Origin of the sequence: Phocaeicola sp. GP0067 (assembly GCF_031119655.1) — a bacterium.
Taxonomy (GTDB): domain Bacteria; phylum Bacteroidota; class Bacteroidia; order Bacteroidales; family Bacteroidaceae; genus Phocaeicola; species Phocaeicola vulgatus.
Genome location: NZ_JAVHZY010000006.1, coordinates 1 through 223,446 on the forward strand (window position 1 = coordinate 1; position 223,446 = coordinate 223,446).

The 223,446-nt window shown below is 42.0% G+C and carries 173 protein-coding genes, 1 tRNA gene, 2 pseudogenes and 1 riboswitch; of the genes and pseudogenes, 102 read left to right on the forward strand and 74 right to left on the reverse strand.

Features of this window, described 5'->3' with window-relative positions; all coding sequences use genetic code 11:
• Positions 1 to 184: pseudogene (locus tag RE317_RS06475) on the forward strand (ISAs1 family transposase); the annotation flags it as partial.
• Positions 185 to 691: 507 nt separating this feature from the next.
• Positions 692 to 2,203 carry an IS1182 family transposase gene (locus RE317_RS06480; protein WP_008782600.1) on the forward strand — a complete coding sequence of 504 codons (1,512 nt, stop codon included), beginning with the start codon at positions 692 to 694 and terminating at the stop codon, positions 2,201 to 2,203.
• 128 nt (positions 2,204 to 2,331) lie between these two features.
• On the opposite strand, the gene RE317_RS06485 is transcribed toward RE317_RS06480, so the two are convergent.
• On the reverse strand, positions 2,332 to 6,393 hold the full coding sequence (locus RE317_RS06485; RefSeq protein ID WP_008670155.1) for a two-component regulator propeller domain-containing protein: 4,062 nt from the start codon (positions 6,391 to 6,393) through the stop codon (positions 2,332 to 2,334).
• 237 nt (positions 6,394 to 6,630) lie between these two features.
• Between RE317_RS06485 and RE317_RS06490 the strand changes: the two genes are divergently transcribed.
• From RE317_RS06490 to RE317_RS06510, 5 genes are read left to right on the forward strand one after another with little or no spacing between them, the layout of a single operon-like run.
• Positions 6,631 to 9,138, forward strand: a complete 2,508-nt coding sequence (locus tag RE317_RS06490; RefSeq protein ID WP_005844638.1) for a family 43 glycosylhydrolase — start codon at positions 6,631 to 6,633, stop codon at positions 9,136 to 9,138.
• An 8-nt stretch (positions 9,139 to 9,146) separates the two neighbouring features.
• Positions 9,147 to 10,730, forward strand: coding sequence for a glycoside hydrolase 43 family protein (locus RE317_RS06495; RefSeq protein WP_005844640.1), 1,584 nt, complete (start codon positions 9,147 to 9,149; stop codon positions 10,728 to 10,730).
• A 12-nt stretch (positions 10,731 to 10,742) separates the two neighbouring features.
• Complete coding sequence (locus tag RE317_RS06500) at positions 10,743 to 13,337, forward strand: glycosyl hydrolase 115 family protein (protein ID WP_008670150.1); 2,595 nt, start codon at positions 10,743 to 10,745, stop codon at positions 13,335 to 13,337.
• Entirely contained in the window at positions 13,334 to 15,379 is a 2,046-nt protein-coding gene (locus RE317_RS06505; protein ID WP_008670148.1) for an alpha-glucuronidase, read from the forward strand. Before RE317_RS06500 ends, RE317_RS06505 begins: the two co-directional genes overlap by 4 nt.
• Before the next feature lie 27 nt (positions 15,380 to 15,406).
• Positions 15,407 to 17,344 carry a sialate O-acetylesterase gene (locus RE317_RS06510; protein WP_008670146.1) on the forward strand — a complete coding sequence of 646 codons (1,938 nt, stop codon included), beginning with the start codon at positions 15,407 to 15,409 and terminating at the stop codon, positions 17,342 to 17,344.
• A gap of 153 nt (positions 17,345 to 17,497) precedes the next feature.
• Here the strand turns inward: RE317_RS06510 and hemW are convergent, their stop codons facing one another.
• Positions 17,498 to 18,628 carry a radical SAM family heme chaperone HemW gene (hemW, locus tag RE317_RS06515; RefSeq protein WP_008670144.1) on the reverse strand — a complete coding sequence of 377 codons (1,131 nt, stop codon included), beginning with the start codon at positions 18,626 to 18,628 and terminating at the stop codon, positions 17,498 to 17,500.
• A gap of 236 nt (positions 18,629 to 18,864) precedes the next feature.
• On the opposite strand from hemW, the gene RE317_RS06520 reads away from it, so the two are divergent.
• From RE317_RS06520 to RE317_RS06530, 3 genes are all read left to right on the forward strand, one after another.
• Positions 18,865 to 21,024: a translation factor GTPase family protein gene (locus tag RE317_RS06520; protein WP_008670141.1), complete on the forward strand. Its 2,160-nt coding sequence runs from the start codon at positions 18,865 to 18,867 to the stop codon at positions 21,022 to 21,024.
• Positions 21,025 to 21,286: 262 nt separating this feature from the next.
• Positions 21,287 to 22,855 carry a sensor histidine kinase KdpD gene (locus tag RE317_RS06525; protein ID WP_005841165.1) on the forward strand — a complete coding sequence of 523 codons (1,569 nt, stop codon included), beginning with the start codon at positions 21,287 to 21,289 and terminating at the stop codon, positions 22,853 to 22,855.
• 1 nt (position 22,856) lies between these two features.
• Positions 22,857 to 23,555, forward strand: coding sequence for a response regulator transcription factor (locus tag RE317_RS06530; RefSeq protein ID WP_005841169.1), 699 nt, complete (start codon positions 22,857 to 22,859; stop codon positions 23,553 to 23,555).
• 75 nt (positions 23,556 to 23,630) lie between these two features.
• Here RE317_RS06530 and RE317_RS06535 read toward each other — a convergent pair whose 3' ends face one another.
• Together RE317_RS06535 and RE317_RS06540 are read right to left on the reverse strand one after the other, a co-directional pair.
• On the reverse strand, positions 23,631 to 23,813 hold the full coding sequence (locus RE317_RS06535) for a hypothetical protein (protein WP_005851190.1): 183 nt from the start codon (positions 23,811 to 23,813) through the stop codon (positions 23,631 to 23,633).
• Positions 23,814 to 23,921: 108 nt separating this feature from the next.
• Positions 23,922 to 24,368 (reverse strand): MarR family winged helix-turn-helix transcriptional regulator, encoded by a 447-nt coding sequence (locus tag RE317_RS06540; RefSeq protein ID WP_005841174.1) that lies wholly within the window; start codon positions 24,366 to 24,368, stop codon positions 23,922 to 23,924.
• Positions 24,369 to 24,577: 209 nt separating this feature from the next.
• Here RE317_RS06540 and rpsF point away from each other — a divergent pair, with 209 nt between their 5' ends.
• Genes rpsF through rplI form a run of 3 tightly spaced genes read left to right on the forward strand, consistent with a single transcriptional unit; the run spans position 24,578 to position 25,653 of the window.
• The gene (gene rpsF / locus RE317_RS06545) at positions 24,578 to 24,922 is read left to right on the forward strand and encodes a 30S ribosomal protein S6 (protein ID WP_005841177.1); all 345 of its coding nucleotides are present in this window, start codon (positions 24,578 to 24,580) and stop codon (positions 24,920 to 24,922) included.
• Between the two features lie 2 nt (positions 24,923 to 24,924).
• The gene (gene rpsR / locus RE317_RS06550) at positions 24,925 to 25,194 is read left to right on the forward strand and encodes a 30S ribosomal protein S18 (protein ID WP_005841178.1); all 270 of its coding nucleotides are present in this window, start codon (positions 24,925 to 24,927) and stop codon (positions 25,192 to 25,194) included.
• A gap of 15 nt (positions 25,195 to 25,209) precedes the next feature.
• A complete protein-coding gene (rplI, locus tag RE317_RS06555; RefSeq protein WP_005841179.1) occupies positions 25,210 to 25,653 on the forward strand; it encodes a 50S ribosomal protein L9 in 444 nt (147 codons plus the stop codon).
• A gap of 69 nt (positions 25,654 to 25,722) precedes the next feature.
• On the opposite strand, the gene RE317_RS06560 is transcribed toward rplI, so the two are convergent.
• The 3 genes from RE317_RS06560 to RE317_RS06570 form a co-directional block, all read right to left on the reverse strand.
• Entirely contained in the window at positions 25,723 to 26,415 is a 693-nt protein-coding gene (locus tag RE317_RS06560) for a hypothetical protein (protein ID WP_005841180.1), read from the reverse strand.
• A gap of 154 nt (positions 26,416 to 26,569) precedes the next feature.
• A complete protein-coding gene (locus RE317_RS06565) occupies positions 26,570 to 26,770 on the reverse strand; it encodes a hypothetical protein (RefSeq protein ID WP_005841181.1) in 201 nt (66 codons plus the stop codon).
• Between the two features lie 160 nt (positions 26,771 to 26,930).
• On the reverse strand, positions 26,931 to 28,604 hold the full coding sequence (locus tag RE317_RS06570) for a long-chain fatty acid--CoA ligase (protein ID WP_258968635.1): 1,674 nt from the start codon (positions 28,602 to 28,604) through the stop codon (positions 26,931 to 26,933).
• Between the two features lie 105 nt (positions 28,605 to 28,709).
• On the opposite strand from RE317_RS06570, the gene mtaB reads away from it, so the two are divergent.
• The 3 genes from mtaB (at position 28,710) to RE317_RS06585 (ending at position 32,056) form a co-directional block, all read left to right on the forward strand.
• The gene (gene mtaB, locus RE317_RS06575; protein ID WP_005845018.1) at positions 28,710 to 30,026 is read left to right on the forward strand and encodes a tRNA (N(6)-L-threonylcarbamoyladenosine(37)-C(2))-methylthiotransferase MtaB; all 1,317 of its coding nucleotides are present in this window, start codon (positions 28,710 to 28,712) and stop codon (positions 30,024 to 30,026) included.
• A gap of 35 nt (positions 30,027 to 30,061) precedes the next feature.
• Positions 30,062 to 31,087 (forward strand): glycosyltransferase family 2 protein, encoded by a 1,026-nt coding sequence (locus RE317_RS06580; protein WP_005845017.1) that lies wholly within the window; start codon positions 30,062 to 30,064, stop codon positions 31,085 to 31,087.
• Positions 31,088 to 31,174: 87 nt separating this feature from the next.
• A complete protein-coding gene (locus RE317_RS06585) occupies positions 31,175 to 32,056 on the forward strand; it encodes a radical SAM protein (RefSeq protein WP_005851198.1) in 882 nt (293 codons plus the stop codon).
• Positions 32,057 to 32,202: 146 nt separating this feature from the next.
• Here RE317_RS06585 and folB read toward each other — a convergent pair whose 3' ends face one another.
• Positions 32,203 to 32,571 (reverse strand): dihydroneopterin aldolase, encoded by a 369-nt coding sequence (gene folB, locus RE317_RS06590; protein WP_005851200.1) that lies wholly within the window; start codon positions 32,569 to 32,571, stop codon positions 32,203 to 32,205.
• 161 nt (positions 32,572 to 32,732) lie between these two features.
• On the opposite strand from folB, the gene RE317_RS06595 reads away from it, so the two are divergent.
• Positions 32,733 to 35,705: an AsmA-like C-terminal region-containing protein gene (locus RE317_RS06595; protein WP_016270757.1), complete on the forward strand. Its 2,973-nt coding sequence runs from the start codon at positions 32,733 to 32,735 to the stop codon at positions 35,703 to 35,705.
• 92 nt (positions 35,706 to 35,797) lie between these two features.
• Here RE317_RS06595 and RE317_RS06600 read toward each other — a convergent pair whose 3' ends face one another.
• Positions 35,798 to 38,344, reverse strand: coding sequence for an adenosylcobalamin-dependent ribonucleoside-diphosphate reductase (locus RE317_RS06600; protein WP_008670131.1), 2,547 nt, complete (start codon positions 38,342 to 38,344; stop codon positions 35,798 to 35,800).
• A 343-nt stretch (positions 38,345 to 38,687) separates the two neighbouring features.
• Here RE317_RS06600 and RE317_RS06605 point away from each other — a divergent pair, with 343 nt between their 5' ends.
• A complete protein-coding gene (locus RE317_RS06605) occupies positions 38,688 to 39,428 on the forward strand; it encodes an NADPH-dependent oxidoreductase (protein WP_005851204.1) in 741 nt (246 codons plus the stop codon).
• An 84-nt stretch (positions 39,429 to 39,512) separates the two neighbouring features.
• Here RE317_RS06605 and dnaA read toward each other — a convergent pair whose 3' ends face one another.
• The 3 genes from dnaA to RE317_RS06620 form a co-directional block, all read right to left on the reverse strand.
• Positions 39,513 to 40,919 (reverse strand): chromosomal replication initiator protein DnaA, encoded by a 1,407-nt coding sequence (gene dnaA, locus RE317_RS06610; RefSeq protein WP_005839492.1) that lies wholly within the window; start codon positions 40,917 to 40,919, stop codon positions 39,513 to 39,515.
• 337 nt (positions 40,920 to 41,256) lie between these two features.
• Positions 41,257 to 42,144 (reverse strand): MlaD family protein, encoded by an 888-nt coding sequence (locus RE317_RS06615; protein WP_005851206.1) that lies wholly within the window; start codon positions 42,142 to 42,144, stop codon positions 41,257 to 41,259.
• A gap of 19 nt (positions 42,145 to 42,163) precedes the next feature.
• A complete protein-coding gene (locus RE317_RS06620) occupies positions 42,164 to 43,393 on the reverse strand; it encodes an N-acetylmuramoyl-L-alanine amidase (RefSeq protein WP_008670127.1) in 1,230 nt (409 codons plus the stop codon).
• A gap of 156 nt (positions 43,394 to 43,549) precedes the next feature.
• Between RE317_RS06620 and RE317_RS06625 the strand changes: the two genes are divergently transcribed.
• The 3 genes from RE317_RS06625 (at position 43,550) to RE317_RS06635 (ending at position 47,610) form a co-directional block, all read left to right on the forward strand.
• Entirely contained in the window at positions 43,550 to 44,506 is a 957-nt protein-coding gene (locus RE317_RS06625) for a transporter (protein ID WP_005839485.1), read from the forward strand.
• A 182-nt stretch (positions 44,507 to 44,688) separates the two neighbouring features.
• Positions 44,689 to 44,916, forward strand: a complete 228-nt coding sequence (locus RE317_RS06630) for a hypothetical protein (RefSeq protein WP_005839483.1) — start codon at positions 44,689 to 44,691, stop codon at positions 44,914 to 44,916.
• Positions 44,917 to 45,432: 516 nt separating this feature from the next.
• Positions 45,433 to 47,610, forward strand: coding sequence for a TonB-dependent receptor (locus RE317_RS06635; protein ID WP_005839481.1), 2,178 nt, complete (start codon positions 45,433 to 45,435; stop codon positions 47,608 to 47,610).
• A 248-nt stretch (positions 47,611 to 47,858) separates the two neighbouring features.
• Here the strand turns inward: RE317_RS06635 and arsB are convergent, their stop codons facing one another.
• From arsB to RE317_RS06690, 11 genes are all read right to left on the reverse strand, one after another.
• Complete coding sequence (gene arsB / locus RE317_RS06640) at positions 47,859 to 48,905, reverse strand: ACR3 family arsenite efflux transporter (protein WP_005839479.1); 1,047 nt, start codon at positions 48,903 to 48,905, stop codon at positions 47,859 to 47,861.
• Between the two features lie 12 nt (positions 48,906 to 48,917).
• Positions 48,918 to 49,346 carry an arsenate reductase ArsC gene (locus RE317_RS06645; protein WP_005839478.1) on the reverse strand — a complete coding sequence of 143 codons (429 nt, stop codon included), beginning with the start codon at positions 49,344 to 49,346 and terminating at the stop codon, positions 48,918 to 48,920.
• A gap of 4 nt (positions 49,347 to 49,350) precedes the next feature.
• The gene (gene arsA, locus RE317_RS06650) at positions 49,351 to 51,063 is read right to left on the reverse strand and encodes an arsenical pump-driving ATPase (RefSeq protein WP_005839476.1); all 1,713 of its coding nucleotides are present in this window, start codon (positions 51,061 to 51,063) and stop codon (positions 49,351 to 49,353) included.
• A 28-nt stretch (positions 51,064 to 51,091) separates the two neighbouring features.
• Positions 51,092 to 51,418: an arsenite efflux transporter metallochaperone ArsD gene (arsD, locus tag RE317_RS06655; RefSeq protein ID WP_008670121.1), complete on the reverse strand. Its 327-nt coding sequence runs from the start codon at positions 51,416 to 51,418 to the stop codon at positions 51,092 to 51,094.
• 35 nt (positions 51,419 to 51,453) lie between these two features.
• Complete coding sequence (locus RE317_RS06660; RefSeq protein ID WP_005839473.1) at positions 51,454 to 52,161, reverse strand: aromatic aminobenezylarsenical efflux permease ArsG family transporter; 708 nt, start codon at positions 52,159 to 52,161, stop codon at positions 51,454 to 51,456.
• Between the two features lies 1 nt (position 52,162).
• Positions 52,163 to 52,606: a nitrophenyl compound nitroreductase subunit ArsF family protein gene (locus RE317_RS06665; RefSeq protein ID WP_005839472.1), complete on the reverse strand. Its 444-nt coding sequence runs from the start codon at positions 52,604 to 52,606 to the stop codon at positions 52,163 to 52,165.
• Positions 52,607 to 52,616: 10 nt separating this feature from the next.
• Positions 52,617 to 52,850: a thioredoxin family protein gene (locus tag RE317_RS06670; RefSeq protein WP_005839471.1), complete on the reverse strand. Its 234-nt coding sequence runs from the start codon at positions 52,848 to 52,850 to the stop codon at positions 52,617 to 52,619.
• A 77-nt stretch (positions 52,851 to 52,927) separates the two neighbouring features.
• Positions 52,928 to 53,254, reverse strand: coding sequence for a helix-turn-helix transcriptional regulator (locus RE317_RS06675; RefSeq protein WP_005839468.1), 327 nt, complete (start codon positions 53,252 to 53,254; stop codon positions 52,928 to 52,930).
• 521 nt (positions 53,255 to 53,775) lie between these two features.
• A complete protein-coding gene (locus RE317_RS06680; RefSeq protein ID WP_005839466.1) occupies positions 53,776 to 54,939 on the reverse strand; it encodes a MalY/PatB family protein in 1,164 nt (387 codons plus the stop codon).
• A gap of 9 nt (positions 54,940 to 54,948) precedes the next feature.
• Entirely contained in the window at positions 54,949 to 55,815 is an 867-nt protein-coding gene (locus RE317_RS06685; RefSeq protein ID WP_005839465.1) for a DUF3737 family protein, read from the reverse strand.
• A gap of 115 nt (positions 55,816 to 55,930) precedes the next feature.
• Complete coding sequence (locus RE317_RS06690) at positions 55,931 to 56,986, reverse strand: alpha/beta hydrolase (RefSeq protein ID WP_005839464.1); 1,056 nt, start codon at positions 56,984 to 56,986, stop codon at positions 55,931 to 55,933.
• A gap of 281 nt (positions 56,987 to 57,267) precedes the next feature.
• Between RE317_RS06690 and RE317_RS06695 the strand changes: the two genes are divergently transcribed.
• The gene (locus tag RE317_RS06695; protein WP_005851217.1) at positions 57,268 to 57,447 is read left to right on the forward strand and encodes a hypothetical protein; all 180 of its coding nucleotides are present in this window, start codon (positions 57,268 to 57,270) and stop codon (positions 57,445 to 57,447) included.
• A gap of 21 nt (positions 57,448 to 57,468) precedes the next feature.
• Here RE317_RS06695 and RE317_RS06700 read toward each other — a convergent pair whose 3' ends face one another.
• The 3 genes from RE317_RS06700 to RE317_RS06710 form a co-directional block, all read right to left on the reverse strand.
• Positions 57,469 to 58,044, reverse strand: a complete 576-nt coding sequence (locus tag RE317_RS06700; RefSeq protein ID WP_005839462.1) for a DapH/DapD/GlmU-related protein — start codon at positions 58,042 to 58,044, stop codon at positions 57,469 to 57,471.
• Positions 58,045 to 58,058: 14 nt separating this feature from the next.
• Positions 58,059 to 58,346 carry a hypothetical protein gene (locus RE317_RS06705; RefSeq protein ID WP_005839460.1) on the reverse strand — a complete coding sequence of 96 codons (288 nt, stop codon included), beginning with the start codon at positions 58,344 to 58,346 and terminating at the stop codon, positions 58,059 to 58,061.
• A gap of 364 nt (positions 58,347 to 58,710) precedes the next feature.
• Positions 58,711 to 59,580 (reverse strand): alpha/beta hydrolase, encoded by an 870-nt coding sequence (locus tag RE317_RS06710; protein ID WP_005839459.1) that lies wholly within the window; start codon positions 59,578 to 59,580, stop codon positions 58,711 to 58,713.
• A 265-nt stretch (positions 59,581 to 59,845) separates the two neighbouring features.
• On the opposite strand from RE317_RS06710, the gene RE317_RS06715 reads away from it, so the two are divergent.
• Positions 59,846 to 61,513 carry a hypothetical protein gene (locus RE317_RS06715; RefSeq protein ID WP_008670115.1) on the forward strand — a complete coding sequence of 556 codons (1,668 nt, stop codon included), beginning with the start codon at positions 59,846 to 59,848 and terminating at the stop codon, positions 61,511 to 61,513.
• A 141-nt stretch (positions 61,514 to 61,654) separates the two neighbouring features.
• Here the strand turns inward: RE317_RS06715 and RE317_RS06720 are convergent, their stop codons facing one another.
• Entirely contained in the window at positions 61,655 to 61,912 is a 258-nt protein-coding gene (locus RE317_RS06720) for a hypothetical protein (protein WP_117873342.1), read from the reverse strand.
• Positions 61,913 to 62,164: 252 nt separating this feature from the next.
• Between RE317_RS06720 and RE317_RS06725 the strand changes: the two genes are divergently transcribed.
• The 7 genes from RE317_RS06725 to RE317_RS06755 all read left to right on the forward strand — a co-directional run bounded on the left by RE317_RS06725 (position 62,165) and on the right by RE317_RS06755 (position 73,200).
• Positions 62,165 to 63,523, forward strand: coding sequence for an ATP-binding protein (locus RE317_RS06725; protein WP_022508820.1), 1,359 nt, complete (start codon positions 62,165 to 62,167; stop codon positions 63,521 to 63,523).
• Between the two features lie 1,730 nt (positions 63,524 to 65,253).
• Entirely contained in the window at positions 65,254 to 68,760 is a 3,507-nt protein-coding gene (locus RE317_RS06730; RefSeq protein WP_133302977.1) for a fimbrillin family protein, read from the forward strand.
• A 65-nt stretch (positions 68,761 to 68,825) separates the two neighbouring features.
• Positions 68,826 to 69,095, forward strand: a complete 270-nt coding sequence (locus RE317_RS06735; protein ID WP_117794899.1) for a PqqD family protein — start codon at positions 68,826 to 68,828, stop codon at positions 69,093 to 69,095.
• Between the two features lie 4 nt (positions 69,096 to 69,099).
• Positions 69,100 to 70,206, forward strand: a complete 1,107-nt coding sequence (locus tag RE317_RS06740) for a nucleotidyltransferase family protein (RefSeq protein WP_117873336.1) — start codon at positions 69,100 to 69,102, stop codon at positions 70,204 to 70,206.
• Positions 70,207 to 70,213: 7 nt separating this feature from the next.
• Positions 70,214 to 71,866: an ABC transporter ATP-binding protein gene (locus tag RE317_RS06745; protein WP_118430173.1), complete on the forward strand. Its 1,653-nt coding sequence runs from the start codon at positions 70,214 to 70,216 to the stop codon at positions 71,864 to 71,866.
• Entirely contained in the window at positions 71,850 to 72,764 is a 915-nt protein-coding gene (locus RE317_RS06750) for a hypothetical protein (RefSeq protein WP_016270742.1), read from the forward strand. Before RE317_RS06745 ends, RE317_RS06750 begins: the two co-directional genes overlap by 17 nt.
• Complete coding sequence (locus RE317_RS06755; RefSeq protein ID WP_012056038.1) at positions 72,733 to 73,200, forward strand: S26 family signal peptidase; 468 nt, start codon at positions 72,733 to 72,735, stop codon at positions 73,198 to 73,200. Before RE317_RS06750 ends, RE317_RS06755 begins: the two co-directional genes overlap by 32 nt.
• Positions 73,201 to 73,227: 27 nt before the next feature.
• On the opposite strand, the gene RE317_RS06760 is transcribed toward RE317_RS06755, so the two are convergent.
• On the reverse strand, positions 73,228 to 74,388 hold the full coding sequence (locus RE317_RS06760) for an exo-beta-N-acetylmuramidase NamZ domain-containing protein (RefSeq protein ID WP_008671501.1): 1,161 nt from the start codon (positions 74,386 to 74,388) through the stop codon (positions 73,228 to 73,230).
• 53 nt (positions 74,389 to 74,441) lie between these two features.
• On the opposite strand from RE317_RS06760, the gene RE317_RS06765 reads away from it, so the two are divergent.
• Positions 74,442 to 74,978: an HD domain-containing protein gene (locus RE317_RS06765; protein WP_005840439.1), complete on the forward strand. Its 537-nt coding sequence runs from the start codon at positions 74,442 to 74,444 to the stop codon at positions 74,976 to 74,978.
• A gap of 90 nt (positions 74,979 to 75,068) precedes the next feature.
• Positions 75,069 to 77,804 carry a putative LPS assembly protein LptD gene (locus RE317_RS06770; RefSeq protein WP_022508814.1) on the forward strand — a complete coding sequence of 912 codons (2,736 nt, stop codon included), beginning with the start codon at positions 75,069 to 75,071 and terminating at the stop codon, positions 77,802 to 77,804.
• A gap of 89 nt (positions 77,805 to 77,893) precedes the next feature.
• Here RE317_RS06770 and RE317_RS06775 read toward each other — a convergent pair whose 3' ends face one another.
• Positions 77,894 to 78,556: a uracil-DNA glycosylase gene (locus tag RE317_RS06775; RefSeq protein ID WP_005840435.1), complete on the reverse strand. Its 663-nt coding sequence runs from the start codon at positions 78,554 to 78,556 to the stop codon at positions 77,894 to 77,896.
• Between the two features lie 560 nt (positions 78,557 to 79,116).
• Between RE317_RS06775 and RE317_RS06780 the strand changes: the two genes are divergently transcribed.
• The 4 genes from RE317_RS06780 to RE317_RS06795 all read left to right on the forward strand — a co-directional run bounded on the left by RE317_RS06780 (position 79,117) and on the right by RE317_RS06795 (position 86,077).
• Entirely contained in the window at positions 79,117 to 82,188 is a 3,072-nt protein-coding gene (locus tag RE317_RS06780) for a TonB-dependent receptor (protein ID WP_008671496.1), read from the forward strand.
• A gap of 19 nt (positions 82,189 to 82,207) precedes the next feature.
• A complete protein-coding gene (locus RE317_RS06785) occupies positions 82,208 to 83,911 on the forward strand; it encodes a RagB/SusD family nutrient uptake outer membrane protein (RefSeq protein WP_008671493.1) in 1,704 nt (567 codons plus the stop codon).
• A 55-nt stretch (positions 83,912 to 83,966) separates the two neighbouring features.
• On the forward strand, positions 83,967 to 84,425 hold the full coding sequence (locus tag RE317_RS06790; protein WP_008671490.1) for a DUF5018-related domain-containing protein: 459 nt from the start codon (positions 83,967 to 83,969) through the stop codon (positions 84,423 to 84,425).
• Between the two features lie 152 nt (positions 84,426 to 84,577).
• On the forward strand, positions 84,578 to 86,077 hold the full coding sequence (locus RE317_RS06795) for a putative Ig domain-containing protein (protein ID WP_008782178.1): 1,500 nt from the start codon (positions 84,578 to 84,580) through the stop codon (positions 86,075 to 86,077).
• Between the two features lie 93 nt (positions 86,078 to 86,170).
• On the opposite strand, the gene asnA is transcribed toward RE317_RS06795, so the two are convergent.
• Positions 86,171 to 87,211, reverse strand: a complete 1,041-nt coding sequence (gene asnA / locus RE317_RS06800) for an aspartate--ammonia ligase (RefSeq protein ID WP_005851270.1) — start codon at positions 87,209 to 87,211, stop codon at positions 86,171 to 86,173.
• 202 nt (positions 87,212 to 87,413) lie between these two features.
• Between asnA and RE317_RS06805 the strand changes: the two genes are divergently transcribed.
• The 14 genes from RE317_RS06805 (at position 87,414) to nagA (ending at position 113,528) form a co-directional block, all read left to right on the forward strand.
• Positions 87,414 to 87,485: transfer RNA gene (locus RE317_RS06805), tRNA-Arg, on the forward strand.
• A gap of 311 nt (positions 87,486 to 87,796) precedes the next feature.
• Positions 87,797 to 91,072 (forward strand): TonB-dependent receptor, encoded by a 3,276-nt coding sequence (locus RE317_RS06810; RefSeq protein WP_057279482.1) that lies wholly within the window; start codon positions 87,797 to 87,799, stop codon positions 91,070 to 91,072.
• Positions 91,073 to 91,091: 19 nt separating this feature from the next.
• A complete protein-coding gene (nanU, locus tag RE317_RS06815; protein WP_005840429.1) occupies positions 91,092 to 92,594 on the forward strand; it encodes a SusD family outer membrane lipoprotein NanU in 1,503 nt (500 codons plus the stop codon).
• Positions 92,595 to 92,726: 132 nt separating this feature from the next.
• Positions 92,727 to 94,367: a sialidase family protein gene (locus RE317_RS06820; RefSeq protein WP_005851277.1), complete on the forward strand. Its 1,641-nt coding sequence runs from the start codon at positions 92,727 to 92,729 to the stop codon at positions 94,365 to 94,367.
• Between the two features lie 3 nt (positions 94,368 to 94,370).
• Complete coding sequence (locus RE317_RS06825) at positions 94,371 to 96,377, forward strand: family 20 glycosylhydrolase (protein WP_117696075.1); 2,007 nt, start codon at positions 94,371 to 94,373, stop codon at positions 96,375 to 96,377.
• 1 nt (position 96,378) lies between these two features.
• Positions 96,379 to 97,044, forward strand: a complete 666-nt coding sequence (locus tag RE317_RS06830) for an SGNH/GDSL hydrolase family protein (protein WP_012056034.1) — start codon at positions 96,379 to 96,381, stop codon at positions 97,042 to 97,044.
• The gene (locus tag RE317_RS06835; protein WP_012056033.1) at positions 97,041 to 99,104 is read left to right on the forward strand and encodes a GDSL-type esterase/lipase family protein; all 2,064 of its coding nucleotides are present in this window, start codon (positions 97,041 to 97,043) and stop codon (positions 99,102 to 99,104) included. The genes RE317_RS06830 and RE317_RS06835 overlap by 4 nt, the downstream gene beginning before the upstream one ends.
• A gap of 26 nt (positions 99,105 to 99,130) precedes the next feature.
• Positions 99,131 to 101,698 carry a glycoside hydrolase family 2 protein gene (locus tag RE317_RS06840; RefSeq protein ID WP_012056032.1) on the forward strand — a complete coding sequence of 856 codons (2,568 nt, stop codon included), beginning with the start codon at positions 99,131 to 99,133 and terminating at the stop codon, positions 101,696 to 101,698.
• Positions 101,699 to 101,714: 16 nt separating this feature from the next.
• Positions 101,715 to 104,039, forward strand: a complete 2,325-nt coding sequence (locus RE317_RS06845) for a glycoside hydrolase family 20 protein (RefSeq protein WP_012056031.1) — start codon at positions 101,715 to 101,717, stop codon at positions 104,037 to 104,039.
• 186 nt (positions 104,040 to 104,225) lie between these two features.
• Positions 104,226 to 105,353 (forward strand): cyclically-permuted mutarotase family protein, encoded by a 1,128-nt coding sequence (locus RE317_RS06850; protein WP_012056030.1) that lies wholly within the window; start codon positions 104,226 to 104,228, stop codon positions 105,351 to 105,353.
• Positions 105,350 to 107,404 carry a family 20 glycosylhydrolase gene (locus tag RE317_RS06855; protein WP_117796936.1) on the forward strand — a complete coding sequence of 685 codons (2,055 nt, stop codon included), beginning with the start codon at positions 105,350 to 105,352 and terminating at the stop codon, positions 107,402 to 107,404. Before RE317_RS06850 ends, RE317_RS06855 begins: the two co-directional genes overlap by 4 nt.
• A 26-nt stretch (positions 107,405 to 107,430) precedes the next feature.
• Complete coding sequence (locus RE317_RS06860) at positions 107,431 to 109,683, forward strand: GH92 family glycosyl hydrolase (RefSeq protein WP_005840412.1); 2,253 nt, start codon at positions 107,431 to 107,433, stop codon at positions 109,681 to 109,683.
• A 2-nt stretch (positions 109,684 to 109,685) separates the two neighbouring features.
• Positions 109,686 to 112,190 (forward strand): beta-galactosidase GalB, encoded by a 2,505-nt coding sequence (gene galB, locus RE317_RS06865; protein WP_008671472.1) that lies wholly within the window; start codon positions 109,686 to 109,688, stop codon positions 112,188 to 112,190.
• A gap of 174 nt (positions 112,191 to 112,364) precedes the next feature.
• Positions 112,365 to 113,528: an N-acetylglucosamine-6-phosphate deacetylase gene (nagA, locus tag RE317_RS06870; RefSeq protein WP_008671471.1), complete on the forward strand. Its 1,164-nt coding sequence runs from the start codon at positions 112,365 to 112,367 to the stop codon at positions 113,526 to 113,528.
• A 68-nt stretch (positions 113,529 to 113,596) separates the two neighbouring features.
• Here nagA and RE317_RS06875 read toward each other — a convergent pair whose 3' ends face one another.
• Both RE317_RS06875 and RE317_RS06880 read right to left on the reverse strand, forming a co-directional pair.
• Positions 113,597 to 114,298 carry a response regulator transcription factor gene (locus RE317_RS06875; RefSeq protein WP_008782182.1) on the reverse strand — a complete coding sequence of 234 codons (702 nt, stop codon included), beginning with the start codon at positions 114,296 to 114,298 and terminating at the stop codon, positions 113,597 to 113,599.
• A 22-nt stretch (positions 114,299 to 114,320) separates the two neighbouring features.
• Entirely contained in the window at positions 114,321 to 115,754 is a 1,434-nt protein-coding gene (locus RE317_RS06880) for a sensor histidine kinase KdpD (protein ID WP_008782183.1), read from the reverse strand.
• A gap of 170 nt (positions 115,755 to 115,924) precedes the next feature.
• On the opposite strand from RE317_RS06880, the gene RE317_RS06885 reads away from it, so the two are divergent.
• On the forward strand, positions 115,925 to 116,791 hold the full coding sequence (locus RE317_RS06885; protein ID WP_008671468.1) for a GLPGLI family protein: 867 nt from the start codon (positions 115,925 to 115,927) through the stop codon (positions 116,789 to 116,791).
• A gap of 4 nt (positions 116,792 to 116,795) precedes the next feature.
• Complete coding sequence (locus RE317_RS06890) at positions 116,796 to 119,456, forward strand: carboxypeptidase-like regulatory domain-containing protein (RefSeq protein WP_008671467.1); 2,661 nt, start codon at positions 116,796 to 116,798, stop codon at positions 119,454 to 119,456.
• Positions 119,457 to 119,512: 56 nt separating this feature from the next.
• Here RE317_RS06890 and RE317_RS06895 read toward each other — a convergent pair whose 3' ends face one another.
• From RE317_RS06895 to RE317_RS06905, 3 genes are all read right to left on the reverse strand, one after another.
• Positions 119,513 to 120,190: an ATP-binding cassette domain-containing protein gene (locus RE317_RS06895; protein WP_032939792.1), complete on the reverse strand. Its 678-nt coding sequence runs from the start codon at positions 120,188 to 120,190 to the stop codon at positions 119,513 to 119,515.
• Complete coding sequence (locus RE317_RS06900) at positions 120,187 to 121,116, reverse strand: hypothetical protein (protein WP_005851295.1); 930 nt, start codon at positions 121,114 to 121,116, stop codon at positions 120,187 to 120,189. Before RE317_RS06900 ends, RE317_RS06895 begins: the two co-directional genes overlap by 4 nt.
• A gap of 137 nt (positions 121,117 to 121,253) precedes the next feature.
• Complete coding sequence (locus RE317_RS06905; protein ID WP_005851301.1) at positions 121,254 to 121,925, reverse strand: hypothetical protein; 672 nt, start codon at positions 121,923 to 121,925, stop codon at positions 121,254 to 121,256.
• Between the two features lie 482 nt (positions 121,926 to 122,407).
• On the opposite strand from RE317_RS06905, the gene RE317_RS06910 reads away from it, so the two are divergent.
• Positions 122,408 to 123,034 (forward strand): HU family DNA-binding protein, encoded by a 627-nt coding sequence (locus RE317_RS06910; RefSeq protein ID WP_008671465.1) that lies wholly within the window; start codon positions 122,408 to 122,410, stop codon positions 123,032 to 123,034.
• A 214-nt stretch (positions 123,035 to 123,248) separates the two neighbouring features.
• On the opposite strand, the gene RE317_RS06915 is transcribed toward RE317_RS06910, so the two are convergent.
• From RE317_RS06915 to RE317_RS06925, 3 genes are read right to left on the reverse strand one after another with little or no spacing between them, the layout of a single operon-like run.
• Complete coding sequence (locus RE317_RS06915; protein WP_008782186.1) at positions 123,249 to 124,628, reverse strand: TolC family protein; 1,380 nt, start codon at positions 124,626 to 124,628, stop codon at positions 123,249 to 123,251.
• Positions 124,629 to 124,660: 32 nt separating this feature from the next.
• Entirely contained in the window at positions 124,661 to 127,786 is a 3,126-nt protein-coding gene (locus RE317_RS06920; RefSeq protein ID WP_005851307.1) for an efflux RND transporter permease subunit, read from the reverse strand.
• Positions 127,786 to 128,853, reverse strand: a complete 1,068-nt coding sequence (locus RE317_RS06925; protein WP_005839703.1) for an efflux RND transporter periplasmic adaptor subunit — start codon at positions 128,851 to 128,853, stop codon at positions 127,786 to 127,788. Before RE317_RS06925 ends, RE317_RS06920 begins: the two co-directional genes overlap by 1 nt.
• A gap of 176 nt (positions 128,854 to 129,029) precedes the next feature.
• Here RE317_RS06925 and RE317_RS06930 point away from each other — a divergent pair, with 176 nt between their 5' ends.
• Together RE317_RS06930 and RE317_RS06935 are read left to right on the forward strand one after the other, a co-directional pair.
• A complete protein-coding gene (locus RE317_RS06930) occupies positions 129,030 to 129,908 on the forward strand; it encodes a helix-turn-helix domain-containing protein (RefSeq protein WP_005851311.1) in 879 nt (292 codons plus the stop codon).
• 65 nt (positions 129,909 to 129,973) lie between these two features.
• A complete protein-coding gene (locus RE317_RS06935) occupies positions 129,974 to 130,738 on the forward strand; it encodes a TIGR02757 family protein (RefSeq protein ID WP_005851313.1) in 765 nt (254 codons plus the stop codon).
• Positions 130,739 to 130,913: 175 nt separating this feature from the next.
• On the opposite strand, the gene RE317_RS06940 is transcribed toward RE317_RS06935, so the two are convergent.
• From RE317_RS06940 to RE317_RS06960, 5 genes are read right to left on the reverse strand one after another with little or no spacing between them, the layout of a single operon-like run.
• The gene (locus RE317_RS06940; protein WP_005851315.1) at positions 130,914 to 132,902 is read right to left on the reverse strand and encodes a glucosamine-6-phosphate deaminase; all 1,989 of its coding nucleotides are present in this window, start codon (positions 132,900 to 132,902) and stop codon (positions 130,914 to 130,916) included.
• Positions 132,903 to 132,905: 3 nt separating this feature from the next.
• On the reverse strand, positions 132,906 to 133,697 hold the full coding sequence (nagB, locus tag RE317_RS06945; RefSeq protein WP_005839711.1) for a glucosamine-6-phosphate deaminase: 792 nt from the start codon (positions 133,695 to 133,697) through the stop codon (positions 132,906 to 132,908).
• Positions 133,698 to 133,742: 45 nt separating this feature from the next.
• On the reverse strand, positions 133,743 to 134,978 hold the full coding sequence (locus RE317_RS06950) for an MFS transporter (protein ID WP_005839713.1): 1,236 nt from the start codon (positions 134,976 to 134,978) through the stop codon (positions 133,743 to 133,745).
• Between the two features lie 18 nt (positions 134,979 to 134,996).
• Positions 134,997 to 136,193, reverse strand: a complete 1,197-nt coding sequence (locus tag RE317_RS06955) for an AGE family epimerase/isomerase (RefSeq protein ID WP_008671464.1) — start codon at positions 136,191 to 136,193, stop codon at positions 134,997 to 134,999.
• Positions 136,194 to 136,205: 12 nt separating this feature from the next.
• Positions 136,206 to 137,120, reverse strand: coding sequence for a dihydrodipicolinate synthase family protein (locus RE317_RS06960; protein ID WP_005851319.1), 915 nt, complete (start codon positions 137,118 to 137,120; stop codon positions 136,206 to 136,208).
• A 305-nt stretch (positions 137,121 to 137,425) separates the two neighbouring features.
• Here RE317_RS06960 and RE317_RS06965 point away from each other — a divergent pair, with 305 nt between their 5' ends.
• Positions 137,426 to 138,631 carry an ROK family transcriptional regulator gene (locus tag RE317_RS06965; RefSeq protein WP_005851321.1) on the forward strand — a complete coding sequence of 402 codons (1,206 nt, stop codon included), beginning with the start codon at positions 137,426 to 137,428 and terminating at the stop codon, positions 138,629 to 138,631.
• 40 nt (positions 138,632 to 138,671) lie between these two features.
• Here the strand turns inward: RE317_RS06965 and RE317_RS06970 are convergent, their stop codons facing one another.
• From RE317_RS06970 to RE317_RS06990, 5 genes are all read right to left on the reverse strand, one after another.
• The gene (locus RE317_RS06970) at positions 138,672 to 139,406 is read right to left on the reverse strand and encodes an HAD family hydrolase (RefSeq protein ID WP_005851323.1); all 735 of its coding nucleotides are present in this window, start codon (positions 139,404 to 139,406) and stop codon (positions 138,672 to 138,674) included.
• A 149-nt stretch (positions 139,407 to 139,555) separates the two neighbouring features.
• Positions 139,556 to 140,899: a glucose-6-phosphate isomerase gene (locus RE317_RS06975; RefSeq protein ID WP_008671463.1), complete on the reverse strand. Its 1,344-nt coding sequence runs from the start codon at positions 140,897 to 140,899 to the stop codon at positions 139,556 to 139,558.
• 13 nt (positions 140,900 to 140,912) lie between these two features.
• Positions 140,913 to 141,908 (reverse strand): NAD(P)H-dependent glycerol-3-phosphate dehydrogenase, encoded by a 996-nt coding sequence (locus RE317_RS06980; RefSeq protein WP_005839736.1) that lies wholly within the window; start codon positions 141,906 to 141,908, stop codon positions 140,913 to 140,915.
• A gap of 56 nt (positions 141,909 to 141,964) precedes the next feature.
• Positions 141,965 to 143,695, reverse strand: a complete 1,731-nt coding sequence (gene lysS / locus RE317_RS06985) for a lysine--tRNA ligase (protein WP_005839738.1) — start codon at positions 143,693 to 143,695, stop codon at positions 141,965 to 141,967.
• Between the two features lie 74 nt (positions 143,696 to 143,769).
• A complete protein-coding gene (locus RE317_RS06990) occupies positions 143,770 to 144,510 on the reverse strand; it encodes a DUF6064 family protein (RefSeq protein ID WP_008671462.1) in 741 nt (246 codons plus the stop codon).
• A 99-nt stretch (positions 144,511 to 144,609) separates the two neighbouring features.
• Here RE317_RS06990 and RE317_RS06995 point away from each other — a divergent pair, with 99 nt between their 5' ends.
• Both RE317_RS06995 and RE317_RS07000 read left to right on the forward strand, forming a co-directional pair.
• Positions 144,610 to 145,152, forward strand: a complete 543-nt coding sequence (locus tag RE317_RS06995; RefSeq protein ID WP_005839742.1) for a TlpA disulfide reductase family protein — start codon at positions 144,610 to 144,612, stop codon at positions 145,150 to 145,152.
• A gap of 6 nt (positions 145,153 to 145,158) precedes the next feature.
• Positions 145,159 to 145,965, forward strand: a complete 807-nt coding sequence (locus tag RE317_RS07000) for an N-acetylmuramoyl-L-alanine amidase (RefSeq protein WP_005839744.1) — start codon at positions 145,159 to 145,161, stop codon at positions 145,963 to 145,965.
• Positions 145,966 to 146,136: 171 nt separating this feature from the next.
• Here RE317_RS07000 and RE317_RS07005 read toward each other — a convergent pair whose 3' ends face one another.
• Together RE317_RS07005 and RE317_RS07010 are read right to left on the reverse strand one after the other, a co-directional pair.
• Positions 146,137 to 147,711, reverse strand: a complete 1,575-nt coding sequence (locus RE317_RS07005; protein WP_007840057.1) for an Rne/Rng family ribonuclease — start codon at positions 147,709 to 147,711, stop codon at positions 146,137 to 146,139.
• 238 nt (positions 147,712 to 147,949) lie between these two features.
• Positions 147,950 to 148,225 (reverse strand): HU family DNA-binding protein, encoded by a 276-nt coding sequence (locus tag RE317_RS07010; protein WP_005839749.1) that lies wholly within the window; start codon positions 148,223 to 148,225, stop codon positions 147,950 to 147,952.
• Between the two features lie 179 nt (positions 148,226 to 148,404).
• Here RE317_RS07010 and mutY point away from each other — a divergent pair, with 179 nt between their 5' ends.
• The 4 genes from mutY to RE317_RS07030 are packed head-to-tail and all read left to right on the forward strand — an operon-like array spanning position 148,405 to position 151,969.
• Positions 148,405 to 149,463: an A/G-specific adenine glycosylase gene (gene mutY, locus RE317_RS07015; protein WP_005851332.1), complete on the forward strand. Its 1,059-nt coding sequence runs from the start codon at positions 148,405 to 148,407 to the stop codon at positions 149,461 to 149,463.
• A 14-nt stretch (positions 149,464 to 149,477) separates the two neighbouring features.
• The gene (locus RE317_RS07020; protein WP_008671461.1) at positions 149,478 to 149,945 is read left to right on the forward strand and encodes a single-stranded DNA-binding protein; all 468 of its coding nucleotides are present in this window, start codon (positions 149,478 to 149,480) and stop codon (positions 149,943 to 149,945) included.
• A 36-nt stretch (positions 149,946 to 149,981) separates the two neighbouring features.
• A complete protein-coding gene (gldE, locus tag RE317_RS07025; protein ID WP_005839756.1) occupies positions 149,982 to 151,334 on the forward strand; it encodes a gliding motility-associated protein GldE in 1,353 nt (450 codons plus the stop codon).
• Between the two features lie 8 nt (positions 151,335 to 151,342).
• A complete protein-coding gene (locus tag RE317_RS07030; protein ID WP_005839759.1) occupies positions 151,343 to 151,969 on the forward strand; it encodes a 4'-phosphopantetheinyl transferase superfamily protein in 627 nt (208 codons plus the stop codon).
• Between the two features lie 175 nt (positions 151,970 to 152,144).
• A riboswitch (cobalamin riboswitch) is annotated at positions 152,145 to 152,348 on the reverse strand.
• Between the two features lie 91 nt (positions 152,349 to 152,439).
• Here RE317_RS07030 and RE317_RS07035 read toward each other — a convergent pair.
• The 11 genes from RE317_RS07035 to RE317_RS07085 all read right to left on the reverse strand — a co-directional run bounded on the left by RE317_RS07035 (position 152,440) and on the right by RE317_RS07085 (position 163,468).
• Complete coding sequence (locus RE317_RS07035; protein WP_005839767.1) at positions 152,440 to 154,221, reverse strand: cell wall metabolism sensor histidine kinase WalK; 1,782 nt, start codon at positions 154,219 to 154,221, stop codon at positions 152,440 to 152,442.
• Between the two features lie 18 nt (positions 154,222 to 154,239).
• Entirely contained in the window at positions 154,240 to 154,929 is a 690-nt protein-coding gene (locus RE317_RS07040; protein ID WP_005839770.1) for a response regulator transcription factor, read from the reverse strand.
• A 196-nt stretch (positions 154,930 to 155,125) separates the two neighbouring features.
• Complete coding sequence (locus RE317_RS07045) at positions 155,126 to 156,169, reverse strand: asparaginase (protein WP_005851340.1); 1,044 nt, start codon at positions 156,167 to 156,169, stop codon at positions 155,126 to 155,128.
• Between the two features lie 277 nt (positions 156,170 to 156,446).
• Positions 156,447 to 157,223 (reverse strand): tryptophan synthase subunit alpha, encoded by a 777-nt coding sequence (gene trpA, locus RE317_RS07050; RefSeq protein WP_005839775.1) that lies wholly within the window; start codon positions 157,221 to 157,223, stop codon positions 156,447 to 156,449.
• Positions 157,220 to 157,837 carry a phosphoribosylanthranilate isomerase gene (locus RE317_RS07055; protein WP_008671460.1) on the reverse strand — a complete coding sequence of 206 codons (618 nt, stop codon included), beginning with the start codon at positions 157,835 to 157,837 and terminating at the stop codon, positions 157,220 to 157,222. The genes trpA and RE317_RS07055 overlap by 4 nt, the downstream gene beginning before the upstream one ends.
• Positions 157,838 to 157,849: 12 nt before the next feature.
• Positions 157,850 to 158,638, reverse strand: coding sequence for an indole-3-glycerol phosphate synthase TrpC (gene trpC / locus RE317_RS07060; protein ID WP_008671459.1), 789 nt, complete (start codon positions 158,636 to 158,638; stop codon positions 157,850 to 157,852).
• A gap of 38 nt (positions 158,639 to 158,676) precedes the next feature.
• Positions 158,677 to 159,672, reverse strand: coding sequence for an anthranilate phosphoribosyltransferase (gene trpD / locus RE317_RS07065; protein ID WP_005839783.1), 996 nt, complete (start codon positions 159,670 to 159,672; stop codon positions 158,677 to 158,679).
• Between the two features lie 21 nt (positions 159,673 to 159,693).
• A complete protein-coding gene (locus tag RE317_RS07070) occupies positions 159,694 to 160,284 on the reverse strand; it encodes an aminodeoxychorismate/anthranilate synthase component II (protein WP_005839785.1) in 591 nt (196 codons plus the stop codon).
• Positions 160,285 to 160,296: 12 nt separating this feature from the next.
• Positions 160,297 to 161,697 carry an anthranilate synthase component I family protein gene (locus RE317_RS07075; RefSeq protein ID WP_005839788.1) on the reverse strand — a complete coding sequence of 467 codons (1,401 nt, stop codon included), beginning with the start codon at positions 161,695 to 161,697 and terminating at the stop codon, positions 160,297 to 160,299.
• A gap of 60 nt (positions 161,698 to 161,757) precedes the next feature.
• Positions 161,758 to 162,957: a tryptophan synthase subunit beta gene (trpB, locus tag RE317_RS07080; protein WP_005839791.1), complete on the reverse strand. Its 1,200-nt coding sequence runs from the start codon at positions 162,955 to 162,957 to the stop codon at positions 161,758 to 161,760.
• A 250-nt stretch (positions 162,958 to 163,207) separates the two neighbouring features.
• On the reverse strand, positions 163,208 to 163,468 hold the full coding sequence (locus tag RE317_RS07085) for a YtxH domain-containing protein (protein WP_005839794.1): 261 nt from the start codon (positions 163,466 to 163,468) through the stop codon (positions 163,208 to 163,210).
• A 93-nt stretch (positions 163,469 to 163,561) separates the two neighbouring features.
• Here RE317_RS07085 and RE317_RS07090 point away from each other — a divergent pair, with 93 nt between their 5' ends.
• The 4 genes from RE317_RS07090 (at position 163,562) to RE317_RS07105 (ending at position 167,464) form a co-directional block, all read left to right on the forward strand.
• Positions 163,562 to 163,696, forward strand: coding sequence for a hypothetical protein (locus RE317_RS07090; RefSeq protein WP_255323745.1), 135 nt, complete (start codon positions 163,562 to 163,564; stop codon positions 163,694 to 163,696).
• A 253-nt stretch (positions 163,697 to 163,949) separates the two neighbouring features.
• Positions 163,950 to 164,516 carry an HdeD family acid-resistance protein gene (locus tag RE317_RS07095; protein ID WP_005839797.1) on the forward strand — a complete coding sequence of 189 codons (567 nt, stop codon included), beginning with the start codon at positions 163,950 to 163,952 and terminating at the stop codon, positions 164,514 to 164,516.
• A 10-nt stretch (positions 164,517 to 164,526) separates the two neighbouring features.
• The gene (locus RE317_RS07100; protein WP_005851356.1) at positions 164,527 to 164,925 is read left to right on the forward strand and encodes a DUF4891 domain-containing protein; all 399 of its coding nucleotides are present in this window, start codon (positions 164,527 to 164,529) and stop codon (positions 164,923 to 164,925) included.
• Positions 164,926 to 165,013: 88 nt separating this feature from the next.
• A complete protein-coding gene (locus RE317_RS07105; protein WP_303266212.1) occupies positions 165,014 to 167,464 on the forward strand; it encodes a prolyl oligopeptidase family serine peptidase in 2,451 nt (816 codons plus the stop codon).
• A 56-nt stretch (positions 167,465 to 167,520) separates the two neighbouring features.
• On the opposite strand, the gene RE317_RS07110 is transcribed toward RE317_RS07105, so the two are convergent.
• The gene (locus RE317_RS07110; RefSeq protein WP_008671456.1) at positions 167,521 to 168,426 is read right to left on the reverse strand and encodes a FimB/Mfa2 family fimbrial subunit; all 906 of its coding nucleotides are present in this window, start codon (positions 168,424 to 168,426) and stop codon (positions 167,521 to 167,523) included.
• A 26-nt stretch (positions 168,427 to 168,452) separates the two neighbouring features.
• A complete protein-coding gene (locus tag RE317_RS07115; protein WP_118430167.1) occupies positions 168,453 to 169,838 on the reverse strand; it encodes an Mfa1 family fimbria major subunit in 1,386 nt (461 codons plus the stop codon).
• A gap of 79 nt (positions 169,839 to 169,917) precedes the next feature.
• Here RE317_RS07115 and RE317_RS07120 point away from each other — a divergent pair, with 79 nt between their 5' ends.
• A complete protein-coding gene (locus RE317_RS07120; protein ID WP_005851364.1) occupies positions 169,918 to 172,083 on the forward strand; it encodes a hypothetical protein in 2,166 nt (721 codons plus the stop codon).
• 6 nt (positions 172,084 to 172,089) lie between these two features.
• On the opposite strand, the gene RE317_RS07125 is transcribed toward RE317_RS07120, so the two are convergent.
• A complete protein-coding gene (locus tag RE317_RS07125) occupies positions 172,090 to 172,935 on the reverse strand; it encodes an AraC family transcriptional regulator (RefSeq protein ID WP_005851365.1) in 846 nt (281 codons plus the stop codon).
• Positions 172,936 to 173,098: 163 nt separating this feature from the next.
• Between RE317_RS07125 and RE317_RS07130 the strand changes: the two genes are divergently transcribed.
• The 6 genes from RE317_RS07130 to xylE all read left to right on the forward strand — a co-directional run bounded on the left by RE317_RS07130 (position 173,099) and on the right by xylE (position 183,031).
• Complete coding sequence (locus RE317_RS07130; RefSeq protein WP_032939787.1) at positions 173,099 to 174,154, forward strand: efflux RND transporter periplasmic adaptor subunit; 1,056 nt, start codon at positions 173,099 to 173,101, stop codon at positions 174,152 to 174,154.
• 18 nt (positions 174,155 to 174,172) lie between these two features.
• Positions 174,173 to 177,220 (forward strand): efflux RND transporter permease subunit, encoded by a 3,048-nt coding sequence (locus tag RE317_RS07135; protein ID WP_005851369.1) that lies wholly within the window; start codon positions 174,173 to 174,175, stop codon positions 177,218 to 177,220.
• Positions 177,220 to 178,512, forward strand: a complete 1,293-nt coding sequence (locus tag RE317_RS07140) for a TolC family protein (RefSeq protein ID WP_008782194.1) — start codon at positions 177,220 to 177,222, stop codon at positions 178,510 to 178,512. The genes RE317_RS07135 and RE317_RS07140 overlap by 1 nt, the downstream gene beginning before the upstream one ends.
• Positions 178,513 to 178,660: 148 nt before the next feature.
• Complete coding sequence (locus RE317_RS07145; RefSeq protein WP_008782195.1) at positions 178,661 to 179,848, forward strand: BamA/TamA family outer membrane protein; 1,188 nt, start codon at positions 178,661 to 178,663, stop codon at positions 179,846 to 179,848.
• On the forward strand, positions 179,835 to 181,541 hold the full coding sequence (locus RE317_RS07150) for a phosphoethanolamine transferase (protein ID WP_005847079.1): 1,707 nt from the start codon (positions 179,835 to 179,837) through the stop codon (positions 181,539 to 181,541). Before RE317_RS07145 ends, RE317_RS07150 begins: the two co-directional genes overlap by 14 nt.
• 50 nt (positions 181,542 to 181,591) lie before the next feature.
• Positions 181,592 to 183,031, forward strand: coding sequence for a D-xylose transporter XylE (gene xylE / locus RE317_RS07155; RefSeq protein ID WP_005851375.1), 1,440 nt, complete (start codon positions 181,592 to 181,594; stop codon positions 183,029 to 183,031).
• A 1,178-nt stretch (positions 183,032 to 184,209) separates the two neighbouring features.
• On the opposite strand, the gene RE317_RS07160 is transcribed toward xylE, so the two are convergent.
• The 4 genes from RE317_RS07160 to RE317_RS07175 all read right to left on the reverse strand — a co-directional run bounded on the left by RE317_RS07160 (position 184,210) and on the right by RE317_RS07175 (position 188,400).
• Positions 184,210 to 187,470, reverse strand: coding sequence for a S41 family peptidase (locus RE317_RS07160; protein WP_008671441.1), 3,261 nt, complete (start codon positions 187,468 to 187,470; stop codon positions 184,210 to 184,212).
• A gap of 29 nt (positions 187,471 to 187,499) precedes the next feature.
• A complete protein-coding gene (locus tag RE317_RS07165) occupies positions 187,500 to 187,766 on the reverse strand; it encodes a hypothetical protein (protein WP_005847085.1) in 267 nt (88 codons plus the stop codon).
• A gap of 2 nt (positions 187,767 to 187,768) precedes the next feature.
• The gene (locus tag RE317_RS07170) at positions 187,769 to 188,125 is read right to left on the reverse strand and encodes a phage holin family protein (RefSeq protein ID WP_005847087.1); all 357 of its coding nucleotides are present in this window, start codon (positions 188,123 to 188,125) and stop codon (positions 187,769 to 187,771) included.
• Between the two features lie 77 nt (positions 188,126 to 188,202).
• Complete coding sequence (locus RE317_RS07175; protein WP_005847090.1) at positions 188,203 to 188,400, reverse strand: YtxH domain-containing protein; 198 nt, start codon at positions 188,398 to 188,400, stop codon at positions 188,203 to 188,205.
• Between the two features lie 210 nt (positions 188,401 to 188,610).
• Here RE317_RS07175 and RE317_RS07180 point away from each other — a divergent pair, with 210 nt between their 5' ends.
• Together RE317_RS07180 and RE317_RS07185 are read left to right on the forward strand one after the other, a co-directional pair.
• Positions 188,611 to 189,108 carry an SPOR domain-containing protein gene (locus RE317_RS07180; protein ID WP_005847093.1) on the forward strand — a complete coding sequence of 166 codons (498 nt, stop codon included), beginning with the start codon at positions 188,611 to 188,613 and terminating at the stop codon, positions 189,106 to 189,108.
• Between the two features lie 125 nt (positions 189,109 to 189,233).
• The gene (locus RE317_RS07185) at positions 189,234 to 190,193 is read left to right on the forward strand and encodes a PCMD domain-containing protein (protein WP_005851380.1); all 960 of its coding nucleotides are present in this window, start codon (positions 189,234 to 189,236) and stop codon (positions 190,191 to 190,193) included.
• Positions 190,194 to 190,525: 332 nt separating this feature from the next.
• On the opposite strand, the gene RE317_RS07190 is transcribed toward RE317_RS07185, so the two are convergent.
• Genes RE317_RS07190 through RE317_RS07200 form a run of 3 tightly spaced genes read right to left on the reverse strand, consistent with a single transcriptional unit; the run spans position 190,526 to position 193,761 of the window.
• The gene (locus RE317_RS07190; protein WP_005847098.1) at positions 190,526 to 191,620 is read right to left on the reverse strand and encodes an OmpA family protein; all 1,095 of its coding nucleotides are present in this window, start codon (positions 191,618 to 191,620) and stop codon (positions 190,526 to 190,528) included.
• 43 nt (positions 191,621 to 191,663) lie between these two features.
• Entirely contained in the window at positions 191,664 to 192,512 is an 849-nt protein-coding gene (locus RE317_RS07195) for a DUF3869 domain-containing protein (protein ID WP_008671435.1), read from the reverse strand.
• A 10-nt stretch (positions 192,513 to 192,522) separates the two neighbouring features.
• On the reverse strand, positions 192,523 to 193,761 hold the full coding sequence (locus tag RE317_RS07200) for a hypothetical protein (RefSeq protein ID WP_008782197.1): 1,239 nt from the start codon (positions 193,759 to 193,761) through the stop codon (positions 192,523 to 192,525).
• Positions 193,762 to 193,967: 206 nt separating this feature from the next.
• Here RE317_RS07200 and ruvX point away from each other — a divergent pair, with 206 nt between their 5' ends.
• From ruvX to RE317_RS07240, 8 genes are all read left to right on the forward strand, one after another.
• Positions 193,968 to 194,387: a Holliday junction resolvase RuvX gene (gene ruvX, locus RE317_RS07205; RefSeq protein ID WP_008671433.1), complete on the forward strand. Its 420-nt coding sequence runs from the start codon at positions 193,968 to 193,970 to the stop codon at positions 194,385 to 194,387.
• A gap of 23 nt (positions 194,388 to 194,410) precedes the next feature.
• Complete coding sequence (gene def, locus RE317_RS07210) at positions 194,411 to 194,965, forward strand: peptide deformylase (protein WP_005851386.1); 555 nt, start codon at positions 194,411 to 194,413, stop codon at positions 194,963 to 194,965.
• 72 nt (positions 194,966 to 195,037) lie between these two features.
• Positions 195,038 to 197,047: a tetratricopeptide repeat protein gene (locus RE317_RS07215; RefSeq protein WP_005847108.1), complete on the forward strand. Its 2,010-nt coding sequence runs from the start codon at positions 195,038 to 195,040 to the stop codon at positions 197,045 to 197,047.
• An 80-nt stretch (positions 197,048 to 197,127) separates the two neighbouring features.
• A complete protein-coding gene (gene thrS, locus RE317_RS07220; RefSeq protein WP_005847110.1) occupies positions 197,128 to 199,068 on the forward strand; it encodes a threonine--tRNA ligase in 1,941 nt (646 codons plus the stop codon).
• 115 nt (positions 199,069 to 199,183) lie between these two features.
• Positions 199,184 to 199,780, forward strand: coding sequence for a translation initiation factor IF-3 (gene infC, locus RE317_RS07225; RefSeq protein ID WP_005847112.1), 597 nt, complete (start codon positions 199,184 to 199,186; stop codon positions 199,778 to 199,780).
• 71 nt (positions 199,781 to 199,851) lie between these two features.
• Positions 199,852 to 200,049: a 50S ribosomal protein L35 gene (gene rpmI, locus RE317_RS07230; protein WP_005851390.1), complete on the forward strand. Its 198-nt coding sequence runs from the start codon at positions 199,852 to 199,854 to the stop codon at positions 200,047 to 200,049.
• Between the two features lie 111 nt (positions 200,050 to 200,160).
• A complete protein-coding gene (gene rplT / locus RE317_RS07235) occupies positions 200,161 to 200,511 on the forward strand; it encodes a 50S ribosomal protein L20 (protein ID WP_005847114.1) in 351 nt (116 codons plus the stop codon).
• A 464-nt stretch (positions 200,512 to 200,975) separates the two neighbouring features.
• A complete protein-coding gene (locus RE317_RS07240; RefSeq protein WP_005851391.1) occupies positions 200,976 to 201,743 on the forward strand; it encodes an EFR1 family ferrodoxin in 768 nt (255 codons plus the stop codon).
• Positions 201,744 to 201,792: 49 nt separating this feature from the next.
• Here the strand turns inward: RE317_RS07240 and mltG are convergent, their stop codons facing one another.
• Entirely contained in the window at positions 201,793 to 202,827 is a 1,035-nt protein-coding gene (mltG, locus tag RE317_RS07245) for an endolytic transglycosylase MltG (RefSeq protein ID WP_008671429.1), read from the reverse strand.
• A 200-nt stretch (positions 202,828 to 203,027) separates the two neighbouring features.
• Here mltG and RE317_RS07250 point away from each other — a divergent pair, with 200 nt between their 5' ends.
• On the forward strand, positions 203,028 to 204,551 hold the full coding sequence (locus RE317_RS07250; RefSeq protein WP_005847120.1) for an alpha-N-arabinofuranosidase: 1,524 nt from the start codon (positions 203,028 to 203,030) through the stop codon (positions 204,549 to 204,551).
• Positions 204,552 to 204,640: 89 nt separating this feature from the next.
• Here RE317_RS07250 and RE317_RS07255 read toward each other — a convergent pair whose 3' ends face one another.
• Positions 204,641 to 205,498, reverse strand: coding sequence for a DNA/RNA non-specific endonuclease (locus RE317_RS07255; RefSeq protein WP_005847122.1), 858 nt, complete (start codon positions 205,496 to 205,498; stop codon positions 204,641 to 204,643).
• A 124-nt stretch (positions 205,499 to 205,622) separates the two neighbouring features.
• Between RE317_RS07255 and RE317_RS07260 the strand changes: the two genes are divergently transcribed.
• The 3 genes from RE317_RS07260 (at position 205,623) to RE317_RS07270 (ending at position 210,284) form a co-directional block, all read left to right on the forward strand.
• A complete protein-coding gene (locus RE317_RS07260; RefSeq protein ID WP_005847124.1) occupies positions 205,623 to 206,972 on the forward strand; it encodes an alpha-L-fucosidase in 1,350 nt (449 codons plus the stop codon).
• 18 nt (positions 206,973 to 206,990) lie between these two features.
• On the forward strand, positions 206,991 to 209,030 hold the full coding sequence (locus tag RE317_RS07265; protein ID WP_005851394.1) for a sugar-binding protein: 2,040 nt from the start codon (positions 206,991 to 206,993) through the stop codon (positions 209,028 to 209,030).
• 423 nt (positions 209,031 to 209,453) lie between these two features.
• Positions 209,454 to 210,284 (forward strand): hypothetical protein, encoded by an 831-nt coding sequence (locus RE317_RS07270; RefSeq protein ID WP_007832249.1) that lies wholly within the window; start codon positions 209,454 to 209,456, stop codon positions 210,282 to 210,284.
• Positions 210,285 to 210,349: 65 nt separating this feature from the next.
• On the opposite strand, the pseudogene RE317_RS07275 reads toward RE317_RS07270, so the two are convergent.
• A pseudogene (locus RE317_RS07275) lies at positions 210,350 to 210,547 on the reverse strand (hypothetical protein); the annotation flags it as partial.
• Positions 210,548 to 210,677: 130 nt separating this feature from the next.
• On the opposite strand from RE317_RS07275, the gene RE317_RS07280 reads away from it, so the two are divergent.
• From RE317_RS07280 to RE317_RS07350, 15 genes are all read left to right on the forward strand, one after another.
• The gene (locus RE317_RS07280) at positions 210,678 to 212,489 is read left to right on the forward strand and encodes an aminotransferase class I/II-fold pyridoxal phosphate-dependent enzyme (RefSeq protein WP_007832253.1); all 1,812 of its coding nucleotides are present in this window, start codon (positions 210,678 to 210,680) and stop codon (positions 212,487 to 212,489) included.
• A gap of 75 nt (positions 212,490 to 212,564) precedes the next feature.
• Complete coding sequence (locus RE317_RS07285) at positions 212,565 to 213,998, forward strand: flippase (protein WP_007832255.1); 1,434 nt, start codon at positions 212,565 to 212,567, stop codon at positions 213,996 to 213,998.
• 55 nt (positions 213,999 to 214,053) lie between these two features.
• Positions 214,054 to 214,614, forward strand: coding sequence for a DapH/DapD/GlmU-related protein (locus RE317_RS07290; RefSeq protein ID WP_032939798.1), 561 nt, complete (start codon positions 214,054 to 214,056; stop codon positions 214,612 to 214,614).
• Positions 214,615 to 214,626: 12 nt separating this feature from the next.
• On the forward strand, positions 214,627 to 215,721 hold the full coding sequence (locus RE317_RS07295) for an EpsG family protein (protein WP_008671422.1): 1,095 nt from the start codon (positions 214,627 to 214,629) through the stop codon (positions 215,719 to 215,721).
• Positions 215,711 to 216,604 carry a glycosyltransferase family 2 protein gene (locus RE317_RS07300; RefSeq protein WP_007832260.1) on the forward strand — a complete coding sequence of 298 codons (894 nt, stop codon included), beginning with the start codon at positions 215,711 to 215,713 and terminating at the stop codon, positions 216,602 to 216,604. The genes RE317_RS07295 and RE317_RS07300 overlap by 11 nt, the downstream gene beginning before the upstream one ends.
• A 3-nt stretch (positions 216,605 to 216,607) precedes the next feature.
• A complete protein-coding gene (locus tag RE317_RS07305; RefSeq protein WP_007832262.1) occupies positions 216,608 to 217,534 on the forward strand; it encodes a hypothetical protein in 927 nt (308 codons plus the stop codon).
• Positions 217,535 to 217,537: 3 nt separating this feature from the next.
• Positions 217,538 to 218,251, forward strand: coding sequence for a LicD family protein (locus tag RE317_RS07310; RefSeq protein ID WP_007832263.1), 714 nt, complete (start codon positions 217,538 to 217,540; stop codon positions 218,249 to 218,251).
• Positions 218,248 to 219,024 carry a glycosyltransferase family 2 protein gene (locus RE317_RS07315; RefSeq protein ID WP_007832264.1) on the forward strand — a complete coding sequence of 259 codons (777 nt, stop codon included), beginning with the start codon at positions 218,248 to 218,250 and terminating at the stop codon, positions 219,022 to 219,024. The genes RE317_RS07310 and RE317_RS07315 overlap by 4 nt, the downstream gene beginning before the upstream one ends.
• Before the next feature lie 71 nt (positions 219,025 to 219,095).
• A complete protein-coding gene (locus RE317_RS07320; protein WP_007832265.1) occupies positions 219,096 to 219,278 on the forward strand; it encodes a nucleotidyltransferase domain-containing protein in 183 nt (60 codons plus the stop codon).
• Positions 219,279 to 219,505: 227 nt separating this feature from the next.
• Positions 219,506 to 220,612: an MraY family glycosyltransferase gene (locus RE317_RS07325; protein ID WP_008671415.1), complete on the forward strand. Its 1,107-nt coding sequence runs from the start codon at positions 219,506 to 219,508 to the stop codon at positions 220,610 to 220,612.
• Entirely contained in the window at positions 220,609 to 220,884 is a 276-nt protein-coding gene (locus RE317_RS07330; protein ID WP_007832269.1) for a hypothetical protein, read from the forward strand. Before RE317_RS07325 ends, RE317_RS07330 begins: the two co-directional genes overlap by 4 nt.
• Positions 220,881 to 221,762 carry a YjbH domain-containing protein gene (locus RE317_RS07335; protein WP_008671413.1) on the forward strand — a complete coding sequence of 294 codons (882 nt, stop codon included), beginning with the start codon at positions 220,881 to 220,883 and terminating at the stop codon, positions 221,760 to 221,762. The genes RE317_RS07330 and RE317_RS07335 overlap by 4 nt, the downstream gene beginning before the upstream one ends.
• A gap of 94 nt (positions 221,763 to 221,856) precedes the next feature.
• Positions 221,857 to 222,174, forward strand: a complete 318-nt coding sequence (locus tag RE317_RS07340; RefSeq protein WP_008671410.1) for a nucleotidyltransferase domain-containing protein — start codon at positions 221,857 to 221,859, stop codon at positions 222,172 to 222,174.
• Positions 222,168 to 222,572, forward strand: a complete 405-nt coding sequence (locus RE317_RS07345) for a HEPN domain-containing protein (RefSeq protein ID WP_008671408.1) — start codon at positions 222,168 to 222,170, stop codon at positions 222,570 to 222,572. Before RE317_RS07340 ends, RE317_RS07345 begins: the two co-directional genes overlap by 7 nt.
• A 266-nt stretch (positions 222,573 to 222,838) precedes the next feature.
• Positions 222,839 to 223,446 (forward strand): DEAD/DEAH box helicase (locus tag RE317_RS07350; RefSeq protein ID WP_272216582.1); only part of this gene is annotated, 608 nt, incomplete at its 3' end.

Genomic DNA, 223,446 nt, shown 5'->3' on the forward strand with positions numbered 1-223,446 from the left:
CTTTCGAGAAGACTACAGTAAAAAGGTGAAAAATGCTGCCGGAAACTTTTCGGTGGCAACAAAGATGGCGCTTACCATACTTAAGAATGAGAAAACAACAAAAGGAAGTATGAATCTGAAAAGACTAAAAGCGGGATGGGATGAAAACTATTTGTCACAACTTTTACGGGACAATAATTTTTAATGCGTCTGCCCTGCAAGAGGAATTAGGGTATTCATCAGGCTGGCAAAGGATACTTGTACAGCTTGTTGTTGCTTGTAGTTTGCGATTGGTGGATATGGGGTCTGTCTGTTCCTGTCGGATATGTTTTGAAGTAAGGAAAGAGTTTGGGAAATATTTTTCCATCGGCTGAAAGAACTGATAGCAGACTAAAAGCACTACTGTCAGTCTTATACATTGTGTAATAGTGAGTTATGTCGGCTGAATGGACTGAAGAAAGGTTCGTAAAATAGGTATATGTAAGAGTGTTTTGTAGGAAAAGTGTATTTGTTCATACCATTGTATCCGCAAAGTTTGCATTCGGCGGAAACTGGGTCTGTACTTGGTGGAAAAGAGGCTGTCTCAAAATGAGACGGCCTTTTTTTGTGTTTGCAAAAAAATCGGGCAAGTCCTAACTTCGCTCAGTCAGAACTTGCCCGTCTCCCTAATTTTTTGTATCTTAGGGAATCAAGTCAAAATATCCCAAAGATCATGTTTAAAAGTTATACATCCAACGATAATCTGCTTTTACCTCCGTGTTTAGGCGATTTTATTCCCCAGAACGATCCGGTCCGGGTTGTTCACCGTATCATTGAACAGATAAACCTTGAAAAACTTTACCGCAGGTATTCTCCCCAAGGCTGTTCTGCATACCACCCTCGCATGATGCTTCAGATTCTGGTCTATGCTTATCTGCGTAATATCTATTCCAGCCGTCGCATAGAAGAATTCTGTCGCAATGACATCCGCTTCATGTGGCTTACCGGCAATGTGACTCCTGACCATAATACCATCAATCGTTTCCGCAGCAGCCGGCTGAAGGATGTACTCAAGACAATATTTGCCACCATCGTAAAGTTCCTTGTGGCGGAAGGTTTTGTAAGTCTGGATGTGGCCTGTACCGACGGGACGAAGATGGAGGCGGATGCCAACCGTTATACGTTCGTCTGGGGTAAGTCCATACATACGCGTATATCCAGAATCGCGGAACAGCTTGAAGAGATATGGCAGTACGCCGAGTCCGTCACCAAGCAGGAACTGCGTGATTCCGCACCCATCACATATCAGGATATCACTCCGGAGAAAGTGGAAAAGGCACTTTGCCAGATAGATGATGCCCTGAACGGAGTGGATGCAGACAGGAAAATGAAAGCGAAGGTAAGACGTGTAAGGAAGTCATGGCCCGAACAGCTCAGGAAATATGAATCACAGGGAAAGATACTTGACGGACGCAACAGCTACTCAAAGACAGACAATGACGCTACTTTCATGCGCATGAAAGAGGACCACATGAGGAACGGACAGCTCAAACCCGGATATAATCCCCAGATCAGTACCAACAGACAGTTCATTCTGAACTATACCATCCATCAGTGTGCCGGTGATACCTCCACCTATCCCCTGCATATGGATAATTTCCATTCCCTTTACGGCAGATACCCTGACGTATCTGTCTGTGATGCCGGATACGGAAGCGAGGAGAACTATCTGTACGCCTTCAGACATGGCATTGAAACCTTTATAAAGTACAACAATTTTCATAAGGAACAGAAAAGGAATTTCCGGAACGACCCGTTTCTCTCTGCCAACTTTTATTATAATGAAGAAACCGACGGCATGTACTGTCCGATGGGACAGAGAATGGAAAGACTCTCCGATGCAAGGCGGATAACAGACAACGGTTTTGTGCAGACCATCTCAAGATACAGGGCACGTAACTGCAAAGGCTGCCCGCTAAGATGTCGGTGTCACAGAAGCCGGTCGGAAAGAATTGTGCAGGTAAACCATCGTCTGAGGAAAATCAAGGAAAGGGAACGTGAAAAACTGCTCTCTGATGAAGGCCTGAAATATCGCAGCCAGCGACCGCAGGATGTGGAAGCCGTATTTGGAAACCTCAAGAACAACAAGCACTTCAAGAGGTTCCATCTTCGTGGGCTTAAGAAGGTTGAAATTGAGTTCGGCCTGCTGGCCATTGCACATAATCTTGCAAAAGTAGCCTCTTAGGGGGCTTATGGCAACGAAAAAAAAAGTTTGAAAGGATGAAACCTTCAAAAGTAAGTTTATAAACTCCTTTTTTGAGAAAAATCCAAATGACTTCAATTGGAGATGAAACAAAAGAGGCCATCTCAACTCTATTTTGAGACAGCCTCTTCCTTATTCTTATCCTGTTTCAAATGCTGTTCCATGTACATGCTGGGAGGCATTCCGTACAGATCCTTGAAAGCGGTCGAGAAATTGTTGGGATTGGTGAATCCGGTCAAGTCCGCCACTTCGGCTATGGTGTACCGTTTCTTCGACAACAGCTCTGCCGCTTGTTTCAGTCGGATGTTCCGGATAAAATCCCGTGTGGTCTGGTTGGTCAGTTCTTTCAGTTTACGGTGCAAGTGCACGCGGCTAATGCCTACCTCGGTGGTAATCATCTCCACGGTGAGGTTCGGGTTACTCAGGTTTTCGTTGATGACCCGCATGATTCGTTCCATCAGTTTGTCATCGGGGGACTGTACTTCTATTGGTTGTATCTTATCCCCTTGGGTCTGTTGTCCGGTATAGGTATTGCGTAGCCGTTCACGACTGCGGATCAGGTTGGCGGCCGTTTTCCTCAATATCTCTATATGGAAAGGTTTGGTCATGTAGGCGTCGGCTCCTGTTTCCAGACCTTCCAGATTGTCTTCCTCCCGTGTCTTGGCGGTGAGCAGTATTACCGGGATGTGGTTCAGGTTCACATTTTGCTTTATTTTGCGGCATAAGGTAAGTCCGTCCATTTCGGGCATCATGACATCACTTATTACCAAGTCCGGGGTTTTATTGAAGATGCTTTCCAGTGCCTCCTTGCCGTTGCAGCTTTCTAGGGTATGGTAATCGCTTGCCAGTTCACGGCAGATATAGCGGCGTATATCTTCATCGTCTTCTACCACCAGTACTTTGTATTTCGTTTTGGTTCGTGTTTTTCCGTTTTCTTCTTCCTCGGTTTCATAAGGAACAGGGAGGACCGGAGCCGGAGTGTGGAAGAGAGGAGCTTTGTCGGCTTCCATTTCTTCTTTGCGCAGATGGGCGCATCCCAGAGGCATACGGATGATAAAGCTGCATCCCGGTTGTCCGTCCGGATTATTTTCTACACGGATGTCTCCATGATGAAGTTCCACCAGTGAGCGGGTGAGGTGCAGCCCGATACCGGTACCTATGTTTGAGTTGTTTTGGCTATTCCGTATCTGGTAAAAGCGTTCGAATATGTGTTCTGTTTCTTTGGGGGCGATTCCTATTCCGCTGTCGGTCACGGTGATTTCGGCATACTGTTGCAATGGTTTCGGCAGGGTGGAGTCCTTACCGGTGCGTAGCCGTATGTCCACACTGCCTCCTTCGGGGGTGAATTTGAAGGCATTGGACAGGATGTTCAGGATAATTTTGTCGAAGTTCACCGGGTCCACCCACAATTTTAAGTGGTCGGCGCCCTCGTGGTGGAACTGCAAAGTAATTTGTTTTTTGTTCGCTTGTTCTGTAAAGGTTTCACACAAATCATTAATGAATCCGGTCATTTCGGTTTCACGGAAAACGAGTGACATCTGTCCTTTGTCTATCTTGCGTATATCCATCAATTGGTTTACCAGCCGCAGGATTCTTTCGGAATTGCGCCAGATGATGCGGTAGTTCTTTTGCCGTTCGTGGTCTGTATCGTTTGTCATCAGTTTTTGCAAAGGACTGATGATGAGTGACATCGGAGTACGTATCTCGTGGGAGATGTTGATGAAAAACTGTAGCTTGGCTTCGTTTATCTGTTCGGCATGGATATGTTGCATCATTTCCTGCCTTATGCGGTAACGGTGTCTCATTTGCAGGATGATGCCATAGACGGCTGCTACTGCCAATAAGGCATAGATCAGCATGGCCCAGCCCGATGCCCACCATGCCGGTGCGATGTGAATGGTGATTTCATCGGTGTCGGATTCCAGCAGATAATCTTCGGCTTTGATCCGGAAATGATAATCGCCGGGGGGAAGGTCGCTGAATGACACCCGGTTGACTCCTTTGGGAAGTTTGACCCAGGGAGTGTTGTTTATGGTATATAGATACGTGATACGTTCGGAATTATTTAGTTCGCGGGTAGAGAACTCGATGCTGAAAGCGTTGTCGTTATGTGACAAGTGGAAATCCCGGGCCTCAAAGACGGAGGTGTTTATGATTTCTTTTCCGCCCGACAACATTCCTTTCCTTATGGGCTGGTCGTGCAGATAAAAGTCGATGATGCGTACGTTCCATTTTTTTGCGGGATTCGTAATCTCTTGAGGATTGAAATAGGTAATTCCGTTTGTACCTCCAAACCAGAGTATGCCGTTGTGGTCGGCAAAAGAGGCGTTTTTGCTGAATTCATTTCCTTGCAGACCGTCGTCTGCATAGAAATTGCTGAACGTGTGGGTATTCAGATTAAAACGTGACATTCCGGCATTGGTGCTTATCCATAAGTTGTCCTGCCCGTCTCCTTTGATAGCATATACGGCGTTACTGGATAGTCCGTGGGCGGTGGTGTAGGTCTTTAGTTGCTGGGTTTGGGGATTCCATTCCGCCAGTCCTTCGGAATTGCCTATCCAGATGTTGCCTTGGGGGTCTTCATAAAGGGAGTGGATGATGTGTCTGGACAGGATTTCTTCAGTCTTGAAGTCGTCGGTACTCAGGTCTATACATCTTATTCCGTCATACGTTCCTACATAAAGGTGGTTGTCACCGGCATACAAAAGACAGCTTATCCATTTATATTTTTTGGTGGCAGCATTGAATTTAGGGTCATATACAGACTGTCCTGTCTTCAAGTCATAATAGAAAAGTCCGGCTCCCATGGTGGCTATCCAGAGTCGTTTGTCCTGGTCTTCAACCAGATCATACACGCGTTGGATACGGTTTCCATTCTTGTCTGTCAGATTCTGCAGATAGCTGCACTGTCCTGTTTTCTTATCCAGTCTGCCTAGTCCGTTGGTATAGGATCCGAACCACAGATTATGTTCAGAGTCTTCATACAGGCCGAAAACGGTGGAAGGAACCGAAGAGGGGCTGTCATGTGGGGCATAATGGACTTTTTGCTTCAGTTCTGTGGTGATGCCGTATATGCCGTCGTTGTCAGTACCTATCCATAATATGCCTTCGTGGTCGCGGCAGAGTGAGGTGATACAGTTGGAGCCGATGATATTCTTGTTTATTGATTTGTAGCCTATGTACTTGAAACTGTTGGGCTGTGCGGGAATCATCATAACCCCTTTCTGGTAAATGGCTATCCATAGGTTTCCTGCATTGTCTTTCAGGACGGAGTGTACTTTGGAGGTACCGGAGTCGAGGTAATTATTATCAAAAGGGTAATCCGTGATGAGCTGTTTGGGGATGTTGAAAATCTTGGTGCCTTTCCCGTCCGTGCCCAGGCAAAGCTCGTTTTGGCTTATCTGGCAGATGGATTTGATAGGCAGGTTTTGTTTTCCTTTATAAAGGATAGGAATGAACTCTTCTGCTGGTTGGTTATATTTCAGCAATCCTTTGCCTATGGTTGCTAGGTAGATGTCTCCGTAGTTGTCTTCATAGAGGTCTACAATGGTCATTCCCTTCTCTTGTTTCAGAAAGTGCTTGCTTTTATTGTCCGCAGAGAGGCGGTAGATACCATTCTCACCCTGTGTTACCCAAAGATTGTGTTGTCTGTCCTCTATCATGTAGTCTGTCATTTGGGTGGGGATAGGTAAGTCCAGTTTGTGTGCAGTCAGTTTCCCCTGTGTGATGGTTATGGTACACAAGTTGTTTCCCGATACCCATATTTCTCCGTTCCTACGTTCCAGAATGGACATGATATTGCTGTCAAAAGTCTTTCCATCTTCCCATTGCGCCCGCGCGCTGAAGCTGTCGGTTTCCGGATCGTATAGCTGTATACCGTTATAGGTTCCTACGAACAACCGTCCTTTGCTGTCCTCGTACAGCACTCGTACGTAGTTATGGCAGAGGGAGTACTCGTTTTCCGGGTCATGCTTGTAGGTGATGAACTTGGCTCCGTCATAGCGGTTCAGTCCGTCTTCGGTGGCAATCCATATCATGCCGTTCCGGTCCTGATATATTTTGTTGATCAGACTGCTGGAAAGTTCCCTGTCTGTTGTGAAGAATTTGTACGATTGTCCGTGGCACAACAAAGACAGAAAAAGAAATAGTATAAGAATCGTATGTTTCATCATAATATAAATATCCCAGTAAATTCAGGTGCACAAAAATAATTCAAAAAAGAATATATAGCCTAATAAATAAGGAAGTAATTTCGGTACTTTGTGCCATATCGGGCAGGTTTGTAACATGGAAAAAGGACTATGTAACATGGTTACACTCCGATATAAGGCGAATGTCCTTACCTTTGCTCTTGTTGAGCAGTGAAGAACGGAACGTAAAAACAGCCTTGTGAATTTAATACCATGAATATGAAACTTGAATGTGATTTATCCGGTATCCGGAAATGTATGATGAGTGGCTTGTCCCTGTTGCTTGCCGGAGTGTTGCAGGCGCAGAATCCGATTGTGCAGACTTGCTATACTTCTGATCCGGCACCTATGGTGCACGATGGCACCTTGTATGTTTACACGGGACACGATGAGGACCATGCCGATTTTTTCTGGATGCAGGAGTGGCGCGTCTATTCTACTAAAGATATGGTGAACTGGACCGATCACGGTTCTCCGCTTGCCATCGAGTCTTTCGACTGGGCGGACGATCGTGCCTGGGCATCGCAATGTATCGAACGCAACGGGAAATTCTATTGGTATGTGTGTCTGCATTCCAAGTTGACAAACACGATGGCTATCGGTGTGGCGGTGGGTGATTCGCCTACCGGCCCTTTTAAGGATGCTATCGGCAGACCGCTTTACGAAGGTAGCTGGGATTTTATTGATCCCACGGTTTTTGTGGACGATGACGGGCAGGCTTATCTATATTGGGGAAATCCGAATGTTTACTATGCCAAGCTGAATGCCGATATGGTTTCGCTGGATGGTGAGGTGTCCAAGGTGGAGCAGACTATAGAGAGTTTTGGTTCTCCGGGGCCGGACAAACGGGAGAAAGGAAAGAAATACAAGGACATCTATACGGAAGGTCCGTGGTTGCACAAGCGTGGCGGTACATATTATCTGTCGTATGCAGCCGGCGGAGTACCCGAACACATCGCTTACTCGATGAGTGACACTCCGACAGGACCTTGGAAGTATATGGGAGAAATTATGCCGTTGCAAGATACCGGTTCGTTTACCAATCACTGTGGAGTGACGGATTATAAAGGTAATTCTTATTTCTTTTATCACACCGGGAAATTACCCGGTGGGGGTGGTTTCGGACGTAGCGTGGCAGTGGAGCAGTTCAGTTACAACCCCGATGGTACTTTCCCGATAATTAATGCGACGACAGAAGGGGTGTCGCCGGTAGGCACACTGACTCCTTATCAACGTGTGGAGGCGGAAACGATAGCTTTCTCCGAGGGAGTAAAGTCGGAATGGAATGCAAAGACGGGGGTGTATGTATCCGGAATTCATGACGGGGATTATATAAAGGTACGCGAGGTGGATTTTGAAGATTTGTCGCCCAAGTGTCTTTGTGTGTCTGTTGCCAGTGCCCTTCGTGGCGGGTGGATAGAAATTAGGACCGACAGCATCGGCGGGACGCTGATAGCTGAAATGAGGGTTCCTCATACCGGAGGATGGGAATGTTGGACAAGTATAGAGGCGGATGTAACGGTTCCTGTGACGGGTGTGCATGATGTCTATTTTGTGTTCAAAGGCAGGAAAGGATGTGAACTGTTTCATTTTGACTGGTGGAAATTCAGCCGGCAGGAAATGACAGAGCAAGAGGTGAAAGACAGGACGCAGGCCGCATCTACCAATATTCCGGGTTACGAGTATCCGCGGCTGGACGAGGAGCATTGCGCCCACTTCCGTTTCTATGCTCCGCAAGCCGGAAGGCTTCAGGTAGACTGTTGCGGTAAGAAGTATGACATGCAGAAGGACGCGGATGGCTTCTGGACAGTAAAGACCGATCCGTTGGTCGTAGGATTCCATTATTATTTTTTGATAGCGGACGGGGTGCAGGTGGCCGATCCGTCCAGTTACACTTTCTTTGGTTGTTGCCGTATGGCGAGTGGGATAGAGGTTCCCGAGGGAGTGGAAGGTGATTACTATCGTCCTCAGCAGGGAGTACCTCATGGGCAGGTGCGCTCGTGTACTTATTATTCGGAAGCCAAAAAGGAATTCCGCCGTTGCATGGTCTATACTCCGGCTGAATATGAAACCAAGGTGAAAAAACGTTATCCGGTACTTTACCTGCAACATGGCATGGGCGAGGATGAGACGGGCTGGTCGGCACAGGGATGTATGCAACATATTATGGATAACCTGATAGCCTCCGGGCAATGTGTGCCGATGCTTGTTGTGATGGACAGTGGGGATGTGAAAGCTCCTTTCATTCCTCGCAAAGGGAAGGATGTGAATGAGGAGAGAGCTTTGTATGGTGCCTCTTTTTACAGGGTGATGCTGGAGGACTTGATACCGATGATTGACAGGACGTTCCGGACTTATACTGATCGTGAACATCGTGCAATGGCAGGATTGTCATGGGGTGGTCATCAGACTCTCACTACCACATTGCCTCATCTGGACAAGTTTTCGTATATTGGCGCATTCAGCGGTGCTATCTTCGGACTGGATGTGAAGACTTGCTTTGACGGTGTGTTTGCTGATGCCGGCAAGTTTAACAAGCAGGTACATTACTTGTTTTTGGGATGCGGAACGGAAGAACAGTTCGGTACCCGAAAACTGGCAGAGTCTTTGCGCAAAATAGGTATTCATGTGGACTATTACGAATCGCAGGGCACGGCACACGAGTGGTTGACATGGCGTCGTTGCTTGTACCGGTTTGTGCCTCATTTGTTCAAAAATAGAAAGTAGAAAAAGAAATGAAGAAGATCATTATTATTATTACCTGCTTCATTGGTTTGTCGGGGGCGTTTGCACAACAACGGGAAATCTTCCATAATCCGGTGATTGAGGCGGATGTACCTGACCCTTCCATGATAAGGGTGGGAAACTATTACTATCTGGTAAGCACCACCATGCACCTGATGCCGGGTTGTCCGGTGATGCGTTCAAAGGACTTGGTGCATTGGGAAACGATCAGTTATGTGTTTCAACGACTTACTGACTTGCCCCGTTATGATTTGAAGGAAGGCACGGTATATGGTCGCGGACAATGGGCCTCCAGCATCCGCTATCATGACGGACGGTTCTATGTATGGTTCTCACCCAATGATGAACCTCATCGTGGTTATATCTATACCGCCGAAGATCCGGCGGGCGAATGGACATTAGTCTCCCGTCCGCCTCATCATCATGATGCTTCTTTGTTTTTTGATGATGACGGCAAAGTCTATCTGTTTTATGGCACCGGACAACTTCGTCAGCTCAAGAGCGACCTGAGCGATGTGGAGCCGGGAGGTATAGACCAAAAGATATTCGAGCGGGATGCCGACGAGCAGGGACTTCTGGAAGGAAGTCAGGCATTCAAGCATAACGGCAGATATTACGTGATGATGATTTCCATGGACTGGAGCATTCCCGGACGGTTGCGTCGTGAGGTGTGCTATCGTGCCGACCAGATAACTGGTCCGTATGAGAAAAAGGTGATTTTAGAAACCGAATTTCAAGGATATGGTGGCGTGGGACAAGGCTGTATAGTCGATACTCCTGACGGAAACTGGTATGGCTTTATTTTTCAAGATAGGGGCGGCATAGGACGTGTGCCCACATTGATGCCCTGCCGCTGGGAAGACGGTTGGCCGATACTGGGAGATGCGGACGGACGTGTGCCCGAGTGTATGGAGATGCCTGCTTCCGGAGAGAAGTGTAAAGGAAGTATCATGGGAAGTGATGATTTCGACACCGACCGGTTGAGCTTGAACTGGCAGTGGAACCATAATCCGTTGGACAATTGCTGGTCGCTGACAGAGCGTCCGGGTTTCCTGCGGTTGAGGACCGGAAGGGTGGTGGATAATCTGTTTCTGGCTCCCAATACCTTGACCCAGCGTATGAGCGGGCCGAAATGCAGCGGTGTGGTAGCTATGGATGTCTCGAAGATGAAAGAAGGGGATGTTGCGGGCTTCAGTGCTTTTAATGGGTTGTCCGGAGTGCTGGCTGTGGTCATGGAGAACGGGAAAAAGCAGTGGGTGATGTCACATCAGTCTGTCAGTCTTTCGGACCGGGAAAAAAGGGTGACTGCTGTGGAAGTACTGGAGAAGGAACGCATAGATTGTGAAAAAGAGGTGGTCTATCTTCGTATGGAGGGCGACTTTGCCGATAAAAAAGATGAAGCCACTTTTTACTACAGTTATGACAAGAAAACGTGGAAACGAATAGGGGAGCCTTGTAAAATGGTTTTTGATTATACCAAATTCTTTATGGGAAGCAAGTTTGCTATTTTTAATTATGCTACTAAAGATTTGGGAGGATATGTGGATATAGATTATTTTGAATACGGTAACTAAAAAGTGAATAGAATGAAACTAAAAAAATGCGTGGGGATATTCTTGTTCTCCACCTTGTGCCTGAATGTAGGAGCTATAGATCATAAAGGGATTACTTTTGACCGGCTGGCTCCCGACCGTTTCACTCTGATGGAAAACGGAGTGGCCAATGAAATATTGGTGGACGAGCAGGAGGATGCCGGTGTGATGATAGCGGTAAGGAATCTTCAGAATGACTTTAAACGGGTGAGTGGCCGGGCTGCCGGGTTATGCTATACTCCCGGTGTAAAGCGCATGATTATGGTAGGTACGTTGAAAAGCCGTTATATCCGGGAATTGGTAAAGGCGAAAAAGATAGATGCTTCATTGCTGGAGGGCAAGAATGAGAAATACCTGATGACTGTGGTGTCTGCTCCCTTGAACGGAGTGAATGAAGCGCTTGTCATTGCTGGAAGTGACAAACGCGGAACGATTTATGGGATTTATGAGCTTTCGGAACAGATTGGTGTTTCGCCGTGGTACGACTGGGCGGATGTGCCGGTGATGCCCCGGCAGAATCTTTCGATGATGCGTGGAAGTTATACGGCGGGAGAACCGGCGGTAAAGTATCGGGGTATCTTTTTGAATGACGAGGCTCCTTGCCTGACCGGGTGGGTGAAACACACTTATGGCACGAATTATGGTGATCATCGTTTTTATGCCCGTGTGTTCGAACTGATTTTGCGTCTGCGCGGTAACTTTATGTGGCCTGCCATGTGGGGTTGGAGTTTTTATGCGGATGATCCGGAGAACAGCAAGACCGCCCATGAGATGGGGATTATAATGGGAACCTCACACCATGAGCCTATGGCACGCAATCATCAGGAATGGGTGAGGAAGCGCAGCGAATATGGGGCATGGGACTATGCTTCCAACCAGCAAGTGATTGACCGTTTTTTCCGTGAAGGTATGGAGCGTGCGGCCGATACGGAAGATTTGATTACCATTGGTATGAGAGGTGACGGTGATACTCCGATGGGTGGAAAGGAAGGAGAAGATGACAAATATGTGCCGCGTGATGAGGAAAACATGCGCCTGATGGAGAAGATATTCCGGAATCAGCGTCGTATTATCAAGGAAGTGACGGGAAAAGCACCGGAGAAACGTCCGCAGGTATGGGCTATTTATAAAGAAGTGCAACGCTATTATGACATGGGACTCCGTGTGCCCGATGATGTGATTATGTTGCTGAGTGATGACAACTGGGGGGATGTGCGCCGGTTGCCGGATGCAAAGGAGCGGAAGCATTCCGGCGGATGGGGGATGTATTATCATGTAGATTATGTGGGGGCTCCCCGTAATTCCAAATGGTTGAATGTAACTCCTGTACAAAATATGTGGGAACAGCTTCAGTTGACTTACAGCTATGGGGTGGATAAGCTTTGGATATTGAATGTGGGTGATTTGAAGCCGATGGAGTATCCTATCACTCTTTTTATGAATATGGCTTGGAATCCGGAACGCTATGCGGCAGGGAATCTGTTGGAGCATACACGAGCGTTCTGTGCGCAGCAGTTCGGTGAGGAACAGGCGGATGAGGCCATGCGTATCCTGAACCTGTATTGCAAGTACAATGGACGCGTGACTCCCGAGATGCTGGATAAGGATACTTATCACTTGGCTTCGGGGGAATGGAGGCAGGTGGCCGATGAATATGTGAAGCTGGAGGCGGAAGCCTTGCGGCAGTATTTGAAACTGGAGGCCGCTTACAGGGATGCTTATCGCCAACTGATTCTTTTTCCTGTGCAGGCGATGGCCAATCTGTATGAAATGTACTATGCACAAGCCATGAATCACAAATTGTACCAGGAGAACAATCCGCAGGCGAATGAGTGGGCCGACAAGGTGGAGAAGGCGTTTAGGCGCGATGCGGAATTGTGCAGGGAATACAACGAAGAAATGTCGGGAGGCAAGTGGAACGGAATGATGACGCAGAAACATATAGGCTATACTTCGTGGAACGATGATTTCCCTGCCGACCGTTTGCCGGAAGTTTACTGGATAGAGCAACCGGAACAGGCTGTAGGAGGGTATTTGTTTGCCGGTGACAAAGGGGTGGTTTCCATGGAGGCGGAGCATTATTTTGCATCATCTGCGGCACCGGAAACTGCCTGGACAGTCATACCGCACATGGGACGTACGCTGAGCGGAGTGGCTTTGATGCCTTATACACAGTCTGCTGAGGGAGCTTCGCTCTCTTATAAAATGAAAATACCGCAAAAAGTAGATACGGTAAATGTGTATGTCGTTGTGAAATCCACCCTGCCCTTCCTCAGACGGGAAGGTCATCGCTACACGGTAGGTTTTGAAGGAGGGGAGGAGCAGACTGTCTGTTTCAATGCGGAGTTGAACGAGCATCCGGATAATGTATATCGCGTACTGTATCCCACAGTGGCCCGTCGGGTGGTGAAGACCCGGGTGAAGTTGAGCCTGCCCGACCGTGCGGACGGAACCTATACATTGGTTCTGAAACCGGTGGAGCCTGCCATCGTATTTGAAAAGATTGTGGTGGATTATGGCGGTTATGAGGATAGTTATCTGTTTATGGACGAATCTCCTTGCCGGAGAAATAAACTGAATGGACAATGAAAAATATAAGATTGACGGTTTGGATAGGAATAATGTGCGGGTGGTTGGCGGCAGGAATGTTGCAGGCCGGTACACGACCGGACAATGCCCGTCCGGCAGAAGAAGACGGTAGCCGCTTGTGGTTGCCGGTGATGCGCCCGGTGGAAGGTGCGGAGGTGGAAGTTATATATAAAGGAAAAGTGTCACCCACCATAGCCGTTGCCATTGCTGAGTTGAAAAACGCCTGGAAGGGAGAGCCTGTACTTTTGGAGAAAAAGAGGACAGGGCAGGGGGATGGGTTTGCTATCACTTCTTCGGAACATCAGGTCCGTATTCTTTCATCCACCGAGGCAGGATTGCTTTATGGTGTTTATAGTCTGTTGCGTATGCAGGCGGCGGGGCAGGTCACAGTACCTCTGTCGGTTACTGAACAATCTGTGTATGATCTTCGCATCTTGAACCATTGGGATAATCTGGATGGTACGGTGGAGCGTGGTTATGCTGGTTGTTCTTTGTGGAATTGGGAAGAACTTCCCGGAACTTTGTCACCACGTTACGAGGCATATGCCCGTGCCAATGCTTCTGTGGGTATTAATGGAACGGTGCTGAATAATGTCAATGCCTCGCCCCAAGTGCTGGCAACCGGCAGTCTGGAGAAAGTCAAGGCATTGGCTGATGTCTTCCGGCCTTATGGTATAAAGGTCTATTTATCGGTTAATTTTGCATCTCCTATCCAGTTGGGCAAGTTGGATACGGCAGATCCGTTGGACAAGGAGGTCATCCGGTGGTGGAGGCGGAAAGTGAAAGAAATCTATACGTTGATACCTGATTTTGGCGGTTTTTTGGTAAAGGCCAATTCGGAGGGGCAGCCGGGACCATGTGATTTCGGGCGTACTCATGCCGAGGGAGCGAATATGCTGGCGGATGCGTTGAAACCCTACGGAGGAATCGTGATGTGGAGGGCGTTTGTCTATAGTCCTACCGACAGTGACCGTGCCAAGCAGGCCTATTTGGAGTTTATGCCTTTAGACGGGCAGTTTCATGACAATGTAATAGTACAGATAAAGAACGGACCGATAGATTTCCAGCCTCGTGAACCTTATAGTCCTTTGTTCACGGCTATGAAGCAGACTTCCATGATGGTGGAGTTTCAAATCACTCAGGAGTATTTAGGCTTTTCCAATCATCTGGCCTATTTGGCTCCTTTATGGGAGGAGTTTTTCGGTGAAGTACGTCCGGATAGGTTGAAAGCTGTGGCGGGTGTGGCAAACATCGGTACGGATGTGAATTGGTGTGGACACCATTTTGCACAAGCCAATTGGTATGCTTTCGGGCGGTTGGCATGGAATCCGTCGCTGACTTCAGACCGGATTGCGGATGAGTGGTTGCGGCAGACGTTTACTTCCCAGCCGGCATTTGTCCGTCCGGTCAAAGAGATGATGTTGCAGAGCCGGGAGGCGGTGGTGAATTATATGATGCCGTTGGGGCTGCATCATCAGTTTGCATGGGGGCACCATTATGGACCTGAACCGTGGTGTAGTGTGCCCGGTGCTCGTCCGGACTGGCTACCTTCTTATTATCATAAGGCAGATAAGGAGGGAATCGGTTTCGACCGTAGCAGCAAAGGGAGTGATGCCGTTTCTCAGTATCCCGATTCACTTCGTCAGATTTACAATGACAAGGCAACTTGCCCCGAGATTTATTTGCTTTGGTTCCATCATGTGCCTTGGCAGCATCAGATGAAAAGCGGACGTACGCTTTGGGGGGAGTTGTGCCATGCATACGATAGAGGTGTGCGGCAGGTACGTGGTTTTCAAGAAGTATGGGACAGTGTGGAACCTTTTGTAGATGTACGCCGGTTCAGGGAAGTGCAGTCGAAATTGAAAATCCAGATGCGTGACGCCGTGTGGTGGAAAGATGCTTGTCTGCTTTATTTCCAGACTTTCTCAGGGATGCCTATCCCGGCTGGCATAGAACGTCCTGTACACGAGTTGGAGGATATGAAACGCTTCCGGTTGGAAATCTCGAACTATGAATGTCCCGAGAGTGGGTTCAATAAATAAATTACGGTTTTTAACTTTATAAGAAACATGAAATATAAGTTAGCTTTAGTAATGTCGGTTCTTTGTGCATTTTCCGCATGGACCGAAGCAAAGGTGAAATTGCCTGCCATCCTATCGGACGGTATGGTATTGCAACGTGAGCGGCCCGTTAAAATATGGGGAAATGCCGATAAAGGAGAGAATGTGACCGTTGTTTTTAAAAAGAAGAAATTCAGTACGGTAGCCGGGGAAGATGGTAAGTGGCTGGTGGAGCTGCCTCCCATGAAGGCAGGCGGCCCTTTTGAAATGACCGTGAATGATATCCGGTTGAAAGATATTCTAGTGGGTGATGTCTGGCTTTGCTCCGGACAGTCTAACATGGAATTGACCGCCGGACGGGTGACTGATAAATTTGCCGAGGAAATAGCAAGGGATGAGAATCCGATGATACGGTATGTGAAGATTCCTTTAGGCAATGATTTGCATGGACCTAAAGACGATTTGCCGGGAGCGGACTGGATGCCGCTGACTAAAGAAACTGCTCCTTCTTTCTCTGCTTTGGCTTATTTCTTTGCCAAGGAGATGTATAGGGAGACGCAAGTACCTGTGGGCATTGTTAACTCCAGTTGGGGGGGAAGTTCCGTCGAGGCTTGGATGAGTGAGGAGGCCTTGCAGAAGTTTCCGCGTCAGTTGCACGAGCGTGATTTGTTTGATTCGGATGAGTATCGTGAGTTGTGCAACCGTTCGGGACAGATGATGAACCGTTTTTGGGATACCGCTTTGTACAAAGGAGACCGGGGACTTCATGACGGGATATGCTGGAATCGTCCGGAACTGGATGATACGGACTGGCAGACTGTAGATATGTTTTCCAAGGAATGGGGAAGAAAGAATGGATATCCGGTGAGTGGCTCTCATTGGTTCCGTCAGAAAGTGAATGTATCAGCGGAACAAGCCGGAAAAGAGGCTGTTCTTCGTTTGGGGTGCATGGTGGATGCCGATTCGGTGTTTGTGAACGGGATTTTTGTAGGTAACACTTTCTATCAGTATCCGCCGCGTATTTATCGGGTGCCGGCTTCTATATTGAAACCCGGTGAGAATCTGGTGACTGTCCGGCTGATTAATTACGGAGGGGCCGCCAGTTTTGTGCCCGATAAACCTTATTGTCTGGCATGGGGGATAGATACAGTCCGTTTGTCCAGCCGCTGGAAATATCAATTAGGCTGTGAGATGCCTGCACGCACCAACAGTGTCTCTTTTCAGAATGTTCCTACCGGCATGTATAATTCCATGATTTCTCCTCTGCGTAATCTGACCTTTACCGGTGCGTTGTGGTATCAGGGAGAAACGAATACGGGCCGTCCTAATGAATATGAGGAATTGCTGGCTGCCATGATTATTGACTGGCGTGAGAAACTGGCTGATAAAGAATTGCCTTTCTTCATTGTACAGTTGGCCAATTTCATGCAGACACATCCGGAGCCGGTAGAAAGTAATTGGGCGGCTTTGCGTGAAGCGCAACGGCAAGTAGCGTTGAAAGTCCCGAATGCAGCTTTAGCGGTAGCGATTGATTTGGGCGAGTGGAACGATATTCATCCATTGAATAAAAAAGAACTGGCAAGACGTATCTCCCTGTTGGCGAAAAGAGGGGTGTATGGTGATAAAAAGAGTGTGCACAACGGGCCCATGTGTACGGGCATGACTGTCAATCATGAAGGAAAGGCTATTCTTTCTTTTGAAGCGGGAACTGATAAATTACGGGTGGTAGATGAATTGAAGGGATTTGCGATAGCCGGTGCCGATGGACATTTTCAATGGGCAGAAGCAGTTGTCGTTAATGGGAATCAGGTGGCGGTATGGCATAAAGGTATCCCTCATCCAGTGACGGTACGTTATGGTTGGGATGATAATCCGGTTCATGCGAATTTGAGAAATATGGCCGGCTTGCCGGCTTCTCCTTTCCAAATTTCATTGGGGGGTCAATAATTCAAATGTTGGGGGCAGGAATGATAGTGTACTAAATGAGTTGATATGAATTATTTAGTACACTGCCTGTTGAGGTTATATTCCGTGAGTGTACCAATCCTTTATGCACACTTCCTCTCTGATTTTGCAGGTGAGCCTGAATGATGATTCTTTTCAGTCTGTCCAAAGCATGTCGCTCATGATCCCGTCAGAAATAAAGATGCCTTTGCGGGTGAGTTTCAATATATCATTGACAAGTTCTAATGTACCTTGCTTTAAATGCGGAGCAGCCATGCGGAGACAGTAGTCGTACAACTTTTCTCCAAATTCATCACGTAGCTTTGACAATGGCATACCCCATTCCGTGCGGATGCGGGTAATGACAAAGTCGTTATACCGGGTATATAAATCCAATTCTTCTATTTCGAAAACGGGTGTCCCTGCGGAGATTCCTTTTATATAGGTATCCAGTGAGGCGACATTCCATTGGCGGGAAACGCCATTGTATGAGTGGGCGGAAGGGCCGCAGCCCAAATACTTTTTCTCTGTCCAGTAACTGGAATTGTGGCGTGAGTAAAGGCCCGGCAGCGAGAAATTGGAAATCTCATAATGATCGTACCCTTCGGAGGTCAGCCGGTCTATCAGTGTGCTGAATAAGGAAACGCTTAAGTCTTCGTCCGCCTCTTCCACTTTATGCTGTTCACGCAGCTTCCACAATACGGTATCTTCTTCGTATATCAGGTGATAGGCCGATAGATGTTCGGGGTGTAATAAAAGGGCTTGATCCAAATCTTGTTGCCAGGTTGACAAGGTTTCTCCGGGCAGGCCATACATCAGGTCAATGCTGATATTCTGAAACCCGGCGGCACGGCAGTTCTGGAAAGCTTCGATGGCTTGCCGGGCGGTGTGACGGCGTTGCAGTACTTTCAAAATGGATTCGTTAAAAGTTTGAATGCCCATACTCAGCCGATTGAAGGGTAGGGTACGTAACATAGCGATATAGTCCGGGGTCAGATCGTCAGGATTGGCTTCAAGGGTTATTTCGGGATGACTGCTGATGGAATAGTTCTTATGTAGATAGTAGAAGATAGTCTCAAAGTCTTCTTTATCAAGCTGAGAAGGAGTGCCTCCTCCCCAATAAATGGTTTCAATCGTTTCACCGCCAAGGTATTCTTTTCGCATTTCCAATTCACTGCATACTGCATGTATATAGGCTGTTTTTCTTTCGCTTTGAGTCGTAGAGAAAAAATCGCAATAAATGCAACGTCGTTTGCAAAAAGGGACATGAAGATAAATACCTGCCATAAATTTAAAATTTTCAGCAAAGCTATAAAAAAAGGGCTTATCAGACAAATTAAAGCCTACTAACACCAAGAATGTGAAGACATAAGCCTATGGCCTTTTTATATCTGCCGTAAAACATAGTTTAGTAACACTATCCTTTGAGTTGCTTTTTTTCTCTTTATTTTCTAATTTGCGCTCCACATTTTTAGGAGATATGAAACACATATCCGTTTGTTAATAATTAAACCTTAGATATCATGAAAGTATATCAGACTAACGAAATTAAAAACATTGCACTTCTTGGCAATGATGGCTCAGGTAAAACCACCCTCACAGAGTCTTTGCTCTTTGAGAGTGGTATTATAAAACGTCGTGGCAGAATTACTGCCAAAAACACGGTTAGTGATTATTTTCCGGTAGAGCAAGAATATGGTTATTCAGTGTTCTCTACCGTTTATCATGTAGAGTGGAATGGAAAAAAACTAAATATAATTGACTGTCCGGGTAGTGATGACTTCGTAGGGGCTGCCATAACCGCGCTAAATGTAACCGATACTGCTATTTTGCTGCTGAATGGACAATACGGTCCCGAAGTAGGTACTCAGAACCACTTCCGTTATACTGAAAAGCTGGGCAAGCCGGTTATCTTTTTGGTCAATCAGCTTGATAATGAGAAATGTGACTATGACAATGTGCTCGAACAGTTGCGTAGCATTTATGGCTCCAAGGTAGTTCCCGTGCAGTATCCTCTTGAAACGGGACCTAATTTTCATGAACTCATTGACGTGCTGTTGATGAAGAAATATTCATGGGGACCTGAAGGGGGCGCTCCTACAATTGAAGAGATTCCTGATTCTGAGAAAGAAAAGGCATTGGAAATGCATAAAGCTTTGGTAGAGGCTGCTGCTGAAAATGATGAGACACTGATGGAAAAGTTCTTTGAATCGGAATCATTGACTGAAGATGAAATGCGTGAAGGTATCCGTAAGGGATTGGCGACACGTGGTATGTTCCCTGTTTTCTGTGTATGTGCAGGTAAGGATATGGGTGTCCGTCGTCTGATGGAATTCTTAGGTAATGTTGTTCCATTCGTATCGGATATGCCTGTGGTTCATAATACCCGTGGTGTTCCTGTGCCTCCCGATGCGAATGGCCCTACTTCTCTTTATTTCTTCAAGACTGCCGTTGAACCCCATATCGGTGGTGTGCAGTATTTTAAAGTGATGAGCGGAAAAGTACACGAAGGTGACGATTTGACTAATGCTGATCGTGGCTCTAAAGAGCGTATGGCACAGCTTTTTGTTTGTGCGGGAGCTAATCGTATTCCGGTGCAGGAACTGGTAGCCGGAGATATTGGTTGTACTGTGAAATTGAAAGATGTAAAGACTGGAAATACCTTGAACGGCAAAGACTGTGAAAACCGGTTTAACTTCATTAAATATCCTAATGCTAAATACTCGCGTGCCATCAAGCCTGTAAATGAGGCTGATGTAGAGAAGATGATGGTTATATTGAACCGTATGCGTGAGGAAGATCCTACTTGGGAAGTGGAGCAATCTAAGGAATTGAAACAGACTATTGTGCATGGACAAGGTGAGTTTCATCTCCGTACCTTGAAGTGGCGTTTGGAAAATAACGAAAAATTGCAGATTAAGTTTGAGGAGCCTAAGATCCCTTATCGTGAAACAATCACTAAAGCAGCCCGTGCCGATTATCGTCATAAGAAACAATCAGGCGGTGCTGGGCAATTTGGTGAGGTCCATCTCATTGTTGAACCTTATTATGAAGGAATGCCTGTACCCGAAACGTATAAGTTTAACGGTCAGGAATTCAAGATAAATGTGAAGGGGACTGAGGAAATACCTTTGGAATGGGGTGGTAAATTAGTCTTTATTAACAGTATCGTGGGAGGATCTATTGATGCCCGTTTTATGCCCGCTATCTTGAAAGGGATTATGAGCCGGATGGAGCAGGGTCCGTTGACAGGTTCGTATGCGCGTGATGTACGAGTGATTGTTTATGATGGTAAGATGCATCCGGTAGACTCAAATGAAATCTCTTTTATGCTTGCAGGACGTAATGCATTCAGTGAGGCATTTAAGAATGCCGGACCTAAGATTCTGGAGCCGATTTATGATGTGGAGGTTTTCGTTCCCAGCGATAAAATGGGCGATGTGATGAGTGATTTGCAAGGTCGTCGTGGTATGATTATGGGGATGAGCAGTGAAAGTGGATACGAAAAACTGGTTGCAAAAGTACCTCTGAAAGAAATGTCTTCTTATTCCACTTCTTTAAGTTCTTTGACAGGCGGTCGCGCTTCATTTATTATGAAGTTTGCCAGCTATGAATTGGTTCCGACAGACGTACAAGAAAAATTGATGAAGGAATTTGAAGCTAAAGAGAATAAAGATGATTGATAAAGTGTAAAATTTCGTACTTAGAAGAGACGTATTTCGTTAAAAATGCGTCTCTTTTTATTTAAGGTAACTTAAACTTTTAGGTTTGTTATTTGGCTTTGAACTTAATTTTTTATTATTTTTGCAAACCAATTGGCGTAAATTTTGTTATAATAGTCAGAATCTTAGCTTAAATGACTTTTTCGGTTAATTATAGAGAATGGCCGTTTAAATTTGGTTAATCTATTGTGTGATGAGATTTAACGCTTTTAATTTTGCTGGCATGAAAAAGTCTACTATTTGGGTATTAGGTATTGTAATGGGGCTATCATTTCTTAGCTTATTGTATTTGCAGGTAAGCTATATTGAAGAAATGGTGAAAATGCGCAAAGGGCAATTTGATGAGTCTGTTCAGCGCAGCTTGGTCCAGGCGTGTCGGAATATTGAGTTGGTGGAAACTAAAAAGTATCTTGAGGATGATGCGATTGCTACGGAAAAAGCAGCACAGCTGTCCAGGGAGCAGTCCGAAGAGAAGAAGGGGGAAGGAAGTGGTGATGTGGTGGCGCATACGCATGAGTATTCCATTACTTCCGACGGATTGAACGGTTACTCTACTTTTGAATTGAAGATGAGGTTCAGTGCGAATCGTCCTTCTAATATTCCTAAAGCAATTATTTCGACTGGTAAGAACATTCCTCAGACTTCAAGAGCCTTGCAGGAAATAATCAAAGACAGATATGTGTACCAACGTGCATTGTTGGACGAAGTGGTCTATAACATTTTGTATACAGCTAGTGACAAACCTTTGAACAAAAGAATCAACTTTAAACAGTTGGACTTGTTTTTAAAGACGGAATTGCTGAATAATGGCATTGACATTCCTTATCATTTTACGGTGACAGACCGTGACGGGACGGAAGTTTACCATTGCCCTGATTATACCAAAGAGGGTAGTGAGAATACATATCCGCAGGTTTTATTTAAAAATGATCCTCCGGCTCGTATGGCGACAGTAAATATTCATTTTCCTACATTGAACAGTTACATATTCAGTTCTGTTAAATTTATGATCCCGTCACTGATCTTCACATTCGTATTGCTTGTGACGTTCATCTTTACTATCTATATCATCTTCCGTCAGAAGAAGTTGACCGAGATAAAGAATGATTTCATAAACAATATGACACATGAATTCAAGACGCCTATCTCTACCATATCGTTGGCGGCCCAGATGTTGAAAGATCCGGCAGTGGGCAAATCTCCTGCTATGTTCCAGCATATATCCGGAGTGATAAATGATGAGACCAAACGTTTGCGTTTCCAAGTGGAAAAGGTGTTGCAGATGTCTATGTTCGAAAAGCAAAAAGCGACGCTGAAGATGAAAGAGGTGAATGCAAATGATTTGATAGCCGGTGTTGTCAATACTTTCACGTTGAAGGTAGAGAAATACAATGGTAAAATCACTTCGAATCTGGATGCGGTAAATCCGGATATATTTGTAGACGAGATGCATTTTACAAATGTTATTTTTAATTTGCTGGACAATGCAGTGAAATATAAAAAACAGGAAGGCGAATTGTTGTTGAATGTACGTACTTGGAATGAATCGGGCAAGCTTTATATCTCTATCCAGGACAATGGAATAGGTATTAAGAAAGAAAACCTGAAGAAGATATTCGATAAATTCTATCGTGTGCATACCGGTAACCTACACGATGTGAAAGGCTTTGGTTTGGGACTGGCTTATGTGAAAAAAATAATTCAAGATCACAAAGGGGCTATACGTGCCGAGAGTGAATTGAATGTAGGAACTAAATTTATAATTGTATTACCTTTATTAAAAAATGAATAATATGGACGAGAAATTGCGTATCTTGTTATGCGAAGATGATGAGAATCTTGGCATGCTATTGAGAGAATATTTGCAGGCAAAAGGCTACTCGGCCGAACTTTGCCCGGATGGTGAGGCTGGCTACAAGGCTTTCCTTAAGAACAAATACGACTTATGTGTATTGGATGTGATGATGCCGAAGAAAGACGGTTTTACTTTAGCACAGGAAATCCGTCAGGCTAATGCTGAAATTCCTATTATCTTCCTGACTGCTAAAACTTTGAAAGAGGATATATTGGAAGGCTTCAAGATTGGTGCGGATGACTATATCACTAAACCGTTCAGTATGGAAGAGTTGACTTTCCGTATCGAGGCTATTTTGCGTCGTGTACGTGGTAAGAGAAACAAGGAAAGCAATATCTACAAGATTGGTCGTTTTACTTTCGATACTCAGAAACAAATTTTGGCTATCGATGGAAAACAGACTAAACTGACTACGAAAGAATCCGAATTATTGGGCTTGCTTTGTGCTCATGCTAATGAGATTCTGCAGCGTGATTTCGCATTGAAAACCATTTGGATTGATGATAATTATTTCAATGCACGAAGCATGGACGTGTATATCACTAAGTTGCGTAAACATTTGAAAGAAGATGATTCTATCGAGATTATCAACATTCACGGGAAGGGGTATAAACTGATTACTCCTGAAGTAGAATAAGGCTGAGTGAAATAGATGAAATAAAAAAGTCCGGAACATTTGTTTCGGACTTTTTTATTTTTGTTCTCTTATACTTTAATCAACAATGCGTTTGTTTAATACAATATAAACGATTAAACCTATAACGATAAGGGCGGCACTTCCACCTAAAACACCGTTGTCGTTAATTGCTGCACTTCCGGTGAAGAAAACACCGACTAAAATAGCGGCGCCGATGATCATCAGTATCAGACCTAAATTCTTAAGTAAGCTTTTCATGTGTGTATTTTATTAATAGATTATATTTATTCTTGTGTACAAATTAAAGCATAATTCTCTTATCATGGAAATTATTTTAGGAAAAAAAGATGAAAACCTTGAAAAACTTTAGTCTTTGATGTTGGTGAATACCTTTCTTAATACATCTTGGCTGACTTTCAGTTCTTCCAATGTTAATCCTTGCAGTGCTTCTTTCAATGTCTTGTTTGCGATGAAACGTGCTTTGCCTTCCAATTCTCTGCCGGTTTTGGTCAAATGAATTAAATTGGTGCGTCGATCTCTTTTGTCGGCGATGCGCACCACCAAATGCTGGCGTTCCATATTGTCTATCAAGCGGGTCATGCTGGGTTTGTCTTTAAAAGTGGCATTACATAGTTCTTGCTGTGTGACACCATCTTTTTCCCATAGAAAAAGAAGGACTGTCCACTGTTCGGGGGTAATTTCTACACCATTCTGGCGAAAATTCCGGCTTAGTTTCCGGTTGATGGCGGCAGATACTTTGCCATTTAATATGGCAAATATTAATTGGATATCAAAACTAAATTGTTCTATCATGGAATTATTGTTTAAACAACTTTGCAAATATACAATTCTTGGCGGATATAACTTATTTTTCACAGATAAAAAATATAAAAAGGAAAATTAATTGTAAAATGAAACTATATTTTTTGAAGAAAATTGCGATAACTCTTTGTAGATTAAGATAAAATATCTACTTTTGCACTCGCATTTGAAATTTAATTTAATAATTTAATAAACGTAGTATGAATCAATACGAAACCGTTTTCATTTTAACTCCCGTTTTATCTGATGTTCAGATGAAGGAAGCGGTAGAGAAATTCAAAGGTATTCTGACTGCAGAAGGTGCAGAGATTATCAATGAGGAAAACTGGGGCTTGAAAAAGCTGGCTTACCCCATCCAAAAGAAATCAACTGGTTTCTATCAGTTGATAGAGTTCAAAGCAGAACCGCAGGTTATTGAAAAGTTGGAAATTAACTTCCGTCGTGACGAACGTGTTATCCGTTTCTTGACTTTTAAAATGGATAAATACGCTGCTGAATATGCTGCTAAGAGAAGAAATGTTAAATCAACTAAAAAGGAGGATTAATCATGGCACAGCAACAATCAGAAATCAGATATTTAACTCCGCCCTCAGTAGACGTAAAGAAGAAAAAATACTGCCGTTTCAAAAAAAGTGGTATTAAGTACATTGATTACAAAGATCCTGAATTCTTGAAGAAATTCTTGAACGAACAGGGTAAAATCCTTCCTCGCCGTATTACAGGTACTTCTCTGAAGTTCCAACGTCGTATTGCGCAGGCTGTTAAAAGAGCACGTCACTTGGCGTTACTTCCATTTGTAACTGACATGATGAAATAATAAGGAGGAATAAGTATGGAAATAATTTTGAAAGAAGACGTAGTGAACTTAGGCTACAAAAATGATATTGTAACTGTGAAGTCTGGTTACGGTCGTAACTATCTTATTCCGACTGGTAAGGCAGTGATTGCTTCACCTTCAGCTAAGAAAATGTTGGCAGAAGAGCTGAAACAACGCGCTCACAAATTGGAAAAGATTAAGAAAGATGCTGAAGCTATGGCAGAACAGTTGAAGGATGTAACCTTGACTATTGCTACTAAAGTGAGTGCCACAGGTACTATTTTCGGTTCTGTTAGCAACATTCAAATTGCTGAGGAATTGGAAAAATTGGGTCACAAGGTTGACAGAAAGATTATCGTTGTGAAAGATGCAGTGAAAGAAGTTGGTTCTTACAAAGCTATCGTTAAACTTCACAAGGAAGTTTCTGTAGAGATCCCGTTCGAAGTAGTTGCTGAATAAAATCTGTAAATACTTTAAAGTATAATGATGCTGAAAAAGCCCGGTTCGTGAGAGCCGGGCTTTTTCTTTTTAATATGTTTGATTTATTAATTCAATCGTTTCTTTTATAACTTTTTGAGGAGTGGTAAAAGGATTTTCATTAAAAGTATTTGGCATAGTGAGGATCAGTTGTTTGATATCATATTCTTGTAGTCTGGCTGCCCATACTTCATAAATACTGTTATAATTTTTATGAATATTATTGCTGGTTTGGTGAGATAAATAGCGAGTTATATGGTCCTGTTTGTATTTATAATAGTCTTTGTTGTCTTCATTTATTTTTCTGCATCCTTTATAGGCTTGTAAAAGTTTTAAAATGAACTCTTTGTCAGGTATCTGCTGCATCAGCGCTGAGCTTTTCAGTACTTCTAGCGCATCTTCCGAATACTCACAATTTTCATACGCAAAAGGAGCATTGGCATTGTTTTCTAAAATAGAAGCTTTAATGGTTTGAAGTGAATCCTGTTTTTGTATTAACAATCGGAAGAAATTAATTTCATTTAAATATGCGGCTTCGGCCTGATTGATACTTTTTAAATTCTCTTCTAATTCCATTTTTATCATTTGCATACTTTTATTTATCTGCTTCTCTTGTGAGGCACTGTTTATAAAATCAGTTCCGGCAAGAGTGATAAATACTCCGGCAGTGACAATTGATAATTCGCGGAAATAATTTCCCAACTTCCAGTTTTGAAGTTTCTCTTTTAGATTTGTCTTTTTCATATTCTGCTTTTGTTTGTGGTTCGAGAAACAAAAGTAGATAATTTGTATTGTAAAGCAATGGAATGCTGGCAGAAAGGGAGAGGTAAAAACATAAAAAAAGTCTGTTGTGCTTTCGCACGGCAGACTTTCAATTCTCTCTAGAGTTCGTACTGAATTATTCAGCCTTAGTAGAGTCACAGCAAGCAGCTGTAGAGTCACAAGCAGCTGAATCTGCTACAACTTCTTCTACAACAGCAGCTTCTTCTACTACTGCAACTGAATCAGTTGCTTCTGCGTTGTTGTTAGCAGCTTTGTTTCCGCAAGATGCGAAAGAAACAGCTGCGAAGGCTACGAACAAAAATACTAATTTTTTCATTTTCTTTGCTTTTTAAATCTGTAATACTAATGTTGCTTTCTTAAAACGATGCAAAGGTATACACTTTTTTAATACGTTGTACCAAAAAGAACAACTTTTTTTCTAATTTTTTATGTTATACAACCTATTTTGCTGATTAGTAGCATGTTTTACAACATATTTATTCTTCGGTAATACTGTTATATAAGAATCGCTTGATGCTTTTTTTGGGAGTTTTTTCGAACTCTGTGGGATAAAGTTGTATTTTACTCACTTGTTCATAGTTTCCTACCAGTTTATTCAGATTCTTCAAGTTTTCATCCATTACTGTTTTTAGGTTTTCGGGGGTATTGAGTCCCAGACTGTCCAGACTTTCATAATCAGGATATACTAAAGCTACCAGTTTCTTGTTGCGCTCTATGATTAAACTTTCTAGAACGAATGGCATATTATTTAGCTTGGATTCTATCTCTTCAGGAAAAATATTCTGTCCATTAGAACTCAAGATCATGGTTTTACTACGGCCTCTTATATAAATGAATCCGTTAGCATCTATTGTACCTAAATCGCCTGTTTTCAACCAACCATCTTCAGTAAATACCTCACGGGTAGCTTCTTCATTCTTATAATAACCTTTCATTACGTTTTCACCACATACCTGTATTTCTCCGGTTATGTTATAAGGATCATCCGAGTCGATACGGACTTTCATGATATCCAGTATCTTTCCGGCAGAACCAGGTATAAATTCATTCCATGGAGCATAACTGATCAGTGGGGCGCATTCGGTCATGCCGTAACCGATGGTGAACGGAAATTTTATTTTGTGGAAAAAATCGGTGACTTCCGGATTCATGGCAGCTCCACCGATAATGACTTCTTTAAAACGTCCGCCTAATGCGTCAATCAGTTTTTTGCGAATCTGTGCATAAATCTGGTTGTCTAGTAAAGGTATGTTAAGCGCCCATTTCATGCTGCGTTTGTTGATGAGCGGCTGAATTACATTCTTATAAATTTTTTCTATAACTAATGGTACTGTAATAATAAGGTTGGGTTTTACTTCCTCAAAAGCTTTCATCAATATTTTGGGAGAAGGTGTCTTGCCTAATAAGGTGACATGTGTGCCGACAGCAGTAGCGGTTAGAAAATCAAAAGCACATCCGTATGCATGGGCCAAGGGAAGGAAGGAAAGTACCTTTTCTCCTTTCTTTAAAAGTTCTGTACAGATACCGAAGGTAACGTTTCCTGCCAGATTATTGCCCGTAATCATTACTCCCTTACTGAATCCGGTAGTTCCTGAGGTATAATTCAGTAACATGACCTTTTCATTGGAGAGTTCTGTATAATTGATATTTTCCTTATAGAAGCCTTTGGGGAAATTCTTTTTCATTGCTGCATCCATATTTTTTATGAATTTTTGGACAGTTTCACCGTCACGTTGATGCAGGCATCTGAAATCTGTTAGAGAAAATACAGCGCGTAATCCACTTAATGCTTCTTCTTCCAAATTTTCCCAAATGTTATCGCTGGTAAACAGGAATGTGGATTCGGAATGATTTACAATATGATGGACATCATTCGGCTTGAAGTCTTGTAGAATAGGAACTACAATAGCTCCGTATGTAACAGTTGCCAAATAAGCGATACACCAACGGGAAGTATTCTTACCTATAATAGATATTTTATCACCACGGCGCAGGCTGCAATATTGGAATAACAAGTGTATCTTAGCTATTTCTTCCGCTACTTGTCCGTATGTAAACGTGGTATCTTCACCATAATCTGTGTAACAGGGAAGATCCCAGTTTTCTTTGAAGCTATTCTCATATAGCTTGATAAAGTTTTCTTTTATCATTGCACAATTTTTGATGTAATGTGCAAAAATAAGCATAATTATTGGTATTCTAAAGAATTTAAGCAGAATAATATGTACCTTTGCTCGCTAATTAGATAAAAAGGTATGATTGATACGACAATTTTCCAGGATAAAACGGCTGTTTATTATACATTAGGCTGCAAATTAAACTTTTCAGAAACTTCAACCATCGGTAAAACACTGAAAGAAGCAGGTATACGTACAGCACGTAAGGGTGAGAAAGCTGATATTTGTGTTATTAATACTTGCTCTGTAACCGAGGTTGCGGATAAGAAATGCCGTCAGGCCATCCATCGTTTGGTTAAACAGCATCCGGGTGCCTATGTAGTAGTGACGGGATGTTATGCCCAGTTAAAACCTGACCAGGTGGCTAATATAGAAGGGGTGGATGTTGTTTTAGGAGCTGAACAAAAGGGAGAGTTGATGAATTATCTCGGAAATTTGGAAAAGCATCCTCAAGGTGAGGCGATTACGACAGCTGCAAAAGACATACGTAGTTTTTCACCTTCGTGTTCTAGGGGTGACCGCACTCGTTATTTTCTGAAAGTGCAGGATGGTTGCGATTATTTCTGTTCTTATTGTACAATTCCGTTTGCTCGTGGGCGTAGCCGGAACGGACGTATTGAAGAGATTGTGGAACAGGCGCGGCAGGCTGCAGCTGAAGGAGGGAAGGAAATTGTAATTACCGGGGTGAATATTGGAGACTTCGGGAAGACAACCGGTGAAAGTTTCTTTGATCTGGTAAAGGCTTTAGATCAGGTGGCAGGGATTGAACGTTATCGTATCTCGTCTATTGAACCCAACTTGCTGACGGATGAAATAATAGAATATGTGTCACGTTCACGTGCATTCATGCCGCATTTTCATATTCCTTTGCAGTCGGGAAGCGATGATGTGTTGAAATTGATGAGACGTCGATATGATACTGCATTGTTTGCTTCCAAGATACGCAAAATTAAGGAAATCATGCCGGATGCGTTTATTGGCGTGGATGTAATTGTGGGAACACGTGGTGAAACAGAGGAATATTTTGAAGATGCTTATCGTTTTATTGAAGGGCTTGATGTGACGCAGTTACATGTTTTCAGTTATTCGGAACGTCCCGGTACGCAGGCCTTGAAAATAGAGTATGTGGTGAGTCCTGAGGAGAAGCATCGCCGTAGCCAGAGATTGTTGGCTTTATCTGATGCGAAGACAAAGGCGTTCTATACCTCTCATATAGGAAGGGAAGCTTGGGTATTAATGGAAAAATCTAAGGCTGGAACTCCTATGCATGGATTTACTGATAATTACATCCGGGTGGAGATGGATCACGATGATCAATTGGATAATCAGTTGATTCGTGTAAGAATGGGAGGCTTTAATGAAGAGGGTACAGCGTTGAAGGGTGTTTTAGTCTGAATTATTCCATACATTTGGTATTAGTCTGAAAAGAAATGAAAAGGGTGTCTGTTGTTATATTGAATTGGAATGGGGTGGATATGCTCCGTAAGTTTATACCTTCTGTTATGGATAATTCAGTAGGAGAGGGGATTGAAATATGTGTGGCTGATAATGCGTCCTCTGATGGGTCGCTTGAAATGCTTCGTTCTGAATTTCCTGTAGTCCGTTTGATTGAGCTGGATCAGAATTATGGTTTTGCCGAAGGATATAACCGGGCTTTGGAGCAAGTTGATGCAGAATATGTAGTTTTACTGAATAGTGATGTGGAGGTTACTCCGCATTGGTTGGAACCTTTGCTGGATTATATGGACACCCATTCCGGAACAGTTGCCTGCCAACCTAAATTATTAAGTTGGCATAATAAGGAATATTTTGAATATGCCGGAGCGTCGGGGGGATTTATCGACCGGTATGGATATCCTTTTTGCAGAGGACGTATTTTTGATGTTGTTGAGAAGGATTGCGGACAATATGATACGGTAACGGAGGTGATGTGGGTTACAGGAGCTGCTCTTTTTATCCGGTTGGCTGATTATCGTGAAGTTGGAGGTTTGGATGGTCATTTTTTTGCCCACATGGAAGAAATTGACCTGTGCTGGCGTTTGCGCAGTAGGGGAAAAAAGCTTGTCTGTATTCCGCAAAGTGTGGTATATCATGTAGGAGGGGCTACGTTGAAAAAAGAGAATCCGAGAAAGACTTTTTTGAATTTCAGAAATAATCTGTTGATGCTTTATAAGAATTTGCCGGATAAGGAATTGGAACATGTACTTTTTATACGTGGTATACTGGATAGAGTGGCTGCCCTTGTTTTTTATCTGAAAAAGGATAGAGCGAATGCGCGTGCTGTAATGCAGGCGCGGAGAGAATTTGAGGATATAAGATATTCTTTTGCCGCTTCTCGTATAGAAAATATGATGAAGTCTACAGATGAGATAATTCCGGAACGGACTCATTTTAGCATTGTTATGAAATATTATTTGTTGGGCAAAAAACATTTTTCCCAGTTGAAACTTTTTTAAATTGCTTCTCTTTATATTTCTTTTTATAGCATTATTCCTGTATCTTTGTTTGATGAAATTTGATCAAAAAAGAAAAGGAGCTGTAAAATGAATGTTCATGAGGTAAAATCTATTGAAACAAAGTCTATTCTGTCACGTTTGAAAAGTAAAGATAATTATTGGGGAATTGCTTATAACATGAACTTGTATAGAGGGTGCCAACATGGTTGCATTTATTGTGATACACGTAGTTCTTGCTATGGTGTTGGTGATATTTCTCATATCTCTGTAAAGAAGAATGCTTTGGAATTACTGGATCATGAACTGGGAACGAAACGTGGAAAAGCAACCATTGGCACAGGTTCAATGAATGATCCTTATATGCCGTTGGAAAAACAGATGAAGCTGACTGGAGGTGCGTTGGAAATTATTGCCAAACATCGTTTTCCTGTTCATGTGATAACAAAGAGTAGTCTTGTGACTCGTGATGCCGATGTATTGCAGGATATAGGGCGCACTTATGCTGCCGTTAGTTTTACTATCACTACAGCGGATGACGAGATGGCGCGCAAACTGGAGCCTAATGCACCGGCATCTTCCGAGCGTTTTAAGGCGATGAAGATATTGTCCGATCGGGGTATATATACAGGAGTGGCATTGATGCCTGTTTTGCCTTTTATAAACGATTCTATAGAAGATATTGAGGAAATAGTAGAGAAGGCTGCCGAAGCAGGAGCGTCCTATGTGCTTCCTTTGTTCGGGGTAACTTTAAGACGGGGCTCCCGTGATTATTTTTATGATAAGGTAGAGCGGATTTTTCCAAAGATGGCCAAGCGATATCAAACTTATTTTGAAGACCGTTCTGAATGCATTTCTCCTAATGCTCCCTATTTGAATGAGGTTTTTTATCGCAGAATAGAAACATTAGGAATCAGTGCTACCATGAAATTTTATCATTCTGAAGGAAGAAAACAACTTTCTTTATTTTAATAAGTAGGGTCATGAACATGGTCTGTATATTCATTATTATTGGTTTGTGTTGTTATTTGCACGATAGCATATTTACGTTTTTAAGAGGAGGGCATGTAATAGGGTGAACTTAATTAAATGACTGGATGTTTGTCAGATAATTTTTTTCATCGTGTATAATGTACTTCTACTCCAACATTTCTGCAATCACTGCCCATAGGCGGATTTTCTTTTGACAACCGGATGATTATTTCCTGAATAGTTGGAAAATCATTAAACAGTCTTTGCCCTATGCGTTCACAGACATGCTCTAAAAGTTTGGATGGAGTTTTCATCTCTTTTTTGACGACTGCATATATATCAGCATAACTTACGGTGCCTTTCAGTTCGTCAGTTTGTGCTGCATGGGTGAAATCGGTTCTTAGTCTTAAATCAATTATAAAATTAGCTCCTACTATTGTTTCTTGTGGATCGACTCCGTGGTGAGCGAAAAACCTGGCACCTTCCAGATAAATATACATAGATGTTGCTTTCATATTTTTTCAGTTTGAGAAACAAAAGTAGAACTTTCGCTTCATATCTCAAAATTAAAAATCATTGTTCTTGTTTTCTTTTTTATCTGTTTTATTGGTCTATTTTATAGTATTAACACGAAATAAAGTTGATGGCATGGGTGTTTTCATTAATTTTGCATAATATGGAAAGAAGAATTCGTAAATTAATAAGGGTAAGTGCCATTACAGTGGGAGCCTTGCTGCTTACTGGGTTTGTGGTAGTGGCTTTTGTGATTAACTATGTATTTACACCAGATAAATTAACTCCGATAGTGTTGAATGTTGCTAATCGTTCACTGGATGCTGATTTGAAGGTAGAAAGTGTAGAATTGACTTTCTTTTCTACCTTTCCTCAATTTGGGTTAAAAGTTGACGAAGGTTTCTTGGTTTCTAAAGTATTGAATGATAGTCTTCCACAAAAGACCGATTCTTTATTGGCGTTTAAAGAATGTGTGTTGATAGTGAATCCTTTGGATTATTTTTTGAAAAATAAGATCAGTGTCTATAATTTGTCTTTGAAAAATGTTGCTGTTTATGCTTATCGAAATAAAACAGGTAAGGCGAATTGGGAGATAGTGAAAACTTCTTCGGATACATTGGCTGTGGAAAAAGATACAATTTCACAAAATAAATTTGATAGCGAGATAGATATCCGTCAGGTTGAGCTAGAACATGCCAATTTGATTTTTGATGATCGTAATACAGAGGTTTATTCACGTATAGATGATGTTGATTTGCGCCTAAAGCTGGCGTTGACAAAAGGAGTTTCTTCATTGGGAGTAGAATTTGAAAATAAAAATATTCTTTTTTGGCAGCAAGGTGAATTATTGATTAATAAAGTAGCGGCTTCCTTGCAGACTGATATTGAGATAGACAGGTCTACGGCATTGTGGACATTGAAAAATACAGGATTGACTATAAATGGTATCCGGCTGGATGTAAACGGTGAATTAAAACGTGATACAGTTACCAAGATGGTGGGTGTGAACTTGAAATATGGACTACATGCACCTTCCATGGAAACAGTCATGAATATGATTCCCGAGGCTTATGTGAAACGTGGACAAATTTCGGCAAAAGGTGAGGTTAAGGTTGATGGAACATTGGAAGGTAATTATGGAAACAAACAGCTTCCGGCGGTATCATTGAATATAAAGATTAATGATGCATCCGCCCGATATGAAGGACTTCCTTATGGTATTGATAATTTTACGGCTGATTTTGAATCGTATATTGATTTGATGCGTCGCAATCCTTCATTTTTGAACTTGAAAATTCTTCATTTTGAGGGAGCACATACCAAGATTCTAGCAGATGCCAAAGTGGAGGATTTATTGATAGATCCACTTATAACACTTCATACTGAATCTACAGTTGACTTGGATGCTTTAGCTAAAACTTTCCCTTTGCAGGAAAATGTAACCATCCGTGGTAAATTAGATGCGGGTTTAAATTTAAAATGTCGTCTTTCTTCTTTGAAAAAGCAGGATATTGGACGTATCAGGTTAGGGGGAAGATTGGCTTTAAAGGATTTTGAGTTAAAAGACACTGCTAAAGATTTTAATTTTTTAGGTAATGCCGATTTAAAATTCAGTGATAGTGAAACTTTGCAGGCTGAATTGGATATCAGAGAAATAATATTGAATAGTAGGAAATTTGTTTCAGAGATAGATCGGATGAAAGCGAAGGTTGTTTCAACCAATCCTCAAGATACCACAAAGATTGTCACTTTGCAATGTGAATTGGAAATGAATAAATTGCGTGCGAATATAGGAGATTCGCTTAAAATATATAGTGGCAAGACTACTGGAACTGGCGAACTTGCTCCGAAGGAACAAAATTCGGCAATGCCGATGATTAGCTTTTCCATGCGTACGGATTCTCTTTTCTTTAATGCCAATGAAACGAAGTTGGCGTTAGGCGTGGCAGGTATTAAGGCGAAATTGGAAAAGAAAAATGATTCGTTATGGATACCTCGGGGAATTGTTGGTTTTGATAGGTTGTTGGTACATACTCCTGAATTTGGTTTACCTTTACGAGTACGTAAGACAGCTGTAACAGTAGATGGTCCGAAAATAACATTAAGAAATGCCTCTTTGAAAATAGGGCATTCAGATATGGTTGCTACCGGTGAGGTAATGGGATTATATCGTGCGATGACTAAAAATGAAACTTTAAAAGCGCGTTTAGCAATCTCTTCTGAGATGATTGATTGTAATCAATTGATAAATTCATTCTCTTTATCTGAAGATTCAGTATCTGTGGCGGTGACAGACACAGTGTCTCCAACAGAAATGAAGTTGTTTGTGTTACCGGGTAATTTGGATTTTGAATTACAGACAGATTTGAAAAAAGTAGTGTTTGGAAAGGTGGAATTTGAAGATGTGTGTGGAAAGGTAGATTTGAAAAATCGTACATTATATTTAAGAAATTTGGAAATGCGTGCATTGGATGCTGATATGAAGGCGGTTATGGTATATCGTGCGGATTCAGTCAGAGGAGGATATACAGGCTTTGACTTTAAAATTAGGGATATAAATATAGCTAAGCTGGTAGATTTTATACCTTCAATGGATACCATTGTACCTATGCTGAGATCTTTTGAAGGAAGGGTTCAGTTTGATGTGGCTGCAGAGGCACGTCTGGATTCAAATATGAATATTCGTATACCTACTTTGCGTTCGGCCATGTATATAAAAGGGGACAGTTTGGTGTTGATGGATGGTGAGACCTTTGCCGAAATTTCAAAGATGTTGATGTTTAAAAATAAAAAGAAGAATGTATTTGATAGTATTTCGGTTAATGTAGTTGTTAATGACGGTAGTGTTCTTGTTTATCCATTTCAAGTGTCTATAGATCGTTATAAAGCTGCTATAGGGGGAGAGCAAGGACTGGATATGAATTTTAAATATCATATATCCATTTTGAAATCGCCTTTGCCTTTTAAGGCTGGAGTGAATATTTCCGGTAATCTGGATAAGATGAAAATACGTGTAGGTAAAGCCAAATATAAAGATGATGTGACTCCTGCTGCCATTCATAAAGTAGATAGTACGCGTATGGATTTAGGAAGGCGTATTGTGGAACGGTTTCATCGTATTGTAGGGGTAAGATAGAAAAGGGATTTATTTTGTTTATATAAAAAAGCTCCTTCACGAAAGTCATGAAGGAGCTTTTCCTTTGTGTTGTTACATTATATAATAAACCATTATCCACATCTCGATGTGCCACAAGTCTTGCAGATCAAGCATCCTTCTTGATATACGAGAGTTTCATTTCCGCAATTGGGACATTTTTGTCCTTCGGCACTAGTACCATCTGTTACATATTTTTTCAGTGCTCGTTCTACACCATTTTTCCATGTGTTAATGTTTTCACTGTCAAGTTGCAGAGAATCTACCAGTTTGATAACACGATCAATAGGCATTCTCCAACGAAGTACACCCGAAATCAATTTAGCATAGTTCCAATATTCTTTGTTGAACTTTTCGGACAAACCTTCAATGGTTGTTTTGTATCCACGTTTGTTTTCAAACTGGAAATCATATCGTTTGTTGCCTTCTTCATCAATGTTTTTGATGATGCGTCCGGTAGTGACCGATTTGGGCAATGAAATACCTTCTTCATCATCTTGCAGACCGGTAAAGATTTCGTATGGATGTCCATCCAACAAGCCTACAAATGCAACCCATTTTTCTTTGTTGTTTTGGAAACGTACTACTTCCGCTTCCAGTACTTTGGGGCGCACTTCTACTACCGTAGGTGGTTTGCAAGGGGGAAGTTCTTCTTTTTTGTCTTTCTTGTCCTTTTGGGTAGAAAGTAAAACTCCGGAGCGGGAGCCATCACGATAAACGGTACATCCTTTGCATCCTGAACGCCATGCCTCTACATACAAGCGGTTTACCAATGCTTCATCTACGTCATTGGGCAAATTGATAGTTACGCTGATTGAATGGTCAACCCATTTTTGGATGCGTCCTTGCATTTTTACTTTCATCAGCCAGTCTACATCATTTGATGTGGCTTTATAATAAGGTGACTTTTCTACCAATTTGTCAATTTCTTCTTGTGTATAACGCTTGGTGGGATCGTAACCGTTTACTGTCATCCATTCCACAAATTTATGGTGGAATACAATATATTCCTCAAATGCATCTCCTGTTTCATCTACAAAATCTACGTGTGTCTGAGGATCATTCGGATTGACTTTTCTTCTACGTTTATACACCGGCATAAACACCGGCTCTATGCCGGAAGTAGTTTGGGTCATTAGGCTGGTAGTTCCGGTGGGAGCTATGGTCAGGCAGGCGATATTACGTCGTCCGTATTTTTTCATCTCCTCATATAATTCTGGATCAGCTTCTTTTAAGCGGTTGATGAACGGATTGTTTTTTTCTCGTTCACTGTCATAGATAGCGAATGCTCCACGTTCTTTTGCCATGTTAACAGATGAACGATAGGCTTCCAGAGCGATTGTTTTATGTACTTGTTCAGAAAACTCTGTTGCTTCTTCTGTTCCGTAGCGTAACCCCATAGCGGCAAGCATATCCCCTTCAGCTGTGATACCTACGCCTGTACGTCTTCCCTGTCCGCTCTTTTTATAAATTTTTTCCCATAAATGTTTCTCTGCTTCTTTTACTTCCTCACTTTCGGGATCGGAATCGATTTTAGCTATGATTTTCTCGATTTTTTCCAATTCCAAGTCAATGATGTCATCCATAATGCGCTGGGCCAATGCCACATGCTTTTTGAATAAGTCGAAATCAAAGTAAGCCTCCTTTGTATAAGGGTTTACTACGTATGAGTATAAGTTGATAGCTAATAAGCGACAAGAATCGTAGGGACACAGGGGTATTTCACCACAAGGATTGGTAGAAACAGTACGATATCCTAAATCGGCATAACAGTCTGGTACGGATTCACGGATGATGGTGTCCCAAAATAATACACCGGGTTCAGCAGACTTCCATGCGTTATGGACAATCTTTTTCCATAACGCAGATGCATCAATGTCTTTCGTGAAAACAGGTTGATCGGAATCTACCGGGTATTGTTGTTTGTAAGGAGTGCCATTTACAGCTGCCTGCATAAATGCATCATCTAGTTTCACGGATACATTAGCACCGGTTACTTTGCCTTCGGTCATTTTGGCATCAATAAATGCTTCTGAATCTGGATGCTTGATGGATACGCTTAACATTAAAGCACCACGACGTCCGTCTTGCGCTACTTCACGTGTTGAATTGGAATAACGTTCCATGAAGGGCACCAGTCCGGTGGAAGTCAGTGCTGAATTTTTAACCGGAGAACCTTTTGGTCGTATATGAGATAAATCATGTCCTACGCCACCACGACGTTTCATTAATTGTACTTGTTCCTCATCAATGCGGATTATACCTCCGTATGAGTCGGCTGCTCCATCAATTCCAATGACAAAGCAGTTTGATAAGGAAGCCACTTGAAAGTCGTTCCCGATACCTGTCATAGGGCTACCTTGCGGAACAATGTATTTAAAGTGATCCAATAATTCGTAAAGCTGCTGTGCGTTTAACCCGTTCTGATATTTAGCTTCAATGCGGGCTACTTCATTTGCAATGCGCCAATGCATATCTTCGGGAGACTTTTCGAAAATGTTCCCGAAAGAATCTTTTACTGCATATTTGTTTACCCAAACCCTTGCAGCAAGTTCATCACCTTTGAAGTATTGTAAAGATGCTTCAAAAGCTTCGTCATAGGTGTACGTTTGTCTTTCCACTTTTATTTTTAGATTTACTGTAATATCAATAAGTTGTTTTAGTGTAGAAGTTACAACTCATTATAATAAAAGTTTCGGCAAAGCTATATATGTTTTTTCAATTAACAAAATAAAAAGCAGATAAGTTTTCAACAAATTGAAAGTTATCCAAGAATATTTGTTAATTTATTGATTATCAAAAGATATATATGCTTGCTTATTTGTAGAAGTTTTCTGTTTTGAAAATTTTGATGGAGGGGATGAGTGATTGACTAGTTGAAAAGGCCAGATTCTTAGCATATAATATTTTGCAAAAAATGCATTATTACTCTTTTCTTTTTTTATCTTTGCAAGAAAAATATATATGGAATCGATAAATAATAGACGGACGATCCGTAAATATAAGCAGGAAGATATTTCTGCTTCTTTGTTAAATGATTTGCTTGAAAAGGCGTTCCGTGCTTCTACAATGGGTAATATGCAATTATATAGTGTGATTGTGACTCGTGACAAGCAGATGAAAGAGAGATTGGCACCTGCCCATTTTAATCAACCGATGGTAACAGGTGCTCCGGTTGTACTGACTTTTTGTGCGGATTTTAACCGTTTTAGTAAATGGTGCAGAGAGCGTAAGGCGGTACCGGGTTATGACAATCCCATTTCTTTTTTGAATGCTGCTACGGATGCATTGCTTGTGACTCAGAACTTTTGTACATTGGCTGAGGAAAATGGATTAGGTATTTGTTTTTTGGGAACAACGATTTATAATCCTGATCAAATTATTGATATCCTTCAGTTGCCGGAATTGGTTATGCCGGTGGCTACTATTACAGTAGGATATCCGGATGAATGCCCTCCACAAGTCGATCGTCTTCCTATAGAGGGTATTTTGCATGAAGAATTGTATCATGATTATACCAAAGAGGATATTGATCGTATTTATAGATATAAAGAGTCACTTCCGGAAAATCATCAGTTTATTAAAGAAAATCATAAGGAAACACTGGCTCAGGTATTTACTGAGGTCAGATACAAGAAGTCGGATAATGAATGTATGTCTGTAACTTTGAAAGAAACCTTGAAGAAACAGGGTTTTGAGAAGTGAATTGCCGGGAACTATCAATCTTAAAACAGAGGTGCGCAGAGGGAAATAAAGAAAATGCCCTTTGCGCACCTCTGTGGTTTTATTCTATTTCCTTTTGAGAGAAGCTTCAATTTCCTCAATATCCGCTTTAAATGCTTTGTCAACCTCTACTTGGTCTTTTACTATTTTGCAAGCGTGCAATACGGTTGCATGATCTTTATTACCTATTAATTTACCAATTTTGGAAGAAGAGGAGTCTGTATGTTTTTTGGCCAGATACATAGCTACCTGACGTACTTGTACCACTTCTCTTTTTCTTGTTTTAGTATGGATGGCAGATTCTTCTATCTCGTAATGGCTGCATACTTTCTGTATGATATCTTCTACTGTGACAGGCTTGCTCTCACAACAGCGTACAGCTTTTCGTACAATTCTTTCAGCCAAATCCAAATCGACATCACGCTTGAAAATAATGGATTGTGCCAAAAGTGAATTAATGATGCCCTCTAATTCACGTACACTTTCATTTACGTTTTCAGCAATATAATTAATTACTGTTTCCGGTATATTCAAACCGTCACGACGTATTTTATTACGTAAGATATTCTTTCTCAATTCTACGTCCGGCTTTTCCAATTCGGCCACTAAGCCCCATTTAAAGCGGGTCAGAAGGCGTTCTTCCATACCTTGTAGCATTACCGGCGCACGGTCAGAAGTCAGAATAAGTTGCTTACCGTTCTGGTGCAGATGGTTAAAGATGTGGAAGAATGTGTTCTGGGTTTTGGTTACTCCGGCGAATTCTTGAATATCATCAATAATCAAAACGTCTATGGTTTGATAAAAACTAATGAAATCATTGAAATGATTGGTACGAACAGAGTCAGTGTATTGCACCTGAAACAGATGTGCTGATACGTACAATACTCTTTTTTCAGGATATAATTCCTTGATGCGGGTACCAATAGCATTAGTCAAGTGAGTTTTGCCCACACCGGATGGTCCATACAAAAACAAAGGGTTGAATGTTTTTGCCGGATTTTTAGCTACAGTTTCTCCTACTGTACGTGAGAACTCATTACTATTTCCTTTTATGAAATTCTCAAAATTGTAATTTGGATTCAAATGTGGGTCTAAATCCTGCGGAGCCGGTGCCTGCATTGGATTAGGTGCCTTGTTACCATCTCGTATAACTGTTTGTGTGGGTAGTGCTGAAGAGCGTTTGCTTCCCTCCATGTTAACAGTTATATGGTTGGTCTTATCGGTCAAGATACAATACATAAGTTGCGTTCCCTCCCCAATTTCTTTATATAGGGCAGCGCGCAGCAAGTCCACAAACTTTTCTTCTAGAAATTCATAGAAGAATGGGCTGGGGACGCCAATTGTCAGTGCCTTGTCCTCATATTTAAGCGGTACGATAGGCTCAAACCACGTTTTAAAGGTCGTTTCTGGTACGTTGTCTCTGATAAGGTTCAGGCAACGACCCCATAAAACGACGTGATCGTTTTCAATCATATGAAACATTTATTATAAAAAGCGAAACTTCTACAATGCAAATTTCGAAATGAATTTCTGAAAAAACAAATCGCTTTTTTCTTGCTTTTTATTTTTAAAGAGTAATATCTTTAGTTTCAGTTACTTATAAAAACCTCTATCTAAAGGCTTTTGAAAGATTCTTGTTGTTTGATAATTGACTGATTCTTAGATGACTATCAGTCAAAATAGGCTTTTATTTATTTTAAATGAAATAAGTCTACATGGTATTTCTTCCCTATTTGCAGTCATTTACTGAAAATAAGTGGAAAAATGGTTGAGTAGACTTATTTAGAATATTTTTAAATTAGCAAATATGTTACTTATCTTTCTTGCCAAACAAAGAGAAATGTACATAACGTTTAGGATGCGCTTTCAAATCCTCCAATAAGGTTGCAGCGTTTGCTGTCGTCGCACTCAAATTTTGGTAGAAAGTAGGATCATTGAATAGCAATCCGATACTGTTGTCCTTGCGATTGAGTTTTTCTGTCAGCATTTGTACATTATATAAAGTGGAGTCTATTTTATTGAACGTTGAAGCATAATCAATACCTTTCAAATTGTCGCTGATAGCAATGAAGTTATCAGCAATTGTGTTTAATTTTCCAGTAAGTTGCGGAAGATCCTTTTGCATTAACATGTTTAATTGACGTGTTGTCACATCCAGATTGGCTGTCAGTTTTTCTGCGTTGTGCAAGGTTGCACTCAATGCAGGATCAGCTAATATTTTATTTAATGAATATAGGATAGAATCCATTTTGGGTAACATCTGCTCTATTTGAGGAACTAGCTTTTCTTCAGCGGCTCCCATGAGCCCCGCATTCGTTTTGCCGGGCAGGGTATCTCCCGGTTGATAGTATTCTGTAGAATTAAAGTTAAGGAGTAAGTTCATCTTTACCGTTCCCAGCATTTCTGTAACCAGTTCTCCTGTACTTCCTTTGGGGATACGCATTTCCTTGTCCACTTCCACTTCTACTGTGACATGTCCCGGTTTTGCATAGTTGTAATTGATATTTCTTACTGTACCTACTTTATAACCATTGGCAAAGACGGGGCTTGATCCGGCTAATCCGTTTATATTTGTATATTCTACATAATAGTAATTGGCAGATTGGAACATATTTATTCCTTTCAGGTAGTTGATACCAAAGATCAGCATAGCCAATGCAGCGATGCCTATTAATCCTATTTTTACCTCTTTCGTCATTTCAATTATACCTTTTATATTATCTATTCTTTTTAAATTCTTTGATGGCTTCGTTCACATTCATTTTCTCTCCGTTTTTGAAAGCGATAATGAAAGCGTCCTTAAATTTAGGAGTAATATTACGTTTCATGCGTAGTATTTTATTATAATCCGTATTTTCTCCGTAAGTATATTTATAAAGTCCTTTTTCGCGGTAATAGCTAACAGGTGATACACCTTTCAGTTGTTTGCTTCCTTTGGGCAATATTTTGTTTGATACCAATATTTGTATTTTAAATACAGGCTTGGCAGATGTTCGGGCTTGGTCGCCTGTGATCTTTTTTTGTGTGGCAGGTACAGGCTTTTTGGTAACCTTGTCCGGTTCCGTTGCAGTGTCCGGTTCCGCAGTTTGTATTTCTATTCTTGATTCTTTCGGTTTGTTTTCTGGTTCCGGTAATTCTTGTTCTTGTACTCTGCTGCGGCCGATGGGGGCGTCATGTTCGCGCTTGTAATTGAGGAATGCTTTATAAATGCTGTTAGATAACGCCGTAGTGCCTGCATCGGATAAAAGATATTGTTCTTCATCCGGTGTTGAGATATAGCCTAATTCAACCAAAACACTAGGCATGGAAGTGGCACGTAGAACTAGGAATCCGGCTTGATGTACTCCTTTGTCTATTCGTTTGGCTGTATTCTTGAATTGTTTTTGGATAAGAGTGGCTAATTTTACACTCTTCTCCATATTTTTGTCTTGTACAAATTCAAAAATAATATAGCTTTCAGAAGAATTTGGATTGAATCCGGCATAACGTTGTTCATAATTATCCTCTATCAAAATAACCGAGTTCTCTTTTTTAGCAACTTCTAAATTTTCTTCAGTACGGTGGAGTCCTAACGTATAAGTCTCTGCTCCCCGTACAGTTCTGCCACGGGCTATGGAATTAGTATGTATAGAGATGAATAAATCGGCCTTGGCATTATTGGCTATTTGTGCACGACGATCCAAAGGGATAAAGACATCTGTTTTCCGGGTATATATTACCTTTACGTCATTACAGTTATTTTGGATCAGTTGTCCTACTTTTAAAGCTACGTTCAGATTGATGTTTTTTTCTTTTCCACGTCTGCCGATAGCACCGGGATCATGTCCGCCATGACCGGGATCAATGACGACTACAAAGTCCTTTCCCTTTGCCGCCAGGCAGAAACAGGGAAAGACCAGCCACAGGCTACACAACAGGAATATTATTTTAAGTCTATCGGTTTTCATATCAATTAAGTTGCAAATGTAGCGATTTTTAGTGAAAACTCGGCTTTTGTCTTTAAGTTTTGCGTTTTTTATTCGAAACTTGCCACAAAACCCGAAAAATAGACGAGTGTTTGGACTAAATTCTTTTATTTTGTATTCTGAAATAAATATTGAAAGATGGATTTGTTTAAGTTTATGAAGAATTGGACGTTACCTCTAGCGATGCTTGCAGGAGTTATCGGTTATTTTGTTTTTGCCAACTTCACTTTTCTGGAGCCGACAAAGCCATTTATGAATGGGTTGATTTCTTTTTTAACTCCTTCCTTGATTTTTGCCCAATTGTTGCTTACATTCTGTAAAATTGAACCAAAAGAGTTGGTTCCTAGAGTATGGCATGGCTGGTTGTTGGCTATTCAAGCCATTTCTTGTGGTATTATTGCGTTGTTGTTAATATTTTGTCCGATGGATGAATCTTATAAGGAGATATTCGAGGCGGCTATGGTTTGTCTTATTTGTCCTACTGCTACGGCAGCGGCAGTAATTACGGGAAAACTAGGTGGAAGTGCTTCCAGTTTGACTACTTATACATTGCTTTCAAATATTTTGGCTGCAATAGCAGTTCCTTTGATATTTCCATTGGTTGAACCACATACAGATGTTACTTTTGGTATTGCTTTTCTTAAGATTTTAAGTAAGGTTTTTCCATTGTTGCTTGCACCGTTTTTTATCGCTTTATTATTCCGTTATTATATTCCCCGGCTCCACAAGTTTTTACTGAAATATCATACTTCGGCTTTTTATTTATGGGCGGTAGCATTGACCATTGTAATGGGGCAGACTACTCGCTCTTTGGTTAACAGTACTGCTGATGTAACGGTAGAGATGTTGATTGCTTTTGCCGGTTTAGTAACTTGTTGTTTACAATTTTATTTTGGTAAAAGAATTGGTAGTGCATATAATGACCGTATAAGTGCAGGACAGGCATTGGGGCAAAAAAATACAGTACTAGCTATTTGGATGGCGGTTACGTATCTTAATCCTTTATCGTCTGTCGGTCCGGGTAGTTATGTGGTGTGGCAAAACATTATCAACTCATGGCAGCTATGGAAAAAGAGAAAGAATGAGATAAAATAATGAATATAAGATATTGATATTTAGTTATTTGCTGTTTATATTCATCTTTTCCTTTGTTTTTCCGATTTTCCTATTAATTCCAATAAATGCGTTTATTTTGTTACCAGTTTGTTACTCGAATAGCGTTGAGTAACAAAAAAAATATCTATATTTGCCATCGGTAACAAAATAAAAACATAAGTATGGCGAAGAAGAAACAAGAGGCAAAATTGAAGGAGCCTGTAAGAATCCGGTTTAAGCAACTTGCCAATGGTAATCAGTCTATCTATTTGGACTATTACACTGGTGATGTTATTCTTTGGAATGAAAACAAGATAATGAGTGTCAGTAGCGGTCACCTCACCATAAAATTGTCAAACTTCTTAATAGATATAATAAAAATTGCAGAATGTTTTGTTTATAAAATATAAATAACTAATTTTGCAGCTCAAAATCAGAACAAAGCATAGATATTAATGAAACATTTGTCCTACATATTAGCTTTATGGGTGCTGTTATTATCAACAGTTCCATGCTTTCTTGAAGACAAATGTCTGTTTCAATGTGCTAATGAACAAACAGAAGAACCATGTGCTGATAATGATGGTTCCTCATGTACAGACTGCAATTGTTCACCATTTCTACATTGCAACACATGCACAGGTTGTCCAATACCCAAATTGTTTCATTCACCAACCGCCGAATTAATTCTATTAAATAATAACCTTTCGTTTTACAAAGAGAAAATGATTCCTCATTTCTCTTCCTCAATTTGGCAGCCGCCTAAGCTGATGAATTTAGCAGAATTCTGTATGTCATAATTAATATGACCTCACCATTTATTTATTAAATTCATGATGATGAAACCGCTGTTTCATCACCAGTACGTCGTGCACTTATTATAATACAGATTAAGTGTGTGGCACTAAATTGACAAAACAAGAAAAATGAAAATTAAATTAATAGCACTGGCAATAATTACATTGCTGGCACAAAGCATTTGTGCGCAAAACATATTTAAAGCAATCGTTAAAGACGGAGATACTAAAGAGATACTGGTTGGCGTGAATGCCGTTCTTAATAAAACCGCCAATGGAGCAAGCTCAGATGAAAACGGAATAATCACCATTTCGAACATACCTGACGGAAAGCAACATATCACATTCAGCTACTTAGGCTATGAATCGGAAACCAAATCATACACATTCCCTTTATCTTCTTCAGCTCCGGTCGAAATCTTCTTGGAACAAGATGATGAAATGCTGGAAGAAGTTACCATTTCTTCAACCAGAGGTACACGCACTATTCAAAACATCCCGACCCGTGTTGAATTTATTTCAAGCGAAGAACTAGGAGAAAAAGGGAGCATGAAACCGGGCGACATTCGTATGTTACTAAACGAAAGCACAGGTATTATCACCCAGCAAACTTCTGCCACATCCGGAAATGCATCAATCCGCATACAAGGATTGGATGGCAGATATACACAAATATTAAAAGATGGATTCCCCGTTTTTGCTGGTGCAGCGAGCGGACTGGGATTATTGCAAACGCCACCTCTTGACTTAAAACAAGTGGAAATCATCAAAGGCTCAACTTCAACTTTATATGGCGGTGGAGCAATAGCAGGCTTGATTAATCTTATCTCAAAAACTCCCGAAGAGAAAAGAGATTTAGGTCTGCATCTTAACGGGACATCCGGAAAAGGTTTGGACGTCAGCGCTTTCTATGGGCAACGATTCAAAAAGGTCGGTACAACCATTTTTGCTTCCTACAACAGAAATTGGGCTTACGACCCCTCTAACACCGGATTCACAGCCATTCCGCAGTTTGACAGATATGTCTTCAACCCCAAATTATTTCTCTATTTTTCAGAGAACACGCAAATGAGTGTAGGGCTAAATGCTATGTTTGAAGACCGTTTGGGCGGGGATATTGAGTATATTAAAGGAAATGGAAATGACACACATTCCTATTTCGAGAAAAACAAGACTCAAAGACATTCCACACAACTGACATTCGAACACAAATTCGGCGAAAAAGACAGAATTGATTTCAAAAACAGTGTAACATACTTCAATAGAAATATCGGTGTACCCACTTATACTTTTGAAGGTACTCAGGTATCTACCTTTAGTGAATTGACTTACACACGCACGAATCAAAAAACAGAATGGGTGGCTGGTCTCAACTTATGGACAGACAAATTTGATGAAAAGAAACTTACTGATTTTCAGTTAAGAGACTACAACCAGACAACCATGGGAGCATTCGTACAAAACAATTGGGAGGCAACAAAATGGTTGAATCTGGAAACCGGATTAAGAGCAGACTATATTCCGGATTATGGCGCAGCAATTCTACCACGAGTTTCTGCACATTTCAAAATTACGGATAAGTTTTCATCTCGACTTGGAGGAGGATTTGGCTATAAATCACCTACCATATTTACAGAGGATAGCGAAAGGCTACAATATCAGAATGTATTGCCAATTGATAAAGACAATAACAAGCTCGAAAGAAGTTATGGTTTGAATTTAGACTTTAATTATGTCACATCAATCTTCGATGGAAATGTAACTTTCAGCATAAACCAATTATTCTTCTACACTTATCTCGATAATCCTTTATTATTGCAATCTACAAAAGATGGGCTATATCGACTTAACAACATATCCGGCAATACAGATAGCAAAGGAGGAGAAACGAATGTAAAAATCGGATACAAAGATTTCCACTTATACTTAGGCTATACATACACCGATACCCGAACCAAAGAAAATGGGGTGAAACAAGAGAATATATTAACTCCGAAACATAGGTTGAACAGTATTCTAATGTATGAAGTAGAAGATAAATGGAAAATAGGATTAGAGGCTTATTATTTCAGCCCCCAAAAACTAGGAGACGGACAAAAAGGAAAACAATATGTGGTGTGCGGCTTCATGATTGAAAAAATATGGGAGATGTTTTCATTGTATGCTAACTTTGAAAACTTCACCGACAGACGGCAAACCCGCTTTGATACTATATATACCGGAAGTATATCTAATCCTGTTTTCCGGGATATTTATGCTCCTTTGGATGGATTTGTAATGAATGCGGGTGTTAAACTCAGATTTTAAATTATAAAATAAACTCAAAATCAACAATAATATGAGAATTCTAGGAATAGCATTTACTTTAGTTTTATTGATGTCACTAGTCGGATGTACTTTAAGCCATAGAAACTGTAGACATCATCATCACTTAAATCACAGGTCTTGCCATACACATACTTGCTGTTGTCAACGGTAAACTAAGTGATAGTAAAACAAAAACATTCCATTAGGAGAATGTGTCAGAATGGACACATTCTCCTTTTTATCTACAATTATTTTGTAATCGGAAACCATTTCCGTGTATTATTTGCAATCCTTACCAACATCAACATAACCGGAACTTCAACCAGCACACCTACCACCGTAGCCAATGCAGCCCCGGATTGTAAACCGAATAGAGAAATAGCCACAGCAACCGCTAATTCAAAGAAATTACTTGCTCCAATCATTCCGGCAGGCGCAGCAATATCATGGGGTAATTTCCACCATTTCGCCCAACCGTAGGCAACGAAGAATATCAGAACCGTTTGCAGCACGAGCGGAACTGCAATCAATACGATATGCAGAGGATTGTTCAGTATCGTTTCTCCCTGAAATGAAAATAGGATGATAAGTGTCAATAACAGCCCACCCACCGTATAATTATCAAACTTCTTAATAAATACATTATTGAAGTATTCTATCCCTTTACGGCGTATAATCATTATGCGGGTAATGACCCCAGCAGCAAGTGGTATCACAACAAACAAGCCAACAGATAACATTAAAGTGTCCCACGGAATAGATACGCCGCCAACCCCCAGCAAGAAAGCAACGATAGGAGCAAACGCTATCAATATGATTAAATCGTTCACTGCAACTTGTACCAGCGTATAAGCGGCATCCCCTTTAGTGAGATAACTCCACACGAATACCATAGCCGTGCAAGGTGCAGCCCCCAATAATACCGCTCCGGCTAAATATTCTTCTGCTAATTCGGCAGGTATAAAAGTTTTAAAAATGACATAGAAGAACAAATAAGCTATCCCGAACATGGTAAACGGTTTTATAAGCCAATTTGTAACACAGGTGACAATTATTCCTCTCGGACGTTTGCCGACATTCTTAACGCTTTGAAAATCCACTTTTAGCATCATCGGGTAAATCATTAACCATATCAGGATAGCTACGGGTATCGACACGTTGGCGTATTCAAGCTTGCTTAATGTTTGCGGGATTACCGGGAGCCATTGCCCCACAGCAATTCCGATAACAATGCACAAGGCAACCCAAATGGTTAAGTATTTTTCAAAAAATCCAATTCCTTGTTTCTTTTCCATAACAACAACTATTTAGTTTAATTGCGGTTTTAATTCATTTAGATAGAAGTCATAGAAACGGGCTTTTATTTCATCCCGTACCCGATGAAATTCATTGTCGATAAATTCCGGACTTCCGGTTGCTTCCGATGGGTCGTCAAACCCAATATGCAACCTGTTTTTTACTTCACCAGTAAACATAGGACAGCTTTCGTTTGCACCACCGCAGACCGTAATAACATAGTCCCATTTTTTTCCTACATATAGATTGACACTTTTAGGGGTATGTTGGGCTAAATCAATACCTATTTCAGTCATAACCTTTACTGCCATCGGATTAACCTTTTCAGCAGGCTTTGTTCCTGCTGAAAAGACTTCCAGTTTACTGTCAAATGATTGTAATAAGCCGTGTGCCATTTGGCTACGGCAACTATTTCCAGTACAAAGGATTAAAATTCTCATATTCTCAATTATTTTTCCAAGCTATCAGGGCAGCGTTTCCCTTTGACAATTCTTCTACTTTCTTAATCCAAGTCAATTCATTTTGTGCCTTTGCCCGCAAAAAAGAATTTTCCGTATCGGTTAATGATAAACAAGCGTTTACAACCCACCATTTGTTATTAATTCCCGCACGCTGTAAATCCTTTTGCAAACGTTCGGCTTCAAAGACGGGGGTTGCTTCGGGCAAGGTCACAATAACAACTTCCGTTTCTTGCTGGTTTCTTAAACGTGGTAATAATTTTCTTACCGAAGCAGGAGAATCGCCATGCGTGCGTTGTACTTCCTTGTGGTAGCTTTCCGTTGCATCCAGCAGTAACAAGGTGTGTCCGGTAGGTGCGGTATCAATCACAACAATTTCATTTTCCGCTTTGTCTACGATTTCGGCAAAAGCCCGGAACACTGCGATTTCTTGCGTACACGGTGAACGCAAATCTTCCTCTATGTATTCCATATCTTCGGCAGTCATTGTTTCCGCAGCTTTACTACGAACTTCGTTTTTATAGGCTTCCAGTACTTCCGCTTCATCAATGCGGCTTACTGTAATACCTGCCTGAACTGCAAGGTTGTAATTCAGGTGGTTTGCCGGGTCAGTGGTGGTTAGATGCACCTTTGCACCCAGTTTAGTTAATTTCAGGGCTATTTCCGTGGCTAACGTTGTTTTACCTACGCCACCCTTTCCCATAGTAAATACAACTCTTTTCCCTGACTGATAGAGGTCATTAACCAATTCGTCTATACCTTTTGCATCAGTAATCCGTTGATAATCCGCATTGTCTGTTAAATTATCATCGTATAGCATCCGGCGGATATTTGCAATGTTAGATAGATTATACGACCGTAAAGGAACAGAATAAGAGGGGTAATCCAGCAGTTCCGCAGGGGTTTGTTTCAGGGCGGTTTGCTGTCTGTCATATATTTGTTTCGATACGCTATCGGCTTCATCTAATTGCAGCAAAAGTCCGTTGATTACTAATAGCTGGTTATTAATTCCCAGTAATTGTAATTCATGCGAAGAACGGGCAGCTTCTTTCAAAGGTGCGATTTCGGGACGACTTACCAACACTAAGCGAGTTGCATTTGCATCCGAGAGTGTTTCAACCGCTTGCTTATAGATGCCTTTCCTTTCTTCCAAACCGGATAATTGCCCTAAGCATGATGCACCGTGCGTACTTTCGCTAATAAACGTACTCCAAGCCGATGGTAGTTGTAGCATTCGCAATGTATGTCCCGTTGGGGCTGTATCAAAGATGATATGGTCATATTCTTTTGCTTTATCAGCATCCGTGATAAAATCGGAAAATTGATTGAAAGCAGCAATTTCTACCGTGCAAGAACCTGAAAGTTGTTCTTCCATATTTTGGATAACACTATCGGGCAGTTTTCCTCGGAAAGGCGCAATAACGCTTTCCCTGTATTCGGCAGCAGCTTGTTCCGGGTCGAGATTAACTACAGTTAAGCCGGGTACTTCCTGAATATCCGTGCCGTGTCCGTTTAAAGTTTGATTAAAGACATCTTGCAGGTTTGAAGCCGGGTCTGTGCTGATAAGAAGTATTTTCTTACCATTATCTGCCAAACCTACCGCAGTAGCACAGGCAATAGAAGTTTTGCCCACACCGCCTTTTCCGGTGAAGAAAAGGTATTTTGTCAATTCTATATCTGATAAATTGAATGTTCTCATTTTTCTTAAATAATTAATTGGTGAATACTTATTTAACTGGCATAAAATCTAAATTGACCCCCGTCCATTCACTCATTTGTTTGGTGGTAGGATAGGTTTGTGAAACAGCTATTTCTCCATCTACTAAAGTAATAGGCAGTGCGTCCGCACCATGCTTTTGCAGGAAGTCGTTCACCGTCTTATTGCTTACGTATACTTGTGGTTCGTCACGTAAATTGTGGCGGGTAACGATGATACCTTGTTTCTTCAATGATTCGATTACTACCGCAATACGCATCAATTCAGGATTGATGTTTGTTCCACAAAGACCCGTAGGGCAGCACATTGCCGGGTCGAAAATTTCTATCTTTTTCATACTGTTTTTTATTTAAAATGATACTTAATGTTTATTTATAGATAAAATACTATTGCGTAATATATTCCAACTGCGATAAAGAGAATAGCAACTATTTTGCGAAACCATTTCTCAAATATCTGTATTCGGTTGTAAAACTTCCCCAGTCCGGCAACACTATAAGCTAAAATCCATGCAAAAAGGATTACAGGTAATCCCGTAGCAATAGCATAGATTACAGGTAAGAGATAGCCGCCTGTTTCTGCTGCTGATAGAGGGATAAGCATACCGAAATAAAATACTCCACTGGTAGGACAAAAAGCAAGAGCGAATAAGACCCCCAACAACATAGCTCCCCAACCGCCTTTAGTTTTCTTTTTCAGGCTTTCCCCACCGATATTAATTTTGGGTAGATTGAGTTTTATTATATCAAGCATAAATATTCCAATGATGATTAACACCGGAGCAATCAGCATTTCCCCGTATTTGCTTACAGCTTTTTGCACCATAAACATACTTGCGCCCTCACGAAGAATAGGAATAAGAATAAAGCCAAGAACCGTATAGGTCACTATTCTGCCGAAAGTGTAGAGCAACCCGTTTATAAAAATCCGGTGACGGTTTTCTATATCCTTGCTTATAAATCCTATTGCCGTTATGTTTGTAGCCAGCGGGCACGGGCTAACTGCCGTTAAAATCCCCAATATAAAGGCTGTAATAGCGGGAACAGAACTGCTATCTAATAATGATTGAAGAAAGTCCATCTTACAACTGTTTTAACAATTCGTCAATCTTGCTTTTAATTCCCTCTTTAAACTTGTCCGGTGCATTTCTCGCATTGGAGAAACTAAACTCGGTCATATTGTTTACATTCTCTTTTCCGTCTTTCCAGCCATTCACAAACAAAGACGACCATGTAACTTCGTACTTGTCTGCAATCGCTTCATTCTCTTTCTTAGAAATATCTACTACTTTGTAGATAATCTTGCCATTTGCTTTTTCTTGGGAATAAAGACTATCCAAAAGGGCTACTGTATTGGCTTCAATCGCCCTGCAAGTGATACATCGTTGCGCTCCATGAAAATAGAGAACTTCAATGCGGTTAGGCTGTATTTCTTCCGCTTTGTTTTCCTCGTTTTTTTTCTTTGAACCATTTCCACAGGACATTAAGACCAGCATCGCAATCAGTAGATAAAATAACTTTCTCATAGTTCATTTTTTATTTGGTTATCAACTCTTTTACTTCCGAAAGGGACAATCTTTTTCCGGCTGATACAACTTTTCCGTCAATCACCAAAGCCGGAAGACCTAAAATGTTGTACTCCATGATTTTCAATAAATCTTCTTCCTTGATTAGTGTTGCATCGCAGCCTAATTCTGAAATAGCTTGTTTAGTGGTTTCATACAATGCTTTACAGCTTGAACACCCGGTTCCTAATACTTTGATTTCCATTTCTAATTCTACTTTAAAGTTAATATAATAATCGTAATTCGTAGAACTACGAACAATGATTTTAAAAAAAGGTGCTGTTATTCACAGCACGATGTACCTTTACATTGGCAATCCCCCAAAAAAGTAGTAAATAACTTTCGTGCGAGTTCCCAATTTTCCCGGTTGATACAATATCGTACTTTTGGCGTTTCTATTTCTCCTTGAATTAAGCCAGCTTCTTTCAGTTCTTTCAAATGTTGAGAAACGGTTGCCTTAGCGATAGGCAGCACTTCGTGTATATCACCGAAGAAGCAACTTTCTTGATTTGCTAAAAAAGCAAGAATAGCCATTCGTGCGGGATGTCCCATTGCTTTGGCAAAACGAGCAATCTGTTCCTGCTCTACTGTGTACGGTTTATCTTTCACTTCAATATCTCCTTTTTATTTGTTGTTCGCAAAACAACGAACAATATTTTAAATAGCAAAAAGAAGTAGGAACTTTTTTTCAGGTAGGTGAAAATTGAGTTTTAGTTTATCGCTTTGTATAGATATCCAAAACGGACTAAACCTGTTTGTGTTGACAGCAAAATAGATGCTGGCGAAAAGAAAAAGAATGTTTCTCTTTTCGCCAGCTTTATTTTTATGATTGGCGGGCTTTTGTTACCTTTGCAGCGTAAGCCCACCACTAAGCGAATTTCTTCGTTTTTTTGTTACTATTTTGTTACCCACTGTTAGTAATAGGTGGGCTTCCTTATTGATAATCAGATTAATACACTCTATGATATATAATTTGTGGCAGAACATCATCAATAGTTATCAGTTGTGGAAGAAAAGAAAAAATGAGATAAAAAATTAAGTCGCAACTATTTACTTTGTTATACGTAATGCTTGGTATGGTAAACTATATAGTTGCGTTCTATTAAAAATGAATTTGCCGTATATATCTCTTAAAGATTTCTTACGAAACCAGTAAAACGTTTCAATCCTTCTGCCAGTGTAGTACGTGGGCAGGCGATATTCCAGCGCATGAATCCTTTTCCTTCAGTCCCATACATTGTTCCTGCATTGAGCCATAATCCGGCTTCGTTAACCAATCGCTGTTCGAGTTCCTGCGAGTGTATGCCGAGTCTGTGACAGTCCATCCAAACGAGATAGGTTCCCTCCAATACCGTGATAGGAAACTCGGGCAGATGTTCCCGACAGAACTCCTGCATATAGAGAAAATTGGCCTGTAAATATTTGATGAGTTGGTTCAGCCACTCTTCCCCTTCGTTGTAAGCTACTTGAGTCGCAATTACACCAAAAGGATTGACATCACATACTTCGTTATCGTTAATGGCCCGGTCGATTTTCGCTCGACGGTTAGCATCAGCACAAATAATGTTCGCAATCTGTAATCCGGCAATATTGAACGCTTTACTGGGAGATATACAGACTACAGAATGGTGACGGAAATTTTCTGAGATGGAAGCAAACGGTGTGTAACGGTACTCTGGAAAAACCAGTTCGCAATGAATCTCATCCGAAACGACCGTAACATCGTGTCGAATACAAATTTCACCAATACGTACCAGTTCTTCACGTTTCCACACCCTTCCGGCAGGATTGTGAGGATTGCACAGCAGCATCACCTTCACTTTCGGATCAGCAGTCTTACGCTCTAAATCTTCATAATCGATGGTGAAAGTATTACTTGCAAAGACCAACGGTGATGATACCATTTCACACCCATTGTTACGGATTGAAGAAAAGAAACAATTATAGACCGGGGTCTGCACCAATACCTTATCTCCCGGAACGGTCAAAGCCTTGATGACTGCCGAGATGGCTGGGACTACGCCCGATGTGTAAATTATCCATTCACGGTCAATCGTCCAACCGTGACGACGTGCGAACCAGCCTGTAACAGCCTCGTAGTAACTGTCGGGCACACGGGTATAACCGAAAATGCCGTGTTCTACCCGTCGGCGTAAAGCATCGACGATAGCGGGAGCTGTACGGAAATCCATGTCAGCCACCCACATCGGCAATACATTTTCGCTTTCTGCGCTATCCCATTTGTAGGAATCGGTTCCCCGTCTTGAAATTTGTTTGTCAAAGTTGTATTTCATATCTTCATCTTAATCGGTAAAACAGGTACGCTCGTCCCGGAGACGGATTTCACAATCGGCAGGAGCCTTGATGTTCTCATCTATGGTTATGGAACCGAATTCGTCAGCCACAATGCATCCCGACATCGGGTTCTTGATATTTGTAATAGCTCCGTGAATATCGGCTTGCAACGTGCTGTACTCAAAGGTACGGTCGCAGTCAGGTCCGAAGGTACAGTTTTCAAGAATAAGGTCGTGTGCATAGCAAAGCGGTTGCTCACCGGTAATGTGGCAGTTGACCAAACGTAGATTCTTCGAATGCCAGCCGAGGTATTCGCCGTTGAGTTCGGAATCGTAGATGGTCACATTTTCCACTTCCCAGAAGGCATCCTTCGTTGTAATCTTTGCATGATGAATCTCTACATTTTTCACGTACTGGAACACATACTTGCTGTTGCTTTCCAGTCCGTCCACATAAATGTTGTTGCTGAACATGAAAGGATAAGTTCCGCCGTGCAGCTTGAGATTCTTGATGCGGATACCATTACAACGCCAGAATACTTCGTCGGCATCGTTCATCGTTACGTTCTCGATATCTATTTCGTCCATTTCACGGAACATCTTCGGTGCGTCGATAATCGTGTCGGTCATCTTCAGGTGATCGGAATACCACAATGCCGAACGCCCTCCGACATCGAAATAGCAACGGTCGATTTTGAAACCGTGTACATGCCAGAAGGGATAGTTACCCTCAAAGCGGCAATCTACAGCTTCGATATTGCTACATTCTTTGATGGCCGATTCACCGGTACGAATAATCACATTTTCCAGACGAAGGTCGTGGGACTCGAACAAGGGACGCTCGCCCCCGAATTCAGCATTTTTAATCAGTTTCATTTGATATATTGTTTTAGTTGTCAGTCATTATTAATTTTAAAAGTCATGTTCACATTGCTGCGTCCGCGAACTGAAGCCAATCAGGATATAGGCAATTCCTTTTTCTTGAAGCCTTCTATTTTAAGTATTCTTTGAAAAATTCCTCCAGCTTATCGAATGGAATAATGTCTGTCCGGTCATATAAATCCGTATGTACGGCATCGGGAATAATCATCAGTTCTTTATTATCGCCTTTCAGCTTCTTGAAAGTATCCTCACTAAAATAGCGGGAGTGAGCTTTTTCTCCATGAATGAGCAACACGGCACTGCGGATTTCATCGGCATACGCAAGGATAGGTGCGTTGAGAAATGCAAGATTGGAGGTTTTGTTCCAGCCCAAACCGGAGTTGATGGAACGAGGATGATAACCTCGTTCGGTCTTGTAATAATCATAATAATCCTTCATGAACTGCGGCGCATCACCGGTAGGTTCCGGGTTCGTCACGGTGCGGGGATAAGTGTCGGTACGGTAGTCTTCCGTGCGCTGGGCGTTAAACTCCTGACGCATTTTGTAACGTGCATCTGCATTGTCAGCGGCATCGAAGTAACCGTTTGCTGTACAGCGGCTAATGTCGTACATTGTGGAAGCTACCGTTGCCTTGATACGTGTGTCGTTGGCAGCCGCATTGATAGCAAAACCACCCCAACCACAAATGCCAATGATGCCGATTCGTTCGGCATCCACATCCGGACGTGTCGCGAGGTAATCCACCGCCGCCGAGAAGTCTTCGGTGTTGATGTCTGGCGAAGCTACGCTGCGAGGCTGTCCACCGCTTTCACCAGTAAATGAAGGATCAAAAGCAATCGTCAGGAATCCTCGTTCGGCCAATGTCTGGGCATACAGCCCCGACGACTGTTCCTTTACAGCTCCAAACGGACCGCTGACAGCAATAGCAGGCAGCTTACCTCCGAAAATCGTTTTCGGTGCATACAGGTCGGCAGCGAGCGTGATACCGTAACGATTTATGAAAGTCACTTTGCTATGATTCACCTTGTCGCTTTTCGGGTACGTCTTGTCCCATTCCTGTGTCAGATTTAACTGTTCCATATTTTTGTGAGTGTTTTGTGCCGGGCTTTCCGTCAGGCTGAAGAGGCAGAGGAAAGCAGCCATTAAAATAGTTGTACGTTTCATAACCGATGTAATTTAAATTTTTATTGTTTCTTGTTTTCTTTTCATAGTGCAAAATTACAGCGGATTACAGGAAAAGCCGGTAGATGGATTACTGATTGTATAACCTCAATTACAGACATTATTTTACATGCATCTCATCCAACGTTCCCGCTTCAAGCAGATCAGGAAAATCAGCCTCTTTTTCTTGCCGCATTGGTGATGATGATGATGGAGAAACCGATATCGAACAGTAGCAAGAGTCTTGTGCAAAATCTGCCGTCGATAAAGATGTATTGCAGATTATGATACGGCCGACTCCGGCAGTAGGCATGGCACTCGTCGTTTCAACCGGAAGAAGGGAATACAACGAGAACTCCGGAAAGTTGGTCAGTGCAATGCCCGGTAGAACCAATCCGCACAACCCGTTCAGTATGGTGTACCGTTCGGATGGATCTGACAAGGATGGCAGTATGGTTGGTTAGTGATTCCGATTCCATAGGCTATCACTTTTCGTTCCTGTCGATATCTCGGATATGCCTTGCCGGTACACCTCCTACAACCGTGTTGGCCGCTACGTCTTTCGTCACCACAGATCCGGCGGCGATAATGGCGTTGTCACCCACGGTCACACCCCGCAGGATGGTGGAGTTGGAGCCTACCCATACATTTTTGCCTAACCGGATAGGCGCCGGATACATTGCCCCGCGGTCTTCGGGAGCCGTACCGTGATCGAGCGTGGCAAAGACCACATTATGCCCGATAAGACAGCCGTCACCCAACGTCACACCGCCATGATCCTGGAAGTGGCAACCGGCATTGATAAAGACACGACGCCCGATGGTAATATTCTTGCCGAAGTCTGTGTAGAACGGAGGAAACATCTTGAATGTTTCGTCCACAGGTTTACCGGTCAGGCGCGACATGAACGCACGCAATTCTTCTTGTGAATGGTACGAGTTGTTTATCTCACAGGTAACGCGCCGGGCTTCATCGCTCATTTCATCCATCAGCCGATAGATTTCCGGTGTATTGAGTGCACCGCCGGCTTCAATATGATTCAAAAAATCATCTAATGTCATAATATTCTTTTTTCCTATACTTGTTTACTCGTTTCGTATGCCTCTTGCGATTTCGGGTTTCCTTTGATTTCTTCCATGTGCCATACACCACTGCGAAACAGTGTACCCTTTACCATCGGTTTTTCCAAACATCCATTCGCTTGTTGCGCTTGAAATAGGTGACAGACCGCCCCGTTATCTGTACGTTCTTCGTAAAGCACATACTTATTACCATTTTTCTTGGGAACCGGATCGGACTGTGTTATGGCAGGTATTCCTATAACAAATAAACTTGCAATCATGATGACTGGTATACGTTTCATTATCACTTGATTTTATTAAGTTTTGAATTCCAGAATCTTGATGCAAAGATAAGTACATGACTGAAAATACAGTGTAGATAAATTACAGATGTTATAACCCTAATTACATGATTTCCGGAAAGAATAGCATAAATCTGTAGCCAAGGTTGATACAATGTCTCAATCTGTTATTCTAGAAAATGATAAGTATAGAATTTGAAATCTTAAATTGATGTTAAACAGGAGGGTATGTGAGAATTATAGCCGTGCAATACCCCGGAATTGAGCGAGTGGCTACACCATCGGCATTAGTTATGTTATTTTTACCAATAGTAAACCGGAGCGTATTTATAACAGATGAGAAATTGAATACTGCAAGAAATTATCATGTTGCCTCTTTGGTTGAAATAGTGTTATGAAATAGAGATTTTAATCCATCGAAAATGGCAGGAAGAGCAATGGTGCCATGCACCTCGTCGGGAAATTTTTTATAAATGACATGCAAATGCTTGTTTTTCATTTCAGGGATGATCTTATTTTTTAAGCTGTCGGCCAATGAAAACTGAATAAGTTTGATTGCAGGACGTTGGCGGGTGGCGAAAGCAACATACAAATGTTTGCTGGAGAAGTCTTTTTGATAAACATTCTTTGCTGCTTGTTGTAGAAAGACTCCTCGGTCCCACCATAAACTTGGGTCTATTGCTATATACGAGTCAAAAGACTCGGGATGATTTGACAGTGTCTGTAGGGTAAATAAACCTGCGTATGAATGTCCGACAAGAAAGTTTGTACCGTTGGCAGGAACTTTATTTTCCACTTCCAGACGTAGTTCCTCTATCAGAAAGCGATGGAACTGTTCAGCTCCACCACCTGCCGGCTTATCATAGGGACAAATGGTACCATCCCGGCGGGCGGCTGAGCAGGTAGGAGTGAAATCTCTGGTCCGGTCTGTGTTTAAAACAGCCACAACGATGCAAGGAGGTAAGTTTGAGGTTTTAGAAGAAGAGAAGAAACGCGTAAAACCAACCACGGAATGAAAGAAGGAATCTCCATCCAATAGATAAAGAACCGGATAAGCCTTTCCTTTTTCACCAGCTTTGGTCTCAGGTACATAAATCCAATATTTTCTTTCTTCATTCAGTATTTCAGAAAACAATGTATGACGCGTTCCGATATAAATGGAATCTTGTTTTTGTGCGGAGAGGGGAAATATCCATCCTATTTGTATGAACAGTATTATATAAAGTATCTTCATTTGTTCGTTTTTTGGGGTTGCAAAGTTCGATGAAAATATGGATATGGACAATCCCTATTTTTAGGTATTTCAGAATATCTCCAATGGAATTTCCTCTATGTCTTATGATTTTGTGGAGGTGGCACCGGATGCATCGGAAGGAATTGATTGAACCGGATTTTTAAGTAACTTCTTAGGGGAATTCATTAAAATATCCTATCACTTCTAACATTTCCCGATTAATTTTGTATTTTTACAGACATACAAAGATTAACTGTAACAAGATATGATTATTTCTGTCGTCTTCGTATCTATGATGGTGGTTTTCGTAACAGTTTATTATTTTGTTGCAAAGCCGAAAAAGCAGCAAGAAAAGATTTATTCGGCGATGACCACCGATGAACTTATCAGGTTCGTGCAGTCCATGCACTGTGAACTAGTGAAGAGAATTGATGCTGATGCCATTATCATCGGTTTTCAAGGAGGTTATTTTCATTTGTTAAGAGAAAAAACAGGTCAGAATATTCAGTTATATTATAAAGATTTTTACGCATGTAGCTATGAACAGTCTAAAAAAATAGTTTTTGACATTAACAACATTAACTGCCGATACACAGCTTGGACTTGCTATTTGCGTAAAAGTCATGAGGATGGAGAAAGTGAGACACCTTTTACGGCTTGTCTGTCTGCCTGTCTGTTCTTGTCGGGCAGTGAAACTCAGTTAAAACAACATTTGCGGGTATTGCTTGAGTCATCTTTTATGATAGCCCGTAGTTTTAAAGAGTTGGCAGAACAATCTGCTTCAATACAAGACATGTTGGTGAAAAAAGAATTCGAAAATCGCTTGGCTTTGTTGAGACGAAAATTGGAGATTGGACATGGTAAGCTGTTGGAACCTGTCGATGTTTCCCGGCAAGATATGGATCAGATAGAGGATATTCTTTCTCTTTTTGGTACAGTGAAACAGGAAGATATAAAGGGAATGACACTGGTTTGCAATGGGCGGATAGAGAGGCGTACCGAATTATTGTCTATTCTTTCTTTTCGGTTGAAAGATGCTGTGATGGATGAAAAAGGACAGGCGGGAAAAGATGCTCTGATCTGTATTACACTTGCCGAAGGGCAGTTGGTGATTGCGTTGGAGAAAGCTGAAGGCAGTAATGAACGATCTCTTTATTATAAGTTGTCGGCTATGCGGACGGACAGGGTAGATGCTTTTTTCGATGAAACCCAAAAAGGCAGAGTATTCAGTAGTATGATTGAGGTAAGATTGACAACGGATCATGATGATTATTGGGAGTTGAAATATATGTTGGACGATGCTAAAGAAAAAGCGGCAAACAAACAGTTTGACGAACTGACGGAGGAACAACAGGCGTTGCTGGCTTATACCGAGCCTACCTTGCAGACTACTATTTATTGGGGGAAGAAATTTTTCAGGCAGCAATGTTATCTTCAGGCGTTGGGGTGTTATCTTTCTATTTTTCGGTATTATCAAGTCCACTGGACAGAATTGCCGGAGCGTGGCAAGGAAGAATATTATGTGATTTGTTATCATATCGGTTTTGTTTATCTCACATTAGGGCATTTTGAAAAGGCTTATTATTATTTGACTAATGCTAAAAGAAATTCATCCATTCATGCGATTCGTGATTTTACCAACTGTCTCGTCGAAATGAAGGATACAGGAGCTCTTGAGTATATTTATTCTATGGTGAGTTTGGTTGGCAGTCAGATAAAGATGTATGGTGATGAAAAGAATACCTTGTTTCCACTTTATCATTTTCTTCGGCGCAGGGCAGCACAAGTATTAGTAAACTTGAAATATTATTCGCAAGCTAGGGAACTGCTCTATCAAATGCTGGGAGAGGAGGAGAATCGTGAGTTTGCGGAACGGGAATTGCAGTATCTTGAGAGTATGGGTGCAGGTGATGATGCGAAGCGGAACGAGTGAGAAGAATGTGAGGAGGTTGAATGAAAGTTTCATGGAATTTCATAATGGGATGTTGCTAGGAGTAAAGCAGAAATGTGGAAAATGTTCTGTAACATGGACTGCTCTTCATTGAACTCTGTGATACCTATTAGTTGTTGTATATCATTTTGTTGAATTGAAAATAGCTAACCCCTTTACCGTCAAAAGATACTTTTGTCGCGGATGCTTGGGATTATTAGGGTAGAGAGGAGCAACAAAGCCATTCTTTAACTCATGATTTTCTCCCATCATCAGATTTCTGAAAAACAAATTCAAAAAACTCATATCAGGTTCAACCTCTTTTCGTACATTTCTATAATTCGCACGAATCAGCGCATTGCGGAAGTACCAAGAGTTGTCGGCAAACAGATCATTGTTCATCCTACAAAGGGATGATATAGTAAGGTAAGTGGAAAATCGGGATATCAGCCGATATATTTGAATGAGTGAAATTGTCAATATTGGAAGATATTATTTAACTGCTCACATTCTAATATAGATTTATGCGCATTGCAGGTGAAATGCTATCTTGTAAAAGTGCGTATTGCAGGTAGTAAATGTGGGGTTTGATTTGCGTATTGCAGAAAATATCATTAAATTTGCATATGGATGAGATGATAAACATTGAATGATATGATATTCAAGCGTAAATTATATGACAAACTGCTTGTCTGGAAACAGCAAACGGCAGGCACTAAGGCGCTTCTGATAGAAGGCGCCCGACGGATAGGTAAATCCACCCTTGTGGAAGAGTTCGCAAAGAATGAATACCGGAGCTATCTTATGATAGATTTCAACAAAGTTAGTGACTCGGTTATTTCGGCCTTTAACAATTACATGAATGATCTCGACACCTTTTTCCTTATTCTTTCTTCGGAATATGGTGTGAGGCTTTATCCAAAAGAATCCATTATCATATTTGATGAGATACAACAGTTTCCGAAAGCCCGGCAAGCGATAAAGTATCTGGTTGCAGATGGACGGTTCGACTATATAGAGACGGGCTCGCTAATCTCCATAAAGGAGAATGTAAATGATATTACCATTCCTTCTGAGGAGAGGACACTACTTATGTACCCCATGGACTTTGAGGAGTTTGCTTGGGCTATGAATGAAGAGCCATTGATGGCATATATCCGCCAATGCTTTGATAAAAAGGTACCTTTGGAACAGGGGATTCACGCCAAGGCTATGCTGCTGTTCCGCCAATACATGATTGTGGGCGGTATGCCGAAAAGTCTGTCGGCGTATCTGGAGAACAACCGGAACTTCGAAATGGCCGATATGGAAAAAAGAGACATACTGACACTGTACCGGAATGATATAAAGAAGATAAAGTCTGGCTACAGGTCGAGTGTACTAAGTATATTTGACCAGATTCCGGCTTTTCTTTCTCGTTCCGAAAGACGTGTAGTGATGAATCGCATTGAAAAGGGGGCGAGCTTTCCAAAATATCATGATACTTTCTTTTGGCTCTCCGATTCGATGATTGCCAATGAATGCTTTAACTGCTCGGACCCTAACGTGGGACTTTCGCTGAATGAGGACAGAACATATGTGAAATGTTATATGGGGGATACGGGACTACTTATCAGTCATACATTTGATGAAAATGAGATTTCTGACGGTGAGCTTTATCGGGAAATCTTATTGGGAAAACTGTCGGTGAACGAGGGTATGTTCTACGAGAACGTAATTGCCCAGATGTTGGTGGCTGCCGGGCACAAACTGTACTTCTACACGCGATATAATCAAGAGAAGCATCGCAACGACATGGAAATAGATTTTATCCTGTCGAACCACAGCAAACTGAGATATAAAATATTTCCGATAGAGGTGAAATCGAATGATAAATATTCCATCCGTTCTCTTACCCGGTTCAACGAGAGTTTTCGTCAGCGTATAGGAGGGAGCTATGTGATTCATCCTAAAAACCTGAGTGTAAAGGAAGGGGTGGTGTATCTACCTGCCTATATGACTTTCTGTTTGTAAGCATATTCATTCTTTTCATACCGTTACACTCTAAATTTATGAACGAATACGTAACTAAAACTTTTAATTTCAAAGAACGCTTATGTAACAATAGAAAGTTATAAGCAAATATGCCCTCATGCTCTCATTATGTATATAATCCATTGATAATGAGTGTTAAATGAATGATGGTAGCATATTTTTGAAGAAACAATTTGCCCTCATGCTCTCACTGTTTAATTATACTGATTATTATCTAATATGTTTATATTCAATGTGATATAGCTGAATTCGTTTCAAAATCACTCAGGTGAGAAAAGAGTCTATTTTGCCGTTTTAGGTGAAGAAAAATGGCATAATGCCTACAAGATCCCTTTTATATACACGAATCTTATCATATTTTGCTAGGAGAAACAACGGTAACTACTGCATTTTAGGGAGTTCTTGATAGTTTATATAGAGATCATTATATGATAATCGGTCATTCATATTGCAGTTCTTTACTATGGGAAATTGCTTAATCACGTTAGTGGTTAGATTTAATCACACTTGTGATTAACTTTAGTCACGTTTGTGATTAGAGTTAGTCACATTAGTGAGTAAGCAATTGCGAATAATAGAAAGAACAAATAGGAAAGTACGATGAGTAGAACTTGTCAGCATGAAAATGTAATCGGATGTTTGTAAAATAGAGTATACTGTGATGAAAAAGCTCAAAATGCGATGGTTGACAAACTTTTGAATTAAGACTTTGTATGTGCTCATGTTGTTGGTTATCAGATAGATATACTCTTTTTATTTGTTCTGTAGAATGAGGGCATGAGGGCAAAGATACTTTTTGAAATATGCTATCATCATTCATTCAGTATTCATTATCAATATGTTAACTTCTTAGTGAGAGCATGAGGGCATAATTGCTTATAACTTTCTATTAATATTGGTGTTATGTTGAGTCGATTTATTGTGAAATACAGAAGTGTTTTTAATGCTTGTGGTAGCAATTATTAAAAATAATCGCTAAGAAACGTTTTTCCTATTTAAGAAATTATTATATTTGTACCGACTATTATACTATGGCGTAGTAGAAAGTTACATATTTTAAGAAGCGTTATTGAAATTATCTTCTATCGTCAAACTTCGCAACTTTGAACTGTACCTGAAGATGATAACAACAACGCTCACGTCTGTGTTATATACCTGCCATTACTGTGGCATCTATATACCTAATGGCGTGGGTGGCTGTTGTTTATCTAGGTACAAGGCAATGCGAAGGCCCGACGATAGGATAAACAAGATACAGCCCTCACGCTTTTTTATTGTTAACCGCCGAACAGAGGAGGGGGAGTTAGGCAAAGTCTTTTGACAAGATAGACTGATCTAACATTTACAGACGTATGAAAACAACACTGCAAGCGGGAATGCGAATCCTTATTTCCCGTTATCTGTCAAGTCGAGGTTGCGGAGACACAGTATATGTCACCGGACCGCCAGGAGTCTTCTGCCCACAGACGGCAATTATAGTATCTTTCAATGAAAAATATTCTATGGTATAATTGGGGCGTATAATGTCTGAACAGAATCATTGAAAAATTAAAATCTAAATTTATTGTACGGAAATTATGGAAACAAACAATATGGAAATGTATGAGGCTCCTAAAGTGGAGGTTATCGAAGTAGAAGTGGAAAAAGGATTTGCAGTAAGTGCTCCTGATTATGTAGACAGGCCTTTGAATTAATAAAATTTTATCATCATGAGAAATATAATGTATCTATCCTTTGCCGCTTTTATTTTTGCAATGAGTGGCTGCTCAAATGAAACATTTGAGGAAGGATATGGAAGAACAGGCAATGACATATTGGTTGCTACGATACCATCCGTCGAATCACGAACTTATATGGATGGGGCATCTGTAAAGTGGAGTGCCGGAGATAAAATCGGTATATTTTCCCAATCGAACAATTCTGGTTCATATGTAAATAATGAATATACCCTTTCTAGTGAGGCGGGTACACAGAGTGCGGAGTTTTCGGGTTCCTGTGAAGGAGAGAAGAAGGTAGCTTACTATCCTTATTCCAAAGATGTAACATATGATGGGACAAAGATAAGTTATGATATGCCTGTTTCTTATACGTATAAATCTGAAAATCCGAAAGATAACAATGGGGCACCTATGGCGTGCCTGATAAGTAAAGATGCACAAAATCAAGTTTCATTCAAGAATGCAGGGGCTTTAATCTATATTATAGTGAAAAACATCCCTGCCGGATATACACGGGCTATCTTGACATCTCAAGGAACAGATGCTCCGGATATTGCGGGTAATGTAGAAATTACTTTCACTGCCGAAGGAATACCTACTTTAAAAACTTTAACGAATAGTAATGTGACAGAGGTGAGTGGAACAGATAATAAAGTGGTTACCATTAATTTTGCAGTTTCCGATGCTCTTCAGGACTTGGAATTCTACTTCCCTATCCCTGTCAATACATATCCGGAACTGAATATTTCAGTAGCAGGAGATAATAAGAATACACTCAGCATCAAAACATTCAGAGGGGATGATGGTAAAGGAGTCGTGGCAGAACGTGGGGTAAGACTTTATGCTACAGTCGCTATCGATAAAGTAATAGGCGAGGTTCCTACGGAAGTAGAAAGCGTAGCGAAAGCCACCGAAGCATTGAAAAATTCCAATGCGATAGTGATAGCAGACGTTCCGGACAGTGAAAAATCACCGGAAATAGCATTGCCTAAAAAGAGTAATTCGGAAAATGAGGCTGTCAGCATTTCTTTTGATAAAATCAGTGCTTCCAATGAAATTGCCATAAAGGAATCTTCTGAAGGAGAAGGATCTTCTGTTGCCAAAACTGTAAGAGTGGCCATTCCCGCTGTAGAAGCAGGTGGTGTATCTTCGGAACCTTCTTTTAAGATTGAGTTACCTACTTCTACTGTTACTCTGGATGCAGTTGACGGTAAAGCCACTTATGCAAAAGTGACTGCCAAAACAGCAGATCATACTCTTATCATAAAAGAAGGGGTGACAGTGAAAGAACTTGTCATAGCCGGCGGTAATGTAGAAGTATATGGTACAGTGAAAAATATATCATTGGCTGATGGAAATTCCAGTGAAACTACAGTAACTTCCTATGGATCTGGAGTTGTTGAGAAAGTGGGCGGCAGTAATACCGATAAGTTTAATTTTAAATCAGAATGGGATGGCGTTTCTGTAGCGGAAGCAACACCCACGGATGGTAAAATTTATACGGCTGCACAACTGGCTTACTATCAGTCGAAAGAAATTCCTAAAGCAACAACCGGAAAAGATCTGCCTGCTACAATGACGGGAAATGTTACACTATGTGCTGATATTGACATGAAGCAACAGCCGTGGATTGGCATGGTATTGGGTGAAAATGCTGTTTTTGATGGCGCAAATCATACCATCTCTAATATACGGGTGGATAATTTTGTACTTTCGGAGCAGAGTAAATATACTCCCAATGCCTGTGTAGGGCTGGTTGCGGCAACTAAACCGGGTTCTCAGATTAAAAATATCACGATAGACGGCTTTGAAGTAACCGGTAATGGTGCCGATGCAAAATGGAGTGGTGCTTTGGTGGGATACTCTTACGGTACAACTTCGTATGAAAACTGTCATGCTAAAAATGTGAAGATTGAGAGTAACAGTGCGGATGCCTACCGTATAGGCGGTTTGATTGGATTTATTGGCAAGATGAGTGGTACTGATAAAGCAGTGACATTGAAAGGCTGTTCAGCAAGTAACGTTACAATAAAAGGTAGTTTCTCTATCGGAGGTCTGGTAGGAACAGTGCAAGGAAGTGCGGATAGAACGTTCAATAACTGTGATGTGGATAATATCAAGTTGTCTGTCAATGAAAATTCCAGTGCAAAATACGGAGCATTTTCCAGTGATTTTTATGGTCCTAAAGTTTGGAGTGGTTATATGTCCAAGTTTATTGGAGATATTAACCTGGTGGGTACGGTTACTATAGATAGTGATTGCAGTGTGGATGCTTCTTTCACCGAAGAAAACTTGAAGTCCTTTGGTTATGGTGATATTGCAGATTATACTTACGCAAAAGATGCTTCACAAGAGGTGATAAATGCTGCTGTTTCAGCGGCGAAACATTATTCTTTGGCTGATGCTACGAGTCCTTTCATTCCTGCTCAAGTGGATGGGGGAACTATTACGGTTAATAGTACGACTTTAGTAAAAGGAACAGATTACAATCGTTTTACCTTGATTAGGGATACATGGGATGGAACAACCAAGACCCAACCTCAGAAGGAGGGTAATGTTTATCAAATTAAAAGTGCGGCCGAACTGGCTTGGTTCCAGTCTAAACAAGCGCCGACTTCGGTAACGGCTGCTTCTCTTCCTGTAACAGTAGATGCTGATGCTAAACTGTGTGTAGATATTAATTTGAATAATAAGCCCTGGTTGGGGATGGTTATAAACGGCAAAACATTTGATGGAGGAAAACATACGATTTCTAACCTGAATATGAGCCAGTATTTATTAAATCAACAAGCAACCATTTATACTCCCGAAGCTTGTATCGGGTTGTTTGCAGCAGTATATGGAAATGCTGCAATTAAGGATATAACGCTTGACAGGGTAACGATTGAGCCTTCTGCTGAAAAATCTCCCAAATGGGTGGGCTCATTGGTGGGATATTCCAAAGGAACTGGCACAACTTATACCAATTGTATAGCTAAGAATGTGAAAATTTTGACTAAAGGGACCAACTCTTTCCGTGTAGGCGGTTTGATCGGTTACATCGAAAAAAACAAAGGTACATCAGATGCAACAGCTACATTAACCGGTTGTAAGGTAGAAACGGCTAACATTGCGGCATCATTTTCTTATGGTGGTTTGGTAGGTTCTTTGTATGATAGTGTAACCTTTACAGATTGTCATACCAGTAATATCACATTGGCGTTGAACGGAGATTGTACAAGCAATTTGGGATATGTTTCTAAGTTTATTGGAGATGTGGCAAATAATACAACCCATAATAGAGTGATTATTTTCAATAATTGCTCTGCTGATTTGCTGACTTCTCAGGAACAGGCGGCTTTGAATTTCAGTGCTGTTGCCAGTCAACAAAAGAAATCAGGAACTTATACTCCCGTTAGTCCATTTGTAGGGATAGTAGATGTGACTAATGAAATGACTATAAAAGTTGGTGACAAAACTTTGGTGAATGGTACTGACTATAATAAATACGTTGAATAATAAGAATTCGGCTGTCCTTCTGTTTTATCGATAGGACAGCCGTCTTTTTACTTTATATTTTGCTTATGAAACTCAACTCTAACTTCAAACTCCGCCATATAGCCGGAGAAACCATTATAATCAATCAAGGTACACCGGATGTGGATTTCACCCGAATTATCTCGCTGAACTCTTCCGCACGTTTTCTATGGAACAAGTTTTGCGGAAAGGAATTTTCTGTAGACGAGGTAGGTTGTTTCTTGGCTAAAACCTATCATATACCGGTGCAGCAAGCCCGGCAAGATGCAATGGCTTGGGTTAGCTCATTGAAAAAATGTAATGTTATAATAGACTGAACCGATGGAATTGAACCAATCAGAAAAAATGCTGTTTGCTCTGCTGTGTTCAGCCTTGAACACCATTCCGGTCAATTCTGCCCTTTTTGCCGATGTGTCATTGTTATCTTGGCAGAGTTGCTATAAGCTGGCAGTGGAACAGGGAGTGATGGCCTTGGCATGGGACGGAATACAAACTCTGCCGGCCTGTTTGCAACCCCCGAAGGCTTTGAAGTTAAACTGGGCGATGGCGGTAGAGAACTATGAAAAACGCTACCTGCGGTACTGCCATACCATAGCCGAACTTTCAGCTTTTTATAAAACGCATGGCATTACCACGGTCCAGTTGAAAGGAGTGGGCCTCTCCACCTATTATCCCATTCCTTCGCACAGGGAAGGGGGAGATATAGACATCTTCACTTATTCGGCAGACCATTCCCGGAAAAGTGATGCCGAGGCCAACCGGCTGGCAGACCGGTTAATGGAAGAAAAAGGAATAGAGGTGGACTTTGAACACTCCGAAAAGCATAGTATGTTTTACTATAAAGGTATTCCGATAGAGAATCATAAAACCTTCATTAATTCGGAAACATACCGTATAGCAGTGAAGATGGATAAGCTCCTTCAAAAACTGCTACAACCCGTATCGGCGGAATTGGACGGAAAATGCTCCATTTTAATCCCATCTTCCACCTTTAATACCGTATTTCTCGCTTTTCATGCCGCCCAGCATTATGCACGCGGCCTGGCACTTCATCATCTTTGCGACTGGGCTTGCCTGCTGAATAGATACGGCCTGCATATTCCTGAGGAAGTGACGGATATTCGTTTTAGAAATATGATATTGGCAATGACCCGCCTCTGTAATGATTATTTAGGAACTTCCGTTCCTGTATATGGAGGAGAAGGGTTGGCGGAGGAAATCTTACGGGAAATCATCCGGCCACCCTATACGATGTCAGTTCCGGCGAAGAATAAATGGGGCATTCTGGTTTATAAAACCAAACGTATGCTGCATACTCATCGTGCGTGCAACAGCGTGTTGCGCATTTCACTGTGCAAATGGGTTGGAAATTCTATTCTGTTGCATCTGCGCTCTCCCCATACCATCTTCCAGACGGAACGAAAATAAGCGGTTTATGTTGAAAAGAATCTGCCGTTTGTTGTTGCCTGATGAAAGGAAAATGGGGATAAGGGTGGTTTGTGCCGTATTTCTTTGCGCATTACTTGACTTTGCCGGACTCGCTGCCCTGTTGCCTGTCTTGTTTTTTCTGTTGGATGACGGGAGGGATAAAGATGCCGCCCTGTTATTTTGTCTGGTGGCAATAGTCTTTATTTTGGTGAAAAACGCTTTGGCAGCGGGGCTTTCACGTTTTCAAAACCATTTTCTGATGTCTCTTTACCGTCGGCTCAGCTTTTCTCTCTTTACTTCTTACTATCAACGGGGATTATTGTTTATACGCAGCAGGGGGAGTATCCGGCTGGGATATGAGGTGAACTATATCTGTTATGCTTTTTCTTTAAACCTTCTTTCCCCCTTGCTTCGCATGACAGGAGAACTGCTGCTTGTTTTTTGGGTGACGGCAGCTTTGTTGGTTTACGCTCCGTTGACGGTACTGATGCTGTATATTGCCTTTCTGCCTTTCATGCTGATTTACGGATGGGGGATCAGGAAACCGATGCGCCGTTATGGTGAGCAGGAGCAGCAGGCTCGTCGTGAGCAATCCCGGCTGGTCACGGAAACGATGAAAGGGTATGCCGAATTGGAACTGAATGCGGCGTTTCCTTTTCTTCAGCAGGCATTCGCCCAGAAGGTAAGGAAAATCAGTGAGAGCCGTTTGAAACTGGAAACGATACAGCATCTTCCTCTTTGCCTTTCCGAAATGGCGGTCATATCGGGGCTGACCTTGCTCACCGTTTTCGGAACAGGGGATATCAAAGCGCTGGTAGGTGTCTTTGCTGTGGCGGCTTTCCGGCTGTTACCCGCTTTGCGCGGCATCTTAGGTGGTTGGACACAAGTACAGAATGCGGTCTATTCTCTGCGGATTATAGAGGAAGGGTTGGGGGATAAGGGGATGGAAGCAGTTTCTCCATCATGGGGGCAGGAAGCGTTTTCTTTTCAAAAAGAGATACGGATAGAACACCTCACCTATGCTTATCCTGAAAGTAAAGAGGTTCTAAAGGACTTTTGTTGTACTATTCGTAAGGGGGAATATGTAGGTATCTGTGGTGAGAGTGGCGTGGGTAAATCTACCTTGTTTAATCTGCTTTTGGGATTTATCACTCCAGATAAAGGCGCTATTCGGATAGATGGCAGGCCGCTTGCCGATGTGCCGAGGCAGGAATGGCATCGCAAGGTGGGATATGTGCAACAGGAAGTGTTTGTGCTGGATGGGACCTTGGCGGAAAACATTGCTTTGGGATGCCGGTCTATAGATAAGGAACGGGTAGCGGAGATAGTGAGGCTGGTGAGATTGGATGCTTGGGTGGATGAATTGCCGCAAGGAATGGATACTCCTTTGGGTGAAGGGGGAGGAAGGCTTTCGGGAGGTCAGAAACAACGGGTAGGCATCGCCCGTGCTTTGTATAAGAAAGCGGAGGTGCTTCTACTGGATGAGGCTACTTCTGCATTGGATAATGAGACTGAACGGGCTGTCAATGAAATGCTTCTCGGTCTGATGAAGGAGTGTAGGGGGCTGACTGTTCTTACGATAGCCCATCGGGAAAGCTCGTTGGCATATTGTCATCGTGTAATCAGATTAAATGGAAAAGACAATGGATCGAATTTATAAAATAGGTGGCCACTGCTTCGCATTGCCGGACGAAAGGTTGATGGAGGCGGTGGATGGTATCAGCGGTTTCAAGCCTTTTGTTTGGCAACCGGATCTGGTTTCGGCAAAAGATGTATATGAGGGTGCTTGGTTGCCGGATTTTACTGTTTGGGAGGGAAACGGTTGGGGTTTTCCGGCTTTTCAGAGAAAGTCCTATGGGTTCGGATATGAAGATGTAACCGGTACTTTTGGTGTGAGTGGGGATAGCTTTTTGTTGGAACTGGCTCCGCAGGGAGAACCGTCGCTTTATCTCCGGACGATGGGTGGAACCGGGAGAGGTATCTGTTTATATGGTCATTATTCTCCCCGTCTTTTAAGGTTTGCCTTATGGATGGGGTATGGCCTGATGACGGTACGGAAAGATACGGTTGCCTTGCATGGCAGTTGTATTGTTTATAAGGGGAAAGCGGTTCTTTTTTTAGGTGAAAGCGGAACCGGAAAAAGTACCCATACCCGTTTGTGGAGGGAAAATATAGCAGGAAGTAAGTTGCTGAATGATGACAGTCCCATTGTGCGTTATGAAGAGGGGGGCGTGTGGGTATATGGCAGCCCGTGGAGTGGGAAGACTCCTTGTTATAAGGCGGAGCGTTATCCGTTGGCCGGATGTGTACGTTTGTCACAAGCACCGTATAACAAGATACGGAGATTGAACACTTTGCAGGCTTATGCAGCTTTGCATCCGTCTGCTCCTCCTGCATTTGCATACGAGGAGGAATTATACTGTGGGGTTTGTAGTCTGTTGGAAAAGATGGTTTCATCCATTCCTGTTTATCATCTGGAGTGTTTGCCCGATGCGGAGGCGGTGAAATTAGTATGTCGTACTTTATATGGAGATGGGTATGAAGCGGATAGCGAATGAATGTTTCTTTGCGTGGGTGGAGTCGGAAATCAAAAGTGGCAGGAGTGTGAAGTTCCGGGTGAAAGGCAATTCCATGATGCCTTTACTGAGAAATGGGAAGGATGAAGTGGTGGTGGGGCCGTATGATAAGGAGGAGTTGAAACTTTTTGATGTCATTCTGTTCCGGCAGACAGACCGGTATGTATTGCATCGGATTATTCAAAAAAGAGACAGTCGTTATCTGATGCAGGGGGATGGCGTCTGCCGTTTTTATGAGGAATGTGAGGACACGGATATCATCGGGGTGGTGAGAAAGGTATGCAGGCCTTCCGGAAAGAAGATTGAAACGGATTCCATGTGTTGGCGGTTGGAAAGCCGTTTGTGGTTGGGGCTTGGTGGATGCAGAGGAATGGTGCTGCGTGTCCTGAATAGATTGGGTTGTTGTCTCCTTTTTTGACGAAATCTGTCAGCTTGGAAGGAAATATTATTCATAAAGCAGGTATTTCTCTCTCATCTTTTTGTAGGCTTCCAGTTCATTCTGCCATCCTGCACGGATTTCTTCTTCACTGGCTCCTTTCATGATTTGTTCCCTTACGGTACGGTTCCCTATCAGCAGGTCGAACCATTGCGGGCGGGTAAAGAACTTGTCCGCTTTCCCAAGGTCTTGATAAGCTTGATAATAGGTGATGATGTATTTTAAAGAGAATCCTTTCGGGGCGGTGATATGGCGGAGATTATTGCCATAGCAGTATTGGTTTTTATACATCGGATTCTTGTCAAAGCCTTCCAAGGCTTCCGGTCTGAAAGAAAAGGAGGAGATGCGGATATCCGGTGAACCGATTACTTGAAAAGGATAAAGAGTACCTCTGCCCACACTGATGGCTGTACCTTCAAACGGGCAGAGTGAAGGATATAAGGCAATTGCCTGGTCGTTGGGCAGGTTGGGAGAGGGTTTTACCGGAAGCGAATAGGGTTGTCCGTGTTTCCAGCCTTCCACGGGGATGACGGTCAACGCGCATTTTTTGCCGTTGGGCAGCCAGCCTTCGCCATTGATCATTTGAGCCAGCTCGCCTACAGTGCAACCGTGTAAAATGGGGATGGCGTGCATACCCACAAAACTTTTCTGGTTTTTCTGTCGCACAGGGCCGTCCACGTAATCACAAGGATTGGGCCGGTCTGTGATGACCAGTTGTTTCCGGTTCTCGGCACAAGCTTCCATTACATACTGCATGGTGCTGATATAGGTATAGAAACGGGCGCCTACATCCTGAATGTCGAACACAATCAGGTCTATGTCCTGTAGCTGTGTGGCTGTAGGTTTCTTATTTTTACCGTAAAGGGACAGGATGGGTATTCCCGTGCGGGTATCTTTTCCGTTCCTGATGGTTTCTCCGGCATCGGCATCACCCCGGAAGCCGTGTTCGGGAGCGAATACCTTTTTTATTTGTATATGCGCTGCAAGCAGGGTGTCCAACAGATGGGTTTCTCCTACTTTGGAGGTTTGGTTTACAACCAATGCCACACGCTTCCCTTTTAATATAGGTAAGAGACGGCCCATCTGTTCGGCTCCGGTGATAACCTTTTGCGCGGTCACGGCGTTGCAGATAAACAAGAGGCAGTATAGGAAAATGTATTTTGTTTTCATGATATGTGGCGATTATTTTGTAATATTGCACAAAAATAAGAATTTAATTGAGAATGGACGCACTTGCTATCATTAATAAATATTATCCTGAAGATAATGAACTGAAACATATCCTGCTGGCGCATAGCCGTTCGGTGGCCGATAAGGCGTTATGGATTGCCGGAAAGCATCCGGAATTGAATCTGGACAAGCAGTTTCTGGAAGAGGCGGCGATGCTGCACGATATTGGTATTTTTATGACGGATGCTGAGGGCATTTGTTGTTTCGGATCTTATCCTTATATTTGTCATGGATATTTGGGGGCTGATCTGATGCGGAAAGAAGGATTTCCGCGTCATGCATTGGTCTGTGAGAGACATACGGGAGCGGGTATGTCTTTGCAAAGTATTATTGACCAGCAGTTGCCTGTTCCTCATCGGAATATGGTTCCGGTTTCGCTGGAAGAACAGGTTATTTGCTTTGCCGACAAGTTTTTCTCAAAGACGCATCTGGACAGGGAAAAGAGCGTGGAGAAGGCGTTAAAGAGTATTTCACGTTATGGGGAAGATGGGATAATCCGTTTTAACCATTGGTGCGAATGTTTCTTGTAAGCCTTAAAAATAAATTAAATATCCGCTAAATAGTTCATTATTGGCGGATAATGCTTAATTTTGCCCCTCAAAAGCGTAAATGATTTGTGAATGACGCCACTAAAACGACATAGATTTATAACATTCCTACTACTATTTGCATGCCTGTCACTTTCTTTAAGTACAGGTGCTCAACGCAGAAAGCGGAATTCTGCATCCGGTAATGATTCCCTGAAAGTAGATAGTGCTTTGGTAGATACGTTGTCTATCGATACGGTTGCACCTAAAAAGAAACAGCCGTTGGATGCGCCTGTTATTTATGAAGCAAATGACTCTATCGTATTCACTGAGGGCGGATATGCCCATCTGTATGGTGACGGTAAGGTGAACTATGAGAAAATAGAGTTGACCTCTGCCGTGATTACAATGAACATGGATAGCAGTACGGTGTATGCCCGTGGTGTTCCCGACTCGGTTGGCGTGGAAAAAGGTACTCCTGTCTTTAAGGATGGCGAGACTCCGTATGAGTCAAAAATCATGCGTTATAACTTCAAGTCGAAGAAGGGGTTCATTAATAATATCGTTACTCAGCAGGGGGAAGGATACGTTACCAGTGAGGAGTCGAAGAAAGGTGCTAATGATGAACTTTATTTGCGTCACGGACGATATACTACGTGTGATAATCACGAACATCCTCACTTCTATCTGAAACTTTCCATGGCGAAAGTGCGTCCTAAGAAAAATGTGGTTTTCGGTCCTGCCCAGCTGGTGGTGGAGGATGTGCCGTTGCCTATCGCTATTCCTTTCGGATTTTTTCCGTTTAACAGCAGTTATTCGTCAGGATTCATTATGCCTACATACGGTGATGAAATGAATCGTGGTTTTTATTTGCGTGATGGGGGATATTATTTCGCCATCAGTGACCGTATGGATTTGAAAGTGTTGGGTGAGATCTTTACGAAAGGTTCATGGGGTCTGTCCGTGCAGTCTAATTATAACAAGAGATATAAATATAGCGGTAATTTCAATGCCAGTTATCTGGTAACGAAAACCGGTGAGAAGAATATGCCGGACTATATGGTTACAAAAGATTTCAGAATTGCATGGAGTCACAGACAGGATGCCAAGGCTAACCCTAACAGCTCTTTTTCGGCGAATGTGAACTTTGCGACCAGTAGTTATGACCAGCGTAACCTGAGTAGTTTGTACAACCCGCAGCAGTATTCAAATAACACCAAGACGTCTAGTGTGAGTTATTCGCGCAATTTCCCCGAAATAGGATTGAATCTGTCCAGTACATTCAATATCTCTCAGAATACGCGTGACTCTTCTATCAGTGTGACGTTGCCGGATTTGAATATTTCATTGAACCGTATTTATCCGTTCAAGCGTAAGAAAGCGGTAGGTGATGAACGTTGGTATGAGAAAATCTCACTCCAATATACCGGCCAGATGACGAACTCGATTAATACCAAGGATAATCTGATTCTGAAGCAGGGTTTGAATAAATGGACTAATGGTATGCAGCATAAGATTCCTATCAGCGCTACATTCACTTTGTTTAAATATATCAACGTTGTGCCTTCTTTCAACTATACCGAGCGCTGGTATATGCGCAAGGTGGAGCAGAGTTATGATCCGTCGGCACCTAATAATGTGCGGAGAGATACAATCAACGGTTTCAACCGTGTGTATAACTATGATTTGAGCTTGCAGGTGAATACCAAGATGTATGGTTTCTACAAACCGTGGAAGAAATTGTTTGGCGACAAGATTGAAATGATCCGTCACGTCTTTACTCCTTCGGTGAGCATGAGTTATGCGCCGGACTTCAGTACGTCTAGGTATGGATATGTGGGAACGTATACTTATACTGATACGGATGGAGAAGTACGTACTCAGACTTATAATCCATATGAAGGTTTGCCTTACTCTTTCTCGCCCAGTGGTAAATCCGAGAATTTCACTTTCTCTATAGATAATAATGTGGAAATGAAAGTGAAATCCGATGCGGATACTACCGGAGTGAAGAAAATCAGCTTGATTGACCAGTTGGGAGCCAGTATTTCCTATAATGCGGCGGCTAAAGAGAAACCTTGGGGAAATTTGAGTATGAATCTGCGCTTGAAACTGACCAAGAGTTATACTTTTAATATGAACGCCCAGTTTGCTACGTATGCTTATGAGTTTGATAAAGACGGCAAGGTAGTGGAAGGCAACCGTACAGAATGGTCATACGGACGTTTTGGTCGTTTTCAGGGGTATAGCGGTTCTTTCTCGTATACATTGAATAATGATTCGTGGAAAAAGTGGTTTGGGCCGAAAGATGAAAAGGACAGTAAGGGGGATAAAGACAAGAAGAATGAAAATCTGGATGAGTACAGTGATGATGGCAATGAAAACACGGAGGAAGAAGATAACTCCGGTTTGAGAAAGACAGAGAAGGCGGCTATAGATCCGGATGGCTATATGGCTTTCAAGATGCCATGGTCATTGAGCTTGAGTTATAGTTATAGTATTCGTGAGGACAGAAGCAAGCAGATTAATATCAAGACGATGCGATATCCTTATTCGGTGACTCATTCATTGAATGTTTCCGGTAATGTGAAGTTGGGTAGCCGCTGGAATGTGAATTATTCTTCGGGGTATGATTTTAATACGAAAGAGATGTCAATGACAACGGTCAATATCAGCCGTGACCTGCACTGTTTCAATATGAGCTGTGGCTTGGTATTCGGTCCCTTTACTTCCTATAACTTCAGTATTCGTGCTAACTCCAGTATGCTGACCGATGCTTTGAAATGGGATCAGCGAAGCAATACGGGTAGTGCGGTGAATTGGTACTAGGAGGAAGTTGGGAATAAAAAAATGAGAAATGGTTTCTGATAACAACACGCAACCATTTCTCATTTTTTTATTCTGTTTTTTATTTATGTCTACCACTCAATCGGTGTTTGCCCGTGCGCTTGCAAATATTCGTTGGTACGGCTGAAGTGCTTGTTGCCAAAGAAACCGTTATAGGCTGACAGGGGGGACGGATGTGCGGAAGCCAGTACCAGGTGCTTGTTGCGGTCTATGAAGGCGCCTTTTTTCTGTGCATAAGATCCCCATAAGATGAATACAATATTTTCACGTTGTTCTGCCAGTACACGGATGGCGGCATCTGTAAATTCCTCCCAGCCCCGTCGTTGATGAGAGCCTGCCTGATGGGCACGGACCGTCAGTGTGGCATTGAGTAATAAAACTCCTTGATTCGCCCAGCGGGTCAGGTTGCCTGAAGTAGGGATGGGAGCACCCAAATCGCTTTGTATTTCTTTGAAAATATTTTGTAGGGAAGGAGGAAAAGGTACTCCGTCATTAACAGAGAAGCAGAGTCCGTGCGCCTGGCCGGGACCATGGTAGGGATCTTGGCCGATAATGACGACTTTCACTTTGTCAAACGGGCACAGATTGAAGGCGTTGAATATAAATCTGCCCGGTGGGTAAATAGTGGCAGTCTGGTATTCGCTTCTTACAAACTCAGTGAGTCTGATAAAGTAATCTTTTTCAAATTCGGGTGCCAGATGTTGTTTCCAGCTTTCTTCTATTTGTACGTTCATCTTATTTTATTTTTTAATTTTCCCAAAGATAGGGAAAGTTTATAAACGATGTTACGTTTCGAATGATAAAAATAAGCTTCGTTTTCATGGAAATCGCTCTATTCTTTTTCTACTCCTAAGAAAAAGTAAATTTCAGATGGAAGTATGCTTTTTATTTTCAGCGGTTTGAGTAGGTGGGCATGTGTAATGACTAAGTTCTTTGAGAATTAAATAATAAATCTGCTCTATCTGGGAACAAATATAGAGATTATTTTCAATTTTCATTGTTAAATCCGAAAGTATTTTTCTTATGAATGAGGCTTTTTATTAAAGGTATATTTAATAAAATAGGTTTATATTGCTGAATATTAGCCTAATATAGCTTTTATTCCAATTTATTAATTTCTTCTTGTTTTGCGCTTTCTGGTAGAAAACAGGTATCACAAATAGGGCCGAAACGGGTTCTTCATGCTCTTGAATAGGCTTTTAAAGGCGTGGCTAAGTTCTCAAAGAACTTAGCTAATTAACATCTGTGTATTTAAAATTATTAAAAATATTATTTAACCTAATGTCTAATTTTAATGGAGAAAAGCATGAAAAAAAATGTGCCTGTTCCTTGTTCGTTGAGGCAGATATTGTCCTTGGCGTTGCTATTACTTGGATCGACAATGGTAGCACAAAATTTCACAGTGAAAGGTCTTGTTGTGGACAGCAGTGCAGAACCTGTAATTGGGGCAAACGTGTTGGTAGAGGGAACTACCAATGGGACAATTACAGATTTTGAGGGGCTCTTTACGCTGCAGGATGTCCCGAGTAAAGCCAATCTTGTAATTTCTTTTATCGGGTACAAAACCCAAGTTATCCCTGTAGATGGAAAAAAAGACTTTAAAATTGTATTGAAAGATGACAGTGAGCTGATTGATGAGGTTGTGGTGATTGGTTACGGTACGACTTCTACCCGTAAGATGGCTTCATCGGTTACGGCGGTGAAAGGCGAGAAGTTGCAGGACTTGCCGTTCAATGACGTGGTCAGTTCTTTGCAAGGACGTGCCAGCGGTGTCATCGTCCAGCAGTCCGGAGGAGAACCGGGATCGGTTCCGTCCATTTCTATCCGTGGAGGTGGAGCTCCTATTTATGTAATAGATGGTGTGATTTCTGACTCTTGGGATTTCAATACTTTGAATCCGGTAGATATTGAGAGCATGTCCATATTGAAGGATGCGGCATCTTTGGCCGTATACGGATCGCGCGCTGCCAACGGTATTATAATGGTGAAGACCAAGCAGGGCGGCAAAGGCAAAATAGCCGTAACTTATTCATTTAATGCGGAATTCAGCCAGCCCACCATGATGATGGAAAAGACTCGTGCTTATGATTACGCGGTACATCAGAATTTGGTGCGCGAAAATGATTTCCTTTCTCCCACCTTTGATGATAAGCAGTTGCAGGCTATTCTCAACCAAACTGATCCCTACAATCTGGCTGACACCGATTGGCAGGACTTGGCTTTGAAGAATTTTGCCCCGCAGTACAAGCATTCCCTCTCGTTGAGCGGAACCAGCCAGCGGGTGAATTATTATGTGTCATTGGGCGCTTTCGACCAGGGGAGCTTGTATCGTTCCAATGCATTGAATTACAACCGCTATAATCTCCGTAGCAACATCAATACCACGTTTGATGAGATAGGATTGAAAGTGGGTGTCAATATCAATGGCGCCATTGAGAATAAAGAATATCCGTCCACCAGTGCCGGACGTATCTGGGAATTGCTGGCCGATGTGTCTCCCTTGCAGCCGGCTTATAATGAAGACGGTACTTACAGGGCGCTGACGGACCATCCGTTGGTATTGACCGACAAACGCTCGGGCTATGACAAGAACGACGGAAAGTATATCAATGTACAATTGGTAGCCGACTGGACCTTGCCTTGGCTGAAAGACTTGACTTTGGGTACCATGTTCAATTACAGGGCAAACGACTCGCATGTGAAGAACTTTTCAACAAAGGCTCCCCAATACAATGCCGACGGTTCGTTGTACCCCATTGCCAAACCATCTTTGACGGAAAAAGGTTATTGGGGATCAATCTATAACTTTGAGCTGAGTGCAGCCTATATGAAGACTTTTGCCGAGAAGCACACCATAGACGCCAAAGCTGTCTTTACAGTTTCGGAAAGTGACGGCTCCGAGTTCTGGGCTTCTCGTAAGGAATATATGTCGGCAGTTGTTGACCAGTTGTTTGCAGGTTCGCAAGAAGGCCAGCTGAACTCCGGTAACTCCAGTGAAGGAGGAAGAATGGGTTTTGTAGGTCGTTTGAAGTACGATTATGAGAACCGTTATATCATTGAAGGCAGCTTCCGCTATGATGGCTCTGATAATTTTGCACCGGGACACCGTTGGGGCTTTTTCCCTTCGGGTGCAGTAGCTTGGGCGCTTAGCGAAGAACCGTTCTTTAAAAACCTGGATTTGAAGTTTGTCAACTTGTTGAAGTTCCGTGCTTCTTATGGACAAACGGGTACGGAAGCGGGCGTGAACCGTTTCGGCTATCTTTCTACTTATTCCATGGATACAACGGGTGCTGTGGTAGGAGGCGCCTTGGTGTCGGGCTTTAACGAAGGGGCTTTGGTCGCTCCGGAACTGTTGAGCTGGTACACTGTCAATTCCTTGAATTACGGTCTTGACTTCTCGTTGTTCAAGCAACGCTTTACAGGTTCGCTGGATTATTTTTATTATGTAACCAAAGGTGGTTTGATGAGTCCGGGCGACCGTTATACCACTCCGTTAGGCAAGAAACTTCCGCAGATAAAATCGGATAGCGAACAACGCCGCGAAGGTTTTGAGTTTTCATTCCGCTGGAGAGATACTACTGCCCGTAAGTTTACTTACGAAGTGGGCTTGAACATGACTTATTATAACAATTTGTGGAAGGTAAAAGCGGATGAAGGCGAAACCAGCCTGAAGAACCCTTGGAAGCGCCAGACCCATCAGACGGACTATTTCGGTATCGCCTATTATGACAGGGGCTTGTATCAGACTCCTCAGCAGATTGTAATGTACCCCCGGCGTACTTCTTCTGCGGACACCCGGCTGGGCGACATCGCCTATACGGACGTAAACGGTGACGGAAAAATAGACGGAGAAGACCAGGTACGCATAGGTATGCCTACCAGTCCTCATTTCACCTTCGGTGTGGATTTCTCCTTCAATTATGAAGGATTTACGCTTTCCGGATTGATTTACGGAACGGGTAAACGCTATCTGGGATTGGGCGACCGCTTGAAAAAGGGTGAAGCCAAATACCTGTATTATAAAGAACAACTGAACTATTGGCGTCCCGATAACACAGATGCCGATTTCCCGCGTGTCTCGACTTCTGCCAATGTCAATGGAAGCAACAACCAGGCTGCGTCTACTTTTTGGTATAAAAACGCCCAGTTCTTGCGCTTGAAGAATCTTTCTTTAAGTTATGACTTGAAATATAAATTATTGAAGAAATGCGATTGGATATCCACGCTCCGCATTAATCTGGCAGGCAGCAACTTGTTCACTATCTCCGGCGTGAATGATTATTTCGACCCGGAAACATCCGATACAAGTGCTAACGGTTATCCTGTACAGCGCGTTTATTCAATTGGTGCAACAATCGGTTTTTAAAGTAAAGGAGGAATAAACAATGAAGAAACTCAAAAATATACTGGCAGTCGTTCTTTTAGCTGCCGCAACCTTTTCTTGTAATGATGTATTGGACAAAGGTCCGCTAGACAGCTATTCGGAGAATGATGTATGGAAAAGCACGGATTTAACGCAGGCTTTCCTCTACACTACACTCAGGATATCTACCGACAAGTTGATACAGAATGACCGTTGGACAGACAATGACATCATTCTGGATGATGGGGAGGCCACGGCCATCAATAAGGATTTGAAAGACAGATATTATGATGCCGGATGGAATGTTTATGAAAACATCCGCCGCTGCAATCTGGTGATAGCCAAAATGGCCGATGCGCCTTTTACGGAAGGCGAACGCGCCAACTTTATAGCCCAGGCTAAATTCTTTAGGGCAATGACTTATTTTTCTCGCGCACGTTTTTTCGGCAAACTGATGTTGGTCAAGGAGTTGGTGGACAAAGACGAGGACATGACTCAGTATGGCAGGACGGCCACCATTAAAGATACGTATGACTTTATTTTGCAGGACTTGAAAGACGCTGCTTCCGGATTGAGAGCCAGTGAACCCACAGGTATGCCGACCAAAGGCGCTGCTTATGCTTTGCTGGCCGAAGCTGCATTGCACGGTGCAGCTTACATTGAAAGCGGACAAAGTGAATATTACGAGATAGCCCGGCAGGCCAGTGAGGATTTGTTTGCGCTGAATGTCTATTCATTGGACACCGATTACAAGAATATGTTCAATGACTTCGACCATTCACAGAACTCGAAAGAGATTATACTTGCCCAGTGGAAGAGCTCGGATAATACCATTTTCCAGAATACGTGGATGCAGGATCTGGTTCCCAACAACGATAACAATAAGAATAAGGAAGGATCGCTCCCCTTGCTGGTTGAAGAGCTGGCAGGCTGGCCCAAGTCTTTCCCTTCCGTTGATTTGGTAAACCAGTATTTGGTAGTGGATGAAGACGGCAAGGCAAAAGAATGGGATGAAACGTCTTATTATCAGAACTTTTTAGCAAAAGGGGGATATGTGTCCAATGCGATTTATAAGAATAGGGACAACCGTTTTTATGCTTCCATTGCCCAGGATTCTTCCAACTATTTTAAGAATACCATCACAATGAGGAAAAAGGGTAACCTGAACTGGGCATCGAAAGCTGCCGAGATATGGGGAACTCCTATTTCAGGATATGTGTATCGCAAAGGAGTGTACGAGGCTGTAAGGTTGTTGAACAGCGAACCTACTTCTTATCACTACGTACTTTTGAGGTTGGGACGTTCTTATCTGAATTATGCCGAGGTCATGTTGCGTCAGAACAAAGTGAATGCCGCTATTGAATATATCAATAAGACCCGTACTGTTCATGGCGGTTTGCCTGAATTACCTTCCGGATTGTCAGCCGAAGAGGCGTGGAAAGAATATAAACGGGAACGCCGCATCGAACTGCTGCACGAAAATGACCGCTACTGGTCTTTGCTTCGTTGGGGTAAGGCCGACGGACTGGAAATTGTGAAGGAGCTGAATACACACCAAAATGCATGTATGGAAATAGCAGAGGATGGCAAGTCGTTTGAAATCATTGATTTACCTTCTAATATTTCGGATAATAATCATGCCTTTACTTCCAGGCGTTATTTATTCCCGGTGCCGCAGTCGGAAAGAGATGTCAACTCCAGTCTGGATCAGAATCCGGAATGGTAATCCGGCAAAAACGTTTTTTAAATATAAGTGGAATTTAAAACAAAATATTGCAGATATGAAGAAAATTATAAATATAGCGATGCTATTGGTACTGTTGGTATCAGCCTCTTCGTGCTTGAAATCCGGATTGGATGACCTGCCGACTTACGATGAGGCTAAGATTACCAATATCTATTTTGAATACCGTTGGTATGACGACGCTGCAAAACAATTGCGAGTTCAAACTCTGACACTTGCCAAGACAATAGATGAAGAAAACAATACAGTTACGTGCAAGATTACGGTTCCCGGAACTAATGCTGTCTTTACAGAGCAGATTCGGAATGAAGTTTCATTGAGTAATATTGTATGTTATATTGATATGTCTACGGCCGCACGTCTGAAACCTTTGAATGCTGCTCCGACTTTAGGGGAGGTGCAAGATTTCTCGGCAAAGGATTTCCGTTATCTTATTACTGCCGCCAATGGTGATAAAAGAGAATGGACTATCAAGATACAGGATTTTATAAAATGAGATTTTAACATAGCTGAATAGGTATTAGGATTATCGTGATTGATTAACTGGAGGTGCCGTTGTGCCGTGAGGAAAAGCGGCACCTTCTTCGCTTTTTCTTATAAATATGTATTTTTACGGACCGATTTAACCTATTAATTTTATAAATCAAGATGATGATGAAAAGAAGTTTTACTCTCACAATATTCGTTTGGGTGCTTGTACTGGTTCTGGGAACCTTTCAAGCGGTGGCAAACGGAGCAAATCCTCGCTTGTTTGAGGGCGCACCTCAAATCAATCCTCCTTCTATTATAGGTAATTATCCTTCTACACCTTTCTTGTTTTATATTCCCACTTTAGGAGAACGTCCTATGCAATGGAAGGCCGACGGACTACCCCAAGGGCTAGTGCTGGATGAGAAGACAGGGATCATAAAGGGGCAGGTATCTCGGAAAGGTGTTTATAAAGTAAAGCTGGTTGCTGAAAATAAATCGGGTAAAGACGAGAAGGAATTGCTTATAAACATCGGTGATGCACTGGCTTTAACCCCTCCTATGGGCTGGAGTAGCTGGAATACCTTTGGAAGGCATCTCACCGGAGAACTGATAAAAGAAGTGGCCGACGCGATGGTGGCCAATGGTATGCGCGATTTGGGATATGCCTATATTAATATAGATGATTTCTGGCAATTGGCAGAACGGGGAGCGGATGGACATATGCAAGTGGATAAAGAGAAGTTTCCCGATGGCATAAAACCGATTGCGGATTATCTGCACGAACGGGGATTTAAACTTGGCATATATTCCGATGCGGCAGATAAAACTTGCGGGGGAGTATGCGGCAGTTATGGTCATGAGGTGACAGATGCCAATGATTTTGCTTCGTGGGGAGTGGACTTGTTGAAATATGACTATTGCAATGCACCGGACGGGAGGCAGGATGCAATGGAACGTTACACGGTGATGGGGAAGGCGCTGCGTGCTACAGGCCGTTCCATTGTTTTCAGCATTTGTGAATGGGGACAACGTGAACCGTGGAAGTGGGCCAAATCCGTAGGCGGGCATTATTGGAGGACTACAGGAGATATCGGCGACCATTGGTCTAATGCTGTCACGGGTCCGGGTTGGGGTGTCATGGAAATAACGGATATAAATGGGAAATTGGATAACTATGCAGGTCCCGGCGGTTGGAATGATCCGGACATGCTGATCGTGGGAATTTCAGGAAAAAGTATGTCTATTGCTGATGCAAAGAGTGGCTGCTCCGATGAACAGTATCGTTCGCACATGAGTTTGTGGTGTATGATGGCTTCTCCTTTATTGAGCGGGAATGATGTCCGCGATATGACGTCGGTTACTTTAGAAACTCTGACTAACCCTGAAATCATAGCCATCAATCAGGATGTGCTGGGCAGACAGGCAGAGAGGGTTATCCGTCATGATAAATACGATGTCTGGGCTAAACCGCTGAGCGACGGTTCGGTGGCAGTGATGTGTCTGAACCGTTTTGACGAGCCTGTGACAGTGCACCTTAATGACAAGACCATTCCCGGAGTTACCACGAATACCGGGATTCGTGATGTATGGTTGCACAAAGAGTTAGGAAAGTTTCCGCAAGGAATGAATGTGGAATTGGGGGCTTATCAGTGCAAAGTATTTATTTTCAAGAAATAAAGTGTGGCGGATAGAAAAAGAGGATGATGAAAGAGAAAACCTGAGAGCTTTCTTTTTACGTCATCCTCTTCTTTCATTGCTGATAGATTATAATCAAATAAGTTGCATACCCAGTTGAGCGCATTCTTTTCTCATCTCTTCGGGCCATATACTGGCTTGGATTTCACCTATGTGGGCTTTCTGTAAATAAAGCATACAGAGTCGTGATTGTCCTATACCACCGCCGATACACAAAGGAAGAGTTTCATTTAGCAGGCGTTTGTGGAAATACAGTTCTTTACGTTTTTCCTGTCCGCTGAGTGTCAGTTGGCGGAGCAGCGCTTCTTTGTCTACACGGATACCCATAGAGGAAAGTTCGACGGAACGGTCCAGTACTTTGTCCCAAACTAACAGGTCGCCATTCAGACCGGGAAGTCCGGTTTCCGGGTTGATTGTGGTATAGTCGTCATAGTCAGGTGCGCGCAAGTCATGTTCTTTACCGTCACTCAGTTTGCAGCCTATACCTATAATAAATACCGCACCGTATTTTTGTGAGATGGCATGTTCACGTTCTTTCGGACTCTTGTCGGGATACATTTGGCAAAGCTCTTCCGAGTGGATGAAATGAATGTCATGTGGCAGGAAGGGTTTGATCTGCGGGTACATTTCACATACCATATATTCTGTGCGGCGCATGGCTGCATAAATACGGGTTACTATTTGTTTCAGGAAATCAACCGTGCGTTGTTCTTTGGTAATTACACGCTCCCAGTCCCACTGGTCTACATATAGCGAGTGGAGATTACCTAATTCCTCGTCAGCCCGGATGGCGTTCATGTCTGTATAGATACCATAACCCGGCTCTATATTGTAATCGGCCAAAGTCAGCCTTTTCCATTTTGCCAGTGAATGGACAACTTCGGCCTGTGCGTCTCCCAAGTCTTTGATAGGGAAAGATACCGCCCGTTCGGTTCCGCTCAAGTCATCATTGATACCCATTCCCTTCAATACAAATAGCGGGGCGGTGACACGGCGCAGACGTAATTCTGACGACAGGTTCTGTTGAAAGAACTCTTTTATTTGCTTAATGCCTAACTCTGTTTGTTTTAAATCAAGCAAGGCTTTATAGTTAGCTGGTTTAATTAGGTAACTCATTGTAAAATAGATCTAGTTGTTTTAATTGCTTGCAAATATAGAAATTATTTGTGATATTGTTATATGTTTAGCCGAAAATATAATCAAATTGATTGTTTTATGCTTAAATTAATGAGCAAAATATTATTTTGATAGATAAATATCCCAAATTATTAGGATAAAGACAATATATTTTGTACTTTTGCACGTCCAAGTTTCAGACGCACCCGTAGTTCAATGGATAGAATACCGGATTCCGGTTCCGACGATATGAGTTCGATTCTCATCGGGTGTACAATTCAGTAACCTCTTTGCAAAGAATTGCAAGGAGGTTTTTTCTTGTTATATCTTCTCCGTATGAACCTTTTTTCCTTTTTTGAGTTATTCCCTTATGTAACTTTTTAAAATATGCCTTAATATTTAGTTTATTCTAAAAAACAAAGACTAATAAAGAATATAGTTCCTTTTGTTTCTTGTATATACTAAATATATGTGCATATATTCGCTGTTGATTTTAAAATTATTTTCTTTTTAAGGGGTTTTAAAACTAACACTTAATTAAACTTTTTTATTTAAACATTAATTTATCAACCAAATCTGAGATTCATGAAGAAAGCTCTCTTTTTTATCGTATGCCTCTGTTTTGCAATAAACATGATGGCGCAAACAAAAACGATAACAGGGGTAGTGGTAGATGCCACCGGTGAACCTGTTATCGGAGCGAGTGTCCTGGAGGTGGGGACAACAAATGGTACAATAACTGATGTAGACGGTAACTTTACTATCCAAGTGCCTGTGGGGGCAAAACTGGATGTGAGTTATATAGGTTACAAAACACAACAAATTGTAGTGGGAGTGCCAAACACCTACAAGGTTATTTTAAAAGAAGATGCAGAAATGCTGGATGAGGTCGTGGTGACCGGTTATGGAATGAGTCAGAAACGTTCGTTGATGACGAACTCTATTTCAAAGTTGGATGATAAAGTATTACAAAATGCAGCTATGAGTAATGCGGCCCAATCCTTGCAGGGAACTGTCAGCGGATTGCGTGTGACAAATACTTCGGGTAAACCGGGTAGTTCGCCCAATATCGTTTTGCGTGGTGGTGCTTCCATAAACAAGAATCTGGAAGGGCCGTTGGTCGTGGTGGATGGCCTTGTGCGTTCTATGGATGATATCAATCCTTCAGATATTGAATCCATACAGGTGCTGAAAGATGCGGCTTCCACAGCTATTTATGGTGCCCGTGCCAATAACGGCGTAATTCTGGTGACAACCAAGAAGGGGGTGGAAGGCAGGACACAAATTACTTATAAGTTCAAAGGGGGTGTGAACTTTGCACGTGAAGGGTATAAGTATTTGGATGCCGGTGACTATTTGTATTATCAACGTTTAGGTTGGCAGCGTACCAATGGCGGTACAAGTATGGAGAACCAGAAAGGTTTTGGGGTTAACTCCGGAGTGGATCTGGCCTTTATGACAGATGCAAACAAACATTTGCTGAATGAAGGATGGCGGTCTATGGCGGATCCTGTGGATCCTGATAAAACTTTGATTTTTAGAAACCATGCCGGTGAGCTGCATGATCTGACTTTCCGCAATGCCGCGTTTACACAAGATCATTATCTGAATTTGTCGGGAGGTAATGACAAAGGAACATTTTCCTCATCTTTAGGGTATTATTCGGAAGACGGTCAGATAATTTCTACCAATTATCAGCGTGTGAACGGGACTATCAACGGTTCATACAAGTTGTTGCCCGTTTTGACAGTGAATGCCGGCGGTAGTTTTTCATGGTCCAAGATGCCCGATTTATGGACTTACGACTTGAAAAGCCCTTGGAACGGAGAAACGGGAGAGTATGAGTTGTTCTATCGTACCATGAGTATGTTTCCCACTTGGAATCCGTGGAATGAGGATGGAAGTCCTGCTGCCGGATGGAGTAATCAGGATGGTAATCCTTATTATTGGAAAGATAAACTGACTCGTTCTACAACGAACCGTAAGACTTCGTTTAATATCGGTTTTGCTTTGGAAATCCTTCCGCAGCAATTGTTCCTGAATGGAAACAGTTCTATGTATTATACAGATAGTCAGTTTGAACTGTTTGAAAAGAAATATCAACAGATAGGACAAGCTTCCAATACCAATCGTAATGCTTCTCAAACAAATACAAAAGTTTTTCAACAACAGCATGCATTGACTCTGGAATATAAAAAAGGTTTTAGCGGACATAATATCAATGCCATGGCAGGTGGTGAGTATTTTGATTATCAGTATCAGAACCTGGAAGCGCGTGTTTCCGGTGCTCCTACAGATGATATACCTACTTTAAATGCGGGCACTAACCGTACTTATACTACTTCTGTCAAAACCGGATATCGCATTCTTTCCGGTTTCGCCCGTGTTAACTATGATTATAATTATCGTTATATGGTGTCCTTGGTAGCCCGTTATGACGGTATTTCCAAATTGTCCGACAATCGTTGGGGATTTTTTCCGGGTATATCTGCCGGTTGGAATGTGCATGAGGAAGCTTTCTTTAAAGATTCAAAGTTTGCGGAAGTAGTATCCTTGATTAAACCGCGTATCAGTTATGGGTTGAACGGTAATGTAAACGGTATCGGTAATTTTGATGTATATGGTAAATATGGTTCGGTAGGTGCTTATAATGGTAACCTGGGTTATTTGAATACAGGGGTGGTCAATAGTAAATTGCGTTGGGAAAAGAGCCATACGTTTGAACTGGGGCTTGACTTGGGCTTTTTCAATAATCGTATTCATATGATTATGGACTACTATGACCGCACGACTTCCGATTTGCTGACTGATGTGAATTTGCCGGAATATACAGGATTTCCCTCGTTCAAAACGAATCTGGGTACTATCAGCAACCGTGGTTTCGAACTGGAAGCCAAGGTGAATCTGCTGACAAGGAAGGACTGGTCGTGGGATGTCACCGCTAATACTTCATTTGTGAAGAATATGGTGAAGAAGCTGCCTTTTAACGGGAATGTAAACAACCGTCAGGGGGGTGAGCAGGTATGGGATCCAAAATCCAACTCGTTGGTTTGGGTAGGCGGCATTCAAGAAGGAAAAAGCTTGGGTGATATCATTGCTTATAAACAAGTGCGTATCTTGCGTGACTGGGATGATGTGAGAAATCATGCCGGTGATTTTGTGGATGAGGTTGCCAACCTGTATGGGCCGAATAAGGCTGCCGAATATGCGGGTAAACCGGGATGGAAACCCATTGAGCCGGGAGATGTACTGTGGGATGACAAGAATGGGGATAATGTTATAAATTCATACGACCGTCAGGTGGTGGGTAATATTTATCCGAAATGGACCGGTGGTTTTTCTACCACGCTGAACTATAAAAACTGGTCTTTGTATGGTCGTTTTGACTATGCGGTGGGTCATACCATTTACAATGATTTGAAAGCAAGAATCTTGGGGCAGTATAACGGGTCGTTCAATTTGATTACGGATGTCAGAAATTCGTGGTCTGAAAACAATACGGAAACTAGTATTCCTAAATTCTATTGGGCCGACCAGAATGCGAAAAAGAACATTACCCGTTCCAATAATGGTACAACGAATCTGAACAATAATAACTCTACTTTCTATGAAAAGGGGGATTATTTGTGTCTGCGTGAGGTAACCTTGAGTTATAAATTCCCGAAGAATCTTATAAATAAGGTGTTCTTGACCGATGCGTCCGTGTATGTTACGGGGCAGAATTTATTCTATATTACCGGATATGATGGAACTTCTCCGGAACCGGTTATGGATATTCAGGCAAATGGTCGTGGCGGTATAGACAATGGACGCTATCCTACACCAAGAACCGTTCTGTTTGGTTTACAATTGTCATTTTAATGTGTAAAAAAGAAAAGGTATGAACATAAAAAAGATAATATTGGCTTTTGCCGCATCGGCTATGTTGGCCGGTGGATGTACTTCGTTGGATATGGACCCGGTGAGCGATATCACTGACTTGAATTACTGGAAAACTCCGGAACAGTTTGATTCATTTGTTTTTGGACTGCATAGTCGCTTCAGGAGCCATTCGTGGAATATGTTTTTGTTGGGTGAGGCAAGAAGTGATGTCTTTGGGGGAATTCCTTTCGGTGGAGAAGCTACCCAGGGGATGGAACGTTTTCCTTATAATACATTGAATGCGGAGAATCCCGGAATCAGCGGGTTTGGTGATTTGTATCAGAATATCAACCAGATGAACTTGTTTATCAGCAGAACTCTTCATACGGATGTGCTGACTGAAAGTGCCAGGAATTATTATTTGGGACAGGTGTATGGATTGCGTGCTTACTATATGTATCAGCTATATCGTTCATGGGGAGATGTCGTGTTTACGGAAGAGCCTAGCCTGGGTTTTGAAGTGGGTAAACTGGCAAAGGCGGCGACTCCGGCTGCCGAAATCTTTGAGCAGGTAAAAAAAGATATAGAATCTTCATTAAGTTATTTTGGATCCGATTATACCATAAAGGAAAAAAAATCGCTGTGGTCAAAGGCTGCCACATTGATGCTGAAAGCGGATGTATATCTGTGGAGTGCCCATCGTGACGGGGGAGAAGGAGATGCCCGGACAGCAAAGAATGCGTTGGTTGACATACAGAATAATATCAGCCGTAGCAATCTGGACTTGATGGATACTTATCAGGGAGTGTTTGCTTATGATAATAAAGGTAATAAAGAGATTATCTTTACCATTCATAATGAATTGTTTGAATACAATCTGTGGAATGGAAATAATGATTTGTTTCCACAGGCTGATTATTTAGGGAAATTCTATAATGCGGATGGTACTTTGATAAATACGTCGGTCGAGAATAATTTCGGTATCATGCGCCTGATGGTGAAATTGGAAAACTTCAAGAAGTTTCTGCCGGGAGACACCCGTCGTGACGTTACATTGAAAGATGTATATAATAAGGTGGAAAATGGCAAGTTGGAATTGGTAGGGGTGTATCCGCATAAGTATTGGGGAGTTATGAATGGGAGTACACGGGTGAGATGTGATGATTATCCTATTTATAGATATTCGGATTTGCTATTGATGCTGGCTGAGGCGAAAGTGCTTTTGGGTGAGGATCCAGCTACAGAGATAAACCGGGTGCGCCGGCGTGCGTTTGGTGATGCGTATGATGCTTCAACAGTGGGGTTTCCCAATCAGGAAGTCGATAAGCGTCCGGCGGATGCTGTCTTGCAGGAACGTTTGTTTGAATTTATGCTGGAAGGTAAACGATGGTATGACTTGAGGCGTTTTGGCGATTCGTACGTGCTTGACTATACTCCGGCGGAGCCTGCCCGTCTGCTTTGGCCTATCAACCAAGGAGCTCTTACTAATAATCCATTGTTGAAACAAACGGTTGGTTATTAAATTTTTGTCGGATAAGAATCTTTAATTGCATAAAAAGACGGTGTTCTTTATGAAATTAATAAAGAAACCGTCTTTTTATTTTCTAATTTCAATAAAAACTTTTATTTTTACACCCGTAAAATTATAAATATTATGAGAAACCCTAGCTTATTACTGCTAATTGTTGTTTTTATATTAGCACCCTTCAAGTTGAGTGCGGCGGCAGATACGGTTGTTGTCCGCGAAACCCGGATTCCTGTGTTGATTGAAAGGCAGGATAATGAGTTGTTTCATTTACGTATAGAGGCTACTCAAAGTCAGATGCTGAATGAAGTGAAGTTGGACTTCGGCAAAGACGTGAATTTGAATGAAATTGAATCTGTGAAACTGTATTATGGTGGAACTGAAAGCGTGGAGAGGAGGGGAAAGACTTATTTTGCTCCGGTAGATTATATATCTAATAATACTCCGGGAAAAACATTGGCTGCCAATACTTCTTATTCCGTTTTGAAGTCGGAAGTGAAGGCCCCGAAGCGTGAGGTTGTATTGAAAGCTGACCAAAAATTGTTTCCGGGAGTGAATTATTTTTGGATTAGCCTGCAAATGAAGCCTGTTGCTTCTATCTTGTCCAAAGTGTCGGCAGAAGTGGTGGAAGCTAAGATTGACGGACAGGTTGCTCCTTTGAAGATAGCCCGTAAGGCGGATACCCATTATATGGGGATCGGCGTGCGTCATGCCGGTGACGACGGGGCTGCTGCCTATCGTATTCCCGGATTGGCCACTTCAAATAAAGGAACCTTGTTGGGGGTATATGATGTACGCTATAATAATAGTGCGGATTTACAGGAGTATGTGGAAATAGGTCTGAGCAGAAGTACGGACGGAGGTCAGACTTGGGAGAAAATGCGCATTCCGATGGCATTTGGTGAATATGATGGGTTGCCTAAAGCACAGAATGGAGTAGGCGATCCGGCCATTTTGGTTGATAAGAAGACAGGAACTATCTGGATTGTCGCTGCCTGGACACATGGTATGGGAAATGGGCGTGCGTGGTGGAATTCACAAACAGGCATGGACCGTAATCATACAGCACAATTAATGATGGTGAAAAGTGATGATGATGGTAAGACCTGGTCGGAGCCTATGAATATAACAGAACAGGTGAAAGATCCGTCATGGTATTTCTTGCTGCAAGGTCCCGGTAGAGGTATCTCTATGGAAGATGGAACATTGGTCTTTGCCAGCCAGTATATTGGCAATGACCGTATTCCTAATGCCGGTATTATATACAGTAAGGATCATGGAAAAACCTGGAATATCAGTACATTGGCACGCACTAATACAACTGAATCTCAGGTAGCGGAAGTGGAACCGGGAGTGCTGATGCTGAATATGCGTGATAATCGTGGTGGCAGTCGTGCCGTTTCTACAACTACAGATTTAGGTAAAACATGGAAAGAACATGAGTCTTCACGTACAGCCTTACAGGAACCGGTTTGTATGGCCAGTTTGATTAGTGTTAAAGCTAAAGAGAATGTATTGGGTAAAGACATCCTTTTGTTCTCTAATCCGAATGATGCCAAGAACCGTCATAGCATTACCATCAAAGCAAGTCTGGATGGTGGGGTGACTTGGTTGCCCGAGAATCAATTGCTGCTGGATGCCGGTTGGGGTTGGGGATACAGCTGCTTGACTATGATTGACAAGGAAACAGTAGGAATTTTATATGAAAGCAGTGTGGCCCACATGACTTTCCAAGCGATAAAGCTGAAAGATATTATTAAGACCAAATAAATAATGAAACGCAGATTTTCTAGTTTTATTGGTATGATACTGGTTTGTGCTGTAACTATAGCACAAACCAGTATCTCGTTACTTCCTAAACCTCAGTTGTATAAGGATACGGGGAAGAACTTTACTATGGGAAAGGTGAAACTTTCTACTCCGGTGTTGAGGCCGGAGTGGGAAGTTTTTATCATGAATGCAGGTGGTGAGATTGTTGAACACTCGTCATCGGTGATTGAAGTGGAACTGGTTCCGTCTATTGAGGAAGCCAGGCTAAACGGGGCTGAAGCCTATCGTCTTTCTGTTTCAAACAAGCGGATAAAGATAGAGGCTGTAACAGAACAGGGAGTGTATTGGGCTATGCAGACACTTCGGCAATTGGAACGGAAAAAAGGGAAGAGAAGTTCTGTTGCCGGATGTGAGATTGTAGACTGGCCGGCATTCCGGATACGCGGATTTATGCAGGATGTGGGACGCAGTTATATTTCAATGGAAGAATTGAAAAGAGAGATCGAGATTTTATCTCGGTTTAAGATTAATGTATTTCATTGGCATCTTACTGAAAACCAGGCATGGAGATTGGAAAGTAAAATCTTTCCTATGCTGAATGATAGTGTGAATACCATCCGTATGCCGGGTAAATATTATACGCTGGAAGAGGCACGCGATTTGGTGGATTTTTGTAAGAAACATCAGGTGTTGTTGATTCCTGAGATAGATATGCCGGGGCATAGTGCTGCCTTTGTGCGTGCTTTCCGCCATGATATGCAAAGTCCGGAAGGGATGAAAATATTGAAACTGTTGCTGGATGAGGTGTGTGAGACATTTGATGTGCCTTATTTACATATAGGTACGGATGAGGTGGAGTTTACCAATCCGCATTTTGTACCCGAAATAGTGGCGTATGTACGCTCAAAAGGGAAAAAAGTAATATCCTGGAATCCGGGCTGGCACTATAAACCGGGGGAAATAGACATGACACATTTGTGGAGTTACCGTGGAAAGGCGCAACCGGGTATTCCTGCTATCGATTCCAAATTTCATTATCTGAATCATTTTGATGTTTTCGGTGATATTGTAGCTTTGTACAACAGCCGTATTTATGATCAGGCAGAAGGCAGTGAGGACATTGCGGGAACTATATTGGCTTTGTGGCACGATCGTTTGATTGACAATGAGTGGAATCTGGTTATTGAAAATGGCTTGTATCCCAATATGCTTGCTATTGCCGAGCGTGCCTGGAGAGGGGGAGGTACGGAATATTTTGACGGACTGGGTACGATACTTCCACCCGAAGACACGGAAGCATTCAAAGAATTCGCTGATTTTGAAAAGCGTATGTTGTGGCATAAGGAGCATACGTTTAAAGGATATCCTTTCGCCTATGTAAAACAGACTAATGTAAAATGGAATATTACGGATGCTTTTCCTAATGGGGGAGATATGGATAAGGTGTTCCCGCCTGAACAGGAGTTAAAGGATATCTATCATTATAACGGGAATACGTATGGTGTACGTCAGGCAATAGGGGCAGGTATTTATTTACGCCATGTCTGGGGGGATATGGTTCCTGCTTTTTATGCTGATCCTAAGGAAAACCACACGGCTTATGCATATACTTGGGTGTATTCGCCCAAAGACCAGGAAGTGGGGTTATGGGCAGAGTTTCAGAATTATAGCCGTTCGGAGATGGATCTGGCGCCATTGCCTGACAAATGGGATTATAAGGGAAGCCGTATCTGGATTAATGATCGTGAAATATTACCTCCTGTATGGACTGCTACGCATAAGGTGAAAAGTTATGAAGTACCTTTGGGAAATGAGAATTGCGTAGGAAGAGTGCCATTGGCGGTGCATTTAAATAAAGGTTGGAACAAGGTTTTCTTAAAGTTGCCTATCGGCAAGTTTAAGATGGCTGAGACGCGTCTTGTGAAGTGGATGTTTACTGCTGTCTTTGTGACTCCTGACGGAGAAAGGGCAGTAGAGGGATTGATTTATTCACCAGATAAACAAAAATAAAATGAAACGTATTGTCTTATTGTTATTGGGATTATTATTAGCGTTACCCCAGTTTGCTCAGGAACGCAAGTATTCTACTTTTTATGAGCAGAGAGCGACTTTGTTTGAAGAACTTCCGGTTACTTCAAAAGATATTATTTTTTTAGGGAACAGTATTACCAACGGTTGCGAGTGGGCTGAGTTGTTCCAAAATAAGAATGTGAAGAACAGAGGTATCAGTGGAGATATCTGTATGGGGGTATATGACCGTTTGGATCCGATTGTAAAGGGAAAACCGGCAAAGATTTTTTTATTGATCGGTATCAATGATGTTTCTCGGGGAACGTCTGCGGATAAAATTATTTCAGAAATAAGTATGATTGTTCGGAAAATAAAGCAAGAATCTCCAAAAACAAAATTATATTTGCAAAGTGTATTGCCGGTGAATGATTGTTACGGTATGTTTAACGGGCATACATCACGCTGGCAGGTGGTAAAACAAATTAATGATTTGTTGGAACCATTGGCGGTAAAGGAAGGAGTTGCCTATATTGATTTGTATAGTCATTTTGTGGAGAAAGAGACAGGTAAGATGAATCCAGTATACACTAATGACGGATTACATTTATTAGGAAAGGGATACTTGCTGTGGCGTGATATTGTAAAACCTTATGTTGACCAGAAATGAAGAAGACATTAATACTGATTTTATGTTTGTTTCTTTGTACCGTTTCATTTGCACGGAAGCGGGTGAAGGTTGCTTGTGTAGGTAATAGCATTACCTATGGCATAGGTGTATCCGATCCTGATAAGGAGTCCTATCCTGCCCGGTTACAGCAAATGCTGGGTGAAGGGTATACGGTGGAGCGTTTTGGAAAGCCGGGAGCTACGTTGCTGAACAAGGGACACCGGCCTTTTATGCAACAGAAAGAGTTTAAGGATGCATTGGCTTTTGCTGGTGATGTAGTGGTTATTCATTTAGGAGTGAATGATACAGATCCGCGTGATTGGCCCAATTACCGTGATTTTTTTATAGCGGATTATCGTGCACTGATTGATTCGTTCAGAGTGGCGAATCCTGAATGTCGTATTTTGATTGCCCGTCTGACTCCGATTGCCGACCGTCATCCGCGGTTTGAGTCCGGCACACGCGACTGGCATGATGAGATTCAGCTGGCTATAGAAACGATAGCGAAATACGCACAAGTACAGTTGATAGATTTTCATGCACCTTTATATCCATATCCTTTTATGTTACCCGATGCTGTCCATCCTGATAAGGAAGGTGCGGCTGTCCTGGCAAAAACGGTGTATGAAGGCATAACCGGTGATTTTGGCGGTTTGCAAATGCCGGAAATTTATACGGACAATATGGTATTGCAGCATGGGCGTCTGCTGACTATTCAGGGAAAAGCGGATGCCGGTGAGAAAGTGACTGTTTCCATAGACAGGCAGAAACTTCAGGCTGTGACGGGAGCAGATGGAAAGTGGGCGGTGGATGTCCGGCCATTGAAGGCGGGCGGTCCATATACGCTGACTGTTTCTACAGAAAAACGGAAACTGGTCTATGAAAATGTGTTGGCGGGAGAAGTGTGGCTCTGTTCCGGACAATCGAATATGGAGTTTTATCTGAATTGGAGTGCGACTGCCGCACAAGATGTTCCTCAAGCTGCAAATAGCAATATCCGTTTTTATGATATGAAAGCCCGTTGGCGTACGGATGCGGTGGAGTGGGATGCTTCGGTACTCGATTCATTGAATCATCTGCAATATTATAAGGATACACGGTGGACAGTTTGTTCGCCTGAAACAGCCGGTAATTTCTCGGCGGTGGCTTACTATTTCGGAAAGAAATTGCAGGATAGTTTGCAAGTTCCTGTAGGACTGATTTGCAATGCCATTGGCGGATCTCCTACTGAAGCATGGATAGACCGTAGTACATTGGAATATCGTTTTCCGGCTATCTTACGTAATTGGATGCAGAATGATTTTATTCAAGACTGGGTGCGTGGGCGTGCTGCCTTGAATGTAAAGCAGTCTTCCAATAAATTGCAACGCCATCCTTATGAGCCTTGTTATTTGTATGAATCGGGTATCCGTCCTTTGGAACAGTTTCCGGTCAAAGGCTTTATTTGGTATCAGGGTGAGTCCAATGCCCATAATCGGGAGGCTCATGAAAAGTTGTTCGGATTGTTGGTGGAAAGTTGGCGCAAGAATTGGGGGGATGCGGAACTTCCATTCTATTTTGTCCAATTGTCCAGTATAGACCGTCCGTCATGGACTTGGTTCCGTGATAGCCAGCGTCGTTTGATGGCGGAGATTCCTCATACCGGTATGGCTGTCAGTTCAGATAGGGGAGACTCATTGGACGTACACCCCAAACAGAAAAGAGAAGTCGGTGAACGGTTGGCTGCATGGGCTTTGAATAAAACATACGGATATAAAAATGTCATTCCTTCGGGACCGCTTTATAAATCGGTCGTATTTAGTGGAGGTGCGGCTTATATTTCTTTTGATTATGCGGAGGAGTTGTCGACTTCGGATGGGAAATCGCTTCGTACATTCGAAGTGGCAGGTGATGATGGATTATTTTATCCGGCACAGGCTGTTGTTGAAAACGGTAAAATAAAAGTATGGAGTGACAAGGTGAAAGAGCCGGAAACGGTTCGTTACGGATGGCAGCCATTTACCCGTGCCAATCTGGTAAATGGCGCCGGTTTGCCTGCATCCACATTCCGGGCTGAATAGTATATAAATTAATAAAGATAGGTAAGATGAAGAAAACATTAAAAGTTTTGATGATGTTAGGATGCTTTCCGATGATGCTCAGTGCAAAGGAGTATAAGAAGTCAGAGAGTCTGAGTCTTGATAAGGGATGGGAGTTCGCCCAGGTCGGCCGGAATGAATGGTTGCCGGCTACGGTGCCCGGAACGGTACATCAGGATTTGATTTCTCATAATAAGCTGCCCAATCCATTTTATGGGATGAATGAGCAAAAAGTGCAGTGGGTGGAGAATGAGGACTGGGTCTATAAAACTACTTTTAATGTGACGGATGAGCAACTCTCGCGGGATGCTGCCTTGTTGATTTTGGAAGGGTTGGATACGTATGCGGATATTTACCTGAACGGCTCTTTGTTGGAACGTACGGACAATATGTTTGTCGGCTATACTCTTCCGGTAAAAGAGGTGTTGCGGAAGGGAGAAAACCATTTGCAGATTCTGTTTCATTCACCTGTCAAGCAAACTTTACCCCAATGGGAAACCAATGGTTTTGATTATCCTGCTGATAATGATCATAGTGATAAGCGGGTTAGTATCTATAGCCGTAAAGCGCCTTACAGTTATGGCTGGGATTGGGGAATCCGCTTGGTAACCAGTGGTATCTGGCGGCCTGTGACACTGACTTTCTATGATGTGGCACGCATTGATGATTACTATGTACGTCAGGCTTCGGTAACAAAAGATCTGGCGAAAGTTGAAAACCGCCTGACTGTAAACAGTGTTTCTGCAACTCCTCAGAAAGCGGAAGTAACCGTTGCTTATTCTTATAAGGAGGGTGAAAAGGTAACCGAACAGAAAGAGGTGACATTGCAGCCGGGAACAAACCATATTCTTCTTCCCATAGAGATACGGCAGCCTCATTTATGGATGCCTAATGGTTGGGGGGAACCTGCATTGTATGACTTTGAAGCCGTAATAAAGGTGGATGGTAAAGTGATAGCTTCTCAAAAAGAGCGTATCGGACTCCGTACAATAAAGGTGGTGAAAGAAAAAGACGATCAGGGAGAATCCTTCTATTTTGTAGTCAATGGTGAACCTATGTTTGCCAAAGGCGCGAATTTTATCCCGGATGATGCTTTGCTGCCTAACATTACTGAAGAACGTTACCGCCAGTTGTTCAAGGATGTGAAAGATGCCAATATGAATATGATTCGTGTATGGGGTGGAGGAATTTATGAGGATGATGCTTTTTACCAGGCGGCGGACGAGAATGGAATTTTAGTTTGGCAGGATTTTATTTTTGCCTGCACTACTTATCCGTCCGATCCTGCTTTTATGAAACGGGTAGAGGCCGAGGCGGAATATAATATCAAGCGTTTACGGAACCATGCCAGTCTGGCTATGTGGTGTGGAAACAATGAAATTTATGAAGGTATGCGCTACTGGGGATGGGATAAGAAATACACTGATCCCGGTATTATGGAAGGAATGAAGCAGGGCTATGACAAACTTTTCCGTGAGTTGTTGCCTCGTAAAGTAGCTGAACTTGATCCGGACCGTTTCTATATGCATGGTTCTCCGTACGAGGCCAATTGGGGACGTCCCGAAAGTTGGAAGATTGCCGACAGCCATAATTGGGGTATCTGGTATGGTCAGAAACCGTTTGAAAGTCTGGATACGGAAATTCCGCGTTTTATGAGTGAGTTTGGTTTTCAGGCATTTCCTGAAATGAAGACGATTGCTACTTTTGCCTCACCGGAAGATTATGCATTGGAATCGGAGGTGATGAATGCTCATCAAAAAGCCACTATCGGTAATTTCCTCATCAAGAAGACTATGGGACTGTATTATAAAGTGCCTGAAGATTTCGATCAGTTGGTTTATATGGGTTTGGTTTTGCAGGGGGTAGGAGTGCGCCAGGGTTTGGAAGCCCATCGTCGTAACCGTCCCTATTGTATGGGAACTTTATATTGGCAGCTGAATGACAGCTGGCCGGTCGTTTCCTGGTCGAGCATTGATTATTATGGCAATTGGAAAGCGTTGCATTATCAGGCAAAAAGAGCTTTTGCTCCGGTATTGGTAGATGCTGTCAAGGAAGGGGAGGATTTGAATATTTATGTTATGTCGGACAAACTGGAAGCGGATAAAGAGGTGACTTTATTGTTGCGTGTGATGGATTTTAATGGAAAGGTTCTGACTAAAAAGAGTATCAAGGGCGAGGTTCCGGCCAATGCTTCCACCTTATATTATAAGGAACCTTATGCAGGTATGACAACAAGTCCTCAAAATACTTTTCTTCTAATGACATTAAAAAATAAGAAAGGTGAGGTTTTATCCGAAGAAATTTATTACTTTAACCACGCAAAAGATCAGGAGCTTCCGAAGACCGAGATCCGCTATAAAGTGAAGCCGATGGATGGAAAATATGAAGTGACTCTGTCTGCCAGACAGCTGGCCAGGGATGTGTTCATAGAGATTCCTGTTCAGGGTGCGAGATTTACTGACAACTTCTTTGACTTGTTGCCGGGACAGACAAAGAAAGTGATTATTACTTCAGATAAACTGAAGAAGAATGAAAAGGTTGATATAACTATTAAGCAATTAAGTGATACTAACTAATCAATTAATATCTATTATGAAAACTTTAATGGGCCTTGCAGGGCTGACAATGGCAGGTTTTATGCTTTTATCCTGTAACACAGAAGTGAAAGAAGCAAATTATCAGATAATTCCGTTACCGCAGGAAATTTCGGTAATGGATCAGGCTGCTCCGTTTATTTTGTCAAATGGAACTAAGATAATGTATCCGGAAGGCAATGAAAAAATGCAAAAGAACGCTGAATTTTTGGCAAGTTATATCAAAGATCTTACCGGAAAGTCATTGGCTGTACAAGCCGGTACAGACGGCAAAGGAATAATCCTGCAATTAGGTGGAAATGCTGAAAATCCTGAAGGATACCAGTTAAAGGTAACCAGCGACCAAGTGGTTATTTCAGGACCTACGGAAGCCGGAGTATTTTATGGCATCCAGACGTTGCGTAAATCTATTCCGGTAGCACAAGGAGTGGATATCGCTTTACCGGCGGTTGAAATCAATGACTATCCTCGTTTCTCTTATCGTGGTGCAATGTTGGATGTGTCACGTCATTTTTTCCCGGTAGATTCTGTAAAGCGTTTTATTGATATGCTGGCTTTGCACAACATCAACCGTTTCCACTGGCATTTGTCTGAAGACCAGGGATGGAGAATCGAAATCAAGAGTCGTCCTGAACTGACTGAAATAGGTTCTAAAAGAGCGGAAACGGTTATCGGACATAACTCGGGAAAATATGATGGCAAGCCTTATGGTGGATTCTTCACACAGGAAGAAGCAAAAGAAATTGTAGCTTATGCTGCCGAACGTCATATTACGGTTATACCGGAAATTGATATGCCGGGACACATGCAGGCTGCTTTGGCTGCATATCCTAACTTGGGCTGTACTGGTGGTCCGTACGAAGTATGGAAAATCTGGGGGGTATCAGAAGATGTGCTTTGCGCAGGAAATGATGAAACCTTGAAATTCATTGAAGATGTATTAGGGGAAATTATTCAGATTTTCCCATCAGAATATATTCATGTAGGTGGTGACGAATGTCCTAAGGTACGTTGGGCAAAATGTCCAAAGTGCCAGGCTCGTATCAAGGCTTTAGGTCTTAAGTCTGACAAGAATCATACTGCCGAGGAAAGATTGCAGAGTTTCATTATCAATCATGCAGAGAAGTTCCTGAACGGACACGGACGTCAGATTATCGGTTGGGATGAAATTCTGGAAGGCGGATTGGCTCCCAATGCCACTGTAATGTCATGGCGTGGTGTTGCCGGAGGTATTGAAGCCGCAAAACAGAAACATGATGTAATTATGACTCCTAATACTTATTTGTATTTCGACTATTACCAAACCAAGGATATTGCTAATGAACCTGAGGCTATTGGTGGATATGTACCCGTTGAAACGGTATATAACTATGAGCCGATGCCGGCTGATCTGACTCCGGAAGAGCAGAAATACATCATTGGCGTACAGGCCAACTTATGGACTGAATACATTCCTACCTACAGTCAGGTAGAATATATGGAATTACCCCGTATGGCTGCTTTGTCTGAAATTCAGTGGACCATGCCGGAAAAGAAAAACTATGAAGGTTTCTTGAAGCGTTTGCCTCAGTTGGTAGATATTTATGATGTTTATAAATATAATTATGCCAAGCATGTCTTTGATGTAAATGCTGTATTTACTCCTAATCCGAAAGATGGTACGCTGGATGTTACTTTGTCTACTATTGATAATAGTCCTATCTATTACACTTTGGATGGAACGGAACCTTCCGCTGCTTCCCAGTTGTATACGGAAACATTGAAATTGAAACAGAATTGTACTTTTAAAGCGATTACTGTACGTCCTGCAGGAAATAGCCGTGTGGTTACAGAGGAAATTGCTTTTAACAAGGCTAGTATGAAACCTGTCACTATGTTGCAACCGGTAAACAAGCAATATGAATTCAAAGGCGCTCCCACTTTGGTGGACGGATTGAAAGGTAACGGTAACTATAAGACGGGCCGTTGGATTGCTTTCTATAAAAATGATATGGAAGCAGTTATTGATATGCAGCAACCGACAGAAATCAGCAGCGCTTCTATTTCTACTTGTGTGGAAAAAGGTGACTGGGTGTTTGATGCCCGTGCTTTTTCTGTAGCTGTATCCGAAGACGGAAAGAACTTTAAGGAAATTGCTTCAGAAAAATATCCGGCAATGAAGCAGGATGACAAGAATGGAGTGTTCAACCATACGTTGACTTTCGATCCGGTGACTGCCCGTTATGTGAAAGTGACCGCTTTAGCGGAACATAGCATTCCTGCTTGGCACGGTGGCAAAGGAAATCCGGCTTTCTTGTTTGTTGATGAAATTTCATTAAATTGATAGTTATATTCAAATAATGACTGTGTGCCAAAAGTGTGATAGAGTACCGTTGGGCGTGAGGTGGAATGCCTCCGTCCATATGCGTAAGGAATGCTGTGTTTGCGTTGGTGCAATCCGTTTCTGGGGCAAGCGGGATGGCTGATTTGCTTTTGGCACACTTTTTATTATTTGCTTCACCATGAAAACATGATCAGAAAAATAATATATGGCGTTTATGCGATACTGGGCATGATGACAATGGCTGCTTGTAGCGGTCAATCGGATGCTTCTGAAATATCTCTTGAGAAAATGCATGGGTTCCCTACAGAGAATACCGGTTTTCTTAAGGGAGTTTCTGCATTATATGCGGGAGTGATTGAAGGAAATTTGCTGATAGCCGGAGGTTGTAATTTCCCTGATATACCGGTAGCCGATGGAGGAAAAAAAGCTTATTATCGGGATATATATATCGCCCCTTTGTCAAATGATACGGCTTTTGAGTGGAAGAAAATAGGCCAACTGCCTCAGGCAGCAGCTTATGGAGTCACTATTTCTACTGAAAAAGGGTTAATTTGTGTTGGAGGGACTACGGCAACACACAGCTTGTCTGATGTTTTTCTTTTATCTTTGCAAAAAGACACCTTGAAAAGAGATACTTTGCCCTCTTTGCCTGTAACTATGGATAATATGGCAGGTGCATTAGTAGGACATTCACTATATATTGTCGGTGGAAATGTAAATGGCATTCCATCCTCGGCCATGTACATGCTTGATCTGTCGGATTTGTCTGGAGGATGGAAAAGAGAAACAGATATTCCGGGTGAACCCAGAGTACAATCTGTTTGCGTGGCACAAGATGGAAAACTTTATGTGTGGGGGGGATTTGCCCCGGCTGTTGAAGGGCATCAGGCTTCTTTGTCAGTAGATGGATATATGTATTCTCCGGAAACGAAAGAATGGTCATCGGTTGCCACCCCGTATGATGCGGAAGGTAATGAGATCTCTTTAGGTGGTGGAATGGGAACCTCTTTTGGCGAGGGTATGATATTGTGTGCCGGAGGAGTTGATAAGGATATATTCTTAAAAGCTCTGCAAGGTATTTATGCGGGAAAAGAATATTTGTCACATCCTGTAGAGTGGTATCGGTTTAATAGAAACCTGCTGCTCTATCATCCGCAGACGGATAAATGGACTACATTAGGCGAATATGAACAAGGTGCGCGTGCCGGAGCTGTAATAGTTTCGCAGGACGGATTTCATTACATTATTAATGGAGAATTGAAACCAGGCATTCGTACTAATGAAATTAATAGAATTAAAGAAAAGAGAAGATGAGAAGATTGATTATATTGGCGGAAGTTGCATTGGGCTTGCTGTTTGCAAGTTGCACGAAAGAAGAGCAACGCACACTTTCTGTTATTCCCGCACCATTAAAGGTGGAATTACAGCAGGAAGTGTTTTCATTGAATTCGGAAACAGGGTTATATATAGATGCGTCTGAGGGGGACAAGAAGATTTTGGAAGATTATCTGGTGGCTTCTTCCATGAATTTGAAACCGGTAATAGCAGAAGAGGGACATAATGTTGTCTTGAAACAAGTGGCGGAACTGCCGGAGGTAAACTCTTCCGAGGGATATGTTCTGACGGTAACTCCTGATCAGGTACTTATTCGTGCAACTTCCGGGGCAGGATTGTTCTATGGAGTTCAGACTATGCTGCAAATGGTTGATGAAAAAGGATTGCCGGCAGGAGTCATTACAGATGAACCCCGTTTTGCTTATCGTGGCTTTATGATGGATGTTTCCCGTCATTTCTTCGATAAGGAATTTATAAAAAAGCAGATGGATGCTTTGGCATATTATAAATTGAACCGTCTGCATCTGCATCTTACTGACGCTGCGGGCTGGCGTCTTGAAATAAAAAAATATCCCCGTCTGACAGAATTTGCGGCATGGCGTGAGTTTCCTACCTGGAAAGAATGGTGGAATAACGGACGACGGTATGAAGAAGAAGGCAGTAAAGATGCTCACGGAGGTTATTATACTCAAGATGATATCCGCGAACTGGTGGCATACGCTCAGGAACGTTTTATTACTGTTATTCCTGAGATAGAGATGCCTGCGCATTCGGAAGAAGTACTGACTGCTTATCCTGAGTTGTCTTGTACACACGAACCTTACAAACAAGCCGATTTCTGTGTCGGTAATGAAAAGACTTTCGAGTTTCTGGAAAATGTGTTGACAGAGGTAATGGAACTTTTCCCGTCCGAATATATTCATATAGGAGGGGATGAGGCAGGTAAAGCCTCATGGCCCACTTGCAAACTGTGCCAGGCACGTATGAAAAAAGAAGGCTTGAAAGATGTGAACGAGTTACAGAGTTATCTGATTCATCGTATTGAGGTCTTTTTGAATGCCCACGGACGTAAATTATTGGGTTGGGATGAAATATTGGAAGGTGGTTTGGCACCTAATGCCACTGTCATGTCATGGCGTGGCACGGAAGGGGGAATGAAAGCGGTTGATTCCGGCCACATGGCTATTATGAGTCCGGGTGAGTTCTGCTATTTTGATTCTTATCAGGATGCTCCTGATTCCCAGCCGGAAGCAATAGGAGGCTATCTGCCTTTGTCCAAAGTTTATTCATTTAATCCTGTACCCGATACTTTGAGTGCGGATAAAGTCCAGTTGGTGTATGGAGTACAAGCTAATTTATTCACAGAATATATTCCGACTCCGGAACATGCGGAAATGATGATTTATCCTCGTATTCTTGCCTTGGCGGAAGTTGCTTGGAGTGCCCCTTCTGTGAAGAACTATGATGATTTTCATGTTCGTGCATTGAAAGAGGTAGAGGCATTGAAAGCTGAAGGATACCATCCTTTTGAATTGAAAAATGAGATAGGAAATCGTCCGGGAGCGGATCAGCCCGTACAGCATTTGGCAGTAGGTAAGAAAGTGGCTTACGGACCGGATGCCGCTTATTATCCCGGCTATTCGGCCGGTGGTGACAGTGCCTTGGTAGATGGTGTGATCGGAGGCTGGACTTATGGTGACAGGCGTTGGCAAGGTTTTATAGACAAGAAAAGAATGGATGTGACCATTGATATGGAAAAAGAAACAGAAATTCATTCTGTTGGAGCAGACTTTATGCAGGTGTGTGGACCTGAAGTCTTTATACCTTCAGAAGTGATCATTTCCGTTTCCAATGATGGTAAGGAGTTTACGGAACTGAAGCGCATGGAGCATAAAGTAGTGAAGGATGACAAAGTGACTTTCATCAACTTTGGTTGGGAAGGAAATGCCAAAGCACGTTACATACGTTATCAGGCATCTTCGGGCGAATTCGGAGGTTTCTTGTTTACAGATGAAATTGTAGTGAAATAATAGAACTTATATAAACAACAAATAGCATGAAGAAACAAATTTTGTTATCGGCTGTTCTGGCTTGTATCTCAGTTTTTTCTGCGGCAGCACAGAAAGAGCCGGTAGATTATGTAAACCCTTTTGTGGGTACTACTAATTACGGTACGACAAACCCCGGAGCATTAACCCCTCATGGAATGATGTCGGTGACTCCTTTCAATGTGATGGGGGTTCCCGAAGGGGATAAGGATAAAGACAAGCAATGGTGGTCCACTCCATACGAATTCAATAATAAATATCTTACCGGCTTTGCGCACGTTAATCTTAGCGGGGTAGGCTGTCCGGAATTGGGATCATTGTTATTAATGCCTACCACCGGCAAACTGGATGTGGATTATCATAATTATGGAAGCTTCTATCAAGGTGAAACTGCAAATCCGGGTTATTATACCAATATACTGGATAAATACAATGTGAAATGTGAACTGACTGCCACTCCACGTACCAGTATGGCACGCTTTACTTTTCCTGCCGGACAAAGCAATATCTTGTTGAATCTGGGAGAGGGATTGACCAATGAGAGTGGTGCTACCGTTCGTTTTGTAAACGACCGTGAGATTGAAGGTACCAAATTGTTGGGAACTTTCTGTTATAATCCTCAGGCGGTATTTCCTATCTATTTTGTAATGCGTATCAACAAAGTACCGGCAAAACGCGGTTATTGGAAAATGATGCGTCCGATGGGTGTGGAGGCGCAATGGGATGATACGGCCGGTAAATACAAACTCTATACTGCTTATACAAAAGAAATAAGCGGAGATGATATAGGAGTGTGGTTTACTTACGATACCACGGCGGAAGAAGTGATTGAAGTCAGTATGGGCGTGTCTTTTGTCAGCATAGAGAATGCCCGTTTGAATCTGGAAAAAGAACAGCCTTTCGGTACAACATTCGACAAACTGCGTGCGGAAGCCCGTAAGAAATGGAACGATGATCTTTCCCGTATCAAAGTGGAAGGTGGAACGGAAGAGCAAAAAGGAGTATTCTATACCGCTATGTATCACACGATGGTTCATCCGAATATTTTGCAGGATGTAAGCGGACAATATCCACAAATGGAGGGAGATAAGATTTTGACCACCAACCGTAACCGTTACACGGTATTCTCATTGTGGGATACTTATCGTAACTATCACCAGTTGATGACTTTGGTATATCCGGAGCGTCAGATGGATATGATTCACACCATGATGGGCATGTACAAGGAACACGGATGGTTCCCGAAATGGGAATTGTATGGTCGTGAAACATTGACGATGGAAGGTGACCCTTCTATTCCTGTTCTGGTAGACAGTTGGATGAAGGGATTGCAAGACTTTGACATTGACGAAGCTTATAAGGGAATGTATAAGTCGGCCACTACTCCGGGCAAGGATAATCTGATGCGTCCGGATAATGATGATTATATGTCCAAAGGGTATGTGCCGATGGAAAGTCAGTATGATAATTCGGTTTCTCATGCTTTGGAATACTATGTTGCCGACTATGCACTTTCTACCTTGGCGGAGGCTTTAGGTAAGAAAGAAGATGCGAAATTGTTCCGCAAACGTTCTATGGGCTATAAAAATTATTATAGCAAGGATTTCGGAACCTTGCGTCCGATAACTAAAGAAGGCAAATTCTATGAACCGTTTGATCCGAAAGAAGGAGCTAATTTTGCACCTAGTCCCGGTTTCCATGAAGGTAATGCATGGAATTACACTTTCTTTGTGCCTCATGATATCAATGGCTTGGTAAAGTTGATGGGGGGCGACAAGAAATTTGTTGATAAATTGCAAAGCGTGTTTGATGAAGGGAATTATGATCCGGCCAATGAACCCGATATAGCCTATCCTTACCTGTTCAGTCGTTTCAAAGGTGAAGAATGGCGTACACAGAAATTGGTGAAGGAATTGTTGGCTAAGTATTTCACAACTAAGCCGGATGGAATTCCCGGCAATGATGATACGGGTACAATGTCTGCATGGGCTATATTCAGTATGATGGGATTCTATCCGGATTGTCCGGGTGTGCCCGAATATACATTGACCACTCCTACTTTTGATAAAGTGACCGTTCAGCTTGATCCTAAATATTGGGGCAAGAAAGAATTGGTTATCAAGAAAGAAGGACAAGGGGATTATATAAAGGAAATCAGACTGGGCAATAAGAAAATTAATAAATATTTGATTTCGCATGATGATTTGATCAAGGCAGGTGAAATTACTTTTATAGTAACAGAAAATCCTAATAAGAAATAACTATGAATACGAAACGATTTTTGTGTGCTGCGTTAGGAGCTGTTTGTTATTTTGCTTTTTTGCAAGCGCAGGTACGTACAGAGCAGACTTTCGAAAAAGGGTGGAAATTTACGCGTGAAGATAATGCGGAATTTGCCAATCCCGGTTATAATGACAGTAAATGGCAGAACGTCACCGTTCCTCATGATTGGGCGATTTATGGTCCGTTCAGTATCAATAACGACAAGCAGGAAATGGCTATTACTCAAGATGGACAGACCGAGGCGATGGAACATGCCGGACGTACCGGAGGTCTTCCGTTTGTAGGAACCGGATGGTATCGCCTGAACTTTGATGCTCCTGGTTTTGAGAAAGGCAAGAAAGCGACTTTGATATTTGATGGAGCAATGAGCCATGCCCGTGTTTATGTGAACGGGCAGGAGGCCGGTTATTGGCCCTACGGTTATAATTCTTTTTATGTGGATGCGACCCCTTATCTGAAACCGGGTGAGAGGAACGAACTGGCAGTCCGTTTGGAAAACGAGCCTGAATCATCACGTTGGTATCCGGGGGCCGGATTGTACCGCAATGTTCATCTGGTAATCAATGAAGATACGCATATTCCTGCTTGGGGGACGTCTGTTACCACTCCTGTGGTGACAGACAAATATGCAAAAGTGTCTTTGAAAACTTCTTTGGTTAGCCCTGAAGGAGCTAATAAGGATAATTACCGTATTGTGACGCAGATCAAGGATAAAAACGGCAAAGTGGTTGCTACAGGGGAAAACAAGTTGAGTGTTTTTGATAATGCTTTGTTTGAACAGGAGTTTGCAGTGGCTAATCCTGAGTTGTGGAGTCCTGATACTCCGGTTCTTTATACAGCTGAATCCAAAGTATATGAAGGGAATACCTTGAAAGACGAATATACCACCCGCTTTGGTATCCGTACTTTGGAGATTGTCCCCGGCAAGGGCTTTTTCCTGAATGGAAAGCTGACCAAATTCAAAGGGGTATGTAACCATCATGACTTGGGTCCGTTAGGCGGTGCTGTAAATGATGCCGCTATACGTCGTCAGATTCGTATTCTGAAAGATATGGGTTGTAATGCCATTCGTACTTCTCATAATATGCCGGCACCCGAATTGGTGGAGGCTTGTGATGAAATGGGTATGATGCTGATGGTGGAGTCTTTCGACGAGTGGAAATCGGCAAAGATGGCCAACGGTTATCATAAAATATTTGATGAATGGGTGGAGAAGGATCTGACTAATCTGATCCGTCATTACCGTAACAATCCGAGTATTGTTATGTGGTGCATCGGTAACGAAGTACCCGACCAGTGGAATGGCAATAACGGACCAAAGCTTTCGCGTATGTTACAGGATATCTGTCATCGTGAAGATCCTACCCGTCCTGTAACACAAGGTATGGATGCGCCTGATGCTGTAGTAAATAATAATATGGCTGCTGTGATGGATGTGGCCGGTTTCAATTACCGCCCTCATAAATATCCAGAAAACTATAAGAAATTGCCTCAGCAGATTATTCTAGGTAGTGAAACAGCTTCTACAGTAAGTTCGCGTGGCGTCTATAAATTCCCTGTTGTCCGTCAGGCTATGAAGAAATATGACGATCATCAGTCTTCTTCTTACGATGTGGAACATTGTGGTTGGTCCAATTTGCCGGAGGATGACTGGATTTGGCATGAGGATAACGCATGGGGTATCGGAGAATTTGTATGGACGGGCTTCGATTATTTGGGCGAACCGACTCCTTATTATACTGATTGGCCCAGCCATTCTTCTTTGTTCGGTATCATCGACCTGGCCGGATTGCCCAAAGACCGTTACTATCTGTATCGCAGTCATTGGAACAAAGATGAAGAAACGCTGCATATCCTTCCTCATTGGACATGGCCGGGACGTGAAGGAGAAGTGACTCCTATCTTTGTTTATACAAATTATCCGTCGGCAGAAGTGTTTATCAATGGCAAGAGTCAGGGTAAGCGTACCAAAGATTTGACTGTAACGGCTGAAAATAGTGCGGATTCTGCTTCCATAGCAGATTTCAAACGCCAGAAACGCTACCGTTTGATGTGGATGGATACAAAGTATGAGCCGGGAACCGTAAAAGTGGTTGCCTATAATGAGAAGGGGGAAGCTGTGGCCGAAAAGGAAATCCATACGGCAGGCAAGCCCGACCATATAGAACTGGTTGCAGATCGCAATGAAATAAAGGCTGATGGCAAGGATTTGTCATTTGTCACAGTAAGAGTGGTGGACAAAGAGGGTAATCTTTGTCCCGATGCGCAGCATCTCATCAAGTATTCTGTAAAAGGTGCGGGAACCTATCGTGCCGGTGCAAACGGAGATCCCACTTCATTGGAACTTTTCCATGTTCCGCAGATGAAAGTGTTTAACGGAATGATGACTGCTGTTGTGCAAAGTACTGATAAACCAGGAGAAATCATATTGACCGCAACAGGTAAAGGACTTAAATCAGGTAGGCTAGTTTTAATGAGTAAGTAAAAAGATTTGTTTCAATTTCCACTATCTGTGCCCCGCTTGATTTTATTAAGCGGGGCTTATTTATTAAAAAAGTTGGAAAATAATTGGGGAAATCTGTTTTAGAAAGTGAAAAAGTTGCTATTTTTGTTGGCAAATTTAATATGCCAATTAAAAATTCTAACTTATCATAGTATCATGTTGACCCAAATCATTAACGCAAAGATTCTTACCCCACAGGGCTGGTTGAAGGACGGATCTGTCCTTATGCGCGACAATAAGATTTTAGAAGTTACCAATTGTGATTTAGCTGTTATCGGAGCCGAGCTGATTGACGCTAAAGGTATGTATGTTGTTCCCGGTGGTGTGGAAATCCATTGTCATGGTGGTGGTGGCGGTGATTTTATGGAAGGTACGGAAGAGGCTTTCCGTACAGCCATTAATGCTCACATGAAACATGGTACTACCAGTATTTTTCCAACGTTGTCTTCTTCTACCGTACCGATGATTGAGGCAGCTGCCGAAACTTGTACCAGGTTGATGGCGGAACCGGACAGTCCGGTACTTGGTCTTCATCTTGAAGGGCATTACCTTAATATGAAGATGGCAGGCGGTCAGATGCCTGAAAACATAAAAGACCCGGATCCGAAGGAATATATCCCTATTGTAGAGAAGTGGGGCTGTATCAAGCGTTGGGATGCTGCACCCGAATTGCCGGGTGCTATGCAGTTTGGTAAGTATATCACAGGAAAAGGCATCTTGGCTTCTGTGGCACATACACAGGCCGAATATGAAGATATCCGTGCAGCCTGGGAGTCCGGTTATTCTCATGCTACACATTTCTATAATGCGATGCCGGGCTTCCATAAGCGTCGTGAGTATAAATATGAAGGTACAGTAGAAAGTATTTATCTGATAGACGATATGACAGTGGAAGTGGTAGCCGATGGTATTCATGTTCCTCCTACTATCTTGCGCCTGATATATAAGATTAAGGGTGTGGAACGTGCTTGTGTTATTACCGATGCTTTGGCATGTGCCGCCAGTGAAAGCAATGTAGCTTTTGACCCTCGTGTCATTATCGAGGATGGTGTGTGCAAATTGGCCGACCGTTCTGCTTTGGCAGGCAGTGTGGCTACCATGGACCGTTTGATCCGTACCTTGGTGCAAAAGGCAGAAATCCCATTGGAAGATGCTGTCCGTATGGCTTCGGAAACTCCGTCCAAGATTATGGGAGTATATGACCGCAAGGGCTCACTTCAGAAAGGCAAAGATGCCGATATCTTGATTCTTGACCAGGACTTGAATATCCGTGCCGTATGGGCAATGGGCAAGCTGGTCGAAGGAACTTGTACATTATAACAAAAGTGCTTTCAGCTATTTGAAACTCTTTATAGTTTGCCTTTCTGAATGAAATGAAGAATGACGAACTATAAAGAGTTTTCTTGTCCTTTTTCAGTGTGTAACACATACCCCTTCTTCATCAGTGATTCTATCTTCACGCTGGAATCATTGCGCAACGCTTTTCGTAAATAGGTTATTTGTACATTCAATGCCAGCGAATTGGCATAGGATGAAGTTCCCCATACATGTTTCAAAAGTATTTCCCGGTCTACCGGAACATGGAGGTTTTTAGCTAGTATTCGAAGTATCTCAGCCTGTCGGGAAGTAATCAGTACCTTGTTATTTCCCGTCCTTATTTCATTGGTGGTATAGTTAAATGTACTTTTTCCGAATGTATAGCTTTCTGTTTCAATTCTGTTGTTTGCACATTGAAACCGTTCACGGATACGTGCCAACAGCTCTTCGGGATAAAAAGGCTTTGCTAGATAATCATTGGCTTGCAGATCAAAGCCTTTCAGACGGTCGGCTTTATCGCTACGGTCTGAAAGAAAGAAAATAAGTACCTGATGATTTTGTCTCCGTATTTTTGCCGCTACCTCGAAGCCGTTCAGTTCGGGCATATTGATATCAAGCAATACCAAATCAGGCCTTATTAAGGGAAATTGTTGTAAGGCAATGCTTCCGTTTCCTGCGTAAGTAACTTCATAGCCTTCTGCCTCCAAAAAACGTTTTAAGAGCATGGAGTATTTTAAATCATCATCTGCGAAAAGTATTTTGATTGTTTTCATCTTATGTGGATTGTTGAAATGATTATTGAGGTAGTACAATACTGAAAGTCGTTCCTTTACTCGGCTGGCTGGTCAAGGATACATGTCCGTGGTGTGCTTCGGTGAGGAGCTTTACGTAACTTAGTCCTAGTCCTATACCCGGTATATTTCGGTCCGGTATATGGTTGCCGCGATAAAACTTATCAAAAACCTTGCTTTGCTCTGCTGGCGGAATTCCAATTCCGTTATCTGTTATTTGTATAGTAAGGGTGTGTTCTTTCTGTATACAGGATAAATCAATCCGGACTTCTTTGCCGGAGTATTTGATGGCATTCTCTATCAGGTTGCTGATGATGTTGGCAATATGTACCGGGTCAGCGGTGACCAAAGTGGATTTCATTTCATAGTGCGGATGGATGGTAACCTTTTTATTGGTAGGAACATTGACCAGCCGGATTAATTTATCTACGGTTTCCCGTAAATCAAAAGTACGGATGTGGAGAGGCGTGTGTTCATAGTCAGCCCGTGTCATATCCCTTACTTTGGCCAGGTAGGCAGAAAGATTGTCCAGTTCAAACATGGAATCCTTTACTACTTCATCCATTGCTCTTTCGTCTGTACGCATGGACTTGTTGTTGAGAAAGGCAATACACATTTTCAAGGTCTGTACAGGGCGTTTCAGTTCATGTATCATGGTATTTACAAAGCTTTTTCTCATTTCGTCTATTTTCCGTTGTTTCAGAATGGTCTTGATCTGGTAGATAAGACAGAATACCAAAAGCAGAACTAATATCAGGCTACCCAACAGCTGCCATGCCATTTGCTGGAGCAGGGAGGGGAAAGGTATCTGTATGGATGCCGTCAATGCCTGTTTAAGTAAAGGATTATAAGGATAAGCAATATACATTTCAGGTTTGAACAATCGGGTGGAAGAGGTATAGCTTCCATGCCACAGGATAGAATCAGTCTGTATCAGTCTGATATTTGTCAGTTTTATTTGGTTGGCTTGTAATAGTGAATCAAATTTTCCGGCTTGGAAGGGGTGAGTCATCTCGGCTCCATAGCGTGTGGCTGCATCAAATAGAATTTCATTGGAAATGTTCTCTACCCGAAAACTGTCGCGGACTATAACGCTGTCCTCATTCAACAATGCATTCTGTTTTATTAACGAATCCAGATTATCAATTTCACTTTGTTGTCTATAAAAACTAATGATGCAGGTTGTTTTGCCGTTTTGGTTCACCGAATCCGGCATTTCTATTTTGTAGCTCAGTGTATATTTGTGGTTGTTAGTCCGTTTGTCATAGCGTGTATTCATTTCTTCTTTTTCCAATTGCAGTATTTGTTTATGCAGTTCCTGCATGAATGTTTTCGTTGAATAGCAATATTGGTGGTGAAGCCAATAACCTTGACCACCTATTATCAATATAGCTGTAATGATAGTCAGTATCCATACTGTTTTTATTCTTTTTTCCATCTTTTCTTTTTTTGTTAAAGCAAAGGTACGGGCTATCCTTGGATATGCAATGTACACGAGGATTGTTTTTTTATCGGCGTAATATTTCAGTAATAACTTTGTGGTATCGGGAAGGAGGGAAGGACTTAGCTTTGCAGTATAAAATTCATCATTTAAAAACAATTCGGATTATGAAAAAGAAATTGGCTAACCTGTTATTTATGGTAACTGTGGCATTACAGGCTACGGCGCAGATAACCATTCTCTCTATGGATGATGTGAAGAAAAGCGAACCCATAGATGAATTGGTTTTCCGTGCTCAGTATGAGTTGAAGATGGTAGAGGATACTACCAAGACCGACTGTCAGCCCAATTCGGAAACGATGATGTTGGAAGTGGGAAAGAAATGTTCGCAATTTTATAGCTACACTACTTATCTTCGGGATTCTACTTTGATTGCCGACTATGCTAATAAAGTGTCCCAAGATATCTTGCAGCAACATGCCAAGGCTTATGGAAACGGGCGTATTACATATCGGATTTATAAGAACTATCCTACGGGAAAGGTGACAACGCTTGATCGGTTGGCTACCAGTAATTTCCGTTGCGAGGAAAAGAATGAAAAACCGGTATGGACCTTATTATCCGATACGGCTACTATTCTGACTTATCATTGCCGGAAAGCAACTTGTCACTTCCGGGGAAGAAGTTATACGGCATGGTTTACGATGGAAATTCCTGTAAGTGAAGGGCCTTGGAAACTTTGTGGATTACCCGGTTTCATTATAAAGGCTGAAGATGCCCGGGGACATTACTCATTTGAATGTACAGGTGTCGAGCAATCTGATGGACCGAAGCCGCTTCTTTTCAATGGTAAAGGTTCTGAATCCATCAGTCGTAGAGATTTGAATAAGGTATATGAGCGTTATGCCAAGGACCCGGTAGGCTTTATTACTTCTACAGCCCCCAATGTAAAATTGACGGTAAAAGATGAGCAAGGTAATGCATTGAAAAACTTTGAGTTACCTTATAATCCGATAGAATTATCTGAAAAATAACAGGATGAAAACAGCAATCATTCTCTCTTTGTTGAGCTTTTTGTTTCATATTCAAACAAACGCACAAAACACGATAGAGGGACGGGTAACGGATAAAGTTACCCGTCAGCCTTTGGAATCTGCTACCGTCACTTTGCAACAGGAAGGGGATGGCAATATCATCAACTATACTTTGACAGATGTTGACGGACGTTTTCAACTTTCCTCTTCATCCTTGAAAGACAGGATAATAACGGTGTTTTATATGGGGTACAGGAAAAAGACCGTACCGGTACTTGCCGGTCGTCCGCTAACTATCGAACTGGAGCAGGAAGCTATCATGCTGAAAGAAGTACAGATTCGTTCGGGGCGCGTATGGGGACGACAGGATACCTTGAAATATGATCTCACCCGTTTTGCATCTTCCAAAGACCGGAATGTTAGCGATGTGTTGAAAAAACTTCCCGGCATCAATGTGGAAGAGAACGGAACTATAAAATATAATGGAAAAGCGATCAGTAATCTTTATGTGGAGGGAATGGACGTGAGTGGCGGGCGTTATAATCAAATAAATAATAATCTGAAAGCGGATGCCGTACAGGCAGCGGAGGTCATTGAAGGGCACCAACCCATTAAGTCCTTGCGTGGCAAGACCTTTACGGATGACGTAGCCTTGAATTTGAAACTGAAACCTGAAGTCCGTTCCAAATGGATTTATACCGTTATGGCAGGGGGAGGTTATGGAGAGAAAGCACTTTACGACGCTTCGTTCAATGCATTGCAATTGAGTCGTAACCGGCAGACTGTCTATACTTACAAGGCAAATAATACAGGCCGGAATCTGTTTTCCGACCAACAGAAACTGGCATCCGGCAATAGCTTTGACCGGGTGACGGACAGCAATCTTCCCATTTTTCTTCCTTTACCCGAACCGGCCATGCCCTTGTCGCAAAAAAGGCTGTTATTCAATGAAACGCATACAGCCTCTGCCAACCGCTTGTACCGATTGGATGAAGAAAAGCAATTACGATTTCAGTTAGGGTATATCCATGACCGTACAACCCGGCAATATGGAAGTGAGGAAATCTATTATTTTGTACAAGATACGGTGCATACGGCTACCAATCGGCATGACCGTTTAAAAACCGATTGTCTGAATGCTGAAGTGAATTATGAAGATAATACTGTAAGCCGGTACACTCGTGAAAATTTTTCGTTTGCAGGAACATGGAAATCAGGAGTTTCGGATATAACGGGTGATAATGCTATTTTTCAAAAGATAAAGAACTCACAATGGGAATTGAAGAATTATTTCAACCAACTTTACACCAAAGAAAAATACACTTGGGGAATCCGGTTGTATATCCGCTACACCCATTGCCCCGCTTCACTGACAGTGGCTCACCGCAACTTGCCCATTTTATTTGCTGATAACATGCTGATTGCCAACTGTATCTACCATAGGAACGAATTGAGTTCGCCCGATAACATCAGCGAAAACACATATCGAACTGTCATCGGACAGACACATGAGTCTATCCTTGCGGAATATGAAGAAATGAACACCGGCAATGCCTACACGGATAATGTCCTTTATGGGATGAGGAAAATAAATGGAGTGAATTATCAGCTTACAGGTGGTTTCTGTGGCGAACTTTCTTCGGTGAAACAGGAGAATGCTTACTCAGCCCATAGCTATTCTTTCTATACCGTTCCCCGTATCGAATGGGAGAGAAATGATTTTTTGTTCACTGCCGCCACTACTGTCCGGTGGAGTCATCTGCCAAAGCAATCTTATAGCCGTTTTTGTGTCTCCCCATTCTTTTGTTTCCGTTATAAATTTACTCCCCGTTGGAAAATGTCCTTACTAGGAAGCTTGGATGAGAGTGAAGGAGGATTGAAGGATATCTACCCCTTTCGGTATCGTGAAGATTACCGGACTGTGGTGAAGCATACAGGAAAAGTTCCTGTAACGGTACGGCAACTTTATACCTGCTATCTGGAATACAAAAATACTATCAAGGAGTTTTTCTGGACTTTATCAGCTTCCTATTCCCACAATCGTTATAATCTGATAACAGAACGTAACTATAAGGACGGTAATTTCTATCTTTCGTCTGTGGAAAGAAATCATTCCTCTCATAGTTACACCTTGAATACCATAGGGTCGAAAGGGATCTATGACTGGAATTTGAAGACTTCTTTGGAATTGACTTTAGCACGCAACGAGGGGAAACAACTGAATGAAGGCATCGTTCAGGATTACAGGTATGACTATTTGTGCATCGAACCTAAAATTGTGTGGGCTCCTTCTGTATTTTTCGAGGCTGAATACAAAGCGACGGTCAGTTGTGTGGGAGGCGGAATAGGAGAGGATACTAGTTTGGATCCTTTATGGGAGGTGGCTCAACGGCTGACTCTCAGTTTGGAATTTCATGATACGGAGTTTCGTTTATCCGGAGAGCATTTTTATAATGATTTAAGTAAGAACCAGCATCTGAATATTTGGCTTGCAGATGTTTCATTGATACATAAAGTCGGAAAATGGAGGTTTGCCGCTTCTGCTATAAATCTGTTTAATAAGGAACAATATCGTTATACTCTTTATTCTGCCGTGCAGAGTTATACTTCTTGGATAAAACTTCGTCCCCGTGAATTTATGGTATCTGTGCAATATCAGTGGTGAAAAAGGATTGGGATGGAGTCAAATGTGTAGTTTTCAGGTAAGGACAGTGCTGTGTGTTACTGAAAGTATGAGGTGGGCTGTATCTTTTTAGTATTGCATAATATATCCTCTTCTATCTCTTCTGTTGTTTCTTCATGGTATTCTTTGTAAATACCCCCTTCGTTCAGATAGTGGATAATATCACATATTTCCCTTAGCGAGGCAATGAGATGTGAGGAAATTATCACCGTCTTTTCTTTTGCTTTCAGTTGCCGGATGAGTCTTTTCATCAGGATACATCCCTTCAAGTCCACCCCATTGAACGGCTCGTCAAGAATAAATACGTCATTGTCTTGCAACAATAATGCCATAAATCCCAGTTTCTTTTTCATTCCAGTAGAATATTCGGCAGCATACCTGTCAAGGGGCAGTTGGAAAATTTCATTTAAATGTTGAATGGTGGGTGTATTGACCGGCAGATCTTTGGCCTTCATACAGAATTCCAAGTGTTCAAGACCCGTGATTTGGGAATAAAAGAAGTTGGATGCAGACAGATAACCTGTTTTTAAAGTTTTGCTTTTGGTTATGCTTCCGGTATAATCATAGATTCCCATTATACAATTGAATAAAGTAGTCTTTCCGGCTCCATTCTCGCCCACCAAGCCATATATTTTTCCAGGGTGATACTCCAAATGAATGCCGTTTAATACTTTGACCTTACCGAAACTTTTATGTAAATCATTCACTTCTATCATAATAATCTTTTTAAGCGTTTGTGCGCATGGCAGGTCAGCAATGCTGTAAGTGCTATGCCGGGTATTAAAATAATTGGAACAAAAAGAGAGCCTAAATAAAAAGGCATTAATATACTTAATTGCACAATAAACAGCAATAGGGGGGATGGGATGATATGGCGCAACATACCGATACCAATGGCATAAATTAAGGTGGCAGTATAATAAGATAAGAAAAAGAGGATTTCATCTTGGTCATAGGTAGACGCTATAAGCGCTAAGCTGAAAGGAATGGAGGTGATGAAAACATTCCATGCTATGCTTTTTAGTTGGAAAAGGCATAAAGTCTTGAAATTTTTGAAATGAAGAAGATATCTGTTGTCCATTGTTTGCAGATAGCCTGATGCCTGTACCAATCCCCATAGTATGAGACATACTTTGTTTATTTTTATATTTCCGTGTACGGTTCCTGCGGTTGCAAAAAGAAAGAGTAGGATATAGACCCAGAAAGATTGGCGGAATATTCGTATATATTCATAACTTCCTTTGTAAAGAAAAGGAAGACGGACAGGTTTGTGTTTCAGTTTTATTTTTTTCAGGCAAGGTAATAAGGCGGCGAACAGCCATAAGCCGATAGCGTCGGTAAATTGTCCTTTTATTATTTCTATTCCGGCAAAAGGTAATGCGATCAAGGTGTATTCTTTTATCAGGAACACAGAAAGATGAGGTGTTAAAGTGCGTAAAAATTCTTTGTCTTTCCGGACATTATGATAACCGGCTAATAAGAGAACGCATACCACAGGAATAGCGAAACGGTTTTCTGCCAAGAACAATATCATGATGGCAGCCACCGTTAAGATGGTAAGGAAGACTATTCTGAAGATACCCAATTCTATAACTATTCTTCCAAAATTTTTCAGACGAAGCAGCAGATACAGTTGAAACATAAAGTGCTTTTTTATTTTGATTGAGGGTACAAAGGAATAAAATATCCGGCTAAGTACCCTCTGTATTTAAAGTAGGTATTACAGGTCTGTTCTTTCAAATGCAATGATTTGTAATTTTCTTGATGTAGCAGGCTGGATTACTTTTTGCGGACGTTAAAGCATTTGTCGAAAAAGTCTTTTTTATTTTTCCCGTAAAAACTACTGTCCAGTCCTTTCCATGTCTTGGGAAATATCTTTTTAGTGAGTTCCACCTCTTCTTCAAGAATCGCTATATTATCAGTCATCAATGCCATGTTCAGTGCGCGGTTGATGCGGGAACCGGCATACCTGAGGCTGTCTGTAGCATATTCTTTTATGAGGATGGCATAGGCGGAATCGGCAGACCGATAATTTTTTTGGGCGGTAAGGCTGTCTCCGAAATAATCTTCAAACATCGCTTTCATTGACCATAAGTCGGCATTGAGGGTGGATTGTTTTTCAGCTTGCCGGAGTACAGACAGAATCTCATGGTACTTTTTGCAGGCTGATAAATAACTGATTCTTCCCACATATACTTTTATATTGGTAGGGTCAATGGCTAATGCGCTGTCAAGTTTGGCCCATATTTCCTTGTCGTTTATAGATATATGTTCACTGTCATTAAAGAAGAAAGTGCTGTCTAAAGGAGGCAACCATAGGTTCCTCGCTTCTGCTACCAGACGGTTGGCTTCTTGGGTGTGGAAGTTTTCTTCGGTAGTCACGGGGTTGGAATGGTGTTTGCATGAAACAGTAAGGGTCAATAATAAGCCAAGTAAAATAGTGGTTTTCATCAGTTTGTGTATTATGGTATTAGTTTGTTGCCAACACAAAAATAGGATAAAAAAATGATATTCTTTCTTTTGCATCAAATATATTTCCTTTGATGTTTGGTTATAAACCGTTCTGTCTGTCCGCAGAATACAATGAAACCGTTGTTCTCCGCAGATACCCAATCTTTTTATCAGGGTATCTCCCTGTATATCGCGTATCCTTTTGTTTATTCATTTAGTTTTTTAAGAATGAGTCGACTACCTGATTATTTTTCTCCTTAATCCATCTTTTCCTTTATATTAAGCCTTTTTCCCCTAAAGATTAAGTATCTTTGTCCAGATGTGTTCTATCTCCATAGGTTGCGGAGTTGACTCCATAACCTTTGGAGATAACTCCATAGCCTTTGGAGTCAAGTCCAAAGCTTATGGAGATAGAATACAAAAGGAAGAGAACCCTTAACCATAGAGCAGAAAGGGCTTGCGGATACAGATCAAATCTTTTAATGATGGATATAAAATATGATTTCAAGGCCAACCCTTTCAAGGAAAAGGACGGCAAACCGGTGCTTTATCCGGCGGTAGTGGTGAAGGAAACGATTACTACCGATCACATAGTGAAGGAGTTGTCCAAGCATAGCGCATATTCGGCGGGCTGTGTGGTGGGAGTGCTACAGGAGGTGGCCGATATGGTTGTATCCCATTTGCGGCAAGGAAAAAATGTGCGGTTGGACGGCCTGGGTACGTTTTCTCTTGCCTTGTCCTCGCGTGAGGTGACAGACCGGAAGGAGATACGTGCGGCATCCGTGAGGATAAAGAAGGTGAACTTCCGTCCGGTGCCGGAACTGGTGAAGCGGGTGCGGCAGGAAACAGACATCCTCCGTGCCGAGTTCGGCTTCTTGCCTACGGTGAAAAAGCGTAGCAAGGAGGAGCGTTGGACATTGCTGGAGGCTTATCTGAAAGAATACGGTTCCATTACACGTCTGGCCTATTCGGAATGGCTGGGGGTGGCGCGCACTACGGCGGCCTACGAGCTGAAGGCTTGGTATGAGGAGAAGAGATTGGACAAAGAAGGAAAGCATTCTCATGCGGTGTATGTGCTGCGCAAGCAGGAAGGTATAGCCGAAGTATAGCCCCTTTTTTATCCGTTTGGGAATAAAAAGAGAGGGAAAGTGGTGGTGGCAGCACTTTTTACCCATAAAAAAATGTGCTACCACCACCCGTTGAAACGCCTTGTTCATGGTGGTTCCAGTAGAGTGGGTGGTAGCAGTGGCAGCACATTTATAAAACTCTGGAGAAGGAGGGATTGCTTGTATTTGTACTCAATCTGAACTCGGAACAAGAGACTTACAGCTTGTCATGCAAGGTCCCTGCTGCTTTCAGATAGGCCACGTAGTTCAGATAAAGTTGGAAACGGGCGTCAACTTTCGTTTCGTAAGCCTGTTGCCATAACGCTTGGGCTTCCAAATGGTCGGAGAGTGTTTCCAGACCTACTTCGTACTGGCTTTTGCTGACACGCCTGTTCTCTTCCGCCTGTTGCAGGGAACGGTCGGCAAGTTCGCTTTCCAGCTTTGCTTCGTCCAGATTGTTGGCGGCTTGGGTCAGTTCCAGTAACATTTGCTCGTTCAGGTTTTGCTGTTGAAGGCGGGTCTGTTCCAGTTTGGCTTTGGCTGCACGTACTTTGTTGCTGCGTTCTCCGAAATGGAACAAGGGGATGCTTACATTCAGCAGGACAGAGAAACTGGCATCGTCCAGGAAATTCTTGTTGTTCAGTTCCAAACCATGTACATAGTCGTATGAGCCTTTGATCCCTACTTTGGGAAGCAGTTCACTGCGGTTCAGTTTCACCTGCTGGCGGGCTATCGCCACTTGTTTGTCCAGTATTCCGTATTCCGGACGGCGGGTGATATCCAGTACCTGTACTTCCAGGTCTTTCTCTATCTCCGGGAAATCTCCGGAAACATGAACTTGTGTGGTCAGTGGTTTCCCTATCAGGTGGCAGAGGTTCATGGTAGCCAGGCGGAGAGCATTCTCGGCTTTTCGGATACCTAGCTCGCTTTCATTCAGCTTTACTTGTACTTTCAATACATCATTCTGAGGTTTAAGTCCATGTTTGTAAGCACTCTCTACGTTATTTTTTAATTCCGTCAATACAGCGTGGTATGCATCGGCTACTGTTTTCATCTCCTTTGCTTTTACTACCAGAGCGTATGCCTGATCTGTTTTCTGAATGACTTCTGTTGCGGTCAGATTTTCATTCATTTGTGCCATTTCTTTGCCCAGCAAGGACATTTTGTAGGCGGCACGGATTTTACCGCCCATGTAGAGGGGCTGTTCCATTTGCACGCCGCCCATATAGACCCATCCTATTTTATAGTCCAGGTTAATGCCGGGGAAGTAGGCAAAGCCTGCGGGTTGTCCCGGATTGAACTGTCCTGTTCCATCGGGCAGAAAGACGGGCAGGTTGCCTCCGGCTATGCCGTAACTACCGTCGGCATTACTGTAAAGTCCTGTTCCGCTGACGGTGAAGTTGGGGAAGAAGTTCCCTTTGTAACTCTTGGCTGTATAACGGGCACTTTCCGTCTGTTTCACGGAAGCCGCCATTTCCTTGTTGTATTTTAATGCCATTTCGCGGCACTCTTTCAGACTCAGTGTTTCCTGTGCCCATGCGGGGGTGGCAAGATGCCACAGCAGACAGCAGAGGGGGAGTATCATTGTCTTTTTCATTTATTCTCGGTTTTGTATGTCAGTGAAATGAATCAATTGTTTTTTATCTTGAAGAACAAGGCATATAATATAGGGATAAAGAGCAGCGTGATCAGTGTGCTGCACAGCAATCCACCCATGATAGCTGCCGCCAAGGAACCGAACATGGCATCGGACAGCAAGGGAATCATACCCAGAATCGTTGTCAGCGAGGCCATCATGACCGGGCGGAGACGGCTTTGGGAACTGTCTATCAGTGCGGTGATCGGTTCTACTCCTTCATTGATCTGAAGGGTGATTTCATCCATCAGCACAATACCGTTTTTAATCAGCATGCCGATCAATCCCAATGTGCCTACAATAGCCACGAAATTGAAGACTTTTCCTGTGAGCAGCATGACCGCTACCACCCCTACAAATATCATCGGAATACAGCAGAAGATGATGATGGGTTTGCGATAATCTTTGAACAGCATGATGAGGATGGCAATCATCAGAATGATGGCTAACGGGAAATTTTGGAACAGGTACTTCATGGACTGGTCGCTGGCTATTTTTTCTCCTTGCCATACCAGTGAATAACCTTCGGGTAATGGTATGTTTTCTATCTGTTCCGCGATGGCAAGACGTGCTTTTTCCGTTTCAATGCCGGGTGCGGGCGAACATTGTGCCCGCTGGCTTCTCTGCCCGTTGTAACGGGGAACTACCGGATCTTCCCACCGGATATCAATCTCTTTGCTGATTTGTTTCAGCGGTGTACTTCCCATGATGCTTTCCACCAAATCTTCTTTCGAAAGTGTGCCGGCTTTCAGCTTCACCATGGTTTCCTCGTTCAACAGTCCGTTCAGGGAAGGCAGAGACGAGAAGACTTGTGCGTTGCCCAGGTCCTCTATCGGTTCTCCTTTCTCGTCGAGGCATTTCAGGTAGATGTTGTTTTTGTGGATACCTTCGTAGAAAGAGCCGATAGGAATGCCTCCGGTGGCTGTGAGCAGGGAAAGGCTGACATCATTACGGCTCAGGCCGAGGGCACGGGCGGACGGCTGGTCGTATTCGATGGTCAGTACGGGTACTTGAGGTTCCCAGTCGGTGGTGATGAGGCAGACTTCCGGAGTCCTTTCCATGATGGCGCGGGCGCTGTCGGCCAGTTGGTGCAGGATGGCAGGATCGGGACCCAGAAATTGCGCCTCTATGGGATATTTCTTGAACATCAGATTATATCTTTTCAGTTTGATGTATGCGTCCGGATAGGCTTGGGAGAGGTAAGCTTGGATTTCGTCTATATGTTCTACCAAGGTTTCCGGTGAGGTGAAGTCGATAATCAGTTCGCCGTACGAAAGTGAGGGGTTGGCAATGCTCCGTACCAGATTATAGCGTCCGGGCGTACCGCCTATGGAGGTGGTGACGTGGGTTATTTCCTCCCGTCCTTTCAGATAGGTTTCTATTTCTTCCAAATCTCGAACCACACGTGTATAGTTATTCCCTTCCGGAAGTTTGTATTCCATATAAAGCTGGTCGTAAACCATGTCGGGGAAAAAGCCCTGACGCATATATTGGTAGCCGAAAACGGAAAGCAGCAACAGACCGGTCATGGCAAATACAAAACTCCACCGGTGGGCCAGACCGAACCGCAGTGCCGAACGGAGGGTGGCATAGATTTTACCTTTGTATACTCGCTTTCCGGTACTGTCAGTATCTATGGCAGGATGCAGCCGGCGGTCGGCCATCAGTGGTACATGGATCAGTGCCAATATCCAGCTTAGCAACAGGGAAACGGCAAGTACGATGAAAAGGTCGCGCGTGTAGACGCCTGCGGTGTCGGGGGACATGTAGATGGGTAGAAAGGCGATAATGGCTATCAGTGTCGCGCCCAGAAGAGGCATGGCTGTCTGTCTTCCGATGGCGGTCATGGCTTCCATCCGGTTTTTGCCGGCTTTCAAGTCTACCAGTATGCCGTCTATGATGACGATGGCGTTGTCTACCAACATTCCCATTGCCAGTACAAAAGCAGCCAATGATACGCGCTGCATGGTTCCGCCTGCCGAATAAAGGAACAGAAAAGAACCGAATACGGTGATGACCAGGCTGATACCTATGATAAGGCCGCTCTTGAACCCCATTGCTATCATCAGTATCAGTACTACGATGATGACGGATTCTATCAGGTTGATGACAAAGGTTCCCAAAGAGCTGCCTACCCGTTCGGGCTGATAGAAGATTTTGTGGCATTCCACTCCTGCGGGCAGACGTTCGGCTTTGAGTTCTTCCAATTTGCTTTCTACGGCATGGCCTACTTTTATAATGTCCGAACCACTGGAGGCAGCGATGAGTATACCGAGAGCGCGTTCATGGTCATAGAACATTTCATTGCGTGTGGGGTCCTCGTAGGCTTTCTCTATACGGGCGATGTCACTCAGGCGAAGCTGGTCGTCATCGTGTCCTTGAATCAGCATTTTTCCGATATCTTCTACGGTTTTGAATTTGTCGTTTACTGTGACGCGGATACGGTTTTCACCATTTTCATAATATCCTGTATAGGTGGTTTTGTTCTGGCCGTTCAAGGTTGCCAGTACTTCTGCAGGTTTAACACCGAGGTTTGCCATACGGTCTTGCAACAGGGAGATATTGATGCATTCGGAACGTTTGCCGTAGAGTTCCACACGGTCTACACCTTCCAGTTCGTTCACTTCCCGTTTTACCAGTTCGGCATAGTCGGACAGTTCACGGTCGGACAGTCCGTCACCTGTCAGGGCATAGAACATGCCATATACATTTCCGAAGTCATCTTTGACTATCGGGGTGGTGGCTCCTTCGGGCAACAGGGCGCGGGCGTCGCTTACTTTGCGGCGCAGCATGTCCCAGCATTGTTCCACGTCATCGTCCGGCACGGTGCTCAGCAGTTCTATCTGTATCAGGGACAGGTCGTTGTATGAATAACTTTCTATATTGTCAATGTTGCCCATGGTGCGGATGTTCTTTTCAAGCACATCCGTTACTTCCAGTTCTACCTGGTGCGCGGAAGCACCCGGATAGGTGGTGACCACCATGGCAAGTTTCACTTTTATTTCGGGGTCTTCCAATTTGCTCATCTGATAGCAGGAGTAGGCTCCGCCGAGCAGCAGAACCGCTATCAGGAAATAAATCAGATTCCTGTTCCGGAATGCCCATTTACTGATGTCCATTATAATAATCCTCCTATATTTGTGTTAGTGACCGGTGACAAAGGTTTTACAATTTCTCCATCCTCAATGTGGTGTACGCCCGAGGATACAATCTGCTCTCCCGGTTGCAGTTGTCTGGAAGTGATGAGACTGTGTCCGTTGTTCAACAAGCGCAGTATGGATACTTCCTGTCTGTGTACGGTATTGCTGGATGGATGAAAGACGAACACATACGCTTTGCCTTCTTTTTGCAGGATGGCGCCGGTAGGGACAGAAAGAGTATTCTCCTGCTCTGTACGGCAAAGGATGGTTACCATGGTGTTCATGCCGGGAGAAGGGATAGCCCGTGTGCCGGGTACTACTTGCAGGCGCATGGTGTATAGTTGGTTTGCGTTGGCTTTCGGGGTGACACTGATTAGTTTCAGCGGGTAGGTTTCGCCCGGATAGATATCAAATGTGCAGTGATAATTGTCGAACTGCTCCCGGCGGATATATTCGGCCGCAGGCAGATTTATTTCCACTTCGGGGGTTCCGCCGCTGATCATGGCAATGACGGGCATTCCGGCTCCGATGGTTTCGTGAGCTTCGAACAGGCGTTTCTGGACATACCCGTTGAAAGGAGCATAGAGCCGGGTGTAAGCCAACTGATCTTTATGGTGTTTGTACTTGGCGGTGATTTGCTTGAGCCCGTATACGGCTTTGTCATTGGCGTTGGGGGTGGTTCCGTTGTCTTTGTAAAGAGCCATGACCCTTTCTGCTTCCGCTTTTATTTGCTGGTATTCTGCTTCAGTAGCATCCAGTTGTACTTGATAGTCGGTGGGGTCCAGTTCGGCCAGTAATTGTCCCTCTTGTACACGGGCGCCGTCTTTTACATGTATTTTGCTGATGGTTCCGCTTACCCGGAAGGCAAGGCTGATATCTTGTGCGGCTTTTACCTTTCCCGGAAATTGCAGGAACGTTTGTTTGTCGGCAGAAACAACTGTGTCTATTTTTACTGTCTGATGACCTTTGGCTTCCCGGGCACGTTGTGCGCAGGAACTTAGTAAGATCAAGGAAATACCTGTTAGAATAAGATAAATTCGTTTCATACTACTATGATTTTCGTGCAATTAGTTTTCTGATACAAAGTTATTCCGAAGCAAGAGGATAGAAAAGGTTGATATGAATGATAAATTGTCCGATTTGTATATTTTTGGGTTGTTATGTAGCTGGAAAGTTTACGATTTGTATTTATTTTGCAGTAAATTAAAGAATGTATAGATTGATGGACAGACAACAGATGCCTTTTCTCTTTAGATTTCTTTCGGATAGTGAACTGTATGCCTTTAAAGACGGACAGATTATTTCGACATTTAATAAATGTGGCCTTTTCTTTTGCCGGAAAGGAAATGTGGAGGTTTCACTGGAAGATAAGCATTTTCAGATAAATCCCGGTGATGTGTATATTTACATGGCTTCTACCTTGGTGCATCTGCTTCATAAGAGTGAGGATGCGGAAGGGGTTATGGTTGAAGTGGATTTAGATTATATCATTCCTATCGTCAATAGGGTGATCAATGTGGAAAACCAGCTTTTTATGCGGAAGCATCCTTGTATATCACTTTCGGATAAGCAACGTGCTCATTTGGAGTATCTGTTGGATAATTTGCGGGAGAGGATAGAGGCGGAGGATGTGCAAGAGGTGAATTTGCAGCAACAACGCCTGACTTTGGAACTGATCAAGTCGATGGGGCAGACTTTCTGCTATGAGATATTGAATATGTATTTTGCCAACCAACCCATGCAGCCCTTGCCGCAGAACAAGAAGGATGTGATTTTTCAGAATTTCATGCTGGCTCTTTTCCGTTTGTATAGAAAGGAGCGTGATGTAGCTTATTATGCGAGGATGCAGCATATTACTCCACGTTATTTTTCCACCATCATTAAAGAGAAGTCGGGAAATAGTGCTTTGCAATGGATTGTGCAAATGGTGATTACCGAGGCAAAACAGTTGCTTGAAGGATCGGATCTGAGTATCAAGGAGATTGCAGACCAATTGAATTTCCCTACGCAGTCTTTCTTTGGAAAGTATTTTAAGCAATATGTGGGGATTTCACCTAAAGAATATAGAAAAGGCAAGTTGAGGATTAAGGATGGAATTTGATTTCTGAAAATGCAATCTATTTTATTTTAATATACCTTTGTGTACAAATCATAAACGTTTTATTTATGACCCGAAAGAACGAACAAGAGCGATTCATGTCTTATATTACAGAACGGCAAACTCATGAGAGCCGGATGGCGGTGGCTGATTTTTTGCGGAAATATGCTGACCGGTATCATAACTCTGATTTTATTTCTTCTGATCCGGTACAGTTCCCGCATCGCTATCATTTCAAAGCGGATATTGAAATCAGTGCTTTTCTGACTGCTTTTCTTAGTTTCGGAGCCCGCCCTCAAATACTGAAGGCGGCAGAACGGCTGGATTCCATAATGAACCGGCAGCCTTTGCAGTATGTGTTGTCCGGGAACTGGAAAACTGATTTCTGTGGTGAGGAGTCGTTCTATCGGACAGTTTCAAAAAATAGAATGGCACAATTGTTTCATTGGCTGTATACTATATATAATAGGTATGAGAGTATGGAGGATGCTCTTCTTTGCGAAACGGATGGAACTCCGATGCAACGTCTTTGCCGTTTGTTTGGAGTGTCGGATAAGGCGCCGCAAAAGAAATTGAATATGTTTCTGCGCTGGATGATCCGTCGCGATTCGGAAGTGGATTTTGGAATCTGGAGGAATTTCTCTCCATGTGAGTTGATTATCCCTTTGGATACACATGTCAGTGAGATGGCTTTCAGATTGGGGCTGACCCGAAGTAAATCTTATACGCTGAATAACGCAAGAACTATTACTGCGGCTTTGGCTGAGGTTTTTCCCGAAGATCCTTGTCTGGGGGATTTTGCTTTGTTTGGCTATGGGATTAATGAATTATGAGATGTAGTTTGGGGTGTGTTGCTCGAAGCAGGTAGCTGTGGTGAGGATGACTATGGGATATCATTTGCAATAAATGGAAATCTAAAAATAATCCCCGAGGGATATCACATCCGTCGGGGATTTTCGGTTTTTTGGTTAAAGGTTAGTATAAAATTAGGTTAGGTTGTTTCTTAAATTATAGGGGTACGTATTCTACGAAGGCCTCCATTGCTTCATAACATGCCAAACCAAGTTGGTCATACAAAGCAGCGGTACCCCGGTTGCGGTCTTCACTTCTTTGCCAGAACAGACGTTCGTCGTTGCCCAGGAACGGTGCGCTTTCCATCTGAGACTGATGCTTTAAGATGGAGTTACGTTTAGCACGCAATTCTTCCGGACTGAACGGTACGGCCATTTCAATGTTTTCAATTTCCCATTCCGCCCATGCGCCACGATACATCCAGATGCGGCAATCTTTCAACCATTCGGCACCGGCTTCTTTTTCGATGTCGATAGCGGCAAGCACTGCGTCTGTGCAGACACGATGGGTTCCGTGCGGGTCGGCAAGGTCACCGGCCACATAAATTTGGTGGGGTTTTACGTCACGTAGTAACTGTAAAACGATTTCCACATCGGCTTCACTGATAGGGTTCTTCTCGATTTTTCCTGTTTCATAGAACGGCAAGTCGAGGAAGTGGACACGGTTCAATGGAATTTGATTGTAAGTACTTGCAGTACGGGCTTCGCCACGACGGATCAGTCCTTTAATGGTCAGGATATCGCGGCTGTCCATATCGCCTTCTTTCTTAGCGGCAAGGAATTTCTTGATTTCAGCGTATTTGTTTTTGATGGTTTCGTTGGAGTTTTCATCAAAAAGTTGGTTGAAACCGTTGATGAAGTGCATGAAACGTACTACTTCTTCATCGCCTACGGCAATGTTTCCGGAAGTTTCGTATGCTACGTGTACTTCGTGACCTTGCTGAACCAAACGCCGTAAAGTTCCACCCATTGAGATTACGTCATCATCCGGGTGCGGAGAGAAGACTACCACGCGTTTCGGGAATGGTTTTGCCCGTTCGGGGCGATAGGTGTCATCTGCATTGGGCTTGCCGCCGGGCCATCCGGTGATGGTGTGCTGCAAGTCATTGAATATTTTGATATTTACGTTGTAAGCAGAACCGTAGAGTGCCAGCAGTTCGCTCAGTCCGTTTTCATTGTAATCTTTGTTGGTCAGTTTCAGAATCGGTTTTTTGACACGCATACACAACCATACAATAGCGCTGCGAATCAATTTGTCGTTCCATTCGCAATTGGTTACCAGCCACGGACGTTGGATACGGGTAAGGTGAGAAGCCGCTGCCAGATCTATGCAGACATTTGCATTGTTATGCATTTGCAGATAAGAAGCAGGCAGAGTGTCGCTCACTTTGTCTTCCACCGCTTTCTTGATGATATCGGCTTTGTCATCTCCCCATGCCAGCAAATAGATTTTGCGGGCAGCCATAATAGTTGCCACACCCATCGTGATGGAACAGGGAGGGAGATTGTCCACTCCCAAGTTGTGTGCAGCTTCAGCACGCGAGGTTGAGTCAATCAAAATCAGTCGGGTAGGGGAGCTCAAGCTTGATCCCGGCTCGTTCATGGCAATATTGCCTTCACGACCAATGCCCATTAATACGATGTCTATACCGCCAAAAGTCTGGATACGTTGTTCGTACAGGCGGCAGTATTCGATGACAGCTTCCTGCGGAATCGTTCCGTCGATGGTGAATACATTTTGTTTATCGATGTCGATTTGGCTTAGGAATAAGTCGTTCAGCTGTGAGAAACTGCTTCCAGCCCCTTCGGAAACCAAGGGGTAATATTCATATAAATTGAAAATTACTACGTTACGGAAACTTAGTCCTTCATCTTTATGTTTACGGACCAGTTCGGCATAAAGCGGCCGTAATGAAGCACCGGTTCCAGCCCCAATCACGCAGAACTTTCCTTCGCGCTGACGTTCCTGAATTTTTGCCGTAATTTCGTTGGCAATGTGCTGCACGCCTTCCTCCATCGTTTCATAGATGTCGGTAGGCACTTTTTCGCAGCGGGTCAAGACAGAACGTTCCACCGCATTTTCGGGTTTATAATATTTCGGAGATACTCTGTTCAGAGAAATCTGCGAACTTAAGTTTGTTCTCATAAATTACAAATTAGCTTTTTCGATGTCTTTGAAATATTTGTAGGTACCGACTTTCAGTTCGTCTGTAGCGGCTTCGTCACAAACAATGATGCCATGCTGGTGCATTTGTAATGCACTGATAGTCCACATTTGTGTAATACCACCTTCAACGGCATGTTGCAAAGCACGTGCTTTGTTGTGCCCGTTGCAGATAATCAGAACTTCTTTGGCTGAAAGGACAGTCCCTACACCTACTGTTAACGCAGTTTTAGGTACTTTGTTCACGTCATTGTCAAAGAAACGTGAGTTTGCAATGATTGTGTCTGTAGTCAGTGTTTTGATACGTGTGCGTGAAGACAAAGATGAGCCCGGCTCGTTGAATGCGATATGTCCGTCGGGACCGATACCTCCCATAAACAGGTCGATGCCTCCGATTTCGGCTATTTGTTTTTCGTAGTTGGCGCATTCTGCTTCCAGGTCTTCGGCATTTCCGTTCAGGATATGTACATTTTCTTTCTTTATATCAATATGGTTAAAAAAGTTTTTCCACATAAATGTATGGTAGCTTTCTGGATGATCTTCAGGCAAGCCTACATATTCGTCCATATTGAAAGTAACGACATTCTGGAAAGATACTTTTCCCTGCTTGTTCAGTTCTATCAGCGCTTTGTACATGCCTAGCGGTGAAGATCCTGTGGGACAACCTAAAACAAAAGGTTTTTCAGGAGTCGGATTTGCCGCATTGATTTTACTAGCTACATAGTTTGCCGCCCATTGTGACAGCGCTTGGTAATCAGATTCAATAATTACTCTCATGGTTCTTTCTTTTTTAAGTTTTAAGTGTTAAGTTAACTATACGGGTTATTCCATATTATCCGTTTTGGGACGGAGGAATGTCAATTGTACTACCAGTGCGATAAGCACAATAATAGCCAACATGGCAAATCCCAGTCCCAACTTACCGCCGTCTGTCCACTTTCCCAAGACTTCGGTAATGGCTGCTCCCGCAAACACGCCTGTCATATTCATGATACCATAGGCGGTAGCACGGTGTTTGGATGATACGAACTGGCATAGAATCGGCATATTGTTGGCATCGAAGATACCATAACCGATTCCGAATAATAATCCAGCTCCCACAACAGCTACGAAACTGTGTCCGAACCCTAGTAAAAGCAGGGATGGAATAGTAAGTCCCAAGCCGATGGCACCCGTGTACACACGTCCTTTTATATTTCTTTGCACCCACTTATCGGATAAGGTTCCACCAATAATTACGCCAATGAACGAGGATAGCGCGATGGTGATAGTCGACATGGGGCCGGCTTGTGACATCGGTATATTCAGGTTCTCGGCGAACAAGGTAGGTAACCAGTTTTTGGTTGCCCATCCCGGTAAACTGGGGGCTGCGAAATATAGCAGAATCACCCAGAATGCAATATTACTGAAAAGTAATGATAATCCCTTCAATAAATTGCTTTTTTCTTTACCGGAAGGTGAATTTATTTGTTCAATTTGTATTCTATCCTTCTTTTCATGTAGAAAAAGCATCAAAATTACGGCGTATGCGATGCCGGCGATGCCGAACCAATGAAAGGTTGTATGCCAGGAAAAAGCAGCGGCTACTGTAGCGCCGAAACCTCCGATGGCCTGCCCGGTGTAGAGCCCGGTCATGTGAATACCGATGGCTAATGAACGTGACTTATCGGAGTGATAGTCGGCGATCAGTGACAATCCGGCAGGAATATAGAGCGCTTCGCTGATTCCCATCAAGGCGCGAAGGAAAAAAACTTCATTATAGGTGTCGGCGATTCCCATCAGATAAGTGACGGCCGACCATACAAACAAACTGCCAACAATAAGCCATTTGCGGTTCATGCGGTCGCCCACCATTCCGGCTATAGGGCTCATACAGCCATATATCCAAAGAAAGACTCCCATCAGTCGCCCAAAATTGGCAGCTGACTGAAGCTCGGTGATATCCACCGCCATGGCATCTCTCATTGTGGACAACATTTGCCGGTCCATGTAATTCAACAGGGCGACACCCCATAATAATCCTACTACAACCCAAGGATAAATTTTACTGTTTTTCATGCTAATAGATAAAGGGCTTTATAAATGTGATTTTTTGCTGTCGAGTATTTCCTCGCATAATGTATAGCCCTTGATCATCATTCTTGGAATGTGGAACGGGCCTTTGAACAGGTTACCCTTGGCCATTTGTGCAGGCGTGCCGTCACGATGGAGATATCCAAACCATTCTCCACACTCTTTATCAGGGAAATGGGTGTATGTCCAATCGCTGATTTGCTTGTGCATGTCAAGGTATTTTTCATTTCCGGTTGCTAAATATGCATACAAAGTAGCGATGATAGCCTCTGTCTGAGGCCACCAGAATTTCATGTCTTGGGAATAATCCTGTGGCGGAAGGTTCTTGCAGTCTTTGAAGTTGATGATACCTCCGAATTCTTTGTCCCATCCCCACTCCCAAGACCAATCAAGGATAGTGAGGGCCAATTCCGTAATATCTTTGTCCCAATTACGGTATTTGGCTTCTTCCAGCAGAAACCAGGCTGTCTCGATACAATGTCCCGGATTGATGGTGCGGCCCATGTTGCTGTCGATGAATTCTCCATGGGGACCTACCGTTTCAAGCAACGCCTTGAATTCGGGATGCATGAAATCTTTGCGCAGTTGGGCGATGGAAGCGTCAATCTGTCCGTTGAAGCTTTCATCTTGAATGGCCTGGCGGATACGTGATGCTACATTAATCAGGATCATTGTGATGGAATGTCCTTTCATAGGAAGAGTATCCAGATATTTAGGAGGGAGTATGCCCGGTGTTTCCATAAAATACTGCATCCGTTTGAACAAGTCTAATGCTTTTACGGCATACGTCTGGTCACCGGATGCGATGGCATATTCCGACATGGCGATGGCTGCGAATGACTCCGAGAAAATATAACGGCGTTTGCGCAAGGGAGTGCCTTCGGCAGTCACCTCGAAATACATACGTCCGTCAGAGTCAAAACAATGCGCTTCTATAAAGTCTATTGTACTTTTAGCTGCTGCCAGCCATGCTTCGTTCTTTTCTATATTATTATACGCATAGGAACAGATAAAAGCAAATCTTCCTTGGAACCACACCGATTTGGTGGTGTCCATCAAGCTGCCGTCCCGGTCAACACAGGTATAAATACCTCCATTGACCTTGTCCAGCCCGTATTTCAGCCAAAACGGCATGATATTAGTGGTCAGATCTGTTTTGTATGATTCTGACCATTCTTTTATATAATCTATTGAAAACATCGTGGTTCTGGTTTATTTGTTACATCTTTCGAAGAAATTGATTGCTTCCAGTTCGGCTTTCATGGCAGCTTCTTCCTCATCTGTCATATTTTGGAATGGAGTCCGGTTCTTTCCTAAATCCAGCCCTATCAGTTTCATGATGCGTTTGCCGCCAACGATGTTTCCACGATAGTGACAGATGACATTGATAACTTCCTGCGCGAAATTCTGGCGTTCGCGTGCCAATTCCAGATCACCGGCTTTCCATGCTTCGATGATGCCTGTGAGTTCTTTGCCGTTATAGTTGGTTGTTCCACCGATACCGCCCTGTGCACCGCCCATAGCCAGACATGGAAGGATCGTTTCATCCTGGCCGTGCAACATGTCGAATTTGCCATTTTTATATAAACGGCATTGGTTGTATTCATACAGGCTTTCGAAAGTATATTTGATGCCGGCGAAATTAGGAATGCGACCGTCTACGGCTTCCAAGAATGCTACCATTGAGAGGTATGCTCCATTGAAAGCTGGGATATGATAAAAATAGAAAGGAAGTGCAGGAGCGCCGCATGCTATTTCTTCGCAGTATTTCACCAATTCCTCAATGCGTCCTACCTTCGGGAAAGGAGGTGCCATTGCTCCGATACCCCATGCTCCGATTTTCTGAGCGTGTTCCGCCAGACGTTTGCTTGATTTTACACAAGTGCTTCCTACATGGACAATGACTTTGAATCCTTCGGGTGCTACTTCCATCCAACGTTCAGCCAGTTTCATGCGTTCGTCTTCTGTCAGCATATAGCCCTCTCCGGAAGAACCATTGATAAATACGCCTTGAAGTCCGTTTCTAACCAATAGTTGGCAATAGGCTTCAATCGGTTCATAATTTACTTCTCCGTTCTCATAAAAGGGAGTAAAAGGTGCGTCAATTAATCCGTGAATCTTTTCCATAGCCTTTAATTTATTTGAAATGAATATTTTATATTACTTAATCATGTTGCGTGCAAATATATAAATGATTTATGAAAACAACAAGTGAAAACTAAATTTATTTATTAATAATCACTCTTTTAATAAATAGAAAGATAAATAAGCGACTTAGAAACGTTCTTTAAATGTATATGGAAAATGGAATTGTTACAAAAAATGATAATTAGCTTACATCTTCTAAAATAATTTTTGAAAATTCTCTTTAAATGTGATTTGATTTCATAAAAAAATAACTATATTTGTGGACATTAACGGAATATTTTATTATGGGTGAGAATTTGTTGAAAGAAATTGAAAAGGGCTCAAAGATGGCTGTGATGAAGAAGAAAATCATTACCCATTATATTTATAATGGAAGCTCTACGATTACTGATTTAGCAAGAGAGATGGATTTAAGTGTGCCTACAGTTACAAAATTCATTGATGAAATGTGTGAGGAAGGTTACATTAACGACTATGGAAAGCTGGAAACCAGTGGGGGAAGACATCCCAGTTTGTATGGTTTGAATGCAGATTCCGGATATTTTGTAGGTGTTGAAGTGCGTCAGTTTTCCATTAACTTAGGGTTGATAAATTTTAAAGGAGATGTAGTTCAGCTAAAAATGAATGTTCCTTTTAAAGCGAAGAATACCCCTGAGAGTTTAGACGAATTGTGTAAGTTGATTAAACATTTTCTTCAAAAAGTCAGTGTTGAGAAAGATAAGATATTAAATATTAATGTAAATCTTTCCGGGCGTGTGAATCCGGATTTGGGATATAGTTACAGTATATTCAATTTTGATGAGCGCCCGTTGACGGATGTCATATCAGAAAAGGTGGGTGGTTATCGTGTTTCTATTGATAACGATACTCGTGCTATGATTTACGGTGAGTATATGCAAGGTGTTGTGAAAGGTGAGAAGAATATCATCTTTATCAATGTCAGTTGGGGATTGGGTATGGGAATTATCATTGATGGAAAGATTTATAAAGGAAAATCTGGTTTCTCTGGCGAATTCGGGCATAATTTTGGATATGAGAATGAGATTATCTGCCATTGTGGGAAAAAAGGATGCATAGAAACGGAAGTTTCGGGGGCTGCTTTGCATCGTATTCTGTTGGAACATATTAATAATGGTGAAAACTCTATTATCTCCAATACCAAGAAAAATTTGGAAGATTTGACCTTGGATGATATCATTGATGCGGTAAATAAGGAAGATTTGCTGTGTATTGAACTGGTGGAAGAAATCGGAGTGAAATTAGGTCGCCATGTAGCGGGACTTATTAATATATTTAATCCGGAGCTAGTCATTATTGGTGGTGCATTGTCACGTACAGGTGATTATTTGACACAACCCATCACTACAGCTATTCGAAAATATACACTGAACTTGATGAACCGTGATTCTGTTATTGTAGAATCTAAATTGAAAGAAAGAGCCGGGATCATCGGTGCTTGTATGTTGTCGCGCAGTAAACTGTTTGAATAAATATGGCGAATTAAAAATAAATAGGGGCTTAAATAAGCCCCTATTTATTTTTAATAGTTTGCTTTAGTGTTTCCCAATTTTCATTGAAATCGGGCATGGAATGAAAAAGTAAATTCGCTCCTTCATTCAGTAACACATTGTCGTGCAATGGTCCTGTATTCACGGCGATGGTAAAAATACCGGCTGCAACTCCCGCCTGTACACCTAGTGGTGCATTTTCTATTACTAACGCTTCATTGGGTTTAAAGCCGCCTTTCTTTAGGGCCATCAGATATGGTTCCGGATTTGGTTTCCCATATTTCACATCAAAGGCGGTAACCATTAAGTTGGCTTGGAATATGCCCGGAAAATTATGATTCAATCGGTCCAATAACGAAGTTTGTCCCGAACCGGTTACTACCATCGGAGTCAGTCCTTCACTCTTTATTTTAGTCAATACTTCCAGTGCGCCGGGCATCCGTTCTGCTTTGGGGCATTTGTTGAATTCTTCAGTTTTGGCTTGGTAGATAGCTTTTATTTCTTCTTCAGTAGCATCATGCCCACGTTCCCGACGACTTACTATATTGATCGTAGATGCACCGGTACGCCCTTCGTGCATATAAGCTTCTTCTCGGCTGAGGCCGAAACCGAAGCGTTTCATTATTTTATGCCATGACTCAGCATGGTTGGGCATGGAGTCGAACAGCACGCCGTCCATATCGAATAATACGGCTTTCAAGTCGATGGATTCGTATCCATGAGTATGAAGATAGTTATTTATCGCTTCTTTAAACATAGAATAAATGTATAGTTATTACTTCCAAAGGTGTGACCGTTGGATTGGAATAAAGTGAAGAATCTGCAAGCATTTGATGGATGCTTTCAGATTCTTCACTGTTATTCGGAATGACATTGATAAATGGCATTCTGAATAGGTTCTTGATATTATAATCTAGCTTGGATAGCTTTAGACTCTTCTTCGTATCCCGGTTTATTCAACAAAGCAAACATATTTTTCTTGTATGCTTCCACGCCTGGTTGGTTGAACGGATTTACTTCCAGCAAATAACCGCTGATACCACAAGCTTTTTCAAAGAAATAGATGATTTCTCCCAGGTAGTATTCATTCAGTTCGGGTACAATCAGTCGCATATTGGGTACACCACCGTCAACGTGTGCCAGCTGAGTACCTAGTTCTGCCATCTTGTTCACTTCGTCTACACGCTTTCCTGCCAAGAAATTCAAGCCATCCAAATTTTCGCTGTCCGAAGGAACTTGAAGCGTATGTTCCGGGTTTTCGATAGAGATAACTGTTTCGAAGATAGTACGTTCACCTTCCTGAATCCACTGTCCCATAGAATGGAGATCGGTAGAGAAGTCGACGGCAGACGGATAAATACCTTTACCATCCTTACCTTCGGATTCACCGTACAATTGTTTCCACCATTCGTTCATATAGTGCAGTTTGGGATTGAAGTTTACCAAAATCTCAATCTTCTTTCCGTCTTTATACAATTCATTGCGGGTGGCAGCATAAACAGCGGCAGGATTTTCGGCAAACGGAGTAGCCGGACCACATATTGTTTCCATCGTGCGTGCGCCTTCCACTAGTTTCTCAATGTCAAATCCTGCCACTGCGATAGGCAGCAAACCTACTGGAGTAAGGACAGAGAAACGACCGCCTACATTATCGGGGATAATGAAAGTCTGATATCCTTCCTTGTCGGCTGTAACACGTGCGGCACCCTTTTTGGCATCTGTAACGGCAACAATCACTTTCTTCGCCATTTCCTTGCCAAGCTGGTCTTCACACTGTTTTTTCAGTAAACGGAAAGCTAAGGCGGTTTCTGTAGTAGTACCAGACTTGGAAATATTAATTACACCGAACTTTTTGTCCTTCAAGTATTCAGTCAACTCGAACAAGTAATCTTCGCCGATATTGTGGCCTGCAAAAACGATGACGGGTCCGTCTTGTTTTGCTTTCAACCATTGAAAACTATTGGATAAAGCTTCTATTACGGCACGTGCTCCCAGATAGCTTCCACCGATACCTGCTACGACTACTACTTCGCAGTTGTCGCGCAGAACCTGGGCAGTAGCTTTCAAGTCAGCCAAATGTTCGGCTGTTATAGACGATGGCAAATGCAACCAACCCAAGAAGTCATTACCTTTACCTGTACCGTTTTCCAATGTTTCCATGCAGGCTTTCACCTGAGGTTCGTAAGCAGCGATTGTTTCCTTAGAAACAAAACCGGCTACTTTGTCGATGTTTAAACTAATATTCTTCATTGTATCTGATATTTTATCTGAATGAATCAGTTAATAATTTAATCTCAATCATGGGCGAGATGCGCTCATATAAAATATTATAAACGGCATCTACGATAGGCATGTTCACGTGCAAGTGCTTGTTTAGCTCCTTGATACATTTCGTTCCGTAGTATCCTTCGGCAATCATTTCCATTTCTATCTGTGCGCTTTTTACGGAATAACCTTTACCAATCATGGTTCCGAATACGCGGTTCCGGCTGAAATTGGAATAGGAGGTAACCAACAAGTCACCCAGATAAGCGGAATCATCAATAGAACGCTCTACGGGATGTACGGTATTCAGGAAGCGGTTCATCTCTTGAATGGCATTTGAAATCAATACAGCCTGAAAATTGTCGCCATATTTCAGACCGCTGCAAATTCCAGCGGCGATAGCATAAATATTCTTCAATACCGAAGCGTATTCTATACCTGCCACATCCGGGCTTACAGAAGTTTTTATGTAATGTCCGGCCAGCTGCCGGGCGAATATCTTCGCCTTGTCAATGTCTTTACATCCGATAGTCAGATAGGAAAGACGCTCCAAGGCTACTTCTTCTGCGTGGCACGGACCTGCAATGACGGCTATATTCTCTTCGGGAACACCGTATACCTGATGAAAATAATCGGAAACAATCAGGTTCTCGTCAGGGACGATACCCTTGATAGCAGTGACAATGAACTTGTCCTTTATTTTGGTTTTCAGCTTTTTCAGGTGGCTTTTCAGATAGGGAGAGGGGGTAACGAATATCAGGGTATCCGATTCCTTTACTATCTTGTTGATATCTGAAGAGAAGTTGATGTTCTTTATTTCAAAGCGCACACTTGTCAGATAAGCCGGATTATGTCCCAAACGTTTGAATTCTTCAATTCGGTCGTCGCGGCGCATATACCAGTTGATTGATTCAGCCTGAGCCAAGACTATTTTTGCAATAGCCGTGGCCCAGCTGCCACCACCCATTATCGCTATTTTACCGGGCAATTTCATGCTTATTATTTATGATGGATAATTGACAATTGGAATAATTCTCAATCTTTAAATTCTCAATTCTCAATTTTCGCAATCCATCCGGCAACTTCGTCCACCGTAGGATTGGTTAATTCCAATTTATATTTTTTGTTGATTCCGCAAATGTCCATATGCAGCTTCTGCGGATTCACTTCTTTCATATCGCTCACCAGGTTATAGCCTGCTTTCTGAATGACAGGAACCCAGTCTTCTGAAATTCCCAGTTCCATAAATTTGGCAGGAGTGTCTTTCGGAGTAATCTTTTCGGGACGCATCTGGGGGAAGAACAATACTTCCTGAATGGTAGACTGTCCGGTCATCAGCATCGTCAGACGGTCCATACCGATTCCCATACCCGAAGTGGGGGGCATACCGTATTCCAGCGCACGGACGAAGTCTTTGTCAATAATCATAGCTTCATCATCTCCTTTTTCGCTCAGTCTCATTTGTTCTTCGAAACGTTCCAACTGGTCAATCGGGTCGTTCAATTCGGAGTATGCATTACACAGTTCCTTGCCGTTCACCATCAGCTCGAAACGCTCGGTCAAATCCGGATTGCTGCGGTGTATCTTTGTCAGCGGAGACATTTCTTTCGGATAGTCGGTGATGAAAGTCGGCTGGATGTAAGTACCTTCGCAGAATTCTCCGAAGATTTCATCGATCAGTTTGCCTTTGCCCATTGTGTCGTCAATCTCCATATTGAGTTTCTGGCAAACTTCTCGTATCTGTTCTTCGTTCATGCCTGTCAGATCATAGCCGGTGTGTTCCTTGATAGAGTCCAGCATGGTGACACGTTTGTACGGGGCTTTGAAGTCAATGATGTTGTCGCCTACTTTTACTTGAGTGGTGCCGTTTACATCCAGACAGATTTTTTCAATCATTTTTTCTGTAAATTCCATCATCCAGTTATAGTCCTTGTAGGCAACATATATTTCCATGCAGGTAAATTCAGGATTGTGCGTGCGGTCCATTCCTTCGTTACGGAAGTTCTTACCTATTTCATACACTCCTTCGAAACCACCTACAATTAGTCTTTTCAGGTACAACTCACTGGCAATACGCATGTACAGCGGCATATCCAGTGCGTTGTGGTGAGTTATGAATGGACGTGCGGCTGCTCCGCCGGCAATGGATTGCAGAATCGGGGTTTCCACTTCCATATAACCTTTTGAGTTGAAATATTCGCGCATAGAGCTATATACTTTACTGCGCTTGATGAAGATATCTTTTATCTCTTCATTCACAGCAAGGTCAACATAACGTTGGCGATAACGCAGTTCAGGGTCTTCAAACTTGTCGTAAGCGACTCCGTCTTTGTATTTTACAATAGGAAGCGGTTTGATAGACTTGGACAGTACGGTCAGTCTTTTAGCGTGGATACTGATTTCACCCATTTGGGTTCTGAATACGAATCCTTCTATACCGATAAAGTCACCAAGGTCCAGCAGACGTTTGAACACAGTGTTGTACATTTCTTTGTTTTCATCCGGGCAGATGTCATCACGGGTGATATACACCTGGATACGGCCTTTTGAATCCTGTAATTCGATAAATGAAGCTTTACCCATCACACGGCGGCTCATCATACGTCCGGCTACCGATACTTTGCGAGGTTCCTCATCATCCTTGAACTCAGCTTTTATATCTGTAGAAAATGCATTGGTTACATACTCAGCTGCGGGGTATGGCTCGATGCCCATAGCGCGCAATTCATTCAGACTGTTTCGTCTGATAATCTCCTGTTCACTTAGTTCTAATACGTTCATCCTGTTAAAACATTAACTCAATTTGTTGGCAAAAATACGAAAGATTTTGCAAAGTACCTCATTAAGACGTGTTTTTATTTCGATAAAGCCTGTTCTTGAGCCAGTTCGCACACCATAGATATCATGAACAGCACTCCGATTGCACCGCAGGCAATAATCAGGGCGAGATTAATCATACGGGCACGGAAAAGGGTGGAAGTATGCAGATGGGAAGCTGTGTATTCTTTAAAGAACAGATAAAGGCCCGGTACAGCCGAACTTGCCAGCAGAAAATCTTCAGGAATATGGAAAAAGTAAGTTTTGGTGAAACCGATCAGTGCCCAGTGGCAGAGAAACATGACGAGAAAGATATTGACTCGTTTGGAAAATGCCAGCAGCAGTCCGATGGTGAAAACCGCTACCGAACAAGGCATTACAGGTGAGGTCATCATGGGAAAGCTCATCCCCCTTATAATGGAGAAGAGTGGATAGGCCAATGGCAACATACAAAGCAGGACGGCTAGTGCGGTATGTTTGTGAGTCCGGTCAAAAGGGGTGTAGTTTACTTTCAGGTCATAAATCCAGAAGATGGCCATGATTCCCCAAAATCCTGCCAAAGCATTGTTGTAACTTCTTGGTTCACAATAAATCATGTAATACACGGAAGCTATCCATACATTCAAGAATATGAGATATAACTTCATCGCTACTTTTATTTTTTTTGTGGGGCTTTTGAATAGAGAACAGGTTAAAATAATGCCGATAAGGGTGATAATAACTTGATAAATCCAGGTACCCGCATTGTAATGAGTGATTGTATCCCAAAAAATATTCATCTTCTTGATAAGTTGGTAGTTATTTTGGGTGCCAAAATTACGAAAAAATGATGGAATAGCCTATCTTTGTAGCGAATATATAAAAATAAGAGAAGAACGATGAAGAAGTTTATGAGTCTGATGTTGCTGGTTTGCGCATGTTTGCTGAACCAGCCGGTGAAGGCACAACAGGTTACTCCTGATAATGCCGGTTATATAGTAAAGGTAGGGGATATGGCTCCCGATTTTGAAATGGAACTGACAGACGGACAGAAAGTGAAACTCTCTGATTTGCGTGGCAAGGTGGTGATGCTTCAGTTCACTGCCAGTTGGTGTGGAGTTTGCCGAAAAGAGATGCCTTTTATTGAAAAAGATATCTGGTTGAAACATAAGGATAATAAAGCGTTTGCTCTCTTTGGAGTGGATCGGGACGAACCTTTGGAAACCGTAGTGGCTTTTGCCAAACGTACCGGCGTGACCTATCCGTTGGCTCTTGATCCGGGAGCTGATATTTTTGCCAGATATGCAGACCGTAAAGCGGGCATCACCCGTAATGTATTGATTGACAAAACGGGCAAGATTGTAATGCTGACCCGTTTGTACAATGAAGAAGAATTCTCTTCTTTGTGCAAGAAGATAGATGAAATGTTGGGAGAAAAATAACAGATAATGAGAGGATCGGTACTATTTGTCACGTTTTTATTTTTTGTTCTATCACCGCTTCTGGCGAAGAAAAAGCCTCGTACCGGCAAAGAGGCATTATTTGGAAAGGAATATGCTACCTATCAGATTACATCCAATGAACTAAGCGGAGCTTGTTTTTATTTGGTGAGTGGTCACGGAGGTCCCGATCCTGGGGCCATCGGTATCTATCAGGGGCGTCAGTTGCATGAGGATGAGTATGCATACGATATTATTCTGCGGTTGGCACGTGAGTTGTTGTCACGCGGTGCGAAGGTGCATATTATCATTCAAGATAAGAAAGATGGTATTCGTGACGGTCATGTCCTGGCAAACAGTAAACGTGAAACTTGCATGGGAGATCCTATTCCCTTGAATCAGGTGGCTCGTTTGAAGCAACGTTGTGACTGGGTGAATAAACTGTATCGGAAAGATAAGAGCAGTTACAAACGAGCTGTATTTATTCATGTGGACAGTCGCAGTAAGGGACAGCAGACAGATGTGTTTTTTTATAACGCTCCTAAAAGTACGAAGGGTAGGCGGTTGGCCAATAACTTGCACCGTACCTTTGATAGGAAATATGACAAGCATCAGCCAAACCGTGGCTTTCGCGGAACGGTGAGTGAACGTAATTTGTATGTATTGCGTAATACGACTCCCGTAGCGGTGTTTTTGGAATTGGGAAATATCCGGAACAAGCGTGACCAACAACGGCTGGTTCTGAAGAATAACCGTCAGGCATTGGCAAATTGGATTGCGGAGGGAATAGTGAAAGACTATAAGCAAGGCAAATAGAATAGGGGCAACGGATGTGCTTTTGTTTTGCCAGCTTTGTGATGGTTGGGTGAGTTATAATCGGCAGAATGTGACTGGTGTTTGAGCTTGTGAAACTTCGAAATCAAGCCTTGCATATTAGAGTCGTGAAATAAAGAAAGGGAGTGACATTTTTTATCACTCCCTTTTCTTTTACTTGATTTCGATTTCCTCTTTCATGTCTATCTCCTCACCGTGAACATCGGTGAACCGATATTGCAGGAAGGCCAGACTTTGGTCTGGGATAATCTTTATTCCGAATCCGTATTTCATTTGCCATTTGCGCTTCAGGGAAACCAGACCCTGATTCACATATGCTGCGATGTACGGATGGATGTACAGCGTAAATCTCTTTATCTTCAATTTGTTGACCAGGTAGTCAATCTTACTCTCCAAAGTATCCGTAAAAAGGATGGATGGCTTTATGCTACCTTTCCCGAAGCAGGTGGGACAGGTTTCATTCGTGTTGACATCCATGGCAGGACGCACGCGTTGGCGGGTAATTTGCATCAATCCAAATTTACTGAGGGGCAGAATGTTATGTTTTGCTCTGTCTTTCTGCATGTTTTGGCACATACGTTCGTACAGTTTCTGCCGGTTCTCTGCTAGATTCATATCAATGAAGTCAACCACGATAATACCACCCATATCACGCAATCTTAACTGGCGTGCCAGTTCGTCGGCGGCACCCAGGTTTACATCCAGTGCGTTAGCCTCCTGCCCGTTGGCAGATTTGGAGCGGTTTCCACTATTGACATCCACTACATGAAGTGCTTCTGTGTGTTCAATAATCAGGTAAGCTCCACTTTTATACGAAATGGTTTTCCCGAAAGAGGATTTGATTTGTTTGGTAATACCGAAATTGTCGAATATGGGAAGCTGACCCTTGTACAGTTTTACGATTTCGGCTCGTTCAGGGGCGATAAGTGATACATAATCCTTAATCTCATGGAACACTGTTTCATCGTTCACATAGATGTTCTCATAAGACGGATTGAAAAGATCGCGCAACATGGCCACTGTGCGGCTGGTCTCTTCGTATACCAATGCCGGCAGTTTGGGAGCCTTCTGTACTTTAGTGATTGTTTCTTCCCAATGTTTCAGCAAGACTTTAAGCTCTGCATCAAGCTCGGCCACCCTTTTGCCTTCCGCTACGGTGCGTACAATCACTCCGAAGTTTTTCGGTTTGATGCTTTGCAATAACTGTTTCAGACGGGCGCGTTCTTCGCTCGATTTAATTTTTTGTGATACCGAAACCTTATCGTTGAAAGGGATTAATACCAAATAACGTCCGGCGAATGACAATTCGCAGGTTAGTCTGGGGCCCTTGGTCGAGATAGGTTCCTTTACAATCTGCACAATAACTTCCTGACCTTGTTGGAGGGTGGTTGAAACCGTCCCTTCCTTTTCAATATCAGGCAGCATAGTAGCTTTTGTGATGGGAAAAAGTTTTTTACGGTCGCTTAAAACTTGCTTCAGATACTTCTGATAAGAATGAAATTGAGGACCTAGGTCTAGATAATGAAGAAAAGCATCTTTTTCAAAGCCGACATCCACGAAACAGGCATTAAGGCCGGGCATTAGTTTCTTTACCCGTCCCAAATACATATTTCCCACATTGAAGGAAGCACTTCTCCCTTCTTTCTGAAATTCCACCAACGCTTTATCTTCAAGGAGTGCGATGGAAATCTCTTTGGGTTGTACGTCTACTACTAGTTCGCTTGTCACTTTTGTATTTTTAAATTGTTCACTTTTCTCATTAAACAAAGAACAAACCTGAAAGACTTTTGTTGCTTTGCAAGGTTTGTTCTTTATTTGTCGTCACAGACAGACTACAAATTATTTTTTGCTTTTATGTCTGTTCTTTCTTAGTCTTTTTTTACGCTTGTGAGTAGACATTTTGTGTCTTTTTTTCTTCTTTCCGCTTGGCATAGCTTCAAATTTTATGGGTTAATACTCTTGTTTATTATTTCTTTACTGATAATGTAAATGTCTTAGCTGGTTTAAATGCCGGAATATTGTGCTCCGGAATAATGATTGTAGTGTTCTTTGAAATGTTGCGAGCAGTCTTCTGAGCTCTTTTCTTCACTACAAAACTTCCAAAACCACGCAGGTACACATTTTCTTCTTTAGATAATGAATCCTTTACTGTATCCATGAAAGCCTCAAGTGTGGTTAACACTGTCACCTTGTCAATACCGGTATTTTTCGTAATTTCGTTTACGATATCTGCTTTAGTCATTTCGCTAAATAATTATTGTTATACTTATATCTTAATTTTTTGGACTGCAAATATATAGCTTTTCTCCCTCTTTAAGAAATATATTCAGAATAAATTTCCTAAAAAAAGCATCTTCTTCCATTTTCTTGGTTTACTTTTGCGGAAATATTGCATAGAATGCACTTTTATATAATACTGATATGGAGAATTTTAGCAGAAAATTGATAGATTGGTATAGGGAAAACGGGCGTGATTTGCCGTGGAGAAGGACAAAAAATCCTTATTTGATATGGATCTCGGAGATTATTCTACAACAAACTCGTGTGGTTCAGGGATATGATTACTATCAACGTTTTGTGGCCCGTTTTCCTGATGTGTTCGCACTGGCGGCAGCCGATGAGGATGAGGTGATGAAATATTGGCAGGGGCTGGGGTATTATTCCCGTGCGAGAAATTTGCATGCTGCGGCCAGAAGGATGGCAGAGGCAGGAGGATTTCCTGTAACATACACTGGGGTGCGTGCTTTGAAAGGAGTGGGAGAATATACAGCAGCGGCTATTTGTTCATTTGCTTACGGTATGCCATACGCAGTGGTGGACGGTAATGTGTATCGGGTGCTGTCCCGTTGGTTGGGCATTGATACCCCCATTGATTCGGCGGAAGGAAAGAAACTGTTTGTCCGGGTTGCCGATGAGTTGCTGGACCGTGAGCGCCCTGGTCTCTACAACCAGGCTATCATGGATTTTGGAGCTTTGCAGTGTACTCCGGTAGCGCCCGACTGCCTGTTTTGTCCGCTAAACGATTCTTGTGTGGCGCGTCTGAAGGGGATTGCCGGCTCTTTGCCTGTGAAGCAACATAAAAACAAGGTGACTAATCGTTATTTTAATTATATATATGTACGCATGGGCGCGTATACCTTTATACATAAGCGCAGCGGAAATGATATATGGAAAAATTTGTATGAACCGCCTTTGATAGAAACGGATCGTGAGTGGACGGAAGAGGAACTGTATGCATCGCCACAGTTTCGAGGGATGCTGGCCGGGGGAGAGGAGCCCATAGTGCGGCTGGTGCGGAAAGGGGTGAAGCACGTGTTATCCCACCGGGTGATTTACGCAAATTTTTATGAAGTGATTCTCCCTGAGAATTCGGCTTCTTTTGCGAAGTATCAGAGAATAAGCGTGGAAGATTTGCATAAATTTGCCGTATCGCGTTTGGTGAATCAGTTTTTTTCGCTAATTTTGGAGCCTAATAATTAAAAAGGAATAATAGAATGTCAGTAAATAAAGTCATTTTGATTGGAAATGTAGGAAAGGACCCTGATGTGAGATATTTGGATACCGGCATTGCCGTTGCCACTTTCTCGTTGGCCACTACCGATCGTGCCTATACGTTGCAGAATGGAACACAGGTTCCCGAACGTACGGAATGGCATAATATCGTGTTATGGAGAGGACTGGCCCAAACTGCGGAAAAATATGTCCGTAAGGGCGACAAACTCTACATAGAAGGGAAAATCCGCAGCCGTTCATACGATGACCAGAATGGCATAAAACGCACCATTGTCGAGATTTTTGCTGATAATATGGAGATGCTGACCCCGCGTAATACCTCGCAGCAACCGGGTACAGGATATGTACCGCAGGCACAAGCGGTATCCCGGCAGCAGGTGTCTGCACAAACGGCTCCGCAGCAACAGCAAGTTTCGGATAATAGCCTGACAGACGATTTACCTTTTTAATTAAGAGAACTTGATGTTTAACTAAAACCAGATTCCTTGGACCCTGACTCGTATTTATGCCGCTTGGCGGATTTATTTGACGGTGTAACCGTAACGGCTCCTACCATGGGAGCTATCATAGCTATCTTGTTAGCTGTTTTATTGTTGTATGCCTCAGGCTTTGTGTCTGCTTCGGAAATAGCTTTCTTTTCCCTTTCACCTGTTGATTTAAGTGAGATAGAGGAAGGAAAACATACTTCGGACAGACGTATCAGCGCCCTGCTGAATGATTCCGAACGCTTGTTAGCGACTATTCTTATCTCTAATAATTTTGTCAATGTAACCATTATCATGCTGTGCAATTACTTTTTTGCCAGCACCATACACTTTGGAAATTCCGTGATTCTGGAATTCCTGCTAATAACGGTTGTCCTTACTTTTCTGCTGTTGCTTTTCGGTGAAATCATGCCTAAAATTTATTCGGCACAGAACACGTTGAAGTTTTGCCGTAAGGCAGCTCCTGCCATTTCTTTTTTAAAGAAATTCTTTTCACCTTTGTCGGCATTGCTGGTCCGTTCTTCCTTTTTGGTGAACAGATGTGTGGCAAAAAGGAATTATAATATTTCTGTCGACGAACTTTCACAGGCTTTGGAACTGACGGACAAGAGTGAGATTTCAGAGGAAAGCAATATTCTGGAAGGTATTATCCGTTTTGGTGAGGAAACGGCTAAGGAAGTGATGACTTCCCGGCTGGATATGGTGGACTTGGAAATCAATACTCCTTATTCCGATGTGTTGAAATGTATTGTGGAAAATGCCTATTCCCGTATTCCGGTATATGCCGAATCGCGGGATAATATAAAGGGGATTCTTTATATAAAGGATTTGCTTCCTCATTTGGGCAAGGGCGACAACTTTCGTTGGCAGACATTGGTCCGTCCTGCTTACTTTGTACCTGAAACGAAGATGATTGATGACCTTTTGCGTGATTTTCAGGCGAACAAGATCCATATTGCCATCGTTGTCGATGAGTTTGGAGGTACTTCGGGCATTGTTACAATGGAGGATATCATCGAGGAGATTGTAGGAGAGATTAATGATGAATACGATGATGAAGAGCGTACGTATGTGAAACTGAATGACCGTACCTATATATTCGAGGCAAAAACCTTGCTGTCCGATTTTTATAAGATTATGAAAGCTGATCCTGCTCTTTTCGAGAAAGTGGAAGGAGATGCGGACACTTTGGCCGGTTTGTTGCTGGAAATAAAAGGGGAGTTTCCTGTATTGCACGAGCGGTTAGATTATGGGAATTATCATTTTGAGGTACTTGAAATGAATACGCGCCGCATTTTGAAAGTAAAAGTTATCGTTGACTCTTCCAGCTCCGTGGAAGAAGAAAAGAAATAGATTTTATTATGCCTTTATACCGTACTTATATCGAAGGGGAGTTTCTGCTTGGAATATGGAAGTCTGATGAAACAACGGAACAACTGCTGGCATCATTGGAGCATAAAGACTGGTATAGGGAGAAATTGGCTGTTCTTTCCGAAAAACGGAAGCATGAATGGTTGTCGGTACGTGTGCTGCTGAAGGCTTTGTGTGGAGAAGAAAAGGAGATAGCTTATTACTCTTCGGGAAGGCCTTATCTAAAGGATGGAAGCCGGTATATCAGCATCTCGCATACTCGCGGTTATGTGGCGGTGGCGCTTCATTCTTCCTGTGAGGTGGGAATGGATATAGAGCAGTATGGAACCAGAGTGCGGAAAGTAGCTTCCCGTTTTATTCGTTCCGATGAAGAACCCGCAATGATGGAAGGAGATGAAGTTTATGCTTTATTGCTCCATTGGTCGGCCAAGGAGGCACTGTTCAAACTGATGGGAGTAGAGGAGGTGGATTTCATTCGTCATCTTCGTATTTTTCCTTTCAGCTTGTCGGAAGAGGGGGAGTTCGAGGCATGCGAATATCGTACAGGCCGGCAGGAACGTTATCGGGTCCGTTATGTCACTCATCCCGATTTTGTATTGACTTGGATTATAAAATAATGCTCAGGCGAATCACTTCGGCTGAGCACTCCAAATAAACTTGGCAGAGTTTACTTTAAAATAAATTTTCTTTTTACCTGATATTCTTTTCCGGACAGTGAAACGGAGAAAATAGCGGATGTGCTTAAAGGCATCCCTTACGTTCAGTGTTCCAAGCTCTTTCCTCGAAAGCTTCAGATTTGATAAATGCACAGGCAGGTCTTCTGACTCGTTTCCGCTATAAGCACCTTCCCGGAAATTATCCCAGTGGTTATTGGCATTTTGCTTATGCGTTTAGTGAAACATACAGCAGCGGGACTGTTCAGGATTCTCACCTTGATTCCCTTTTAATCATTCACCTCGGAGGGGAGATAAATGAACCGATGCACCGCAAAGATACAGTTTATATTTAAGAAAACAATTATCTTTCTTTATTTTTTGGAGCCTGTTTAAATTTTGAAGAAAATTTAGAAACAGGCTCTTGTATCCTCTTATTCTTTACTCAATGTAAATATGAATTCCAGACCTCCACCGGGGGTATTTTTAGCGAAGATTGTTCCGCCATGCAGAATGACTGCGTTTTTTACAATAGCTAGTCCCAGTCCGGTACCGCCCAATTTGCGTGAACGTCCTTTGTCCACCCGATAGAAACGCTCGAACAAACGGCTTAGATGTTCGGGTCCTACTCCTACGCCTGTGTCCGAGAAACTGAAATAATAAAAACGTTCGTCTTCACGGAAACAGCGGATGGTTATGGAAATATGAGTTCCTGCGTATGCAATGGCGTTGTCTGTCAGATTCCGGAAGATGGAGTATAGCAGGGAAGAATTGCCTTGTACGGTCAGTCCTTCAGGCAGCATATTGTGGGCTGTGATCTGCTTTTCTTCCAGTTCCAAAGTTACTTCGTTCAGGATATTCCGCATCATGGTGGTGAGGTTTACCGGTTCTGTTTCTATCATGTTCGGAGCTTCTTCCATGCGGGTAAGTACGGAGATATCCCGTAACAGATGTGCCAGCCGGTTACTTTGTGCATAGCTTCTCTCCAGGAAAGCATTGATTTTCTCACGGGGCAGAGTAGGGTTGTTTACTATGGTTTCCAGATATCCCTGTATGCTGCTTACAGGAGTTTTCAATTCGTGGGCGATATTCTGTGTCAGCTGTTTTTTCAGAAGTGCCTGTTCCTTTTCCTGAGTGATGTCATTGATGGAGATTTCAAAGCTGTCATCTTGAAAGATAATGCATTCCACGGCAAAGATACGTCCGTTTTTGTCTATATTCAATGACATTCGTTTCTCTTCTTTGCCGATACTGCGTTCCTTGTTTTTTGTAATGAAACGGGTGATGGGCTGCAATTCGGGGATGGAGAAGATCTCTTCCGTAGAACTCAGATTTTTGTCCGAGATAAGGTTGGCGTATTGTGTGAACAGATTATTTACCAGAATCTCTTCTTTGCGGTGGTTGAATACGCCTAAGCCTTCGTGCGAGATCTGGAGATGGGTGATCAGTTTCTCGCGTTCGATATATAAATCTTCTTTTGCCTGATGCAGACGTTTGTAAATCTGGATGATATGTTGGGATATTTCGCCCAGTTCGTTTTTGGGAAAGGTATCCTGCATATCAGTGTCTATCGGTTCATTGCGGTCGGCTTTCATGGCAAATTGTTGCAATTTGGTGATAGACATTCCCAATTTATGTGTGAATCGGTAGAACACAATTATTAATATCAGGCTGATTATCAGTGTGAACCATACATAATGAGAGTCTGCTTTCAGGTGTCTCATCAGACTGACATTATAGGGAAGAGCCGAACGAATGATATAGTCCAGGTTAGGATAATACTTTGCCGAATAGAAAAATTCACCGCCCAGGCTTTCCGATTGTCTGTTAATGGAGTAGCCGCTGCCATAAATGATGGCTTCTTTTATTTCCTGACGGTTATGGTGGTTCTCGAAGTGGCTGGGATCTTTTTCCAGATTGTCATAAATTACAGTACCATTCTTGTTGATCAGTGTCACGCGTAGATCTTCAAAGGTGTGTTCGCAAACATAGTCGTTCAATTGTTGAATATTCAGTGTATCCCTGCCACGGAGAAAATCATTCAGGCGGTCGTTGTAATTCTGGAGTTGTGTGTTCAGCAATTCTATTTTGTATTCCTTCTCCCTGCGATATTGGAATGCCATGAAACAGATGGCGAATGCTATGAATAAGGAAATTACCGACAAGAATAGTTTCTTGTTGAATGACAGGACGTGGCTGGATAATTTAATAGTCATGGAAAGGTACAGGTTAGGTTATTCGCATTCAAAACAGTATCCGTATCCCAGGCGGGTGACGATGCATTTTCCATATTCGCCTATTTTTTTACGCAGGCGGGTAATGTTGACGTCAATGGTACGGTCCAGCACATAGACTTCCTCCTGCCATACTTTAGCCAGAATATCTTCGCGTGAGAATACGCGGCCTTTGTTTTGTAACAACAGCAACAGGATTTCGAATTCTTTTTTTGTCAGGGAAATTTCTATACCGTCTATGCTGACTTTCTTCTTGGTTATGTCGACTAAAAGCCCTTTGTACTGTAATTGTTCTTGCGCTTCTTTTCCCTGTGTAGGGCTGGTGCGTCGAAGGACAGCCTTAACGCGTGCTATAACTTCGCGCAGTGAAAATGGCTTCGAGATATAGTCGTCGGCTCCCAAGTTGAACCCTGTTACGGTATCGTTTTCAGTATCTTTAGCAGTAATGAATATAATGGGAATAGAAGCAGTAGCTTTATTCTTTTTCAGCATGTTCGCCATTTTGAATCCTGATATTTCTCCCATCATCACATCCAGCAACAGCAAGTTGTATTGGGTCAGTTCCATCTTCAGGGCTTCTTCGGCGGAGTTTGCCGTGTCCACAAAATACCCTTCGTTTTCTAAATTGAATTTAAGAATCTCGCATAGATCTTCTTCATCGTCAACTACTAAAATGCGGTAATCATTCATATATCCATCTTTTTAATACTACAAAACTAATCTTTTTTGATCAGCACTGCAAAAATGGAGCATTTTTATTACTATTTGATGAAACAAATATTACAAAAAGATTACATGCTATAAAATCGTTAAGTTCTCATCGCAGATTACACCATTTTAATGATTCTGCAATCATCCCGCCGGATGATAATTGGAACGCAATAAATTATGATTTCGTAAACTCTCCGGCTACCGGAATACTCATTTGGTAACGTATTTCTCTTTCACTTTTTCCGTGTCCCAAAAGGAACATCAGTTTGGTTAGAACGGATTCCACCGTACTGTCATAGCCGCTGATGACCCCTGCGTCCAGCAGATGGAGCCCGGTTTCATACCTTCCCATTTCCACTGTTCCAGTAGAGCATTGGGAGATGTTGACAATGATGATTCCCCGTGAGGTGGCATCCCTTAGAAGTTCGATGAACCACGGCTTTTGCGGAGCGTTGCCCGAACCGTAGGTCTTTAATACCACTGCGCGTAATCCCGGTGTATGCAGGATATTGCTGATCATGTTTTCCTGGATGCCCGGAAAAAGGGTCAGTATAATTACATTGGTATCATAAAGATAGTGTGGTTTTAATGGCAGATTGGGATCGGCTTTGTGAATACGGTCATATTCATATTTTATGTGGATGCCTGCTGTTGCCAGCGAAGGGAAATTGTATGAACGGAACGCATTGAAATTCTCCGCATTGATTTTTGTGGTACGGTTTCCGCGCAACAGATGGTTTTCGAAGAAGATGCATACTTCGGGTACAATAGCAGTGCCGTCCGGATGTTTGGCAGCGGCTATTTCTATGGAAGTGATCAGATTTTCCTTTCCATCGGTGCGCAACATGCCGATGGGTAACTGGCTACCCGTCAGGATAACCGGCTTGCTCAGGTTTTCCAGCATGAAGCTGAGTGCTGAAGCGGTGTATGCCATGGTGTCTGTACCGTGCAGAATGACGAACCCGTCAAAATTGTCATAATTGTATTTGATGATCTTGACTAACTTGGCCCACAAGGCAGGTTCCATATCCGAAGAGTCAATGGGGGGATTGAACTGGTAAGAGGAGATGCGATAGTTGAACCGCTTCAATTCGGGGACATTGTCTTGCAACTGGTCGAAATTGAAGGCTTCTAGTGCACCTGTCTCAGGATTTTCAATCATGCCGATCGTACCGCCTGTGTATATTAGCAAAACGGAAGGATATTCACTCTGTGTCATGCGCTTTTCTTGTTTAATTTTGGCACAAAGATAGTAATTATGTGTAACTATGACAAAAATAAGAGAGGGAAATAACAAAATGTTTTTCTTTATAGGTGATAACTGCTTCTGCCGGATGCTGTGGATGGAAGAAGTAGAAAGATCAGGTATAAGATTATAGATCTTACTGCTGCAAGATATATAATCTTATACCTGTAAGGTATTATATTTTTCACTTGTATCGCCATGATCTTTCAGGTGGATTTTTGAAGAAGAGGATGTTACGAGTTGTGAAAGGTTAGTTTTTCAAGGCTTCCAGCAGCTTGTCCGCTGCTTTTTCCGTATCTCCGTCTTCTTCATCCAGCAAGGTCACGAATTTACTGCCGATGATGGCTCCTGCGGCATGAGCGGATGCGGTTTCGAAGGTTTGCTTATTGGAAATTCCGAAACCTATCATGCGGGGATTGCGTAAATTCATGTCGGCGATGCGTTGGAAATAGGCTTGTTTCTGTGCGTTGAAATCTTTTTGAGCACCGGTGATAGCGGCGGAAGATACCATATAGATAAAACCGTCGGTGTGTTCATCAATCAGGCGGATACGTTCTTCACTGGTTTCCGGAGTGATGAGCATGATGATTCTCACATTCTGTTCCTCGGCTATGGAACGATATTCCTCCATATAATCTTTGAAAGGCAAGTCGGGGATAATCACTCCGTCGATTCCCGTCTCCCGGCAAGTGCGGCAGAAATCCTTGAATCCATATTGCATGATGGGATTGAGATATCCCATCAGCACCAGCGGAATCTGTACTTCTTTACGGATATCTTTCAGTTGGTCGAAAAGGAGCTTCAGTGTCATGCCGTTTTTCAAGGCGCGGGTGGCGGCGTGCTGGATAACGGGACCGTCAGCCATCGGGTCACTGAAAGGAATGCCGATTTCAATCATGTTAATCCCTTTTTTTTCCAGGACTTTGATGGTGCTTGCCGTACCTTCTAAGGTAGGAAAGCCTGCGCAAAAATAAATAGAGAGGATGTCTTTTTGCTTGGTACTGAATAACTGGTTGATTCTGTTCATTGTATTTTTTGTTTTAATTGGTTTATAAATGTGTGGACGGCGGCGGCGTCTTTCAGAGCCGGAGCGGTCTCGAATCCGCTGTTCAGGTCGATACCTGCCCATTGTTCATGCTTGAATTGCAACAAAAGGGAAAGACTGCCGGGCCGGAGACCGCCACTCAGCAGGAAAGGCGTCTTTCCCTGATAGGCTTGCAGGATATTCCAGTTGAAGGTTTTGCCGGAACCGCCATATCCGGAGCAGGCAGTGTCGAAAAGAAAGTAATCGCAAATGCCCTCATAACAACCGGCGGATTGCAGGTCACTTTTCTGTGCTATGGAAAAAACTTTAATGACTCCCAGTCCGGCGGCTTTTAATTTGCGGCATTGTTCCGGTGTCTCCCTGCCATGCAACTGGATATGGTGCAGACCGAATTCCTGTGCTTTCAGCAGGATGTTTTCGCTGCTTTCGTTGACGAAGACCCCGATCCGGTGGCATTGTTCCGGTAGGTATTCCGGACGATGTGATACGTAGCGGGCAGATTGGGGGAAGAAGATGAAGCCCATCCAGTCTGCTCCGGCTTGCTCTATGGCGCGTATGTTTTCGGGCTCGCGCATACCGCATACCTTGATAATCATTGTTGCTTCATCCTAACATTTCTCTAGTTGGGTTATAAATTTTTTTAAGGCTTCTCCCGGTGCGGGTGTTTTCATGAAGTTTTCCCCTATCAGGAAGCCTCGGAAGCCGGCAGCCCGGAGTTGTTTGACTGTTTCGGGGCTGGAGATGCCGCTTTCAGAGATCCGGAGCATTTCTTCGGGTAGTTTTTCCGCCAGACGGAAAGAGTTTTCCACCTCTGTGTGGAAGCTTCCCAGATTACGGTTGTTGACTCCCACCATGTCAATGTTCTCGTCTATATATTCCAGTTCTTGCTCGTTGTGGATTTCCAGCAGGACTTCCAGTTCCAGTTCATGGGCTTTGAGGGCTAGGGCTTTGCATTGCTCTTTCTTCAAAGCGGCGGCTATAAGAAGGATAGCGTCCGCTCCTACGATGCGTGCCTGATAAAGTTGGTATTCATCTATAATGAAATCTTTCCTTAGAATGGGAAGTTGCACGTGGGGGCGTGCCGAACGGATATCTTTCAGGCTGCCGCCGAAGTATTTTTCATCGGTGAGGATGGAAAGTGCGGAGGCTCCGGCCGCTTCGTAAGCGGGAGGAATGGTATCTGCCTGTGCGTCTTCTTTTATCCATCCTTTGGAGGGAGAGCGACGCTTGAACTCGGAGATGATGCCGTAAGGAGAAGAGGCAAGACTGGCACGCATACTGATACGTGGCATGGGTTCGTTACAATTGTTTATCAGCATTTCTTTGCTGATGGCAGCCTTTTGCAGTTCGATCTCGATCTGCTTGCAGGCGATGATTTCTGTTAATATATCTGTCATTGTATGAGGCGTTTGGTAGTGGAATACCGGGTGTGTAGTCAACTGTTCAGTTCCACAAATTTTTTCAATGTATTCAATGCTTTTCCGCTTTCCAATGATTCACGGGCGATGGCCACGCATTCTTCTATCGGTTTGGCCGGTTCCATGGCTTGTATGGCAAAAGAAGCGTTAATCAGTACACAGTCTGTCTGGGCTTTGGTGGCTTTGTTCTCCAGTACGTTATTGAAGATTTTCGACGCTTCTTCGGGAGTGTTCCCACCATAAAGCTCTTCTTGTCTGGCGAGAGAGAAGCCTAGTTCGGATGGCTTGTAGATGGTTTCGTAGCGATTGGTCATCACTTTGAATTCATCGGTCAGTGAGATTTCGTCGTAACCGTCCAGGTTGTTTACTACGGCAAAGCCAATGCCCAGTTTTTGGAACACATTGGTATAAAGGCGCATTTGCGGCAGATCGGCGACTCCTAGAAGTTGGTAAGCCGGAAGACATGGATTAACCAGCGGACCTAGCAGGTTGAATATGGTACGTACTTGCAGTGCTTTGCGGACAGGGCCTACACTTTTCATGGCAGGATTGAACAACTGGGCATGCATATAGACCATTCCACATTCTTCCATAGAACGGGTCAGCTTATCCGGATTGTTCGTGAATTTTACACCGTGTTGTTCGATGACATTGCTGGCTCCGCTGACGGAAGTCGCGCCATAGTTGCCGTGTTTGGCAACATGATATCCGGCTCCTGCTACAATGAAGCAGGCGCAAGTAGAGATATTGAAGGTATTTTTTCCATCACCGCCTGTGCCCACAATGTCAATAGGGGTGTAAGCGGAAAAGTCTATAGGTATGCGGGTGGTGAGCAATGCTTCACGGAAACCTATCAATTCTTCTACTTTGATGCCGCGCATTTGGAAAACGGTCAGCAGGGCGGCTATCTGTGCGTCGTTATACATTCCCCGGGTTATGTTGAGCAGCAAATTCTTTGCTTCTTTTCGGGTCAGTTCCTCGTGATTGAAGAGGCGGGATAATATAGCTTTCATATTTATTATGTACGGTTGGGGTTATGCGTTTAGAAAGTTGGCTATCATGGCTTTACCATCGGGGGTTAGTACGGATTCGGGATGAAACTGGATGCCGTGGATATCGTATTCTTTATGTTTCAATGCCATGACGAGACCTTCCTGGCTTACTGCGGTTATTTCAAGGCACTCAGGGAAACCGTCCGTATCTACTACCCATGAGTGATAACGTCCTACCGGCACTTCATCCGGCAGTCCGTTGAAAATGTAATCGGTTTTCTTTCCTTTGTCTTTTGATTGGTTCTTTTTAATTGAGATGGGGGTCTGTACGCCATGAAATACTTCGCTCAGATTGGTCAGTTTGCCGCCAAAAGCTTCTCCTATGGCCTGTTCTCCCAAGCATACACCCAGAATCGGTTTCTTGCCGGCATATCTTTTAATTACTTCGAGCAGCAGGCCTGCTTCTGATGGAATACCGGGACCGGGTGAAAGAATGATTTTATCGAATTTTTCCAATTCTTCCAGTTGGAAAGCATCGTTACGTAATACGGTAACTTCGGCTCCCAGTTCTTTTACCAAATGACTCAAATTGTAGGTAAATGAGTCATAGTTGTCTATAATTACTGTTTTCATGATGATTCGTTTTTACATTTGTTCTGCCAGGATGATTGCTTTTTTAAGTGCTCCCAGTTTGTTGTTTACTTCTTGTAATTCGTACTCTTCATTGCTCTTAGCTACGATGCCGCCACCGGCTTGAAACCATAGTTCGTTGTTGCGGCTGACGAATGTACGAATGGTGATAGCTTGGTTCAATGTGCCGTTCAGCCCGATAAATCCGATGCAACCTCCATAGGCTCCACGGCTGTGAGGTTCGTATTCGCTGATCAGCTGCATGGCTTTTACCTTCGGAGCGCCACTCAGGGTTCCGGCCGGGAAAGTATCAATAAATGCTTTGATGGGATTGGCTTTGGGGTTCAGTTCGCCGCTGACCCGGCTTACCAGATGAATGACGTGGCTGTAATATTGAGCTTCTTTGTAAAATTCTACTTGTACATCGTGACAGTTGCGGCTCAAGTCATTGCGTGCCAGATCTACCAGCATTACATGTTCCGCATTTTCTTTGGGATCAGCCAATAGGTTGGCGGTGAGTTCAGCATCTATTTTCTTGTCTCCGTTGCGGCGGGTGGTTCCGGCGATAGGGTCGATGGTGGCACGCCCGTTTTCTATTTTACAATGGGTTTCGGGAGAGGAACCAAAAATACGGAAGCCTCCGAAATCGAAGTAAAATAAGTAGGGGGACGGGTTGATGCTGCGTAAAGCACGGTAAAGTTTGAAGTCATCTCCTTCGTAACGTTGGATAAAACGGCGTGAAAGGACGATTTGGAAAACATCGCCGCGCATACAGTGGGCAATGCCTTTGCGGATGTTCGCCTTATGTTCTTCATCGGTCAGGGTACTGGTGGTTTCGCCCACGGCACGGAAGTCGTAAGTAGTATAGTTACGGTTGTGGATCGCTTTTTCCACATAATCCAGATGGCTGTCCTCACCGTCCTGCAACATTTCCAGTAATAACATTTCGTTGCGGAAGTCATTGAAGACAATCAGGTATTTATATAAGATATACAACATATCCGGAGCATCGTTCTTAGGATCACGGCTGTCTTTTACATTGATATGTTCGAAATAGCGTACGGCATTGAAAGTGGTATAGCCATACAGTCCGCAGTAGTTGTTGTATTCTCCGCTTACCTTGAAACGATTCAGAAAATCGGAGATCGCATGGTCTGCCCGGAAATGTTCGCTGATGGGATGTTCTTCTATGCTGCCGTCAGGGTAGGTGGCAGTGGCTGTGCCATGATTGATTCCGATGCTGGCTACAGGATTCAGCCCGATGAAAGAACGGTTGTTCTCACTTCCATGATAGTCGGAACTTTCCATCAGTGCACTCTGTGGGAAAATGTCGCGCACTTTCAGATAGGTACTGACCGGTGTATGCAGGTCACCCAGTATGGTTTTGCATCGGGTGGTATAGGTAAAAGTTTTCATTGTTTCTTTTCTGTTTATAGTTGTCCGTATAGGGTTTTTGCTCTCATGGGTTTCTATGTGTTATTGCAAGGAGGTTCTTGTGCCGGATTCTTTCAAGTAGGTTTCAATATCCTTATCTCCGCGTCCTGATACGGTGAGAACCACTATATCCGTTGGCTTGAATCTCATTTTGTCCAATGCTCCCAATGCATGAGCCGATTCCAATGCAGGAATGATACCTTCCAGCCGGGTCAGTTCAAATGCGGCACGGATGGCTTCATCATCGTTTATGGCGAGTACCAAAGCGCGTTGCTGTTTGGCCAGATTGGCATGCATGGGTCCTATGCCCGGATAATCCAGACCGGCAGAAATGGAGTAAGGTTCCTCTATTTGTCCGTCCTCGTTTTGGATAACCAAGGTCTTTGCTCCGTGGATAATTCCCATTTTCCCCAGTTGGATGGTAGCGGCCGAGAAACCGGTGTCTATACCTTTGCCTCCTGCCTCGGCCAGGACAATCTGCACACGTTCATCATCTATATAGTGATAAATGGTTCCTGCCGCATTGCTTCCTCCTCCTACACAAGCCATCAAGTAATCGGGATATTCCCTTCCTTCCTGTTCTTTCAGCTGCTTTTTGATTTCTTCGCTGATAACGGATTGCAGACGTGCCACCATATCAGGGTAGGGATGAGGGCCTACGGTAGAGCCGATGACATAGTAAGTATCGGCAGGGTGGCAACACCAGTCGCGGATGGCTTCGTTTGTCGCATCTTTCAGTGTCATGTTGCCGGAAGTGACCGGGCGGACTTCGGCTCCCAGCATTTTCATCTTTTCTACATTGATATGCTGGCGTTCTACATCGGTCTTGCCCATGTAAACAATGCATTGCATGTTCATCAAAGCGCATACCGTAGCGGTGGCCACCCCATGCTGTCCAGCTCCGGTTTCTGCAATGATACGTTTTTTCCCCATACGTTTTGCCAGTAACACCTGTCCGATGGCATTATTGATTTTATGTGCTCCGGTGTGGTTTAAATCTTCACGTTTCAGGTAGATCTTACAGCCATATTTCTTGCTTAGCCGGTTTGCCAGGTAAAGAGGTGAAGGGCGTCCTACATAGTCGCGTAGTAACTGGTGGAATTCTTGTTTGAATCCTTCACTTTCCAATACTTTGGAATAGGCATTCTGCAATTCTTCCACACAGCGGTGAAGGATTTCGGGAATATACGCCCCTCCAAATTCGCCATAATAACCTTCTTTGTTTACCTGATAAGTTTTCATTGTCGTTCTATATTTTAATGTTAATTGCACTAACGAAAAAAGGCCTGTCGTAAGTACGACAGGCCTTCAGTTTGAATATCCTTTTAGAATGTCAGGTATATATACATGGTCTGGTTCCCTTACGACTTGTTTAGTTGTAAGAAACGCCACCAATATGTATTTACCATGATTCTATTCATAAAATCTGTTTTTATTTTGGGGCAAATGTAAGCGTTTTGTTTTAAACTCCAAAGAAAAACTTACTTTTTTTTTATTTATTTGCAGCTTCGTGTATTTTCCCTTTCACTTCTTCCACTTTCTCACCTACTTTTCCGGCTACTTCACTGCTTACTTCTTCTGCTTTATGTTTTGCATGATGAGCCAGGTCTTTTGCATCTTCTTGTAAGTCCTGAATGGCATCATACACGTCTCTTCTCAATTTGCGACCTCTGTTGCTGTGCGCAAAACAACTTAATGCACTGCCGACCAGCGCTCCTAGTGCCAGTCCGGCAAAGAATTTTCCATTATTCATAATCTTATTACTTTAAATTGGTTTTATAAATGAACATTTCGGGTGGCGGAATGGTTTTAATACATCAGTTAATAAATCATTAAAATGAAGTGTATGAAACGTAAACTTTGGATAAGAATAGGTGCCGTGTTGTTGGCAGGATTGCTGTTATGGTGGCTCTTTTGGGCTATTTTGATCGATGAGGACGAGAATGAACAAAGTCTGCCTGAAACAGAACAGATAGAGTGATTTGTCATAAGACAAAAGGATGATCTTCAGGCATGGGTACGAAAGAATAGATTGGAATAGTCGGTATAACATTCTGTTTGCTAAAGTCTATAGAACAATAGAATTAGTTCTAAGCTTATGGCAGGAAAATTTGTTTTGGCTTTCTTTTTTTGTTCTTTTGTTCTTCTGTCTGAAAATTAATATCCATTTTGCATCTGTCTTCTCAGAAATAATCAGTATATTCGCTTCATTAACCAATTAGACATGATTGAATATGAAAACAATGAATTATTCTATAATCAGATGTATCTGTGCGTTGGTCATCGGTGTGTTGCTGGTGGCATGGCCTGAGGCTGCCATTCTTTATCTGGTTATTACAATCGGTGTGTTGTTTCTAGTACCGGGACTCTTTTCTTTATCCGGGTATTTGATTCGTGGCAAGCAGGATGGCAGTCGTTTTCCTATTGCCGGGCTTGGCAGCCTTTTGTTCGGATTATGGCTGATGATTATGCCGGCATTTTTTGTCGGTATCCTGATGTATGTGCTAGGTGCTGTTTTGGTACTGGCTGGAATCAGTCAGATTGTGAATTTATCTGCTGCGCGTAGTTGGACGGTGGTACCGGGAGGTTTCTTTGTGATACCTGTGTTGGTGCTGATTGCAGGTATTGTGGTATTATTTAATCCATTTACGGCTGCTGCTGTTCCATTCATCATTCTGGGAGTAAGCAGCATTGTATACGGACTGTCCGATTTGATAAACATCATCCGCTTCCGTCAGAAGAAAGAACCGGGGATGCCTGAAATAGAGGATATTACTCCTATAGAAGAGATAAAAGACTAATCCGATTGATATGAAAACACGAGGAAGCTATATTTTATATCTTTTGATTTTATGTGTGGTTGTAGGTTGTAAGGGAACTTCTTCACCTTCCACCGCGTCCGAAACGGATGAGTATGCCGGAACATGTGAGGGGGAAAAAGCGAAAGCTATTTTGTGGGTGGATTATAAAAGAGGACGTAAGATAACGGACGGGACTCCGATAAGAACGGTAAAGGTTTATGCGGATGTTCATGCCGATGGAAGTCTGAAAGTGCTTTCCTGGTGTAAAAAGCAGCCGATGAAGGTAGAAAATTACTTATTGAAAAGAGTGGAAGTTTACCGGATCAGGAAAGAAATATTCGAAGGGGGATATCTGAAACCGGGGGAACAGTATTTGCAGTTACGCTATCTGCCGGGAGAGGTGAAATAATATGTTGTAGGAAGCATTGAAAATCGTAGGAAAAGGTTTTTGTTTCTTTTATATTTCGTATCTTTGTGTAACACAAATTGTTAGAAATATGAAGAAACAAATCTTATTGTCTTGTGCACTTGCCTGGGCTGTGATGGCAGGTGCTGAAACGATTGACATTACTACTTTCCGTTATGCCGGCCCCTACGTTGTACAGGCCCCTTTTCAGGTGGACAGCGTGGATGTGAATTCAAAGACTTTTGTATCCGGACGTCTGTTGGACACTCATCTTTCTGTGGACGTATTGCAACAGGGAACTTTATTTACAGGCGGGGTTTTGCCGGGAAGTGACTCGGGATATGCCTTGCACATGATGGGTTTTGTGTTGGAGAATACTCGTTATGCCACAGCCAAGCTGAAGATTGACGGGCTGAAAAGATACCAGCTTTATGTAGATGGAAAGAAGCAGGAAGGAACTGAACTCGCTTTGGAGCCGGCCACCCATTCTGTAGTTATTAAATATCTTTCTGAAGCAGGGAAAACAGATTCCTTGAAAGTGAGTGTGGATACGGATCAAGAGGGAAGCATTTCACTTAAGCAAGATAACAAAAAGCTATATACTTTGGCGGATGTGTTGCAAGGAACTCGTTTTGCCGGAGTAGGGCTTTCCCCTGATGGCAGATATTTGATTGCCAATTATCGTACGACTTATGTAGGTGGTCGGTCAGCCGGTAGTACGCGCATTACTGAACTTGCCAGCGGTAAGGTTTTGGCGGAGCGTACTGAAAATATGCAATGGATGCCTCGTTCTAACCGCTATTATTATACCCGTACGGGGGTGGATGGCAGGCAGCTAATAGTTGTGGATCCGCTTACCGGAATGGAAACTGTGCTGGTGAATAAATTACCTGACGGGTATTTCCAGTTCGCACCTACGGAAGACTACCTGCTTTTCACCATGACCCAGGAAGGTCCGAAAGAACGTAAAGAAATTTATGAGGTCCTGGAACCGGATGATCGCCAGCCGGGGTGGCGTAACCGTTCTTATCTGGCTAAATATGATTTGAAGACCGGTTTGTTGCAGCCACTGACTTTCGGTTATCACAATGTCTGGGCTGCCGATATTTCCAATGACGGCCGGTATCTTTTGATGATGACCAGTCAGAGCCGTCTGACCAAGCGTCCTACTACTTTATTCTCACTATATCGGTTGGATATGCAGACTTTACAGGCGGAACTGCTGATAGATAAAGATGGTTTTATCAGTGGAGCCCGTTTTTCACCTGACGGAACGCAGGTATTGGTATCCGGCTCGCCTGAATCGCTGGGTGGAATAGGGAAAAATGTAAAGGAGGGGCAGACTCCGAGTATGACGGACGGTCAGTTTTATTTGCTGAATATAGCTGATAAGAGAGTCACTCCGCTGACGAAAGATTTTAATCCCAGCGTACAGCGTGCCGTGTGGAATAAGGCCGACGGGCAAATATATTTCACGGCCGAGAACCGTGACTGTTACAGTTTGTACCGGATGAATCCCGCTGATGGGAAAATTCAGCAACTGGAGGTTTCAGAAGATTTGGTCAACTCATTCTCATTGGCGCAAAATGCTCCGGTTATGGCCTATTATGGACAGAGCGCCTCAAATTCCGACCGTTTATACACCATGAATACCAAAAAGATGAAATCATCTTTGTTGGAAGACTTAAGTAAAGACATATTGAAAGATGTGGAGCTGGGCGAATGCAAGGCCTGGAGTTTTACCAATTCTCGTGGTGATACCATTTATGGTCGTTATTACCTGCCGCCTCATTTTGACGCCAACCGGAAATATCCTATGATTGTGAATTATTATGGTGGGTGCAGTCCGGTCAGCCGTAATTTCGAAAGCCGTTATCCGCATCATGCATACGCGGCATTGGGCTATGTGGTGTATGTGATAGAACCTAGCGGTGCTACCGGTTTCGGACAGGAATTTTCTGCCCGCCACGTCAATACAGCTGGGGCAGGAGTGGCACAGGATATCATAGAAGGTACAAAGCAGTTTTGTAAAGAACATGCTTTTGTCAATGACAAGAAAATAGGCTGTATAGGTGCATCCTATGGCGGCTTCATGACACAATACCTGCAAACACAGACCGATATTTTTGCAGCGGCCATCTCTCATGCCGGTATCAGTGATCATACCAGTTATTGGGGGGAAGGATATTGGGGATATTCGTACAGTGAAGTTTCCATGGCGAATAGTTATCCGTGGAGCAATCCTGATCTTTTTGTAAAACAAAGCCCGTTGTTCAATGCGGACAAGATACATACGCCTTTGCTGTTCTTGCACGGTGATGCGGATGTGAATGTACCGGTGGGAGAGAGCATTCAGATGTTTACAGCACTTAAGTTACTGGGGCGCGAAACGGCTTTTGTGGCTGTAACGGGACAAGATCATCATATAGTGGATTATGGCAAGAGGATTCAGTGGCAGAACACGATTTTTGCCTGGTTTGCCAAATGGTTGCAGGATGATGCGACTTGGTGGAACGCTATTTATAAGCCGAAGGCTTTATAGATGAATAATAAAAGAAGGTGCGTCGTAATGTGAACTGCACCTTCTTTTTATGTTTGTTATACCGATTCATTGATAATTTCCCAGCCATTAATTTTTATACTCACAGGAATATAATCGTTGAATGATATTTCAATGGTAAAGTCATGATTGTAGTCGAAATCAATGTAAGGGTTTTTTTGCAGCAGTTTGCCTATAAGATTTTCATCATAACGGATGACTCCTGTATCATCTGAAATCTTCAGTCGTGGCTCTCTGTTTTTATCCAGCTTCATTACCGTGAAATCGGCTATGAGAGAAGATGTGGTGTTTGATGGATTTGAGTAGGTGGGAAGATAAGTAATTTTTTCATCATCGGCATACTGCAAGAAAGAGTCATATTTCCCATTGTTGTCTTCAATATAGATGATATGTTTCTTTTTATCATTCAAATTATGGACGATAACTTGGATATGGTTGGTGATTTGTTTTAAGTCAATCCATACAATGTTTTCTTTTCCTTCTCTGATTTTCACAATGTCATGTATTCCATGATAGAGCAGACTAGGCTGGTTGATAGTTTGATTGTCTTTTTCACGTTTCAGAGATAAAAAGAAATCGTGTATGTCAGTCTGTTGTGGAATGCATGCGGACAATTGGTAACAGGTTTCATCATAACCTGTCCAGGCTACGAATTGATAGCTGCCTTGTTTGAAAGGCAGTTTCATGGTGTAGTCGTCATTAACTTGATTTAATGAGTCATTTATTTGGGAAACGAATGTTCCTTTGTCATCAAAAATAAAAACAGCCAGCATGGCGTTTGGAGGGAACTCTGTTTGCTGATGTATGCTTTTGTTTGTTTCGTAGCGGAATTTGAGTCCCAGGACTGTATAGTCCTGAGAACAGCAACATTCATTCTCTTTAATGCAATTGGTTAGAACAAATAACAACAGAACAAGAGATGCCAGTTTCAATCTGATTTTCATTTTGTTAATGAATAATTATTACCCATTTATAGATCATGGTCTTCCTCTATTACTTCCCATGGAATGACTTCTATATCTGCACTGATCCATGTGTTAGGCTGGATAGGTTGATTATTATCAAAATTATCGGATGGCTTTCCCGGGGCTTGTATGGAATTGACAGTAATTTTGAAATATTGATTTCGATATATATTATAAGGTGCTTGGGGCGCTGTTGCGTTACCGTTGACCTGTACATGAAAATAACATATGCCATTGGTGTAGGTATTGTCTGCCAACACATAATTACCGGTGAGTGCAGGCATACCTGTAGTATTGTTTGCACAAAGTTCGGCATATTTTTCTGCAATAGCACCATCTATAAAGTAATTGGCTGTCCCATCAGCGGTATGTACTACATAAAAAGTTGTTCCGGGGCCACTTGTATTATTCTCTATTGTAAAATCACTTTCACCGGTAGGGGAGTCATTTTTGCTAGTTACGATTTTGGCAGGAGTGAAGACTCCGCTGATACTGATAAAAGTGCTTTCATTTACATTTGATGTTCCCGATACATATTGAAACGTATTTTCCGGAGCATAAGAGAAGACAGAGGGAGGAGTATCATTTCCGTAAACGCTTATAGCATCTGTGCCTCTTGAAAAATCTTGCTCTGTATAGCTGTTCCAGTTATAGTCTTTGACAATTCCATCTCTGCTATCTTGAATAAAATAGAATTTCTTATTTAAGTTTCGCCAACCGAATTTCAAATCTGTCATGGATCCTCCTCCTTTTACTTTAAAAGTAGGTGAAGTGAATACAGCACTCTTTGCAGTGACACGGCTGACTGGTATTGAAATATGATGTTTTTCTGCTTCGGCTTTATCTTCATATAAATTTGTGGCTGGAGTGATATTGGGATAATTTGCATTAAACATAATGAACCCGTTTGTTTGATCTGCCAGTTTGCCGACCTCTTGCGTAAACTCTTTATAATTGAATGCTCCCAAGCCATTAGAGGTAATATAATCTACAATTTCTGTATTCAGGTTTACTGCCGCAAAGATATATTTATCCGCTTTTTTGGTATTGACGGGCCGAGTGGTAATCCATTGGGAAGTATTTCCGGGGGCTTGTTGGAGTGTGTTTGCGGCAACGCTGAATTCTGCTACCGTAGAAGTGAAAGGTGCTTCCTTATCGTAAATAAATATATGAAGGGATTTTACGATATTTTCTGCATCTGTTCCTGGTTCAGTGGAACGGGTGGTTACAGAGCGTGTTCCCGAAGTATGGGGGATACTGATGGAGAAAGATGCGTATGCTTCTGGAACTTGCATTTCCAGCTCTGGCTGATTGGCGAACTCTTTGTCATTGTTGCACGAAGCCATTGCCAAAGCAGTGACTATGGTTATAAACATTTTACTTGTTTTCATATTCTTATTGTTTTAATGAATATGATTAGAACCAAGAACCTCTGTCTTTTGTTTCAAAATAAAACAAACTTGAACAATTATGAGTAAATTAATGGCTATATTGGTTATCATCTTTTTATGTATATCTTGTACAGATAATGCAGAATTACCCGTAAAGCCCGATAAAAATGAAGGTACAGAAAATGTTTTGATAGAGTTGGCTGTAACTGTACCGGCGGTCACCTATACCCGTACAAGGGGGATAGTTCGTACGATTGATCATGAAACTTTGATAAATGAGATTCAAATATTGGTATTTGAGGAGGGTAAATATAAATATCGTGTGCCGGGGTTGTCTATCAACAACACTGCTTCTACCATAACTTTTACGGCGTTACTGAAATCCGGTGATATCCCTATGAAGTTATTGATTTTGGCAAATGCCACCGATGTGGTAGTGGCTGATGAGCCTGTCGTTGGTGATAGTGAAGAAATGATAAAGAAGAAAATGAATCGAAAATTTGATTATCTGACATCTGTTTTTCCCATGTCTGGAGAATATGAATTGCCGGAAGGTTTGAAGCCGACGGGAACAGGTACTATTTTAGGATTGAAAATGTTACGTTCCATAGCTAGAGTGGATGTGACAGCTACGGAAGTGGCTAATTTTAGAATGACAGGGGTAAAAGCTTATCGGGCCAATAATTATCTGCAAGTTATTCCGGATGAAACGGGAGTGAGCAAAGTAACTTTTCCAAGTGTACCCGAAGGTAGTGACAGGAATGTGGACAGTTCGATATTTCCTGTTTCTTCAGAGAATTGGAATAATTTTTCCGCCCGGCTTTATTTATCCGAAACTTGGTCGCCTGAACCTGAAGACCAGGTAGATAAAGCTACTTGTATAGTGGTAGAGGGATACTATGCTGATAGCAATACGCCAAGTTATTATCGAATGGATTTTGATCCGGATAATAACCATAATGCTTTTGGGCAAGTTTTACGCAACCATAAATATATATTTAATATAAAGAAGGTATCGGCTCCGGGATGGAGTACGCCGGATGATGCAGCCCATAACCGTTCATCTAATATAGTGGCGGAGGTACAAGCATGGGATGATGATACTATGGATATGTATTTTGACGGAGAACATCATTTCGGAATATCAACACGTGAAGTTGTTTTGAAGCATAAAACCGGCTCTGAGGGAATTATTAGTGTCAGTACAGACCTTTTGGATTATACGTTGCAGTGGGCAGATGATGCAGGTGTGCTTCAAGGAACCGGAGCCCAGTCTTTGTCTAATGATTATTTTACAGTAACGAAGGAGGATAATGGAAGTCGGTTGGTGATAACAGCTTTGCAAAATAATTTGGCAGATGGTAGCAACCGTATACAGCATTTTGTGATTACAGCTCAGCGGTGGACTATTTATGTCAGCATACAGCAGAAGTATGATATAGCAGCTTATAAAACGATCAATTTGATGTCATTTACTTCCGGTCTGGGGTATTTGGGTACTAATATTTTAGGTTCTAGTAGTGCTGAAGCTCGTGCTACCGGACTTCGTGGTATTTTGACTAATCAAACTAATTTTGGACCCGATGGGGTAGTGGAGTGTGGCGGTTATAATTTGGTGGGAGTAGGGGCTAATGCTAATAATTTGACAGATGCTCTTTTTTCTCTGTTTGATGTAGTATATATAAATTATGTGCCAACCTCGCAGTTTGGTAGTCAAGATGCTCATAAACTTCATAACTGGCTGAAAACAAAGAAGAATCGTGTCTTGATCGCCTCTTATGATGCTTCCGATGTAAGTCAGAATTTGTTAGCGGAAATTCTTGCGGGGAAGAGTGGCATCAAATATTTTACATCAAACGGAGGACCTTATCCTTTGGCTGCTTCTACTATTGGTAATCATTATTTTACTACTGACGGACCTTTTACCAAAAATGCTCCTGTCACTTCGAATTTTGCATTACGGAATTATGATATATATCATGGTGAGATACAGGTGAATACTAGTGCTTCTGAGGGCATAACTCCTATTTTGATGGGGCCTGGTGGGGGAATAGTGTTGGGTATAGATTATTCCAGGAGAATTGTATATTGGGGGGATACAGATATGAGCAGTAATTTATCCGGTACAGGGGCGACTAGTGAGAATCACATTAATAACACAGCAGGAACCATCAATAATGATGCTTCCAAATTGATAGCCAATGTTTTTGCATGGATTACCGAAACCGTATTATATGGGGAATGAGCATTGTTATGTGCTCTCCCTATACTGTTTCGGTGACATTCCTGTATATCTTTTAAAGTATTTTCCAAAGAACGAGATGTCTGGGAAATTAAGTGAATAGGCTATTTCCTGAATGGTAAGGTCTGTGGATTTTAGTTTGGCTTCCGCATCTGTTATCACTAGTTTGGCGATGATATCTGTAACAGTTTTTCCCGTAATCTTATTGACTGTAGTACTGAGGTGCTGAGGGGATATATGAAGCAGGTCGGCATAAAAAGCTACACTCCGTTCTTTCGTATAATGTTTGATGATATATTGGACCAGGCGTTTCACAATTTCTTCTCCACGGTTGAAAGTACGTGTGGTTACATTGGTGTTCTGATGAATGCTGCCTACACCGTGCAATATAGTGAGCAGCATGGTGCTGATTAAGTCTTTATTGGGCTTGGCTCCCATACGTTTCATTTTTATCAGCAACAGGAAATAGTCTTGAAACAACTCGGTTATTTCGGGACGCAGAGGGATAATGGGCGTGTCAATCAGGGCTGAAAGATAGTTCATGGTGGAATTGAAGAGATTTATTCCGTTCAGCAACTCTTTGTTGAATCCTATCAAGTACAGACGACAGTCGGGACTTTGCCGGTGAACATGTACAAAGGTTTCTGGCAGAATAGTGACAATGTCGTTCTTTTGTATCTTGTGTTCAGACAGATGGATCGTTATGTCACATTCACCTCGCAGGCACAGAAGGAACAAGCATCCTTCCATTCGTTGCGGGTAGTGGTAAATACGGCCTAATGATCCTGTCATGTCAATTTCTGCAACGAAATCCTTATTCGATTTAAATAAGTTAATGTCATCTATATACTTCATAAAAATAAAGAAGGTTTTGATTATGCACCACAAATATAGGGCAGTTAGAGCAGATAACAAAGAAAATGCTTAAAAATAGACTAATATATCTTACTGTTAGCACTTGTACGCTTTTAATAATTATAAGAACTTTGCAGCGAAACTAATAGTGAAGATAAACAGTATGAAAGGTAAAAATTTGTCTATTATGGCAATGATTGCGGCAGTGTTCTGTTCTTGCGGACAGCAACCTGCACAAGAACGCGGTCCTCGTCCCGTGAAATTGGTGGAAGTGACCTCGTTAAGCAGGATCGAAAAATCGTATTCAGGTGTTGTGTCGCCTGATCAGTTCAGTGACTTGGCATTTAAAATGTCCGGTCCGCTGGTAGCAATGAATGTACTCGAAGGACAACGGGTGAAGAAAGGACAGGTAGTGGCCGAAATTGATCCGACAGATTACAAACTGGATTATGACGCTAAGAGGGCTTCATTCCAAAAGGCGTCATCACAGATGCAACGCGCAGAGAAACTGTTGGCCAAGAATGCTATTTCCATGCAAGAGTTCGAAACGACCCAAGCTTCGTATACCAATGCCAAATCGGCATTTGAAAATGCGCAAAACACATTGAATGACACCAAGCTACGCGCTCCATTTGATGGCTTTATCCAAAAAAAATATGTTGAAAACTATCAGCGTGTACAGCCAGGACAAGGAGTGGTGTGTTTGATTAATCCAGCTAAATTGCAAGTGGAGTTCACTATCCCCGAAACGAATATTTCTTATGTAACTTCTCCTTCTACTATTTACGTAGAATTTGATGCCTATAAAGGAAAATTATTTCAGGCAAAAGTAAAGGAGTATGTAGAGGCTTCTCCCGATGGGGCAGGAGTTCCTGTATTCCTTTACATTGATGATCCGGAATTTGATTTGAAAAAATATAAGGTATCGGTGGGCTTTTCTTGCCGTGTTATTGTCAATATTGAGAATGATGTGGTAAAAGAAGGAATTACAGTGCCTTTGTCCGCTGTAGTGTTTGATAATAACTTGAATAGCAAGATCGTATTTATATATAATCCGTCTACACAGAAAGTAGAACTGCGTAAAGTCAGTGATGAGGGAATTATTGTAGGACGTAACGACCTGATAGTATCCGGAAATATTGAACCGGGCGAACAGGTTGTGTCTGCCGGAGCGTCTTATCTGGTAGATGGCCAGCAAGTAAAAATATTAACAGAATAAAAAAGGAGAGAGCATATCATGAATATTCCAAAATATTCTTTGGAGAACCGGAAGGTTATCTATTTCTTTTTGGCTATTTTGTTGATAGGCGGAGTAATCTCCTTCTTCAAGCTGCCTAAGAAAGAAGATGCGCCTTTCGTGATAAAGACTGCGGTATTGGTTACCCAGTATCCGGGAGCGAATCCACATGAAGTGGAGAAACTGATTACGGAACCGATTGAACGTGAAATTCAGTCCATGACAGATGTATATCAGATTAAATCGGAATCTTATTTCGGACTGTCTAAGATTTCTATTGAACTTCAGCCTACGATTGATCCGGATTATATGCCTGTAAAATGGGACGAATTACGTCGTAAAGTGGCGAATATACAACCCAAGTTGCCCAGTGGGGCGTCTACCATTACTGTAAATGATGACTTTGGTGATGTGTATGGTATTTATTATGCTTTGACAGCTGATGAGGGCTTCTCGTATACCGATTTGCGTGACTGGGCACAGCGTATCCGTACTCAGTTGACTCCGATTGAGGGAGTACAGAAAGTAATGTTATACGGAGAGCAGACCGAAGTGATCAATGTCAAGATATCTACCTCCAAACTTTCGGCATTGGGTATTGATCCCACTTCGATTATGGGCATTTTGCAGAAGCAGAACATACAGGTGAATACAGGAGATATAGCGACAGAAATTTATCAGTTGCGCTTGCGTACGGAAGGGACTTATACCAGTCTGGAAGATATAGAAAACCAGTTGATTATCAGCAAGGACGGACGGGAAGCCCGTTTGGGGGATATTGCAACAGTGGAGCGTGGATATTATGATCCGCCTTCAACCTTGATGCGGGTCAATGGTAAACGTGCTATCGGTATAGGTGTGGCCAGTGGAGCAAAGGATAATGTGGTAGCTGTGGGTAAAGCAGTGGACGAAAGGTTGGCGGAAATAGAGCAATTGTTGCCTATCGGCATTGAACTGACCTCGCTTTATCCTGAGGACAAGATTGCCGATGAGGCGAATAATGGCTTTATCCTGAATTTGATAGAATCATTGGTTATTGTTATCCTGATTATCTTTGTGGTGATGGGATCGCGTGCCGGTATGCTGATAGGTAGTTCGTTACTTTTCTCGGTAGGTGGTACTTTGCTTATTATGTTGATGTGGGGGGTAGGATTGAACCGTACTTCCTTGGCGGCATTTATTATCGCCATGGGGATGCTGGTGGACAATGCCATTGTGGTGACAGATAATGCGCAGATAGGTATCAAGCGCGGAAAATCACGTTATCAGTCATTGATAGAGGGAGCCATCAAGCCGCAATGGGCATTGCTGGGCGCTACTTTTATTGCTATCTGCTCTTTCCTGCCTTTGTATCTGGCACCGGCATCCGTGGCTGAGATTGTGAAACCGCTATTTGTTGTATTGGCTGTATCACTGGGATTGAGCTGGATTCTGGCTTTGTGCCAGACTACGACTTTTGGTAATTTTATTTTGAAAGAAGCTGTTCCCGGCGGTGCGATGAAAGACCCGTATGATACTAAACTCTATCATAAATTCGAGAAGTTTCTGACCTTGCTGATTAAACGCCGTTTTGTGACATTGACCACGGTTTTTGTAACTTTGGTGCTTTCTTTGGTTATTATGGCTGTTATGCCTCAGAGTTTTTTCCCGAAAATGAATAAGCCTTATTTCCGTGCTGATCTGGTATTCCCTGAGGGATTTAGTATTCATGCGGTAGATCAGGATGTGATGAAGGTGGAGGATTACTTGAAGAATCATGAGAAAGTTAAATCATATTCGGTGACATTGGGTGGTACTCCGTTGCGTTACTATTTGGCAAGTTCTTCTTTTGGACCGAAGTCTAACTATGCCAATGTGATGGTGGAAACTAAAGACCCCGAAGATGCAGCCGAAGTGGAACAGCAGTTTTATGAGCACATGACTCAGAACTTTCCCAATATCATTACCCGTTCGGCACTTTTTGCTTTGTCTCCGGTGCCTGAAGCTGCTATTGAGATCGGTTTTATCGGTGAAAATCCCGATACATTGACCGCATTGGTTGAAAGGGCGAAAAAAATAGCCCGCCAGTGTGATATGGTGACGGATATCCGTTCCAACTGGGGAGATAAGGTGCCCGTGTGGAAACCGATGTTCTCTCAACAGAAAGGTTTACGCTTGGGGATTACCCGTCAGCAGGTTGCCAACTCATTCCGTACGGCTACCAATGGTTTGCCTTTGGGAGAATATCGTGAGGGGGATGTTTCCTTGCCTATCCTGCTGAAAGATGAGGATGTGGAAAAAATGAACTTGAATGATGTGAAAAGTGTGCCTGTATTCAGTACGAAAGGAAATTCCGTGAAAGTGGAACAGGTAATCGATAATTTCGCTTTGGGTTATGATTATAATGTAGTCCGTCGCTTTAACCGCGAGCGTTGTATGATGATGCAATGTGAACCTAAACGTGGAGCCAATACGATGGCTGCGTTTAAACAGGTGCTTACTGCCGTACAAGAGCAGATGCAGTTGCCCGAAGGGTATAAAATGAAATATTTCGGTGAGCAGGAAACACAGGATGTAAGTAACGCTGCATTGGCGAAGAATATTCCGCTGACTTTCCTGTTGATTTATGTGGTTCTGCTGTTTCTTTTCCCCAGCAACTACCGCAAGCCGGTATTGATTATGCTTATGTTGCCGCTGGTGTTTATCGGTGTGGTATGGGGATTGCTCTTGTTTGGCAAGTCATTGGACTTCTTTGCCATCCTCGGTCTGTTGGGGTTGATTGGTATGAATATCAAGAATGCCATTGTGCTGGTCGATGAAATCGGACTTCAGTTGAAGGATGGAAAGGGGGCTGTGCCTGCCGTGGTCGAGGCTACCAAGACACGTATCGTTCCGGTGACCATGGCTTCCGGAACTACTATTCTGGGTATGCTTCCATTGTTGGGCGATGCCATGTTTGCAGGTATGGCGGCTACCATTATGGGTGGTTTGTTCGTATCGACGGTACTGACCATTTTTGTTCTTCCGGTAACTTATTGTATTTTCTTTAAAATCAGAGCAGACAGATAATGAAAACTAAGATGATCTATATTATAGGTATGGCTTGTATGACCGGTACACTTTCGGCTCAGACTGTCGTGGATTATTCTACCTTTGAACAAAAGGTACTGGATTATAGCCAAACCTTAAAACAGAGTGTGGCACAACGTACAGCTATGCAGAAGGCTATGAAAGCGGCAAAAACCGCTTTCTTCCCGGCTGTTGATGCAACGGGAAGCTATCAGTATCGTATTAACAAATACGAGATGGATTTTGGCGGAATGGCTGTTCCTATGGAGCACGATTCATACAGTGCCGAAGTAGGGGTATCACAACCTATTTATGCCGGTGGAAGCATCTATCACAATTACAAGGCTTCCCAAATACAAACCCAGATGGCGGATAAGTCGGTGGATTTGACAACGGATAATATTATCTATGCTGCTGAAGCCAGTTATTGGGGAACAGCCGCACAAAAAGAAATGTATGAAACGATGTGCCAGTATGTGCAGATTATTGAGCAGTTGACCAAAGTGCTGCAAGATAAGTACGATGATGGCTATATCAGCAAGACGGATCTCATTCAGATGCAGACCCGTTTGAAAGAGGCTGAATTGCAACGTTCCAGCAGCTACCAGTCTTATCAGGTCGCCTTGCAGAATATGAATGTGCTGATGGGATTGGAACCGCTGGCTGAAATGGATTTGACGGATTCTATTTCTACCATATTGCCTATGCCTGCCTTTATTGGAGCGGAAACAGCCTTGAATGTGCGTCCCGATTATGCTATCTCACAGTTGGATGTGGATTATCAGAAAAGACAGGTAAGTCTGGCTGCCGCCAAGTACAATCCTTCTCTTTCTATCGGTTTTAAAGAGACATGGGGAACACAGATGTTGAACATTTCGGGCGAAACTATGTTTAATAGTAATGTGTATGCCTCTATTAAATTGCCGATTTTCCATTGGGGAGCCCGCTTTAAATCGACGGCTGCACAGAAGGCTATTTTATTAAGCAAGCAGTATGCATTGCAAGATAAGCAAGACCAAATAAGCAAAGAAGTGGCGAAGGCGTGGACTAGTCTGACCGAGAATACCCGTCAGATAAGTATTGCCGAGGAGAACTGCAAACTGGCAGAAGAGAACTTGGATTTGAACACTTTTAGTTATACTGAAGGTAAGTTGACTATTTTGGATGTGCTTTCTGCACAGCTGACATGGATACAGGCATATACAAACCTTATCCAATCTTATTATGAGCAGAAGATTGCGTTGGCTGATTACAGAAAAGCAACCGGTATAAGGTATTTAGGACAGAAATAGGTAAATTCAGACCAGATTCTTATTATATAAAAAAGTCACAATAAAGCAGGTTTGGCTATCTTTGTATCCAGACCTGCTTTATTTGTTTTTATTCAGTTTATGTTTACTGTAAAGCTTGTTTTAACAGTGGAAAAAAGAATAGATTACAATGAAGAAAATATCATTTTGGATCGTAATCTTTATATGTATGGCAGATGCGGCTTTGGCAGTCACGCAAGAGGGTGGGCTGTTTTATTTGCCTGAAGATACGACAACGCAACACAAAGACAGCACAGTACAGAAAAGGACTTTTTTCAAAAAGTTTCTGGACTATTTTAATGATGCTAATAAAGATAAGAATCATAAGAAATTTGATTTCAGTATTATTGGCGGACCACATTACAGTACGGATACCAAACTGGGGCTGGGACTGGTGGCGGCGGGGCTTTATCGTACCGATAGAAATGACATGCTTCTTCCTCCGTCCAATGTATCTTTATTCGGAGATGTTTCCACTGTTGGCTTCTATATGTTGGGGATACGCGGAACTCATATCTTTCCGCAGGACAAATACCGGCTGGATTATACTCTTTATTTTTATTCCTTTCCTTCCAAGTTTTGGGGAATAGGGTACGATATGGGTAAGGTAGATGCCAATGAATCTGATTTAGATCGCTGGCAAGCACAAGTTAAAGCTAGTTTCCTGTTTCGGATAGCGGATAATCTATATGTAGGTCCTATGGCATCTTATGATTATGTGCATGGTAAGAATATGGAACGCCCCGAACTACTGGAGGGGATGAATCTTACTACTGCTAATTATGGAGTGGGCCTTTCTTTGGCATATGATTCGCGCGATGTGTTGACCAATCCCCATAAGGGATATTATTTGAATATTACCCAGTGTTTCCGTCCTAAGTTTTTAGGAAACGATTATGCATTCAGTACTACGGATTTGCGTACCAGTTATTATCATCCTGTATGGAAAGGAGGATTGTTGGCAGGAGAATTACGCGGTACTTTTAATTTCGGTAATCCGTCATGGGCCATGATGGCGTTGTTGGGAAACTCGTATTCCATGCGTGGTTATTACGAAGGGCGCTATCGTGACAAGCATAAAATAGAGGGGCAGGTGGAACTGCGTCAGCATGTATGGAAACGTAATGGTGTTGTAGTTTGGATAGGGGCCGGAACTGTATTCAATAAGTTCAGTGCTTTGTGCATGGACAGAGTGTTGCCTAATTATGGAATAGGTTATCGTTGGGAGTTTAAAAAGAATGTAAATGTTCGTCTGGACTATGGATTTGGAAAAAATGGACAGTCTGGTTTTATCTTTAATATAAATGAAGCATTTTAAAGAATTTATTCAGTGGTGTTGTGAGCCACAACGGTTGTTCGTTCTGTTCATCGTTGTCTTGGCCATTCCCAATGTGGCATTGTTTTTTACAGAACAGCAAATGACACTTTGGGCACGTATTTGTAATGTCATTCTGCCGGTATCGGTTTATTGGTTGATTATGACATTGGGGCGTAAACCTGGAAAGACTATTTGGATCTTATTTCCGTTTGTTTTCTTTGCGGCATTCCAACTGGTATTGCTATACCTGTTCGGGCGTTCTATCATTGCAGTAGATATGTTCCTGAATCTGACAACTACTAATTCCGGGGAGGCGCTGGAACTGTTGGATAATTTACTGCCGGCTGTAATTGGTGTTTTTGTTGTTTACATTCCTGCTTTGGTCTTGGGAGGTTTTTCATGGGCCCGGGGTAATCAGTTGGAATATTCTTTTATTCGTTCTCAACGTAAGTATGCCTTGGCAGGCATTGTTGCAGGAGCGTTATTGACCGTTATCTGCTATGCGACGCAACGTGATTATCAAGTAAAGATCGAAATGTATCCGGCTAATGTATGTTATAATCTAGTATTGGCTGCAGAACGTGCGGGCGAAACAGCCGGATATGCGGAAACTTCAAGGGATTTTACTTTTAATGCCAGTGCCGCACATGATGAAAACAGCCGGGAAGTTTATGTCTTGGTGATAGGGGAAACGGCCCGTGCCTGTAATTTCGGACTTTATGGTTATGAAAGGAATACTACTCCATTACTTGATAAAATGGAGGGGGTGGTAACTTTCACGGATGTGCTTACCCAGTCTAATACTACTCATAAAAGTGTGCCTATGTTGCTTTCGGCAGCTTCGGCTGAGGATTATGACTGTCTTTATAGACAGAAAGGAATCATTACCGCTTTCAAGGAAGCAGGATTTCATACTGCCTTTTTTTCGAACCAGCTTCCTAACCATTCTTTTATTGATTTTTTGGGGATGGAGGCAGATGATTGGAAGTTTATCAAGAAAGATGCTCCGAAAGGAGCCAATATTTCGGATGACGAACTATTGTTTCTGGTAGAAAAGGAGCTAAAGGCAGGTCATCAAAAATTATTCATCGTGCTGCATGCCTATGGATCACATTTTAATTATAAAGAACGTTATCCCGAATCCATGTCTGTCTTTAAACCGGATAATCTGACAGACGCCAAATATGAGAATAAAGAGTATTTGATGAATGCATATGATAATACCATCCGTTATACAGATGGTTTCCTGGCTTCTTTGATCACTTTATTGCAGAAAACAAACTCTTTTTCGGCTATGCTTTATACTTCGGATCATGGAGAGGATATTTTTGATGATAATCGAAAATTATTTTTACACGCATCCCCGGTCCCGTCTTATTATCAACTGCATGTGCCATTTTTAATTTGGTTGTCCAAAACATATAGAGAAAAGAATGTGGAAGTACATGAAGCTATATTGCAGAACCGTGAAAAACCGGTGGCGGGAAATGCTTCCGTGTTTCATACCATGCTGAATTTGGCAGGGGTACAGACACCTTATAGGGCAGATAGCCTATCGGTAGCAAACAGACAATATCTCATTCGTCCGCGTTATTATCTTAATGACCATAATCTTCCTAAGTCATTGGATAAGATAGGATTAAAAAAGGAAGACATAGAACAGTTCAGACGGAATAATCTTGTTTTTCCTTGATGTGAAAAAGATTTAAAATGGTTGGAGAATTATAATAGAATTACGTATTAATGATTATTTTCGCACAGCTTTGTTATTGTATTTATTACGAAAACTATTATAATTCTTTTATTATGAAAAACAAGAAAAACAATTTCTATCTGATGGGAGTGGTGTTTATAGCCATTCTCGGCGGTTTACTTTTCGGTTATGATACAGCTGTTATTTCGGGGGCGGAGCAGGCTCTGCAAAAACATTTGGGATTAGATGCTTTCTGGCATGGCGTGACTGCTTCCAGTGCATTGATAGGTTGCGTCATTGGCAGTGCTTTTTCCGGTTATTTTGCTTCGGGGCTAGGACGTCGTAATTCGTTGCGTCTGGCTGCTTTATTGTTCTTCCTGTCTGCTTTAGGCTCTTATTATCCCGAATTTTTATTTTTCTCTAAAGGAGATACTTCGTTTGCATTGATCCTTGCTTTTAACTTTTATCGTATCATCGGGGGAATCGGTGTAGGACTTGCCTCTGCTGTTTGTCCGATGTACATTGCCGAAATTGCCCCTTCCGAAATTCGTGGTAAATTGGTTTCCTGTAATCAGTTTGCTATTATTTTTGGCATGTTGGTAGTCTATTTTGTCAATTATATGATTAAAGATGGTATGCCGGATGAAGTGCTTGTTTCCGATGGTTGGAGATATATGTTTGGTTCAGAAGCGGTTCCGGCTGCATTATTTGGCATTTTATTGTTTTTGGTTCCTGAAACTCCGCGCTATTTGGCTATGACCCATCAGGATGATAAAGCGTTTTCTGTACTTGAAAAAGTAAATGGAACAGATAAGGCTAAAACTATTTTGTCTGAAATAAAGGCTGTGACTTCCGAGAAAACGGAAAAACTGCTTACATACGGGCTGACAGTTATTGTAGTCGGCATCTTGCTTTCTGTATTTCAGCAAGCTATCGGCATTAATGCTGTGCTTTATTATGCACCGCGTATTTTTGAAAAAATCGGTGGCGGTGGCGATGGTATGATGCAGACTGTGGTAATGGGGGTAGTTAATATTCTCTTTACATTGATTGCCATCTTTACCGTAGAGAAGATGGGACGTAAACCCTTGTTGATTGTTGGTTCTATTGGCATGGCTGTAGGTGCATTCTGTGTTGCGTTTTGTGATGAGTTTCAGGTGGGAGGTATTCTTCCTGTTCTTTCCATCATAGTTTATGCTGCATTCTTTATGATGTCATGGGGACCTATCTGCTGGGTGTTGATTGCAGAGATATTTCCGAATACTATCCGCGGCAAGGCAGTGGCTATTGCTGTAGCTTTCCAGTGGATATTCAATTATCTGGTTTCTTCCACTTTTCCTGCCATGTATGAATTCAGTCCGGTATTTGCCTATGGGCTTTATGGCGTGATTTGTGTGCTTGCAGCTCTGTTTGTGTGGAAGATGGTTCCTGAAACAAAAGGAAAGACTTTGGAAGATATGACTCGTCTTTGGAAAGAAAGAGCAAGATAAGTTGGTGCGATGCCGGAAATGGTGTCTTTCATACCGGAGAATAGAAGCCATCCCTTTCAACTTAACAAATAGAAAGTTGGACGCGAAAATGCCCTCATGCCCTCACTTTGGCTCTAACTGGTTTATAATGAACTGCTTATTAGTGATGGTAGCATCTGTGTTAGTGAGGGCATTGCCCTCACTAACACAGATGATTGAAAATAAATTATTCTAACTTTATCATGTGATATAAAGTACCTTTTCTGCTGGCTTTTGGGTGAATGTTCAGTTTGCGTATAATGTGTCTGTGTTAATTTATCTTGTTGATTGACAGGCTTTTCACGCTTGTACTCTTGCAAATAATTGAAAATCTTCATGTGCGGTCAGCCTTTCTCCCTTCTTCTCTGTAGTGGCGGAATAGAAGTGACATTTAAACAACTGTTCCAAAGGCGAAATTTACTCAAATTCGATGTTGTTTTGCCACAATACCTTCTCATTTTCATCATTCAACCCATAACGTTCGTTCTTATAAAGCAGCTGCATGGCTTGTGCAGCGAGTTGGCGGTAGTCTATGTATGCATATTTCCCTGTCTCTTATCTGTTTTCTCCCTTTTATTTTCTCACTTTTATATATTTGTAATTGCTTATTCACCACTGTGACTAAGTTTAATTACAGTAGTGGTTAAAGTTAACTACAATAGTGATTAGACTTAATTACATTCGTGATTAACAGATATTGAACTTTTAATCGTCAAAGAAGAACAGTATGATACAAACTACGGCACCGTTATTTATGCCGTTTGTGCAAGGAAGAAAAGCTGAAAAAACAGGGGGCTTACCAAATAACCGGTTTATAGGCTTGTGCATGTATATTATATTGTGAATGAGTGTCTTAAGAGATGAGAATGAGGTGTGAGGGTAATGACTTTACAATGAGTGGGTTATAGTTGGAAATGAGGGCATGAGTGGGAACAACTTATAGAGCATCATTATGACATATTTAAGTATGCTCAGCATAGATGCCCCATACATTATCTTGCTGTAATGTATAGAAAAGAGCCGTATCATTACTCGGGAGTAGAGTTGATACGGCTCTTTTTATGGCTGATAAAGGGTGTCAAAGTAGCCTCGGATGAAAAGTCCTTTTCCTCAAAGGTTGTGTTTTGACACCCTTTTCTTTTTATCAGGATGGGATTGTTTTATTTCTTTTCCCCTATTGTTTTCAGCATTTCTTGTACGGCTGCTTCCAACTGCTGGTCTTCACCTGCCAATGCCTTTTCTGGAGTATTATAAACTTCAATGTCTGGAGAAAGTTGGTGATTTTCCGCATATTGTCCACGCATATCCATACAACCCACCTGAGGAATACCGAACACAATGCTCGGGTCGATCTGGTTTTCCCACCATACGGCAGTCATTGTGCCCGGAACCGGAGCACCAATCAGTTTGCCTATCTTTAATTCCTTGTAAACCCATGGGAAGCCATGTGCGTTACTGTAATTGTCCTCGCATACCAATACGCAGGATGGCTTGAGCCATTTATTGAATGGGTCGCTGCCTATGTATTGTCCGCGTGGAACGAAACGCTGATATTCCTTGCCGCTTAATAAAGTGGCCAAGTCATCATGTAGCCATCCGCCTCCATTGTGGCGTGTGTCAACAATAATAGCTTCTTTGTTGCGGCAGCGTCCCAATACTTCACTATATACTTCGCGGAAACTTTGACTGTCCATGCCTTTTACGTGTACATAGCCGATGCGGCCTTCGGATAACTTATCGACTATATTGCGGCAACGTTCTACCCAACGTTTGTACAGCAAGTTACTTTGTTCGCCCATGCTGATAGCTTTGATGGTGATATCAAAACGTTTGCCGGTAGCCGGATTATATATGGCCAGTAACACTTTTCTTCCGGCTTTGCCTTCCAGCAGCGGGAAGTAGTCTTGCCCTTTCACGATAGGTTTGCCGTCAATTTTCTCGATGATGCAACCGGGAGTAACATCCGTTTTTTTCACGGCAAATGGACCTTTTGCCAATATTTCTTTAATTTTTAACCCGTCACCATCATAAGTTTCGTCATAGAATACTCCTAGGGTCGCTGTGGATAGTATAGGGCCGTTTGAGTAGTAACGTGCTCCGGTGTGCGAACCGTTTAACTCACCCAGCATTTCACTCAGCATTTCCTGAAAATCATAATTGTTATTGATGTATGGAAGAAAGCGTGCGTATGCTTCGTGATAGCCTTTCCAGTCTACTCCGTGCAGATCTTTTACATAGAATTTATCTTCTACTTGTTGCCATACATGATCGAAAATATATTCGCGTTCACCATAGGGTTGGTAGTCGAAGAAAGCTTCGAATTCTACAGGTTTGGTTTCACCACTGCTGACAGTGACTTTCTTGATACCACCTTGGCTGCAAAGGAACAGATTCTCGCCTTTCTTATCAGGAAGCAGGGCTCCGCCACCGACTTTTTTCATGACGATTTTAGTCTTGTTTTCTTTAAGATCGTGTTCCCATAAATCATATCCGCTTTCGAAGGCTGCTTGATAATATAGTTTGTCACCCTTCGGAGTTAATACAGCATCTCCCAATCGTGAAGAATTTACAGTCAGACGAATCACACGGTCACGGCTGTTTTCAAGGTCGAAAACCAGTGGTTTTACTTCCTTCTTGTCATCTTCTTTCTTGGAGTCTTTCTTTTTATCTTTTTTATGATCGGCCTTCTCCTTCTCTTCACTCTTCTCTTTGTCTTTCTTTTCCGAGTCTTCCAGCAAGGCAAGCTCTTCCTTGCTCATTCTGAAACGGTCGTATGCGTCCAGGTCGAAGAACATGATATAGATATCCGCTTCAGCACCCCAGCTTCCGTGACTGCGGAATCCTGCGCGGTCACTTTCCCAAATCATGGCTTTTCCATCCAATACCCATTTGGCATTGCCGTCACTGTATCCACTTTCGGTCAGATTATGAATTTCTCCGTTACCAGATGCGTTGACCAGTGCAACATCCTTGTTATTCCATCCGCCAATACCTATGTAGTTGGTAAGAATCCATTTGCTGTCCGGACTCCATTGATACCATTGGTCGCCGTCACTATAAGAATATTCGTACTTGCCGTCCATGACGGTGCGTACAGCTTTTGATTTCAGATTCAGAACACGGATGGTAGTACGGTTTTCAAGAAAGGCTACTTCTTTGCCGTCAGGACTGTATTGAGGTTGGAATGAAGTGATATCCGAATTGGTCAGTCTTTCCTCTTTGATATCGGTTGCGTAAGCGAACTGTTTTTCTTCCTTTTTAGCTAGACTGGTTTGATAAATCTGCCATAATCCGTTTCTTTCGGAAGCGTAAACAATACTTCTTCCGTCCGGAGAAAAGTGAATATCGCGTTCCTGTTGCGGAGTATTGGTGATTTGTTTGGTAGTGCTGTATTCTGTTGATGTGACATATACATCTCCGCGTAGTACAAAAGCAATTTCCTTTGCATCGGGCGAAAGGGATATCTCTGTTGCTCCGTTACGCTTGATCTGGCGGATGAGATCTTTGTCGTTCTTGTCGGTGACAATGGAAATCTGAACTTTTTGCGGAATGGCACCTTCTTTTACCGTGTAGATTTCGCCATCATATCCATAGCATAATGTTCCATTGGAGGCAGCACTCAGGAAGCGTACCGGATGTTTGGTATGGTTGGTAATTTGTTTGGATGTATTACCGTCAATATCACGTTTGAAAATATTAAATGAGCCTTTTTCCTCACTTAAATAATAGAATGATTTATCATCTGAAGCCCAAACGGGAGTGCGGTCCTCACCATTGAAAGCAGTTTGTTTGCGAAAGGTACGGTTTCCATTCAGAGAACACAGCCAAATATCGCGGGTAATGGATGAAGTGTGATGTTTACGCCAAGGGTCTTCATATCCTTTTTTGTCATGGTAGAGTAAAGTATTGCCTGTATGATTGATACTGATATCTTCCATCGGCATGGAAGAGAAGAGGATGGGGCGTCCGCCTTCGGTATTGACTTCATATACTTGTTGGAATTGTCCGGAGGGGAATTGTGCGTCTTCTGCTGTTGGCATTATATTGGCTAGAAACAGAATGTGTCCGGCATCTTTATAAGCCACCGGGGTTTCATTACCCGAATGGGTAGTTAATCTTTTGGGGATACCCCCTTCCTTGTTTACCTCAAAAATATCCATACTTCCCATTCGGTCTGATGCGAAAGCAATTTTTTTTCCGTCAGGGCTCCAGATGGGTTTGGTGTCGTGGGCAGGGTTGGTTGTAATCTGACTGGCCCTGCCGCCTGTAGAAGGTACTGTGTAGATGTCACCTTTATAGGTGAATGCGATGGTGGTTCCATCCGGAGAAATGGCACAATAACGCATCCATAATGGATTGTCCTGTGCATACGTGGAAATTGACAACAAAATTGCCGCCACACCTAGTAGCTGTCTTTTCATGTGGATAAAATGTTGTGGTTAATACTAAGTTATTTCTTTTTTTTCAGGAAATATCCTCTGATTCTTTGCATGATCTTGATACCGGTCCGTACTCCGTCATAAACGGCGATTCCTGTATTGATATGTTGCATAATGCCTTCTACGCCTCCTTTGTGTTCTACAGGCGCAAAAAGTTCATGTATGGTTTGTACCATTTCTTTTTTAGCTTGCTGTACTTCTTCCAACTTCTCAGCTTTTCGTTGTGCTATCACTTCCAAAGTGATGATGGGCGTTTTATTAGGAGTATTCTCTTTCATAATCAGTTGTCATTTAAAAGCAAGTTGGCAAGGAAATTTACCATAGGCTGAACAATCAGCCGTTTGCGGAATAAAACGATTAACAGAATCAGCAGAATAATGCATCCGGTAATGATTCCATAACTGGCCATAAGCCCGCCTACATGAGGTGCGAGTACATAGGCCAATGTAAATGATAAGTAGAAAAGGGCGATAATACCTAATATCAATAATATAAAGACAAGGATGAGGGTTGATATCAGTATAGTAAGTTTTTCTACTAAATGTAGTTTTACATAATCCTTTTGTAACTCTGCGTACTTTTTAAGCTCTGCCAGAAGTTGTTGCAGATTATCTATATTTTTATCGTTTGCAAACATGCGTGGAGTTTTGATTTAAAAATTATTGTCATTCCGGACTTGTATCCGGAATGACAATACACTTTTGTGGGCGTTGCTTATTCTTTTACCTCGGCTGCAATTTCATCGACCAGATTTTCCATATCTGTGCGACTTAATTTGATACCTCTTTTACGTAAAGCATCAGCAATTTTGCTACGAGTGTCTTCTCCGCTTTCAGGAGCAAATAAAATACCGGCTGCTGCACCAACTACGGCTCCGCCTAGGAATGCAGCTAAAATACTTAATCCTTTCATAGTTTTTTGTTTTTTGTACCTTACAAATCTAACAAATAAAACTGAATGTTGTTGTTTATTTTGTCTATTTTTGAATAGAAATTGGAGATTCTTCTCTGATTAACTAAATTTAACTCCGTTCTTGCTGTGAAAGCTGTTGATATATTGCTACTTTTGCACCAATATAATGGAATTAAACTAGAGTATTAATTTATAAAAGATTGAGTAATCATGAAAAAATTAGTTGTGTTGGGTATGGGATTGTGCGTAGCCTTGGCATTTTCCTCATGTAAATCTAGCGAAAGTGCTTACAAGAAGGCTTATGAAAAGGCAAAACAACAGGAATTGGCTGAAGCTCCTGCCGATCAGGTAGAAGCGACTCCGGTTGAAGCTGCTCCGGTAGTATCTGCCCCCGTGACAACTGCTCCTGTTGCCGGTCCGGTTCGCGAAGAGAAAGTAGAACTGGTTTCAGGTGACGGCTTAAAAGCATATAGCGTAGTATGTGGTAGCTTTGGCGTGAAAGCGAATGCGGAAGGTCTGAAACAATATTTGGATGGCCAAGGCTATAATGCCAAAGTGGTTTATAATGCTGAAAGAAATACGTATCGCGTTATAGCATCTTCATACGATGACCGTGCGGAGGCTACTCAGGCAAAGGAGGAATTTAAGGCAAAATATCCTAACCGTGACGATTTCCAAAAGGCATGGTTACTATATAGAGTATATTAATGATTTCTTTTTGGTAAATTAAGAAGAAAATATAGTCTATTTTTCTTTATTAAAAGCGGCAACTGTGAAGTTGCCGCTTTTTTTTATAGCTTTGCCGGTTCTAAACAACAATAAAAACTAAGGGTATGAAATATTATGGCAGATTATCGGTCGCTGCTCTTTTGGCTATAGCACCGCTGTATGGCTTTGCCCAGGAAAAGGTGGTACCTATAAAATACGGAGATATGGATCAGTGGATAATCCGTAAGGTTCATGAGTCCGGTGTTATAGGCGGCAATACCAAACTTCTTTATGAGATAGGCCCTACAAAGGAAATAGATGGTAACAAACCTTATAAGAATATGGGAGGGTCTCCTTGGGGAACCTCTAATGTGATGGCTAAGGTAGTGGGCATTGTTAAAACAAATAATTCTGTTTACAGGGACAAACGGGACAATGGATATTGTGCTCGTCTGGAAACGCATATAGAGAGCGTCAAGGTATTGGGAATGGTGAATATTACTGTATTGGCAGCCGGATCCATTTATTTAGGTGATATGCTGGAGCCGATAACAGGAACCAAGAATGCTGAGAAGAATATGAATTGGGGAGTTCCTTTTACCCAACGTCCCAAAGCTGTCCGTTATGATTATAAGGTAAAGATGTCTGGTGAGAAAGATCGTATCCGGTTGACAGGCTTCAGCAAGAAAGGTCAGGTGGCAGGGCAGGATTGTGCGATAACTGTTTTCTTTTTGCAAAAACGTATGGAGGACGCTGAAGGAAATATTACTGCGAAGAGGGTAGGAACTATGGTGGTGAAGTATGATAAGGACTCGGATGGTTGGGTGAATGGTGCTACTTATGAAGTGCTGTATGGTGATATAACCAAGCATCCGTCTTATGATCATGAAACGATGGGGTTGAGAGAGAGAGATTATACTAGAAATAGTAAGGGAGAAAGTGTCTTGATTAAAGAAACAGGATGGGCGGAGGCCAATGAGAATCCTACCCACATGATACTGCAATTTTCGTCCAGTCATGGGGGAGCTTTTATCGGTTCTCCCGGAAATACGCTTTGGGTTGACAATGTGAAGCTGGTCTATTGAAGATAAGTAAATGCTTTTGTTTGTGTAATGTTGCAGGTGCAAGATATATATCTTGCACCTGCAACATTATATGCCCTTTGCTTATATATCCTGGGAGTATTTTAAAAAAGCTTTTTGTTTGTGATATAGCCCGGTATCTTGTTACAAGATTCGGTAAATGTTGCCTCAAGTTTCCGGAATTGTATAGCCAAGATTCGTAGATTCTTGTTATACGGTTTGTTTGCTGTTGCTGCTTATGTGATTAAAAATGCAGTTGAAGAAAAAAAGAGGGAGCATCGTTTGTTACGATACCCCCTTCTTTAATTTATCAGAGTTTTATCAGGTAGCAATGATTATTTTACTTCCAGAATAACTACGCGGTTCAGATAGTTCTTGCCAAACATGTTGTCTGTTCCACCCATAGCAACTTTTTCAAGTTGGCTTTCTTTTACGCCTTCTGCAACCAATGCATCGTAAACAGCCTGAGCACGTTTTTCAGACAAAGTCTGGTTGAATGAAGCAGATCCTGTAGCTTTATCAGCGAAGCCTGCGATTTTGTACTTGGCGTTAGGATTAGCTTTGATAGCTTTAGCCATTAACTGTACATTAACCATACCTTCCGAACTGATTTTTGCTTTACCGATCTTGAAGAAGATAGCAACTTCTGCAGCGCTAGGAACTTCTTTAATCACTTCCTTGACTACTTCTTTCGGAACTTCACGAACCACTTCCTTGATCACTTCTTTTTCTACTACACGGTCTTCAACTTTAGCAAACTTCTTGCCGCCAAAAGTATAGCTTACACCTGCTGTGATCATACCTGTACCTTCTGCCTTACGGTGATCGCTGATGTTACCGAAGATTGAAGGAGCGATTGCACCACGAGCTTCAACATCGATAGCCCATTTATTGTTTAAGTTAAACTTTAAACCTAAACCGGCAGAAGCGCCTATACGAGCTTTAGCTTTTGCTTCACCGGATGTAGAAACACCAGTTCTTTCACCTGTGTTGCCATCGTAAGTATAAACAACATTTGCAGATTTTGCAACAGATAACTGAGGACCTACAAAACCATAAACTTCAAAGAAACGGTTAGGATTAGCGCCTGCAAATAAAGATGACAAGTTTACCATTGCATCAATATTCGCTCCAACATAGTTCTTGTTGTGTTCGTGATAGCCAATTTCTTGTAAACATAAACTTTGCCATATTCCGTTCACTTGACCGCGTATTCCCCAAGTCGGAGTAATATATTTACCAAGCGAAATACTGAAATTCGGAGATATTCTGTTAAATCCATCGTTTGCTACAGAGTGTATACCACCACCTACGCTAATAAAAATATTATCGCTCCATTTCGGAGTATAATAATTAGTTTCTTGTGCTTTAATTGTTGTTGCACATACGCCTGCCAATAATAAAGACAGGGTTAAAAATTTATATTTCATTATATTATGTTTTTAGTGATTAAATCAAAATATTAACTGGCTATTAGTCTGCAATAATAATACCACCACCGGCATTGCTGTCATCTCCATGTCCATGACCGTGGCCGTGACTTGGAGCATGTCCATGACCCGGTATTTGCTCATTTTTAGGAGAAACTATAGTATTGTAAGAATCGACTGTGAAGCTTGCAACAGGATTTCCATCTCTTTTAGGTGATTTTTCGATTATCTGATAAACAGATGTTGTTTTCATATAGTCCACAAAAACACTAAAACGGGAATGTGCTAATACCTGTACATCATTTAGAGTCACTTTGTCTTCTCGGACACCTTTATTATAAGCATCTATAATGTTATTTATTTCGCTGTCGTTTCCCTCATAATCGTTCTTTATAACTTCACTACCTTCTTTTTTAGTGTAAGTTACTGTAATGTAATACCAATAATCACTGGTATTATCCTTGAACCCACTGTGTTTAGTTGTTTCTATTTGAGAATTACTACTTTCTTCTTGTGCAAAGAAATTCTCGCTTAAGATAATAGTAACTTCTTTTGCACCGAATTGACCTGCTTTTAGTGCAGGAATAGTAACTGATGCAGAACCAGTCATTCCCTCGTATTTTGCATTTATATTAATGGATTCACTAGCTAGTTCAGGTGTACCTTCGTAGGTTCCGTTACCTTTACTGAAAGAAATTTCTGCACTTTGAGTTACATCTGTACCTGTAGTCGCATCAATAACCACGGGGGTTATAATAAATTTTGCATTTACGGGGGTAACCTCAATTCCAATATTTTCCTTCTCACAAGAAGTAAACATTGTTGTTGTCAATGCTACTATGGCCAGTGCCAATTTAGCACTTAAACCACTTAAAAATTTGTTTTTTTTCATCTCGATAAAATTAAAATTTTAATAATTCTGATTTAATAAAATATGGATTAAAACTATTACTTTCCATTATGTTGTCACTCGTTTCAGCTTTATATTGTTTATAATATTTTCGTTCATTTCCTGCGTTATAAATAATTCCCATATTATTTGAGAAGTTTACACGCGGTATATATTTATGTCTTTTGTTTTTATAAAAAGGAAGCGCGACTTGAAACCTGAATCCACCATTACTGTTGGCATGTTCTGCTTTCATTGCGTAAAAACCTATGGACGCATATCGGAAATGACGTATCATTTCAAACTTGATACCTTTTTCTCCTAATAAATATCTTTCTCCTTTTAAGCTAAATTGTGTATTATATCTCGGCCAATAAAAGTTTCCTCCAATTGTCCATGTTGTTGTCATTTTCGTATCATAATGTAGCTTGAAGCCATTCCAATAACCTATACCTACATAACCAATACGTGCTTCTATAGAGAAACGTTCGTCTTTAAACGGATAAAACAATGATAAATCACTTCCCCATCTGTCTGCATTAAAATAGCCTATAGTTGCTTTCCCATATATATTATATGGCAGACGGAAACGCTGGGAAAGGGTTATATGTCCCGGATGAACTTTATCTTCCAATATCCCATATCCATCGTTATACACAGGTATCTTTATCTGTCCTGTTAACTTACTTCCTGGCCATAAGGAAACTTCAATAGCTGGGCTTAAGTCAAATAACACCTGATATATTTGTGTAATAATCATATTCATATATGATAATTGAGGATATACCATAATATCTACTTTAAACAGCGAACTGTTCTTTTTCTTTTCTTTCTTCACCTTGTCCCAACTGTCACCTATATCATAACTGACTTTCCAGTCTTCACCGCTTACCACTGTTGTGTCACCGGCAAGAGGCTGATAGGTCAGTGAGACCTGAGGTATATTATAGTTGGTAACAATCAACTTACAAGATTTGTCCTTGGGTAATCCCATCGACTGTATGATATCTACAGCCTTTCTGATACCCAACGCTTGAATTTTGTAAGCACTGTTTTCAACCACATAAACTCTTTCTTCAGGAGTATCTGTCCATCTTACATTTTCAAATCCCATTTTTACAAGACTATCTGTTGTTAATTCTCCTGTTGATTGGCTGAAACTTTTTAATGGAATCATAACAAGCAACAATATAGCTATACAATACAACAAACATCTATATGAAACTCCTTTGGAAGAGCTCTGATTTTTCATTTTATAACAAATACCTGTTTCGATTTAACAATTATGCGGCCTCTACGTTAAACCACATATTCGGTGCAAAAATAAGTACTATTTTTTAAATAGCAAATAAAATTAAACGAAATGAATCATTCCTTTTGAAAAAACAGTTGAAAAAGCATATTTTAATCTTTATATATAAAATAGGTATGGAATAAATTTGTATTTTTGCAAACTATATGAGTAGAATATTAGCGATAGATTACGGTAAAAAGCGCACAGGTGTGGCTGTGACGGATGTTTTGCAGATTATTGCAAACGGGTTGACAACTGTTCCTACACACCAACTACTGGACTTTATTCTGAAATATGTGGAAAAAGAGCCTGTGGAACGCATCATTGTGGGGCATCCTAAGCAAATGAATAATCAGGAGTCGGAAAATATGCGTAATATTGTCCCTTTTGTCAATCAACTAAGGAAAAAATTACCGGATATACCGGTAGAGTTTGTTGACGAGCGGTTTACGTCCGTATTGGCCCACCAAGCCATGTTGGATGGAGGCTTGAAGAAAAAAGACAGGCAGAACAAAGCTTTGGTTGATGAAATCAGTGCTACGATAATCTTACAGTCTTATTTGGAGTCGAAGAAATATATTTAATAAATAAAAACAGATTAAGAAAAATGATATTACCTATTTATGTGTACGGACAACCGGTGTTGCGTAAAGAAGCAGAGGATATTACCCCGGATTACCCTAATTTGAAAGAGTTGATAGCAAATATGTTTGAAACCATGAATCGTGCAGATGGTGTGGGCTTGGCTGCTCCGCAAATAGGTCTGCCTATTCGTGTTGTAACTATTGATTTGGATGTGATGTCTGACGACTTGCCCGAATTCAAGGATTTCCGCCGTGCCTATATAAATCCTCATATTTTAGAAGTGGGTGGAGAGGAAGTCAGCATGGAAGAAGGTTGTTTGAGTTTGCCCGGTATCCATGAAACGGTGAAACGTCCGGACCGTATTCATGTGACTTATTTGGATGAGGAGCTGAACGAACATGACGAGTGGGTGGAAGGCTATTTGGCAAGGGTCATGCAGCATGAATTTGATCATCTGGACGGAAAAATGTTCATTGATCATTTGTCTGCATTACGCAAACAGATGATTAAAGGAAAGCTGGGGGCCATGCTGAAGGGCAAGGCGCGTTGCTCCTATAAGGTCAAGACTATAAAATGATAACTCCGCAATTTTGATCTATGCGCCACCAGTGGCGCATTTGTGGGAAAACCGTATTTTTATAAATACAAAATGATAAAACGGATACTCTATACATTATTAATAATGTTCCCTGTAGTGGCTTCGGCACAGATAAATACGGACAGGGTGATGGCGATAGGGCGTAATGCGCTTTATTTTGAGGATTATGTCCTTTCGATTCAATATTTCAATCAGGTGATTAATGCAAAGCCTTATTTGTCTGATCCTTATTTCTATAGAGGTCTGGCGAAGATAAATTTGGATGATTTTCAGGGGGCGGAGAGTGATTGTTCGGAAGCTATTGAGAGGAATCCGTTTGTGGTAAGTGCTTATCAGGTGCGTGGATTGGCACGGATCCAGCAGAATAATTTTGCAGGAGCTATAGAAGATTATACCAAGGCGTTGGAGTTTGATCCTGAGAACATAGGGGTATGGCATAATATGGCCCTTTGCCGTATCAGACAGGAGGATTATAAGGGGGCGAAGAATGATCTGGATAAGCTGATCGCCATTTCCCCCCGATATACAAAGGCCTATTTGATGCGTGGTGAGGTGGATTTGAAGCAGAAAGATACTTTGGCTGCCGAAAAAGACTTTGGCAAGGCGATTGAAATAGACCGTTATGATGCAGATACATGGGCCAGCCGTGCTATCCTTCGTCTGCAACAGCAGAGATATAAAGATGCGGAAGCCGATTTTGATCATGCCATCCGTCTGTCCACCCGGAATTCAGGTGTTTATATCAACCGTGCTTTGGCCCGTTACCATCAGAATAACCTGAGAGGAGCGATGAGTGACTATGATATTGCATTGGATATTGATCCCAATAATTTCATCGGCCATTATAACCGGGGCTTGTTACGTGCACAAGTAGGCGATGACAACCGGGCTATTCAAGACTTTAATTTTGTTATCGAAATGGAGCCCGACAATATGATGGCTATTTTCAACCGTGGTCTGTTGTTGGATCAGACAGGAGATTATAAAGGGGCAATTAAAGATTATTCTACGGTGATAAATGAATATCCCAATTTCTTGCTGGGATATCAGTACAGAGCGCAGGCGCGTAGGAAAATAGGGGATGTGAAAGGTGCTGATGCAGATGAATTCAAGGTGTTGAAAGCACAGCTGGATAAACAGAACGGAGTAGATCCTAATAAGCAGACTGCCGATAATACGGAGAATAATAAAACCCGTAAGAAGTCCGACAAGAACATGAACAACTATCGTAAGATAGTGGTTGCCGACAACGAAGAGGGAGAAGAAAAATATAAGAGTGACTATCGTGGACGCGTGCAGGATAAGAATGTGAATATTGTTCCCCAGCCCATGTTCGTGCTTACCTATTATGAAAAGCACGATGATGTGAAACGGCAGGTCAACTATTATAAGTTCATTGAAACATTGAATAATCAGAAAGTACTTCCCGGCCGTCTGATTATAACTAATGAGGAAGCTCCTCTGACGGAAGAACAAGCTACAAAACATTTTGCATCCATTGACGAACAGACTGCTGCCATTGTGGCTGATCCGAATGATGTGAACAAACGTTTTGCACGTTCATTGGACTTTTATCTGGTGCAGGATTTTGCAAGTGCCATTGAAGATTTGAATCAGGCTATTATTATAGAAGATCATTTCTTCCCGGTTTATTTCAACCGTGCTCTCATCCGTTATAAGCAGCTGGAATACCAGAAGATGGAAAAAGAGTATGATTTGAAAGCCGGTCCGGGAGAGAAGAGTGCAGTGAAAGCTGCGGACTATGAAATGGTAAAGCGCGATTTGGACAAGGTGATTGAGCTGGCTCCGGATTTTGTCTATGCTTATTATAATAGAGGTAATGTGCTTTCTATCTTGAAAGACTATCGTGCGGCAATTGTTGATTATGACAGAGCCATCCAGTTGGATCCTAAATTTGCGGATGCTTATTTCAATCGCGGCTTGACACATATTTTCTTGGGTAACAACAGGCAAGGTATACAGGACCTGAGTAAAGCAGGTGAGTTGGGGCTTTTCTCTGCTTACAATATCATCAAACGCTTTACGGAACGAAAAGAATAACATTTTTTTGCTAAAAAGAGGATAAGTCAAAAAGATTTCGTTATTTTTGCATCCTCAAGATAGAATATAAATAGAAGATTATGATAAAGATAACATTCCCCGACGGCTCCGTTCGCGAATATAACGAAGGAGTTACTGGTCTGCAGATTGCAGAAAGTATCAGTTCACGGCTGGCACAAGATGTTTTAGCTTGTGGCGTGAACGGTGAAACGATTGATTTATCTCGCCCTATCAATGAAGATGCAAACTTCGTTCTTTATAAATGGGAAGACGAACAGGGCAAACATGCTTTCTGGCATACTAGTGCCCACTTGCTGGCCGAAGCATTGCAAGAACTTTATCCGGGCATTCAGTTTGGTATCGGTCCGGCCATTGAAAACGGTTTTTACTATGATGTAGACCCGGGTGAAGCAATCATTAAGGAAGCAGATCTACCCGCTATCGAGGCCAAGATGGCCGAGTTGGCTGCAAAGAAAGAGATATTGGTGCGTCAGAGCATCGCTAAAGAGGATGCGTTGAAGAAATTCGGTGAAAGAGGTGAGACTTATAAATGTGAATTGATTTCCGAACTGGAGGATGGACACATCACCACTTATACACAAGGTGCGTTTACCGACCTTTGCCGTGGTCCTCACTTGACCTCTACCGCTCCTATCAAAGCTATCAAGCTGCTTTCTGTAGCCGGTGCTTATTGGAGAGGACAGGAAGACCGCAAGCAGATGACACGTATTTATGGTATAACTTTCCCGAAGAAGAAAATGCTGGACGAATATCTGGTAATGCTGGAAGAAGCCAAGAAACGCGACCATCGTAAGATAGGTAAGGAAATGGATTTGTTCATGTTTACCGATATGGTGGGCAAGGGACTTCCCATGTGGTTGCCGAAAGGTACTGCCTTGCGTATCCGTTTGCAGGATTTCTTGCGCCGTATCCAGGCCCGTTATGATTATCAGGAAGTAATGTGTCCGCCTATTGGCAACAAGAACCTGTATATCACTTCCGGACACTACGCTAAGTACGGTAAGGACTCGTTCCAGCCTATTCATACACCCGAAGAAGGGGAAGAATATTTCCTGAAACCGATGAACTGTCCTCATCACTGTATGATTTATAAGAATTCTCCACGTTCTTATAAGGACCTGCCGTTGCGTATCGCGGAATTCGGAACCGTATGCCGCTACGAACAAAGTGGTGAATTGCACGGACTGACCCGTGTGCGCAGTTTTACACAAGATGATGCTCACTTGTTCTGTCGTCCCGACCAAGTGAAGGAAGAATTCCTTCGCGTGATGGATATCATCAACATTGTGTTCAAGTCTATGAATTTTGAGAATGTGGAAGCTCAGATTTCTCTTCGTGACAAGGTGAACCGCGAAAAGTACATCGGTAGCGATGAGAATTGGGAAAAAGCCGAACAGGCCATTATTGAAGCTTGCGAAGAAAAAGGCCTGACTGCGAAAGTGGAATATGGTGAGGCTGCATTCTATGGTCCTAAATTGGACTTTATGGTGAAAGACGCTATCGGTCGTCGCTGGCAATTGGGAACAATTCAGGTAGACTACAACTTGCCCGAACGCTTCCAGTTGGAATATATGGGCTCAGATAACCAAAAGCATCGTCCGGTAATGATTCACCGTGCGCCTTTCGGATCAATGGAACGTTTTGTTGCCGTATTGATTGAGCATACTGCCGGTAAATTCCCGCTGTGGCTGACTCCTGACCAGGTAGCTATTCTGCCTATTTCTGAGAAATTCAATGAGTATGCGGAACAAGTGAAAGCGGAACTGAGAAAATTCGATGTTCGTGCTATTGTGGATGACCGTAATGAAAAAATCGGCCGTAAGATTCGTGACAATGAAATGAAGCGTATTCCTTACATGTTGATTGTAGGCGAGAAAGAAGCTGAAAACGGTGAAGTTGCAGTCCGCAAGCAGGGCGAAGGCGACAAAGGAACCATGAAAATAGAAGAATTCGGAAAAAATCTTGCCGAAGAAGTTTCTAATATGATAAATAAATGGTAACTTTGCAGCCGTTTGCAAAAGAGCGCATTGTTAAACCTTTATGTATTCTTTTGCGTTAAGATAAAGAAATACTAATTAAAATAAGAAGAAACAAACAGGAACTAAAAGTTTTTTAATGAAGAATGACAGTTTAAAAGGGCAACACAGAATCAATGAACAGATTCGTGCCAAAGAAGTCCGCATTGTGGGCGACGATGTAGAATCGGCAGTTTATCCGATAGCTCAAGCTTTAAAAATGGCTGAGGATCATGAGGCTGACCTAGTTGAAATTTCACCCAATGCTGTTCCTCCAGTTTGTAGAATTATTGATTATTCTAAATTTCTTTATCAATTAAAGAAACGTCAAAAGGAACAAAAGGCTAAACAGGTAAAGGTAAACGTAAAGGAAATCCGTTTCGGACCTCAAACAGATGATCATGACTACAACTTCAAGTTGAAACATGCCATCGGATTCTTGCAGGACGGAGACAAGGTGAAAGCATATGTGTTCTTTAAAGGTCGTTCCATTCTTTTCAAAGAACAAGGCGAAGTATTGTTGCTTCGTTTTGCGAATGACTTGGAAGAATATGCAAAAGTAGAGCAGATGCCCTTGTTGGAAGGTAAGAGAATGACTATTTCTTTGGCTCCGAAGAAAGCGGGCTCTCCGAAGAAGGCAGAAACGGATACTGCTAAAAAGGAAAATCCGAAAAAGGCAGTAGAAACAAAAGAATAAAAAAAGAGTGCGTAACGCGCCGGTATAGTGCGTTACCACCATTTGAATAATAATTTAAAATTAAAAACAAGATGCCAAAGATCAAGACTAACTCCGGTTCTAAAAAAAGATTCGTTCTTACCGGAACAGGTAAAATCAAAAGAAAGCACGCTTTTCACAGTCATATTTTGACTAAGAAGACTAAAAAGCAGAAAAGAAACCTTGTACACTCAGGTCTAGTAGCTAATGCTAACTTGGATCAGGTTAAGGAATTGCTTTGCATGAAGTAATCTAAAAACAACGAAAGCGTAAACGTATTATTTAAAGTATTAACCGAATGTCTTTAGCTTTAAGTTCACCGTGTGAAACAGTGGCGCTAACATTCAAAAAGAATTAAAACTATGCCAAGATCAGTAAATCATGTTGCTTCTAGAGCAAGAAGAAAGAAAATTTTAGGTCTTACCAAAGGTTACTTTGGTGCAAGAAAGAATGTATGGACAGTAGCAAAAAACACTTGGGAAAAAGGTTTGACCTACGCATACCGTGACCGTAAGAACAAGAAACGTAATTTCCGCGCTTTGTGGATTCAGCGTATCAACGCTGCCGCTCGTCTAGAAGGAATGTCTTATTCTAAATTGATGGGTGCATTGCACAAAGCAGGTATCGAAATCAACCGTAAGGTGTTAGCTGATTTAGCTATGAACCATCCGGAAGCATTCAAAGCAATTGTTGCTAAAGCAAAAGCTGCTTAATTCTTCTGTAAACGGCGATATAAAGATTTATGAAAGAGCAATCTCTACGAGGTTGCTCTTTTTTATTGCGGATGCCTTGTGATGTTTCCTTAATAAATGGAAACAACAATAAGCAGAATTACAGAGAGTTATTTTCTTGCTTATTATTTTTAACAAACAAATTCTGCTATACTCTTGTTTATATCATAAAAAGGACGTATATTTGTCATACGGAAAGAGATGAAAAGCGAGCCGCATTAGTTGGATTGGGAAACTCATCAAACTAATCTGAAAACCGAGACATAGCTTCATCTTCCAATGGCGGGCCACGCCTTCGGGTAGCATTTATGCCGGTGGATTACAAAGGAGGAGAGCACTCAAAACCTGTCATTCGGAGTTTCATCGCATCACTGGTGCGGCTTCATTATAAGGCGATGCTAATTCAAAAGATTAGCATCGCTTCTTTTTATAAAAATAGTACGGATATGATATTTTATTTTTCAGGTACAGGTAATTCGGCTTGGGTGGCAAGGCAGCTGGCGGAAGGACAGAATGAGGAATTGTTGTCCATAGCTATGGAAATAGACAGGAACAAAGCGTATAAGCTGAAAGAAGGGGAAAAAGTAGGTTTTGTTTTTCCTGTATATGCATGGGGACCTCCCAAGATAGTACTTCGTTTTATTCATCAGCTAAAGTTGGATAAGCCGGGATACCTTTTCTTTGTCTGTACTTGCGGAGATGATACAGGCCGGACTGCACAAATTTTTTCTTCTGCCGTTACCCGGAAAGGTTGGCAATGTGTTGCCGGCTATTCGGTTACTATGCCGAATACGTATGTTTCTTTGCCCGGTTTTGATGTAGATGATAAAGATATAGAAACCCAGAAAGTACAGAATGCTGTTGCCCGTGTGCGTTTTATCAACGAAGAAATTACATCAAGGGCTCAAATGAAACAATATAATTGTCATGAAGGTGCGCTTCCATTTACTAAATCCTATTTGCTGCGCCCTCTTTTCAATGCTTTTCTGATGTCTCCCAAGCCTTTTCATGCAACGGAAGCCTGCATTGGTTGTAAGAAGTGTGAGAAGGTTTGTCCTGTGGGCAATATAACAGTGACGGATCGTCCCGTTTGGGGAGGTAACTGTACTCAATGTCTGGCTTGTTACCATGTTTGTCCGGTACATGCAGTGGAATATGGAAAGATGACCGGGAAAAAAGGACAATACAAAGGAAGGTTGCTGAAAGATTTATAGATACACATTAAATAATCCATTGGGAGGGCGGACCTATAGTCCGCTCCTTTTATTTTATTTTTCGCCGGTTTAACGCTTGTTGATAGCGTCTTGCATTAGCTTGATGCTGGGCTGCTGTGACAGCGAAATTATGAGTGCCTGAGAAATCTTCTTTTGCACACATATAAATATAATGATGCTGTGTATAGTTCAGTACGCTTTCCAATCCTTGGATGGATGGGATTCGGATAGGTCCCGGAGGTAAACCTGCATGTTTGTAGGTATTATAAGGAGAATCCACTTCCAGATGTTTGAAAAGAATGCGTTTCAGTCCGAATTCCTGTAAACCAAATTTTACCGTCGGGTCTGCTTGCAACAACATCCCTTTATTCAATCTGTTAATATAAAGTCCTGCGACCATGGGCTTTTCGGGACCATTGGCCGTTTCTTCTTCCACGATAGAGGCCAGGGTGGACACTTCTTCAGGAGTAAGTCCGATATGTTGAGCCTTTTTCAGCCTGTCATTATTCCAAAAGGCAGCATGTTCTTTTTGCATCCGTTTCATGAAAGCGTCAGCACTCATATTCCAATAAACCTCGTAAGTGTTAGGAATAAAAAGGGAGGGTAGTGTCTCTTGGGTATATCCCATTTGTGCACAGTAAGCACTGTCGGAAATTAATTTGGCAATATCCAGAGAATCAATCATGAGCTGGCGCGAAACGGCCCGCACTAATCTGTCCACGGTGCGTACACTGGGTACAGTCAGATTAATGGGAGTCTGGTATCCCATGGAAAGACGTCGGAAGAGGTAGCGCATATTGTCCGATGGATTGAGAGCGTAACGTCCTGTCCGTATATTGTCGCCATACTTCTCTTTTTCTGCCAGATATTGAAAACCGAACATACTTTTAGGATGTCCGTTCCGGATTATTTTATGGTATACAGAATCCAGGTTATCATCTCTGTCTATATAAATATAGGTGGTTTTTGTAAGTTGGAATTGTTTGGCAAAGAAATAATAATATATACTTCCTGCACCGCCTGCTCCTATCAGGATAATGATAAGGATAACAATCCATACAATAGTACGCTTCTTTTTATTCATTTTAGTCTATCGGGCTTTTTTGTATGCAAATATAGGCAAATATCCGTTTCTTTTCTACTTTTGACGATTTTGTACCCCTAAAAATACAATTTTGTCCACTATCCGGTTGATGTAAAATGTGTAAATTTGACCAAACGAAAAACGAGAACGCAAATATAGTATAATTAATTATTTTATTTTTAATCATGAAAAATGCACTTATGGGCTTGGCATTGTTCGCTGCAATGCCGGTATTTGCCCAACAGAAAGCGACTATCAATGTACATCCCGAGCAAGGGAAAGAAATCATCAGTAAACATATTTACGGGCAATTTGCAGAGCATTTGGGAACCTGTATCTATGGAGGCTTGTGGGTAGGTGAGGATTCTAAAATTCCCAATACCCAAGGCTATCGTAATGATGTGCTTCAGGCATTGAAAGACTTGAAAGTGCCGGTGCTTCGTTGGCCGGGCGGATGTTTTGCCGATGAATATCATTGGATGGATGGTATCGGTCCGAAAGAGAACCGCCCCCGAATGGTCAATAACAATTGGGGAGGTACAGTGGAAGATAATAGTTTCGGAACACATGAATTTCTGAACTTGTGTGAGCTGATAGGTTGTGAGCCTTATATCAGCGGTAATGTAGGAAGTGGGAGTGTGGAAGAAATGGCGAAATGGGTGGAATACATGACTTCCGAACAAGGTAGCCCGATGGCGAAACTGCGTAAGGAGAACGGTCGTGAAAAACCATGGAAAGTGAAATTCTTTGGGGTAGGTAATGAAAGTTGGGGATGCGGAGGCAGTATGCGTCCTGAATATTATGCAGACTTGTACCGCCGTTATTCCACTTATTGTCGTGACTATGATGGCAATCACTTGTTCAAGATTGCAAGTGGTGCCAGTGATTATGACTATAACTGGACAGAAGTACTGATGAAGAATGTAGGTCACCGTATGGCCGGTGTGTCTTTACATTATTATACAGTGATGGGATGGAGTGGAAGCAAAGGATCGGCTACACAGTTCACTGATGATGATTATTATTGGACTATGGGCAAATGTCTGGAAATAGAACCGGTGCTGAAGAAGCATATGGCAATTATGGATAAATATGATCCGAAGAAGCAAATCGGTTTGATGGTGGACGAGTGGGGAACCTGGTGGGATGAAGAGCCGGGAACTGTCCGTGGACATCTGTATCAGCAGAACACGTTGCGCGATGCTTTCGTGGCCTCTTTGACACTGGATGTTTTCCATAAATATACGGATCGCATCAAGATGACAAACATTGCCCAGATTGCCAATGTGCTTCAGTCTATGATTTTGACAAAGGACGACAAGATGGTTCTGACACCGACTTACCATGTCTTTGAAATGTATAAAGTGCATCAGGATGCTACTTATCTTCCTTTGGAACTGAACTGTGAACGCAAGATTGTACGCGACGACCGTATTGTCCCGATGGTAAGTGCTACCGCTTCACGGGATGCAAACGGTTTGATTCATATTTCCTTGTCTAATGTGGATTTGCAGGAATCGCAGGAAATAGAGTTGAACTTGGGTGAGGTAAAGGCCAAGAGTGTTACCGGCCGTATTCTGACTGCTAACAATATAGGTGATTACAATAGTTTCGAGAAACCGAATGTGGTTGCCCCGAAAGAATTTACCGGAGCAAAGGTCAATAAAGGGAGCTTGAAAGTGACTCTTCCTGCCAAGTCTATCGTAGTGCTGGAAGTGAAATAAAACCCGTACGTTCGTGTGCCCCCACACATACGTATGTGTGGGGGTATACATACGTATGTATCGTTTCATGCCTGCGTATGTGTGACAGACTACGGTAATTCTTGTACCAACTCAGCTTCGATTCTGTTTTCTATTTCATCCGGCAGGGCAGGGAAGAAATCGATATCCGTTCTTTTCTCTACGCTGTCTACTGTTACCATATATTTCTTCAGTGGCTTATGTCCGGCGCTGTTGGGGAAAATAAATCCTATGGCTTGCGGATTTTTCTTATCATTTATCAATATGACTTTATAGAAAGCATGGGGGACTGCCACTTTATTGTTGCCAATTCGTTTGGGGCGTTTAGTATCATATATAGGTCCGCAGGCAATATACACGGCTCCATATTTTTTTGCCCATTGGCGTGACTTTTCCTCCAGGTCATTCCAGTCGCCGCGGTTCAGATTCGGATTTTGCGGACAAATGTTGCTCATATAAAAAGATTCTTCCATGGCTTGTTTGTTCCATTTCATATCGGCGGCAGGGGCCATGTGTCCCCGGTCGTATCCTGATTTTGTATAATCTCCCGTATATGCTTTGGCTCCACGTACGTCCGGGTCGGGCAAGAATTTATTTGTTCGCCCTTCTTTTCCTTTTGTTTCTTTTTTAGTAAGTTCCCACGCCACCCATTGTGGAGTTTTGTAATCGGCATTATAAGACAGGGTATATCCTTTACGTTTCAGAATCTGGCCGCCTGTACTTGATTGTATCATCGGAATTTCCAATGCACCGCCATGTTGGGGCGAGGTCAGTATTTCTGGCTTTTCTTCATTGCTTTCGATAGTGGGGATATTTTCAAGCAGTTTCCCGTCAAACAATTGATGTTTATATGCCAAAAGTCCCAGTAATACTAAAATAATGATGACTCTCAGGGGACTATTGGATTGTTTCTTTTTCTTTGCGCTCATATTTGTTCTGTTTTAGGGGTGCAAAGATAGAATAAAATATAAAAATACATTATCTTTGTCCATTATATAGCTGTAAATTTTAATAATACTGATATGCTATCCTAACTAATCAAACCTATTATATATGAAAAAGAACCGATTATCGTTAGCGTTCCTGAGTCTGCTGATTGCAGCTTCTCCTTTACGGGCACAAGATACGCTACAGAATGAAACAGTCGAGCAGAAAGACAAGAGAATGGAATGGTTTTCACAAGCCAAGTTGGGTATCTTTATCCATTGGGGAATTTATTCCGTCAGAGGAGTGTCCGAAAGCTGGTCCTTCTTTAACAACTACCTGCCCTATGATGAATACATGGAGCAGGAAAAAGGTTTCACAGCCTCCAAGTATGATCCGAAGGCTTGGGTGGATCTGATAAAAGAAAGTGGAGCCAAATATACAGTGATAACTACCAAACATCATGACGGAGTTGCGTTATGGGATACCAAAGTAGGAGATATCAGCGTCGTGAAAAGCACTCCGGCAAAACGTGATCTCATAGCTCCCTTTGTAAAGGAAGTAAGAAAACAAGGATTGAAACTTGGCTTCTATTATTCTTTATTGGACTGGTCTCATCCTGATTACCCAAACAAAACCCGTACGGAAGTACGTTATAAAAATGATCCTGAACGTTGGGCCAGATTCAACAAGTTCAATTTCGGACAATTGGCGGAGCTGAACAAAACCTGGAAACCGGATCTGTATTGGTTCGACGGGGATTGGGAGCAAAGTGCGGAAGCTTGGAATTCCAAAGGTATTGTAGATCTGCTCCGTTCGGATAATAAGAATGTGATTATCAATTCGCGCATACAGGGATATGGCGACTATGCTACTCCCGAACAGGGAGTGCCAGTGGTGCGTCCCGAGGATAAATATTGGGAGCTTTGTATGACCATGAATGATTCATGGGGATATCAGCATACAGACAGCAACTATAAATCACCCTATATCTTGCTTCGTACATTTGTAGACTGCCTGAGCATGGGCGGTAATCTTTTATTGGATATCGGTCCGAAAGAGGACGGTTCCATTCCTGAAGAACAGATCGCTGTGTTGAAGGAGTTCGGCCGATGGACCAAGAAGCATAAAGAAGCTATTTATGAAACTCGCGCAGGGATTCCTACCGAGCATTTCCAGGGATATACCACACTGAATAAGGCGGGGGATATTCTGTATTTATACCTCCCTTACAAACCTAACGGTCCGGTGGAAGTAAAAGGGCTGATGAACAAAGTGAACCGTATATGGGTGGTTGGTAACGGAGCTATGTTGAATTACAAGGTCTACAATAAAAATTATTGGAACTCAGTACCGGGCAATCTTTATATTGATGTACCCCAACAGGTACAGGATGAGCAGATTACCGTGCTGGCCGTGTTGCTGGATGGGCCGATCAAACTCTATCGTGGAGTGGGACAAGTGCAAGATAATAACTAATCTGAATCAGAAAAATAGATGAAGAAACTTATTTATACCCTGTTGCTTCTGCTGGTTACTTTTCCGGCAATGGCACAAAGCCTTTTTGAACAATATGAACGTTTTCTGACCGAACCGCGTACTTATGTATGTTATCGTCCGGATGGAAAGTTGAAAATAGATGGTAAACTGAATGAAAGTTCTTGGAAGAAGGCGGCGCCTACCGCTCCGTTTGTAGATATAAGCGGTGAAGGATTCCCGACTCCCAAATATGAAACTACCGCCAAGATGCTGTGGGATGATGAATATTTATATGTAGGAGCTGTTCTTCAAGAAGAGGATATCAAGGCACGTCTTACCCAGCGTGATACCATCATCTATTATGACAATGACTTTGAAGTATTTATCGATCCGGATAGCGACGGACACAATTATTTTGAAATAGAAACCAATGCGCGTGGCGTGATTTTCGACCTGATGCTGGACAAACCTTATCGTTCGGGTGGAAATTTCATGGTGCAATGGGACTGCCCCGGATTGAAGACCGCCATCCATTGTGAAGGTACACTGAATAAATCAAAAGATAAAGATAAGTATTGGAGTGTGGAAATGGCCATTCCTCATCAGGCGCTGACCATGAACTTTAACAATCCGTTGAAGGCCGGCAACACCTGGCGCATCAACTTCTCGCGTGTACAGTGGCTGAAGGAGAAAGGACCTGAGGAAAACTGGGTATGGACTCCTACCGGAAGAATTGATATGCACATGCCCGACCGTTGGGGATATCTTTATTTCGTAGACAAGCAAGTGGGAACCTCGCAGGATGAGTTGGTTTATCCGTACAATCAGGCTATCTATAAACTGCTATGGGCTATGTTCTACGCACAGCAGGATAATTATAGTAAACAACATAACTACTTGCGTGCCACAGAACAATTCTTTTTGACTGATAAAGAGTTGAAAGATCTTCCGGCTGATGCCCGGATTGCGGTGGAAGCGACTCAGAACACCTATCAGATAGCTATAACCAATCCTGCTGAAGGAGTCCGTTATGTGATAAATAATGAAGGACGTTTCCGGACAGAAAAGATACCTGCCCGTGAAGTTAAAAACTGGTTGTGGATGCGTCTGAATAACCGTTCGGATGCCGAATGGAAAAAATGGTTTGCGTTGTTGAAAGAATGTGGTATTTCGGGTGTCATGTTCGAGGGATACAATGAAAATATTTATCGTCTTTGCAAAGAAGCCGGACTGGAGGCACATTATTGGAAATGGACGATGAACCGCAGGGAACTGCTGGACAAGCATCCCGACTGGTATGCCGTGAACCGTAAAGGCGAGTCTTGTCACGACAAACCGGCCTACGTGGATTATTATCGCTTCTTGTGCCCTAATCACCAAGGTGTGGCAGAGTATCTGGCAGAAGACTATGTAAAGGAAGCCCATAAGCCTTATGTGGATGGTGTTCATCTGGATTATGTCCGTATGCCGGATGTAATCTTGCCTGTCAGCCTATGGAAAAACTATGGTATAGAGCAGAAAGAAGAGTTGCCGGAATATGACTATTGTTATTGTGATGTCTGCCGTGAATTGTTTAAAGCTAAAACAGGACAGGATCCGTTGGAGTTAAAGTATCCGATGGAAAACCAGAGTTGGATCAATTTCCGTCTGGATGCCATCACTCGTGTGGTGGATGCCATTACCAAAGCGGTGAAAGCCGATCATAAAGCTATTTCTGCCGCAGTGTTCCCGGGGCCGTCCATGGCTCGCAAGATGGTGCGCCAAGATTGGGGAGAATGGACGTTGGATGCTTATTATCCGATGATTTATAATAAATTCTATTATGAAGGTCCTGAATGGATCGGGCGTTCGGTAAAGGAAAGCGTTGAAACGGTGAATGGGCGTGCCAAGATATATGCCGGACTGATGTTTGGTGATATTAAGGACAATTTTGAAGAGGCGCTGGATGAAGCGTACAATAACGGGGCATCCGGTGTATCCTTCTTTGATGGTCCGGATGAAGAATATTTGCATAAATTCAAAGCTTATCTGGATAAGAGAGGATTTGTGGTGAAGTAACTCCGTACTGTTAGATCCTTATATTAGAGAAATAAATCTCTTTTTAGCGGTCACTTTCGATTTTTATCGTAAGTGGCCGCTTTTGCGTTTTATCATTTGTTCTTTTAATGAGTGCGGAAAAGGAATTTATGTGTTCCTTTTTGGTCTTTCTTGGATCTATCTTGAAAATGAATCTGTTAGAATAAAAAAAATGGAGTTCTCTTAGTAAGAGAACCCCAAAAAGACATATACTGCTGACAATAAGATATTTACGAATAATCAGAGATGGATAATTTGCAAACAAATATCATAAGAATCCTTATCAGAGACTGATTCCTGAATAAAAGATTTCCGTATTTGAATTATTATAACTACATTTGCAGCGGAATGGGGTTCTCTTACTAAGAGAACCCCAAAAAGACATATATAAAAAGTAATGTTTTGATGGTAACAGAAAATAGTATGGAGCTTGAAAATCAAGCGTTCCTTTCAAATCAAGACATAACGGGCGAAGCGCCTAAGTTACTGCTCTGCAGTTCAATCGCTTCCGGCTCAGACCTAGGGTCAAATGAAGGAATCACGCCAATGGCGGGAATAGGAAAAGAATACCCTGAACTCGGCTGGTATTATCTGTATCTTTCCAACAAAGAACTGAAACGCTATATCAGTGTTTTCAGTGGCAGGAAAGCTGTTCGGCTTCGTACACCATCAGGTACCGTAGAAGAGAGATTCTTTTGCTTCAAGGTGTTTTCTTACACTGCCACCGATCATAGGAAACGTTTCGAGCAATGTGCTTATACCAAAGAGGAATATACCGCTCGCCGTGACTCTGCCCGGGTGGTGAAAGAGGCTTTTGCTACCGGCTCCACTCAGAAACTGAATACGTTGACGAATGAGAAAGGGATTGAAGGCAACGGTTGGCTGTTTGTATGTGCTCCCTTGGGGCAGTTGGAATGTATTCTGTCTGCCATGCTTCCCCGCCAGTATCTGGTGACGGACTATAACACACACCGTGCGGCGGTAATTCCTCAACGTCAGATGGAGGAATTTATCTATCTGTATGAATCCATGCCTTACAATATCGAGCTGATGAACCGGCCTTTGGAGGACTATCTTCAGAAAAAGCAACGAATCCGTATTACCGGTGGTGTCTTTCGGGGGAAAGAGGGATGTATCATGCGTTTGCACCGCAATACAAGGCTGGTATTCGCTTTTGGCAATATGACGGTGGCAGTGAGCTATCTTCATGCGTTTCCGTTTGAAAAAATTGATTAGTTTAATTAAAGCCATCCATACATTCCTTGCAGGACGATGGATGGCAGATAAGACTACAGACGCAACTAAGGTTGCAAGTCTATATATTCAGCTGTGACATGGAAACATGGACAGGCTTTTTGCGGATTCAAGTCATGATGGCCTACAATCAGTGCCTTGGGATAACGTTGATGCAGTTGTTCAATCAGTTTTCTCAGCGTAGCCTTTTGTGCTTCCGTCCGAGTGTCTTTCGGCGTTGTTCCGCCGTCATCCAGTCCGCCTAAACAGATAAAGGCTAAGTCAGCTAAAATAATTGACAATTCAGATTATTGCGATTGAATGTTATCAGTCCTCTTTGTGTTGGCTTTTAGATATTAAGAAGTTAGTAAATACATGATACTTTATAAATAAGTTATGCAAGCAATTATATTAGCAGCCGGAATGGGCAAGCGTTTGGGAAACCTGACCAAAGATAATACAAAATGTATGGTTAAAGTGAATGGCATTCCATTGATAGATCGTGTTTTGGGACAATTATCTCATTTTCCATTGTCAAAAGTCATATTAGTAATCGGTTATAAAGGCGAAAAATTAAAAGAATATTTAGGTTTTGATTATCAGGGATTACCTATTCAATATATCGAAAATTCCATTTATGACAAGACAAACAATATCTATTCACTTTCTTTGGCGAAAAAGGAACTTCAAGAGGATGATACATTGCTGATTGAATCTGACTTGATTTTTGATGATACTTTGTTCCCGATGATATTGAATGATCCTTATCCCAACTTGGCTTTGGTCGCCAAGTATGAAACTTGGATGGACGGTACCATGGTTCGTTTGGACGATGAAAACAACATTGTAAATTTCATTCCTAAGAAAGCTTTCAAGTACAGTGATGTGGATTGTTATTACAAGACGGTCAATATCTATAAGTTCAGCAAGGAGTTTTCACGTACCCATTACGTTCCATTTTTGGAAGCCTATACGAAAGCGTTGGGTAACAATGAATATTATGAACAGGTCCTTCGGGTAATTACCTTGCTGGATAAGTGCGAGTTGAAGGCTTTGCCGTTGGACGGGCAGAAATGGTATGAGATAGACGATGTTCAGGACTTGGACATTGCGGAGACCCTTTTTGCGAATTCGGTCATCAAATTGTCCCGTTACCAGAAACGCTATGGAGGATATTGGCGTTTTCCTGCTTTGCTGGATTATTGCTATTTGGTTAACCCCTTTTTCCCTACCCAACGTATGCGTGACGAAATCAAGGCGAACTTTGATGTCCTGCTGACGGAATATCCCTCAGGAATGTCCGTCAACAGCCTTTTGATAGGGAAATATTTTGGGGTGAACCCAGATTATGTTTGTGTGGGCAATGGTGCTGCAGAACTAATAAAGAGCCTGATGGAATATTTGCCGGGTACCATAGGTGTGATATATCCCACATTCGAAGAGTATCCTAACAGATGTAACAAGCAGGAGGTGGTTGTCTATATTCCTTCCAATCCTGATTTCTCCTATAGGGCTTCGGATGTCATGTCTTATTATTCGGACAAGAAGATAGATTCCTTGTTGATAGTCAATCCTGATAATCCATCCGGCAATTTCATTCCATATACCGAGCTTCTTTCCTTGTGCGAATGGGCAGGTTTCCGCTCCATCCGTCTGATAGTGGACGAATCTTTTGTTGATTTTGCGGAGGATGGCCTGAACAGTTCCTTGCTGTATAATGAAATTCTAGAACAATATCCTCACTTGGTGGTGATGAAGAGTATTTCCAAGTCCTATGGCGTTCCCGGACTGCGTTTGGGGGTATTGGCAAGTTCCGATAAGTCGTTGGTCGCTTTCCTCAAAAAGGATGTTTCCATTTGGAACATAAATTCATTTGCAGAGTTTTATATGCAGATATTCGGTAAATATGAATCGGACTACAAGAAAGCGTGCGGCAAGTTCTTGCAGGAACGTAACCGTTTTTTTCTTTCTTTGCAGGATATATCATTTTTGCGTGTGATTCCTTCTCAGGCGAACTATTTCTTATGTGAGATTACCGGTAAATATACTTCTGCCGAGTTGAGTAGGTTGCTTTTGGATCGGAATATCCTGATAAAGGATTGCGGGACGAAGAAAGCTTTTGGAGGAAAGAATTATATCCGTATAGCGGTGAAGAATAGGGATGAAAATAATCGTTTGATTAGCATTTTAGCCAGTTTTGATCTCTAGTGAAAGACTGCATCTTTAATTTTTTCTAATAGATAAGAGTCTTCTTTACTGTATAAACAGATGATTGCTTAGCTTATGTCAATAAAGAAAAATTTTCTATATAATATACTCTTAAATATCTCAAACATAGCTTTCCCAATAATTACAATTCCATATGTAAGTCGGATTTTAGGCGTTGATCAGATTGGAGAATTCAGTTTTGTAACAACCTTGGTTGAATATTTTGTGTTATTTGCGGCTTTAGGCAAGACGCTTTTTGGAAGTAGAGAAATAGCTAAATTAAAAGACAATAAACGATCTTGTAATCGATTATTTAATCGGTTGTTTACAATAAATATTATTTCATCGATATTTGTGTCATTTATTTTTTTATTATCTCTGTTTGGCATTCAACAATTGACCGAAATAAGGTGTTTGCTGTTCATAGCAGGAATTCCTCTTTATTTTTCAGCATTAGACATAAATTGGTTTTATAGTGGATTGGAGAAATTTAAATTGATTTCCCTCCGTTCCGTATTTGTAAAATTAGTTTTATTGATAGGATTGTTATGTTTAGTGAAAAACAAAAGTGATTTAATTATTTACGTACTACTTAACTCTCTGACTTTTTTAATTAATTATATAATAAACATCTACTTTTTTATAAAAGAAGGATTCTCTATTCGATTGGATTTAAGCGACTGTAAAGTAAATTTAAAAGGACTCGTTTTATTTTTCTTCTCTTCCCTTGCTATGCAGATTTATTTGATGATAGATACAGTAATGTTAGGATTTATGTCTTCATTCTATGAACTGGGCATATATTCATCAGCAATAAAATCTGTTAGAATACTAATGCCTATTATGACATCTTTGGGAATGGTTATGCTACCTCGTTTGTCTTATTGCAACAATATAGGCAATGTCGTTGAATATAGAAAAATGTTGGATTGTGCTTTTGACGTTATTAATTTTTGCTCTTGGCCATTAATGGCTTATTTCCTTTGTATTGCTGATTTGTTTATTCTATTCTTCTTTGGTCAGTCTTTTGGGGAAGCTACATTGCCCCTAAGAATATGTTCAGTATTATTTGTAGTCAGTAACTTTTCTTATTTTTTAGGGATACAGGTAATGACAACAGCTTCTTTTGAATCAAGATATTTGATTGCAACAGTCTGTGGCGTCATCTTTAATCTTTTATTTAATGTTATATTAATACCTTCCATGGGAGCTCGTGGTGCTGCGTGGGCTTCTGTAATAGGTGAAATAATGGTTTCTGCTACATGTGTTTATTATGTATATAAATTGAAGTTATATTCAATAAGTTGGCGGTGCTTAAAAAAATCGTGTTGTGCTTCATTTATTTTTCCTTTGGTCTATGTCTGTATGTTTTTGGGGAGTATGGAAAAGAATTTTTTATGGTTCATTCTTTATTCTTTTATAGCATGGGTAGGGTATATATTGATCCAATGCAAATTAAAGAATTCTGTATGCATGTATATATTTTCAACAATAACAAAATATGTTTAGGTTTTTATTGAATTTTATAGGTTTTCTGTTATCTTTCGTTTTTACAGAGAAAATTATGCATGAAGTATGGCATCTGAGAAATGTAATATATTCTTCTATTGTAAGATGTCATTTCAAATCAATAGGAAAAGGTGGGCGTTTTTGTTATCCATTAATTTTAAATGGTGGAAAGAATATTTTAATAGGTGACAAATTTAGTTTGCGTGAACGGGGGCGGATAGAAGCGATAGATTTATATCAAGGCGTAAATTATACTCCTTCAATAATTATTGGTGATAATGTAGCAATGGGGAATGATGTTCATATAGGCGTAATAGGACAACTTAAAATTGGTAATAATGTACTGGTGGGAAGTCATATTTTTATTTCTGACCATTCTCATGGCAAATTAAATAAAACAGATATAAAAAAGGTAGCAATTGAGCGCAGATTATATTCTAAGGGTAATATTATAATAGAGGATAATGTTTGGATAGGAGAAGGGTGTGTTATTTTACCTAATGTAAAGATTGGACAAAACAGTGTAATTGGTGCAAATACAGTTGTTACAAAAGATGTACCTCGAAATTCAATTGTTGTAGGAAATCCAGGTCGAGTGATTCGCCAAATTGAATAAGAATAATTTCTTATGAATTTAACTCTACTTTTTTTTCTATTGTTATTGGGCGTATCCTGTTCATTTTATACTCCCCATAGGTGGTATAATAAAATATATTGGATAATAGCTGCCATGCTATCTGTTGTTATAGGATTACGTGATTTTTCTGTTCAAGATACTGAAAACTATGCAGCTTTATATTCGGGAATTACCGCTTTTGATTTGTCTTCTATCTCGCTATTTTCATTTGAACCGGGTTTTCAATATTATACGCATTTTTTAAAAAAGATTGCAGGAGGAAATCTTAATGGCTATTTCTTTCTCTTAGCATTGACTAATTATGTATTCATTTATTTCGCATTAAATAATTGGGGAAAATGGCATACTCCAGATAATAAAAAGCTAAATTCAGTTTTATTCTTGGTTCTCTATAGTTCATTTTTTGGAATGTTTTACAATGCCATAGTTGTCAGAGCTGGGCTTGCATTATCGATTTTACTATTAGCAACCTCTCTTTTATCTAAGTCACAGCTTAATTATAAAGATTTGTTTTTTGCAGGATGTTTTTTTGTTGTTGCATTGTCTTTCCATTATTCTTCTTTTTTAGGTATTGTTGCCTGTGTTATATATAGGATAGGGGGACGAAAATCTTCTAAAATATATATTATTATTTGGAATCTATTGTTTTTGATATTTATTTTACGTTTAAGTCCTTATGTCGTTTCTATATTGTTGGGGGGCATTATATCTGTATTTGGGATGTTTGATGGTACAGATTTAGCTAAATATTCCTATTATCTAGACGAACTATATAAACTAACGTATGCAATTCCGTATAGAGGTGTTTTTTATTTTGTGATCGGATGGTTTTTTATCCATTATAAGACAAATAATATTTTATATTATAAAGCTTTAAATGTTTATTTAGTAGGTTTGTTAGGAACTGCCTTGTTTTATTCTATAGAGCAAATTTCACGTATCACCGATTATTTCCTAATTTATTCTATCTTCCTTTTATACATTTTGTTTGAAAGATATTTAGATAGAAAATCAGGTGCTTTATTATACTTATGTACTGTAACCATTCAGTTTGTTTTTTTTATTAGAATTATATATGATGCATAAGAGAGTTTCTGTTATTATTGTAACCTATAATTCAGAGAAACACATTTATGATTGTTTATCTTCAATTTATCGTTATAATGATATTGGAGATTTATTAGAAGTTATAATTGTAGATAATAATAGTTGCAATAAAGATTTGATGTTTGAGTCTATTAATCGATTATATCCTCAAACTAAATTGATAGATAATCCTAAAAATGGTGGTTATGGTCAAGGTAATAACATGGGAGTAAAGAATAGTTTGGGAGATATTATTCTGATAATGAATCCAGATGTAAGAATGGTAGAGCCTTTGTTTAAAAAAGCGGTAAACTATTTTGATTCTAATAAGGAAGTAGCTTTATTGGGAATGAAACAGTGGTATAACAAAGGAAAAGAAGGTTTATCGTTTGATGTTGACCCTTCATATTCATTTTTGCATCCTTTTTTATGCGCTATAAAATCTCGTATATATAATAAATTATCTAAGTTTGATAACCGCGATATGTATATAAATGGTTCGTGTTTTTTTATTTGCAAGCAGCCATTTGTAAAAATAGGCATGTTTGATGAAAAGATTTTTATGTATTGTGAAGAGAAAGACTTGAATCGAAGGTTGAGAAACAGTGGATATGAAATAACTTTTGACAAGAATATGAATTATTTCCATTTAGCAGGAGAAAGATCTTTTTCTTATGATGAGTTTAGAATGACGTTAGATTCAGAGTTGTATTATTATCGTAAAAATAATTTGGATGAGATAGAATGTCTCGAAAAGAGGATTTCATTGTTTGAGTTTGTGTATTTCTTTAATAGAATAAGATTGAAGAATCAGATTAATTTAAATTTTTATAAAGCTGTTCATGAATGTAAACGTCGTATTGATGAAATAAAAAAGCGGTAAGTTATGTATAACATTCCTATTCTATTTATTATTTTCAAACGCAAAGATGTTGCGCTTAAAAGTTTTGAATCTATTCGTAAGATACAACCTAAAAAACTCTATGTTGCTGGTGATGGTCCCCGTTCTTATATACAAGGTGAAGCCAAGAAAGTGGAAGATACTCGGCAGGCTATTTTGAAAGCGGTAGATTGGGATTGTGAGATTCATACTCTATTTCAAAAAGAGAATCTTGGTTGTTGTGTGGGAGTTTATTCTGCCATAAATTGGTTGTTTGATAATGAGGATAAAGGTATTATAATAGAAGATGATTGTGTGCTCCGAGATTCTTTTTATCCTTTTGCGGAAGAATTGTTGGTGCGTTATAAGGATGATTACCGTATTGGAATGATTGACGCAGCTAATTATCGACAAAATATATCCATTCCACATTCTTATGGATTTAGCAGATATAAATCCACTAACGGATGGGCTACTTGGAAACGCGCATGGAAATTGATGGATTTGAATATGAATTGGCGAGAGAGTGCTTATGAAGATTCGATCATAAGGAATATGGGATATAAGGCAAAGGATGTACGCTATTGGAAATATCGTATGAAGGCTATCGATTGCAATGATGTGAGTGCATGGGACTGGCAATGGTATTTTACCATGGCAGCTCATAATATGCTTGGCATTTATCCTCAATATAGCCTGATAACGAATATAGGTTTTGGGGCTGAAGCAACACATACTTCTCAAGGAAACATTCCTTCTTGTTATATTTCTCATAAGGATATAGAATTCCCTTTGAACCACCCGCAATATGTGGTTCCTTATATACCATTTGAAAAGGCTTTTTATCATAGTAACAATACATTGTTTAATAGGATCAAGCAACTGTTCCCGTTTGTGTGGAAGAATGCTGTTAAGAAAATTATTAGGAGGTAAATTATGCCTAGTGTTATGACTTCTCATGGGGCTATTCGTTATAAGACCATTCCTCTTTTTCCAGGTGTAAAGCGTATTGATAAGGAAATCGCATTTGAAAACTTATGTCTTCTTAAATCTATATTGGATGCTAACGGGATTAAATTTCAGCTAGCTTTCGGAACTCTGTTGGGAGTTGTTCGTGAACATGATTTTATAGACCATGACGAGGATATTGATCTTGCTTTTCTCGATGAAGACCGTAATGCTCTTTGGAATATATTGCCTGACTTGATGAAAATGGGATTTCGAGTTTGTCGTTATGATAGACGAGATCTTCTTTCTGTTATGAGAAAAGGCGAATATATTGATTTCTATTTTTATCGTCCTTGGCAGGAAGGATATAGGATTTGTTCAGGTTGGGTAAATGTAGAAAAGCATCTTATAAATACAGCTCAAATAGAATTTAAGGGAATATCTTTTCCTGTTCCGTTAGATTATGAAGAGTATTTGGTGGGGGAGTACGGCGCAGATTGGCGCATTCCGTTACAATGGAATAATTATCAAATGCCCAAATGGAAAATTGCAATGTTTAATGTAAAAGAGCATTTAAAAGATGTTTTGCCCGATTGGCTTTTTTCTTTAATTGCAAAAAGATCAGAAAGAGCATTATATACTAAATGCTGCATGAGATTGAATAAAAACTTAGGACAATTATTACCACAAATAGAAGAATGACAATCTCTCTCATTACCGTCACTTACAACAGCGGCAACACACTTTTTTCCACCCTTCAATCTGTCCTTTCTCAAACTCACCTTGATATAGAATACATCATTGTAGATGGTGTTTCCAAAGACCACACAATCGATGTCCTCAAGGAATACGAACCGAAGTTTAACGGGCGTTTAAGATGGATCTCCGAACCGGATAAAGGACTTTATGATGCCATGAACAAAGGAATCAGGATGGCTACCGGTGATGTGGTGGGCATTCTTAATTCGGATGATTTCTTTACCGGAAAAGATGTGCTGGCACAGGTGGTACGGGCTTTTGAAACGGATGACCGCTTGGCAGCCGTTTATGGTGATGTTCATTTTGTACATCCGGATAAGTTGGATAAATGCGTCCGCTATTATTCTTCGAAGGTGTTTAAAAGGAAACTGATGCGTTTTGGTTTTATGCCTGCTCATCCTTCCTTTTATTTGCGAAGGAAATATTTTGGAAAGTTCGGTTGTTATAAGACGGATTATCGGATTGCAGCAGATTTTGAGTTTCTACTTCGAGTGATTTATAAAGGCAATATCAGCATAAAATACTTGCCGATAGATATGGTGACGATGCGAATGGGCGGAGTCAGTACTTCGGGAGTAGTTTCACACAAATGGATTATGAAAGAGCATCTACGTGCGTTCCGTGAAAATGGCATTTATACCAATGTGTTTCTTTTGGGAATTAGGTATATATATAAGGTGGGAGAACTTTTGCTGCATAAATCAGTAAGCCGTTAGGAAAATCTGCATTTTATTGGGAAAACAGGAAGCTATTTCTTTTCCTTGCAAGAAACATCAGTTATAAGAAAATGAAGAGTACAATAGAAATTATATCTATTCTAAAAAGATTGAAAAAGGATTCCGCTTATAAATATGGAATTAAACCTTTTGGGATTTTTGGCTCATTTGCTTGGAATCAACAGGATGAGGCAAGTGATTTGGATGTATTTGTCACTCTTCAGAAATCTGATTTTTTACTTTGGAAAAGATAAAAGAGGAGTTGGAGAAACTTATGCATTTCAAAATTGATATAATAAATTTTAGGGATTCGTTTAAACAATATATATTGATACTTCGGGTGTATTCCGCAAGTCAATTATTCAAATAACTTTTATTACTTTGTCTTGTAAAGATCTATTTATGAAGGTTTTATAAGCTTTATGTGCTTCCATAGGCAGCATTCATTTTATTCTAGACTTAAAAAACAAGCTGATTTATTATGTTGAATATTGTAGTAGTATTCTGCGGTTTTCTGATAGCCGTAGTCCTTGCCCGTATCATTATTCCCCGTATTTTAATCATTTCTCTTCGTAAACGTCTGTTTGATACTCCGGACGCACGGAAGGTGCACAAAAGACCGGTATCTCGGCTGGGTGGAGTTTCTTTTTTCCCCGTTATCCTGTTTACTGGCACTTTTCTGATAGGGATCTGTTATATGACAAGATGGGTCTCCTTGGTGGACATAGCGCGGCATTGGGTACAAATTCTGTTTATGTGCACGGGGTTGACCTTGCTGTTCATTGTGGGTATTGCGGATGATTTGATAGGGGTTCGCTATCGTCAGAAGTTTCTGGTACAGTTGATTGCCGCTTCTATGTTCCCGTTGGCAGGATTGTACATCAATGATTTTTATGGGCTATTCGGTATTCATGCGGTTTCTCCTTTCATCGGTGTTCCTCTTACCTTGGTGCTCGTGATTTTTATCACCAATGCAATCAACCTAATAGACGGCATTGACGGTCTGGCATCGGGACTGAGTATGGTAGCATTGTCCGTCTTTGGCACACTGGCTGTCATTGATGACAGATGGATGAGTGCATTGCTGGCTTTTACTACCGTGGGAGTGTTGCTTCCGTTCTTTTTTTATAATGTATTTGGAAATGCGGACAGGGGACGGAAAATCTTTATGGGAGATACTGGAAGTCTTACCTTGGGCTATATATTAAGTTTCCTGGCAGTGCAATACACTATGAATACGTATGAGGCGGGTTTTAATTATGAAGGTGCTATATTGATATCTTTCAGTGTATTGTTAGTTCCCTGCCTGGATGTGGTAAGGGTGGTTCTAGGCCGTGTACGTCGTGGCAAAGACCCCTTTATGCCGGATAAGACACATATTCATCACAAGTTTCTTGCCATGGGATTCACACCGCGTAAAGCGATGATTTCCATTCTATGCATTTCGTTTTTGTTTTGTGCCTCCAATGTGTTTCTGGTAAGCTATCTGAACAATACGGTGCTGTTCCTCTGTGATGTGGCCGTATGGACACTGATGAATCTTTATATCAGTAAGTTGATTTCACGACGCAATATTTCCCAAATATGATTGTTCCTTCTTTCCGCCTTTATCATTTTGCAGTAAAACTGATATGGAAACGTATGCTGGCCCTTACCCTGCTGTTTTGGCTGGGGGTGGCAGGAGTATACTATGCGGTAAACGAGATGCCTGTCTGGCAGGAATATGGTTGGTGGCTGCCATTGATGGTGGGTAGCACTTACTTTCTCTTTATGGACGTAAAATTGATGTTGATGATGATGAAACATGAAGAGAAAAAGAAGTGGAAGCGGTATCGGTTAAAAAATAAGTTCGAAGAATGAGGAATATGAAAATAGGAAGATGTTGTCTTGCCGGTTTGTTTTTGTGGATAGTACAGGGGGCAACGGCTCAAATAAATTATGGCACGACGGGATTGATGAATCTTCCTACTGCCGACATGCAGCGTGACAAGACTTTTATGGTAGGTGGTAACTGGCTGAATCATCATGCTACAGTACCCCGTTGGTGGTATGATACATGGAACTATTATATCAATATAACTATTTTTCCTTGGCTGGAAGCCGGATATCTGTGTACTGGTCATAAGGCAGTTCCTACGGATTATGGCAATAACTCCGGCTATTGGGTGCCATCTACGTATGGCAAGTTCACCAATCAGGACCGTTCTTTTCATTTTCGCTTACGGGTGTGGAAGGAAGGTTGGTGGAAACCATGGACGCCTCAAGTGGTGATAGGTGCCAATGATGCGATAGGTGATTCGGCGAATGGTGGTTCCCTATCCAATCAGCAGAATCAAGACTATGGTAATGGCTTTTGGAATCGTTATTATCTGGCAATAACCAAACATGTCAATTTTGATAATATAGGTACGTTAGGTGCGCACATATCGTGGATATACAGCAATCGTTTCGACAATAAACTGAATAATCCTGCTATGGGCGTGAACTTTTGTTTCCATTTGAAAGAGGATGATTCATGGATAAGAAAAGCTGTTAATGGTGTCAATTTAATGGCTGAGGTTGTTCCTGGTTATACAGATGTGAAAGAGGACTTGACATTCAATCCCAATGGACCGAAATATCAAATGAATGTAGGTATGGAATACAGCTTTTGGAAAGACTACATCAACGCTGTAATAGAATTGAACCGTTGCAAATACTTCTCCGGCGGCATTTATTTCAAGATTCATCTGAAATGATAAAATAAATTATTCTATTAGGAATTCCCGTTTGAATTTTGTTCCTTATGCATAAATGGTAAATTTTTGTTATATTTACAAAAAGCTATTTGTGATGATGAAGCAAAAAGAAGAAATATTATATGCAATTAAGGAAGTCATAGCGCAGGTTATGCCTACAGGTGCAAGAGTGGTACTTTTGGGTTCTCAGGTTCGTAACGATGCCCGCGAGGATTCGGATATATTGATTCTTCTTGATAAAGAAAAATTAGAAGAAGCAGATCACGATAAGTATGTTTATCCTTTATTTGAATTGGGTTGGAAAATTGATGTGGAGATTCATCCTATAATGTATACTTTAAAAGATTGGCTGGAACGAAATTTTTCTCTCTTTTATAAAAATGTGGAACAAGACGGGATTGTACTATGCTGAGTGTTGATGAGAAAAAAGCGATTATAAATTATCGGATACAAAAGTCTTACGGTAATTTGAACGAGGCAAAAGAAGTTGCGAAATTGGGCTTTTGGAACCTGGTAGGTAACCGCTTTTATTATTTGGCATTTCATATGGCTTCTGCATTATTGTTGGATAAGGGTCTTGCATCTTGTTTTCACAGTGGTATGATTCACTTGATAGGTACTCAGTTTGTAGTAAAAGGTCTTTTAGATAAAAGTTATGGTCGTTTGCTGTCCCGTTTATTTGAATTACGGCAATCTGGCGATTATGATGATTTGTATGATGCAACAGAGGATGAGGTCATACCTTATATTGACAAGACATTTCAATTTATTCAAGATATGGAAAAGCTAATCGTATTCAAGGGCGAATAGTTATTCTGTAGTTTGTTGTTAGCATCTAAAAAAAACGTAAAAAGCCATCTCCCGTGTGAAATGGAACATGGCGTGCAATCACTTTTGGGGAATGTATGTGGGCCGAACGCTTTGTTCTCTGCGGACTTCTCGTGATGAAGATAGGTTTAAACTTTGACTCGGAAAACCATATTTTGAGTGATTGGATCATAGAAGAATAGACGATATTATAAGCTCTTTGTAAAGATAAAATATTTATAATTTATATAGGCTGTATGCGATAACGTATGCGGCCTTCCTTGTTTTTGTTGTCGGTAGCGACTGGCATCCGTATAATGTATTGCGAGAACGATTGTCTTCGTGACTACCAGCAGGAGATGAAGCTCAGGCTCTTTGAAGAGTGGGAGCTTCACCGGAGTGTGATGGTACAGATGCCTACAGGCACGGGAAAGACACACCTGCTGGCTGCCATAGTGAGGGAGTTCTTGTGTGGTTCCGGTAGCCGGGTATGGATTGTGGCGCATCGTCGGGAACTGGTGGAGCAGATAGAGGAGACGGTTTCCCGTTATGGAATGGGGAGGGAGGACGGAAGTGTGAGGGTGATGTCCATCCAGTGGTTGTCACGAAACCGGAAGATTGTGAACGGACAGCCGGATTTGATTGTTATTGACGAGGCACATCATGCCCTGGCAGAAACTTATCGGGAGCTTTGGAAGAGTTATCCGGAGGCGAGGAAATTGGGTATGACCGCTACCCCCTGTCGGCTGAACCGCAAGGGATTCACGGATTTGTTTGATACCCTGATTACCTCATGGAGTATTGCGGAATTTATCGGGAGGGGCTGGTTGTCGTCCTTTGACTATGTGTCCATCCGTGCGAACAGCAGGGAACAGCG

What these genes read in the sequence shown, in the direction of transcription:
- RE317_RS07095 (WP_005839797.1), top strand. Translation starts at nt 163,950, where the DNA reads ATGAAAACAATGAATTATTCTATAATCAGATGTATCTGTGCGTTGGTC.
- RE317_RS07045 (WP_005851340.1), bottom strand. Translation starts at nt 156,169, where the DNA reads ATGACACAGAGTGAATATCCTTCCGTTTTGCTAATATACACAGGCGGT.
- RE317_RS06840 (WP_012056032.1), top strand. Translation starts at nt 99,131, where the DNA reads ATGAAGAAAACATTAAAAGTTTTGATGATGTTAGGATGCTTTCCGATG.
- mtaB (WP_005845018.1), top strand. Translation starts at nt 28,710, where the DNA reads ATGATTGATACGACAATTTTCCAGGATAAAACGGCTGTTTATTATACA.
- RE317_RS06745 (WP_118430173.1), top strand. Translation starts at nt 70,214, where the DNA reads ATGTTGAAAAGAATCTGCCGTTTGTTGTTGCCTGATGAAAGGAAAATG.
- RE317_RS06530 (WP_005841169.1), top strand. Translation starts at nt 22,857, where the DNA reads ATGGACGAGAAATTGCGTATCTTGTTATGCGAAGATGATGAGAATCTT.
- RE317_RS06630 (WP_005839483.1), top strand. Translation starts at nt 44,689, where the DNA reads ATGGCGAAGAAGAAACAAGAGGCAAAATTGAAGGAGCCTGTAAGAATC.
- RE317_RS07260 (WP_005847124.1), top strand. Translation starts at nt 205,623, where the DNA reads ATGAAAAAGAACCGATTATCGTTAGCGTTCCTGAGTCTGCTGATTGCA.
- RE317_RS06700 (WP_005839462.1), bottom strand. Translation starts at nt 58,044, where the DNA reads ATGACATTAGATGATTTTTTGAATCATATTGAAGCCGGCGGTGCACTC.
- RE317_RS06980 (WP_005839736.1), bottom strand. Translation starts at nt 141,908, where the DNA reads ATGAAATTGCCCGGTAAAATAGCGATAATGGGTGGTGGCAGCTGGGCC.
- RE317_RS07040 (WP_005839770.1), bottom strand. Translation starts at nt 154,929, where the DNA reads ATGAATGATTACCGCATTTTAGTAGTTGACGATGAAGAAGATCTATGC.
- xylE (WP_005851375.1), top strand. Translation starts at nt 181,592, where the DNA reads ATGATTATTTTCGCACAGCTTTGTTATTGTATTTATTACGAAAACTAT.
- RE317_RS07195 (WP_008671435.1), bottom strand. Translation starts at nt 192,512, where the DNA reads ATGAAAAAAAACAAATTTTTAAGTGGTTTAAGTGCTAAATTGGCACTG.
- RE317_RS06740 (WP_117873336.1), top strand. Translation starts at nt 69,100, where the DNA reads ATGGAATTGAACCAATCAGAAAAAATGCTGTTTGCTCTGCTGTGTTCA.
- RE317_RS06795 (WP_008782178.1), top strand. Translation starts at nt 84,578, where the DNA reads ATGATGATGAAAAGAAGTTTTACTCTCACAATATTCGTTTGGGTGCTT.
- trpB (WP_005839791.1), bottom strand. Translation starts at nt 162,957, where the DNA reads ATGAAAACTTATCAGGTAAACAAAGAAGGTTATTATGGCGAATTTGGA.
- arsA (WP_005839476.1), bottom strand. Translation starts at nt 51,063, where the DNA reads ATGAGAACATTCAATTTATCAGATATAGAATTGACAAAATACCTTTTC.
- RE317_RS06705 (WP_005839460.1), bottom strand. Translation starts at nt 58,346, where the DNA reads ATGAAACGTATACCAGTCATCATGATTGCAAGTTTATTTGTTATAGGA.
- RE317_RS07055 (WP_008671460.1), bottom strand. Translation starts at nt 157,837, where the DNA reads ATGATTATCAAGGTATGCGGTATGCGCGAGCCCGAAAACATACGCGCC.
- RE317_RS06820 (WP_005851277.1), top strand. Translation starts at nt 92,727, where the DNA reads ATGAGAAACCCTAGCTTATTACTGCTAATTGTTGTTTTTATATTAGCA.
- RE317_RS06825 (WP_117696075.1), top strand. Translation starts at nt 94,371, where the DNA reads ATGAAACGCAGATTTTCTAGTTTTATTGGTATGATACTGGTTTGTGCT.
- RE317_RS06480 (WP_008782600.1), top strand. Translation starts at nt 692, where the DNA reads ATGTTTAAAAGTTATACATCCAACGATAATCTGCTTTTACCTCCGTGT.
- RE317_RS06780 (WP_008671496.1), top strand. Translation starts at nt 79,117, where the DNA reads ATGGAGAAAAGCATGAAAAAAAATGTGCCTGTTCCTTGTTCGTTGAGG.
- RE317_RS06790 (WP_008671490.1), top strand. Translation starts at nt 83,967, where the DNA reads ATGAAGAAAATTATAAATATAGCGATGCTATTGGTACTGTTGGTATCA.
- RE317_RS06505 (WP_008670148.1), top strand. Translation starts at nt 13,334, where the DNA reads ATGAAAAATATAAGATTGACGGTTTGGATAGGAATAATGTGCGGGTGG.
- RE317_RS06665 (WP_005839472.1), bottom strand. Translation starts at nt 52,606, where the DNA reads ATGAGAAAGTTATTTTATCTACTGATTGCGATGCTGGTCTTAATGTCC.
- RE317_RS06660 (WP_005839473.1), bottom strand. Translation starts at nt 52,161, where the DNA reads ATGGACTTTCTTCAATCATTATTAGATAGCAGTTCTGTTCCCGCTATT.
- RE317_RS06930 (WP_005851311.1), top strand. Translation starts at nt 129,030, where the DNA reads ATGGACAGACAACAGATGCCTTTTCTCTTTAGATTTCTTTCGGATAGT.
- RE317_RS06595 (WP_016270757.1), top strand. Translation starts at nt 32,733, where the DNA reads ATGGAAAGAAGAATTCGTAAATTAATAAGGGTAAGTGCCATTACAGTG.
- RE317_RS06690 (WP_005839464.1), bottom strand. Translation starts at nt 56,986, where the DNA reads ATGAAACGTACAACTATTTTAATGGCTGCTTTCCTCTGCCTCTTCAGC.
- RE317_RS06775 (WP_005840435.1), bottom strand. Translation starts at nt 78,556, where the DNA reads ATGAACGTACAAATAGAAGAAAGCTGGAAACAACATCTGGCACCCGAA.
- RE317_RS06950 (WP_005839713.1), bottom strand. Translation starts at nt 134,978, where the DNA reads ATGAAAAACAGTAAAATTTATCCTTGGGTTGTAGTAGGATTATTATGG.
- RE317_RS07325 (WP_008671415.1), top strand. Translation starts at nt 219,506, where the DNA reads ATGTTGAATATTGTAGTAGTATTCTGCGGTTTTCTGATAGCCGTAGTC.
- trpD (WP_005839783.1), bottom strand. Translation starts at nt 159,672, where the DNA reads ATGAAAGCTATATTATCCCGCCTCTTCAATCACGAGGAACTGACCCGA.
- RE317_RS06520 (WP_008670141.1), top strand. Translation starts at nt 18,865, where the DNA reads ATGAAAGTATATCAGACTAACGAAATTAAAAACATTGCACTTCTTGGC.
- RE317_RS06720 (WP_117873342.1), bottom strand. Translation starts at nt 61,912, where the DNA reads ATGAACAATGATCTGTTTGCCGACAACTCTTGGTACTTCCGCAATGCG.
- RE317_RS06910 (WP_008671465.1), top strand. Translation starts at nt 122,408, where the DNA reads ATGATGGATATAAAATATGATTTCAAGGCCAACCCTTTCAAGGAAAAG.
- RE317_RS06810 (WP_057279482.1), top strand. Translation starts at nt 87,797, where the DNA reads ATGAAGAAAGCTCTCTTTTTTATCGTATGCCTCTGTTTTGCAATAAAC.
- rplT (WP_005847114.1), top strand. Translation starts at nt 200,161, where the DNA reads ATGCCAAGATCAGTAAATCATGTTGCTTCTAGAGCAAGAAGAAAGAAA.
- RE317_RS07285 (WP_007832255.1), top strand. Translation starts at nt 212,565, where the DNA reads ATGTCAATAAAGAAAAATTTTCTATATAATATACTCTTAAATATCTCA.
- ruvX (WP_008671433.1), top strand. Translation starts at nt 193,968, where the DNA reads ATGAGTAGAATATTAGCGATAGATTACGGTAAAAAGCGCACAGGTGTG.
- rplI (WP_005841179.1), top strand. Translation starts at nt 25,210, where the DNA reads ATGGAAATAATTTTGAAAGAAGACGTAGTGAACTTAGGCTACAAAAAT.
- RE317_RS07185 (WP_005851380.1), top strand. Translation starts at nt 189,234, where the DNA reads ATGAAATATTATGGCAGATTATCGGTCGCTGCTCTTTTGGCTATAGCA.
- RE317_RS07100 (WP_005851356.1), top strand. Translation starts at nt 164,527, where the DNA reads ATGAAAACACGAGGAAGCTATATTTTATATCTTTTGATTTTATGTGTG.
- RE317_RS06645 (WP_005839478.1), bottom strand. Translation starts at nt 49,346, where the DNA reads ATGAGAATTTTAATCCTTTGTACTGGAAATAGTTGCCGTAGCCAAATG.
- rpsF (WP_005841177.1), top strand. Translation starts at nt 24,578, where the DNA reads ATGAATCAATACGAAACCGTTTTCATTTTAACTCCCGTTTTATCTGAT.
- RE317_RS06755 (WP_012056038.1), top strand. Translation starts at nt 72,733, where the DNA reads ATGGAGATGGGTATGAAGCGGATAGCGAATGAATGTTTCTTTGCGTGG.
- RE317_RS06860 (WP_005840412.1), top strand. Translation starts at nt 107,431, where the DNA reads ATGAAGAAACAAATTTTGTTATCGGCTGTTCTGGCTTGTATCTCAGTT.
- RE317_RS06625 (WP_005839485.1), top strand. Translation starts at nt 43,550, where the DNA reads ATGGATTTGTTTAAGTTTATGAAGAATTGGACGTTACCTCTAGCGATG.
- asnA (WP_005851270.1), bottom strand. Translation starts at nt 87,211, where the DNA reads ATGAGTTACCTAATTAAACCAGCTAACTATAAAGCCTTGCTTGATTTA.
- RE317_RS06585 (WP_005851198.1), top strand. Translation starts at nt 31,175, where the DNA reads ATGAATGTTCATGAGGTAAAATCTATTGAAACAAAGTCTATTCTGTCA.
- RE317_RS07110 (WP_008671456.1), bottom strand. Translation starts at nt 168,426, where the DNA reads ATGAAAATCAGATTGAAACTGGCATCTCTTGTTCTGTTGTTATTTGTT.
- RE317_RS06605 (WP_005851204.1), top strand. Translation starts at nt 38,688, where the DNA reads ATGGAATCGATAAATAATAGACGGACGATCCGTAAATATAAGCAGGAA.
- RE317_RS06895 (WP_032939792.1), bottom strand. Translation starts at nt 120,190, where the DNA reads ATGATAGAAGTGAATGATTTACATAAAAGTTTCGGTAAGGTCAAAGTA.
- RE317_RS06855 (WP_117796936.1), top strand. Translation starts at nt 105,350, where the DNA reads ATGAGAAGATTGATTATATTGGCGGAAGTTGCATTGGGCTTGCTGTTT.
- RE317_RS07035 (WP_005839767.1), bottom strand. Translation starts at nt 154,221, where the DNA reads ATGACTATTAAATTATCCAGCCACGTCCTGTCATTCAACAAGAAACTA.
- RE317_RS07315 (WP_007832264.1), top strand. Translation starts at nt 218,248, where the DNA reads ATGACAATCTCTCTCATTACCGTCACTTACAACAGCGGCAACACACTT.
- mltG (WP_008671429.1), bottom strand. Translation starts at nt 202,827, where the DNA reads ATGAATAAAAAGAAGCGTACTATTGTATGGATTGTTATCCTTATCATT.
- RE317_RS06940 (WP_005851315.1), bottom strand. Translation starts at nt 132,902, where the DNA reads ATGAGAACAAACTTAAGTTCGCAGATTTCTCTGAACAGAGTATCTCCG.
- nagA (WP_008671471.1), top strand. Translation starts at nt 112,365, where the DNA reads ATGTTGACCCAAATCATTAACGCAAAGATTCTTACCCCACAGGGCTGG.
- infC (WP_005847112.1), top strand. Translation starts at nt 199,184, where the DNA reads ATGAAGAATGACAGTTTAAAAGGGCAACACAGAATCAATGAACAGATT.
- trpA (WP_005839775.1), bottom strand. Translation starts at nt 157,223, where the DNA reads ATGAACAGAATCAACCAGTTATTCAGTACCAAGCAAAAAGACATCCTC.
- RE317_RS06970 (WP_005851323.1), bottom strand. Translation starts at nt 139,406, where the DNA reads ATGTTTAAAGAAGCGATAAATAACTATCTTCATACTCATGGATACGAA.
- dnaA (WP_005839492.1), bottom strand. Translation starts at nt 40,919, where the DNA reads ATGATTGAAAACGATCACGTCGTTTTATGGGGTCGTTGCCTGAACCTT.
- RE317_RS07145 (WP_008782195.1), top strand. Translation starts at nt 178,661, where the DNA reads ATGAAGAAAATATCATTTTGGATCGTAATCTTTATATGTATGGCAGAT.
- RE317_RS06890 (WP_008671467.1), top strand. Translation starts at nt 116,796, where the DNA reads ATGAAAACAGCAATCATTCTCTCTTTGTTGAGCTTTTTGTTTCATATT.
- RE317_RS07160 (WP_008671441.1), bottom strand. Translation starts at nt 187,470, where the DNA reads ATGAAAAGACAGCTACTAGGTGTGGCGGCAATTTTGTTGTCAATTTCC.
- RE317_RS06635 (WP_005839481.1), top strand. Translation starts at nt 45,433, where the DNA reads ATGAAAATTAAATTAATAGCACTGGCAATAATTACATTGCTGGCACAA.
- RE317_RS07345 (WP_008671408.1), top strand. Translation starts at nt 222,168, where the DNA reads ATGCTGAGTGTTGATGAGAAAAAAGCGATTATAAATTATCGGATACAA.
- RE317_RS07240 (WP_005851391.1), top strand. Translation starts at nt 200,976, where the DNA reads ATGATATTTTATTTTTCAGGTACAGGTAATTCGGCTTGGGTGGCAAGG.
- RE317_RS07305 (WP_007832262.1), top strand. Translation starts at nt 216,608, where the DNA reads ATGTATAACATTCCTATTCTATTTATTATTTTCAAACGCAAAGATGTT.
- nagB (WP_005839711.1), bottom strand. Translation starts at nt 133,697, where the DNA reads ATGAGAGTAATTATTGAATCTGATTACCAAGCGCTGTCACAATGGGCG.
- RE317_RS06615 (WP_005851206.1), bottom strand. Translation starts at nt 42,144, where the DNA reads ATGACGAAAGAGGTAAAAATAGGATTAATAGGCATCGCTGCATTGGCT.
- rpmI (WP_005851390.1), top strand. Translation starts at nt 199,852, where the DNA reads ATGCCAAAGATCAAGACTAACTCCGGTTCTAAAAAAAGATTCGTTCTT.
- RE317_RS06925 (WP_005839703.1), bottom strand. Translation starts at nt 128,853, where the DNA reads ATGAAACGAATTTATCTTATTCTAACAGGTATTTCCTTGATCTTACTA.
- RE317_RS07115 (WP_118430167.1), bottom strand. Translation starts at nt 169,838, where the DNA reads ATGAAAACAAGTAAAATGTTTATAACCATAGTCACTGCTTTGGCAATG.
- RE317_RS07135 (WP_005851369.1), top strand. Translation starts at nt 174,173, where the DNA reads ATGAATATTCCAAAATATTCTTTGGAGAACCGGAAGGTTATCTATTTC.
- RE317_RS06540 (WP_005841174.1), bottom strand. Translation starts at nt 24,368, where the DNA reads ATGATAGAACAATTTAGTTTTGATATCCAATTAATATTTGCCATATTA.
- RE317_RS07170 (WP_005847087.1), bottom strand. Translation starts at nt 188,125, where the DNA reads ATGTTTGCAAACGATAAAAATATAGATAATCTGCAACAACTTCTGGCA.
- RE317_RS07000 (WP_005839744.1), top strand. Translation starts at nt 145,159, where the DNA reads ATGAGAGGATCGGTACTATTTGTCACGTTTTTATTTTTTGTTCTATCA.
- RE317_RS06995 (WP_005839742.1), top strand. Translation starts at nt 144,610, where the DNA reads ATGAAGAAGTTTATGAGTCTGATGTTGCTGGTTTGCGCATGTTTGCTG.
- RE317_RS07070 (WP_005839785.1), bottom strand. Translation starts at nt 160,284, where the DNA reads ATGAAAACAGTAATTATAGACAACTATGACTCATTTACCTACAATTTG.
- RE317_RS07250 (WP_005847120.1), top strand. Translation starts at nt 203,028, where the DNA reads ATGGGCTTGGCATTGTTCGCTGCAATGCCGGTATTTGCCCAACAGAAA.
- RE317_RS06560 (WP_005841180.1), bottom strand. Translation starts at nt 26,415, where the DNA reads ATGAAAAAGACAAATCTAAAAGAGAAACTTCAAAACTGGAAGTTGGGA.
- RE317_RS07180 (WP_005847093.1), top strand. Translation starts at nt 188,611, where the DNA reads ATGAAAAAATTAGTTGTGTTGGGTATGGGATTGTGCGTAGCCTTGGCA.
- RE317_RS06490 (WP_005844638.1), top strand. Translation starts at nt 6,631, where the DNA reads ATGAAACTTGAATGTGATTTATCCGGTATCCGGAAATGTATGATGAGT.
- RE317_RS06715 (WP_008670115.1), top strand. Translation starts at nt 59,846, where the DNA reads ATGATTATTTCTGTCGTCTTCGTATCTATGATGGTGGTTTTCGTAACA.
- RE317_RS06900 (WP_005851295.1), bottom strand. Translation starts at nt 121,116, where the DNA reads ATGTTTCAACTGTATCTGCTGCTTCGTCTGAAAAATTTTGGAAGAATA.
- RE317_RS07125 (WP_005851365.1), bottom strand. Translation starts at nt 172,935, where the DNA reads ATGAAGTATATAGATGACATTAACTTATTTAAATCGAATAAGGATTTC.
- RE317_RS06830 (WP_012056034.1), top strand. Translation starts at nt 96,379, where the DNA reads ATGAAACGTATTGTCTTATTGTTATTGGGATTATTATTAGCGTTACCC.
- nanU (WP_005840429.1), top strand. Translation starts at nt 91,092, where the DNA reads ATGAACATAAAAAAGATAATATTGGCTTTTGCCGCATCGGCTATGTTG.
- RE317_RS07255 (WP_005847122.1), bottom strand. Translation starts at nt 205,498, where the DNA reads ATGAGCGCAAAGAAAAAGAAACAATCCAATAGTCCCCTGAGAGTCATC.
- RE317_RS06685 (WP_005839465.1), bottom strand. Translation starts at nt 55,815, where the DNA reads ATGAAACTGATTAAAAATGCTGAATTCGGGGGCGAGCGTCCCTTGTTC.
- galB (WP_008671472.1), top strand. Translation starts at nt 109,686, where the DNA reads ATGAATACGAAACGATTTTTGTGTGCTGCGTTAGGAGCTGTTTGTTAT.
- RE317_RS06760 (WP_008671501.1), bottom strand. Translation starts at nt 74,388, where the DNA reads ATGAAAACAAAATACATTTTCCTATACTGCCTCTTGTTTATCTGCAAC.
- RE317_RS06975 (WP_008671463.1), bottom strand. Translation starts at nt 140,899, where the DNA reads ATGAAGAATATTAGTTTAAACATCGACAAAGTAGCCGGTTTTGTTTCT.
- rpsR (WP_005841178.1), top strand. Translation starts at nt 24,925, where the DNA reads ATGGCACAGCAACAATCAGAAATCAGATATTTAACTCCGCCCTCAGTA.
- RE317_RS06510 (WP_008670146.1), top strand. Translation starts at nt 15,407, where the DNA reads ATGAAATATAAGTTAGCTTTAGTAATGTCGGTTCTTTGTGCATTTTCC.
- RE317_RS07290 (WP_032939798.1), top strand. Translation starts at nt 214,054, where the DNA reads ATGCATGAAGTATGGCATCTGAGAAATGTAATATATTCTTCTATTGTA.
- RE317_RS06850 (WP_012056030.1), top strand. Translation starts at nt 104,226, where the DNA reads ATGATCAGAAAAATAATATATGGCGTTTATGCGATACTGGGCATGATG.
- RE317_RS07310 (WP_007832263.1), top strand. Translation starts at nt 217,538, where the DNA reads ATGCCTAGTGTTATGACTTCTCATGGGGCTATTCGTTATAAGACCATT.
- RE317_RS07190 (WP_005847098.1), bottom strand. Translation starts at nt 191,620, where the DNA reads ATGAAATATAAATTTTTAACCCTGTCTTTATTATTGGCAGGCGTATGT.
- RE317_RS06500 (WP_008670150.1), top strand. Translation starts at nt 10,743, where the DNA reads ATGAAACTAAAAAAATGCGTGGGGATATTCTTGTTCTCCACCTTGTGC.
- arsD (WP_008670121.1), bottom strand. Translation starts at nt 51,418, where the DNA reads ATGAAAAAGATAGAAATTTTCGACCCGGCAATGTGCTGCCCTACGGGT.
- RE317_RS07270 (WP_007832249.1), top strand. Translation starts at nt 209,454, where the DNA reads ATGGTAACAGAAAATAGTATGGAGCTTGAAAATCAAGCGTTCCTTTCA.
- RE317_RS07335 (WP_008671413.1), top strand. Translation starts at nt 220,881, where the DNA reads ATGAGGAATATGAAAATAGGAAGATGTTGTCTTGCCGGTTTGTTTTTG.
- RE317_RS06965 (WP_005851321.1), top strand. Translation starts at nt 137,426, where the DNA reads ATGGGTGAGAATTTGTTGAAAGAAATTGAAAAGGGCTCAAAGATGGCT.
- RE317_RS07085 (WP_005839794.1), bottom strand. Translation starts at nt 163,468, where the DNA reads ATGAATAATGGAAAATTCTTTGCCGGACTGGCACTAGGAGCGCTGGTC.
- RE317_RS06725 (WP_022508820.1), top strand. Translation starts at nt 62,165, where the DNA reads ATGATATTCAAGCGTAAATTATATGACAAACTGCTTGTCTGGAAACAG.
- def (WP_005851386.1), top strand. Translation starts at nt 194,411, where the DNA reads ATGATATTACCTATTTATGTGTACGGACAACCGGTGTTGCGTAAAGAA.
- RE317_RS06695 (WP_005851217.1), top strand. Translation starts at nt 57,268, where the DNA reads ATGATACGGCCGACTCCGGCAGTAGGCATGGCACTCGTCGTTTCAACC.
- RE317_RS06570 (WP_258968635.1), bottom strand. Translation starts at nt 28,604, where the DNA reads ATGATAAAAGAAAACTTTATCAAGCTATATGAGAATAGCTTCAAAGAA.
- RE317_RS06565 (WP_005841181.1), bottom strand. Translation starts at nt 26,770, where the DNA reads ATGAAAAAATTAGTATTTTTGTTCGTAGCCTTCGCAGCTGTTTCTTTC.
- RE317_RS06935 (WP_005851313.1), top strand. Translation starts at nt 129,974, where the DNA reads ATGACCCGAAAGAACGAACAAGAGCGATTCATGTCTTATATTACAGAA.
- RE317_RS06845 (WP_012056031.1), top strand. Translation starts at nt 101,715, where the DNA reads ATGAAAACTTTAATGGGCCTTGCAGGGCTGACAATGGCAGGTTTTATG.
- RE317_RS06960 (WP_005851319.1), bottom strand. Translation starts at nt 137,120, where the DNA reads ATGGAAAAGATTCACGGATTAATTGACGCACCTTTTACTCCCTTTTAT.
- RE317_RS07030 (WP_005839759.1), top strand. Translation starts at nt 151,343, where the DNA reads ATGCCTTTATACCGTACTTATATCGAAGGGGAGTTTCTGCTTGGAATA.
- arsB (WP_005839479.1), bottom strand. Translation starts at nt 48,905, where the DNA reads ATGGAAAAGAAACAAGGAATTGGATTTTTTGAAAAATACTTAACCATT.
- hemW (WP_008670144.1), bottom strand. Translation starts at nt 18,628, where the DNA reads ATGGCAGGTATTTATCTTCATGTCCCTTTTTGCAAACGACGTTGCATT.
- RE317_RS07300 (WP_007832260.1), top strand. Translation starts at nt 215,711, where the DNA reads ATGATGCATAAGAGAGTTTCTGTTATTATTGTAACCTATAATTCAGAG.
- RE317_RS06680 (WP_005839466.1), bottom strand. Translation starts at nt 54,939, where the DNA reads ATGAAATACAACTTTGACAAACAAATTTCAAGACGGGGAACCGATTCC.
- thrS (WP_005847110.1), top strand. Translation starts at nt 197,128, where the DNA reads ATGATAAAGATAACATTCCCCGACGGCTCCGTTCGCGAATATAACGAA.
- RE317_RS06875 (WP_008782182.1), bottom strand. Translation starts at nt 114,298, where the DNA reads ATGAAAACAATCAAAATACTTTTCGCAGATGATGATTTAAAATACTCC.
- RE317_RS06620 (WP_008670127.1), bottom strand. Translation starts at nt 43,393, where the DNA reads ATGAAAACCGATAGACTTAAAATAATATTCCTGTTGTGTAGCCTGTGG.
- RE317_RS07265 (WP_005851394.1), top strand. Translation starts at nt 206,991, where the DNA reads ATGAAGAAACTTATTTATACCCTGTTGCTTCTGCTGGTTACTTTTCCG.
- RE317_RS06835 (WP_012056033.1), top strand. Translation starts at nt 97,041, where the DNA reads ATGAAGAAGACATTAATACTGATTTTATGTTTGTTTCTTTGTACCGTT.
- RE317_RS06535 (WP_005851190.1), bottom strand. Translation starts at nt 23,813, where the DNA reads ATGAAAAGCTTACTTAAGAATTTAGGTCTGATACTGATGATCATCGGC.
- RE317_RS07090 (WP_255323745.1), top strand. Translation starts at nt 163,562, where the DNA reads ATGAAACGTAAACTTTGGATAAGAATAGGTGCCGTGTTGTTGGCAGGA.
- RE317_RS07320 (WP_007832265.1), top strand. Translation starts at nt 219,096, where the DNA reads ATGAAGAGTACAATAGAAATTATATCTATTCTAAAAAGATTGAAAAAG.
- RE317_RS07200 (WP_008782197.1), bottom strand. Translation starts at nt 193,761, where the DNA reads ATGAAAAATCAGAGCTCTTCCAAAGGAGTTTCATATAGATGTTTGTTG.
- RE317_RS07165 (WP_005847085.1), bottom strand. Translation starts at nt 187,766, where the DNA reads ATGAAAGAGAATACTCCTAATAAAACGCCCATCATCACTTTGGAAGTG.
- RE317_RS06880 (WP_008782183.1), bottom strand. Translation starts at nt 115,754, where the DNA reads ATGGAAAAAAGAATAAAAACAGTATGGATACTGACTATCATTACAGCT.
- RE317_RS06495 (WP_005844640.1), top strand. Translation starts at nt 9,147, where the DNA reads ATGAAGAAGATCATTATTATTATTACCTGCTTCATTGGTTTGTCGGGG.
- RE317_RS06670 (WP_005839471.1), bottom strand. Translation starts at nt 52,850, where the DNA reads ATGGAAATCAAAGTATTAGGAACCGGGTGTTCAAGCTGTAAAGCATTG.
- RE317_RS06770 (WP_022508814.1), top strand. Translation starts at nt 75,069, where the DNA reads ATGACGCCACTAAAACGACATAGATTTATAACATTCCTACTACTATTT.
- RE317_RS06485 (WP_008670155.1), bottom strand. Translation starts at nt 6,393, where the DNA reads ATGATGAAACATACGATTCTTATACTATTTCTTTTTCTGTCTTTGTTG.
- folB (WP_005851200.1), bottom strand. Translation starts at nt 32,571, where the DNA reads ATGAAAGCAACATCTATGTATATTTATCTGGAAGGTGCCAGGTTTTTC.
- RE317_RS06525 (WP_005841165.1), top strand. Translation starts at nt 21,287, where the DNA reads ATGAAAAAGTCTACTATTTGGGTATTAGGTATTGTAATGGGGCTATCA.
- RE317_RS06915 (WP_008782186.1), bottom strand. Translation starts at nt 124,628, where the DNA reads ATGAAAAAGACAATGATACTCCCCCTCTGCTGTCTGCTGTGGCATCTT.
- RE317_RS07140 (WP_008782194.1), top strand. Translation starts at nt 177,220, where the DNA reads ATGAAAACTAAGATGATCTATATTATAGGTATGGCTTGTATGACCGGT.
- RE317_RS06785 (WP_008671493.1), top strand. Translation starts at nt 82,208, where the DNA reads ATGAAGAAACTCAAAAATATACTGGCAGTCGTTCTTTTAGCTGCCGCA.
- RE317_RS07340 (WP_008671410.1), top strand. Translation starts at nt 221,857, where the DNA reads ATGATGAAGCAAAAAGAAGAAATATTATATGCAATTAAGGAAGTCATA.
- RE317_RS06765 (WP_005840439.1), top strand. Translation starts at nt 74,442, where the DNA reads ATGGACGCACTTGCTATCATTAATAAATATTATCCTGAAGATAATGAA.
- RE317_RS07330 (WP_007832269.1), top strand. Translation starts at nt 220,609, where the DNA reads ATGATTGTTCCTTCTTTCCGCCTTTATCATTTTGCAGTAAAACTGATA.
- RE317_RS06730 (WP_133302977.1), top strand. Translation starts at nt 65,254, where the DNA reads ATGAGAAATATAATGTATCTATCCTTTGCCGCTTTTATTTTTGCAATG.
- RE317_RS07120 (WP_005851364.1), top strand. Translation starts at nt 169,918, where the DNA reads ATGAGTAAATTAATGGCTATATTGGTTATCATCTTTTTATGTATATCT.
- RE317_RS07020 (WP_008671461.1), top strand. Translation starts at nt 149,478, where the DNA reads ATGTCAGTAAATAAAGTCATTTTGATTGGAAATGTAGGAAAGGACCCT.
- RE317_RS07010 (WP_005839749.1), bottom strand. Translation starts at nt 148,225, where the DNA reads ATGACTAAAGCAGATATCGTAAACGAAATTACGAAAAATACCGGTATT.
- RE317_RS07280 (WP_007832253.1), top strand. Translation starts at nt 210,678, where the DNA reads ATGCAAGCAATTATATTAGCAGCCGGAATGGGCAAGCGTTTGGGAAAC.
- RE317_RS07175 (WP_005847090.1), bottom strand. Translation starts at nt 188,400, where the DNA reads ATGAAAGGATTAAGTATTTTAGCTGCATTCCTAGGCGGAGCCGTAGTT.
- RE317_RS06710 (WP_005839459.1), bottom strand. Translation starts at nt 59,580, where the DNA reads ATGAAGATACTTTATATAATACTGTTCATACAAATAGGATGGATATTT.
- RE317_RS07130 (WP_032939787.1), top strand. Translation starts at nt 173,099, where the DNA reads ATGAAAGGTAAAAATTTGTCTATTATGGCAATGATTGCGGCAGTGTTC.
- RE317_RS06905 (WP_005851301.1), bottom strand. Translation starts at nt 121,925, where the DNA reads ATGAAAACCACTATTTTACTTGGCTTATTATTGACCCTTACTGTTTCA.
- RE317_RS06885 (WP_008671468.1), top strand. Translation starts at nt 115,925, where the DNA reads ATGAAAAAGAAATTGGCTAACCTGTTATTTATGGTAACTGTGGCATTA.
- RE317_RS07105 (WP_303266212.1), top strand. Translation starts at nt 165,014, where the DNA reads ATGAAGAAACAAATCTTATTGTCTTGTGCACTTGCCTGGGCTGTGATG.
- RE317_RS07295 (WP_008671422.1), top strand. Translation starts at nt 214,627, where the DNA reads ATGAATTTAACTCTACTTTTTTTTCTATTGTTATTGGGCGTATCCTGT.
- RE317_RS06955 (WP_008671464.1), bottom strand. Translation starts at nt 136,193, where the DNA reads ATGTTTTCAATAGATTATATAAAAGAATGGTCAGAATCATACAAAACA.
- RE317_RS06990 (WP_008671462.1), bottom strand. Translation starts at nt 144,510, where the DNA reads ATGAATATTTTTTGGGATACAATCACTCATTACAATGCGGGTACCTGG.
- RE317_RS06735 (WP_117794899.1), top strand. Translation starts at nt 68,826, where the DNA reads ATGAAACTCAACTCTAACTTCAAACTCCGCCATATAGCCGGAGAAACC.
- RE317_RS07150 (WP_005847079.1), top strand. Translation starts at nt 179,835, where the DNA reads ATGAAGCATTTTAAAGAATTTATTCAGTGGTGTTGTGAGCCACAACGG.
- RE317_RS06920 (WP_005851307.1), bottom strand. Translation starts at nt 127,786, where the DNA reads ATGGACATCAGTAAATGGGCATTCCGGAACAGGAATCTGATTTATTTC.
- RE317_RS06750 (WP_016270742.1), top strand. Translation starts at nt 71,850, where the DNA reads ATGGATCGAATTTATAAAATAGGTGGCCACTGCTTCGCATTGCCGGAC.
- lysS (WP_005839738.1), bottom strand. Translation starts at nt 143,695, where the DNA reads ATGAACGTATTAGAACTAAGTGAACAGGAGATTATCAGACGAAACAGT.
- RE317_RS06580 (WP_005845017.1), top strand. Translation starts at nt 30,062, where the DNA reads ATGAAAAGGGTGTCTGTTGTTATATTGAATTGGAATGGGGTGGATATG.
- RE317_RS07215 (WP_005847108.1), top strand. Translation starts at nt 195,038, where the DNA reads ATGATAAAACGGATACTCTATACATTATTAATAATGTTCCCTGTAGTG.
- RE317_RS07075 (WP_005839788.1), bottom strand. Translation starts at nt 161,697, where the DNA reads ATGAAAACTTTTACCTATACCACCCGATGCAAAACCATACTGGGTGAC.
- trpC (WP_008671459.1), bottom strand. Translation starts at nt 158,638, where the DNA reads ATGACAGATATATTAACAGAAATCATCGCCTGCAAGCAGATCGAGATC.
- mutY (WP_005851332.1), top strand. Translation starts at nt 148,405, where the DNA reads ATGGAGAATTTTAGCAGAAAATTGATAGATTGGTATAGGGAAAACGGG.